Source organism: Klebsiella sp. RC2 (genome assembly GCF_014192815.1).
GTDB lineage: Bacteria > Pseudomonadota > Gammaproteobacteria > Enterobacterales > Enterobacteriaceae > Klebsiella > Klebsiella variicola.
Genome location: NZ_JACHYL010000008.1, coordinates 1 through 222,749, shown reverse-complemented (window position 1 = coordinate 222,749; position 222,749 = coordinate 1). Strand labels below are relative to the sequence as shown.

Here is a 222,749-nt window from a genome sequence, read left to right as displayed (position 1 = left end):
AGCACCACCGGCAGCCAGCGGGCGATGGCCGGTAGCTTCGGCCACAGATCGAGAGTCAACGGGGTACCGTCGTGGAGGGTAATATGGGCCTGAATATGCTGCCGCGGGCCGGGGATCGTCACAATACTTACCGGATACTGCGCACTCAGCACCTCCTGCAGGGAGCGGGCTGCGTCCCGGGCGCGCCAGCTGTCCGGGTAGTCGCCGCGCTCGCCGGAGTCCAGCAGATAGCGATAATTGCCGCGCGCCAGCTTCGGCAGCCATTGCGGGCGCTCAGCGGCCGGCAGGCGGTCAAGGATCGCCACGCTGGTGGCGACATCGGAAGCCAGATTGCCCAGCATCACGCTGCGAGCGCTGCTCATGCGCTCATAAAACAGCAGCGACAGGGTTAAAGTATTCGCCAGCAGCAGCGCCAGAAACAGCAGCGCTATCAGCCTCGACTGCAGCGAGGCGGGCCAGAACCTCATTCATGCCTCTCGCGGATGGAGACCGGCACCGACAGCACATAGCCTTCGCTGCGCACCGTTTTAATGTAGGCCGGCTCGCGGGCATCCTCCCGTAGCCGCTGGCGCAGTCGGCTCACCAGCAGGTCAATTGACCGCTCAAACAGTTCCGCGTCGCGTCCCTGGGTCAGATTCAGCAGCTGATCGCGGTTCAGCACCCGCTGGGGGTGGTCGAGAAACACCCGCAGCAGCCGATACTCCGCCCCGCTGAGGGCGACGATGGCGCCGCTGTCATCCAGCAGGTGGCGGGCGGCAGTGTCGAGCAGCCAGTCGCCAAAGGCGATCAGCCTGCCCGCCTCGGTGATCTGCAGATTGGGCGGCAGCGCCCGGGTGCGGCGTAAAATGGCTTTGATGCGCGCCAGCAGTTCGCGGGCCACAAAGGGTTTAATCAGATAATCGTCAGCCCCCATTTCCAGTCCGAGGATCCGGTCGCTGTCGTCGGTGCGGGCGGTGAGCATCAGCACCGGAATATCCTGCTGCGGGTTGGCGCGCAGCTGGCGGCAGAGCGTTAAGCCGTCCTCGCCCGGCATCATGATATCCAGCACAATCAGGTCAATTTGATGATTTTTGAGCACCGACCACATGGCTTTGCCGTTCGCCGCGCCGCTGGCGCGATATCCCGATTTTTCCAGATAGTCGACAATCAGTTCCCGAATATCGCGGTCGTCATCGACGACCAGGATGTGGTCAATACGCTCCAAAGGGTGCTCCTGCGGCAAAATAAACTCTTCACAAGCATAAGCCGTGTTGCCGGAAGCGCAACGTCGCGCCGCCGGCAAGGCGCGGATTACAAACGGTCGGCGTCCACCACCGCCTGGACAAAGTCTGCCGGGTCCTCCTGCGGCGGATTATGGCCCACCGCCCCCTGCAGATCCCGGTGTTCATATTTTCCGGTAAATTTAGCCCGGTAGCTGGCGGGAGCCGGATGCGGCGCGCCGTTATTCGCCCCTTCAAGGGTGATGGTGGGCACGGTTATCGGCGGTAGCGCCGCCAGCCGTTGTTCATAGCCGGCATACTTCGCTTCCCCCTTCTCCAGCCCCAGGCGCCAGCGGTAGTTGCTGATGGTGATCGCCACGTGGTCCGGGTTATCCAGCGCCCGGGCGGTTCTGGCAAAAGTCGCGTCGCTGAATTTCCACTGCGGCGACGCCTGATGCCAGATAAATTTCGCAAAGTCGTGGGTGTTCTGCCGGTAACCGGCTTCGCCGCGCGGGGTGGCAAAATAGAACTGATACCACCACGACAGCTCCGCCTGCGGCGGCAGCGGTTTTTCGCCAATCTGCTGACTGCTGATCAGATACCCGCTCACCGAGACCAGGGATTTCACCCGCTGCGGCCACAGCGCGGCGACGATATCCGCCGTGCGCGCGCCCCAGTCAAAGCCGGCCAGATCCGCCTGCCTGATGTTCAGGGCGTCCATCAGATGGACAATATCGGCCGCCATCGCCGACGGCTGACCGTTACGCGGCGTGCTGGCGGAGAGGAAACGGGTCGTGCCGTAGCCGCGCAGATACGGCACAATGACCCGGTAACCCTTCTGCGCTAAAGCCGGCGCCACCTGAGCATAGCTCTGAATATCGTAGGGCCAGCCGTGCAGCAGGATCACCGGCTGGCCGTCGCGCGGGCCGATATCCACGTAGCCTATATTCAGGTCGCCGGCGCGGATCTGGTGGATCTTGTCGAACGCCCCCGCGTCTTCCGCGGCGCAAACGGCAGCGGACCACAGGGTGGATAACCCCAGCGCCGCGGCGCTGGTATAGCGGATCAGGGATAATCTGTTCATCACTTTCTCACCTTTTATCATCATCAAGAGAGTACGTGACCAGTAAAGCGGAAATTTGTATCCGCCATGTGCCCGACCGGGGCCATTTTTATCTCTTAATGTCAGCGCTGCGCCGCGAGATACAGTGTGATACAGAGTCGAGGTTGGCAATTGTTGCGGGCATGTGAATTTATGCTTGCCCCAGGAGATAAATCCGTTACCGTGGCAGGCATTTTTCACCACTTAAGAACGCAGGTACCCGCTATGGCGATTTTTGATGGTCACAATGACCTGCTGCTGAATCTCTGGCTTCACCATCGTGAGGATCCGGTAAGCGCCTTCTTTGCCGGGATAGAAAACGGCCATCTCGACTATCCGCGTATCCGCCAGGGCGGGCTGGCCGGCGGCCTGTTCGCCCTCTTTGTGCCGCCGCAGGAGTATATCGCCCGCGTGGCGCCGCAGTACGCCAGCGAGGCGTGGGATCCGCTGGCGATCCTCTGGCAGCAGTTGGCTATCCTCAAGGCGATTTGCGCCCATGACGCCAGTCGCGCGCGGCTGTGCCTGAGCGCGGCGGATATCGAACGCTGTCGCCAGGATAACACGCTGGCGATGGTGGCGCACATCGAAGGTGCTGGCGGGTTCGACGCGCAAGGCGAAGATCTGCAGGCCTTTTATCGCGCCGGGGTGCGCAGCATTGGTCCGTTCTGGAACATCGCCAATCGCTTCGGCTGCGGGGTCACCGGCGCCTTTCCCGGCAGCCCGGACAGCGGGCCGGGTCTCACTCGCGAGGGCATTGCGCTCATCGCTCAGGCCAACGCCCTGAAGATGCAGATCGATGTTTCGCACATGAATGAACAGGCCTTTTGGGATACCGCCCACCACTCCACCGCCCCACTGGTGGCCACCCACTCTAATGCCCACGCCCTGTGCCCACAGCCACGCAATCTGACCGACCGGCAACTGCGGGCGATCCGCGACAGCGGAGGCGTAGTGGGCGTCAATTTCGGCAATGCTTTCCTGCGCGCCGACGGACGGCGCGACAGCGACACGCCCATAACCACCATTGTCCGGCATATCGACTATCTTATTAACATAATGGGTGAGGATCATGTGGCTCTCGGCTCGGATTTTGACGGCATCACCCTGCCCGACGAGCTGGGCGATGTGGCCGGCTTACCGCGGCTTATCAATGCCTTGCGGGACAATGGCTATGATCAATTGGTGCTGGATAAGCTGCTGTGGAACAACTGGCTGCGGGTATTAAAAAAGGTTTGGCAACAATAGGTTATATTGTAAACATAAAGTTAATTCCTTACAGATTCCGGGTTGATCTCTCTCCCGGTGAAGCGCAATATGCGGCGGCCGTCACAGATCCAGCATTATCCGTGAGGCCTGTCGTCATTTTTAAGAGGAACAAAACATGTGGAAGAAACCTGCTTTTATCGATTTACGTCTCGGTCTGGAAGTGACGCTGTACATTTCTAACCGTTAATCGCCCCGCCCGCCGTTCGCGCGGGCACCTTCATTCATTACCCGGTCCGTCTTCATGTTCATTAAAGTCCTCGGCTCCGCCGCCGGCGGCGGTTTCCCGCAATGGAACTGCAACTGCGCCAACTGTCAGGGTCTGCGCAACGGCACCATTCAGGCCAGCGCCCGCACCCAGTCGTCGATCATCGTCAGCGATAACGGCAAAGAGTGGGTGCTGTGCAATGCCTCGCCGGATATCAGCCAGCAGATTGCCCATACCCCCGAGTTAAATAAACCCGGCGTACTGCGCGGGACGTCTATCGGCGGCATTATTCTCACCGACAGCCAGATCGACCACACCACCGGGTTGCTGAGCCTGCGCGAAGGCTGCCCGCACCAGGTGTGGTGCACGCCGGAGGTTCATGAGGATCTCTCTACCGGCTTCCCGGTGTTTACCATGCTGCGACACTGGAACGGCGGCCTGGTGCATCATCCCATCGCCCCGCAGCAGCCTTTTACCGTTGACGCCTGCCCTGATTTGCAGTTTACCGCCGTGCCTATCGCCAGCAACGCGCCGCCCTATTCGCCGTATCGCGACCGGCCGCTGCCGGGCCATAACGTGGCGCTGTTTATCGAAAACCGCCGCAACGGGCAGACGCTGTTCTATGCCCCGGGGCTGGGTGAGCCGGATGAAGCCCTTCTGCCGTGGCTGCAAAAAGCGGACTGTCTGCTGATCGATGGCACCGTCTGGCAGGATGACGAGCTGCAGGCCGCCGGCGTCGGGCGCAATACCGGCCGTGATATGGGACACCTGGCGCTCAGCGATGAGCACGGGATGATGGCCCTGCTGGCCTCCCTGCCGGCAAAACGCAAAATTCTCATTCATATTAATAACACCAACCCGATCCTTAACGAGCAGTCTCCCCAGCGCCAGGCGCTAACGCAACAGGGGATTGAAGTGAGCTGGGACGGGATGGCAATCACCCTTCAGGATACCGCATGCTGATCACCGACACGCTGTCGCCGCAGGCCTTTGAAGAGGCTCTGCGGGCTAAAGGCGCCTTCTACCATATTCACCACCCTTACCACATCGCCATGCATAACGGCGAAGCGACCCGCGAGCAAATTCAGGGTTGGGTGGCGAACCGGTTTTATTACCAGACCACCATTCCGCTGAAAGACGCGGCGATTATGGCCAACTGCCCGGATGCGCAGACCCGGCGCAAATGGGTGCAGCGGATCCTCGACCACGACGGTAGCCACGGCGAAGATGGCGGGATTGAAGCCTGGCTGCGGCTGGGGGAAGCGGTCGGTTTGAGCCGCGACGACCTGCTCAGCGAGCGTCACGTGCTGCCCGGCGTGCGCTTCGCGGTGGATGCCTATCTTAATTTCGCTCGTCGCGCCTGCTGGCAGGAGGCGGCCTGCAGCTCCCTGACCGAGCTGTTCGCCCCACAGATCCATCAGTCTCGCCTCGACAGCTGGCCGCAGCACTATCCGTGGATCAAAGAGGAAGGCTATTTTTACTTCCGCAGTCGTCTGAGCCAGGCTAACCGCGACGTTGAGCATGGTCTGGCGCTGGCGAAGACCTACTGTGACAGCGCTGAAAAACAGAACCGGATGCTGGAGATCCTACAGTTTAAGCTCGACATCCTGTGGTCGATGCTCGATGCCATGACCATGGCCTACGCTCTGCAGCGCCCGCCCTATCACACGGTCACCGACAAGGCGGCCTGGCACACGACCCGACTGGTGTAATCATGCAAAAAACGTCCATCGTTGCCTTTCGTCGCGGCTACCGACTGCAGTGGGAAGCCGCCCAGGAGAGCCATGTGATCCTCTATCCGGAGGGAATGGCTAAACTCAATGAGACCGCCGCGGCGATCCTCGAGCTGGTCGATGGCCGGCGCGACGTCGCGGCGATTATCGCCATGCTTAACGAACGTTTCCCGGAAGCCGGCGGCGTCGATGACGACGTCGTCGAGTTCCTGCAGATCGCCTGTCAACAGAAGTGGATCACCTGCCGTGAGCCAGAATAAACCCGCCGTCAATCCGCCGCTGTGGCTGCTGGCGGAGCTGACCTACCGCTGCCCGCTGCAGTGTCCCTACTGTTCCAATCCGCTGGACTTCGCCCGGCAGGAAAAGGAGCTGACCACCGAACAATGGATCGAGGTCTTTCGCCAGGCGCGAGCGATGGGCAGCGTACAGCTGGGCTTTTCCGGCGGCGAGCCGCTGACCCGTAAAGATCTGCCGGAGCTGATCCGCGCCGCGCGCGACCTCGGGTTCTATACCAACCTGATCACCTCGGGAATTGGGCTAACCGAGAGCAAACTCGACGCCTTCAGCGAGGCCGGACTGGACCATATCCAGATTAGCTTCCAGGCCAGCGATGAGGTGCTCAACGCCGCTCTTGCCGGCAATAAAAAAGCCTTCCAGCAGAAGCTGGCGATGGCCAGAGCGGTGAAAGCGCGCGACTACCCGATGGTGCTGAACTTCGTCCTCCACCGGCATAACATCGACCAGCTCGATAAAATTATCGAGCTGTGCATTGAGCTGGAAGCCGATGACGTCGAGCTCGCCACCTGCCAGTTTTACGGCTGGGCGTTTCTTAATCGCGAGGGGTTACTGCCGACCCGGAAACAGATCGCCCGCGCCGAGCAGGTGGTCGCCGATTACCGGCAGAAAATGGCCGCCAGCGGTAACCTCACCAACCTGCTATTCGTCACCCCGGACTATTACGAGGAACGCCCGAAAGGCTGTATGGGCGGCTGGGGATCGATTTTCCTCAGCGTCACTCCGGAAGGCACTGCGTTGCCGTGCCACAGCGCGCGCCAGCTGCCGGTGGCGTTCCCGTCGGTGCTGGAGCAGAGTCTGGAATCGATCTGGTATGACTCGTTCGGCTTCAACCGTTATCGCGGGTATGACTGGATGCCGGAGCCGTGCCGCTCCTGTGATGAAAAAGAGAAAGACTTCGGCGGCTGCCGCTGTCAGGCCTTTATGCTGACCGGCAGCGCCGATAACGCCGACCCGGTGTGCAGCAAATCCCCACATCATCACAAAATCCTTGAGGCCCGGCGCGAAGCGGCCTGCAGCGACATCAAAGTCAACCAGCTGCAGTTCCGCAACCGTACCCGCTCGCAGCTGATCTACAAAACCCGGGAACTGTAATGACGCTGGCGACCCGCACCGTCACCCTGCCGGGCGGCCTGCAGGCCACCCTGGTTCATCAGCCGCAGGCCGATCGCGCGGCGGCCCTGGTGCGGGTTGCCGCCGGCAGCCACCACGAACCGTCGCGCTTCCCCGGTCTGGCGCACCTGCTGGAACACCTGCTGTTTTACGGCGGTGAGCGCTACCGCAATGATGAACGGCTGATGAGCTGGGTGCAGCGCCAGGCAGGGAATGTGAATGCCACCACCCTGTCCCGCCACAGCGCTTTCTTTTTCGAGGTCGCCGCCGAGGATCTGGCTGACGGCGTCGCGCGCCTGCAGGAGATGCTGCAGGCGCCGCTGCTGCTCAGGGACGATATTCAACGCGAAGTCGCGGTTATCGACGCCGAAAACCGCCTGATCCAACAGCATGAGTTGTCGCGACGGGAAGCCGCCGTGCGTCACGCCGCCATCGCGCCCGCGGCGTTTCGCCGCTTTCAGGTCGGCGACGCCGGGTCGCTGGGGGAGGATTTCCTCGCGCTACAGGCGGCCTTACGTGACTTTCACCGCAGCCACTACGTCGCCCGCCTGATGCAACTCTGGCTGCAGGGGCCGCAGTCGCTGGAGGTGCTCGGCGAACTGGCGACCCGTTTCGCCACTGGGCTTGCCCCGGGCGAGGCACCGCCGCCAGCGCCGCCGCTCACTCTGGGCGAGCCCCCTGAACTGCAGCTGGCCGTCTCCAGCCAGCCCGCGCTGTGGCGCTGCCCGCTGATCGCCTTAAGTGACAATGTCACGTTACTGCGCGAGTTTTTGCTGGATGAAGCCCCCGGTAGCCTGATGGCCGGCCTGCGCCAGCGCGGGATGGCCGAGGACGTGGCGCTGAACTGGCTGTATCAGGATCAGCACTTCGGCTGGCTGGCGCTGATTTTCGCCAGCGACCGGCCGGAACAGGTCGACCGGCAGATAACCCACTGGTTGCAGACGCTACAGCAGACGACGCCTGAGCAGCAGCAACACTACTATCAGCTGTCCCGGCGCCGTTTTCAGGCGCTGTCGCCCCTCGATCAGCTGCGCCAGCGGGCATTCGGCTTTGCCCCCGGGGCGCCGCCCACCGGGTTCGCCGATTTTTGCGCCGCCCTGCTGGCCGCCCCCACGGTCAGCCTGGCCTGCCAGACGCAGCCCCCCGGAGCAACGGTAGCCACCCAGGGCTTTAGCCTGCCGCTCAGCCGCTGGTCGCCACGTCCGGTCTCTGACCCGGCGCTGGCATTCGCTTTTTATCCGCAGGCCGCTGGCGAGCTCGTGGCCGAAAGCCCGGCGGAAGCCGCGCCACTGCGTCACCTCCCGTCACCGGGAGAGCCGCCGACGCTCCTGCTGCGACCGCCCTTCTACTGCTCGCCCACGCCGGCCGGGGGGCTGGCGCGCGGGGAACAGCTGCGTCCATTACTTGCCGCCCTGCGCCATGCCGGGGGACACGGCGAGTGGCATCTGTTCGACGGCAGCTGGCAGCTGATCCTGCAGTTGCCTGCGTCCGGCCAACGGCCGGAGGCGATTCTGCAGGCCATCGTGCGGCAGCTCGCGCTCCCGGTCGCCCCGCTGCCCCCACCGCCGGAGAGTATTGCGATCCGTCATCTCATGGCCCAGCTCCCCGAACGGCTGGGTACGTCAGCGCACCAGGAAGGTTGGCTGGCGGCCCTGATTGGCGGCAGCGCGGAAGATGCGCAGTGGGTAGCGCGTCAGCTGAGCCGGCTTACCGTCCCGGTTAATCCGCCGATGCCCGCTCCGGCCCCCTGCCGCGGCGGCGTCGAGCGGCTGGCTTATCCCCGGGGCGACACGGCGCTACTGGTCTTTCTTCCGCTGCCGGAAGGCGCTTCGCTGGCGGCCCTGCGGGTGCTGGCGCAGTTCTGCGAGCCGCCGTTTTTCCAGCGCCTGCGGGTGGAGCAGCAGATAGGCTATGTGGTGAGCTGCCGCTATCAGCGCGTTGCCGATCGCGATGGGCTGCTGATGGCGCTCCAGTCCCCGGAACGCCGTCCCGGAGAACTCCTCCGCTGCTGTAAAACCTTTCTGCGCCAGCTGGACCCCATGGATGAGGTGACCTTCAGGTTGTTACAGCAGCGGCTGGCCGCTCAGGCCCGCTCCCGGGTACCGCCGAAGGTGCGCGCCCTGGACGCGCTGCGCCAGGAGTATAACTTGCCGGGGGTGACGCCGCAGGCGGCTGACGCGCTGCGCGTTGAAGATGTGGTCGCCCTGTGGCGTGAGATGACCCGCCGGCGTCGTCGCTGGCGAGTGCTGTTCACGACAGGGAGTTAATGGCCGGGGGCATCCGGGGTCAGAAAGTCGCTGACGAAGCGGGTGAGGATCGCCGCGGCCTGTGGGCTCTCCTGGACCTCGTCGTGTAACTGTTGTGGGTCGATGCCTTCCGCCTGCAGCACCGCCTCCCGGTAGCGGATCAGCGAGCGGGCAATCGGCGCGGTGAATTCCGGGTGAAACTGCGTGGAGACCGCCTGCGGCCCGTAGCGCACAATCTGGTGGGGATCGTGGGAGGATGCGGCCAGCACGGTAGCCCCCTCCGGCAAACGGGTCACGGTTTGCAAATGGCTCAAATGCGCGGGGAATGTCGCTGGCAGGCCGCTCAGCAGCGGGTCATCGACACCCCACGGCGAAAGCGCAATCGTTTTGCTGCCGCTTTCCCGCCCGGCAGGATGGTAAGCCACCTCACCGCCCAGCGCATGGGCCATCAGTTGATGACCATAGCAGACGCCGAACAGCGGCATGCCGATAGCCACCGCCTGACGGATCCAGTCGGCGGTCCGTTCGCTCCATGCCAGGCGATCGGACACCATTGCCCACGAACCGGTGAGAACCGCCACAGTCTGGCGATCCGGCGCCGGCAGCGGTTCATCTTCAAAGACCCGCACCGCGGTCAGCTGCGCCTGCCACGGCGCCAGCAGCGTACGGAACCAGTGCGGCAGATCGCCATGCTCCTCGCGGATGGCTGCCGGCGGCGTGCCGGTCTGAACCAGCAATAATCGGTTACGTGTCACCCTTCCTCCTCGCTCCGGGTCATGTTCCTGCCATCACTATGCCGCCCGGAAAGCCGCGGGACAAATAACCAATATCTATGAACGATGCGCGTCCGGAATAAGTCCAGCCGCTTACTGGGCATCGGCGCTGTCACGCTGCGGCACGTCAGCCGCCGCGGATGACGCCTGCTGCGGAACAAAGATGTGGTCCAGAATGGCGCGCGCCGTCGGTCCGGCCACCACCCCATCCCCGCCGCCGTTCTCCAGGATCAGCGCCATCGCCACCTTCGGATGCTGATAAGGGGCAAACAGGGTATAGAAGATATGGTCGCGCAGACGCACCGGGATCATTTTGGCGTTATAGGTCTGGTTTTGCTTCAGGCTGAACACCTGCGAGGTGCCGGACTTCGCCGCGATCTGGTACGGCGCGGTATGGAACAGCTTGTAGCCGGTGCCGTTGGGCAGATTCGCCATCCCATACATGCCGTTGCGCACAATGCCCCAGTACGGCGATTTCGGATCGCCCACCTGCGGCAGGTTCGCCGGCTGCTGATAACGTTCCACATGGTTGCCCTGCTTCATCGAATAGAGCAGATGCGGATCCTGCACCTTGCCATTGTTCAGCAGGGTGGTGAGCGCCTTCACCATCTGAATTGGCGTGGCGATCCAGTACCCCTGGCCGATGCCGACCGAGATGGTGTCCCCCTGATACCAGGGCTTTTTATGCACCCGCTGTTTCCACTCCCGGCTGGGCAGTACGCCGGCATACTCCTCATTAAGGTCGATGCCGGTGGACTGGCCGTAACCAAACTTGCTCAGCCACTCATGGATCCGGTCAATGCCCATCTCGAAAGCGACCTGATAGAAAAAGGTGTCAGCCGACTCTTCGATGGCTTTGGTCACGTTGAGCATCCCGTGGCCGGTCTTCAGCCAGTCGCGGTAGCGGCGTTGCGTGCCCGGCAGCGTCCACGTCGGCGCGCCGAAGAAGGTGGTGTTCGGGGTGATGACCCCTGCGGAGAGCGCCGACAGCGCCATATAGGGCTTCACCGTCGAGGCCGGGGGATACAGCCCCTGAGTAACACGGTTGATCAGCGGCCGGTCCGGATTATCGAGCAGCGATTTATAGGCCTGATAGCCGATGCCTTTGACGAACGGATTAGGATCGTAGCTGGGGCTGGAGACCATCGCCAGCACGCCGCCATCCCGGGGATCGACCACCACCACCGCCGCGCGCTGCCCCTTCAGCACCGACTCAATATACTGCTGCAGGTGCAGGTCGAGGGTCAGGTAGAGATTTTTCCCGGCCACCGGCGGTACCTCTTTCAGCAGACGCACCACCCGGCCGTGGTTATCGACCTCCACTTCCTGATAGCCAGTGGTGCCGTGGAGCGCTTTTTCGTAATAGCCCTCGATCCCCTGCTTGCCGATATTGTGGTCGGCAGCATAGTTCTCCTCTTCGCCGTCTTTCGCCAGCCGCTGCAGGTCGTTGTCGTTAATTTTCGACACATAGCCCACCACGTGCGCCAGCTCGGCGCCGTACGGGTATTCGCGCTGCTGATAGCTCTCCACCGTCACGCCGGGGAAACGGAATTCGTTAACCGCGAAGCGCGCCACCTCCACGTCGCTGAGGTCGGACTTCAGCGTCACCGCTTTATAGCGGCTGTTGTGGTGCATATCGTCGCGGAAGCTGGCGATGTCATCCGGCGTCAGGTCGACGATCGGCGTCAGGCTTTGCAGCAGCGCGGCCATATCGGGAATTTTGCTCGGGATCACCTGCAGGCGATACAGGGTAATGTTCTGCACCAGCGGAATACCATTGCGATCGAATATCAGCCCGCGGCTGGGGGCGATGGGCAGCATCTTAATGTCGTTCTGGTTCGATCGGGTCTGGTAGAAATCATGCTGCTCCACCTGCAGATGGTAGAGGTTGGCGATCAGCACGCCAAAGCAGACCACCACCAGCAGAAAAGCAATTGCGGCCCGGCGGATAAACAGCATCTCTTCCGCGGAGTGGTCGCGAATTTCATCTCTCAAAAGGGGCATTAGCGGTACATCACCTGAATCACAAGAAAAGCCAACAGCGTAACGGCCGGGAAGCATAGCCTTATCGCGGCGCCAGCCCTACTGAAAGGTTGCTAAAGATCTGGCAGAAATGTTTCAGCATGTTAGAGCGTGGGAAGCCTTTCTGTGCAGGAGAAAGGCATCAGAGTGCGAGGTTAGCCAGCAACGGGGACGGCTGGCATCTGTTTACACGATCAACCCGCTTATTTTCTGGCCTCAAAAGCGATCTTAACCGCCATTCCCGCCAGTACCGTCGCCATCAGCCAGCGTTGAAATTGTTGCCAGCCCGGCCGCCGACTAAGAAATAACGCCACCTGCCCGGCCAGCAAGATAATCATGCCGTTCACCGCCACGCTGATGATCACCTGGGTACAGCCTAATATTAACGACTGACTGAGCACGCTGCCGAGTCCGGGGGTGATAAACTGCGGCAGCAGGGACAGATACAGGATGGCAACTTTGGGGTTCGCCAGGCTGGTGAGGAATCCCATCAGAAACAGCTTACGCCCACTGTCCGCGGGTAAGTCGCGCACCGCAAATATCGGCCGCCCTCCCGGTTTGATCGCCTGCCACGCCAGATAGAGCAAATAAGCGACCCCGCATAAACGCAAGGCATCGTAGGCATATGGGACCGCGAAAACCAACGCGGTGATGCCGAAAGCGGCACACAACATATAGAAGAAAAATCCCACGGCCACGCCGGCAAGGGAGATAAAGCCAGCGCGTTTTCCCTGGCAAATCGAACGCGAAGTGAGATACATCATGTTGGGGCCTGGGGTTAACACCAACCCCAGCGCCACCGCGGCAAAGGCCATTAATGAAGCGAATTCAGGCATAACTTATCTCCAGATATCGGTAATGCCCAGGCGCGCGGCGACGTCGACCATGCTCCCCGACAGTATTCTGTCTTCAGCGCCAGTCACATGGTGCCTAAGTATTAGCTTATTCTGTGTCCGCCAACAACCCCCGTACCGAACATTCGTTACGCTCGCGCAACGGACAGCCCTCATCCTTTTCTCGCAGGAAAATTGTCATATCTCAAACAATTAGCAATCCGGCTCCCTGATTGACGCAGATCGTTTCCTTTGCCGTCTCGTTACGTCTATGGTTAATGGTGAGGTTTATACTAACCGCCAGGTCTACCTGGTCATATAAGGGGATGTTTACCCTTCGTTGAACGGAATTAGCTATTAAATCTGTAGACTCATTCAAATATCGCTTATTGGTAGCAGTGTATATCGTAATGGCATTCACAAAAGCAAACGGAGCCTGATATGAGCACGTCTAACGACCCATCCAACAACGCATCCGCCGGAAAGTGCCCTTTCCACGCCGAGACGCCAAAACAGAGCGCCGGCAGCGGCACCGGCAACCGCGACTGGTGGCCTAACCAGCTGCGTGTCGATCTGCTGAACCAGCACTCCAGTCGTTCCAACCCGTTGGGTGAGGATTTTAACTACAGGGAAGAGTTTAAAAAGCTCGACTACTCCGCGCTGAAAGCTGACCTCAGAGCGTTGCTGACCGACTCGCAAGAGTGGTGGCCGGCAGACTGGGGTAGCTATATTGGCTTGTTTATTCGCATGGCCTGGCACGGCGCCGGCACCTACCGCACCGTTGACGGTCGCGGCGGCGCAGGCCGTGGGCAGCAGCGCTTTGCGCCGCTGAACTCCTGGCCAGACAACGTCAGTCTCGATAAAGCCCGTCGCCTGCTGTGGCCGGTAAAACAGAAATATGGCCAGAAAATCTCCTGGGCCGACCTTTACATGCTGGCGGGTAACGTCGCTCTGGAAAACGCCGGCTTCCGCACCTTTGGCTTTGGCGCCGGTCGTGAAGATGTCTGGGAACCGGATCTGGACGTCGACTGGGGCGATGAGAAAGAGTGGCTGGCCCACCGTCACCCGGAAAGTCTGGCCAAACAGGCCATCGGCGCCACCGAAATGGGGCTGATCTACGTTAACCCGGAGGGACCGAACGCCAGCGGCGAGCCGTTGTCCGCCGCAGCGGCCATTCGCGCCACCTTCGGCAATATGGCGATGGACGATGAAGAGATTGTCGCCCTGATCGCCGGCGGCCATACGCTGGGCAAAACCCACGGCGCCGCCGAAACCAGCCACGTCGGCGCCGAGCCGGAAGCCGCCCCACTGGAAGCGCAAGGTCTGGGCTGGCACTCCAGCTACGGCAGCGGCGCAGGTGCGGATGCCATCACCTCCGGTCTGGAAGTGGTCTGGACGCAGACGCCCACCCAGTGGAGCAACTACTTCTTCGAGAACCTGTTTAAATATGAATGGGTGCAGACCCGCAGCCCGGCTGGCGCTATCCAGTTCGAAGCCAAAGATGCGCCGGAAATTATCCCGGATCCGTTTAATCCGGGGAAAAAGCGCAAACCGACCATGCTGGTCACCGACCTGACCCTGCGCTTCGACCCGGAGTTTGAAAAGATCTCCCGCCGCTTCCTCAACGATCCGCAGGCCTTTAACGAGGCGTTTGCCCGGGCGTGGTTCAAGCTGACCCACCGTGATATGGGGCCAAAATCCCGTTACCTCGGTCCGGAAGTGCCGAAAGAAGATCTGATTTGGCAGGATCCGCTGCCGGCAGCGACTCATCAGCCGAGCGCTGAGGATATCGCCAGTCTGAAAACCGCCATCGCCGGCGCCGGCCTGTCGGTGAGTGAGCTGGTTTCGGTCGCCTGGGCTTCCGCCTCCACCTTCCGCGGCGGCGATAAGCGCGGCGGCGCTAACGGCGCACGCCTGGCCCTCGCTCCGCAGAAAGACTGGCCGGTCAATGCTATCGCCAGCCGGGTGCTGCCGACTCTGCAGGCGATCCAGCGTGCCTCCGGCAAAGCGTCGTTAGCCGATATCATCGTGCTGGCTGGCGTGGTCGGCGTTGAGCAGGCGGCCGCTGCCGCCGGAGTCAGCGTTAACGTGCCGTTTACCCCAGGCCGCGTCGACGCCCTGCCTGAGCAGACCGACGTCGAGTCGTTTGACCTGCTGCAGCCGCTGGCGGATGGCTTCCGCAACTATCGCCGTATCGAAGGCGGTGTCTCGACGGAAACGCTGCTGATCGATAAAGCCCAGCAGCTGACGTTAACCGCCCCGGAAATGACAGTGCTGGTCGGTGGCTTGCGCGTACTGGGCGCGAACTACGACGGCAGCAAACACGGGGTGTTCACCGACCGCGTCGGCGTGCTCAGCAATGACTTCTTCGTCAACCTGCTGGATATGGCCACCGTCTGGAAAGCGGCCGATGACCACGCGGAGCTGTTTACCGGCAGCGACCGTAAAACCGGCGAGGCGAAGTACAGCGCCACCCGCGTGGATCTGGTGTTTGGCTCCAACTCTGTACTGCGCGCGCTGGCGGAAGTGTATGCCTGCGCCGACGGGCAGCAGAAGCTGGTGCATGACTTCGTCGCCGCCTGGACTAAGGTGATGAATCTCGACCGCTTCGACCTGTAATCCCCCCGCCCCGGCAGCCGCCGGGGCGTTTCTCTCACACCGCCCGCGGCAACTGTTGCAGGCGACTCCGCGTACGCTGAATATCCTCCAGTTCCACCCCAGCCACCAGTGTCTCCAGATCGCAGCAGGTTACCAGCAGCAGGCGGATCTGCTTTTCATACAGCACATCAATCACGTTGATAAAGCGCTGCTGGGCCGCCGGCCCCACCGTAGCCAGCGGCGGCACTTCATCCAGTAACCAAACCGTATAGCTTTCGCTGAGCGTCAGATAGTCCATCACCGCCGTGGCGGCCTGACAGAGCTGGGCAAAGGTGAAGTGGAGCAGAGTGGATGACGCCGTGGCAGCCAGCAGGGTGCGATAACCTACCGTCAGCGAAACCGGTTCGGCAGGTAACGACGGCAGGTCATACAGCTGACGCTGTTGTGTATTCGGATTAACCCACATCCGCCCGCTGCAGAAGGCATTATCGACGCTCAGATGACGCTGGCGATAATCCTCCTCACCGTTCAGCGCGACGACCGCCAGGTGGGCGCGGATCAGCGCGATCGACGGTAAAAAGCGATCGTGATACAGCGGATTGGGCAGCAGCATCTCCGGCGGATAGTTTGACGTCGCCAACAGCACAATACCGCGCTGAAAGAGATGCTCCAGTAAGACCTTGATCAGCATCGCGTCGCCAGGGTCGTGAAGATGAAATTCGTCGAAGCACAGCAGGCGACAGCCGGAAGTCATCTGCCTCATCACCGCCTGCAGGTCGGGCGCGCCGGGAGCATTCAGCCGCTGATGTAGCTCGCGGAAGAAGTGATGAAAATGGACCCGCCGCCGGGCGGCGAGCGGCAGGCTGGCAAAAAAGTGGTCGAGGATAAAACTTTTCCCCCGCCCGGTCCGCCCCCAGACGTACAGCCCCTGCGGCGTACCAGCCGCGGACAACAGCTGCTGGCCCAGAGCATCCAGGCGAGCGATCAGCGACAGCTGATCGTCATCGAGCGTCAGACGCGCCCGCGCCGCCTGCTCGGCCATCACACGGGTAAAGCGAAACTCAGTCGCCATCTCTGGCTGATCTGAATACGACGCCATACATCCCTCTTTTAACATTCTTATAACCTCCTGCGAGGAGGCCATTCTAGCCGCTTTCCTGCGGGCTGGCGAATCGCACAACGGGAAATACCGTCCGCGGTGATTTACTTCAATTCTTCGCCTGGCATGCGGCGAAAACTAGCATGAATCTCATTTTTCATGGTGTACCGCGATATCTTGCGCTAAAGATTGCAGCTAACGCGTAGGATTAAAAATTTAAAACTATTAACAATCAATTAACATTAGCAGGCAAACCATTCATCCTGAGGAATACAACACCATGTCTACCACCCAGGTTCTCGGCGGCGCGCCTTATGCCTCGCCAGGACAACCGCACGCCAGCTTAACCGGACGCATTGATGCGCTGCCCGCCTCCTTCGGTTTATGGTCGTTTATCACCCTGCTCTCCCTCGGTGGCTTCTTCGAGCTCTACGACCTGTTCCAGACCGGGTATATCAGCGCAGGGCTGCTGGCCGACGGGATTTTCCACACCGGGCAGGCGGGGATATTCGGGATTGCCGATCAGGCGGCTTTTGCCTCCGCCACCTTTATGGGGCTGTTTATTGGCGCCAGTCTGTTGGCGCCGCTGGCGGACAGGCTGGGGCGACGTCTGACGTTTATGGTGGCGCTCGCCTGGTACGGCCTCTTTTCGCTGCTGATGGCGACGCAGAGCAGCGCGGAAGGGGTGATCTTTTTCCGCTTTCTGGTGGGGATCGGCCTCGGTATTGAGCTGGTGACTATTGATACCTATCTCAGCGAATGGATGCCAACCCATCTGCGCAATAAAGCGTTTGCTTTCGCTTTCTTCATCCAGTTCCTGTCGGTTCCGGCGGTGGCGCTGATGTCCTGGATGCTGGTGCCAACCACCCTCTTCGGCCTCAGCGGCTGGCGCTGGGTGATCATCTTTGGTGCGCTGTTCTCGCTGGCGATCTGGTTTATCCGCAAAAAGCTGCCAGAGTCAGCGCGCTGGCTGGAAAGCAAAGGGCGGCATGATGACGCGCATGCGGTGATGAGTGAGATGGAAGCCCGCTGTGGCGTGACGCCGTCGCCGAAGCATGCGCATGCGCATGCGGCACAGAGCGTCGTCAAACGCGGCACCTTCCGCGAAATCTGGGCGCCGCAGTATCGGCAGCGCACCCTGATGCTAATGGTGATGAACTTCTTCCAGGCGATCGGCTTCTTCGGCTTTGGCAACTGGCTGCCGGCGCTGCTCTCCGGTCAGGGGGCCAGCATCACTCACAGTCTGCTGTACGCCTTCTTTATCACCCTCGCCTATCCGCTGGGCTGCCTGTTCTGCACCCGCTTCGTGCATCGCTTTGAGAACAAGTGGCAAATTGTCCTCTCCGCGCTGATGACTGTCATCTTCGGGACCCTGTTCGCCCTGCAAAACAGCCCGATTCTGCTGGTGATCTGCGGGTTTATGATCACCTGGTCCAACGCCTGGCTGACCATCAGCTACCACGCCTACCAGGCCGAGGTCTTCCCGACCCATATTCGCGCCCGCGCCGTCGGCTTCTGCTACTCGTTCAGCCGGCTCTCCACCGCGGTGACCAGCATCCTGATCGGCATTATTCTGCAATACGCCGGCACGCTGGGGGTGATTAGCTTTATCGTCGTCAGTATGCTGATGGTGATGCTGTCGGTAGGGATCTTCGGCCCCAGAACGCGGGGCATTCGACTGGAGAATATCTGAGGTTGTCGCAGGGACTGGCCTCAGCCAAAAATCCCCTGCGCCTCGGCGAAGCATTTTTCCGCCAGGGTTGATATCGGCTCCTGCTGGCGCATAATGAGCGCCAGCTGTGAATCGACCTGGGTTTCGGCGATCGGCAGAATTTCAAGATTATCGCTCAGCGCTTCGAGGCCGTTGTTGAGCGGCATAATCGCGCAGCAGATCCCCGCCTGCACCGCCTGGATAATCTGAAACGTCGAATCGCTTTCAAAAACATACTTCGGCGTTAGCCCTTTAGCCTTAAAGCTGATTTCAATGGATTCCCGGTAGTACATTCCCTTGGTCAGAAAACCGAGGGGCAACGTCGCCAGCGCCTCCCACCCCGGCGTCGCACCGCTGAAGTCGAAATGGCGTTTATCATGCAGGAGCCCCATCCGGGTTTGCGGCAACCGGGCAATCTTGAACTGACCTTCATCCAGATGCTGCAGATAACAGATCCCCAGATCCAACTGGTTACGGCTGACGCCATCGATAATCTGCTCCGAGGTCATCGACAGCAGGCTGAACTGCAGCGCCGGGTATTTCTCCGCCAGCGGTTTAATCAACTGCATCGGGTTGAGGCTCGCCAGCGGCACCATGCCGACCCGCAGCTGACCGACCATCTGCCCGCGACAGATCGCCGCCTCTGCCGCCAGACCGTCATGGGCGGCCAGCACCGCCCGCGCCCAGGCCAGGATCCGCTCACCTTCCGGGGTAAAACCCTCAAAGCGCTGGCCGCGCTGAATAAGCGTCAGGTTCAGCTCCTCTTCCAGGTTACGAATGCGCATGGAGAGGGTCGGCTGAGTAATATGGCAGGCCGCCGCCGCCTGGCCAAAATGGCGCGTCTGATCGAGCGCGATCAAATACTTGAGTTGCTTAATATCCATTCTCTTTCCCGTTTGAACCCCGCCGTTCACCCCCGGGGCCGCGCACAGGTTACCAGAATGTTAGTTTCACTAGCGATAAATTCAAGCGAGGACATCACGAGGGGCTGCGGGGCGCAGGACGGCGCGATGCCGCCCTGCGCCCTGCTTTTTTAGCGTACGCCGGCCAGCGGACGGATCTCTTTCGAGCGCAGCGTCAGACGAACGGGAACCGACTTATACGAAGGGGTGCCGCTCTCTTCATCCAGATAGTTCAGCGGCACCAGCACGTTGGCTTCCGGATAATAGGCCCCGACGGTACCGGGCGCGATGCCGTAGGCTACCACCGTGATATCTTCCAGCGTCAGCTCGCTGTCTGGCAGCGCGGTATGAATATCTACCCGATCGCCATGTTCCAGCCCCTGGGCAGCCATGTCCTGTTCATTCATAAACAGCACGTCGCGGCGGCCAAAAACACCGCGGTAGCGGTCATCCATCGCGTAGATGGTGGTGTTGTACTGATCATGACTGCGCAGCGTCACTAAGCGCATCACATCTTCACCCTCCACCACCACGTTCTCATGCACCCCTTTGAAGACCGAGAACATCGCTTTACCGGTGGCCGTTGGCCAGATGCGCTCGGTCGGCGGTAGCGGCATGCGGAAGCCCCCGGGATGACGAATACGCTGGTTATACTCCTCGAACCCCGGAATGGTCTGTTCGATCAGATCGCGAATGCGGTCGTAATCTTCCACCAGATACAGCCAGTCCACTTTGCTGGCCGGCAGAGTGGCCTTCGCCAGACCGGCGACAATCGCCGGCTCCGAGCGCAACGTCGGCGAGGCGGGCTTAAGCTTGCCTGAGGAAGCATGCACCATCGACATCGAATCCTCGACGGTGATCGACTGCCGGCCGCTGGCCTGCAGGTCAAGCTCGGTGCGGCCCAGACACGGCAGAATAAAGGTCTCTTTCGCCGTCAGCAGGTGCGAGCGGTTGAGCTTGGTGCCGACGTGAACGCTAAGCTCAAGGCCGCGCATCGCCGGGAAGGCGCGTTCGTGATCCGGCATCGCCACAGCGAAGTTGCCCCCGAGGCAAATCAGGGCTTTGGCGTCGCCGGCGATCATGGCCTCCAGGGCCTTCACCGCATCGTGACCATGATGCCGCGGCGGCGTAATCCCCATCACCCGCTGCAGGCTGTCGAGGAAGGCCGCGGAGGGTTTTTCACTGATCCCGACGGTGCGGTTTCCCTGCACGTTTGAGTGGCCGCGCAGCGGACAGATGCCAGCGCCCGGCTTGCCGATGTTGCCGCGCATCAGCAGCAGGTCGGCAATCAGACGGACGTTGGAAGTGCCTTTATTATGCTGGGTAATACCCATGCCGTAGGTGACGATGGTGGCCCTGGATTTGGCGTAAGCCACGGCGACCTGGGTCAGGGATTCGCGCGTCAGGCCGGACTCCTGTTCGATATCCTGCCAGCGGGTGGCATGCAGATCCTCGGCAAAGGCGGAGAATCCCTGGGTATGCTGGGCAATAAACGCGTGGTCGAGCACATTGCCCTGCTCCTCCTCCAGCTGCAGCAGCGCTTTGGCGATCCCTTTCAGCGCCGCCGCGTCGCCGCCGGCCCGTACCTGGTAGTAGGTCGAGGCGATCGGCGTCGAGCGCCGGGTCGCCATCTCCATCACGTTCTGCGGATCGGCAAAACGCTCCAGCGCCCGCTCACGCAGCGGGTTGAAAACGATAATCGGCACGCCGCGTCGGGAAAGCTCATGCAGGGTGCCCATCATCCGCGGGTGGTTGGTGCCCGGATTATGGCCGATGGAAATCACCAGCTCGGTCTGGTCAAAATCGTCGAGGGAGACGGTGCCTTTGCCAATCCCGATCGACTGCGGCAGGCCCACGCTGGTGGATTCGTGGCACATGTTGGAGCAGTCAGGGAAGTTGTTGGTGCCATACTCGCGGGCGTACAGCTGGAACAGCCACGCTGCCTCATTGGACGCCCGGCCAGAGGTATAGAACTCGACCTCATCAGGCTGCAGGCCGCGAAGGATCTCGCCGATGCGGGAGAAGGCCTGCTCCCACGCCACCGGACGCAGAGTATCGCTGGCGCGGTCGTAGACTAAAGGATGCGTTAAGCGGCCATAGCCCTCCAGTTCGAAATCGCTCTTCGCCAGCAGGGAGGTCACGGTGTTGGCCGCGAGGAACGCGGGCGTCACCCGTTTGGTGGTCGCTTCCCAGGTCACGGCTTTGGCGCCATTTTCGCAAAACTGAAAAGTGGATTTATGCTCTTTATCCGGCCAGGCGCAGCCCGGGCAGTCAAACCCATCCGGCTGGTTAGTGCGCAGCAGCGTGGCGGGCGCTTCGAAAGCATCCATCTGGGTACGCACAGCGATGGCCGTGGCCTTCAGGGCGCCCCACCCGCCTGCCGGGCCATCATAGGGGTGAACACCGGGCACCGCGCGTCTTTTATTGGTCATCTTTTAACTCCTGCTGCTCTGTTCTGGCCGCCGCAGCCTGAAAAAAGGCGTACGACGGCCCCGGGCGACGTGGCGTGGTTAGCACTGCGTCACCTGATTAGGATGCGGTTTCTCAAGGATAGTACGATGGGAAAGCGTAGGTACTGCGTTTGTTAACTGAATAATAACATACACCACAAATCTGTATAATTGATGTTATCTATCAGGTGTTAAATTTAACTTATTTGCAAATTTTCGCGGTTATCGTCGCTGTGCGCTGACGGATAAAAGACCCACGGGAAAGCGATGACCGGGCAGCGGAAACCGCCCGGTGGGTCTGATTCAGGTCAGATTGAAGTAACGGTCCGGACGCAGCGTCTCCGGCAGCGGATGCTGACCGGTCATGTCGAGCAGATTGCGCTCAATGGTATTGCACATGGCGTTCAGCGGCAGATCATTGGCGGCGGTACCGAAAGGATCTTCCAGCTCTTCCGCCAGCGAATCCCACGACAAAAAGGTGTAGGAGATAAACACCGAGACAAACGGCGTCATGTAGTGCAGATCGCCGACCAGCGCGAACGGCAGCAGCGTGCAGAACAGGTACACGGTGCGCTGCAGGATCAGGGTATAGGCGAATGGCACCGGGGTGGTCGCCAGCCTTTCACAACCGCCCAGCACGTGCGCCAGCTCATCGAGTTTGTTGTCCATCAGCCCGTAGGTGATGTCGCTGAGCTTGCCCGCCTCCCGCAGCTGGCCAATTTCGTTGCCGACCAGCAGCAGGATCCGGTTGGTGGGCATTGAGCTGGCGAGGATCTCCGCCACCTTGTCATCCGGCAGCAGCCGCCGCAGGTCAGCCGTCGGATCGGTTTTGCGCAGCTGGTGCTTCAGGCTCCAGCTAAAGGCCACCAGATAGCTGACGATGCGGCGATGGACATCGTGTTCGGCCGGCAGGATATTGCGCAACTGGCGTACCAGCGTACGTTCGGCGATAAGCACCGTCCCCCACAGATTGCGCGCTTCGACGAACCGGCTGTAGCTGGCGCTGTTGCGAAAGCCGAGAAAAATCGCAATCGCAATCCCCAGCAGGCTGAACGGCGCCACCGTTAAGTGGATCCCCAGCTGCTCGTACCATTGATAGCTGATAATGGCGATGATGGACATCAGCACATTAAGCAGCAGACGAAAGATGATTTTCGACAGCACGGAGCCGTGCCAGTCAAATAAGCGAAGAAACCAGTGTTGTTCTGGCCGAATGATCATTGTCTGACTTCCTGAATTACCGCTCTGGTCATTATCTCTGAATAAAGAATAGAGATTATCTATGAACCGATTGGTTTATTTTATCGTTAACTGCGATGGGCAGATCTTCGCCATTATTTAGCGATGGTAATGGCGTTTTTAGTATGTGCTTTTTTTATATTTCAGGCAATCGATGCGCCAGCAATTAAGGCTCAGGGAAAAAATAGCCGCTGAGCCAATAAAATTGCCGGTTCAGGACACCGGGTGCGCCAGGCCGCTTTTGTCAGCCCCGCCTAGCGCGCTGGCCGCGTCGCTGGGATCAAGATGCACCATTACGTTAAGCACCGGATGCTGCGCCAGGACCCGCTCCCGCGCCTGACGGGCAATCTGATGTCCCTCGGCTACAGACATCTCTCCCGCCACCTCGAGATGGACATCCACCAGCACCAGATCCCCCGCCTTACGGGTTTTCAAATCGTGCAGACCCGCCACGCCCGGCGTGGCCTGCAGCGTGCCGGCGATCGCCCGCTGCGTCTCTTCATCGACCGCGCGGTCCATTAAATCGTGCAGCGCCGTGGCGGCGAAACGATAGCCCATGCGGGTGATTAGCAGTCCCACCGCCAGCGCGGCAAGCGGATCAAACCAGGCGAACCCGGCCAGGTTACCGATAATCCCCAGCGCCACCACCAGAGATGACGCGGCATCGGAGCGGGCATGCCAGGCGTTGGCGATGAGCAGCGATGAATTCAGCCGCGTGGCGACCGCCAGCATATAGCGAAACAGCCCCTCCTTAACGGCCAGCGCCACCAGCGCCATCCACAGCGCCACGCTGTGCACCGCCGGAATCGTCTGCGGCTGCGCCAGGTGACCTGCCGCAGACCACAGCATGCCGACCCCGACCAGCACCAGGATCGCGCCGAGGATCAGCGAGGCGCCATTCTCGTAGCGCCAGTGTCCATAGTGGTGATCGTGGTCTGAGGGTCGACGGCTCTTTTTATTCGCCACCAGCACCACCCCATCGGCGACCAGATCGGAAAAAGAGTGCATCCCATCAGCAATCAACCCCTGGGAGCCAGAGAATATTCCCACCACAACCTGAAACACGGAAAGGAAAATATTGACCACCACACTAATAAGGGTACTCTTTCGCGCCTGCATCGAACGCTCATGATATTTATTATCATTTTCAAAATTATATTGTGTCATTATTTCTCTCCCTTTGTGAGCGGGAAGAATAAACTGACAAGCTGAGTTTATGCTTAACAATATAAAAGCCATTGCCTTTCCGTTTAACGATATCGGCGCTGTCGATTATTAATATATTCTGAAAGGGTGGCAGGACAGGTACAACCGCGCGCGGATGGGCTATCTTATGACTGGCCCGGCAGGTCGGGCCACTTTCTCTTCACCACCACAGGAGTCAGCGATGTCAGAGAACACCTCATCCCGGCTGCGTTTTGCCATTAACCTGGGCAACGCGGTCCTGGCCCATCTCGGGGAGACGGGGGAGCCCGCAGGTCTCACCGTCGAGCTTAGCCATCGGCTGGCGACGCGCTGGGGCGTCACCGCCGAGTTCGTCCCCTATCCTGCCGCCGGAAAAGTGGTGGCTGACGCCGGCGGTGATCACTGGGACATTGCGTTTCTGGCCATCGACCCGGCCCGGGAAGCGACCCTGCGTTTTACGCCTCCCTACATCACCATCCAGGGGACCGCGCTGGTGAGAGCCGGTTCGCCCTGCCAGAGCGTGGCCGACATGGATCGCCCGGCAACCACCATTAACGTCGGGCAAAACGCCGCTTACGATCTGTGGTTAACCCGTCATCTGCAGCACGCCAGCCTGAATCGCCTTCCCTCCTCGCAGGAGGCCATCGACGCCTTCCTCGCCGGTGAAGGAGATATGGTCGCCGGTATCCGACAGCCGCTGGAGGCGACAGCCCGTCAGCACGCTGGGGTGCGGGTACTGGCGGATAATTTTACTGAGATCCAGCAGGCCATCTGCGTCGCCCGGGCGGATGTCGCTGGCTTCAACGCGGTGAATGACGCGCTCAGCGAGTGGCGGGCGGATGGCAGCCTGGAGGCACTGATTGCCCGACAGCTGGGCAAGGCGGAGTGACCTTCACTCCACTTGCATCCGGCGCATGGCGCAATGCCAGGCGCCGTTGCGTACCGAGGCACGGAGCACGCGGGCCACGCCATGCACCAGCAGGCGCGTCGTATTCCGCTGCAGCGGCGTGAGCGACAGCCCCAGCATCTCCTGCGCCCATTCCGGCAGCAGATCGATCCCGGCGCGCATCATGACCTGACCCACCGGCTGGCTCAGCCTACCCGGCAGACGAGTAGAGAGCAGCACCTCGGCTACCTCCCGGGTACGTTCGTCACAGCGCAACTGCGGGCGCATCGCCTCGAGATAGTCCGCCACTTCCTGCGGCGTCTGAGGGATGTCCTGGGCCCCCAGCCGACGGGCGATTTCCGCCGACTCGCGGAAATAGTCCTCCTGGCGCTCGGCGCTGACCACTGTCCGCTTGTAGCGCAGGTGGGAGGCCATAAAGCGACTGCACTCGGCGACGTGCACCCAGGTCAACAGCGCCGGATCGCTGGCCTGATAAGGCGTTCCGTCCTTATCCACCCCGCCGATCCGCTGATGGATCCCCTGCACTTTGGCGATGAGCCGCTCGGCGTCGGGGGTAGTGGCAAAGGTGGTGGCGGAAATAAACTGGCTGGTGCGGCGCAGGCGGCCAAAGATGTCCTCACGGAAACGGGAGTGATCCCAGACGCCGGCCAGCGCCAGGGGATGCAGCATCTGCAGCAGCAGCGCGCTGATGCCGCCGCAGAGCATCGAGGTAAAATCGCCGTGTACCTGCCAGATGGCCGACTGCGGACCAAAAAGCCCCGGCTCCCCTTTAGGCTGTTCAAAATCGATCTCTTTTAGCGCCATGCCGGTCAGGCCGAGCACCTGCGCCTCGATCATCCCGCGAATGCCGATCATGATGATGTCCCTTACGTGCAATTAAAGGACAAAAGATACCACTATTGGGCAGCGCAGGGAGAGATATTGGGAAAGGGTGCCCGCTGCGCGCGGGCACGACAGCTTACGGATTAAGCTGGTAGTCGAGAGTGATATTGGCTTTCAGCACCTGCGATACCGGGCAACCGGCCTTCGCTTTCTGAATGATCTCATCGAACGCCGCCGGCGCAACGTCCGGCAGAACAATCTGACTTTGCAGCGCGATGTCGGTTATCGCAAAGCCGCCGTCGGTTTTATTGAGGGTGACCACCGCCGTCGTGTCGATAGACGTTGCGGTATAGCCCTCTTCGCTGAGCATCAGCGACAGGGCCATTGAGAAACAGGCGGCATGCGCGGCGCCAATCAGCTCCTCAGGGTTAGTGCCTTTCACCCCTTCAAAACGGGTGTTAAAGCCGTAGGGCTGCTGGCTCAGCGCCCCGCTCTCTGTCGACACGGTGCCTTTGCCATGTTTCAGATCGCCTTCCCAGTGCGCCAGCCCTTTCTTATGAATCGCCATGTGACTCCTCCTGTGATGATGTCGAACAAAAAGTATAGTGCGTGATGCCGAACCTGCGCCTTTTCTGCGGCCTGGGCATCACTGTGCCCTTAAGGATCTCGTGGTCAGCCTCGCTAACGACCATCGTGTGGCTGATAAGGATCGGTTTTGTCGTCCTTGCTGTCGTCCCGTTTACGCGGCACTTCGCCATGCTCGGCAGGCGCCTCGCGCGCAGGATGCTTTCCGCCCTGCTCACCTTGCGGCTGAGATGTGTTACTCATATCGGCGTTCTCCGCTTACTTAGGCGACTGCTTGAGCAGACGATCGACACGCACCACCGGCGGCGTCATTTTGCGATCGAGGCTACCGTTGATGCTGACCAGATCGTCAGGCTCTACGTGCTGTTCGTTAAACGCGGCGGCCGGAATGATGGCAGTGATGGTGCCGCTTTTATCGCGAAACTGATAACGGTCATTGTCCTGGCGGGTGAGCACATTACCGCGCAGTGAAATAGTCGCGCCATCGTGCATGGTTTTCGCCTGCTCAACGGTCATGATCCGGCCATCCTCGACGCCGCGATAGCCGTCATCGAGTTTGTGCGGCGGCGGCGGTGCGGCATCCTGACTAAAACCGCCCTTATCGTCCGCCTGTGCAATACCCACGGCGAGTACACAGGCCATAGCGAGCGCTAATTTTTTCATCATCCCTCCGTCATTTTACCGATGATTAGAATAAAGCCTGGCTGAGGCGATTCACTTTTACAAAGTCAATTGTTCTGATATCGACTAATATAAGAATGTCCTTATCGTTACGCTGTTGCCGAAACGAAACGCGGGGAAAATAATAATGATTAAGAATCAACAGGATTGTCCCATCGTTGACGAGAATGAACGAGCACTACGCTTCGAATATCGATTCCGGCGCTATGGGATAATTGTTCTGAGTCTCATCATTCTTACCGCGCTAAGCGGTCTGTGGTCCTCCGGTTATTTCAGTGAAGCGCACCGGGAAAGTGCCGCAGGTGAATTAAGCGTCGATTATCAGCGGTATGCCAGACTGATGAGTGAAACCGAAGTGAATATTCAGATTAAACCCGATGGAGGTAGTGAAAAAATTATCAGCTTCACCGCCCCGTTTTTATCGCGCTACCAGGTCGGTGATATCCGCCCGCAGCCGGATAAAATGTACAGTGCCGAGGGGAAATTATACCTCGTGTATCAGCAAGCGGCCAACCGCTCGCCGATGTCCGTGTGGTTATCCATTACCCCAAAAACAGCCGGCAATATTTCCCTGCAGGCGGCAGTGAACGATCGCGCGCCTGTCACCTGGAACCAGTTTGTCTATCCCTAGGAGTGGCTATGGAAATGGTCCTCAGAGCCGCAGCAATCTATTTTATCCTGTTGATTATTTTTAAGATTGCTGGCAGAAGAACGCTGATGCAGTTAACCAACTTTGATCTAATATTGCTGCTGATAATTAGCGAAGCCACGCAACAGGCGATGCTCAGCACAGACTATTCCGTCACCGGTTCGATGCTCACCATCGTCACTCTGGTGGGTGTTGATATTTTATTCGGCTATATTAAGAAACGCTTCTCGCAGGCGGAAAATTTCATTGATGGTAGCCCGGTTATTGTGGTGGAAAATGGTGCTGTCATCGACGAAAAGATAAAGCTCGTCAATATCTCTGTCGATGATATCCTGCTGGCAGCCAGGCAGCACCATGGGATCTATGAGCTCAAAGCGATCAAATTCGCTATCCTCGAGCGTAACGGCCAGATATCCATTATTCCTGAAAAGGAATAGTCTCAATTTTATTTATCGCGCTCCGGTTGTTTATCACCTGATTCGGGGGCGCGGGTGGCATCATCCTCTTCTTTTTCAACGCTAAGCATGTTTAATGTCACCATTTTTCCTCCTCGCGGGTTGACAGGGTTCTAACAGATTATAGAACGTCCTCGCCGATGCAGGCACGATCCAGCCAGCATCATCCGGATATGTCGTCTGATTCACACTGCGTATATTCCAGGATATTTCCCACCTCGTCATTGTCATTTGTGAGGAATAATTAACCGATCTGTGCAGTTAATATTGCGCTAGCCAAAAAAAATGAGGTCTCTATGTCTGTGATGGTAATTACCGGGGGAACCGCGGGGGCGGGCAAAGCCACCGCACTGCGTTTCGCTCGCGCAGGATACCACGTGGCGCTGATCGCCCGAGATGAGACGGGTCTGCAGGAAGCCCAGCAGGCCTGCGAACGATTTGGCATTAAAACGCTGGCCATTAGCGCCGACGTCGCCGATGCCGGGGCGCTGCAGCGCGCCGCCGCCGAGGTGGAAGCCACACTTGGCGCGATATACGTTTGGATCAACAACGCCATGACCACCGTGCTGGCCCCCTTTCGTCAGATGAGCGAGGAGGAATTTCGCCGGGTGACGGAGGTGACCTATCTCGGCTATGTCAACGGCACCCGTGCGGCGCTGGAGGTGATGGCGCCCCGGGATCGGGGAGTGATTATTCAGGCCGGCTCGGCGCTGGCCTGGCGGTCGATTCCCCTGCAATCGGCCTACTGTGGAGCCAAGGCGGCGATCCGCGGCTTTACCGATGCCGTGCGTACCGAACTGATGCACGAGAAAAGCCACATCCAGTTGACCATGGTCCAGCTGCCGGGGATGAACACCGCCCAGTTTGGCTGGGCGCGGAATAAAATGGATCAGGCCATGCAGCCGGTGCCGCCGGTCTATCAGCCAGAAGTCGCCGCCGAGGCTATCTATAGCGTCATCCAGCGTCCGGTCAACGAACTGTGGGTCGGGAAAAGCACCATCCAGTCGATCCTCGGCCAGGTCTTCTTTCCTCGCCTGCTCGATCGTCTGATGGTGAAAAAGGCGTGGGAGGGACAGTTTACCGGCCAGCCGAAGCCGGCAGAGCATCAGGACGACCTGTTCACGCCGGTACGCGGCAATCACCCCGGACACGGCCCCTTTAACGATGGCGCACGGCGTAAAGCGGTGACCATCAGCGCCGATCTCCCGGGAAAAGTGGCTGCCGGCGTCGGGGTAGCGGTGGCGACGATGGCCCTGCGGGCGTTGTTCCGTCGTTCCGGGAAACGTCGTTAATCCAGGCTCCGGCTGAACCAGCGGTACCCATACCCGGAAAGCGCCAGCCGCGCATCTTTCCCGCCGTGTAGCCCATCCTGATAGAGCTTATCTTCCAGAATTGGGCTCCAGTAGCCCTCGGCCAGCGGCGGGAGCAGGACCTCTACCGCCTGCTGGCTGCAGTTCGCCAGCATCAGCACTTCCCGCGATTCGCTGCGATAGCACAGGCCCAGCACCGCAGCAGGCTTCACCGCGAGGATGGCGAAAGCAATGGAGCCCGGCTCGGTATATTCCGCCCGCGCCAGCACCATATTGCGCACCCGGTTCAGCAGCGATCGGGGGTGGCGCAGCGCTGCTTCGACATTGATCCGCTGGTAACGCCACCGCCCGCTGGCTATCGGTTTTACCGGCAGATCGTCCCGCGCCGCCCGGGAAAAGCCGCCGTTGGGCGCCGCCGACCACTGCATCGGCGTTCTGACCGCGTAGCGCTCCGGTAAGCTCAGATCGTCTCCCATGCCAATCTCGTCGCCATAGCGCATCACCGGCACGCCGGGCAGCGCCAGCAGGATCGCATGGGCCAGCGCCATGCGCCGGGTATCGCCATCCAGCATCGGCGCCAGTCGCCGGCGTACGCCACGCTGGTAAACGGACATGGATTTATCAGGGGCAAAGGTGCGGATAACCTGGCGTTTATTGCGTTCGCCGATCCCCTCGAGATCCAGTTCATCATGGTTACGCAGCCAGTTGACGAAGCAGCACCCGTCCGGCGGGGTCACCATCGCCTGCAGGGCTTTTACCACCGGGGCGGCGCGCTGCTGCGCCAGACTGAGGTAGAGATATTTGTTAAGCCAGAAATTGAGCACCATCTGCAGCCGATCGCTGTGACCGAAGTAATGGCGGTAATCTTCTACCGCAACGTCCACTTCACCCAGCAGTATCGCCTCGGGATTGAGGCGCTGAACGACCTGCCGGAGATGGTTCAGCAGCGGGTAGCCGCGCGCCTCGTCGCCCTTCCCGGCCTGTTTCACCAGATGTGACGCGGCATCGAGGCGAAAACCTGACACGCCCGCCTGCAGCCAGAAGGTGATGATGTTTTCGATTTCAGCGATCACCGGCGGATGAGCAAGATTCAGATCCGGCTCATGACGATAAAACATGTGGCGATAGTATTGCCCGGCCTGTTCGTCCCAGCGCCAGACGCTCTCCTCGACGCCGGGAAACATGGGGGGATCGTCCTTCTCCGGCGGCCTGTCGGCCCAAAGATAGTATGGCCGCCACGGCGACCGGGGATCGCGTCGCGCCGCCTGAAACCACGGGTGCTGGGCGGAAGTGTGCTGGATAACCAGCTCAACAATCACCCGCAGCCCCAGCTCCCGGGCGCAGGCAATCAGCTCAATCACGTCGGCGATGGTGCCAAAGCGCGGATCGGGCTGCAGATGGTCGCTGATATCATAGCCATCATCCTGCAGAGGGGTGAGATAGAAAGGCGTCAGCCAGAGCACCGTCGCCCCGAGGCTGCGAATGTAATGTAGCTTTTGGCGAATACCGGCGAGATCGCCGTAGCCGTCACCGTTAGCGTCATAAAACAGTGAACTATCAACCTGATAAATGACCGCTCTGTGAAACCACTGTTCCCGTTGCATCACTATCACCTTGCTTATTCACCCTGACGGGTGGCCCGTCACTCGCCAGCAGATTCAGCGCGGTTTACGTCCGCCCCTCGCCGTCGGCCGGGGTTTGGCGACAGGCGATACGGTAGCGTGTTCCGCTGAAGGCGCCCGATTCGCCACCGCGTCCACCAGAGCCTGCTGTCTGGCGGTTAATTTCAGAGGAACCTGTTCCTCGACAGCATGGAGCGCGATCGTGTGGCGTTTAACCATAGTTTTTCTCCGGCGGCTTATTTTCCGGCCTCAACGCCAGGCAGATCGGCACGATGCAGAAATTGCCCGACGATCGTCGGCTGATGATGAAGCAGCCAGTCAGCCATGCCTCGCTCCTCCGCCAGCATCGCCTCCAGGGCGTGAATGGCATGGTGGTCGCCCACCCGTTTCGCCGCCGTCAATAAGGCGGTATAGCAGGCGACCTCGAATTGCGCAAAAACATAGGCCGTGATAATGACCTTAATGACCTCATCGCCGGGCAGCATCATCCCAATGGACTGGCCCAACGCGGCAACCCGGCTCATCGCATCCTGCAGCGCGGAGCGGGAAATATGATTACGGGCAATGATATCCTGCAGAGACGATAATTGCCGGCGGGTTTCATAGAGATGTTGTTCAAGACGCGTGCGCAGTGGCGGATAGTTTTCACTCCTTCTGGTTGCCGTGATTAATATCACTTCGGCCTGTTTTTCCATCGCATGTGCATCGCGCAGCCAGTTATGGTAATTTTCAATATCCGTCATAAATACCTCTGATAACCAATCCTTTATTTGGATGTGGGATCTTCATTCTCTTCCGCCGCCTGATCCGCTCGCGCTGCGCTATATCCGGATAAATGCCCAACGATATTCGCATAGATGCTAATGAGAATGACCCACAGGACGCTGTTTTTCCACCAGATTAACGAGGGTATTGCCAGAATGACCCACATCACGGCGGCCACAAGATGGCAACGTTTAATCAATGCCGGTGTCAGTTTCATTTTTATTACCTGCTATCTTATAAATACTTAACCGTTAACCAGCATGTTGCCGATTCATTTACTCTTCGCGTATTGCCGATAAATAAATACGAGTATTCGACCAGATTTATTATTACCAGCCCATATAAACAGAAACCTGCGGACCGGCAGGCCCACAGGTTTTTTTTCGGCGCCCTTTTTAAAGCGCCTCAGGCTTCAGTCATTAACTGTCACCGGCTTTACGACCACCGCCATGACTGTTCTTACCACCCTTTTTACCGGCTTCGGATGCACGTTCAGGATCATTTTTAAAGTTCCCGCCGCTGTGCTGTCCGCCTTTACGCCCGGCTTCGGATGCTTTTTCACGATCTTCTGCAAAGTTACCTGAACCGCCTCTATGCTCTGCCATAATTTCACCTTTTAGGTTTACTCGATCTCGGTTGGTAAATGGAAAATGACCCTGTTACAAATCATCGCCCTCGATATCTAACACTAGAGGAATGCTCGCAGGAGTCAAATTAAAGCCAGGTGTTTATCCATATCAAATAGAAAATAAAAAGAAAATAACGAAGCGGTAATAAAAATAAATACTGCGTAACTCACTTATTCGCCTTAGGTTATCACCATTTTCTATCGTGAAACTTTTCCCCTCGACGCTTTTGTAAAAAAATGAAAATGATAGATGTTATTTATTTTTTCTTCAGCCAGACACCACCGTCATAAAAATACTCACAATGAAGTAGTTCATCAACCATCCATAGGTATAAAAAACTATTTTTTTCACAATGCACACCCCTTCGCCTTTAAAAAAGCATACCGTCATTCAGCCCGCCCGGTAAAATAGCCCCGCACCGCAAATTAAGGATGGAATAATCCTAATTTAACACCACCAATAATAACGCAGCGACATACAACGAAATTCGCCAAGGATCAGCCGGTTAAAGTCAAATAAAGCCCCTATTTTGCCTGTTAAACAAGAGAGATGATCCTCTCGCGCTGCCTGGCCTGGGGTGAAGCTGACCTATCCTTAGGTCTGGCCCGTTCTGTCTGAAGGAGATGACTATGCAAGATGAAAAACCGCCAATGAAAAAATTACCCACCTCCATGTTGCCAGAAGAGACGGCTCCCCGTCCGGAGTTCCCGGAGCAAGAACAAACCCCGCCGGGTCTGGATGCGGAGATGGAGCCGTCACCGGACCACGGGGAAACCAGCTACACCGGCACCGGGCGGCTGGCGGGTAAGAAAGCGTTAATTACCGGCGGCGACTCCGGCATTGGCCGCGCGGTGGCGATCGCCTTTGCCCGCGAAGGGGCCGATGTCGCCATAAGCTATCTGCCGGAGGAGCAAGAGGATGCCGATGAAGTCATCGCGCTGATCAAAGCCGAAGGTCGCACCGCGGTGGCCCTGCCGGGGGATATTCGCTCCGAGTCCTTCTGTCAGTCGCTGGTGGCCGACGCGGTGGAACAATTGGGAGGCCTGAGCATCCTGGTCAATAACGCCGGACGTCAGCAATACTGCGAGACGCTCGAGGAGCTCACCACCGAAGACTTTGACGCCACCTTTAAAACCAATGTCTACGCGCCGTTCTGGATCACTCGCGCGGCGCTGCCCCATCTCCAGGCCGGGAGCGCAATCATCAATACCACCTCGGTGCAGGCCTATAAACCCAGCCCAATCCTGCTCGATTATGCCCAGACCAAAGCCTGCCTGGCGATCTTTACCAAATCGCTGGCCAAGCAGGTGGCGAAACGAGGCATTCGCGTCAACGCCGTGGCGCCAGGCCCTTACTGGACGGTGCTGCAATCCAGCGGCGGCCAGCCGGACGAGAAAGTGAAACAGTTCGGCAAAGACACACCGATGGGCCGCCCGGGGCAGCCGGTCGAGATCGCCCCGCTGTACGTCACCCTGGCATCAGACGCCTGCTCCTATACCTCCGGTCAGGTGTGGTGTTCTGACGGCGGGGACGGCGTGGTCTAAATCCGTCGCCTCCGGGCCGATAAGCGGGCCGGCGTTATGCCGGTCCCTCCCCAACACGATCGCCGCGCAGCCCTGCGTGGCGATTTTTCCTCTCCCGCAGCGTGTTTAGCCGGCTGCATGCTATGATATCCGCCCGCCGCTGTGCGCTGACCCTGAGGACAACTGATGAGTAATGAGATCCCCCTGAAATTTTATGACATCGTGGACGAGTACGAGACCGAAGCGGCCTCCCCGGTTAAAGAGACGGAACGCGATGCGCTGGCGCGCTATTTTCAACTGCTGATTGAGCGGCTGATGAATAACGAAGAGATCGATGAAGAGGCGCAGCAGGAGATGGCCCGCGAAGCGGCCATTGATGAACGCCGAATTGACGATATCGCCAACTTCCTTAATCAATGGGGCAACGAGTAAGTCTCATCGTCAACTCACCGGCAGGGCCACCGCCCGCCGGTGTTGCCGCTGAATGCAACGCCATGTTCATGCCCCGGCGGCAATCTCCCCCAGACGTCGCTGCAGCGCATCCAGAAACAGCGGTAGCCCATCGGGCTGATAGTCGCGGGAAAGATAGATGCCATAGACGCTCAGCGCCTTCGGCGTCCAGTCAGGGAGCACCACCTCCAGCGCCCCGCTGGCCAACGCGCTCCGCGCCTCCAGTTCGGGGAGCATCGCAATGCCGCACCCGGCGACCGCCGCCTCCAGCAGCAGAGAAGAGATCCCCGCGCTCAGATTGCCGCTCACCGCCACCGACGCCTCCTGCCCCTGCGCATCGCTGAACTGCCAACGCTGGCCGGCAAAGTGGCTGTATAACAGACAGTTATGCTGTTGCAGATCGTCAAGCGTCGCCAGCGGGCCATGCTGCTGGAGCCAGCGCGGTGCGGCACAGAGGAGCGAACGACACAGCCCGAGGCGGCGAGCGATCGCCCCGGGCTCGGGGTTGTCGGTAATGCGAATGGCCACGTCGATGCGCTCGCCGATCAGGCTGACCGGATGGTTATTGATATCCAGCTCCAGGCGCAACTGCGGATAGCGAGCGAGGAAGTCCGGCAGCAGCGGAGAGATCAGCTGCATTGCCGTGAAGTGCGCGCAGGCGACGCGCAGCGTGCCGCTGGGGTCGGCCCGCTGGCGCTCGCCGGCGATTTCATCGGCGATCCGCGTCAACCCGCGGGTCTTAAGCAACACTTTTTCCCCCGCCGGCGTCAGGGTCAGCCGGCGGGTGGAACGATGGATCAGCCGGGCGCCAGCCCAGTTCTCCATCTGCTCCAGATAGCGACTGACCATCGGACGCGACATCCCCAGCGCCCGCGCCGCGGCGCTGAGACTTCCCAGCTCGCAGATGCGCAGGTATACCTGAGCAGCAATCACCCTGTCCATCATGCCCCCTTCATCTGCACGATTTATGAAACTCAGCATCTCTTATTTCAGGAATTCTATCAAATAGCGAAATCCGTACAATGGAACGCATTCACCTGTTACTGAGAACACATCATGAAATTATCTGCTCTTGCTGTTGCCACCGCCCTGTTCAGCGGTTCGATCTTCGCGGCGCCTCTGACGCTGCAAACCTACAATCCGCAGGAAAAGGGCATCTTTGCCGTTAACTCCACTCTCGTTTCCGGCCCGCACGAAGCAGTGCTGTTTGACGCGCAGTTCAGCGTCAAAGACGGCGAAAAGCTGGTAGACATGATCAAGAAAAACGGCAAGCCGCTCACGCGGATTGTGATCACCTCTGGCGATCCGGATTTCTATTTTGGTCTTGAACCGCTGATGAAAGCCTTCCCGCAGGCGGAAGTGGTCGCCACGCCGGAGGTCGTCAAACATATTGAAGCCACCAAAGCGGCCAAACTGGCGTACTGGGGCCCGCAAATGAAAGATGGCGCGCCGACACAGGTGTACGTTCCGCAGGCGCTGAAGGCCAACAGCTTTACCATCGACGGTGAGAAAATAACGATCATGCAGCCGCATGACTACGCGGCGTTCGTCTGGATCCGGGCGAACAAAACGATCCTCGGCGGCACAGGCGTGGCGTGGGGCATGCATCTCTGGACCGCCGACACCCAGACATCGGCCAGTCGCCTGCAATGGCGCCACACGCTGGACCAGATGATCGCCCTGCACCCGCAGCGGGTGATCCCTGGTCATTACCTCGGCACCCCGCCGGAGGGAGACAGCGCGGTGCGCTTCACAAAAACGTATCTCCAGCAGTTTGAGCAGGCGCTGAAGACGCATCAGGATTCGGCCGGGGTGATCAAGGCCATGGAGACGCAGTGGCCGGGCCTGGCGGAGACCAGCTCGCTGGAGTTAAGCGCCAAAGTTAATACCGGCGAGATGAAGTGGTGATCCCGGCTGTGCGTGAGGGAGACTGTTCTTAATCTGGCGCGCGAAGGTTGCTATTGCCCTGAAAATGGACCACCCTAGCTGAGGTCGCACAAAAAACGTGCGGCCGACTTTGGGTTACATTTCATCCGGTCACCACCGGGTTTGCCCTTGAAACCAGAACAGGATAAAGGAGTCAGAATGAAATCGAACCATCAGGCACGTCATCTTCTCGGTCTGAACTATAAGCTTTCCCAGCAGAAAAAAGTGGTGCTGGAAGGCGATGAAGAAACCACCCTCAACCACATCCATGCTACCGGCCGCAAACGCCGCGGTGGTTAATTTTCAGTCTGAGTGATGATAAACAACACCGTCCTGTTGCCAGGATGGTGTTTTTTTATGGCAATTGATTGCTTGTTTACCCGCTTGACGACCATCTGCTCTATACTCTGCCCGCTGCTTTCCACCCGCCCTCGCTTATCGCCGCGCCGGGACTGTGGTCATGATCAAGGAGTTAGTGCGATGCAATTTACTCATAAGAAAAACCGTTCCCTGTACATCCCTTACGCGGGTCCCGTTCTGCTTGAATTCCCCCTCCTCAACAAGGGCAGCGCCTTCAGTCTGGAAGAGCGCAGCAATTTCAACCTTCTTGGCCTGCTGCCGGAAGTGGTTGAAACCATCGAAGAGCAAGCGGAACGCGCCTGGATCCAGTATCAGGGATTCAAAACTGAAATCGACAAACACATCTACCTGCGTAACATCCAGGACACCAACGAAACCCTGTTTTATCGCCTGATCGGCAACCATCTCGAAGAGATGATGCCGGTTATCTATACCCCGACGGTGGGCGCCGCCTGCGAACGTTTCTCCGAGATTTACCGTCGCGCCCGCGGCGTCTTCATCTCTTACCAGAATCGCCATAACCTTGACGACATCCTGCAGAACGTCCCGAACCATAACGTGAAAGTGATTGTGGTCACCGATGGCGAGCGTATTCTCGGCCTCGGCGACCAGGGGATCGGCGGGATGGGGATCCCGATCGGCAAGCTGTCGCTGTACACCACCTGCGGCGGCATCAGCCCGGCTTATACCCTGCCCATCGTGCTGGACGTTGGAACAAACAACCAGCAGCTGCTCGACGATCCGCTGTATATGGGCTGGCGCCATCCGCGCATTACCGACGACGAGTATTATCAGTTCGTTGACGACGTGATCCAGGCAATTAAGGCCCGCTGGCCGGACGTCCTGCTGCAGTTTGAAGACTTTGCGCAGAAGAACGCCATGCCGCTGCTCAACCGCTATCGCAATGAAATCTGCTCGTTTAATGACGATATTCAGGGCACCGCGGCGGTCACCGTCGGGACGCTGATCGCCGCCAGCCGCGGCGCCGGTAGCCAGCTCAGCGAGCAGAAAATCGTCTTCCTCGGTGCGGGTTCCGCCGGCTGCGGTATCGCCGAGCAGATTATCGCCCAGATCGTCCGCGAAGGCGTTAGCGAAGAAGAGGCCCGCCAGCGCGTGTTCATGGTTGACCGCTTCGGCTTGTTAACCGACGGCATGCCTAACCTGCTGCCGTTCCAGAACAAGCTGGTGCAGAAGCGTGAGCATCTGCAGGGCTGGGATACCACTAACGATGTGCTGTCCCTACTGGACGTGGTGCGTAACGTGAAGCCGAACATTCTGATCGGCGTCTCGGGTCAGCCGGGGCTGTTCACGGAAGAGATTATCCGCGAGATGCACAAGCACTGCCCGCGGCCAATCGTGATGCCGCTCTCAAACCCGACCTCACGGGTGGAAGCGACGCCGCAGAATATCCTGAACTGGACCGATGGCGAGGCGCTGGTCGCCACTGGCAGCCCGTTTGCCCCGGTCACCCTGAAAGGCAAGCAGTACGCTATCGCGCAATGCAATAACTCCTATATCTTCCCGGGGATTGGTCTGGGGGTGATTGCTTCCGGCGCGTCGCGGGTCACCGACGAGATGCTGATGGCCGCCAGTGAAACCCTGGCGAAACACTCGCCGCTGGTGAACAACGGCGAAGGTCCGGTGCTGCCGGAGCTGAAGGATATCCAGACCGTCTCACGGGCAATTGCCTTCGCGGTCGGCAAGGTGGCGCAGGAGCAAGGCGTGGCGGTGAAAACTTCCGCTGAAGCGCTGCTGCAGGCCATTAGCGATAATTTCTGGCTGCCGGAATATCGCAATTATCGCCGCACCTCGATTTAATCACGCTCACCGGGTCGACATATCGGCCCGGTTTTTAATAACGTCAGAATAATATCTCCCGCCACAGAAACATCTTTTTCGCCCATATTCATTCATCGTAAAAATATAAAACGGATAGCATTTGCCGCACGCCCTCCGCTGTGCAAAATAGTTGTTTCTCACCCCCTCACAACGGAATGTGAAATGCTAAAATTAACCCCTGGCGCGAATAAAGCGAATGCGATTCTGATCCGTATTGTCTTGTTTCTTATCGGCGGTATCGCCATCATCACCGGAATGTGCCTCTTCAGCGGTGATATGTGGATGCTCACCCCGCGGGCTGAACAGTATCAGCCCGCCACCGGCGATCTGGTGGATGTCGTCATCTATGAACCGAGTAAATTTTTCTTCGCCCTGCTCTACGTGTTTATTATTACCCTGGTCTGGCTGCTGGCGGTACGTAAAATCCCCTGGCGGCCGATACAGCATCCTATATTACCGCTGATGGTACTGATTGCCGCCGGGATAGTTATTTTCCTCCATCCGGAGGTTACCCCCGGACGAGATGCCAGTATTCAGTACGGTAAACACAACGTTTATTACACTGCCATTTTCTGGAGCAAAACGAATTCAGATCGACATGTCACTCAACCCTCTAAATATGAAATTTTTGTTGAAGCGAAAGATTCCCGCTGGCTTATCGACAGAAACAATCTTGGCCGCGCCTGGCGCTGTGAAGTCAAGCGGCATACCCAGTTTTACACCCTGTCATTCAATGAGGGCTGGTTTCCGGACGGCGATCCGCAGGTCATGGCCCGCCAGTGTACTCAGGTAAGTGATCTGAATGCGCTCAGTGAAACGGCAATCATGATTGCCCGCCCGATCGCCACCGTCCCTGTGGAGGCACCGTAAATGAGCCAGCAAAAAAATGGTTCTGCAACCATGTTCTGGCAAACACATAAGCCCTCTGCGCCAATCCGGCGTCGTAGACAAAGGCGGCGCAGGTGAAAGCTGGCGGGGGCCCCCTGCCAGTTTTGTCACTGGCGTCGCTAGCCTTTCCCCACTACACTGCCACCACCCATCCACTGACTGAATAAAAAAGGAGGCCCCCCATGCTGTATTGTGAAATGTTTATTGTTTCACATGCATTAGGCAATTGCGCCAGCTCAAGCGTTATCGGTATCGTGCTGCGATAACTATGGCTTGAGCGAAGACACTTCACGCAATCCCTTCTCTCCGGCTTACCGGGTTATCGTCAGCGAGTTTTGACGAGGCATTTGCATGCCTGTAACTCTTGAGTAAGTTGACTATGAGTACATTACTAACTGCCCATGCGCTCCACGTGGAGACTACCTTTGGGCCGCTGTTTAACACCCTCTCCTTCACCCTGAAGAAAGGCGACCGTATCGGTCTCATCGGCCATAACGGTTGCGGCAAAAGCACCCTGTTGCAGGTGCTGGACGGCACCCTCGCGCCCACCTCGGGCAGCGTCTCACTCGCCGGTCAGTGTCTGATGGCCCGCGTTGAACAGCATCTGCCGGAGGCGCTGCGTTCGCAGTCGCTGTTGCAGGCCGTGCTGGCCCCGTTACCCGCTGATGTACGGGAAGCGCAGCGCTGGCTGGCCGAACGCCTGCTGGCGCAGATGGGCTTTACCCCGGCGGTGATGGAGCAGCAAACCACTACCCTGAGCGGCGGCCAGCACACGCGCCTGCTGCTGGCCCGGGCGCTGATCCGCCAACCTGACCTGCTGCTGTTGGATGAGCCCGGCAACCACCTCGATCTGCCGACCCTGCTGTGGCTGGAAAGCTTCCTGCAAACCTGGCAGGGGAGCTTCGTGCTGGTGTCACACGACAACACCTTACTGGATGCTGTAACTAATGCCAGCTGGATCCTCCGCGACCAGACGCTGCACAGCTTCGCCTTACCCTGCAGCGCTGCCCGTCAGGCACTGCAGGAACAGGATGAAAGCGCCGCGCTGCGCCATAAGGCCGAGCAAAAGGAGATCGACCGGGTCAGCGCCAGCGCCCGGCGGTTGGCCACCTGGGGTCGCGTCTATGACAACGAAGACCTCGCCCGTAAAGCCAAACAGATGGAGAAGCAGGTCGCCCGCCTGAAAGACGAGCAAACCGAGCTCAGCGTCGGCCCACCGTGGCGTCTGTCATTGCAGGGGGACGCCCTGCCGGCTGACCGCCTGCTGGAGATGGACACCCTGCCCGTCGCGCCCGCGCCGAGCCTGCCATCCCTCTTCACCACCGGCGTGGCGCGCCTGCGCAGCGGCGATCGCGTGGCCATCATGGGGCGCAACGGCGGCGGTAAATCGTCCCTGCTGCGCCTGCTGTGGCAGCAGATGAACGACGCATCGCCACTCCCGGGGCTGCGCCTGCATCCCCGGCTGCACCCCGGCTACTATGACCAGACGCTGGAGCAGTTACCGGACGATGCCAGCCTGCTCGACGCGCTGACGCCGTTCGCCCCGTCGGCCGACACCCGTAAGCGGGCGCTGATCGCCGCCGGGTTTGGCTGGGCGAGACATAGCCAGAAGGTCAGCACCCTCAGCGGCGGCGAGCGGTCGCGGCTACTGTTTGTTGGCCTCTCGCTGGCGCGCTACAGTCTGCTGCTGCTGGATGAACCCACCAACCATCTTGATATGGAGGGTAAAGCGGCGCTGGCGCAGACGCTGCGCGATTACCCCGGCGGCGTGCTGCTGGTCAGTCATGACCGCCAGCTGATTAGCGAAAGCTGTAACCGCTTCTGGCTGATCGACAACGCCGGGTTAACGGAATGGCACAACCTGGAGGAGGTCTATGCCCGTCTGCAGGCCGTGGCGCCCGCCCCGGACAGTCGACTCGCTTTGCAGAGTACGCCCGCCGGGGCTGACGATGATGAGGAGGCGCTGCTGGCGCGGCTGATTGACCTGGAGCAATGGCTGGCTGACGATATGGCCCGCAAGCCAAAACATCAAAAGCCATCACTTCAGGCGCAGTGGCGTGAGGAGATTAACCGCCTGCTTAACCAGCTGGCGTAATCTTCATGTTCCCCCACCGGCTAAGGCGCAACGTGCTTAGCCGGTGTTTCCGGACCGGGTAAATTGCTGCTCGGTCATTACCTTTCCCCACTGCTCCCCCTGCCATTCGCGGGTTAACGTGAAGCCAAAGGATTCATACAGTTTGCGGGCCGCGTCCAGCCCTTTAAAGGTCCACAGCTGCACCGCGCTAAACTGGCGACTATCGCAGAAAGTCATCGCCTCGCTGAGCAGACGCCTGCCGATGCCGGTTCCCCGGCAGCTGTCGTCGAGAATAAACCAGCGCAGATGCGCCTGCTGCTGGCCGAGGTCCTCGCCATCGATAGCCAGCGAGCCGACGATTTTCCCTTCGCGGATCGCCAGCCAGATCTGGTTGGCCGGGGAGGAAAGCCGGGTGGCAAATTCCGCTACGCCGCTGGCGACCTTGCCTTCAAAAAAAGCGCCAAAATCATGATGACGGGTGTAATACTCCCCGTGCATCTGGGCTATCCGACCGATCATCCCCGGCTGATAGCCGGTCATCAGCGAAATTTGCGGAGCCGTATCCGCGAGCGCGCTATCCCGACACTGCGCCAGCGCCCGGGCATAGGCCGCCAGTCCAGTGGCAACAGTGTGCTGCTGCGTCTCATCCAGATGGTCTAACGCCTCCACCACCTGACGGGTACCCCAGGCGTTAATTTTCGCCACCGTATCGTGCCCCTTTGCCGTCAGGGCGAGTGATTTCGCGCGCGCATCCTCCGCGCAAGGACGCTCCTCCAGCTCACCGGCCGCCAGCAGACGAGAGACCATCCGGCTGACGCTTGATTTTTCCAGTCCCAGCAACGTGACCAGCTGCGCGGCCGTCATCTCCCCCCTCATCGATACCTCAAGCAGGGTGTGCACCGCCGAAGGTGAATAATGGGTGGCGGCCAGCGTGGTGCTCATAAAGCCCAGCTCGCGCACCATTAACCGCGAGGCGGTACGAATCTGTTGGATTAAGGGGGTGTCAGGCATGGCAGCGGGTCCAGAAAATGAAATGGTTGTACAATACAACCATCAACTTCATCCTGCGTCAAGATGCAATATGGTGAGATAAGCGTTGCCGTGTGACCTGTGATTTCGCCGCCACAGGGGTCATCGCGGGCGCCGGACAGCGCCCGCGATGAATATTATTGCGGGTTCTGCGCTTTCCAGGCCTCCCAGGCCGATTTAATCTCCTGCTTCGCAGCGGCGGCATCATTAAAACCGGCCAGCTCAACCTTTTTACGCCCCTCCGGCAGTTCTTTATAGACCCGGAAGAAGGCCTCCAGCCGCTGCTGCTCGATTTTCGGCAGATCGGTGATGGTCTTGATGTCGTCATAGGTTGGGTCAATTTTACTGGCCGGCACGGCGATGATTTTGTCGTCTTTCTCACCGCCGTCTATCATCTTTAGGACACCGATCGGCCGCAGCTTAATCAGTGTGCCGGGCGCCATCGGCGCGCGAGTGTAAAACACCACGTCCAGCGGGTCGCCATCTCCGGCCAGCGACTGGGTCAGCGAGCCGTAGTTCGCCGGGTAAGCCACCGGCATCGACTGAAAGCGGTCAGCGATGATAAACCCCGTTTTGGCGTCGGTTTCATACTTAATAATGCCCCCTGCCGGGATCTCGGTGACGGCGTAAAATTCTTCCGGGTTGTTTTCCGGCTGGGGGAATTCCAGTACGTTCTGCGCCTGTGCGGCGGCGGACAGAAACAGACCGGCAGTGAGGATGGTTTTTACCAGATGCATTGTTGTATCACTCTGTTGTTATAAGAAATTGATGCGCAAAACGATAGAGTTGGGTGATGAAGAAAACATGACCATTCAGTGACGCTATTATTACCTACCAAAATTAGAGGTATTGCCTGAATTTTGTGCTACCGCTGTAGCAAAAAACCACATCCTGTACTAAAGCGCCTTGTATTTTTCTCCATCGCGTCTAATCCTTATTGGGTACTATTGCATTAATAAAATTAAACAATCCCCTCACAAGGAGACAGGCATGAAGGCTGCTGTTGTTACCCACGACCATCAGGTTAACGTCACGGAAAAAACGCTGCGCCCGCTGGAATACGGTGAAGCGTTGTTGAAAATGGAATGCTGCGGCGTGTGTCATACGGACCTGCACGTGAAAAACGGCGATTTTGGCGATAAAACCGGCGTCATTCTCGGCCATGAAGGGATCGGGGTGGTGCAAAAAGTCGGACCGGGCGTCACCTCCCTGAAGCCAGGCGATCGCGCCAGCGTAGCGTGGTTCTTCGAAGGCTGCGGCCACTGCGATTACTGTAACAGCGGCAATGAGACGCTGTGCCGCTCGGTGAAAAACGCCGGCTATACCGTCGACGGCGGCATGGCGGAAGAGTGCATCGTCACCGCCAACTACGCGGTAAAAGTCCCGGACGGCCTCGACTCCGCCGCCGCCAGCAGTATCACCTGCGCGGGCGTCACTACCTACAAAGCGGTCAAGGTCTCTCACATCAAACCGGGTCAGTGGATCGCTATCTACGGTCTCGGCGGGCTGGGCAACCTGGCGCTGCAGTATGCGAAGAATGTCTTTAACGCCAAAGTGATCGCTATCGACGTCAACGACGGGCAGCTGGAGCTGGCGGCCTCGATGGGCGCCGATCTGACCATCAACTCCCGTAATGAAGATGCGGCGAAAGTGATTCAGGAAAAAACCGGCGGCGCGCATGCTGCCGTAGTGACCGCGGTGGCCAAAGCGGCCTTTAACTCGGCGGTAGATGCCGTTCGTGCCGGTGGCCGCGTGGTCGCGGTGGGCCTGCCGCCGGAGGCGATGAGCCTCGATATTCCACGTCTGGTGCTCGACGGCATCGAGGTGGTCGGTTCGCTGGTCGGTACTCGTCAGGACCTGGTGGAAGCCTTCCAGTTTGCCGCCGAAGGTAAAGTGGTGCCGAAAGTTACCCTGCGCCCGCTGGAAGATATCAACGCCATCTTTAAAGAGATGGAGCAGGGTCAGATCCGCGGCCGTATGGTTATCGATCTGCGCAGCTAATCACCAACGCCTCTCCCGCCCGGGAGAGGCGCTTGCCCCACGCTTCCCACTCGCGAAGTAAATCCAATTTCCGCAAATGCTTAGCGCAATTCCTTGGTTCCTTTGTTTTTAGCCGCGCCCGATGATGGCAACACAATAGATAACAAAGGAATTCACCATGCATCGTCATTTTCGCCTGCCCGCGCTGGCCGCCCTGTTTCTTTCCGGCGCCTTTTCCGTCTGGGCCGCCGACACGCCGGTTAAAGGCGGCACCTTAATTTATCTGGAGCAGCAACCGCACACCAATCTCTATCCGCCCGCCGGCGGCTTTTATCCGAATGGCGGTATTCTCAATCAGATAACCGACAAGCTCACCTGGCAGAACCCGAAAACGCTGGAGATTGAGCCGTGGATTGCCGAGAGCTGGACCAGCAATGCCGATAAAACCGAGTACACTTTCCACCTGCGCAAAGGGGTCACCTTCTCGGACGGCACGCCGCTTGACGCCGCCGCCGTGGCTAAAAACTTCGACACCTATGGTCTGGGAGATAAAGCCCATCGCCTGCCCGTCTCGGAGGTCATCAATAACTACCAGCGCAGCGAAGTGATCGACCCGCTGACGGTGAAATTTTACTTCAACAAACCGTCGCCGGGCTTCCTGCAGGGAACCGCCACCATCGGCTCCGGTCTGGTATCACTCAGCACCCTGCAGCGCAATTTTGAAGAGCTGGGCGATGCCCGGCATATTATCGGCTCCGGGCCCTTTGTGGTGCAGGATGAAAAGCCAGGCCGCGAGCTGACGCTGGTGGCGCGCAAGGACTATCAGTGGGGGCCGAAAAACAGTGCCCAGCAGGGGCCCGCTAACCTCGACGGCATCACCTATATTGTGACCCCGGAAGACAGCGTGCGCATCGGCGCGCTGCTGGCGGGTCAGGCGGGCTTTATTCGCCAGGTGCAGGCCTACGATGAAAAGCAGGCGACCGATCAGGGATTTAAGGTCTACGCCGCCCCTACCCGCGGGGTCAACGACAGCCTGAGCTTCCGCCCGGATAACCCACTGGTCGCCGACCTGCGGGTGCGCCAGGCCCTGCTCCATGCCACCAACGCCAAACAGGTGGTGGAGACGCTATTCTCCGCTAACTACCCGCAAGCGACCTCCGTACTGGCCAGCTCCGCCGCCGGCTATGTCAATCTGAGCGATAAACTGACCTTCGACCAGGCCAAAGCCCGACAGTTGCTGGACGACGCCGGCTGGAAGCCCGACGCCGACGGTATTCGCAGTAAAGACGGCCAGCGGCTGGCGCTGACGGTATATGAATCGCTGCCGCAGCCGCAGAATAAGGAAGTGCTGCAGCTGATCGCCCAGCAGTGGCGCCAGGTAGGTGTGGCGTTGACCGTCAAAGCCGGGGATGCCGGTAGCCGTACGCTGGACAATCTTGACCCGCAGAAAACCCCGCTCACCGTCTCAGAAGTGGGCCGCGCCGACCCGGATGTGGTGAAAAGTATGTTCTTCCCCAACAACCGCGATGCGCTGCTGCAGAAAGGCGGCTCCAGCGATAAAGTGCAGCACTTCCGCGATGATAAGCTGAATGACCTGCTGACCGGCATCTCCGCGGCGGTAGAGCCGCAGCAGCGCTTGCAGTTAACCGGTGACGCCCAGCGCTATCTGATCGATAACGCCTATGTGATCCCCATTTTCGAAGAGCCGCAGGTGTTCGCCGGCGCGCCGTGGGTCAAAGGCGTCAGCTTCGAGGCCGTCGGTCGTCCGTCGTTCTACGGCGCGTGGCTGGACAAGCACTAAGAGGCCGGGTATGAGCGCTTATCTTCTGCGACGGTTCGGCCAGGGGCTGCTGGTCCTGTGGGCGGCATTTACCCTCACTTTTTTCCTGCTGCAGGTGCTGCCGGGAGATGCAGTGCTGATCAAGTTTCAGAATCCGGATCTTGGCCTGAGCCCGGCGCAAATCGCCGACATGCGGCTGGCCTACGGCGCTGACAGCCCGCTGTGGCGCCAGTACCTGCACACGCTGCTGGCGATGCTGCACGGCGACTTCGGCTATTCCCTGCAGGCGGGGCTGGCGGTCAGTAGTCTGATTGCCAGCAACCTGCCGGATACCTTAAGCCTCGCGCTGCCGGCCTTTCTGCTGGCCGTGGCGCTGGCGTTCGCCCTCGCCTTCGCCTCGCGTCTGCCGGGGCTGCGCTGGCTGAGTAACCTTCTGCAGTCGCTGCCGGTGCTGTTTATCTCTCTGCCGACTTTTTGGCTGGGTATCGCCCTGATCCAGCTCTTCTCGTTTCAGCTGCGCTGGATCCCGGTGATCAACCCTGGGCCACTGGAAGGGCTGATTTTACCGGTTATCGCCGTCGCGCTGCCCATTTCGGCCCCGCTGGCGCAGATCCTGATGCGCAGCATGGATCAGGTGGCGGTTCAGCCCTTCGTCGCGGTCGCCCGCGCCAAGGGAATGAGCGAGACCGGCGTCCTCTGGCACCATGTGATGGGTAATGCCCTGCTGCCGGCGCTGAATATTGCCGGGCTGCTGCTGGGCGAGCTGATTGCCGGGGCGCTGATCACTGAGACCGTCTTCGGCCGCAGCGGCCTCGGCCAGCTGACCCAGCAGGCGGTCAATAACCAGGATATCGCCGTGCTGCAGGCAGTGGTGATGATCTCCGCCCTCGGTTTCGTCCTGATAAACCTGCTGGTCGACCTGGTCATGCCGCGACTGGATCCCCGACTCCATTTACAGACCGGAGGTGCGAAATGAGCCTGGTCGATTATGCCATCGCGGTTCGCCGCCGCCCGGAATGGCGCAGGGTGCGTCTGCAGCCTGGCCTGTGGCTGGCATGGGCGGTGATGATCACTGCGCTGTTAATGGCCCTCGCCCCGCAGTGGTTTACCGCCGCTAACCCGCTGGAAGGGATCCCCGGCGCTCAGCGCCTGGCGCCGCAAGCGCACTACTGGCTGGGTACCGACCAGCTGGGGCGCGACCTGTGGACGCGGGTGGTTTACGGCGCGGTACATTCCCTGTCGGCGGCGCTGATCGCCGTCGCCATCGGCCTGGTGGTGGGCACCGCCCTTGGTACGCTCGCCGGGGCGCTGACCGGACGCGTTGAATCCACGATCATGCGCCTGGTCGATGTCCTGCTGGCCATCCCCTCCCTGCTGCTGCAGCTCACGGTAATTATTCTGCTCGGTTTCGGCACGGTGAATGCGGCGGTGGCGGTTGGTGTGGCGGCTATCGCCAGCTTCGCGCGCCTGGCGCGGGCGGAGGTCGTGCGCGTGCGCCACAGCGATTACGTCGAGGCGGCCCGGGGCAGCGGCGGCACCTTTTTCGCCGTCTTCTGGCGCCATATTCTGCCCAACTCGCTCACTGCGGTGCTTGCTTTCGCGACGCTGCAGTTCGGACAGGCGATGTTGGCCCTGGCCACCCTCAGCTTCCTCGGCTACGGCACCCCGCCGCCGGTCCCGGAGTGGGGATTATTGATCGCCGAAGGTCGCAACTACCTGTCGACCGCCTGGTGGCTGACCACCTTCCCCGGCCTCGCCGTGGTCGCCGTGGTCCTTGCCGCCAATCGTCTTAGCCGCCAGTGGAGTGGAGTACGCCCATGAACGTTCTGTCCGTTGAAGATCTGCGCATCAGCTACCGCTCGCGGGGCGAATGGCGCGAGGTGGTGCACAACGTGAGTTTTTCCATCCAGCGTGGCGAAATGCTGGCCTTCGTCGGAGAATCCGGCTCGGGGAAAACCACCACCGCGCAGGCCATTATCGGCCTGCTGGCGGATAATGCCCGCCGGGATGCCGGGCGGATTGTCCTCAATGGCGAAGTGATTAGCGACTGGTCGGCAAAACGCCTTAACCGCCTGCGCGGAGTGAGCATCAGCCTGGTCCCGCAGGATCCCGGTAATTCGCTCAATCCGGTAAAAACCATTGGCCAGCAGGTGGAAGAGATCCTGCGCCTGCATCAGTCCCTCTCCGCCGCTGACCGCCGACAGCAGGTCCTTAACCTGCTCACTAAAGTCGGTCTCAGCCACCCGGAACAGCGTTTTGACCAGTATCCGCATCAGCTGTCTGGCGGGATGAAACAGCGGGTGCTGATCGCCATCGCCATTGCCCTGCAGCCGGATCTGATTATTGCCGACGAGCCCACCAGCGCTCTCGACGTCACGGTGCAGAAGCGCATTCTCGACCTGCTCGATATCCTGCGTCGCGAGTCGGGTACCGCCGTGCTGTTTGTCACCCACGATCTGGCGCTGGCCGCAGAACGCGCCGACCGGATCATGGTGTTTCGTCAGGGAGAGATTCAGGAACAGGGCGCCACCGAGACGATTGTCCAGCGTCCGCAACACCCTTACACCCGCCAGCTGCTCCACGACCTGCAGGATGCGCCGTTGGGGCTGACGGCGGCTCGTCACCGACTGCTGGCCACGCCGGCCATTCGCGTGGAGGGGATCAGCAAACGTTTCTCGCTGGGCAAACAGGCGCTGCAGGCGCTCGACAGCGTCAGTTTTGAGGTCAGACGCGGCACCACCCATGCGCTGGTGGGCGAATCCGGCTCCGGGAAAACTACCCTGGCGCGGATCCTGCTGGGCTTTGAGCGCGCCGATGCCGGACAGGTGACCATCGACGGTATCGACGCCGGGCATCTCAGCCGCGAGGCGCAGCGTCAGCTGCGGCGGAAAATCCAGTTTGTCTACCAGAACCCCTTCGCCTCGCTCGACCCGCGCCAGACGCTGTTTGCGATTATCGAAGAGCCGTTAAAGAACTTTGAGCGCCTCAGCGCGTCGGCGCGTCGCCTGCGCGTGGAGACCGTCGCCGCGCGGGTGGCGCTGGCCCCGGAGCTGCTGTCGCGTACGCCGCGGGAGCTCTCCGGCGGCCAGCGGCAGCGGGTGGCGATTGCCCGGGCGCTGATCCTCGAGCCGGCGATACTGGTCCTTGACGAAGCGACCTCGGCGCTCGACGTCACCGTTCAGGCGCAGATCCTCGCCCTGCTGCAGCAGTTACAGCAGCAGTTGGGTCTGAGCTACCTGTTCATTACCCACGATCTGGCGACGGTCAGGCGGATTGCCGATAGCGTCACGGTACTGCGCGCCGGCCAGGTGGTGGAGCATGGCGACGTTGACCGCCTGTTCGCCACTCCGCAGCAGGCCTACACTCGCGAACTGATCGCCGCCATTCCCCAGGTTTCACCCCGCTTAGCACAGGCCCACACGGAGAACGCATAATGCCTAAACGCCTCGGCTTTTTTACCCGTCTGCTCGATCAGGGCTCCGCGCAAACGCGCTACCGGCTGGCGGCCGAACAGATCCGCCACGCGGAGCGTTTGGGCTTCGACAGCGCATGGATTGCCCAGCACCATTTTCATGAACAGGAAGGCGGCCTGCCATCGCCGCTGGTGTTTCTCGCCCACGTGGCGGCACAGACCGACCGGATCCGTCTCGGCACGGCGATTATCACTCTGCCGATGGAAAATCCGCTGCGCGTCGCCGAAGACGCGGCGGTACTGGATTTACTCACCGACGGACGTCTGGAGGTGGGGTTTGGCTCCGGCGGCACGCCAACGTCATTTCTGCCCTTCGGCCTGACCAGCGAGCAGCGCGGGTCGGTGTTTGCCGACCATCTGCACCTGATCCATAGCGCCTGGCGGGGCGATACCCTGAGCCACCCGGACAACCGTCTCTATCCACCCGCACCGCAGTTGGCGGAGCGTATCTGGATCGCCACCTTCTCGGCGGAGGGCGCCATCCGCGCCGGTCAGGCGGGACACGGGCTGATGCTGTCGCGCACCCAGCCAAGGCCCCCCGGTGAGCCACGTCTGCCGCTGGACGCCATTCAGAACCCGATCATCGACGCCTACCTGGAGGCGCTGCCGGACGGCGTTGCACCGCGGATCCTCGCCTCGCGCACCGCCTTCGTCGCCGACAGTCACGCCCACGCCCTGCAGGTCGCCGAGCCCGGTCTGCGCAAGCAGGCGACACAGCACCGGGCGGCGGGTCATACGATAGAAGGTGACAGTGTCACCGACTATCTGCAACAACTGGATGCCCACGTTGGCGATCCTGAGCATGTTATTGCCTCCCTGGCGCAGGACAGCGTGCTGGCCCGCGCCACCGATATTTCGTTTCAGGTGCACTCGGTGGAGCCTTCGCACCGGGATACGCTGCGTTCCATTGAGCTGATCGCTCAGCATATTGCCCCCCACATCAGATAAGGAGTCACCATGACGCTGAGTCAGGATATTCTGGCCGAACTGGCGGAGATTGCCCCCGGTTCCCCGCTCGACCAAGCGCGCGCCGTACGCGACGCCAGCACCCGTCACGCCCAGGGAAGTTATGAAGTGCTGTTCAGCCAGCAGGACGCTGACTTTCCTCTTGATGAACGCTTCGCGGTGGCCGCGAAGGTGGCGAAACTGCACCAGGCGGACGCGCTGGCGGCGCACTATGCCGGTTTCGGGCTCGCCGATCCAACCACCGATCGTCTGGTCCCGGCGCTGGCCTTTGCCCGCCTGCTCACCTTCACCCCCGTCGAAGCCACCCCCGGCGCGCTGCACACCTTAACCGGCGCGGGCTGGAGCCTGCGGGGCATCGTCACTCTGGCGCAACTGGTGGCCTTTGTCAGCTTCCAGAGCCGACTGCTGCTGGGCCTGCGGGCGCTCAACCATAAACCGATCGTCAGCGCCGATACGCCGCAGGTTGCCGGATACTGGCATACCACACCGCATACCCAGAGCGGCAAAGCGGCCCCGGTTCGCTTCACCCGCGATGAGCTGCACTGGGAACCCTGGCTGGCCGATAAACCGCTGGCGGAATTCAACGCTGAAGAACAGGCGATTCTGGCCAAATATGGCCATAGCGACTCCCCCTACTTTCGCCTGCTGGCGCGCAATCAGCCGGTGCTGGAGCAGCGGACCCTGACCGATAAAGGCATTTTCTATACCCCCGGGGGATTGCCGCGCGCCGAACGCGAGCTGGCCGCCACGGTGACCAGCAAAATCAACGGCTGTATCTACTGCGCCTCGGTGCATGCCCGTAAAGCGGCGCAACTGGCGAAGGACGAGACCGCTGTCGACACGCTGCTGGCGGTGACGCCGGGGGAGAATTTGAGTGACGGCCAGTCGCCGCGCTGGCAGGCGGAAATCGACGCCGCCGCTGCGCTGTCGGTGACGCCGCCGGGGCTGAATGCCCGCCATCTGGCGGCGCTTGATGAGCAGGGTTTAGATACCCTGGCCCAGCTGGATCTGCTGCAGTCGGCGGCCTTTTTCGCCTGGGCCAACCGGCTGATGCTGACCCTTGGCGAACCCTGGCGTGAGTAAGCGTCGTTAGCAAGCTTGTCGGCGCTGATGGCAGCCATAGACGAGCAAGGCGCTCATCGCCAGAAACGACAGCGTGGCGGCAGGAAGCGCCACGCTGTTCCAGCCAAAGCCCTGGGCAATCATCATCCCGCCGCAGAAGGCGCCGATGGCGCTGCCGAGGTTGAAGGCAATCTGCCCTCCTGCCGCCCCCAGCATCTCGCCGCCTTTGGCGTTCTGCAGCAGCAGGATCTGCAGCGGCGCCGACAGGGCGAATAGTCCCGCGCAGCAGATAAACGCCAGAGTCAGCGAAGCGACTTTATGCTCACCGAAGGCAAAGATCAGCAGCAGCGTCACGGCAATGACCCCGTCGGTTATGGCCGCAATACGCAGCGGGCTGAAGCGTCCGGAAATTTTGCCGCTGAACAGATTACCGACCACCATTCCCAGCCCCGCCAGCATCATAATCAGCATCATCCTGCTTTCGGCAAAGCCGGAGACATTGAGCATAAAGGGCTTAATATAGCTGAACCAGGCAAACACACCGGCGTTGCCAAACATGGTGGCGGCAAAAATCAGCCACGGCGCCGGGGAGGCCAGAAAACGGAACTGCTCGCGCAGCCGGGTGCTGGTGCGATCATAGAGGGTGGGTACCCAGCAGAAAATAGTCATCAATACGGCGACGTTAAACACCGCGATTAGGGCAAAGGTATAGCGCCAGCTGAAGTGATGCCCAAGCCAGGTGCCGCCGGGGACGCCCACCAGATTAGCCACCGTCATCCCGCCAATCATCCCCGCCACCGCGGCGGTCACCTTCCCCGGCGGCGCGATTTTCGACAGGATAATCGCGCCGACGCCAAAGAACGCCCCGTGAGGAAAACCGGAAACCAGGCGGCCAAGCGCCAGCATGGCGTAGCTACTGGAGAGAGTAAACAGGGTATTGCCGAGAATACACAGGGCAGCGAGAAACAGCATCACCGATTTCAACGAAAACCGGCTGGAGAGCAGCGCCATGATCGGCGCGCCGATCACCACACCGAAGGCATACCAGGCAATCATATTGCCGGCGGCGGGGATCGAAATCCCGACATCGTGCGCCATATCCGGCAGCACGCCCATAATGCCAAATTCCGCCATGCCGAGTCCGAAGGTGCCCAGCGCCAGTGAAAAAATCGTTTTTTTCATACATCTTATAGGGGTATTGAGAGACGGCCGGCATTATTGACCATCCCGCCCCGACACACCAGCTAAAAACGCCCGACGGCAGTTTCCTCCATACAACGGCCTGATTCGTTCATGCTCGCCGCCCGCACGGCCGGCCATCATCGAGCCAGCGACGGCGTGACGTAGCAAGACCCTCCCCTATTAAAATCAGTGGGCTCAAAGCGATAAACGCCCAATTGATCTCAACTTAACTTGAGGTTGTAAAGTCTCCCCATCATTCACCTCTGGAGAATCATCGATGCAAACTGTTGATGTCGGTTTTACCCATGTCGCCTTTACCGTCCGCTGTCTGGCCAGCAGTATTGATTTTTACACCCGCTATACCGCGATGACCGTCATTCACCAGCGCGAGCCCGGCTTGCCCTCAGCGCGTAAGGTGGCGTGGCTCAGCGATCGCACCCGGCCCTTCGCTCTGGTGCTGGTGCAGAGTGACGATCCGGCCGACACACCGCTGGGCCCGTTCGGCCATCTCGGCGTCGCCTGCGCCACCCAGGCGGAGATCGATGAGAAGGTTGCTCAGGCGCGGCGGGAAGGCGTTTTGCGGCGGGAACCGGAACAGCTGGGCGATCCGGTGGGATACTTCGCCTTCTTTGCCGACCCGGACGGTAACACCCTGGAGCTGTCATGGGGGCAGCGGGTAGGGCTGGAAGTCATTGCGGCGGGGAACGCCAGCTAGCCCGTCCCCTGCACGAATATTTTCCACCGCCTCGCCGGCGAAGGATTACACTTCAAAGGGATACCTCGGCAACACGGAGCATGGCGATGGGTAATAAGAAAAACGGTAATCCGGTCGACGCGGCGGTGAAGACCGCCCCGCTCGACAATAAAGCGTATGAGAAGGCGTTGCGCAAACTCCATGTTGAGCTGGTGAAACTGCAGCGCTGGGTGGTGCATAAAGGGCTGAAGGTGTGCATCGTCTTTGAAGGCCGGGACGGCGCCGGCAAAGGCGGCACCATTAAGGCGATCACCGAGCGCGTCAGCCCGCGTATCTTCCGGGTCGTCGCCTTGCCCTCACCCACCGAGCGTGAGAAAAGCCAGCTCTATTTTCAGCGCTATATCAAGCACCTTCCGGCGGCTGGCGAGATTGTGATTTTCGATCGCAGCTGGTACAACCGCGCCGGCGTCGAACGGGTGATGGGCTTTTGTACGCCGGAGGAGGTGCAGAAGTTTCTCGACGGCGCGCCGATGGTGGAGCGCGGCATGGTCGAATCGGGCATAATTCTGCTCAAGTACTGGCTGGAGGTCTCACCGCAGGAGCAGGAGCGCCGCCTGCGGGATCGCATCGACGATGGTCGTAAAATCTGGAAGCTCTCGCCGATGGACATTAAGTCTTTCAACCGCTGGGATGAATATACCGCCGCCCGCGACGCCATGTTCGCCGCCACCGATACCGCCTGGGCGCCGTGGTTCGTCGCCCGCTCGGAGGATAAAAAGCGCGTACGCCTGAATATCATCACCCATCTGCTGTCGCAGATCCCCTATGAAGCTTTACCGGTGGAGCATGTGACGCTGCCGAAGCGCAAAATTGGCAAAATGAAACAGACCAATTTCCCCTTCCGCTTTATTCCCGAGAAGTTCTGATTATTCTTCGCCGCGCTGGTTAATACCAGCGCCAGGTTTATTACCACAACCATGAATATTTCAGGCTATTACTTTCCTCTGGAAGCGGCCTCGCAAAATAAACATTAAAGTTGCTGCTGGGATTTATTTTTTAGTGAGTAAAGTGAATAATCACAGAACCAACCGCAAGGAGCCGATGATGAAAAGTAATACGCTACGTAAAAGACCCACTGACGTACCCGTCCAGAAGGCGTCAGCACAGCCAGGTAAGGATTTACGAGAAGCAGATAAACAGCGACAGCACAAGGAATTCATTGCCGCAATGAATGAATTTATTGCAAAAGGAGGCACTCTTACTGATGATGAATTTTTCAGGGTACTATGATGCTTGAACAATTCAATGTTTATCGAAATTGTTCTGCTCAGACAAATAAAACCCTGCCGTATTATATGATCGTGCAGAATGATTATTATGCAGACCTGGCCACGAGAGTCATTATTCCTTTAATGCGAACACAACAGTTACCACGCTGGCATCAGCATGTCGTACCAAGGATAAATATAGAATTTGACAGCTTTTTACTTTGTACGCCAATGATCAGTAACTTAAATAATAAACGGATCCAGCCACAGGATTTCGTCTGCAATCTGAGTCATGCGCGCCAGGGCGTTATCGATTCAATCGATACACTTATCACGAACTGCTGACTGTCGGGAACCCGCTCCGACATCTCCGGAGCGGGTTTTGCGCCGTGAAGGCTTACTTCATCCCTTCGCGACTCTCTTTGATCGCTTCCAGGCGTTCGACATCGCAATACCAGCGCGGGTGATGTTTCTTCGCCCAACGGCGGCTCACCTTGCCTTCGATCATGCCTTTAATCGACCCTTTCACCCAGAATGCCATATACATATGGATGAGGATCGCGTGGATCAGGATAATCGCCGACGTCGCATGAATCAGCAGGCTATAGCGAATCACCTGCATCGGGAAATATGCCGCGAAATAGGGCCGCCAGATAATCACCCCGGTCACCAGCAGCACGAAAATCATGCTCATAATGGTCCAGAACATCATCTTCTGCCCGGCGTTATATTTCCCGACGCGCGCGACCTTATGTTCGTTGCCTTTCAGCACCTCCACGATACCTTTCAGCCAGGGGATATCCTGTTTATCTGGAATATTGTGGTGGACAAAACGCACAAACATAAACATCAGCGCGACAAAAATCAGCACTCCAAAGAACGGGTGCAGGATACGCCCCATCTGCGGCGTGCCGAAGGTTTCCGTTAGCCACTGCAGCGTCGGGAAGAAAAACGATATTCCCGACAGTGCCACGAGGAAGAAACAGATAACCACCGTCCAGTGACAGGCACGATCGATAAACGTCGTGCGCATAATCATCTTCGATTTACTCATCATGCTCCTCCTCGTCGTCATCAACTTCCTTGTTCGGCCCGATACCGATGTAGTGGTAGATAAGCCCGGCGAAGGTGGCGATAAAGCCCGCCGCCGCCAGCGGTTTCAGCGCCCCCTTCCACAGACTGATACTGGTATCGATCTGCGGTTCCTTCGGCAGCTTGTGATACAGCTCCGGCTGGTCGGCATGATGCAGGACGTACATCACGTGGGTGCCGCCTACGCCCTGCGGGTTGTAGATCCCGGCGTTGGCATAACCGCGTTTTTTAAGCTTATCCACCCGCTCCTGCGCCACTTCCAGCATCTCTTTTTTCGTGCCGAAGTGGATCGCGCCGGTAGGACAGGTTTTCACGCAGGCCGGTTCCTGACCGACGCTGACCCTATCCACACACAGCGTGCATTTATAAACCCGGTTATCCTCTTTATTGAGGCGCGGAATATTAAACGGACACCCGGCAATGCAGTAGCCGCAACCAATGCAGTTTTCCTGCTGGAAATCGACGATGCCGTTGGCGTACTGAATAATCGCCCCGGCGGAGGGGCAGGCTTTCAGGCAACCCGGCTCCTCGCAGTGCATACAGCCATCCTTGCGGATAAGCCATTCCAGCTTGCCGTTCTGTTCGGTCTCGCTAAAGCGCATTACCGTCCAGGATTTAGCGCTAAGATCCGCCGGATTGTCGTACACGCCGACGCAGTGCCCCACTTCATCGCGAATGTCATTCCACTCGGAACAGGCCACCTGGCAGGCTTTACAGCCTACGCAGGAGGAGACATCGATAAGCTTGGCGACTTCGGCCTTATAGTCCCGCGCGCGTGGCGCGGGAGTTATCGGGTTGGTCGCGGAGCGTTTAATAATGTCTTGTGTTTCCATCGCCATTGAATCGCTCCTTACGCTTTCTCGATGTTGACCAGAAACGCCTTATACTCCGGCGTTTGCGAGTTGGAATCGCCGACGTTAGGCGTCAGGGTGTTGGCGATATAGCCTTTACGGGCCACGCCTTCAAAGCCCCAGTGCAGCGGGATCCCGACGGTTTCGACCTGCTGGCCGTTGACGTTCAACGTGCGCAGTCGGCGGGTCACCACGGCAACCGCGCGAATAAAGCCGCGTTTGCTGCTGACTTTCACCCAGTCGCCGTTGGCGATACCTTTGCTTTTCGCCAGCCCTTCGCTGATTTCGACAAACTGTTCCGGCTGCGCGATGGAATTGAGCAGCGCATGCTTGGTCCAGGTGTGGAAATGCTCGGTCAGACGATAGGTGGTGCCGACATACGGGAACTTATCCTTCTTACCCAGGCGGATGGCGTCCTCTTCATACAGACGCACCACCGGGCTGGAGACCACCTTCGGGTGCAGCGGGTTGGTGCCAAGCGGGGTTTCCATCGGCTCGTAGTGCTCCGGGAACGGCCCTTCCGCCAGTTTATCGAGCGCAAACAGGCGGCCAAGTCCCTCCTGCTGCATGATAAACGGCCCGGTGTTGCTCCCCGGCGGCGCAGTATTGAAGTCCGGAATATCATTTCCGACCCACTTGCTGCCGTTCCACTGGATCAGCATCCGCTTCGCATCCCACGGCTTGCCGTTAATATCAGCCGAAGCGCGGTTATACAGCACCCGACGATTGAGCGGCCACGCCCATGCCCATCCCAGCGTATTGCCCAGGCCCGAAGGATCGGCGTTATCACGATTCGCCATCTGGTTACCCTGCTCGGTCCAGCTGCCGGTATAGATCCAGCACGACGACGCGGTGCTGCCGTCATCGCGCAGCAGCGCGAAGCTATTGAGCAGTTGGCCTTTTTTCGCCAGCAGAGCGCCATTTTGATCGTAGAGATCCGCCAGCGCGTAGCCGTTGTTCTCTTTTGCCACTTCTGCCGATTCCGGGTGATCTGGCTGCTTATAGCGCCAGCTCATTTTCAGCAGCGGTTCCGCGCCCTTCCCGCCTTCGCGACGGTACAGCTCGCGCAGACGATGATAGATCCCAGCCAGGATTTCGCCATCGTTGCGCGCTTCCCCCGGTGCGTCCTGGCCTTTCCAGTGCCACTGCAGCCAGCGACCGGAGTTGGCGATCGAACCATCCTCTTCGGCAAAGCAGGTCGACGGCAGGCGGAAGACTTCGGTCTGAATCGCCGACGGGTCGACATCATTAGACTCGCCGTGGTTCTGCCAGAAGGTCGAGGTTTCGGTCACCAGCGGATCGATAACCACCAGATACCTCAGCTTGCTGAGGCTACGCACCACTTTGTTTTTGTCCGGGAAGGACGCTACCGGGTTGAAGCCCTGACAGATATAGCCAGTGACGTTGCCGTTATCCATCATATTGAAGTACTTGATAACGTCGTAAGCCTGATCCCATTTCGGCAACCAGTTGAAGCCCCAGTCATTCTCTTTCTGCGCCGCCTCGCCGTATAACGATTTCATCAGGCTGACGAAGAATTTCGGGTAGTTGCTCCAGTAGTTCACCTGCCCGGGCAGCGTCGCTTTCGGCGTGTTGGCGCTAAGATAACTTTGCAGATCGGTCTGTTTATCGGATGGCAGCGTCAAATAACCCGGCAGACTGGTCGACAACAGGCCCAAATCGGTCAGCCCCTGAATATTGGAGTGGCCGCGCAGCGCGTTGACGCCGCCGCCGGCCATGCCCATATTGCCGAGCAGCAACTGGATCATCGCCATGGTGCGGATGTTCTGCGCGCCGACGGTGTGCTGCGTCCAGCCCAGGGCATACAGGAAGGTGGTGGTGCGGTCCGCGGCGCTGGTTGACGCCAGCACGTCACACACTTTAAGGAAGTCCGCTTTCGGCGTACCGCAGATATTCTCCACCACTTCCGGCGTGTAGCGGGAAACGTGCTGCCTGAGCAGATTCCACACGCAGCGCGGATGGCTGAGCGTTTCATCGCGTTTGGCGTAGCCGTTTTCATCGAACTGGTAGTTCCAGGACGATTTATCGTACTGACGTTTTTCGGCATCGTAGCCGCTGAACAGGCCCTCTTCGAAGGCAAAATCATCCCGTACCAGCAGGCTGGCATTGGTGTAATGCTTCACGTACTCGGCATTGATCTTATTATTTTCGATCAGGTACAGCAGCACGCCCGACAGGAAGGTAATGTCGGTACCGGAACGAATCGGCGCATAGATATCGGCCACCGACGCGGTACGCGTAAAGCGCGGGTCGACGACGATAAGCGTGGCATCGTTATTGTTTTTCGCTTCCATCGCCCAGCGGAATCCCACCGGATGCGCTTCGGCGGCGTTGCCGCCCATCACCACCACGACGTTAGCGTTTTTGATATCAACCCAGTGGTTGGTCATCGCACCGCGACCAAATGTTGGAGCAAGACTTGCTACCGTTGGTCCGTGTCAGACGCGCGCCTGGTTGTCTACCGCCAGCATGCCGAGCGAACGCACAAATTTTTGCGTCAGCATGCCAGTCTCATTGCTTGCCGCCGAGGCGCACAGCATGCCGGTGGAAAGCCAGCGGTTAACCGTCACGCCCTGCTCGTTCTTTTCAATAAAGTTGGCGTCGCGGTCGGCTTTCATCAGTCTGGCGATGCGGTTAAAAGCGTCATCCCAGGAGATGCGCTGCCATTTATCCGAGCCCGGGGCGCGGTATTGCGGATAACGCAGGCGGTTTTCACTGTGGACATAGTCCAGCAGGCCTGCGCCTTTCGGGCACAGCGCGCCGCGGCTCACCGGATGGTCCGGGTCCCCTTCAATATGGTAAATCGCTTCTTTGGCGTTTTTCGCGCCGTCGCCGAGGCTATACATTAATAGCCCACAGCCCACGGAGCAGTAAGTGCAGGTGTTGCGGATCTCTTTCGCACGCAGCAATTTGAAATTGCGTGCCTGAGCCAGCGCCATTTTAGGGGCAAAGCCCAGGGCGGCGGCTGTGGTTCCGGCCATACCGCCTGCGCAGATCTTAAAGAACTTTCTGCGGCTGACGTCCATTGCATTCCTCCATGCAAGATGTTGATTCATCGCGCGGAGGAAACTAACAGCAATACCTTTGTTTTATTTGCGTCAAATCAAGGTCGAAAACGCTCGCCCCCTTAATAGTCAGCGGCGACGAGTTTGACTAATACCAAAGAGTTAACGCCGGCGGGAAATATCGACCATCGACCGGCAAAAGATGTTATAAATTCCGGCTGCGTTTGCGTCACTATCAGGTTAAATATGCAAAAAAAGAGAGCGACATCAATCGGCTTCGCCGCCATTATCTTATGGAGCACGATGGTCGGATTGATTCGCGGCGTCAGCGAAGGGTTAGGCCCGGTTGGCGGCGCGGCGATGATTTATAGCCTCAGCGGCCTGCTGCTCATTTTTACCGTTGGCTTTCCCAACCTGCACCAGATCCCGCGCCGCTATCTGCTGGCTGGCAGCGTGCTGTTTGTCAGCTATGAAATCTGCCTCGCCCTGTCGCTGGGGTTCGCCGCCACTCGCCAGCAGGCCATTGAAGTGGGGATGGTCAATTACCTGTGGCCCAGCCTGACGATTTTGTTCGCCATTCTCTTTAATGGCCAGAAAAGCAGCTGGCTGGTGATCCCCGGCTTATTGCTGGCGCTGTTCGGCGTGAGCTGGGTACTTGGCGGCGAGCACGGGCTCAACCCCGAGGAAATCATCAATAACGTGGTGTCCAGCCCGCTGAGCTACATTCTGGCATTTGTCGGGGCGTTTATCTGGGCGGCGTACTGCACGGTGACCGCGAAGTACGCCAAAGGTAAAAATGGCATTACCCTCTTTGTCCTGTTAACCGCCCTGACGCTATGGCTGAAATTTCTCGCCAGCGACCAGCCGCCGATGCTGTTTAGCTGGCCGGTAGTCATTAAGCTGATGACGGTCTCTGTGGCGCTGGGGCTGGCCTACGCGGCGTGGAACGTCGGGATCCTGCACGGCAACGTCAGCCTGCTGGCGGCGGCCTCGTACTTCACGCCGGTACTCTCTTCCGCGCTGGCGGCAGTCCTGCTCAGCGCCACGCTATCGTGGTCCTTCTGGCAGGGCGCCGGGATGGTGTGTCTCGGCTCCCTGCTCTGCTGGTACGCCACCCGCCGCTAACCGAGATCGCCCCCCGCCACCGGTAGCGTCACGCCGGTGATATAGCTGGCTTCATCGCTGGCGAGAAACAGGATCGCGTTCGCCTGTTCCGCCAGCGTGCCGTACCGGCGCATCAGACTGCTCGCCACCGTCTGATCGACCACCTGCTGATACCACGCCTTTTCCTGCTCGCTCGGCTGCTCATCGTTGCGCGGCGTCAGGCGCGGCGGCGCCTCCGTCCCGCCTGGCGCGACGGCGTTAATCCGAATGCCGCTGCCGCTGTACTCCATGGCAATCGACCGGGTCAGCGCATTCACGCCGCCTTTCGCCGCCGAGTAAGGCACCCGGTTCACTCCTGCCGTCGCCACCGACGAGATATTGACGATGCTGCCTTTCCCCTGCTTCAACATCCAGGGGAGCGCCGCACGGCAGCCCCACAGCGTGGGGAACAGCGAGCGGCGGATCTCTTTCTCAATTTGTTCTGGCTGATACTCGGCAAAGGGTCGCGCCCAGATAGTCCCCCCGACGTTATTGATTAACACATCGAGGCGGCCAAAATGCGCGATCCCAGCGGCAAACGCCTGCTCGGTACTCTGCCACTGCTCAAGGTCAGCCTCCAGCGCCAGTACCTGACTTCCGGCCAGGGCTAGTACGGCAGCCAGTTCGTGTACGTAAGGCGAGCGGTCAATCAGCAACAGAGCAGCGCCTTCGGCTGCCGCCTGCTCCGCGGTCTGGCGGCCAATCCCCTGCGCCGCGCCGGTGATAGCGACGACTTTATCGGTAAAACGCATACTGCCTCCTTATGCCGCCGCGCTCTGGCTGGCGATAAATTTCTCATACCAGAAGCCTGCCGGGGAAATTCCTCTGTCGCGCAGCGTCGTGGCGACCGCGTTGACCATCGGCGGCGGCCCGCAAAGATAGATGTCAACGTCGCCGTTATTCAGCATCGCGTCATCGAGATGGTCGGTGACAAAACCGCGCTGCGGGCAGGTACTGTTTTCATCCGCCACCACCGGCAGCCAGCGATATCCCGTCAGTTGTTGGTTAAACGCATCCAGCGCGTCGGTTTTCACCAGATCGCAATCGCGGGTCACGCCGTACAGTAGCGTTACCGGGCGCTGACTGCCCTGTGTCTGCAGGGTATGTAACATGGAGAGCAGCGGCGCCAGCCCGGTGCCGCCCGCCAGCATGAGCAGCGGGCGTTCGCCGCTGCGCAAATAGAAGCTGCCCATGGGGCCGCTGAGGGTCAGGCGATCGCCGGGCCGCGCCTGCTGGGTTAACCACTGGCTCATCATGCCGCCAGGCACGTTACGGATCAGAAAACGCCCTTCGAGAGAACCCGGCAGCGAGCTAAATGAGTAGGCGCGCACATGAGGCGTGCCCGGTACCTGAATGTTAATGTACTGTCCCGGCAGAAAAGCCAGCGGCTCATCCAGCGCGACCACCAGTTCGATGGCGGTATCGGACAGACAATTCACCTGTCGTACCTGCGCCCCGGTGTTGGTCAGCGCGGTTTTGCACTGGGCGGCGGCCACCGGCACGTCGATCACACAGTCGCTGGTCGGGACCATCTGGCAGGTCAGCACCTGGCGGGCCTGCGCTTCGTCGTCGCTTAACGCCTCGTCGAGATAATCCTCCCCCAGATCGTATTCACCGCTGGCGCAGTGGCATTTGCAGGTGCCGCAAACGCCGTCCGAGCAGTCCATCGGCAGATTCACCTTCTGGCGATAGGCGGCATCCAGCACCTTCTCCCCGGCATGGCATTGAATAAAGCGGGTAATGCCGTCCTCAAAATTAAGAGCAATATTGAAGGTCATAAGCGCCTCTTAAATGTGGTAAACGTCAATCACCTGACGGATATAATCGTTATTCAGGCGCACGGTTTTGCGCACGATCTGCGGTCTGCCGTCCTGCTCAATTAGCGTGCAACAGGTAGAGCCGAAATAGGCATCCGTGTGTTGATAGCGGTGGCTCCAGGTGACCCAGTTGTAGCGCACCTCCAGCCCCTCGTCGCTTTCGCCCATCAGTTCAACATTGCTGATGATGTGCGTGGTGCGCGGCTCCGGCGTACTGGCGCCGGAACGTTCGGTTTTAATGCGATAGACGCGATCTTCCAGGCCTTCACGGTTGGGATAATAGATAAGGGAAATCTCTTTTTGCGGGTCGCGCGTCAGCTGGTCATCGTCGCCCCACGCCGGCATCCAGTAGACCACCTGCGGGCTGTAACAACTCAGCCATTCGTCCCACTGACGATCATCCAACAGGCGGGCTTCGTAATAGAGAAACTGGCGAACGTGTTCGAGATTCAACATCAGGCCACCTCCACGCGCTGGGTAATCGACTGGTCGTAACGCTGCTGTTCCTGTTCCAGCGCCGCCAGCATGACCGTTTGCCAGTGATGGTGATGGGCGATGTACAGCGCTTCATCTTCTGATTTCACCCCGCTGAGTCGTGGCGTGAAACCGGCATGTTTGGCGTGCTCATCCGGGCCGTCGACCCAGCGCAGCGCACCGCGGCTCAGATCGCTCCATGGCAGATTTTCGCCGAGATAGCCGCGCTGACAGGCGCTGAACTCTTCCAGATCGTCCGGCGTCCCCATCCCGCTAACGTTAAAGAAATCTTCATACTGGCGGATGCGTAGCGCCCGCGCCTGGTCTGATTCACCTTTTGGCGCAAAACACCAAATGGTGACTTCGGTTTTATCGACCGCAATCGGGCGGATCACGCGGATCTGGGTAGAAAACTGATCCATCAGGTAGACGTTGGGGTACAGGCACAGGTTGCGGGTTTCATTGACCATCTGGTCGGCGCGTCGTTCGCCAAATTCCGCCTGTAGACGCTCGCGGTGGGCATACACCGGGCGCACTTCCGGGTTCAGCGCCCGGGTCCACAGCAGCATGTGGCCATTGTCAAAACCGTAGCCGCCGCCGACGCTCTTTGACCAGCCGTTGGCGTCAACCGCATGCGTCCCCTCCGCTTCATAGTTGCGGCGTGACATGGTTGAGGCATAGTTCCAGTGCACCACGCTGACGTGATAGCCATCGGCGCCGTTCTCCGCGCCCAGCTTCCAGTTGCCTTCGTATACATAGCTCGACGAGCCCTTCAGCACTTCCAGGCCGTCCGGCGCCTGATCGACGATCAGATCGATGATTTTGCGGGTTTCGCCGAGATAGGCCTCCAGCGACTGCACGTCGGCGTTGAGGCTACCGAATAAGAAACCGCGGTAAGACTGAAAACGCGGCAGTTTTTGCAGATCGTGAGACCCTTCCTGTTTGAAGGTGTCAGGATAGGCGCCGGTGCTCTCATCTTTGGCTTTTAATAATTTGCCGTTATTGCTGAAGGTCCAGCCATGGAACGGACAGGTAAATGAGTTTTTATTTCCGGTTTTGCGTCGGCATAACATGGCCCCGCGGTGGGCACAGCTATTAATTAATGCATGCAATTCATTCTTTTTATCACGAGTGATAATAACCGGCTGCCGTCCCAGCGTCAGAGTATAATAATCTCCCGGCTCGGCAATCTGGCTTTCATGGGCGAGAAAAACCCAATTACCTTCGAAGATATGTTTCATTTCAAAATCAAATAACTGCTGGTCGGTAAATATAGAGCGGTGGCAACGGTAAATATGATTTTCACGGTCGACAATTAACGCGTTGGTGATTTTGTCTTTAAGCGCTGATAGCGTTTTTTGCATGAGTCAGTCCCTCCTGCAGGATTCAGGATGAAAGAAACAGGGTGAATTTGTCGTTTTCGGGTGCAATGTCTGGCCCGGGCAGCTACGTGCCCGTGGCCAGTAAAACCGATTACTCTTTGGCGCGCAGGCGGGTGCCGCGGTGCTCTTCGTCGGCGTTCAGGGCTTTACACAGGGTGAAATCAAAACAGACCTCGGTGTGCTCTCCCTCAAGATCGCGCTGCGCGATGGTCTCGCGGTCGGTCACTTTTACCGGGTCGGCAATCAGACCGTCGCGGGTGGCAAAGGCAAAATCATCCCACAGATATTTATCGCCGCTGAGGTTAATCTGGCTGGTCAGATGCTTATGGCCCGGGGCGGAGACGAAGAAGTGAATATGCGCCGGACGGTTGCCGTGGCGGCCTAACTGATCCAGCAACTTCTGCGTCGGACCATCCGGCGGGCAGCCGTAGCCGGAAGGCATGATGCTGCGCACGCTGTAGCGGCCATCGGCGCCAGTGCGGATCCGGCGACGGAGGTTGTAGTCGCTCTGACTTTGATCGAAAAACGAGTAATTACCGAGGGTATTGGCGTGCCAGATATCAACGATGGCATTGGCTATCGGCTGGCCCTGATTATCTTTAACCTGACCATGCAGCCACATCACTTCCCCGGCATCGGCGCCATCATCCATCCGGGCGTGGCTGTCGGCCAGCGGCGCATTGGCCACATACAGCGGTCCTTCGATGGTGCGTGGGGTGCCGGTTTCCCGCCGCGCCGCCGCGTCAATGGCGTCCTGACGCAGGTCGAGGAAATGCTCCAGTCCCAGCCCCGCCGCCAGCAGCGCCGCTTCCTGACGGCCACCCAGTTCGTGCAAGTAGTTCACCGCATGCCAGAACTCTTCTTCTGTGACGTTATAGTCGTCGATCAGCGTGCAGATATTCTCCAGCAAACGGTGGACGATGGCTTTAAAACGTTCATTACCGCCAGGGACATTTAACCCCGCGCCTTCACGTAATAATTTCTGCACGGCTTCTTGTTGTACGAAAGCATTACTCATAATTATTCTCTCTTATCGTTGTAGGATATTTGCCGGGTATTCCCGGCATGAGGTCAGATGTTATTATTATTAGCTATCGTCTTCACGAACAGACGAGGGATGACGGCACAGCGCCTCGACGCGAATATCCATAAAGGGATACAGCGGCAATCCCATTAAAATTTGATGTAACTCTTCGGCATCTCGAACATCGAAAATGCTGACATTGGCGTAAAGACCGGCGACGCGCCAGATATGTCGCCATTTGCCTTCACGTTGTAATTGTTGCGAATAGGCTTTCTCGCGTTGTTTAATTTCATCCGCTTCGGCGGCAGGAAAACCGAGCGGGATATTAACGGTCATCTCCACTTTAAATAGCATTATTTTCTCCAGTTATGCCTTACGGGAATAGAAGCGTAGCTTGTCTTCATCCAGCTCCACGCCGAGCCCTGGCGTCTGCGGGAGCGCTACCTGACCATCGGCAAAGGTGAGTGGCACGCTGATAATATCGTCTTTGAGGAGCAGCGGGCCGAACATCTCGGTGCCCCACTGCAGCGGCAGCGTCGACCAGGTGTGCAGCGACGCGACGGTACCGACGGTCCCTTCCAGCATGGTGCCGCCATACAGGCCAACCCCCGCCGCCTGGGCGACGCGGGCCAGCGCCAGCACGCTGTTCGGTCCCCCGGCTTTGGCGATTTTCAGGGCATAAGCGCCGGTAAATCCCTGTTGCGCCAGTTGGTAACCATCGTAAGCGGTCGCGACCGCTTCATCCGCGAGGATCGCGGTTTCGATTTGCTGGCTCAGGCGCACCAGTGCGGCATTGTCCTGCGCGCTGACCGGCTGTTCGATGAGATCGACGCCCATCGCCGCCAGCTCGCGACAGCCCTTCGCGCCGGTCGCGGCGTCCCAGGCCTGATTAACGTCAACGCGAATGCTGGCGCGATCGCCTAAGGCTTCCACAATGGCCCGGGTATGACGCAGGTCGGTGGCTAATTCCCGTGCGCCAATTTTCAGCTTGAACGCCTGATGACGGCGCTCGGCTAACAGCTTTTCCCCTTCGGCGATATCTTTCGCGGTATCGCCGCTGGCTAACGTCCACAGCACCGGCAACGACGTTTGCAGCGCGCCGCCGAGCAGCGCCGATACCGGTAGCCCTAAAGCTTTGCCCTGGGCATCAAGGAGTGCGGTTTCAATGGCAGACTTTGCGAAAGTATTGCCTCTAATGGCGCTGTTCATACGCGCCGTCAGCGCATTCAGGTTATCGGCCGGCAGCCCTTTCAACAGCGGCGTCAGATAATGGGTTATCGCCGACGAGATAGCCTCCGGGCTCTCGACGCCATAGCTCAAACCACCAATGGTGGTGGCTTCGCCGATGCCGCAGATGCCGTCGGAGCGGGTAAGCCGCACGATCACCAGCGTCTGGCAGCCCATGGTGGTCATCGATAACTTGTGTGGCCGGATGGTCGGGACATCCACTATCCAGCTCTCAATACGTTCTACGGTGGCGGTCATTTTCGGTTCCTGATGAGATGTATAACTTTTTGTACCCACATCCATAACGGGGAGGTGTGTGCCATTGACAATAGGGTTCAGCCTGGCGGCTGGTCAACGGCGATAATCGAAATGTTGTGCGATTATCGGCACGTTTGTTAAAAGGCAGTTAATAATGTGATCGCGGTGGTAAAACCGGCACAATTCAGGACGGTGCAGTTTGCGCACGGTATAGTGATGCCCCGTGAGCTTTGCATTGCAACGGAGAGGGAATCAATGCGTGACCATACCCCCACCACCTTGAGCGCCAGGCAGGCCGAGCACGACCCCAATTTTATGCTGTCTCTGGCCCGCGGGCTGGAGGTGCTCAATGCTTTTACTCCCCAGCGCCAGCGGCTGACCATTTCTCAGTTGAGCCAGAAAACCCAAATCTCCCGCGCGGCGGTACGCCGTTGCCTGTATACCCTCGCCGCGCTGGGCATGGTGCACAGTCCGGATGGCCGCAGCTATGAACTGCTGCCCCGGGTGCTGGCCGTCGGCCACGCCTATCTGGCCGGCACGCCGCTGGCGAAAGTCGCGCAGACGGCGCTGGATAGCCTTGGCAAAGCGCTCGGCGAATCCTGCTCAGCGGCGACGCTGGACGGCGACAACGTGCTCTATATCGCCCGCGCGGCGGTCAATAATTTACTGAGCATCGACCTGGGGCGCGGCAGTCGCCTGCCGGCGTGGGCGACCTCTATGGGACGGGTGTTGTTGAGCGCGCTGCCGGAGGAACAGCTTGAGGTGACACTGTCACGAGCAGCGTTAATCCGCTACACCCCGCACACTCTGTGCGATATGGCCGGGCTACGCGCGGAGATTGCCCGGGTGCGCATGCAGGGCTATGCCCTCGCCGACCGGCAGATTGAGGTGGGGTTGTGTTCGCTGGCGGTGCCCGTGCTGTCACGCCATGGCCAGGTGGTGGCCGCCCTGAATGTCGGGGTCCCCGCCGCGACCATCAGCGCCGCGGCGTTAAAAGAGAAGGCCCTCGCCCCGCTTCGACGCGCGGCGATGGACCTGTCGCTACAGCTATAGCGTTGACTGCGGTTTCGCCACGCTCGCCAGGCTGCGCCAGATGCCGGCCGCCAGCAGCAGAAGCAGTACGCCCGCCGTCGCCAGCACCAGGCTGTGAGCCTGGGTAAAGGCCGCCTTCGCCGCCGCCATCAGCGCCTCAGCCATCCCGGCGGGCAGCGCCTCGGTCAGACTGACCGCCTCGCCGATTGACGACGACGCCTGCTGCGCCATGGACTCACTCAGCCCGGACGGTAGCACAATGGTGGCGCTGTAGCTGCGGGTCAGGATCAGGCCAAACAGCGCAATACCGAGACCGGCGCCCAGCTCATAGGCCATGGTTTCGATGGCCCCGGCCGCCGCCGCTTTCTCCTTCGGCGCCGCCGCCATAATCGCGGAGCTGGAGGCCAGCAGCGCGCTGGCGACGCTGAAGCCCAGCAGCGTCATCAGCCCCCATGCCTGCCACGGTTGTGTGCTGAAATCGGTCAGCGCGAGGCCCAGAAAACTGAAGGCGCTGAGCAACATTCCGCCCGTCGCCACCTGCCGCAGCCCCAGTTTCGACACCAGCATTCCGGCAATCGGGCCGCTGAAGCCGCTGGCAACCATCACTGGCAGCATAAACATCCCCGCCTCGAACGGCGTTTTCTGATGCACAAACTGCAGCTCCTGCGCCATCAGCAGTTCAAAACCGACCAGAGTAATCAGGGCCGTCATCGCCATCATCACCCCGCTTAAAATAATACGATGGGTGAACAGCCGCATATCCACCATCGGGCGGGTCGCCGACAGCTGCTTGCGGATAAACCAGGTGAGCATCGCCGCTCCGCCGATCGCCACCAGTGCGGTGAGCCACAGCGCCAGCTGGCCCTTCAGCGCCGATTTCGCGCTAAACACTAGCATCAGGATCGAGGCAATTAAAATGAGCGCCTGCAGCAGATTGAGCGGTTGTTCGCGGCGCGCGGGCTGACGCGGCACCACTTTCGCGTTAATGGCGATAACCACCAGCACGATCGGCACGTTGATCAGGAATACCGACCCCCAGTAGAAATGCTCCAGCAGCATGCCGCCCACCAGCGGGCCAAAGGCCGCGCCGCCGGAGCCCACCGCCGCCCACAGACCCAGCGCCATATTGCGCTGGCTGGCCTCGGCAAAGGTGCTGCGGATCCCGGCCAGCGTCGCCGGGACGATCATCGCCGCCCCCACCGCCAGCAAAGCGCGTGAGGCAATCAGCGTCAGGGCCGTCGGCGACAGCGCGGCGCACAGCGAGGCGACGCCAAAAATGGCGCTGCCGAGCAACAGCAGGCGCTTGAAGCCGATTTTATCGCCGAGGGCGCCCATCGGCAGTACCATCCCGGCCATCACTAATGAGTAGATATCAATGATCCACAGCAGCTCATTGCCGCTGCTACCCAGCGCGACGCTGAGCGTCGGCGCGGCCACATGCAATACCGTGGCGTCAATCGCCACCGGAATATAAACCAGCAAAATCGCCATCAGCGTCATCCATTGCCGTGACATAGCTTGTACCTCAATGTTGGAAATTGGACACACGTCCAGGATGGCGATCCTGCCGGATTGTTGAACGCATGTCCAACTTTTTGTTACACTCGGCCAAAGCCAGATGACAGCGGGGTTCTATGCACTATTTACAGCGGGATGCACGACGGGAAGGGATTATGCAGGCCGCCATGCGGCTGGCGCTGCGCGGCGGCTTTGCCGCCATGACCGTGCGGCAGATCGCCCGCGAAGCCGAGGTGGCCGCCGGGCAGTTGCACCACCACTTCTCCTCCATCGGCGAGCTGAAATCACAGGTTTTCATCCGTCTGATCCGCGAGATGCTCGATATGCCGCTGGTGGCCGAAGACGCCAGCTGGCGCGAGCGGTTATTCTCGATGATCGGCAGCGAAGATGGCCGGCTGGAGCCCTATATCCGCCTGTGGCGCGAAGGCCAGGTGCTGGCCGACAGCGACCCGGACATCAAAGCGGCCTACCTGCTGACCATGAACATGTGGCATGAAGAGACCGTCGCCATCATCGAGCAGGGCCTCGCCTGCGGCGAATTTCATTCGTCTGAACCACCGGCAGATATCGCCTGGCGTTTTATCGCCCTGGTGTGCGGCCTCGACGGGATTTACGCCCTTGGCACCCAGGCCCTGGACGATGCAGCGTTTAGCCGTTATTTGAATAAGATGATTACCATGGAATTGTTTTAGCGGACGCTGCCAGAGCGTGGCAGGGATCCATCGCGGGCACTGACTGCTGGCGGAGGCCATTGACCCCGTTGCGCCGTTAGTTTGCCGGATGGCGGCTACGCCTTATCCGGCCTGCAAAACGCTTCTATCTTCATTCGATAGCTTTCCCTCAGGCCCGGTCAGCGCAGCGCCACCGGGTATCAGGAAATTTACTTCCCGGCTTCCGGATGGGTATCGAACGCCGCCATTACCGCCGCCAGCGCCGCTTCACTAAAGCCATGTTTAGGATCGTCCACGCCCAGCCCGAAGCGGGTCTGCAGCGCTTCATACAGCGCGGAGACATCGGCAAAATCGATCTTCTCCACCACGTGGTTATTCTCCCAGTGGGTAAAGTGGAAATTGGTGAGGGTCATTTTGCCGCCGTCCGGCAGATGACGGCACATCAGCAGATGGTGACGGAAGTGAGACTGTGGCCAGTGCGCCGACCAGAAGTTGCCCATCACATAATCAGACGCATACTGGCGGCCTAAATCGAAATGGTACATCGACTGCCAGTGCTCGTGATGGTTGAACTGCAGCGTCCACTCATCCCCTTCATGCACCAGACGATAGCTGCCATGCGGCGTTTGCTGGGGGATATCGGCCAGCAGTTTGATCGGCGCGGTCAGCGTCTGGCCGCCGAAGCCGACGTCGGCGATCCAGCGCTCGCCCGCCACTTCCACCAGCAATAAACGGTGAGTACGCGGCGGCATCTGCGGCGGATTGGCCAGCACTACGCGGCCAAGCAGGCTGCGGACGTTAAAGCCTATCTCGCGCAGCACGCGCTCAAGGAGACCATTTTGCTCAAAACAATACCCCCCGCGGCGGGCGGCGATCAGCTTCTCTTCCAGCGCCCGATCGTCAAGGTGGATCTCACGCGGCAGCAGGACGTCGAGGTTTTCAAAGGGGATGGCGCTGTTATGCTGCAGATGCAGTTCGCGCAGGGTATCAATGGATACATCAGGCTCACCCGTCCAGCCCAGACGGGAAAAATAGGCGCGTAAAAAGGGACTCATCAAGGCCTCCAGCTGTAGGTGTCCGACATTTATAGCCTATTTTTCCGCGCCGACCGTCTTTTTTGTGCGCTTGTCGTTAACCGCGCGTGCTGCGCTGCATCAGCGCCAGCGCCGTCAGCATCAGGACCAGACCGGTCAACAGCGTCAGGCTGGCCATCGCCATGCCCTGACCGACGGAGCCCTGTTCGAACTGGCGCCAGATAAACACCGCCACGGTTTGCGTACCGGCCGGAGAGAGCAGCAGCGAGGTCACCAGCTCCCGGGAGGCCACCGCGAACACCATCAGCATCGCCGCCAGCAGCGCCGGAAAGACCAGCGGCAGAACAATCAACCGCAGCGCCTGGAGTGGCGACGCCCCGTGCACCCGGGCGGCGGGCTCAAGATTGTGGCCCAGCTGGCGCAGCGCGCTGCCGACATAGCGCACCGGCCAGGGCAACAGCAGGCAGCAATAGGAGAGCAGCAACATCCACAGCGTGTTATAGGGCGAGCGCGGCCAGAAGGGCTGATTCCACAGCAGGATCAAACCGACGCCTACCACCACGCCCGGCAGCGCCGCCGGCATCAGTGACAGCGCGTCCACCATCCCGCGCCCTTTAATCTTCTGCACCATCACCAGCCAGGCGGCCAGCAGGCCCAGCGCGCCGACAATCAGCGCCGAGCCCAGGGCCAGCGACAGGCTGGTGCCGAGGGCCGACAGGGCATCCCCCTGCTGGTCAAACAGCGCCGCGAAGTGACGTAGCGTGACATTCTCAACACTCACGCCCCCTGAGAGCGTGCCCATCACGCTGGTGAGTATCATCGAGGCGGCGGGGACGCCGACCGCCAGGCCGCCGACGGCCGCCATTATCAGCACGGCGGGCAGCGTCATCCAGCCCAGCGATGCCCCGCGGTTTTCTCCCGGCTTGCCGGTGACGCTGGTGACCTCTTTCTCCCCCACCAGCCGTATTTGCAGCCACCAGGCGAACAACGCCACCGCCATCAACAGCAGCGACAGCAGCGCGGCGCCGGTAAGGTCCACCGGCCAGTCGGCCAGCTTTTTCTCAATACCGACCGTCAGCATCACCACTCCCGCCCGGCTGCCCAGCGCCGCCGGTACACCAAACTCCTCGATAGCGAGGGTAAACGCCAACAGCGTGCCCGCCGCCAGCGCCGGGGAGAGCATCGGCAGTGTCACGTGCCAGAAGGCGTGCCAGGCGGTGGCGCCATGGACGCGGGCGACCACCGCCAGCCGGGTCCCGCTCGCCAGCAGGCTGCGGGAGACGGCAAAGTACACCACCGGGAAAATATTAAAGGTCATCACCAGCACGATACCGCTGCGGCTGAACAGCAGATCGTTCAATTGCCAGCCGGTCAGCTGCTGCAGATAGCCCTGGCTTTGCAGGGCCAGCATCCAGGAGAGCGCCGAGATATAGGGCGGCGTCAGAAAGGGGATCAAAAACAGGAGATCCCACAGTCGGGGCAGCGGCAGCGAAAACATACCGCGCAGGATGCCGAGCGGCAGGCCAATCATTACGCTGACCAGCGCCACGCCGGCGGCGATCCACAGCGTACCGCCGAGCATCGCCGGTAACTGGGGATCGGCCAGCAGCACTGAGACGCCGCCAAAGGCGTCCCCGAGCGAACCGGCGCTAAAATGGGGAAAAATCGCCTGCAGCAGAATAAATACTAACGGCAACGCGACCAGCATCACCAGGGCGGCGAGGGTCGCGCCGGAAAGGAATGTTTGTTTCACAACCGGTTCCTGAAGCTGAGGGGTCCCCCGGCGGCCAGCGCCGGAGGAACAGGAGCAATTACTGCGCGTACAGCTGACTGAAGCGGGCGAGCACGGCGCCCCGTTCGCTGCTGCCTTCGCTGGTGGTGGGCAGCACCTTCAGCGCGTCCAGTAGCGGACGTTTGGCCGCCACGTCGCGGCGGGCGGGCATCAGCCAGGCATCGGCAACCCTCGCCTGACCTTCCGGCGACAGAACATAATCGATAAAGGCTTTGGCATCGTCGGCATGCTGGCTGGTTTTGAGGATCATCATCGGGCGCGGGGCAATCACCGTTCCGCTGGCCGGGAAGATCACCTTCAGCGACTCGCCCTGCTGAATATTGCCGTAGGAGACATAATCCACCGCGCCAAACACCGCCGCTTTCGCCCCCTGCATCACCGGCGTCACCGCCTGGGCGTTGGGTCCGCTGACCACCATGCCGTTCTTTTTCAGATCGTCAAACAGTTGCCAGGCCTGGTCGCCCATGCTGTTTTGCAGCCCGATCAGCAAATCCAGCGACGCGCCGGAGAGCGCCGGGTCGGGGGTTGTCACCTTGTCTTTAAACGCCGGCTGGGTGAGATCCCGCCACTCTTTCGGTTCCGGGGTACCGCTTTTACTGTTCCAGACAATGCCCAGGGCGGAGACGCCCTGGGCGATATAGTCCGCCGATTTCAGGTTCGCCGGTACCTGGTCGGCATTGGCGCTCGCAAAAGGCAGCAACCAGCCCCGCTGGTGCAGATCTTCGGCGGTATCCCACGAGGCGGAGATCAGCACATCCGCCTGCGGGTTGGCCTGCTCGGCCTCCAGTCGGGCCATTACTTTGCCGGTGGTGGCCTGGAAAACCGTCACCTTCACCCCGGTCTGTTGTTCAAAACCGCTGGCCAGGCTTTTCGCCAGCGAGCCGGGTCCGGCGGTGTAAACGGTCAGCGCATGGGCGCTGGAGAGCATCATGGCGGAAAGAGCCATCGCGAGTACCACTCCTTTCTTAACGGTCATAACGGTGTTCATGCAACTTCCCCTGAGGTTGGCGTAACGGCGCGGACAGCGGCCACGCGGCCCGCGGATAAATAGACAATCTGGTCAGCTAACAGCTCGGCTTCACGTCGATCATGGGTGACATACACGGCGGTGATGCCGAGCTGTCGCAACAGGCGGCTCATTTCGCCGCACAGCGATTCGCGCAGTTCGCTATCCAGGTTGGAGAGCGGTTCATCAAACAGCAGCACCCGCGGCGCGGCGACGATCGCCCGCGCCAGCGCCACCCGCTGCTGCTGACCGCCAGAAAGACCAGAGGGTTTACGTTCGGCGAAACCGTTGAGGCCTACCCGCGCCAGCGCCTCGCTAACCCGGCGCTCGCGTTCGCTACGGGAGACGCCGCGCATGCGCAGCGGAAAGGCGACGTTCTGCGCCACGCTCATATGCGGCCAGAGGGCGTAATCCTGAAAAACCATGCCGATATCGCGCTGCTCCGGGGGCAATCCCCATCCTGCGCGGGCGACCAGCCTGTCGCCAAAGCGGATTTCGCCGCTGGCCGGCACGCTCAGCCCGGCCAGCAGACGCAGCAAAGTGCTTTTGCCGCAGCCGGACGGACCCAGTAGCGCCACGATGCGGCCAGGTTCGATATGCAACGAGAAACGGTCAAGAACGGGAGTCTCTGCGAAGGCAAAAGAGACCTCCTGCAGGGTGATAGGGGTCAGCGTGCGCATCATCGCCCTCCCTTTCGGGACAGCGAGACCTGCCCGGCGGCCGACATCCGACGGGGCACGCTCACCTGGGATAACATCAGGGGAGCCAACATATTGTGATCCTCTTTGGGACTTAGTGCTGGCGACTATAGTCAGACGAGATGACGTATTGATTACATTTTCATTGCGGCTTAACGTGTTACCTGCCAACCGACCCATTATTCAAGGAACGCCTATGAGCCGCTTTCGCCACGTTGAACTGCAGTACGCCAGCCGCCTGCTCAACCACGGCCCGACCATTTTGATCACCAGCTACGATGCCCCGTCTGACCGGCGCAACGTCATGGCCGCCGCCTGGTCAATGCCGGTGGAATTCGCCCCGCCGCGGGTGGCTATCGTGGTGGATAAAAGCACCTGGACGCGGGAGATCATCGAGCGCAACGGCACCTTCGGCATTGTGGTTCCCGGCGTCGCCGCCGCCAGCTGGACCTACGCCGTCGGCAGCGTCAGCGGCCGCGATGAGGACAAATTCAATGCCTGGGGGATCCCGGTAGTGACCGGTCCGGAGCTGGGGTTGCCGCTGATCGAGGAGAAGTGTCTGGCATGGATGGAGTGCCGACTGCTGCCGGCGACGGCGGCCCAGACCCAGTACGACACCCTGTTCGGGGAGGTGGTGTCTGCCGCCGCCGATGAACGCGCGTTCGTCACCGGACGCTGGCAGTTCGACGACGATAAGCTCAATACCCTGCATCATCTTGGCACCGGCAATTTTGTCGCCAGCGGTCGTCATGTGCGGGCAAACTCCCTCGACGAGTAAGCGTGACTTGCCGCAGGCGGCAGGTTTTTCCCCTGCCCGGCCTGCGGCCCCCCTTTTAACCCGGTGGGCGGCGGCGATCGGCGCTGGGGGTCAGGCCAAACACTTTTTTATACAGAGTGGTAAAGTGGTTGCTGTTGGCGAAGCCGCACAGATAAGCCACTTCGGTAATGGACATCTCCGTTTCGCGTAATTTGACCCGCGCGGAGACCAGTCGCAGACGTTTCAGATAATTATCCGGCGTTAAGCCCGTGGCCTCTTTAATATGGCGAAACGCCGTGCGGGTGGTGAGATGAAATTGCTCCGCCAGTTGCTGCCAGTTATGTTCTTCGAAACAGTGCTCCTGCAGCCAGGTGAGTAATTTATGCAGTTTATAGCGGGTGCTGCTATATTCGGCTTCCGACTCGGCTGTGAGAATGGTGGTCACCAGCTGGAAAAAGAGAGACTCCCGTTGCGGGGTATTATCCGCCGCCCTCAGCGCCGGGGAAAATATCTTTTCCACCAGTTCCCGACAATAGCTGCGGGTCTCCGGCGCCAGCCAGCCATAGCAGGCGGCACACTGCGCCGATAATTGCTGCAGCAATCCCTCCATCTGCTGTAAATAGCGAAAGGCCACCGCCGGATTAATTAAGACATTAATCAACTTCAGCGTCCCCAGCTCATCATAATAGTGGACATCGCCCGGCTGGACGTAAAATACATCGCCCTGCTGGATATACAGCGGGCGGCCATTAATAACGTGTAATCCATGCCCCTCCTCGACGATCACCAGCTCGGCAAACTCGTGGCCATGCTCCTGGCTATTATCTTCCGGGTCGCTGGCGTACATGCCGAGCTTATCCTGGGGATGGGTGAAATAATACTCAACGGTCAGTGTCATCATTACAGCAAATCCTGAACAGCCTGGTGCGCAGGGGCACGATAATCTATTCCGGCCTTCGCCACGCGCCCGATGTGCGGATTTGTGATCGCCAGCGCCCCCACCTCATTATTCCTGCCATTTTCACTGACGGTTTGGCATTGCCAGAGTGGTGGCGCCGCCAGACGACGGCCTATGCTGCGCCTAACCTAATGGAGAGGACGCAGTATGTCACAGGCAATTCAATACAATTCCAGTGTGGCGATGACCCGCCATCCGCATTTATTAGAGCGTGCGGCCGCCCTGACGCCCGCGCTACATCGTCAGCGCCAGGCGCCGCAGGCCATCGTCGAAGCCGTCGCCGATCCGGCGGCGCTGAACGGCTGGCGGGGACACACCGTCTGCACGCCTGAGCAGTTTTATCAGCAGCCGCTTCGCGTCGGCGACAGCATCATCATTGATTTTGGCAGCCATTTTGTTGGCTACCTGCAGTTCAGCTGCCGCAGCGTCGGCAGCCCGCCGGATGCCCCGGCCCATCTGCACTTCACCTTCGGCGAAACGCTGAGCGAAGTCTGCGAGCCGTTCAGCGAGTACCAGGGGTGGCTGAGCAGTAGCTGGTTGCAGCAACAAGATCTGTGGCTCGACGTCCTGCCCGCCCGGGTTGACCTGCCGCGTCGCTACTGCCTGCGCTACCTGAAGGTGGAGGTCAAAGCGCTGTCGCGCAAATTTCGTCTGCAGTTCGATGAGATAGCCCTGGAAACCGTTACCTCAGCCGGCAGCCCGCAGCCGGCGGTCATCGCCGATCCGCAGTTGAAAGCCATTGATAGCGTCGCGGTTCGCACCCTGCAAAACTGCATGCAGGAGGTATTTGAGGATGGGCCGAAACGTGACCGTCGGCTGTGGCTCGGCGACCTGCGCCTGCAGGCGTTGGTCAATGACGTGACCTTCGGCCACCACGATCTGGTCCGCCGCTGCCTGTACTTGTTTGCCGGCCATACCCGGGAAGACGGCATGGTCTCCGCCAATGTCTTTGTCCAGCCTGATGTGCGCGCCGATGACACCTTTCTCTTTGATTATTCATTATTTTTTATCGACGTACTTTATAACTACCTGCAAAGCACCGGCGACACGGAAACCGTCGGTGAGCTGTGGCCCACGGCGCGGCGGCAAATCGAGCTGGCGCTGACCCGCTGCGATCCCCACGGTCTGGTGCGCGACAGCGATGACTGGTGGGCATTTATCGACTGGCAGGCAGAGCTGAATAAACAGTCGTCGGCGCAGGGGGTGCTCATCCACTGCCTGCAGCGCGCCCTCTGGCTGGCGCAGCGTGTTGAACCGCAGCGGGTAGCCGACTACACCGCTACGCTCGCGCAGCTGAAAGAGGCCGCCCTCCGCCACCTGTGGGACAGCGAGCGGCAGGTGTTTATCAGCGGCGCCGCGCGCCAGGTCTCATGGGCGTCGCAGATCTGGCTGGTACTGGCGGAGGTTGGCACCGCCGGGCAGCGGCAAGCGCTGATGCGCCGCCTGCAGCAACAGCCGCCCACCATTGCCATGAATACCCCGTACTTGCGCCATCATCACATTGTCGCCCTGCTGCAGTGCGGCCTGCGCGAGGAGGCGGTGGCGGAGATCAAAGCCTACTGGGGGGCGATGGTTGACTACGGCGCCGACACCTTCTGGGAAATTTTCGACCCGCAGCATCCTGACTTTTCCCCGTATGGCAGTAAGCTCATTAACAGTTACTGCCATGCGTGGAGCTGTACCCCGGCCTGGTTTATTCGCCAGTACGGACTTTAACAACAACGATAAGCGAGTGATTTATGGCAGAAACAACGTTTACCCTGTGGCGGCAGCGCCTTGGCTATGGCATTGCCGATCTCTCCTGCAACCTTGTGTGGCAGATGATCTCTCTGTATCTGATGTTCTTTTACACCGACGTGATGGGTCTCCCGGCCTATTACGTCGGGCTGATGTTCCTGGTTACCCGGCTGGTGGACGGCGTGGCCGACGTGCTGATGGGGCTGGTAATCGACAATACTGCCACCCGCTGGGGGCGCTGCCGTCCCTGGCTGCTGATCGGCGCCCTGCCTTTTGGTCTGCTGTGTATTCTGGCCTTCTATGTGCCGGATTTCGGCACCACCGGCAAACTGCTGTACGCCTTTATCACCTATCTGTGTCTGTCGTTCCTCTACACCCTGGTGAACATTCCGTTCTGCGCCATGCTGCCGTTTTTAACCAGTGATTCCGCAGAGCGCACCACGCTGTCGGCGGTACGTATTCTGCTGGGATCCCTCGGGGCCACCATCGTCGCCGTGGCCACCCTGCCGCTGGTCGGCATGCTGGGCAAAGGCGACCAGCAGCAGGGGTTCCTCTATACCGCGGTGATTTTTGGCGTACTGGCGGCCTTTTTCCTGCTGGTGAGCTTTCGCAACGTCGAAGAAAAGATTACCCTCACCGGGGAGCGCATGACCCTGAAACGCGCCTGGATTAGCCTGCGCGCCAATCGTCCGTGGTGGATCTTCGCCAGCAATATCTTTCTGATGTGGGGGGCCTTTTTCTTTCAGACCGGAGCGCTGGTGTACTTCTTCCACTATTACGTCGGGAATACCGAGCTGACGGCGGTTATCGCCGGGGTCTCCACCTTCGTTCCCCTGCTCGGCACCCTCACCGTCCCGCTGCTGGCCCGACGCATGAAAAAACGTCATGTCTATCTGGTCGCCAGCGCGGTCAATCTGCTCGGGATGGGGATGATGATGCTGTCTGGCACCTACGCCCTGGGGCTGATCGTCGGGGCGGTGATCCTCTCCCTTGGCGCCGGTCAGCGCACGGCTATCTATTTCTCGATGCAGGCCGACCCGGTGGATTACGGCGTGTGGAAAACCGGCATTAATACCGCGGGTATCCTGACCTCGATAAACGGCTTTCTCGGCAAGGTGGCGATGGCCGGCGCCGGGGCGATCACCGGGGCACTGCTCTCCTCCGGCGGCTATATCGCCAACCAGGCGCAAAGCGACAGCGCCCTGTTGGCCATCAAGGCCTGCTATCTGTACATTCCGGCGCTGTTGATCCTCGCCTCGATGCTGTGGATGGGCCGCTTCTACCGCCTCGACGATCACTATGAGCAGATCCGTGCCGACCTCGATGCCGGACGCGGCGCCTCGCCAGCCCCGACCCCGACCACCGGAGAATCCCCCGCCATGTAAGGCGCCCCGCTGCTTTAACCTCTGGATAAATTAAGGACTTTTATGCGTATCTCTGTGATTAGCGCAGCGGTTTGCTGCGCCCTTTTTCCACTCACCAGCGCCGCCGGGTTGAGCGTCGAACAACGGCTGGCGCAACTTGAAGCGCGCCTCAGTCTCGCCGAACAGCAGGCCAGCGAAGCCAGCCGCCGCGCGCAGCGGGCAGAACAGCAAACCGCCGCCGCCGAACAGCGCGCGGCGGCAGCGGAGCAGCAGGTGCAGGCGCTCAGCCAACAGACCACGGCTCGCGAACAAAAACAGCAGGCTACCAATCAGCAACTGAGCGAACAGCTGGCGAAGCGCGCCCCGGACGATGGCTTTACCTTTAACGCCTACGCCCGTTCCGGAATGTTAGTCAACAGCCACGGCAAAGGCGCCCGCGGCGGGCCAGGCATCTCCCCGGCCAGTTCGCTCAACGGCGATGCCCACGTCGGTCGTCTCGGCAACGAAAAAGATAATTATGCTGAGCTGAGCTTTGGCAAAAAGCTCACCTTCAACGATGGCTCATGGGCGCGCTTTAAGACCATGCTCGCCGACGGGGCCACCAACCCGGATCCGTGGGTTCAGGACAACGACAGCCACCATCTGAACATTCGTCAGCTGTACGTCGAGATGGGCGACTTCGCCGAGTTCACCGGACCGTTAAAACGCGCCTCGATCTGGGCCGGCAAACGCTTTGATCGGGATAACTTCGATATCCACTTTACCGATAGCGACATCATGTTCCTCGGTGGCACCGGCGGCGGGATCAATGATGTCGACTGGGGAAGCGGCCTGCGCGGCGATTATTCGGTGTATGCGCGTAACTTCGGCGACCTTGGCAGCGATAATTACGCGGATAATGACATCCAGAATCTGCTGTTCACCGCCAACCATTTTTACGGCAACTGGCAGCTGATGACCACGGTGATGACCGCCCAGGGTAACGATGACCTGAAAGATAATACCTCGACCACCGGGAGCTATGCCCTGCGCAGCGATAACACCGCCAAAACGGCTACTACGCGATGCTGGCCCTGCACGACAAACAGCAGTTCTACGGCCTGGCGCCAGGGGTGTCGGAAAGCGCCCTGCAGTACGGCGTCGGGCTGGGTGCCGAAGCGCGTCAGCCGGGGAGCGATGGCGACTTGACCGAGAACGCGGCCTCCCTGCGCTTTGCGTCGTACGGGATCCTGCCGCTGGGGAAAAACTGGCAGCTGGCGCCGTCGGTGATAGCCCAGCACAGCGAAGACCGCTATCGCGACGGCGACCGCTACGACTGGGCGACATTTAACCTGCGGGTATCGCAAGGGATCTCCGCTCACTTCGCCCTGCTGTATGAGGCCTCGTGGCAGTATATGGATCTCAATCCTAACGGGCGCAGCTATCGCTATAATGACAACGTTTATCAGTATCAGGCGGTCCGCGGTGATTTCTACAAGCTGACCTTCGCCCCCACCTTTAAAGTGGGCGATGTGTTTGATATCAAAGCGCGGCCGGAGATACGTTTCTTTGTCACGTGGATGAACTGGGATAAAGACCTGGATCGTTATGCGATCAACGATGATTTCGGCAGCAAAGGCTTTACCGCTGGCGGGACATGGAACTTCGGCGTGCAGACGGAGATTTGGTTCTGACCGAGCGTCACTGGCGGGCATCATGCCCGCCAGTGGCAATTACATGCTATAACCCGGCTTCTTTATCAGCTGCGCCATCTGCGGGGCGATCTCACTGTCCCACACCGCCTGCCACGCGTCCGGCTCAACCTGAGTCAGCGCGACGCTGACGGCGCTCTCTTTGCTGTTCAGATGGCGGATCAGCACCTCTGTGATGTCAGCGGCCAGCGCGGTTTTTTGTTCGTCAGTCAGTTCACGGGGAAAACATTTAATATCTACATGCGGCATAGCAAAGACTCCTTGTGGTCAGAGCCATAACGCTACCACAGAATGGCCGTTCTGGTTGCCATCGCGTGCGTTAAATCAGCTTGTTACGGCGTAGCGCCACGGCCAGCTCCGGTCGCTGACAGACCGCCCGGGCGATGGCGGCGAATTTTGGCGCGTGGTCGTCAAACCACGCCTGTCGCGGCCCCCAGCTGTACATCGCCGCGATATAGCAATCCAGCAACGTTACCGACGCGCCCAGCGCCCACGGCCCGGCAGCCAGCTGCTGTTCGAACCAGAGATAGAGATTTTTCCGGTACTGGCGACAATTCTCCACCAGCTGCTCCGCGGCGGCGGGCGCCCAGCGTTCCGGATAATCGGCATAGGTAAAGGTAGGATAGACGTTGGCCACCAGCCAGACCAGCAAACGCTGGAACTGTTGACGCTGCGGCGTCCCCGGCGCGGGGGCCAAATCGGGACGCTGATCGAGGATCATCAGCGCGATGGCGGCGGTTTCGGTCATGATGCTCCCATCGGCCAGCCTCAGGGTGGGCACCTGGCACAGCGGATTAATCTGCCGCAGACGCTCGCGCGCCGGACCGGGCTGGTCAAAGCCCTCCACGTCAACCACCTCGTAGGGAATATCGGCCAGGGAGAGCATCAGCTCGCTAATCGTCGAGCCCCATCCCGGCACGCCATAAACGGTAATCATGGTCTGCCTCCAGGGTAAAGCCTAAGTGTAGGCAGAAATTCGCCGCTCACCCACCCGGCACACCATGCCCTGAAAAGGCAGGCCTACGCCGATTCTCGTGCCACCAGCTGAAAGCCGATATCTATAATCACCCCGCTGTCTTCTCCCCCTTCGATGCGGTCAGCCAGCAGCGTAGCGGCCCGTTCACCGATGGCATGACGGTCGACGCTGACGGTAGTGATAGCCGGACGATTGCTGGCGGCGAAATCCAGATCGCCAAAACCGATCACCGCCAGATCCTGCGGTACGCGTAGCCCCCGGCTTTCGGCTTCCATAATCGCCCCCTGGGCGAGGGTGTCTGAGCTGCAGATGATCACATCAAACTCGCTGGCGGCGAGCAGCTCCGCCAGACCGCGCCGCCCCAGCGCCAGCGACGCCGGGAGCGGCACTTCAACCTGAGGCGCATCGTCCAGCCCTTTTTTAGCCAGTCGGGCACAGAGCCCCTGCTTACGCAACATCGCGCGCGCATCGCCCGCCCACAGCAGGCCTGGTCGCTGGTAGCCTTTCTCCAGTACATACTCGCCAATGATTTCGCCCACTTTTTCATGGGAAAAACCGACCAGCATATCCAGCGGCGTCGGGGTGAGATCCCAGATTTCCACCACCGGCGTGGCGGCGTTAAGAATCGTTTTCTTTAACAGCGGCGCATGCTGGATGCCGGTTAACACCACGCCATCAGGGCGCCGCGAAAGCAAGGTAGAGACCAGCTCGGCCTCGGTCTGCCGGTCATAGCCCGCCACGCACAGCAGCATATGGTAGCCGCGCGCCGCCAGGGTATCGCTCAGCGCCTGGATGGTATCGACAAACATATTGTTATTGATTTGCGGTACCACGACCGCCACCAGCTTGCTGCGCCTGGAGGCGAGGCCGCCGGCCAGCGCATTGGGGATATAGCCCGTCGCCTGCACAGCCTGCATCACTTTCTCTACCGTTTTTGGCCTGACCAGCTGGGGCGTATTCAGCGCCCGACTGACCGTCATCGGCGACAACCCGGCGCTGCGAGCCACATCCTCCAGCGTCGGCGCCCGCGTCGGTTTTTTGCTTTTCACGGCTAAGCCCCTGTGTTAAGTCGTTTCCTGTGGGCATTATTGATGATGCCCCACGCAATTGCCAGCGCCCGCCGCGTCTCCCCTAACAGAATCAACGACCTGCAATATAAAATGTTATCGCTATCATTATGACTTGTCACTTTTCACAAACTGTTTTGGATTGTGACCTGCACAGCAAAGTTTTCGCCTTTATAACGGCCAATTGTGATCGTTTGTACAAATTAAAACCACTAGCGTAGCGTCAAAAGCATTTCACCATTACAAATGATAGCGCAATCATTTTATTATCAAAAAGGACACTACTATGACCTCAAGCGCCAATTCCGAGTCCGTAACCTACGCCAAAGCTTTCGGCGTCAAAACCGCCGCTGAAACCGGTGACCGCATTGACCACGTTAAACTGTCGCTGGCTTTTCTGCCGCTGGCCACCCCCGTCAGCGATGCCAAAGTGCTGACCGGTCGCCAAAAACCGCTGACCGAAGTGGCGATTATCATCGCGGAAATTCACTCCCGGGATGGATTCACCGGCGTCGGCTTTAGCTACTCGAAACGCGCGGGCGGCCAGGGTATTTACGCTCACGCCAAAGAGATAGCCGATAATCTGCTTGGCGAAGATCCGAACGACATCGACAAGATCTACACCAAACTGCTGTGGGCCGGGGCTTCCGTCGGCCGGAGCGGCATGGCGGTACAAGCTATCTCCCCTATCGATATTGCCCTGTGGGATATGAAAGCCAAACGCGCCGGTCTACCGCTGGCCAAACTGCTGGGTTCACATCGTGATTCCGTGCAGTGCTACAACACTTCCGGCGGCTTCCTGCATACCCCCCTGGATCAGGTGTTGAAAAACGTGGCTATCTCCCGTGAAAACGGCATCGGCGGGATTAAACTGAAAGTCGGTCAGCCTAATACTGCCGAGGATATCCGTCGTCTGACGGCGGTGCGCGAAGTGCTGGGTGATGACTTCCCGCTGATGGTCGATGCCAACCAGCAGTGGGATCGCGAAACCGCCATCCGCATGGGGCGCAAAATGGAGCCGTTCAATCTGATCTGGATTGAGGAGCCGCTGGATGCCTATGACGTCGAAGGCCACGCGCAGCTGGCTGCCGCGCTGGATACGCCGATTGCCACCGGCGAGATGCTGACCAGCTTCCGCGAACATGAGCAATTGATCCTCGGCAACGCCAGCGACTTCGTGCAACCGGACGCCCCGCGCGTCGGTGGGATCTCCCCGTTCCTGAAAATAATGGATCTGGCCGCGAAGCACGGTCGCAAACTGGCTCCGCACTTTGCCATGGAGGTGCACCTGCATCTCGCCGCCGCCTACCCGCTGGAGCCATGGCTGGAGCACTTCGAGTGGCTGAACCCGCTGTTTAACGAGCAGCTAGAACTGCGCGATGGCCGGATGTGGGTTTCCGAACGCCATGGTCTGGGCTTCACCCTCAGCGAGCAGGCTCGCCGCTGGACCCAGCAAAGCTGCGAGTTTGGAAAACGCCCGTAATGACTTCTCCCGGATGACGGCGTCCACGCCTTATCCGGGCTACCGGTCCGCAGACCACTGAGAACCCGTAGCCCCGGTAAGCGCAGCGTCACCGGGAATAAACCTCTGACCCGCTGTACTCGCAATACACGAAATCCGTCAGCAAGCATCAAAGCGGCCTGAAAGATGACGTGTCTTCACAACCCTGCAAAGGAGTTGAATAACATGCAACAGCAAATAAAACGCAGCAACGTGCGTTACGGTATATTGGTTTTTTTATTTCTCGCGACCGTATTTAATTATGCTGACCGGGCCACCCTGTCCGTTGTCGCGCCGATGATGAGTAAAGAGTTAGGTTTTGACCCTGAAGCAATGGGCCTGGCCTTTTCGGTGTTTGGTATTTCCTACGTCATTATGCAAATCCCCGGCGGCTGGCTGCTGGATAAATATGGTTCGCGGTTGGTCTACGGCTGCGCGCTGATTGGCTGGTCGGTCGTCACTATGTTTCAGGGCACTATTTATCTGTTTGCCAGTCCGCTGGTGGTGCTGGTGATCCTGCGTCTGATGATGGGGGCCATTGAAGCGCCCGCTTTTCCGGCCAACAGTCGCCTGAGCGTCCAGTGGTTCCCCAATAAAGAGCGTGGATTTGTCACCTCGGTCTATCAGGCCGCGCAGTATATTTCGCTGGGCATTATTACGCCGCTGATGACCATCATTCTGCATAATTTAAGCTGGCACTATGTCTTTTATTATATTGGCGCTATCGGGGTGGTGCTGGGAATATTCTGGCTGGTAAAAGTGAAGGATCCTTCACATCATCCTAAAATTAACCCGCAGGAGCTCGATTATATTCGTGAAGGCGGCGGCGTACCGGAATTAGGTAGCCAAAAAACGCCGCAAAAATTAACTCTCGCGCAGATTAAAAGCGTCTGCGTCAATCGCATGATGATCGGGGTTTATATCGGCCAGTTCTGCGTCACATCGATTACCTGGTTCTTCCTCACCTGGTTTCCGACTTACCTCTACCAGGCCAAAGGCATGTCAATCCTCAAGGTCGGGTTTGTCGCCAGTATCCCGGCCATAGCTGGATTTATCGGTGGCCTGCTGGGCGGCGTGTTTTCGGACTGGCTGCTGAAACGCGGTTACAGTCTGACCACCGCTCGTAAGCTCCCGGTGATCTGCGGCATGCTGCTCTCCTGCGTCATTGTCGTCGCCAACTACACCTCCTCGGAAGTGGTGGTGATCGCCGCCATGAGTCTGGCGTTCTTTGCCAAAGGTTTCGGGAACCTCGGCTGGTGCGTGCTGAGCGACACCTCGCCGAAAGAGATGCTCGGTATTGCCGGTGGCGTGTTCAATATGTGCGGCAACCTGGCGAGCATCATTACCCCGCTGGTCATCGGGGTGATCCTCGCCAACACCCACTCGTTTGATTACGCCATCCTCTACGTCGGTTCCATGGGCGTGCTGGGCCTGTTCTCCTATCTGTTTATCGTTGGGCCGCTGGATCGCTTGACGCTCACTCCGCGCACCGTTTGATTGAAGACCCTGGCGAGCATTCGCCTCCGCTGTTTCGCGTCGTACTCCGGCGAAACAGCGGTTTTTTAGTAGGTTATCCCCGGCGGGTTGACCACCGACTGCTCCACCGCCTCGCCCTGCTCTCCCCAGCGCGCCAGCACCTGCTGATATTCACCGCGGGCAATCGCCCCGTCGAGGGCTGCCTGCAGGGCAAAGACCAGGCCGTTGCCTTTTTTGGTGGTTGTCGCCACCCACGCTTTTTTCGGCCCCAGGCCCACCACCCGGGTCTGGCCGTTAAGGGCGGCCTTATAGGCTGCCACCGACTGCGGGCCGAAAAAGATATCCGCTCGCCCGGACTGGATATAGAGGTTGCCGGAGGCATCATCGGTCAGGTAGACCGGCTGGGCCTGCGGCCGTCCGGCGGCACGGTTGTCCTCATTCCAGCCCAGCAGGATCCGCTCCTGATTGGTGCCGGACCCGACGATCACTTTGCGCCCGGCGAGGTCGGCGGGTCCGTTTACCGCGGCGATGTCGCTGGTGGATTTCACCGAGAAGGCCAGGGAGTCCACCCGGTAAGTCGCAAAATCGAACTTCTCTTTGCGCTTCTCGGTTACCGCGATATTGATCAGCGCCACATCGTAGCGGCCGGAGGCGATGCCCAGCGGCCAGTCCTCCCACGCGGTGGGCACCAGCCTGAGTTTCAGGCCAAGGCTTCCGGCCAGCAGGCGGGCCATATCCGGGTCGCTGCCGATCCGCGTGCGGTTGTCGCTGGCCAGCAGCGCCAGCGGCGGCGAATTGAGCGCCGAGATCGCCACCGTCAGCGTCCCCGGCTCGACGAAGCGATAGCCCGGCGGAATTTTCGCTATCGCCTGCGGGTCGCGGGTGACCGGCAATGGCTGCTCATTGGCACGCAGATCCAGCGCCGCGTGAGCGCTCATGGCAAAAGCGCTGAGAACAAGGGTCATTAGCGCTCTGTTCATGACGGCAGTACCCTGGATAAAAACTGTCGGGTACGCGGATGCTGCGGATGGTTGAGCACCTCGTCGCTGCTGCCCTGCTCGACGATCCTGCCGTCGACCATAAACACCACCTGGTCGGCCACCTCGCGGGCAAAGCCTACCTCGTGGGTCACCACCACCAGGGTGGTACCGGAGCGCGCCAGCTTCTTGATGACATCCAGTACCTCGCCCACCAGCTCGGGATCGAGCGCCGAGGTGGGCTCATCAAACAGGATCACCCGCGGGTCCAGTGCCAGCGCCCGGGCAATCGCGATACGCTGCTGCTGGCCGCCTGAGAGATGCCGCGACCAGGCGTCGGCTTTATTGCGCAGTCCGACAACGTCCAGCAGTTCATAAGCGCGGGCAATGGCCTCTTTGCGCGTGACCTGCTTGTGGGCGATCGGCGCCTCAATCAGGTTCTCCAGCACCGTCAGGTGCGGAAACAGGTTAAAGTTCTGGAACACGTAGCCGACGTTGATCCGCTGGCGAAGAATTTCCTTTTCTTTCATCTCATACAGCTTGTCGCCTTTGCGGCGATAACCAATATAGTCGCCGTCAATCTGAATAAATCCCTCATCGACACGTTCGAGGTGATTGATGGTGCGCAGCAGCGTCGACTTGCCCGAGCCGGAAGGGCCGAGGATCACCGTTACCGTGCCCGGGGGGATCTCCAGCGACACATCGTCCAGCGCCTTGTGGCGGCCATAGTATTTGCTGACCCCGGTGATAGAGATATGGCCATTATGAGAGCTGGGCATGAACGGCCTCCTGCGGCTGTGGTTGACGTGCGGGTTGATTCAGACGGCTGCTGCGGGCGCTGTTTACCGCCGAGCGGCGCTCGCTGCGCGCCAGGGCGCGTTCCACCAGATACTGAATGGCGGAGAGGACGCTGGTGATTGCCAGATACCAGGCGGCGCCAACCATCAACAGCGGGATCACCTCCTGGGTACGGTTGTAGATCATCTGGATGGTGTAGAACAGTTCCGGCATCGCCAGGACGTACACCATCGCCGTTCCCTTGGCCAGACTGATGATCTCATTGAAGCCGGAGGGCAGGATGGTGCGCAGCGCCTGCGGCAGAATAATGCGCAGCGTACGTCGCCAGGCGGGAAGCCCCAGTGCAGCGGCGGCTTCATACTGCCCATGGTCGACCCCCAAAAAGCCACCGCGAATGATCTCCGCGGTATAGGCGCTCTGCACCAGCGTCAGGCCCACCACCGCCGTGGAGAATTGCCCCAGCACGTTAATGGTCTGATAGCTGGCCCAGGTGACGCCGGTAAACGGGATCCCCAGCGACAGGGTGTCGTAGAGATAGGAAAAGTTGTACAGAATAATCAGCACCACAATCAGCGGCAGCGAGCGAAACAACCAGATATAGCCCCAGGCGAGGCTGCTGAGCAGCCACGATGAGGACAAACGGGCCAGCGCCAGCAGGCCGCCGAAGATCACGCTCAGCACCGTTCCGAGCAGGGTCAGGAGCAGGGTTTGTCCCAGCCCCTCGAGGATCACCGGGTCGAAGAACCAGCGGGCGAAGACGCCCCACTCCCAGCGCGGGTTAAAGGCCACCGACTGGATCACCACCGCCAGCACCAGCAGGGCGACCAGGGCCCCGACCACCCGCAGCGGATAGCGCGCTGGCACCACTTTTATCGTTTCAGATGAATGCATCATGCCTCCTCAAGCGCTGTGACTGAAGGCGCTCACCGCCAGCGCTTTAGTGAACCGCAGCCGGCCATCGTACGGCGGCTGACTGTACTCTTCCGGGTCTCGCGTGAGGTCAAACTGCGCCTCATACCCTTGGCTGAGATAGAGCTTTACCGCCTCCGGCTGACGGAAGCCGGTGGTCAGGTAGATATGGCTGTACCCGGCCAGCACCGCCCGCCGTTCCAGCTCCTGGACCACCTTCGCCGCCAGCCCCTGCTGGCGCAGACGACGGTGCGTCCAGATACGTTTGATCTCCGCGGTGTGGCGATCTTTCGGTTTATAAGCGCCGGTGGCGATAATTTCGCCCTCACGCTCAAGGACGATAAACAGCCCCTGCGGCGGCAAATACCACTCAGTCAACTCCACTTCCGCATCGCGGGAAAAATAGTCGCCGTAGCGGGCGGCATATTCGGCAAACAGCCCGCTAATAATCGGCTGCAGCTCCGGTGCGTCCGGAGAAATATCGCGGAATGCTTCGCTCATCGCGCCTCCTGTCAGTCGCCCAGTCCGGGTGGGTTGATTTCTGATTGCGGAATACTCTCCACCCCTTCGCCCCAGCGGTTAAGCACTTTGGCGTAGTCCCCGCTGGCGATAGCGCCGTTCAGCGCCGCCTGGACGGCATTCACCAGCCCGCTGTCTTTTTTCAGCGTCACCGCGATATGCGCCGCTTTCGGCCAGCCGCCATCGACGCTGCCCACCAGTTTGGTTTTGCCGGTCAGCGCCGCCTTCCACGCGCCTATCACATTGGGGCCGAAGTAGGCATCGGCGCGCCCGGTCTGCAGGGCCAGCGTCTGGGCGGCGTCATCCTTGGTGTAGACCGGGGTAAACGGCTTCAGCCCCTTCTTGACGTTCTCCGCGTTCCACGCCAGCAGGATCGCCTCCTGGTTAGTACCGGAGCCGACGATAATCTTCAGCCCGGCGATGTCCTCCGCCTTGTCAATTTTGTTCAGCGGACTGGTGCTTTTGACGTAGAAGCCCAGCGAGTCTTTACGGTAGGTGGCGAAATCGAACTTCTCTTTGCGCTCTTTGGTGACGGTAATATTGCTGATCGCGGCATCATATTTGCCGGAGGTAACCCCCAGCGGCCAGTCTTCCCATGAAGTGGGAACCACGTTTACTTCCAGCCCGAGGCTCTCCGCCACCAGCCGGGCGATATCCGTCTCGCTACCGAGCAGGGTTTTATTGTCATCGGCGAAGACCGTCAGCGGCGGTGAGTTCAGGGCTGCCACCGCGACGGTGAATTTCCCCGGCACCGCCAGATGCAGATCTTTCGGCAACAGCGCAATGGCCTGTGGATTTTTCGCTGTGTGAATCGGCGTTTTGTTGGCCTCCAGGCTCACCCCGGTGCCATTGATCTTGACGTCCTGGGCCCACGACGAGGCGCTAAATGCCAACGCGACGGCCAGCAAGAGTGTTGTTTTCTGCATAGCGTGATTCTCTTTTATTATTTTTGGAATTGGTTAGCAGGTAGCGCCAGACCCAGACTTTCCCGCAGGGTGGTGCCCGGATAGTCGCGACGGAACAGGCCGCGCGCCTGTAACAGCGGAACCACCTCATCCACAAAGCGCGGGAAGGTTTCCGGCGTGCCGCCCTGAATAATGAAACCGTCCGCCGCGTGCTGTTCGAACCACAATTGCAGGCCATCGGCGACATCGCTGGCGGTGCCGGTAAAGCGCGGACGCGGACTCGCTGCCTCCAGGGCCACCTGGCGCAGGGTTAATCCCCGCTCGCGGGCGTGACGTTTAATCTCGTCGGTGGTGCTGCGGAAGCTGTTTTGTCCCAAATCGCCAATATCCGGGAACGGTTCATCAAGCGGATACTGCGAAAAATCATGATGTTCGAAATACCGCCCCAGATAATTCAGCGCATCCTCGATGGAAACCAGCGCCGCGGTAGTCTGGTACTGACGTTCCGCATCCTCGGCGTCATCCCCGACGATGACGCTGACGCCCTGGAAGATATGCAGTTGGTCCGGGGTGCGCTGATATGCGCTGAGTTGGCTTTTGACATCCTGATAAAATGCCTGCGCCTCGGCCAGCGATTCCTGATGGGTAAAAATGGCATCGGCGTGGCGTGCGGCTAATTTCTTGCCGTCGTCCGACGCGCCGGCCTGGAAAATAATCGGCCGTCCCTGTGGCGTGCGGGCAATATTTAGCGGCCCGGCCACTTTAAAGAAATCGCCATGGTGATCGAGCGTATGCAGTTTATTTTTATCAAAGAACTGGCCAGTCTCCTTATTGCGCACAAAGGCGTCTTCTTCCCATGAATCCCATAAGCCTTTCACCACCTGCAGATATTCATCGGCAATGCGATAGCGCAGCGCATGATCCGGATGCTGGGCCCGGGAGAAGTTTTTCGCCGACCCTTCCAGCGGCGAAGTGACGACATTCCACCCCGCCCGTCCCTGGCTTAAATGGTCGAGGCTGGCGAACTGGCGGGCGGTAGTAAACGGCTCACTGTACGAAGTGGATAAGGTCCCCACAAGTCCCAGACGCCGGGTGACCGCGGCCAGCGCGGAAAGTACCGTTAAAGGTTCGAAGCGATTTAAAAAATGGGGAATCGATTTTTCATTGATATATAACCCGTCGGCGACAAAAATAAAATCCAGCTTCCCCTCTTCCGCTTTTAACGCCGTCTGCGTGACAAAGTTAAAATTAATACTGGCGTCCGCCTGCGCCGCCGGATGACGCCAGGCGGACATATTTCCCGATGCGCCATGTAATATCGTTCCCAGACGCAATTGTCGATTTTCAGACATAGTTCCCCCTTCCCCTGTCATCCATTAAATATGTTGTAATGCCTGTTCCGCCAGCTGGGCGAAATAGTGCGCTGCGGGCGCAATAAGCCGTTCGTCCGGATTAAATGCCGGATGGTGCAGACCATATTCGCTGGCGCTGCCGATGCTGACGAACGCCCCGGGAATATGCTGAAGATAGACCGCAAAATCTTCGCCACCGAGATGCAGATCGGCGTGATGGGTGCGGTACCCGGCCTGGGCCGCCACGTCGCTGGCGAAGTCGGCCCAGCGGGCGTCATTGACCAGCGCCGTCGGGCCGGCATACCAGAAGACGTCAATCTGTGCGCCAAAGGCGCTGGCGAAACCGGCCGCGATCTCGCTGACCCGGGCCTTGACCCGCTGCTGCACTTCACTGCTGTGAGTGCGCAGCGTCCCTTCCAGCTCGACGCTCTCCGGCAGCACGTTCCAGGTATTGCCTCCCTGGATCCGCGTCACGCTGAGCACCACCGAGTCGAGGGTGTTCACTTCCCGACTGGCCACGCTCTGCAGCACCGTCACCAGCTGGCTGGCCAGCAGGATCGCATCCTTTCCTTCATGTGGACGGGCGGCATGCGCCCCCTTCCCGGTCACTTTGAAGACGAAGCGGTCGACGTTGGCGTAGAACGCGCCGCCGCGGGTGGCAAATTCGCCCACCGGCAGGCCGGGCTCATTGTGCATGCCAAAGATCGCCGACACGTCCTCCAGCGCCCCGGCGCGGATCAGGGTTTTCGCGCCGCCAAAATTTTCCTCTGCCGGCTGAAACAGGATCCGCACCCGCCCCGGGAGTTCCGCTTCCCGCTCCTTCAGCAGCAGCGCCGCCCCCAGCATTACGCTGGTGTGAATATCATGGCCGCAGGCATGCATCACCCCTTCATTTTGCGAGCGGTAAGGCAGACCGGTCGCCTCCTCGATGGGCAACGCGTCGATGTCCGCCCGCAGGGCAATCACCTTGTCGCCGCTGCCGACTTCGGCGACCAGCCCGGTTTTCAGATCGAAGGGCAGCAGAGTCAGCCCGCCGCTCTGCAGCCAGTCGCGGATCCGCGCGGTGGTGGCTACCTCCTGCAGGGAGAGCTCCGGGTTCTGGTGCAGCTCGCGCCGCCAGCTAATCAGTTGTTGTTCAAAGGACATTCAGCACCTCCTTGCCGTAGTGAGCCTGCGCCAGCAGGCGCAGGGAGTGCAGGCGCGCTGGCCCGTCGCTAATAGGGGTATCAATGATTAATTCATCCAGCTGATCTTCCGCCTGCAGCGCGTCAAGCCGGGCTTTAACCTGTTCGGGAGTACCGGAGATCAGTGAAGATTCGCGGCGGTGGATGCGTGTCGGCCGGCTGCCAGCCTGGCGGGCAAAGGCGACGGCCTGAGCCTCACTGCCGACGGTCACCCGCTGGCCGTTCTCCAGCTCCACGCCCCACACCTCGACCTGCTGCGCCAGCGCGGCGGCGGTGGCCGGATCGTCAGCCACCACCACCTGCACGGCGACGATCGCCTCACGCGGGCTGAGCTCGCGCCAGCGGTTGATCACCGTGCGGCGTAGCGCGCTGTCGCCATTGAGATGGGCCGCAAACACGAAGTTCCAGTCAAGACGGGCGGCCAGTTCCGCACTCTCCAGGCTGGCGCCGAGCAGAAATCCGTCGGCCCGTCGCGGCGGGATCGGCGTGGCGCGCAGGCTCTCCTCTCCCCCTGGCTCAGTCAGTGACAGCCAGTTATCCAGCTGCGCCAGCTGATCGGCAAAGGTCCCTTTCTCCTCCTGATGCAGGCCCTGCTGCAGGGCGCGGGTGGAGAGCGGCAGGCCGCCAGGCGCCTTGCCCACCCCGAGATCGATGCGACCCGGCGCGAGGGCAGCCAGCAGGTTAAAGTTTTCCGCGACTTTATAGGGGCTGTAGTGCTGGAGCATGACGCCGCCGGACCCAAGACGAATGCGCCGGGTGTGGCCCAGCAGCCAGGCGATAACCAGCTCCGGCGAGGGGCTCGCCAGCTGATCGGTATTGTGGTGTTCGGCGACCCAGAAGCGGTGATAGCCCCAGGCTTCGGCGTGTTGCGCCAGCGTTAATGTACGCGCCAGCGCCTGCGCGGCGGTTTCCCCGGCGGCAAGCGGACTTTTATCCAGGATACTGATTCGATAAGACATTTCGCAGGCTCATATGAAAGTACGTGCCTGCATTATTAAAATCTCAGCTAACTATTGAGAAACAATTAATTCACATGTGTACTGCTGAAAATTAGATATGCCCGCCTGGCCGCTGCGCTTCCAGCTCGCGGAGCAGCGCCTCAGCCTGCCGCGGACTGCGCACCCGGACGAAGCGAATATGACGATATTGCGGATCCTGCATATCGGCCAGATAGCGTCGGCGATTCTGCCGCCAGGTTTTCAGCGTCCAGAGGATAATGGATTCCCGGCTGCAGAACGAACGGCGAAAGCTCTCGCGGTTGCCCGTGCCCGGCCACAGCTCCTGATGCCGCCACGCCCGGCTCGTCGCCCGCCACACCGCCTGGCGCAGCGTGCGCCAGAGGCTATAGTCGACCCAGATCACCAGATCCACCTCGCGCCATTTGACGCTGCGGCTGCGATTGTAATTGCCATCCAGCACCCAGCCCGGCGAGGCCGTAGCGGCGGCAATAGCGGCGAAAAACGGCTCATCCGGCGTGCCCTGCCAGTTCGGCCGCCAGTACAGGCGATCGAGCTCGATCCAGGGTAGTCCCAGCCTGTGCGCCAGGCGCCGGGCCAGAGTGGATTTGCCTGAGCCGCTGGTGCCGACCACGTTGATGTTCATCTCTGTTTCTCCCTGGTAGCCAAACGAATACTTATTTCAATGTTAAATGGCGTATATAGTAGTGATGTTTATCAATGATAAAAGGTGTTTTCAGGATGAACCCCTATGAAGCCCGCTACAGACAACTGTTAGCCAACGGAGCCAGCGCCTGGGCGGGTGATGGTTTTGCCAGGGCAAAGATACAACAAGAAAAAACATTTCATTGGCTGGATGCCCATGGCTATTTACCCGCTCCCGGCGCGCCGGTACTTGAACTGGGATGTGGCAATGGTGCCATGGCAGCCCAGTATCTGGCGGAAAGAGGCTATGCCGTATCGGGTGTTGATGTGTCCGAAACGGCGATCCGCTGGGCAGAAGACCGTTTTCAGCAAGCGGGTCTGGACGCCACATTTTTCGTCGGCAACGTCTGTCATCTTTCTCAATGTGAGGATGCCCAGTTTGCCTTAATCATTGATGGCAGCTGTTTACATTGTCTGCTGGAAGATGAGCGTCGCCGTTTTTTCGCCGAGGCGAGAAGATTGCTGAAACCCGCAGGCCGGCTGGTGATCGGCTCGATGTGCGGGCTTCCTCGTTATGCTGAAGACCTCGCCACTTACGATCCTGTCAAGCATCATCTCCTGAAAGAGGGGCAGCCCTGGCGTACGCTTAAACCCCTCCCGGCTTTACTGAATGAGATACAGCAGGCGCAGTTTAGCGTCCTTGCCACCGATGTTAAGCACAATGCCTGGTGGGACCATGCCACCATCGTTTGTTCGGCAAACGGGCCGTCGGCTGATCCTCAGGAGAGTTAATTTCAGGCTGACCGCGCCATCTGTTATGCAGCGCCAGTGAAGATGGCGCTGCCGCCAACAAAGCAGTCTTTATCCAGCGTCAGGCTGGCGATTTTATGCACCGGGCCACGCATACGGACTTGAAAATCCGCGTCGAAGGTGATGTGCAGCTGACCACCAGGCATGTTGACATCCACCCGATCGTCCACCTTCCCTAACCGGCGCATCGCGCTGGCAGCCGCGCAACTGCTGCTCCCGGAGGCCATCGTGAACCCCGCGCCCCGCTCCCAGATACCAATCTTTAGCGTATGGCGATCGATAACTTCCACGAACTGGACATTGGTGCGTTTGGGGAACAAGGAATGGTTTTCGATTTGCGGCCCTAAACGATGAACCTGCGCCAGGTCGAGCTTATCGACGAGGACAACGCAGTGGGGATTGCCCATGGAGACCAGCACGACGGACAGGGTTTCATCCGCCAGCGGCAAAGGATAATTCACCGCCTCAGGCAAATTCACTAAGGCGGGCAGCGCCGCCGGATTGAAATTCGCCCGCCCCATGTCGACGCTAATCTGATGAACATCGCCATGCACAGTGCAATAAACGTCACCGCCCGCCGTGTGTACCAGAAAGGGCTCATGGCCAACACGACCGATATCAAAAAGATAACGCGCATAGATCCGTAGCCCGTTACCGCTTTTCTCCGCTTCGGAGCCGTCCGGATTGATAATACGCAGTGTGGGATTGATCTGATCGCCGCTGTCGATCAGCAGACCATCCGATCCCACGCCATAGTGGCGATGGCACAGCATTTGAATATGCTCGTTGCTCAACTGTTCGGCAACGTCGCGATGGCATACCAGGTAATCATTACCCAGCCCGTGATATTTATGAAAGTGTAAGGGTGTCATTGTGTGGGTTCGCCTGGCGCTGCAGTTTTTTGGACATCTTACATCACATTCACCGTCTTGATGAATTAAACCCTGCGTTGTTAACCGTGGTGGTCATTCTGCTCCACTGCGTCCGGCTATCAGACTGGCGCCTCCCCTCCGTCGGGCTTACACTCTGCGTACCTGTGAGCGGTATTCATCAATCCGGAAAGATTATGCTAAAAGAGAACGTAAACGATCTGCTCTCCTTTATGGTGGTGGCGCGTGAGCGCAGCTTTACCCGCGCAGCGGCCCAGCTCGGCGTGTCGCAGTCGGCGCTCAGCCATGCCATGCGCCATCTCGAAGCGCGTCTCGATGTGCGGCTGCTGACCCGCACCACCCGCAGCGTGGTAACGACCGAGGCGGGTGAGCGACTGATACAGCGCCTCGGTCCGCATCTGGAGGAGATGGAGCGGGCGCTGACCGCGCTGCGCGATACGCGCGAACGCCCGGCGGGCAACCTGCGCATCACCGCCGGGGAGCATGCCACCAGCACCGTACTCTGGCCGGCGCTAAAGCCATTTATGCTGCAATATCCGGATATTAACATCGAAATCACTGTTGATAATGGCCTCACGGATATCGTGGATGGCCGGTTTGACGCCGGGGTGCGACTCGGCGAACAGGTGGCGAAAGAGATGATTGCCGTGCGCATTGCCCCGGATATGCGGATGGTGGTAGTGGGTTCGCCAGCCTATCTGCAGCAGGCCGGTACGCCGCAGACGCCCTGGGATCTTGCGCAGCATCGCTGCATCAATCTGCGCCTGCCGACACGAGGTGGACTTTACGCCTGGGAGTTTGCCCGCGACGGCCGGGATATCCAGGTCCGGGTGGAGGGGCAAGTGATCCTCAACAGCCTGCCGCAGCGCATCGATGCGGCGGAGGCGGGCCTCGGTCTGGCCTACGTTCCGGATGACTGCGTGGCGGAGGCCTTAGCCAGTGGCCGGCTGGTGCAAGTGCTGGCGGACTGGACCCCCACCTTCCCCGGCTACCATCTCTACTACCCCAGTCGACGCCAGCATACCAGCGCTTTCACTCTGTTGCTGGAAACTCTGCGACGCTGATCTCATTGATAAATCTGTCAAATGCTATCGGTAAATGTTTTAGGTGCGTAACTATTACGTTACGTGTAGGATTCAGCGCCATGTCTGAGCTTATCTCCTACGTCAGAATGATGAGAAAGCCAGCATAATGTGCCAGCCGTCATCCACTCCGGCTGCAAACATGGGCATTGACAGGAAACTGATACATCAATGAATACGAAACACGACACTGCAGCGGAGCACCATGCTGCGAAACGCCACTGGCTCAACTCACATGAAGCGGGTTATCACAAAGCGATGGGCAACCGTCAGGTACAGATGATCGCCATCGGCGGCGCTATCGGTACCGGTTTGTTCCTCGGCGCCGGGGCACGTTTACAAATGGCAGGGCCAGCGCTCGCCCTGGTCTATCTGGTCTGCGGCATCTTCTCCTTCTTTATTCTTCGCGCCCTCGGCGAACTGGTTCTCCACCGCCCCTCGAGCGGCAGCTTCGTCTCCTATGCCAGGGAATTCCTCGGTGAAAAGGCCGCTTACGTGGCCGGCTGGATGTACTTCGTTAACTGGGCCATGACCGGGATCGTCGATATCACCGCCGTGGCGCTGTATATGCACTACTGGGGCGCGTTTGGCGATGTGCCACAGTGGGTCTTCGCCCTCGGCGCGCTGGCGATCGTCGGTACCATGAACATGATCGGCGTAAAATGGTTCGCCGAGATGGAGTTCTGGTTCGCGCTGGTCAAAGTGCTGGCGATCGTTGCGTTCCTCGTGGTCGGCACCATTTTCCTCGGCTCCGGTAAGCCGCTGGACGGCAATGCCACCGGCTTCCATCTGATCACCGATAACGGTGGCTTCTTCCCTCACGGCCTTCTGCCGGCGCTGGTGCTGGTGCAGGGCGTGGTCTTTGCCTTCGCCTCCATTGAACTGGTGGGCACCGCGGCCGGCGAGTGTAAAGATCCGGAGTCGATGGTACCGAAGGCCATCAACAGCGTGATCTGGCGTATCGGCCTGTTCTACGTCGGTTCGGTGGTGCTGCTGGTGCTGCTCCTGCCGTGGACCGCCTACCAGGCAGGACAGAGCCCGTTCGTCACCTTCTTCTCCAAACTGGGCGTACCGTATATCGGCAGCGTAATGAACATCGTGGTGTTAACCGCCGCCCTCTCCAGCCTCAACTCCGGCCTCTACAGCACCGGACGTATCCTGCGCTCCATGTCGATGGGGGGCTCCGCGCCGAAGTTTATGTCGAAGATGAGCCGTCACCACGTCCCTTACGCCGGGATCCTGGCGACGCTGGCGGTGTATGTGGTGGGGGTGTTCCTCAACTATCTGGTGCCGTCGCAGGTGTTTGAGATCGTGCTGAACGTCGCGTCGCTGGGGATCATTGCTTCCTGGGGCTTTATCGTGGTGTGTCAGATGCGTCTGCGCAAAGCGATCAAGGAAGGAAAAGCGGCGAAGGTGAGCTTCAGAATGCCGGGGGCGCCATTCACCTCCTGGCTGACGCTGCTGTTCCTGTTCAGTGTGCTGGTGCTGATGGCCTTCGATTATCCGAACGGCACTTACACCATTGGCTCAATTCCATTACTGGCGGTGCTGCTGGTAGCTGGCTGGTTTGGCGTGCGTAAACGCGTGCATGCTATCCACAGTACGGCGCCGACGCTCAGGAAGTAACTGGCAGGACTCCCGGTTTGCCCGCGACGGACAAACCGGGAGGTCAGGATTTAGTTATCCTCAACCAGCTGCGACACGTCGCTACTGTTAATTTCCCGCTTATTACCCGACTCATCGATATAGCTGGTCATCCCCGTTTCTTTATCCAGCTGCGGCTTGCCGTGGGTGACGATCGTCTGACCGCTTTTGGTGGTCATAACGTAGTTGGACGAACAGCCTGCCAGCAGCGCCAGCATCGCACCGGCGCAAATCACCATAAATGGCTTTTTCATTTTATCTCCACTGATTACCACTGCCCGCGCAAGGCGGGAAAGCGTTAAGTGTATAACCATCTGGTTTATCAGGCCAATACGCGTTTGTAACAGAGGGTGAGGTGCCGGGCGGCATGCGGGGCGCGACCTTGACCGATCGTCGTCGCCCCGGGCATCTTACAGCGCGATGCGGATCACGTCGTCCGGCGCGGTGGCCTCTTTCTCACGGCTGGAAGCCTGTTTCACGCTGACATACAGCGTTTTGCCGTCATCAGAAAGCGCCAGGCTGTTGGGGTGAGTCGGCGTTTTAAAGGTCTTCACGATCTTGTAGCGCTTGCCATCGATAACGCTGACTTCCCCGGCCTTACGGTGCGTCACATAGGCTTCATTACGCGTCGGGTTAAACAGCACCGCCAGCGATTCCGGCGCGGCGATTTTCTCCAGCACCTTACCATCGCGGGTATCGACCACCAGCACTTCCGGCTGCTTGCTGTCGGTAATAAAGGCGCGGTGACCGGCGGTATCAAGGCTCAGGTTTAAGTAGAAGTGCGCTTTGCCATCGTCCTGCAATTTCTTGCGCGACACAATGGTATTGCTCTCGCTGTCGATGGTCAGCAGTTCGCCGTCGGCATTGGTGGTATAGAGGCGTTTCGCCTGCGGATCGATCGCCAGACCCGTCGCCATTGCCCCGGTGCCGGTAATAGTGGTTTTCAGCTTCAGGGTCGCGCCATCTACCACCCAAATCACGCTCTCTTTGCCCAGACCGGTAATGTAGACCGTGTTGGTCTGCTCATTGACCGCCAGCTCGCGCGGTTGCAGTGGGCGTACGGTTTCACTGCGCTGACGCTCGTCCAGCACCAGACGCCCTTTCACGGCGCCGGTTTTGGCGTCAATGGCGGTGACGGTGCTGTCGACGGTATTGCCAAACCACAGCGTGCCGGTGGCATGGTTGATAGCAGCGCCGAACGGCTTCAGATCGTTGTGAATAATCTGCGTCACGTCCAGGGTGGTGGGGTCAAGACGATAAACAATACCGCCCTTGTCCAGTGAGCGACTCTGCGACGTGGCGACCCATAACGCGTTCTCCTGCTGGCTGTAGGCCATTTCGTAGGCCCCTTTTCCGACGGCCTTACGCAGCATCTCATCCGCAGCGTGGGCGCTAAAGCTACCTGCCAGCAGCAGAGAGGTGAATAACAGTGAATGGCGCAGACGCGGCGCGGCAAAATGACGTAGTGACATGACGACTCCCTTTGATAAACCAGTATGTGCTGACCCGACATCGCTTCCGGCGGTAAAGTCCTGGCTTTACCCTTATTTTTGAATGCGAATAGTAATCATTATTTATCTCAAAGTGGAGCGCTAATTGTTGTTGTTCGGTAAATTCATCAGCAAGAAGCACTATCCGTTAACCAACGGCGGTTAATAATTTTCAAATGTTTTACAAACGGGGTAACATATCTACATATGTTCCATTTGGTTCGTCTCCCGAGTACTATCGATGAAAATCCTGTCCGTGCGTCACGCCGCCCTGCCGGCGCTGCTGCTACCGCTGATTGCCGCGGCCCAGACCGCTGATGAACAAACCATGGTGGTGACCGCCGCGCCAACCACTGTTTCTGAACTGGATACCCCCGCCGCCGTCAGCGTGGTCAATGGGGATGAAATGCGCCAGGCCGCCCCGCGCGTCAATCTCTCTGAATCACTGGGCGCCGTACCGGGCCTGCAGGTGCAGAACCGGCAAAACTATGCCCAGGATCTGCAACTGTCGATTCGTGGTTTTGGCTCTCGCTCCACCTATGGCGTGCGCGGGCTACGCATCTATGTCGATGGTATTCCGGCGACCATGCCCGACGGCCAGGGGCAGACCTCGAATATCGATATTGGCAGCGTCGACACCATTGAGGTGCTGCGCGGCCCCTTCTCTGCCCTGTACGGTAACTCGTCCGGCGGGGTGATCAACGTCACCAGCCAGACCGGCACCCAGCCGCCCACCGTGGAAGCCAGCAGCTACTATGGCAGCTTCGGTACCTGGCACTACGGGATGAAGGCCACTGGCGCCGTTGGCGACGGCAGCCATGCAGGCGATGTGGATTACACGGTCTCGACCAACCGCTTCACCACTCATGGCTATCGCGATCACAGCGGCGCACGCAAGAATCTGGCGAACGCCCGACTGGGAGTGCGCATCAACGATGTCAGTAAGCTGACGCTGCTGCTGAACAGCGTGGATATCAAAGCCAATGACGCCGGCGGCTTAACCGCCGACGAATGGCGCGATAACCCGCGCCAGTCGCCGCGCGGCGACCAGTATAATACCCGCAAGAATACCCGGCAGACCCAGGCCGGCCTACGCTATGAGCGCCAGCTGAGCGCCCAGGACGATCTCAGCGTCATGATGTACGCCGGTGAACGTGAAACCACGCAGTTCCAGTCGATCCCGCGCGCGCCGCAGCTGAAACCGAGCCATGCCGGCGGGGTGATCGATCTCACCCGTCACTACCAGGGAATCGATACCCGCCTGACCCATCGCGGAGAGCTGCTGGTGCCCGTCACCCTGACCGCCGGTCTCGATTACGAGAACATGAGCGAGCGCCGTAAAGGGTATGAAAACTTTGTGATGGTCAACGGCGCGCCGCAGTATGGCGAACAGGGTGCGCTGCGCCGTAACGAACGCAACCTGATGTGGAACGTCGACCCCTACCTGCAGACCCAGTGGCAGTTAACGGACAAACTCTCGCTCGATGCCGGGGTTCGCTACAGCTCAGTATGGTTCGACTCGAATGACTACTACATCACCCCAGGCAATGGCGATGACAGCGGTGATGCCAGCTATCACAAGTGGCTGCCCGCAGGCTCGCTGAAGTATGCTCTGACCGACGCGTGGAACGTCTACCTCTCCGCTGGCCGCGGCTTCGAGACGCCGACCATTAACGAACTGTCATACCGCTCCGATAACCAGAGCGGCCTTAATTTCGGCCTGAAGCCCTCCACCAACGACACAGTGGAGATCGGCAGTAAGACGCGGCTCGGCAATGGGCTGCTCACCGCCGCCCTGTTCCAGACCAATACCGATAATGAGATCGTGGTCGACAGCAGCAGCGGCGGGCGCACCAGCTATAAAAACGCCGGCAAAACCCGTCGTCAGGGGATGGAGCTGGGACTGGATCAGCAGTTTGGCGAGAGCTGGCGTCTGAAGGCGGCATGGACCTGGCTGGACGCGACCTATCGCACCAACGTCTGCGACGACGCCAGCTGCAACGGCAACCGCATTCCGGGGATCGCACGCAATATGGGCTACGCCTCCTTTGGCTATCAGCCGGAGCAGGGCTGGTACGCCGGCAGCGATATTCGCTACATGAGCGACATCATGGCCAATGACGAAAACACGGCTAAAGCGCCTTCCTGGACGGTGGTTGGCCTGACGACCGGCTATAAATGGAGCTACGGCAGGATGGACATGGATCTGTTCGGCCGCGTCGACAACCTGTTCGACCGGGAGTACGTCGGGTCCGTTATCGTAAACGAGTCCAACGGGCGCTACTACGAGCCTGCTCCCGGACGCAACTACGGCATCGGCCTGAACCTCGCCTGGCGCTTCGAATAGCACGCCCCTTCCCCGCCGGCGGTGATTGGCGGGGAAGGCTTAACGATGTGGCGTTTTCCCCACGGACGCGGGTTAAAGCAGATTTCGCAGGGATAACTCGAAAATGATCTTTTCCGCCTGGCAGGAGAAAGCGATGGCGAGATCGAGTTTAACCTCGTCGCCAACGGCGGCGATGGTGTAATCGACCTGCGGCGGTTCACTGGCCGGCGCCGCGGCGGCAGCACGTTCGCGCACGGCGGCTACGGTGGATTCCGCTTCTTCGCGGCTCGGGAACATTTTCTCAGCCCGGTAGACGCAGTCCTCGTTATCAATGATGGTACCGACATCAATGGCGCAGCCTTTGGTGCTGCATTTATCTACTACATCTTTCATCGTAATAACCTCTCGAGTTTTCTTAAGGATAAGAATCCGCTCACCGAAAAGCAAACCATTAATATCCGTAAGGATTAGCAATTTTTCTATTATATCGCGCCGCGGCGGGCGCCAGCTTGCGCCATCGCAAGGTGAGGCAATATGACTGCCGACGATCGCCTGACGATACGCGATGCCATCGCAGCAATCGTGGCCTCCATCACACTATTCTGTACACCATCTCGTCTGCCTCGCCTCACAGCGTTAGTCTGGTCACAGAACAACGCCAATAAGGAGCTGCTATGGCACTGCCGATGATGATTGATTGCGATCCGGGACATGATGACGCGATCGCCCTGGTCCTCGCCCTCGCCTCGCCGGAGCTGGAGGTGAAAGCCGTCACCGCTTCCGCGGGCAACCAGACCCCGGAGAAGACCCTGCGCAACGTGCTGCGTATGCTGACGCTGCTGAACCGGCCGGATATCCCGGTGGCCGGCGGCGCGTGGAAGCCGTTGATGCGCGATCTGATCATCGCCGATAACGTGCACGGCGAGAGCGGACTGGATGGCCCGAGCCTGCCGGAACCAACCTTTGCCCCGCAGAACTGCACCGCCGTCGAGCTGATGGCCAGGGTGCTGCGGGAAAGCCAGGAGCCGGTGACTCTGGTGGCCACCGGGCCGCAGACTAACGTGGCGTTGCTGCTCGCCAGCCACCCGGAGCTGCACGCGAAAATCGCCCGCATCGTGATCATGGGGGGCGCAATGGGGCTGGGCAACTGGCAGCCGGCGGCGGAGTTTAATATTTTCGTCGATCCGCAGGCGGCGGAAATGGTCTTTCAGTCCGGGATCCCGGTGGTGATGGCGGGGCTGGATGTTACGCATCGGGCGCAAATCCTTCCCGCCGATATCGAGCGATTCCGCCAGATTGGCAATCCGGTGTCGACCATTGTCGCCGAGCTGCTCGACTTCTTTATGGCCTACCACAAGGATGAAAAGTGGGGCTTCGACGGCGCGCCGCTGCACGATCCCTGCACCATCGCCTGGCTCCTCAAGCCGGAGATCTTCACCACTATCGAACGCTGGGTCGGCGTGGAAACGGAAGGAAAATATACCCAGGGGATGACGGTGGTCGATTACTACCATCTGACCGGCAATCGGCCCAATACTACCCTGATGCTGGATGTCGACCGTGAAGCCTTTGTCGATCTGCTCGCCCAGCGGTTAACCTTTTACGCCTGACACGCCTCCCATGCCCCTTTTCCCTCACGGGAAAAGGGGCAGAGTAAGTTGGATCCGCCGGACTAGTCGTCGGCCGCGACGCGGATCACCACTTTACCGAAGTTCTCACCTTTCAACAGGCCGATCAGCGCCTGCGGCGCCTGATCCAGACCGTCGATCAGTTGTTCGCGATATTTAATTTTCCCCTCTTGCACCCAGCGCCCCATCTGCTGCTGGAATTCCGCGATCCGATGCCCGTAATCCTGGCCGATAATAAAGCCCTGCATCCGGATGCGCTTCTTGAGGATGGTCGCCATCAGCAGCGGCAGACGATCCGGTCCGTCTGGCAAACCGGTGGCGTTATAGCCGCTTACAAGCCCGCAGACCGGTACCCGCGCTGCGGTATTCAGCAGCGGCAGCACCGCGTCAAAAACCTTGCCGCCGACGTTTTCGTAGTAAACGTCAATGCCCTGCGGGCAGGCCTGGGCCAGCTGTTCGGCAAAATCATCCGCACGATGGTCAAGGCAGACATCAAAGCCTAACGTCTCAACCGCATACCGACACTTCTCCGCGCCTCCAGCGATGCCGACGGTGCGGCAGCCCTTAATTTTGCCGATCTGTCCGACCGTGGCGCCAACCGGCCCGGTCGCCGCAGCGACCACCAGCGTTTCGCCCGCCTTCGGCTGGCCGATGTCCAGCAATCCCATGTAGGCGGTGAAGCCCGGCATCCCCAGAACTCCCAGCGACCATGACGGGTGTTGCGGGTCGTCACCCAGCTTCACCAGTCCGTTGCCGTCGGAGAGTTCATAATCCTGCCAGCCGCTGTAGCCCAGCACCCAGTCGCCGGGTTGATAATCGGCATGATTTGAGCTGACCACGCGACTCACGGTCCCTCCCACCATCACCGCGCCAATGGCCACCGGTGGCGAATAAGAAGGCGCGTCGCTCATGCGCCCGCGCATATAGGGATCGAGCGATAAAAAAACGGTACGCAGCAGAACCTGCCCCTGCCCCGGCCCCGGCGTCGGCACCTCGCTCTCTTCCAGGCGGAAATTCTCTGCCGTCGGTTCACCATGGGGGCGGGAAGCCAGTACCCAGCGGCGATGGCGTTGCGGTTGATCTGTCATAGCAAACTCCTCTTGTTAGCAGACAGTACTGAGGCTAGCTGCTTTATGCGCAACGTGCTTTACCATTAAGAGCCGGATGGCGATTGATTAAGGCGAACCACCAGATAGACGCAGGTCTCCGCGGATTCATTGATAAAGCGACAATCGTTGGGCGGGCCAAGCTCCAGACAATCCCCCTTCTGCATCTCATGACGGGTAGTCCCTTCGACGAACACCAGCTCGCCCTGCTGCAGCCAGATCAGCTGGCGGGCGAGCGCATAGGAAGAGGCCGGCATGGGCACATCGCTGCCGGGCGGCAGCTCAATCTGCACCAGATCTATCGGCAGATCGCTGCGCGGCGAGACGTGGCGGCGGAGATAGTGGCTTTGCGGGTCGTGCCACACCGGCTGGCTGGCAAAGCGCAGCAGCTTACCCTCCTGCATTTCCGCCCGGGCGATCAGCGTCGACATACTGATGCCGAAGGCGCCGGAAAGACGGCCCAGCATCGAGGCCGTCGGGCTGCTTTCGCCGCGCTCGATTTTATGGATCATCGCCCGCGAGGCGCCGGCCCGTTCGGCGAGGTCGTTCAGCGACCAACCGCGGGACTCACGCTCGATGCGGATGCGCGCACTGATGCGCTGATTGAGGTTGTCTTCTATAGTATTCATAACGTAATACTATAGTGTGCACCCACCCATTACACAACTGCTCGTCGGGCCGCGTGCTTACCGGGTCATCCGTAAAAATTATGCGGAAAACGGATGACAGCGCGATGTTCATTATTGTAATAATATCGTACTACTATAGTGTACAAAAAACTGAGGTTTGCTATGTCCATCCGCCCTGCCATTAAAGACGACTGTGCAGCGATCGCCGAAATCTATAACCACGCCGTCGTGCATACCGCCGCCATCTGGAATGATAAAACCGTGGATACCGACAACCGTATCGCGTGGTTTGAAGCCCGCCAGCTGGCCGGCTTTCCGGTGCTGGTGAACGAGGAAAACGGCGTCATCACCGGCTATTCCTCGTTTGGCGACTGGCGCGCGTTTGACGGTTTCCGCCACACCGTGGAGCATTCGGTGTACGTTCACCCCGATCATCAGGGGAAAGGGCTGGGTCGCAAACTGCTGGTTGCGCTGATCGCCGAAGCGCGTCGGCTGAATAAACATGTGATGGTCGCCGGTATTGAATCGCAGAACCACGCTTCGCTGCATCTGCATGAAACGCTGGGCTTTATCACCACCGGGCAGATGCCGCAGGTAGGAACCAAATTTGGTCGCTGGCTGGATCTCACCTTTATGCAGCTGCAGCTGGATGAGCGTCAGGACCCGGACGGCAAGGCATGAATGCATCGCTCACCCTCGCCTGTCTGGTCGCCGCCGGCGTTGGTCTCGTGGTGCAGAATACCCTGATGGTGCGCATCACCCAGTCGGCGTCGACGATCCTTATCGCCATGCTGCTCAATTCGCTGGTGGGGATCGTTATTTTCGTGACGATGTTACTGCTGCGCCAGGGCGTCGCCGGCTTTCAGGAGCTGGCCCTGAGCGTGAAGTGGTGGACGCTGATCCCCGGCCTGCTGGGGTCCTTTTTCGTCTTCGCCAGCATCAGCGGCTATCAGACCGTGGGCGCGGCCACCACCATTGCGGTACTGGTCGCCAGCCAGCTGGTTGGCGGGTTGATCATGGATTTAGTTCGCGCCCACGGCGTGCCGGTGCGGGCGCTGATCGGGCCGGTATGCGGCGCGGTGATGCTGGTGGTGGGCGCCTGGCTGGTGGCCAGGCGCCAGTTCTGAGCGCATCTTCAGAGGATCGCGCCGCCTTTCGTCAGCTGCTCGCGGCGTGCGTCCTGCTCTTCCTGATGCTGTCGCCCATGGTGGGCGATGGCAGTGCGCAGGCGCTGCTGCTGGGTATAGCGTTCCTCACGACTGAGTTGTGGATCATCGCTCAGGGCGATCAGCAGCTCATTCATATGAGTGATAACGCCCTCGGCAAGGGTGTCATCGACTTTGACGATAACCTCATCCAGATGTGCCATCCGGTTCTCCTTTCGCTTAATTCAGCTTCGCTTTGGAAAAATCGCTCCCCATCATGCTCACGCGGTAGCCGCTGACGTTGCTACGGGTGGCATAGAAGGTCTTGCCGGTCGCCAGGGTGATCCACGGCGCCTGCTGGTAGAAGATCTCTTGCGCCTGTTCATAAAGTTTGGCACGCGCCTGCGGATCGCTCACCAGCAGCGCTTTCTTCACCAGCGCGTCATAGGACTTATCGCACCAGCGAGCGGCGTTGGGGCCGGTCTGGATATTATCACAGCTGAGCAGCGTGCCGGCAAAGTTGTCCGGGTCGCCGTTGTCCGACATCCAGCCATACAGGGCGCTGTCGTGCTCCCCTTTGCGCATACCGGCAAGGTATTCGCCCCATTCGTAGCTGACAATCTTCGCTTTGACGCCCACTTTAGCCCAGTCGTTTTGGATCATTTCGGCGATCCGCTTCGAGTTCGGGTTGTACGGACGCTGGACCGGCATCGACCACAGGGTTACTTCCGCTCCTTGCTCCAGACCCGCCTGCTTGAGCAGCGCTTTGGCTTTCTGCGGATCGTAATCATAGTCCGGGAGATCTTTCTTATACCCGAGCATCGTCGACGGGATCGGTGATTTCGCCACGCTGCCGGAATCGAGGAATACCGCCTTGACGATCGCCTGCTTGTCGGTGGCATAGTTTAATGCCTGGCGCACCAGCACATTATCAAACGGTTTTTTCTCCGTGTTGAACGCCAGATAGCCGACATTCAGCGCCTCAACCGCATGCAGCGCCAGATCTTTATTGCCCTTAATCACCGGGAACTGAACCGGCGAAGGCGCAGGAATAATCTGGCACTCGTTGGTCTGCAGTTTCGCCAGACGGGTCTCGACGTTCGGCGTAATGGAGAAGATCAGGTGCTTAGTCGGCACCTCGCCTTCCCAGTAGTGGGGGTTGGCGATATAGCGGATTTGGGAATCCACTTTATACTGCTGCAGGGCATACGGCCCGGTATCGACAGGCCAGTTATCAACATTCTCCGGCGTCCCTTTCTTCAGCATCGCCTCGCCATACTCCGCCGACAGAATAGAGGCGAAGTCCATGCCCCAGTCGGCAAGAAACGCCGCGTTCGGCTCGTTAAGCACGAACTGGACGTGATAGTCATCGACCTTTTTCACCGACTTAATCAACTTATCGAGGCCCACGTCGTGGAAGTACTCATAGTTCCCCTGCGACACTTTGTGATAGGGATGCTGAGGATCCATCTGGCGCAGCACGGAAAACAGGACGTCGTCGGCGTTAAAATCGCGGGTTGGTTTGAAGAATTTGTTGCTGTTGAACTTCACCCCCTGACGCAGAGTAAAGGTCCAGGTTTTGCCATCCTCAGAGACGTGCCACTCGGTGGCCAGCGACGGGATCGGCGTGTTCTTCACCGGGTCAAAGGTGACCAGGCGGTTATACAGCACCTGCGAGCTGGCGACGAACGACGGGCCGGAGCTGGCGATTTGCGGATTAAAGGACTCCGGAGAGGCTTCTGAGCAGTAGACCAGTGTGTCATTGCCTGCGGCCCAGGCGGCGCCGGCCGGCAGCAGTGCGCTCAGCAGCAGCGCCAGCGTGGTTTTCCCTGTAGACATGGTTATAAGTCCTGATTATTGATTATAAGAACCGTAATATCAGCACAGGCGCCCGCCCCCGGCAAATAATCAATGGCTATCACCTTATGCAAATCACGCTGAAATCGCTGGTTTAATCGGCGTAGCGCTGTTTTTTACGCCAGCAAGTGTCGGGATGTTGTGAGCCACACATAATTCCTGCAAAAAAATGTGCGATAACCGCCCTGCTCACGCTCACTGTCAGTAGTGCCCGGTACACTGGGGGAACCGCAGAACAAGAGGTTTCCACCATGACAATCACCTGCAATCTGTACATTGACGGCCAGTGGCACGATGCCGAAGGCCGCCGCACCTTTACCCGACGCCACCCGGCCCACGACGACGTCGCCTCGGTGGCCGCGGCCGCCAGTCTCGCCGACGGCAAACGCTGCGTCGAAGCCGCGGCCAAAGCCTTCCCGCTGTGGCGTGATACCTCTCCGGCGGAACGACGCCGTTTACTGCTCGACGCGGCGGAACATATGCTGTTGCGGGAGGCTAAATTTATCGCCGCCATGGCGGCGGAGACCGGCGCGACCGCGCACTGGGCCGGCTTTAACGTTCATCTGGCGGCCGATATCCTGCGCGAAGCGGCGGCGCTGACCACCCAAATTGAAGGGCAAATTATTCCCTCCAACGTGCCGGGCAACCTGGCGATGGGCGTCCGCCAGGGGGCGGGGGTGGTACTGGGCATGGCGCCGTGGAACGCACCGCTGATTCTGGCTACCCGGGCGCTGGCAACGCCGCTGGCCTGCGGCAACGCAGTGATCCTCAAGGGCGCGGAGCTGTCGCCGGCCACTCAGGGACTGATTATCGACGCCCTTGACGCGGCGGGCTTCCCACCGGGGGTGGTGAACTATCTTACCTGTGCGCCTGAAGATGCGCCGGCGCTGGTGGAATCGCTGATCGCCCACCCGGCGGTGCGGCGCGTTAACTTTACCGGATCCACGCCGGTGGGGCGGATTATCGCCCGCACCTGCGGGCAATATCTTAAACCAGCGGTGCTGGAGCTCGGCGGTAAAGCGCCGCTGCTGGTGCTGGACGATGCTGATATCGAGCAAGCGGCGGCGGGCGCGGTTTTTGGCGCCTTCGCCAACGCCGGCCAGATCTGCATGTCCACCGAGCGCATTATTGTCGACAACGCCGTAGCGGAGGTGTTTATCCCGCTGCTGGCCAGGCGCGCCGCCGCCCTGCCCGCCAGCCTGACGGGGCCGGTGGTTGATATGAACACCATCACCCGCTGCAACGCGTTAATCGACGATGCGTTAGCCAAAGGCGCTCGCCTGCTAACCGGTGGTAAAGCCAGCGATACCCACATGGCGCCGACCTTGCTGGACGGCGTGACCCGCGACATGCGGCTGTGGAACGAAGAGTCCTTCGGCCCTGTAAAAGCGATTATTCGGGTTAAGAATGAAGAAGAGGCGCTGACGGTAGCCAACGACAGTGAATACGGTCTTTCCGCTGCGGTCTACAGCCGCGACAGCGCCAGAGCGTGGAACGTGGCGCAACGTCTGCAAACGGGCATTTGCCATATCAATGGCCCAACGGTGCATGATGAAGCGCAAATGCCGTTTGGCGGCTGCAAAGCCTCGGGCTATGGCCGCTTTGGGGGTCGGGCCGGCATCGCGGAATTCACCGAGCTGCGCTGGATAACACTCCAGACCCAGCCCCGCGAACTCCCTTTCTGAGCCGGTATTCTTTTAACCCTGGCTGGCGATGATCTGCGCCAGCCCTTGCGGATTCTCCCACGCCATCGAGTGCCCCCCGCGGGGCACAATCCCGACCGGGATCCCTTGCGCCTCAGCCAGGTCAATATCGGCATAAGGCAGGGAGAGCTCGCCAACGATCAGCCTTTTTTGACAGTGCAGCTGGCAGAGCTGAGTAAACCAGGGGGTATCGCTGCCGCGCATCAGGCTGCTGGCGGCCCGCCAGACGGCCCAGGGCGCGCTGTTTTGCAAACAGCCAGCCCATGGCGAGCGCTCCTCAGCCAGCATTCTGGCATAGCCTTCGGCAATAAAGGCCGCCTCTGTCTGCGCCGCAATGCGCCTGCTGTACTCACCGCCGCCGGCAAACAGATTGGGTTCTGAGACCAGCAGCGTGGTCACGCGCTCGCCCAACAGCCCCGCCGCTTCGATGGCGATGCTTCCTCCCATGCTATGACCGAACAGCGCGAAGCGCTGCAGACGCAGGTGGTTAAGTAGCTGCTCCACGACCCGTGCCTGAATATGTATGTTGTAACTAAAGTCGTGCGGTTTATCGCTGTAGCCGAAGCCTGGCAGATCGATGAGTATTTTACGCCGTCCGTTCAGCGCAGGATCGCTGGCGACGCGGGGATAATCGTAGGATGACGCACAGCCGAGACCGTGGATAAACACCACCGGGAGGCCATCTCCCGGAAGATCGAGCCAACGCAGCGTGGCGCCTGCGACGGAAGAAAAGAAACCGTTCACCTGTATGCCTCCATGATAAAATTACTGGTTTTTTATACAGTAACCTTACCCTTTCCGCCACCCTTTTCTGCCGTCCGGTATCTGGGGTTAAAACAGCGAGACGAGCAGCGCCATCGGGAAGCTGAACGGCCAGGTGGCGCCGATCAACAGGGCCGCCAGCAGGCGGATCACCCGGCTCTCTTTGGTCAAAAACCAGCTAATCACGGCGCATATCACGCCCATAATGGCGTAAAACACCAGCATTTTTTGATATAACGTCATTCTTACTCTTCCTTCCCTGAGGGGCGTTCCATGGTGGGATGATTATCTGCCATGACGTCGTGATTCAGAGATACCTGTATAACAAATTCTGAAACGGGCTGAATATTGAGAATAAAGCCTGATTCGTCTTAATCCGATAGCGCAACCGCAGGCGCCGTACTATACCTTTAGGGACTTACTCATTAAGGTGGCGTTATGGATGTCTCCAGCAAAACCGTCATTCTGATTAATGTCTGCGCCGCGTGCGTACTTATCAGCCTGCTGTCCGTGAGATTTGGCTGGTTTTAATGATTTTACTCAGCAACGAAACCTAAAAAAGCAGCCCCCAGGGGCTGCTTTTTTACGCGCGAACACGGGCGATATTATAAAGGTTATAAGCGACAGGTGCTGCCTGGCCTGCCGCAATAACCTTATTAAGCTCCGGGTTATAGTGCGGCAGAAAATTCATCTGTTCGCTATCCCATTCGGCGGCAGCGCAGACGGCCTGCCCCACTCCCGCGTTCTCACAGCCCTGAATGCGTTTTGCCGGGGCGTTACCATAGCTCAGCGTCACAGCGCCGATAGCCAGCAGAATAAAAGCCAAAATTTTCACAACGACATCAACGTTAAAACCTAATATGCGCTAAATGATCGCATGAGCAGCGACGGAAAGTCAAACCCGGGAGCACCCGCAACCCGCCTGCAGCCCGCATTTTGGCCGGACTCACGGAATATTTAATATTCAGAACAAATATCATGCAATAACAGCAAATATTAAATCCTTATTTATAGTCGTGAAATAATTTCGGTTCAGGGCAATTCCATTGGTCTGATAAAGATAATATGTCCCCGTTCTCAGGGGGAAAAGATTGTCGCCGCATTCACCAAAAATGCGATATTCCGCGCAGGGCCTCCATCTTAATACGATAAAAGGCCGCTACAAGCCGTTGTTACATAACCCCTTCATTGTGGATCTCGCGGTTAATCGCCAAAAATAGCGCTAAATGACAACAAATATCATTTGCCTTCCATTCAGATAATACTTACATTCATAACTATTGGTAATGTTTTGGCGCCAGGGCGCTTTTTATATTTCGAGGTGGATATGTCCGGAATCATCACGCTGGTCATCGCGCTGATCCTGCTGGTCGCGGCGGTGTATAATCTTATTTCCTATATTCGTGACCGTCGTAGCGCCAGTTTACCGAGCAAAAAAACCAAGCGCTGAATGGCGGCCAGACGATGCGTTTCCTGATGGTCATTCGGTCTTCATCCCGCGATGCGGCGGGCATAAAAAAGCCCCTGCCAACAGGCAGAGGCCAGTATACGGTCGCGAACCGCGACGCTGTCGCCTCACCCGCCGGGCGCGACGCGCCCAGGGTGACTGGCGGACCCCATCCGGCGCTTATCTCCGGCACTCACATTGGCTTAGCTCTTGAAGGGGCATCAGAATAATCTCATATCCCCCTCGCAGAGTTTTGACAATTTTTGCCATTGTGACTATTAGCGAACTAACACAACCATCGCGCAATCATCGCCAGCCACTAAAGGGTCAATGCTTTAGCCATGCTTAACCATGACATGGCGGACCACCGTGTAATCCTCAAGGCCATACATCGACATGTCCTTTCCGTAGCCCGACAGTTTCTGGCCGCCGTGCGGCATTTCGCTCACCAGCATAAAGTGGGTGTTGACCCAGGTGCAGCCATACTGCAGCCTGGCACTAAGCCGGTGGGCACGGCCTACATCTTTCGTCCATACTGAGGACGCCAGACCATACTGGGAATCATTCGCCCAGCTCAGGGCCTGCGCTTCATCGCTGAAAGGCGTCACACTGACCACCGGGCCAAACACTTCGCGCTGCACAATGGCGTCTTCCTGCCGGGCGCCGGCAAGCAGCGTCGGCTGGAAGTAATAGCCCGCGCCGTCAGCCCGGCGACCGCCGGTGACCACCTTAATATGCGGTAGTGCCTTTGCGGCTTCCACTGCGGCACTAACCCTTTCAAGATGCGCCAGCGAGCTCAGCGGTCCCAGCTCGGTAGAGGCATCCTCTGGCGCACCCATTTTCAGGCTGGCCACCGCCGCCCCAAGTTTCTCCACCAGTTGGTCGTAAATACCCTGCTGAGCGTAGATCCGGCAGGCAGCCGTGCAGTCCTGGCCGGCGTTATAAAAGCCGAAGGTTCGTACCCCGTCGACTACCGCATCGATATCCGCGTCGTCAAAAACAATGACCGGCGCCTTGCCGCCCAGCTCCATGTGGGTGCGTTTGATCGACGAGGCGGTATGGCTGATGATATGGGCCCCGGTGGCAATCGACCCGGTCAGCGACACCATTCGCACTTTGGCATGCGAGGTCAGCGGGTCGCCTACCGTTTTGCCGCGGCCAAACAGCACGTTGATCACCCCTTCGGGGAAGATATCTTTTGCCAGCTCCGCCAGCTTCAGCGCCGTCAGGGGGGTGATCTCCGAGGGTTTTATCACCACGCAATTGCCTGCCGCCAGCGCCGGGGCCAGCTTCCAGGCCGCCATCATCAGGGGATAATTCCAGGGGGCGATAGAGGCCACCACGCCCACCGGGTCGCGGCGGATCATTGAGGTATGCCCTTCGAGATACTCTCCGGCGGCCATTCCCGGCAGGCAGCGGGCGGCGCCGGCGAAGAAGCGGAAGACGTCCGCAATGGCCGGCATCTCATCGTTAATCACGCAGTGCAGCGGCTTGCCACAGTTCAGCGACTCCAGCTGCGCCAGGGTCTCCGCCTGCGCCGCGATAGCGTCCGCCAGCTTCAGCAAGCATTCCGAGCGCGTTTTCGGCGTTGTCTGGCTCCAGGCATCGAACGCCCGATCCGCCGCCTCAACGGCGGCATCGACCTGGGCCGCTGTCGCTTCGGCAATCTCCAGGATCACATCGCCGGTCGCAGGGTTGTATACCGGCACCTTTTCGCCTTCACCTGCCACTAACTTACCGTTTATCAAAAGGTTGTGTTGCATAGCATTATCCTGTTTCATGGTTTTATTTCCCGTTTCCGGCGTCGTTATCGCCGTCGCGGGTGAGCCACCAGGCCCCTAAGATTGGTATCGTCGTTACCAGCATCACCAACAGCGCGACAACGTTGGTGACGGGCACATCGCGCGGCCGCCCCAGCTGATTCAGTAACCACAGCGGCAATGTTCGCTCATGCCCCGCGGTAAAAGTGGTGACGATAATTTCATCAAACGACAGGGCGAAGGCCAGCATTCCCCCCGCCAGCAGCGCCGATCCCAGATTGGGCAACACCACGTAGCGAAAGGTCTGCCAGCCGGTCGCGCCCAGGTCCATCGAGGCTTCCACCAGGCTCCACGAGGTCCGACGAAAGCGGGCAATGACGTTGTTAAAGACCACCACCACACAAAAGGTCGCGTGCCCCACCACAATGGTCAGTAGCCCCGGCTCGAGACCGACGGCTTTAAACGCCGTCAGCAGCGCCAGGCCGGTAATGATCCCCGGCAGGGCGATCGGTAACAGCAGCAGTAGCGATACCGCATTCTTACCAAAAAAAGTGCTGCGCCACAGGGCACCTGCAGCCAGCGTGCCAAGTACTAAGGCAATGGCCGTCGACAGGGCGGCAATTTTAAGTGACAACGTCACGGATTCGAGAATATCGCTACGCCCTGCTGCCTCGCTAAACCAGCGTAGCGTCAGCCCCTGCGGCGGAAAGCTGAAGGCCGCATCCTCCGTATTAAAAGCATAGATGGCAATGATCAGCAGCGGGAAGTGGAGGAACACCACGCCGCCCCAGGTCGCCAGTTGCAGATACCAGGGTGCGCGTTCAGAGTGCATCGAAGGCTCCCAGACGTTTCACGAACGCCAGATAAAGGGCAATCAGCACGATCGGCACGAGGGTGAACGCCGCCGCCATCGGCATATTGCCTATCGCCCCCTGCTGCGAGTAGACCATGTTGCCGATAAAGTACCCCGGCGGCCCGACCAGCTGCGGCACGATAAAGTCGCCCAGCGTCAGCGAGAAGGTGAAAATCGATCCGGCGGCAATACCAGGGATAGCCAGCGGCAGAACCACATAGCGGAAGGTCTGTCGTGGCCCGGCGCCAAGATCGGCCGACGCCTGCAGCAAGGAGCCCGGAATGCGCTCCAGCGCCGCCTGCACCGGCAGGATCATAAACGGCAGCCAGATGTAGACGAACACCAGAAAGCGTCCCAGCCCGGAGGTGGACAAGGTGTTGCCGCCGATCGCCGGGACGGTCAGAAGCGCATTCAGCGCCCCTTCCAGTCCAAGATGGCCCAGAAACCACTGCGCCACACCATCTTTGGCCAGCAGCAGTACCCACGCGTAGGCTTTGACGATATAGCTGGCCCACATCGGCAGCATCACCGCGATATAAAAGAAAGCCTTCATTTTGCCGCTGGTATAGCGAGCCATGTACCAGGCCATCGGCAGCGCCAGCATGGCGCTGGCGAGCGTCACACTCAGGGCCATTACCAGGGTACGGACAATAATGTCGTAATTGGCGGGATTGAACAGCGCCCGCAGGTTGGCCAGCGTAAAGTCGCTGGTCACCGACATGGTGAAGTCGTCAAAGGTATAAATACTCTGCCACAGCAGGGTCAGGAGCGATCCCAGATAGACGATACCAAACCACATCAGCGGCCCGAGCAGCAGTAAAAACAGGCCCAATGCTGGCCGACGCCAGAAGATCCCGGATACGCGCCCGGCCTGCGCAGGAATCATCGCCATGGTCATCTCAGCCTCCGCTTTCCAGCGGGGTCATCGCCGACCGCGACCATGACGCCAGCACCGTTTGCCCCATTCGCGGGGCGCTGGCTGCCGCCGCGCCATCGATATTCGCCTGGCTGACCAGCAGCTTGTCCCCCTCCGCCAGCCTGAGCTCAATCCGCGTCGCCGCCCCCTGATACTGTACCGCCTGCACTACGCCCTGAACCTGAACCTCGCCGCCGCCCTGCAGGCGAACATGCTCCGGACGCAGCGACCAGCTACCCGGCATGCCGCACAATCGCCGGGCCGCCTCGGCTTCAAAAACGTTGGCTGTGCCGACAAAGCCAGCGACAAACGCGGTCTTCGGATGCAGATAGAGATCCTGCGGCGCATCCACCTGTTCGATGCGCCCATTGTTAAACACCGCCACGCGGTCTGACATCGACAACGCTTCGCTCTGGTCGTGGGTCACGAAGATAAAAGTTATCCCCAGCGACTGCTGCAGCTTTTTCAGCTCCACCTGCATCTGCTCGCGCAGCTTCAAATCCAGCGCACCCAGCGGCTCATCGAGCAGCAGCACCCGCGGCTGGTTCACCAGCGCCCGGGCAATAGCGACCCGCTGCCGCTGGCCGCCGGAGAGCTGAGAAGGCTTACGATGATGAGCAAAGCCAAGGGCCACCTTTTCCAGCGCTTCCTGGGCGCGGGCATGGCGCGCTTTCTTCGCCATGCCTTTGACCATCAGGCCGTAGGCGACGTTGTCGAGGATCGACATATGGGGAAACAGCGCATAGTCCTGGAACACCGTATTCACATCCCGCTGCCAGGGCGGCAGTTCGCTGGCCGGCTGACCGAAAATACGGATGGTGCCGCCGGAGAGCTGCTCGAAACCGGCAATCAGCCGCAGGCAGGTGGTTTTACCCGAACCGGAGGGCCCCAGCATCGAGAAAAATTCCCCATCGCGAATGCCTATGCTAACCCCATCTACGGCCCGCACATCGCCGTACAGGCGCGATACATTCTGAAACTCGACCGCGTACGTCATTGTCTGCCTCCCGTCCTTAGCGGCCGCCCATTATCGCAATATAGTCCTGAGTCCATCTGCTGTAGGGCACGTATTTCCCGCCTTCGGCAACCGGCGTTTTCCAGAAATGGATCCGGGTAAACTGGTCATAGCCGTTGGTTTCACAGCCTTTATCACCGAGCAGCGCGCTGGCTTTACACCCCTCTGGCACCACCGGGAGCGAGCCGAACCACGCCGCCACATCGCCCTGCACCTTCGGCGTGAGCGACCAGTTCATCCATTTGTAGGCGCAGACCGGATGCTTCGCTTCGCTGTGCAACATGGTGGTATCCGCCCAGCCGGTCACCCCCTCCTTCGGAAACACGGTGGCGATGGGCTGGCCTTCAGCCTTCAGGCCGTTGGCCTGATAGGGCCACGAGCTGGAGGCGGCCACCCCTTCGTTTTTGAAGTCGTTCATCTGTACGGTGGCGTCATGCCAGTAGCGATGGATCAGCGGCTGCTGGTCGCGCAGTACTTTCAGCACCGCGTTATACTGAGTTTCGGTCAGTTGATAGGGATCTTCGATCCCCAGCTGCGGCTGGGTGGCTTTGACAAACAGCGCGGCGTCAGCGATATAGATCGGGCCATCATAGGCCTGCACGCGTCCCTGATTGGTTTTGCCGTCCGGCAGGTTCTGTTTAACGAAGACCACGCTCCAGCTGTCCGGCGGCGTCGGGAATACACGGGTGTTGTACATCAGCAGGTTCGGCCCCCACTGATACGGCGTGCCGTAGGCTTTACCGCCGACGTTAAACCATGCCCCTTGCGCAATGCGTGGGTCGAGGGTGCGCCAGCCGGCAATCAGCGCGGTATTAATCGGCTGAACGCGTTTGCCCATGATCAGACGCAGCGAGGCATCGCCCGACGCGGTCACCAGATCGTAGCCCCCCTTGGCCATCAGGCTGACCATCTCGTCAGAGGTAGCGGCGGTTTTGACATTAACCTGACACCCGGTCTCTTTTTCAAACTGGGTGACCCAGTCGTACTGCTTGTCTGTCTGGCCGCGTTCGATATACCCCGGCCAGGCAATAATATCGAGCCGCCCTTCCGGTTTATCCAGCGAGGTGAGTGGCTCTGCCGCCTGCACGGTCAAACAGGCCATGCTCAGCACATAAAGGCTGCAACGGGCAAATTTTTTGCTCATCAGGTGTTACTCCTGTCACAAGGTAATTAGCGGCAGCCGTGCCGTAAAAATATCTCCTGAAATAAGGGTAGTCAGCGGATTAACGCCCCCTGGGGAATTTATTCAGGTTGTGACCCGGGACGCATTACGCAAAAATCGCCAACACAAGCAGGACTTTATGGATTATAGACAACGAGTTAGAGAAAAAGGAGGGGTATGCGTATTTCCTATGATGAGCGCCGGTAAAATAATGACCGGCCTCAATAAAAACTCACCCGCGTTTATTTTTGTCGAGAGTTTATGGCGACGGAAAATAGCCTGAGTCGTCAGGTAAGCTGCTCACGAATAAGTTCACCCAACCGCCTCACCCCCTGCTCTTCGCGTTCCCCCCAGCCCCAGGCGGTATTAAAACGGAAAAACGAGGTCCAGCTGGCGGAGGTGGAGAACATTTTTCCTGGGGCAATGCTGATGTGCGAGGCCAGCGCCCGGGCGCTTAGCCCACTGGCGTCGGCCCCTTCCGGCAATTCAATCCACAGAAAGTAGCCGCTGTCGCTGTGGTGGACGATAACCTCCGGCGGCAGATGGCGCAGCAGCGCCTGCCAGGCCAGCTGTTTACGCTCCGCCAGCTGGCGGCGCAAACGGCGCAGGTGGGCGTCATAGCGCTTGGTGGACAGATAATCCACCAGGGCTAGCTGCATCGGCGAGCTGGTGGAGAGCGTACTCATCAGCTGCAGTTGCTGGATCCGCCGCGCCTGTTTGCCGGCCGCCACCCAGCCGATACGAAACCCGGGCACCAGACATTTTGAAAACGAGCTGCAGTGCAGCGTCATATCCTGATGGTCCCAGTATTTCGCTGGTAACGGTTTCTCGCGACCAAAGTAAAGCTCGCTGTAGACATCATCTTCTATCAGCATCACGTTATAGCGCGCCAGCAGCGCCACCAGCGCCGCTTTTTTTTCGGGGCTAAGGGTGAAGCCGAGCGGGTTTTGTCCGTTAGTCATTAGCCAGCAGGCCTTGACCGGGTAATTTTGCAGGGCCGCTTCCAGCGCCGTCAGGTCAATGCCCTCTTTGACGTCGGTCGCCACCGACAGCGCCTTCAGGCGCAGCCTCTCCAGCGCCTGCAGGGCGCCGTAGAAACAGGGGTTTTCCACCACCACCCAGTCGCCCGGCTCGGTCACTGCCTGCAGACTGAGGTTAAGCGCCTCCAGCGCCCCGGCGGTAATGACGATCTCATCCGGCGAGATGTTCATCCCCTGCAGGGCATAGCGTCGGGCAATGGCGTGCCGCAACTCCGCATTGCCCGGCGGCAGGTTCTCAATGACGCTCATGGCGGTGGCGGTTTTGCTCACCTGCGCCAGCGAGCGGTTAAGCTGCTGCAGCGGGAAGAGACGCGGGTCCGGAAAGGCCGAGGCAAAGGGCAGCATCGACGCCTGGCGGCTGGCCTGTAGCACCTCAAAGATATAGGTATTGATATCGACAGCTTCATCGCGGGTCACCTGGGCAGGCGGCGCCGGCTGTCTAAGCTTCACCGGCTGAGGGGCGACATAATAACCCGACTGCGGACGGGCGACGATGCGCCCCTGGCTTTCCAGCAGCTGATAGGCATGGCTGACGGTCATAAAGCTCATGCCGCTGCTGATCACCTGCTCGCGCAGCGACGGCAGCCGATCGCCAGGCAACCAGACGCCAAGCGCGATCTGTTCGGTCAGCTGTTGCGCCAGCTGTTGATACTTTTTCATTGCGGCCGTCCCCGTACGATAACCTCCCATTATCATATATCAGTTATAAAAAAATCATAGTTTGCTGTAACTGTTATATCTGCAGCGGCAGTCGCGTCCCGTCACAGCACGGGATAGGTTTAAAATATCACCACCCAGAATAGTAAGATTAACGCAAACCAGAAGATAATCATCACGCCGAGCGTAATGCACAAACTCTGTAATCCTTTTTCAGACATGGGCATTCCTTTTTATTTATTCCCGAGCGCATACAGTACAAATTACCCACGGAGTCGACAATTTATTATTATTTAATTTACGATTAACCCGCTCAGCGTTTTTACTTATTCTCATACTAATGCGTGAGAATAAATGACGCTAAAACTCGTTGTGCATTATCGCAAGAATTAATACAGCAACGCGTGATATTCGGGATATATTATTCCGGCCAGAAACAGTGCCGTGCCGGCGGCCGAGTCCGCCGATCAACCGCTCCCGGGATAACGGCCAAATCTCCGCTGGTCTGTTGGTTAAGCGACCCACCCCATCGGTATTTATTCGTACCGGCCGATGATTGGGACGCGAGGTGAAAAATCATAACAGAGGCCAACTGTTATGATAAAAAATGGCGCGACTGCCTCTGCCCCCCAGCCACCACCCTGCCTAAAATTGCGCTGAATCAATTTTGTAGTGGAGTCCTGCATGTTCGGTCTTGATGCATTCCATCTTGCGCGAATTCAATTCGCCTTTACGGTCTCATTTCATATTATCTTTCCCGCCATTACTATTGGGCTGGCCAGCTACCTGGCGGTACTCGAAGGTCTGTGGCTAAAAAGCAAAAATCCCACCTGGCGCTCGCTGTACCACTTCTGGTCGAAAATCTTCGCCGTCAACTTCGGCATGGGGGTGGTTTCCGGGCTGGTGATGGCCTATCAGTTCGGCACCAACTGGAGCGGTTTCTCTCAGTTCGCGGGGAGCATTACCGGCCCCCTGCTGACCTATGAAGTCCTGACAGCGTTCTTTCTGGAAGCGGGCTTTCTCGGGGTGATGCTCTTCGGCTGGAACCGCGTAGGGCCGGGGCTGCATTTTTTCGCCACCTGCATGGTGGCGCTGGGCACCATCATCTCGACCTTCTGGATCCTCGCCTCCAACAGCTGGATGCAGACCCCGCAGGGGTTTGAGATCGTTGACGGCCAGGTGGTGCCCGTCGACTGGCTGGCAGTGATCTTTAACCCGTCGTTCCCCTACCGCTTATTGCATATGACAGTGGCGGCGTTTCTCAGTAGCGCGCTGTTTGTCGGCGCCTCGGCGGCCTGGCATCTGCTGCGCGGCAATCAGTCGCCGGCGATCCGTAAGATGTTCTCGATGGCGCTGTGGATGACGCTGCTGGTCGCCCCCGTCCAGGCGCTGATCGGCGATATGCATGGTCTGAATACCCTGAAACACCAGCCGGCGAAAATAGCCGCCATTGAGGGCCACTGGGAAAACCCGCCGGGCGAGGCAACGCCGTTGCTGCTGTTTGGCTGGCCTGATATGGCGCAGGAGCGCACCCGCTACGGGCTTGAGATCCCGGCCCTGGGCAGCCTGATCCTCACCCACAGCCTTGATAAACAGGTGCCGGCCTTGAAGGAGTTCGCTCCTGAGGATCGCCCGAACGCAACCGTGGTGTTCTGGTCGTTTCGCCTGATGGCCGGTCTTGGCATGCTAATGCTCCTGCTCGGCGTACTGGCCCTGTGGCTGCGTCGCGGCGGCCGACTGTACCATTCCCGGCCATTTCTGCGCTTTGCGCTATGGATGGGCCCTTCAGGACTGATTGCTATTCTCGCTGGCTGGGTGACCACCGAAGTGGGCCGTCAGCCATGGGTGGTGTATGGCGTTCAGCGCACTGCTGACGCCGTTTCCGCCCACGGCGATCTGCATATGTCGGTCAGTTTATTGACCTTTATCGTGGTCTACAGCGCCGTCTTCGGCGTCGGCTACAGCTATATGCTGCGCCTGATCCGCAAGGGGCCGCAGGAGGTGCAGCCCGCGACAACCGGTACGCCAGCCCGCCCGCTGTCCGCCGCCACTGAAGGTTATCTGCAGAAGGAGTCCCGCTAATGGGTATCGAATTATCGGTGATCTGGTTCGTGATTATCGTCTTTGCCACGCTGATGTACATTGTCATGGATGGCTTTGATCTGGGCATCGGGATGTTGTTCGGCACAGTACGGGGCAGCACCGAGCGCGACGTAATGGTCAACAGCGTCGCCCCGGTGTGGGATGGCAATGAGACCTGGCTGGTACTGGGCGGCGCTGGTCTGTTTGGCGCTTTTCCCCTCGCCTACGCGGTGATAATCGACGCCCTGTCGATCCCCCTGACCCTGATGCTGATCGGCCTGATTTTTCGCGGCGTCGCCTTTGAGTTTCGCTTCCAGGCCACCCCGTCGCACCGGCCCTTCTGGGACCGTGCCTTTTTTGGCGGTTCCTTGCTGGCGACCTTCAGCCAGGGCGTGGTGGTCGGGGCGGTGATCAACGGTTTCACCGTCAGCGGTCGCGCCTTCAGCGGCGGCATGTTTGACTGGCTGACCCCGTTCAGCCTGTTTTGCGGACTCGGGCTGTGCGTGGCCTATGCGCTGCTCGGCGCCACCTGGCTGGTGATGAAAAGCGAAGGCGCGCTGCAGCAGCGGATGCGAAGCGCATCGCGGCAGCTGCTGGTTGCCCTGCTGGCGGTGTTTGCCGTCATCAGCCTGTGGACTCCGCTGGCGCACCCGGCAATTGCCGCCCGCTGGTTCAGCCTGCCGAATCTCTATTTCCTGCTGCCGGTGCCGCTGCTGGTGATCCTCATCAGCGGCTGGCTGTGGCGTACGCTGCATCAGCGCGACCGCCATGTTTCGCCCTTCACGCTGACGCTGGGCCTGGTCTTTCTCGGCTTTAGCGGACTGGGGATCAGCATCTGGCCGCATATTATCCCGCCGGCCATCACGCTGTGGCAGGCTGCCGCTCCCCCGCAAAGCCAGGGCTTTATGCTGGTGGGCGCACTGCTGATTATTCCGGTCATTCTTGGCTACACCTGCTGGAGCTATTACGTGTTCCGCGGCAAAGTTCAGCCCGGGGAGGGATATCACTGATGCATACTGCCTGGCCTAAACGTCTGCTGTGGCTGATCGCGCTCTGGGGAGGCAGCGTACTGACGCTGGCCGCCATCAGCCTGCTGTTTCGCCTGCTGATGACCGCCGCAGGGCTAAAAGTCTGAGTGGGATGCAGAGAAGTCCGAAAAGGGATTTCTCCATCTTATCTTCACTTTTGCCTGATGAAATACGGCGATACATCAGAAGAAAGGATATTGCTATGAAGAAGTTAGCTTTACTGTCCGCCGTGATGACGCTGGGAATATCGTCATGGGCGTTCGCTGCCGACAACCCGCCACCGCCGCCAGAAAAAGGCGCGCAGCATCAGGGTAAACCGCCGGCGAAAAACGGCCAACACGATGGTAAGCAAGCGCAACACAACGGCAAGCAGCCACAACGAGATGGCAAACAGCCGCAGCATGGTGGCAAGCAGCCGCAGCGTGACGGCAAGCAGCCGCCAAAAGGCGGCGAGCACAGCGGGAAACCGCTGCCGCCAAAAGCATAACCCCTCAGGCCTGGCCTTCTGCGCCAGGCTTTTTTTCACCTTCTTTCAGCTGACATTGACAAACTCTTGCCCTTCTTTGAGAAGCCGAGAAAAAAACCTGCACAACGCCTGGCATAGTAAGCCCACCCCATTGATTCGCAGAGTAAAGGTATGTTGAGGAGAAGCATGAGCGCGCTGCTGTTGCTGTGCGCGCTGTTTTCAGGACATCTGCTGGCCCACCGCCAGGGGCACGATTACTTTCCGGTGCAGAGCCTCGAACAGCAGCTGCTGCACGAGGCGGACAGCGACGAGCTTCGCAGCCAGTGCGAGGAGGCCGCCGCCGATCTGAACGAGCATCACCGCTGGCAGGATGCCCGCAAACCGCGGGCGCCGCATTGCCCGTAGCGTCGCGCTGGATCAGGCTCCTTTGCGCTTCGGCAGGGTCTTCATCAGCTCATCCGGGCTGACGGAGGCGACGATGCTCCCGGGAAGCGGCATTTTGAGGATGTGGTTTTTAATCTTCCCGACGACATGCATTTCGCACGGGCGACAGTCAAACTTCAGGGTCAGCACTTCATCGCCGTGGATCAGCTGCATCGGCGTGGCTTTCCAGCTCTTGATGGAGCCTTTCGCCTGTTTCGGACAAAGATTAAACGCAAACCGCAGGCAGTGTTTGGTGATCATCACCGGCACATCGCCCTTCTCTTCGTGCGCTTCATAGGCGGCGTCAATCAGCTGCACGCCATAGCGCTGGTAAAAGGCCCGCGCCTTATGGTTATAGACGTTGGCGAGGAAGGAGAGATGGGTCTCCGGATAGACCGGCGGCGGTACGGAGACCGGCTTGCGGGTGCCGCGTTGCCAGGCGTTGAGGCGCGCTTCATCCAGCATTTCAGCCGTTTCACGACGCAGCTGGTTGAGCAGGCTGTTGGGGACAAACAGTGGCGGCAGGTTGACCTGCACGTCGCGCGGGTAGTAAATGGTCTGCCCCAGTTTTGTGACACCGTCACGCAAATTGGCCAGCGCTTTTTCTGCCTGGTTGGCTTCGGCGAACGCTCCGTCGAGAGTATGGGTCACGCTGACGCCATCTTCACAGGTCATGGTCAGAACCAGCTGTTCCTGCCAGCCGCTCAGCGTAACGTCCACGGCGATGCGGCGTTCGCTGGAGGTCTTCAGCAGCGCCTGCTGCCAGTTGTGATCGAGGTTACGGTTGAGCGCCTGGTGCGGACGCGCTTTATGCAGATCCGCCGGCATCTCGTTCGGCCACACCCGATAGCGATTTTCGCCGGTTTTCTCCACCGTATTGGCACGGAAGCCCACCACTTCACGCTTGATCATCACGTTAAGGCCATCGCCGTTGGTTAACGGTTCGCTCACTTCGACATCAAGATGGTCTTTCCCCACCTTCAAGACTTCGCCCACCGGCAGCCCGATAAATTTCGGCGAATCAAACGCGCCGATATCGCCTTTGCGGGCATTGACGAAGTAGTCGGTACTGCCGCGATGGAAGGTTTTATCGGTAGAGGGAATGAAGAAGTGCTCGGTGCGCCCTGCCGAGGCGCGCGCCAGATCGCCGCGGTCTTCGATAATGGCATCCAGCATTTGACGGTAGTGCGCAGTGATGTTTTTCACATAACTCATGTCTTTGTAACGGCCTTCAATTTTGAAGGAACGTACCCCGGCGTCGATCAGCGCCGCCAGGTTGGCGGTCTGATCGTTGTCCTTCATCGACAGGAGATGTTTTTCATAGGCCACCACCCGTCCCTGATCGTCTTTCAGGGTATACGGCAGGCGGCAAGCCTGCGAGCAGTCGCCCCGGTTGGCGCTACGTCCGGTCTGGGCGTGCGAAATGTTGCACTGCCCGGAATAGGCCACGCACAGCGCGCCATGAATAAAGAATTCAATGGTGGCGTCGGTATGGTCATGAATAGCTTTGATCTGACTGAGATTCAGTTCACGCGCCAGCACGATCTGGCTGAAGCCGGCGTCGGAGAGAAATTTCGCTTTTTCCACGCTGCGGATATCACACTGGGTGCTGGCGTGCAGCTCAATCGGCGGCAGATCCAGCTCCATGATCCCCATATCCTGCACAATCAGCGCGTCAACGCCCGCCTCATAAAGATCGGTAATCAGCCGCTGCGCCGGCTCCAGCTCATCATCATGCAGAATGGTGTTCAGCGTGACAAAGATTTTGGCGCCATAGCGATGGGCAAAAGGCACCAGACCGGCGATGTCGCTCAGGCTGTTGCTGGCATTGTGACGAGCGCCAAAGTCAGGCCCACCGATATAAACGGCGTCGGCGCCGTGGAGGATCGCTTCGCGAGCGATACCGGCGTCGCGGGCAGGACTAAGAAGTTCAAGACGATGATTGTGCAGGCGCATACGCGTGTTGTTATCCAGTATAAGGGGGTCGAAATGGCGGCTATTGTAGTCAGAACCGGGCACAGACGAAAACCTTTTCCACCGTCGCGCGACGACGAATTTTCATTTTTCAGCAAAGTATTGACGGAAAAGATAGTTCCTTCACATCCTCGCGCAGCGTACTGTCATCTCGTATTCCGGATTTTCCTCGTCACGTTGTGAGTGGTTATCATCAGTCATCTTGTCTGGCCGCGGGTTCGCCCGCGGTTTTTTCTTTTGGATAATGGATAAGAGAATGGAAATGGGCCGCCTGAACGCCGCGGTTACGATACGCATGCGCCTCATCGCCGGCGAAGCGCCGTCCCTCCCCTGGCTGCAGTAAATGCCACTCCCCCTGTAAACAGAGATCCAGGGCGCCGCTAATCACCACCACATGTTCAATCACCCCTTTCTCATGCGGCGTCGATTCGCTCAACGCGCCGGGGGCAAGGGTTATCGAAAAATGGTCAAAGCGCAGCTCCGGGTCCCACGGGAAGACCGGGGTCACCACCATCGCCTGCTGCTGCGGATCAAAAGCGGAAGGCGCTGCGCTGGCGTCCGGAACGATAAACGCCGAAAACGGCACGTTCAGCCCGGTGGCAATCTTCCACAGCGTCGCCACCGTCGGGCTCGATTCATTACGCTCAATCTGCCCCAGCATGGCTTTCGACACCCCCGTCTCTTCTGCCAGACGAGAGAGACTCCAGCCACGCTGCTGGCGCAGGGTTTTGAGCGTTGCCGCCAGATGTTGCGCAATATTCATCCTACCTCCTGACTTGTACAGGCAAGAGTATATCCCCATTTGCCTGATTCTACAGGGCGTTTCTAGGCATATCACCGTGAGAACAGGTGTCTTACGCTCTCCACATCCGCACCTTGTGCGCTATAACGCACAGTGATAGAGTATTTGTATGTTATAACGCACAAGAGAATCCTATGCGCTCGTTTACCCTTCCTCTTCCCACTCTGTTGGCGGGTTTCGTCGCTGTACTGGTGGGCTACGCCAGTTCAGCCGCCATTATCTGGCAGGCTGCTGCGTCTGCTGGCGCTACCCCCGGGCAGATCGCCGGCTGGATGACGGCCCTTGGCCTCGCCATGGGTATCAGCACCCTTGCGCTGAGCGGCTGGCGTAAAGTTCCTGTGCTCACCGCCTGGTCAACGCCGGGCGCCGCGCTGCTGGTCAGCGGTCTACAGGGAGTCACCCTCGCCGAGGCCGTGGGGGTGTTTATCTTTGCCAACGCGCTGATCGTCCTTTGCGGCGTGACGGGCCTGTTTGCCCGGCTGATGAAGATCATTCCCCATTCACTGGCCGCCGCGATGCTGGCCGGGATCCTGCTGCGTTTCGGTTTGCAGGCCTTCGCCGGCTTACAGGACCATCTGCTGCTGTGCGGCGGCATGCTCGCCGCCTGGCTTCTCTGTAAAGCGCTGTGGCCCCGCTTCGCGGTAGTCGCCGCGCTGGTGGTGGGGGCGCTGATCGCGGCGGCCTCCGGGGACGTCGCCAGGACGGCCGTACCGCTGGCCTTCGCGGCACCAGAGTGGATCGCGCCGCAGTTTACCCCGGCGCTGCTGCTCAGTGTCGGCCTGCCGTTTTTCCTCGTCACCATGGCCTCGCAGAACGCCCCCGGGTTCGCCACGCTGCAGGCATCCGGCTACACCGTACCGGTATCGGCACTGCTCGTCGCCTGTGGAGGTCTGGCGTTGTTGCTGGCGCCGTTTGGGGTCTACTCCATCTGCATCGCGGCGATCACCGCTGCGATTTGCCAGAGTCCGGAGGCGCACCCGGATCCGCAACAGCGCTGGCTGGCGGCCATGGCCGCAGGCGGTTTTTATCTGCTGGCGGGTCTGTTCGGCGGGTCGATCACCGCCCTGATGTCGGCTTTACCCGCGGCGTGGATCCAGATGCTGGCCGGCCTGGCGCTGCTCGGCACCATCGGCGGCAGCCTGTTTCAGGCGGTACATCAGGCCAGTGAACGCGATGCGGCAGTACTGACCTTTCTGGTCACCGCCAGCGGCGTGACGCTGGCGGGAATTGGTTCGGCCTTCTGGGGCGTGGTGCTTGGTGGGGTAAGCTATGGCGTGTTATCCGCGCTGCGCCGCCCTTAGCTGGGACGGCGTCAGGCCGGTGGCCGCTTTCACCCGATGGCTGAAATGGCTGGCGGAGCTGAAGCCGCAGACCAGCGCAATCTCCGTTAACGGCAGCGCGCTGTGGCAGAGCAGATTTTGCGCCCTGGCCATTCGCTGCTGCATCACATATTGATGCGGGGCCATATTCAACGACTGGCGGAACATGCGGGCAAAATGGAACTCACTGAGTCCCGCCTGCTGCGCCAGGTCGGCCAGGGTCAGCGGCTGATCGAGGTGGGCATCGATCCAGGCCAGCACGTGACGCTTCACGCCCGGCGCCAGCCCTCCGGTGACCGTCGGCAAACGCCACTGCACGGTGGAGTAGTGCTGGATCAGATGGGTGAGCAGTAAGCTGCTGGCGGCGCTGAGGGTCAACTGGTTCGCCGGCTGTCGCCAGTCATTGGCCAGTAAAAACTGGCGGTACACCGCGGTGATTTTGTCATCGCTGGCGAAGGTTTTTTCCTGCAGGGTGAAGTTTGCCGGGCTACGATCCCACACCTCTTCGCCGACGCGGCGCAGGTGCTCATCGGTACAGTAGAGATGCACAAAAGACAGATCGCCGCGGATATCCCAGACGCTCTCATCGCCTTTCGGCATCAGACAAAAGCGATCCGGGCCGCCGCCATTTTTCCAGCCGTGCGGCGTCTTTTGATAGCTTTCATAGCCATCGGCGACGTACAGGCTCAACGTATGGTGATCGCTGCGCACCGTCACGGTATCGCAATTGTTGTACCAGGCGGCCAGTTGAATTCCGGAATTCAGCTCCACCGTGCCCCGCAGCACCGCGTTCTGTCGCCGTAATGTTTCAAACGTCCCGTAACCCATTGCCTTCACGCATCTGCCCGTAAAAGCTCTAGTCTAGGGAGACTCCGGCGCGGTTTCCAGTCCTCACCGCAGGCGAATGACAAATAAGCGCAAGAATTTGCAAGCCGACAACAAGCGGGTGAAAGCTGCCGGTTGCGACAGGCGGCATACTCCTCCCTTCAACAAGCAGAGGAGAGTCAGGGTGAACGCATTACTTTATGCACTCGTTGTCGTGATCTGGGGGACAACGTGGATTGCGATTTTTTTACAACAAGGGCCGGTGGCGGCGCCGGTATCCATTTTTTGGCGCTTTGCCGTGGCCAGCATCACGATGCTGACGATTCTGCTTGTCACGCGACGGCTACGGCCGCTGGGCGCGAAAGATCACTTTTGCTGCCTGCTGCAGGGCTGCTGCGTCTTCTGCTTTAATTTCTGGTGTTTTTATACCGCCGCGGCCTGGATCAACACCGGTCTGGAATCGGTGATCTTTTCCATGGCCGTACTGTTTAACGCCATTAACAGCTTTCTTTTTTTTCGCCAGCAGCCGCCGGGCCGCTTCTGGGCCGCCGCCGCGCTGGGCCTCGCCGGTATCGTCACCCTGTTCTGGGATGACCTGCTGGCCAATGGGCTAAACGCCTCGCTGCTGTGGGGGATCGGTCTGAGCGCCCTGGGCACCTACGGCTTTTCACTGGGCAATATGTTCAGCATTCGCCACCAGCGGCGAGGGCTGGAAACCCTCACCACCAACAGTTGGGCGATGCTCTACGGGACGCTGGTGATGGGCGCGATCGCCCTGCTACGTGGCGATAATTTTATGCCGGAGTGGACCGTCAGCTACCTCGGCGCCCTGCTTTACCTGGCGCTGTTCGGTTCGGTCATTGCCTTTGGGGCCTATTTCACTCTGGTGGGGCGCATTGGCGCCAGCAAAGCCGCCTACAGTACGCTGCTGTTTCCGCTGGTCGCATTATCCATTTCCACCGTCTATGAAGGGTATATCTGGCACAGCAACGCCGTGATCGGGCTGGCGCTGATCCTGTTGGGTAACCTGGTAATGTTTGCCAAACCGGAACAGCTGCTGCTGCGCCGAAGGCTGGCCTGAGGAGACAGAAGAGAAACAGCGCCGTCGTCAGACGGCGCTGGCACGATTAACGCTGAGAGGGATCGAATTTGACGGCGTCGACCGCCATATCATCGATCACCTGCTTCAGGGTATCGACGGTCAGTGGCGTATTCTCATTCGCCAGGGTTTTGCCTTCCCCTTTACGAACGACCTTGATGACCGGCTTATTGGTGCTGGCGTCAATGACCTCCGCCTCAAAGTACAGATCGGTGTCCATGGTACGATGGCCGGTGGCGGCCTGGGTGCCGGCGACAATCATAGCGACCGGGATCACTTCATAGAACTGCAGCCCCTCTTTGCTGGAATCCACCCCGGTGATCGCCCCGCGGAAGATGAGGCTGCGCTTGCCGGCGGTAGTGGCCAGCGGTTTACGCTCGGAAATAGCCTGTTTCAGCTCTTTGTTGGTGTAGTTAAGAATATCCTGCAGCGCCTTTTCCCCTACCTGGGTGGTCGGCTTCGGTACCGGATAGTAGGTCACCGGGTGATAAACGATATTGTCATAGTTGGCTGGATTGAAGTTCGGATCGATCCAGCGCAGCTCCGGCTTGCCGGAGGCAGAGGTCGTTTCTTTCAAACTGGAATAATCTTTTAAGAAGCCCGAATACTGATTCGGTTGCGCCACTTTCGCCGCACAGCCGGTCAACGCCAATATTCCCGCCAGAGCGGCGACTTTCAGTAAAACGCGAGTACGCATAGAGAGATCCCTGTAAATGCAGTTTTTTTTCGGCAGACGTTATAGCAAATAGGACCCACTAGTTTTGTGACAAAAAAAGGGCTTCGTCAAGGAAGATTTATAAATATTGATAGGATGAACATTACGTTATTAAATAATCACTTAAAACAGGCAGAAGGCTGCTTTTTATCCCTCTTTTATACGGTGACTTCCTCGCTTATTTTCCCTGCTCTTCACCTTACTACGCGGCGCGGGCAACGTCCTGATTCCCCACGCCGCCGCGTATCAGGCAGGCTTGCGCGCCAACAGGGTGGCGAAGCGCAGTTTGATGCGATTGCCGTTGGCGTCGGTGCGATGCAGCTCGCCGACGTCCTCATTGTATTTCAGCAGCTCCCAGCCCTGGTAATAATCACGAAGCTCATCGGGTTTAAAGGCAAACGGGAAGCCGACGGTGCAGGGATAATCTTCGGTATCCATTGCCGCCACAATCAGGTTATAGCCGCCGGCGGCGGTGCAGCGCTGCATATTGGCGATCAGGCCCGGGATGGTGTCAGGCTCCAGGAACATCATCACCACGGTGGAGAGGATCAGGTCATACTCCCCATCAAAGGTCAGGCTATTGAGGTTGGTTACCGCGGTGCGGAGATTTTCCAGCGCCTCGGCAGCGCGAATACTTTCCAGATTATTGATGCTCATCGGATTTTTATCCCACGCCGTCACCGTGAATCCGTTCGCCGCCAGATAAAGGCTGTTACGCCCGTTGCCACAGCCCAGATCCAGCGCCCGCCCCGGCGGCACCACTGTCGCAGCATGCAGCACCTCGGAATGGGTGCGTGTCAGGCCATATTTTTCACTAAAATAATCCGCGTCACGCGTTGTCATGATCCTTCCTTCTTATTCAGGAGTGTTTCCCGGTCGACCTGTACCAGCAGTTTCCCGCTCACCAACAGCAAAATTGTGCGCAGTAACAGCAGGCCGACAACCAGATTGCTAAAAATAAACAGCGGCATTGCCAGATGGTGAAAAAAGCCGTCCGCCCTGGCCTGGCCGAGATGCAGGCCGGTAGTGGCCAGCGCGGAAATACCGAACGAGAAGCTCCAGAAGGAAGCATTGAACGGCTGGCGAAGATACCAGGGCATCAGGCGCAGCATGAACAGTAGCTGCAGCAGGCCGTAACCAAACAGCAGCTTCGCGAAGGTATCCGCTTCCCCACCGTTGACGCTGAGCCAGGCGCTGCAGGCCACCAGCGCAGGCGCCAGCTGGATCCCCAGCGAGGTGCGCAGCGGCGTCGGCAGCTCGCCCGCGCTGCGCAGACGCTGGAGGATCGCCGGCTCGAGGCTCAACCAGGAGAAGACCCCGGCGCCGAGGAACACCAGCCCGGCGTCGGTAAATCCCAGCGCGCCGCAGGCCATCGCGCTAATGAAATTATTGGCCACCGTGGGCAGATAGAGCCCCGGCGTGGTGGCCTCGAGAGGATGCGTCCCCCGCCACAAGCCGCCACTTTGCCAGGCGGCATAGGCAAGCTGCAGCGCCACCCCCGGCACAAACAATCCCAGCGCCAGCGGTCGCCACCAGGGCACCAGCCCGATCGCCACCAGCAGCGTGGTGGCCGGAAACAGGCTGACAAAGCTGCTGCTGACCGGATGACGCATCTCCCGTAGCACGCTCGCCGGAAAGCGAATTGCCCGGCTGATAAACGCCATGCTGAGCAGAGCCCACATCGCGATCGCCAGCATCACCAGACCATCGCCGATGCTGCGGCTAACCGGCCAGAGCGTGCTGGCGTAGCGCCAGGCGAAGCCCATTCCGATGGTGCCGAGCACCATACCAAAATAGCCTGCCGGCAGGTTCAGCGCCTGCCGCGGCGTTTGCTTGCTCTTCATTTTGTTGATGATATCAATTTAATTTGAAGTTGCATTTTAAAGGAACCTTATCCCGCGCGCTACGGCGATCTTTGCTATGTTTATGTTAACCATAAGTAATGAGGATCGGGAATGCGTAAATACCGTCTCAGCGAACAGACCCGGCAGTATTGTTACCAGGAAGAGGCTGGCAAACAGAGCGTCACCCTGCGCCAGATAGTGGCGCTTATCGATTTCGCTGACGTCAAAGTAGGCAGCGAAGGCGGTTGGGTGGACGCGGAAAGCGCTCTCAGCCAACAGGGAGAGTGCTGGATCTACGATGCCAACAGCGTGGTTTTCGCCGGGGCAAGTATCCGCGACGACGCTCGCTTAACCGGGCCCTGCGTGGTCAGCCACGAGGCCGCCATCGGCGGACGGGCATGCATTCATGCCTCGCACATTAGCCATCACGCGCAGATAAGTGACAACGTCACGATTAATCATAGTCTGGTGCGCGGTTACTGTCGCCTCGCCGACGAGGCGCGTCTCCTGCCCCACTGCCAGGTGATTGCCGCCCGCGGGCTGACCGCCGATCGCGACAAAGTCCTGCAGATTTATCAGCGAGCCACCGTTAGCGCCTCGCGTATTCTTCATCAGGCGCAAATCTACGGCGATGCCTTTGTCGAGCACGCTTTTGTCGAACATCGGGCAGAAGTGTTCGACCAGGCAAGACTGGAGGGGAACGAAGAAAACGACGTCTGGGTGTGCGATAACGCCCGGGTTTATGGTCATGCGCGACTGATCGCCGGTCGCGGAGAGGATGCCATTCCCACCGTGCGCTACAGTTCGCAGGTGGCGGAGAATGCGGTGATTGAAGGCAACTGCCTGTTAAAGCACCGGGCGATGGTCGGGGGCGAGGCGCAGCTGCGCGGTGGTCCGATTCTGCTCGACGACGATGTGCTGATCCAGGGGCGGACAGTCATCATCGGCGATGTGATCGTTGAGCACCAGGTCTCCATCAATGACGAGGTGCAGATTGCCGCACAGGAGGGAGAGGCCATTCATCTGCGCGGCCCGAAAACGCTTGACGGCCAGCAGCACATCACCCGCACGCCGCTGTTAGGCGCCCTCTAGCGCCTCGTCGCGGTCAATAATGCGCGAATAGATATTCTGATCGTCATAGCTGCCGTTCAGATACTCGGCCTGCCTGAGGCAACCTTCAAGAACGAACCCATTGCGCAACGCCACCTGGTTACTGCGGGTATTGGCCACCCGGCATTTGATCACAAACCGGCGCACCAGCCCGCTGCGGGCATAATGGTGGATAAAGGCCTGCAGGGAGCGGGAAAGCAGCCCCTGCCCCTGGTGATCTTCATCGATCCAGTAGCCGATATAGGCCGTTTTGTTCTGCGGCTCGATCTGGTTGAACGACAGGACGCCCACGAGTCGATGGTCGAGAAACAGCAAAAACATTTTGGCGTAATCCCGCTGATGCAGAATCACGTTACCCTGCACATGGCGGCGGGTCTCCTCTTCGCTGTTCACTTCGGCGGGCCAGTTGAGCGATTGCTGCAGCCAGTGGCGGTTTTTCACCACCAGCTGGTGCAGATCGCTGACGTAGCGCTCATCAATCGCGATAAGCGTCAGTGCGTCGGTCACCGGGATCGTCTCAGGTACTGCGGGAATGTCTGTAGTCATGGGGCTCTCTACTGGCCCGCAGGCGTTGCCTGCGGGCCGCGGCTGTCACGGGATTATTTCATGATCCGGTCGTCAACGTAGTTACGTTTATCCGGCGCCGGCGGGAAGTACTGATAGAGCCAGGTTTCGCTGATGGCTTCGCCCTGACAGCGCAGGAACAGGCGCATCTCCACCGGGTCGGTCGAGTCGGAGGTCGGATACCAGTCGAAGAGGATCCGGTAGCCATCGAACGGCTCGACGTAGAGGATCTCAATCTGCTTCGCTTCCCCGCTGGAGAGGGTGATCACCGGTTCAATACCGCGCGGCGCGGCGGCCTTCAGATCGCCGCCGACAAAATCGATGGCAAAACGACGCGCCCACTTATCCGGATAGTGCTCGCCCGGCGCCCAGCCTTCCGGGAAGCCCCCCATCCCGGTGCGGGTGGCGAGCACACGCGCCAGCGGGGTGCTCACCGGCGGCTGCGCGCTCCAGTAGAGACGGTAGCGGAAGTCCAGTTCGTCGCCCGCCTTCACCGCTTTTTCCGGCTGCCAGAAGCAGACGATATTATCCAGCGTTTCGCCGGTAGTCGGGATCTCCATCAGGCTGACCGCCCCTTTCCCCCACTGGTTACGCGGCTCAACCCACAGGCTGGGGCGCTTGTTATACCAGCCCATCACGTCCTGGTAATGGGAGAAATCGCGGTCCAGCTGCAGCAGACCGAAGCCGCGCGGGTTCTTGTCCTGGAAGGCGTTGAACTGCAGCTTCTGCGGGTTATTCAGCGGCCGGCAGACCCATTCGCCGTTCCCCAGCCACATCGACAGCCGATCGGAGTCGTGGATCTGCGGGTGGATGGTATCGCACATCCGGCGCTCGTTGTTGCCGCAGCTGAACATACTGGTCATCGGCGCGATACCCAGCTGTTTGATGTCCTTGCGGGCATAAAGGTGATTTTCCACGTCCATGATGACCTGGGTATCCTGGCAATGGATGGTGAACTTGTAAGCCCCGGTGATGCTCGGGCTATCCAGCAGCGCATAAACGGTAAAGACCGTGGCGTCCCCTTTAACCGTTTCGAACCAGAAGGAGGTGAAATCAGGGAACTCTTCCGGGGTATCGGTAAAGGTGTCTACCGCCAGCCCACGAGCCGACAAGCCGTACTGGTAGGTGCTGTCTACCGCGCGGAAATAACTGGCGCCAAGGAACGCCACGATATCGCGGCGCGCCAGCTCCGGCGCTTTAAACACCCGGAATCCGGCGAAGCCGAGGTCGGACTGCCCTTCCAGCTGGCGGGTGTCGACCCCGGCGTCATTGTACTTAAACAGCTCAGGGCGGAAATGGATCTCGCGCGCCTGCTGAGTGGCGGCGTCAAGAGAGAACATCCGCACGCGGCGACGGAACCCCATCCCGACGTGGAAAAACTGGATGTCCAGTTTGCGTTCTTCGATGTTGTTCCACAGCGAGTGGTTGGCGTCATACTGGATGCTGTTATAAGCCTGCGGAGTCAGATTGGCCAGCGTCGGCGGCAGATCGCGCGGGGCGCCGCCCCATGGCTGGCGCGCCAGATCGTGGGCCATCGCCTGCAGCACGGTGTAATCGAAACGACGCGTTTGCCCGTCGGCAATACCCGCGTCTTCGGCAAAAGCGGCCTGACTGAATAAGGAAGCGACTCCTGACGTCCCGCATACGGCGGCAACAGCCATGGAAGATTTAAGAAAACGTCTGCGGTTCATGCCTGAGAAAGCGTCCTTCTGCACGGGTGAATTGATTCGCAACGCGTCATCACGCTGCGTGATAAATTCCGCCCACTCTAGACAAAAACGATTAATAATCCAATTGTTGCCCGCAGAAAAAAGGTAAAAAAGCCCTGTCTACCGGAACAACCCGTTTTTTTACTTTTCCTTCGACGTGCGGCCGGGGAAAGAACAGACTGCCGGCCGCTTTTTCGCCTGACCATTGAGCGGATAGCTCTTCCTCGCTGCGGTATATTCATCACACCTATGCCCCGCCGCCCTGCGTTTTTTTTAGGCACGAATGGCGCAAATTTCCGCCACATCCGGTGCTAACTTTTCACCGGTAACCGCTATATTTCTTCATGTTAGCGGCCAACACGGGAGAGCCGTTCGGGCTGTCCCGCCACGCTCTCCAGGGAATTCATTCAGGAGTCATGCCATGCAAGTGAAAGCAGCCGTCACGCTGGGCTACCAGCAACCTTTCGTCATCAAGGATGTCGACGTCTCCCTTCCGGGGAAGGATGAGATATTAGTGAAAATTGTCGCCACCGGGGTCTGTCATACCGACGCGGTGATGCGCGATAACCCGGGAGTGGTGCCTATGCCTGCCATCCTCGGCCATGAAGGCGCCGGGATCGTCGCCAGCGTCGGGGAGGCAGTCAGCGGTATCAGAGTCGGAGACCACGTGGTGCTCAGCTATGCCGCCTGCCACCATTGCGAAAATTGTTTAAGCAACCACCCTTCAGCTTGCGAAGATTTTAATACGCTTAATTTTGGCGGCCGACGCGAGGATGGCACCACCCCCTATCGGCTGGGCGATCAGGATCTGTCCCTGTTCTTTGGCCAGTCGTCCTTCAGCCAGTATGTGGTCACCCGCGCCAGCAACGCCGTGGTGGTCGACCCGGAGGTCGATCTCACCCTGCTCGGCCCGCTGGGCTGCGGCATCCAGACCGGCAGCGGGACGGTGCTCAACCGCCTGAAACCGGTGATTGGGGAATCCATTGTGGTGTTTGGCTGCGGCGCCGTGGGGCTCAGCGCCATCATGGCGGCGAAATTAACCGGCTGTTCGCAGATCATCGCTGTCGATATTCATGCCAGTCGCCTCGCCCTGGCGGGCGAACTGGGCGCCACCCATCAGATTAATGGCAAGGAACAGGATGCCGTCGCCCTGATCAAACAGCTCACCGGCAAAGGCGCTCACTACGCGGTGGAAACCACCGGCGTATCGGCCATCGTGCTGCAGGCCGTACACGCGGTGAAACCATTAGGTACGGTGGCCATCGTCGGCTTTACCGGGGATATCACCTTTAACGTGCAGAACGATCTGATGGCGGAGGGCAAGTCGCTGGTCGGGGTGATTGAAGGCGATGCCGTCCCGGCGCTGTTTATTCCGCTGCTGGTGCAGCAGTACAAGCAGGGGAAATTCCCCATCGATAAGCTTATCGTTCGCTATCCGCTGGCCGATATTAATCAGGCCTTCGCCGATTCGGCGTCTGGTAAGGTGATAAAGCCCGTGGTTGTGATGTGAGTGAATGCCGCCACCAACCGGTGGCGGCAGTTGCTCAGCCGCACCTCAGCGCATTTACTCCAGCGTCACGTGATGCTTCATCACCCGGCGAAACAGCGCCAGCCGGGCGCGCATAAAGCGATTTTCCACTTTAAAGCCGGCACGCTTATGCAGGCCAATGCGCAACAGACGATCCCGTCCGCGCAGGCACGCTGGCCAGCGCACCGCGCCGGCAAGCGCCTGGTCGCCGCTGGCGACGCGGGCAAACTGGGCCCAATAGTCAGCCACCTGAGCGGCGAAGGCCAGATCCGCTTCGCTGGCATACTGACACACCGGGTCGGTCAACCGCAGGTTATCAAACACGTAGGGCACCTCGTTGCCATGCCAGGCGCCGTGCGGATAGGTGTCATGCTCCGCCTCCGCAACATAATCAAACCAGTAGCGCCAGCACGGCTGCCCCACGCGCTGCTGCGCCTGCATCACCACATAACCGAGGGTGGTGAAGGCCATGTCGCGGCACACTTCCCGCCCCAGCGCCTCATCGCCCTTCACGCCGGGATAAAGGAGTTTGATCAGCCCCAGTCCCAGGCGGCGCTCACGGCGCAGCTTCTGGATCTGCCCGGCGATATCGACGCCAAACACGGCCATCACGCTGGCTTCATCGCTGTTGGAGCCGATCATCACCGGCATTGGATGCTGGCGCCCGGCAAAAAAGGTCTCCAGCATCGGCTGCGGCAGCACCGCGTCGCCGACGATGGGGGCCGGCCCTGTGTTCAGCGGCGCGGTGAGCGACCAGAAGGCCTCCGCCGGGATCGCCCGCAATTCCTCAGCGCTGGCTCGCGGTAAGGCAAAGTGTTCCGCCAGCAGGCGGCCTTTCTCCAGCGCCTTCTCTCGCGGCAGGTCGGGTAACGTATACCCGCTCTGAATAATCGCTTTATGGAACAACCCTTTCGCTTTCGGCGAGGCCATCAGCGACAGCACGCTGCGCGCCCCGGCGGATTCGCCAAACAGCGTGACGTTGGCGGCATCCCCGCCGAAGGCGTGGATATTCTCCTGAACCCACTGCAGGGCGGCAATCTGATCGAGCAGCGCGAAATTATAGAGACGTTCGCCCGCCTCTTCTTCCAGCGCCGGATGGGCGAAAAAGCCGAGATGGCCCAGCCGGTAGTTGACCGTCACCACCACCACATCGCGGCTGGCTAACGCTTTGCCATCGTAAGGCGGCAGGCTGCCGGCGCCGATGGTAAACCCGCCGCCGTGCAGCCAGACCATCACCGGCAGCGGCTGCGCAGCAGCAGCAGGTGCCCAGATATTGAGATATAAGCAGTCTTCGCTGAAAGCGCCGGGATCGCCGCCGCCGAGCTCACGGCAGTAGTCAATGTCCTGCCAGCTGGCGGCGGAAAAGGCGTCGGCCTGGCGGACGCCCTGCCAGCGGGCAGGAGGCTGCGGCGCGCGCCAGCGCAGCGGGCCCACAGGCGGCGCGGCATACGGAATGCCGCGCCAGATATGGATCCCCTGCTCTGTGCTCCCGGATACGGTTCCCTGGCGGGTTTTCGCCAACGGTTTCGACGGATGTTGCATAACCTGCTCCCTGTAAGGCTGATGCCAGCAGGGTACTGATTTTACAGCAGACCGCAACGTCGTTTGCTGCGCTCCTCCGCCTGTCGGTACAGGGCAAACTCATCCTCCACCGGGCAGCCCAGCGCCGTCTCAAAGGCTTCGCGGCTGGCATTTCCGTGGCTGCGCGCCTGCGTTTCGTTGCCCAGATTAGACTGAAAAATGCCCGCCGCGCTGACCGGTAAAAAATCTTCATAAATAATCGGCTGGGCGACCACCCACCCGCGCTCAATCAGCGGCTGCGGATCGTCCCCCGGGCGAAACGCCTGGCGATGCGCCTCGCCGGCGGGCGTCAGGCGGTAGCGAAACCAGGCCAACCCCTGCTGACGGAGCAGAAATTCGCTGTCGGGGAATTCGCGGAATACCTCCTGCAGATGCAGCTGATGGCTGAGATTGTCCTTTCCTGTCCCTGCCGCCTGCAGCAGTCGGTCGTACAGTGCGCGTCCTTTTGGCGTTAGCGCAATGCCGCGTTGCTCAATTTCGCCAAAGCGGGCGCTGTGGGTGCCTTTATGCTCACCGGCGAACATCACCGGCTCCTCAAGCGCCTTAAAGCTGGTCTGCCGCAGGAGGATCGGGACCTCCCGGCGCGGTGGCCCTTCAATCAGCGCTTTGGGTTCAATACCACACTCGGGCATCAGGGCCTGGGCGCGGTCAATATCCAGCGTCCGCGGCGTGAGGTGATTGATATGGCATCCCGGAAAGCAGACCACATCGGCAATCAGGCGGTGCTCGCGATGCAGAGCATGGTAGGTCTCCTCATCGACGGTGGCATGCCGGTGCCAGCGGAAGGTCTCCAGCGCCTCCTGCACAAACTCGCGCGCGTCGGCAGAGGTGAATTCGCCCTCAGCTTCATACTGCGCAATCAGCGCCAGACAGCGGGGGGTAAAGATTTTGCGCCGGGCAAGGATGGCCTCGGCCCGCTCGCGCAGGGCGCGATTTTCAATCAGCTCCAGGCGCAGCAGCGAGGTGAAAACCCGAAACGGATTGCGCGCCAGCGCGGCATCGTCGATGGGACGAAAGGCCGTGGAATGGACCGGCACGCCGGCCTGTGAGAGATCGTAATAGCTGACGGGATACATCCCCATGATGGCAAACATGCGACGCAGCGTCGCCAGTTCCTCCGCTGTGCCCACGCGGATTGCGCCGTGGCGCTCCACGTTTAAGCGCGCCAGCTCGTCGGCATTGGCCAGTTGTTCATGCAGCTGCGGATTATTTTCCAGTACCGCGAGATTGACGTCAGCCACCAGCTCCAGCAGCGTCCCGTATTGCGGAACTTCCTGCTGGTACATAGCCGACATGGCCTGCGAAAACTGCTCCCGAATCTCATCAGCCGTGATGGTGTTCGCCATGATGTGTTACCTCCAGTGAATACTTCCTGGAGTGTAGGAAAGCTGCCTCCTGGCGGGGGGAAGAATTTACAAACTGTGATGGCGATAACCTGCTTCCGCTAGCAGTCATTGCACAAAACATAACCCACGGTTATGAAAAACACCCGGTAATTTCACTTTAAATTAACAATACATTTACACACACTGTTTCTGGCGACATTACAACAACATGCCCCTCTACCGTCTACACGGAGTACCCGATGAACGACAAATGGTCCCCGCGCGAGGTTATCCATCGCGATTACAGTAGCCACCCGCCCGCTTACGCGCCGGGCTATAAAACCAGCGTCCTGCGCTCACCGAAGAATGCCCTGATCTCCCTGCAGAACTCATTGTCAGAGATCACCGGGCCGGTCTTTAGCCGTGACGATCTGGGCCCTCTGGATAACGATCTTATCCTTAATTACGCCAAAGAAGGCCTGCCGATTGGCGAGCGGATCATTGTGCACGGTTACGTGCGCGATGGTTTTGGCCGACCGATGAAAAACACCCTGGTGGAAGTCTGGCAGGCCAATGCCGGCGGCCGCTACCGACATAAAAAAGATCAGTATCTGGCCCCGATTGACCCGAACTTCGGCGGCTGCGGCCGGGTGCTGACCGATGAAAACGGCTATTACTGTTTTCGCACTATCAAGCCCGGCCCCTACCCGTGGCGTAACCAGGCCAGCGACTGGCGTCCGGCGCATATTCATTTCTCGCTCTCGGGTGAAGCCTGGGCGCAGCGCCTGATCACTCAGATGTATTTCGAAGGCGATCCGCTGATCAAACAGTGTCCGATCGTCCGAACCATTAATAATGACGACGCCGTGCGCACGCTGATCGCCGAGCTGGACATGCACGCCGCCGTACCGCTGGATTGTCTGGCCTACCGCTTTGACCTTGTTCTGCGCGGCCATCGCGCCACGCTGTTTGAAAATCGCACTCAGGGGGCCGCCCGATGAAAGAGTATCTGCCTGAAACCGCCTCGCAGACGGCGGGACCCTATGTTCATATCGGTCTGGCGCCTGACGCCGCGGGCTTTCATATTTTTGAGAAAAACTTTGGCCCGGTCCTCACCACCGCGGATACCACCGGGGAGCGGATCACCATTGAAGGCCGGGTTATCGACGGCTCCGGAACACCGGTCCGTGATGTGCTGCTGGAGATCTGGCAGGCCAACGCCGCAGGACGCTATAACCATCCTGACGACCGTCAGCAGCAGAAAGCCGTCGACCCGGGCTTCCGCGGCTGGGGGCGTACCTGCTCTGATTTCACCTCCGGCGTCTGGCGCTTTGACACCATTAAGCCGGGCCCGGTTGTCGGCCGCGATGGCCGCCTGATGGCGCCGCACGTCAACCTGTGGGTGGTCGCCCGGGGGATCAACATCGGCCTGAACACACGGATGTATTTCGCCGATGAACATGAGGCCAACGCCAGCGACCCGGTGCTGAATCTGATCGAGTGGGAAGTGAGACGCAAAACCTTAATCGCCGAACGCGAGGTTCGTGGTTCGGAAGTGGTCTATCGCTTCGATATTTATCTGCAGGGCGAAAACGAAACCGTCTTTTTCGATATCTAGCGGCCACGCCGATAAACGCCTTCCCCTCGTCCTGCGGGGGGAAGGCGTTTTAAACCGTGGGGAAAGATCTTGTAATGTAATCAGGTCAAATGTTAATAATATTTTGCTATCTGGTTATCAAATTTAAACAAGGCCGCTTGTCTCTTTCACCGCTGTGTTTTTAACATCATCTACTATGGAAAAAAATGGTCTCTTCAGTCAGCGCATTCGCTTGCGCCATCTACACACCTTCGTGGCCGTCGCTCAACAGGGAACGCTGGGGCGCGCGGCTGAAACTTTAAATCTGAGCCAGCCTGCACTCTCGAAAACGCTTAACGAGCTTGAACAGCTAACCGGTACCCGGCTGTTCGAGCGGGGCCGCCTGGGGGCGCAACTCACCCTGGTCGGCGAACAGTTTCTGACTCATGCCGTTAAGGTCCTTGATGCCCTTAACTCAGCGGGTCAGGCGCTGAACCGTAAAGAGGGGCTGAATAGCGACATTGTGCGTATCGGCGCGCTGCCTACCGCCGCGCTGGGGATCCTGCCAACGGTGATCGGCCAGTTCCATAAGCAGCAAAAAGACATCACGCTGCAGGTCGCCACCATGAACAACACCATGCTGCTGGCGGGGTTAAAATCCGGGGAGATCGATATCGGTATCGGACGCATGTCCGACCCGGATCTGATGAGTGGACTCAACTATGAACTGCTGTTCCTCGAATCCCTGAAACTGGTGGTTCGCCCGGGACACCCCCTGCTTCAGGAGACCGTGACCCTGAGCCGGGTAATGGAGTGGCCCGTCGTCGTTTCGCCGAAGGGCACCGTACCGCGGCAAAACGCCGAAACGCTGCTCCAGAGCCAGGGCTGTAAAATGCCCGCGGGCTGTATCGAGACCCTCTCGGCTTCGCTGTCACGCCAGCTGACGGTCGATTTTGACTATGTGTGGTTCGTACCTTCCGGGGCGGTGAAAGACGATCTTCGCCGGGGTGTGCTGAGCGCCCTGCCGATTGCCACCCAGGGCGCCGGAGAGCCCATCGGCATTCTAACCCGCGTCGATGCGACGCTCACGCCAGGTACGCAAACCTTGCTCAGCGCCATCCGCAAATCAATGCCTGCCTGACCCCGTTTTCTCCCCGGTAGCCCTGCCGGGGAGCCTACGTACGTCGATGTGGTGCGACGGACGGCGCAACACATTTAGCAAAATAATCATTTAGTGCGAAATCATTCATTAACAATTGCGTAAATTTCTTTAACAGATCTATCATATCGCGATTTCACCAAATGGTTCATTTGAAATCACATCAAGCAATAAACCTGCGTTTATGAAGGTACAAACCTCTTCATTCAAAAATAAAACAGAAAACACCTGTTTCATTTGGTTCATGATGAAGTGGCGGGAGTGGTTAAGGAGATTACATGGCAACTGGCAACGCGCCGCGCGGATTCCCCCGGATCCTGCAGTGGCTTCTCGCCGGACTGATGCTCATCATCGGTCTGGCTGTGGGTATTCTTGGGGCAAAACTGGCCCTCGTCGGCGGTACACTGTACTTCGCGCTGATGGGCGTGGTCATGGTCATCGCGGCGGTGTTGATTTTCCGCAACCGCCGCGGCGGTATTCTGTTATACGCCGTGGCGTTTATCGCCTCGGTGATCTGGGCGATTAGTGACGCTGGCTGGAGCTACTGGCCGCTCTTCTCGCGCCTGTTTGCGCTCGGCGTCCTGGCCTTCCTTGCCGCCCTGGTCTGGCCTTTCCTCGCCAGCCCACCGGCAAAAAAAGGCCCGGCATATGGCGTCGCCGCCGTTCTCGCCGTGGCGCTGGCGGTGAGCTTTGGCTGGATGTTCAAATCCGAACCACTGGTTAGCGCCACTGAAGCGGTGCCAGTGAAGCCCGTCGCGCCGGGCGAACAGCAGAAAAACTGGGCGCACTGGGGTAACACCACCCACGGCGACCGTTTCGCCGCGCTGGACCAAATCAACAAACAGAACGTCAACCAGTTGCAGGTGGCCTGGGTGGCGCATACTGGCGATATCCCGCAGAGCAATGGCTCCGGGGCGGAAGATCAAAACACCCCGCTGCAGATTGGCGATACTCTGTACGTCTGCACCCCTTACAGCAAAGTGCTGGCGCTGGATGTGGACAGCGGAAAAGAGAAATGGCGCTATGACTCCAAATCCTCTTCGCCCAACTGGCAGCGCTGCCGCGGCTTAGGCTATTACGAAGAGAGCCAGGTGCAAACCGCGCCAGCGTCAGGCACGCAGCCTGCCGCCTGTTCCCGTCGTCTGTTCCTGCCGACGATCGACGCCCGCCTGATCGCCATTGATGCCGATACCGGTAAACTGTGCGAAAGCTTCGGCGATGGCGGTATTGTCGACCTCAGCGTCGGCATGGGTGAAGTGAAAGCGGGCTACTATCAGCAGACCTCCACCCCGCTGGTAGCGGGCAATGTGGTAGTGGTGGGCGGCCGCGTCGCGGATAACTACTCCACCGGCGAACCGCCGGGCGTGGTCCGCGCGTTTGACGTCCACACCGGCAAACTGGCGTGGGCGTGGGATCCCGGCAATCCAGCGCTGACCGGTGTTCCGCCGGAAGGCCAGACCTATACGCGCGGTACGCCAAACGTCTGGTCGGCGATGTCCTACGACGCGAAGCTGAATCTGATCTATCTGCCAACCGGCAACGCCACGCCAGATTTCTTTGGCGGCGAGCGTACCGCGCTGGACGATAAATACAGCTCCTCTATCGTGGCTGTGGATGCCACCACCGGCCAGGTGCGCTGGCACTTCCAGACCACGCACCACGACCTGTGGGACTTTGACCTGCCGTCTCAGCCGCTGCTGTACGACCTGCCTGACGGCAAGGGCGGTACCACCCCGGTGCTGGTGCAGACCAGCAAGCAGGGCATGATCTTTATGCTCAACCGCGAGACCGGCGAGCCGGTGGCCAAAGTGGAAGAGCGTCCGGTACCGGCGGGCAACGTCAAAGGTGAACGCTACTCTCCGACGCAACCTTACTCGGTAGGGATGCCGATGATCGGCAACCAGACGTTGACCGAATCCGATATGTGGGGGGCGACACCGATCGACCTGCTGCTGTGCCGTATTCAGTTCAAAGAGATGCGCCATCAGGGCGTCTTTACCCCGCCAGGTGAAGACCGTTCCCTGCAGTTCCCGGGCTCGCTCGGCGGCATGAACTGGGGCAGCGTTTCGGTGGATCCGAACAACAGCCTGATGTTCGTCAACGATATGCGTCTGGGTCTCGCCAACTATATGGTGCCGCGCGCGAAGGTGGCGAAAGACGCCAGCGGGATCGAGATGGGCATCGTGCCGATGGAAGGTACGCCGTTTGGCGCCATGCGCGAACGTTTCCTGTCGCCGCTGGGCATTCCGTGCCAGAAACCGCCGTTCGGCACCATGTCCGCGGTGGATCTGAAAACCGGCAAACTGGTGTGGCAGGTACCGGTTGGCACCGTAGAAGATACCGGGCCGCTGGGGATCCGGATGCACATGCCCATTCCGATCGGCATGCCGACCCTTGGCGCGTCGCTGTCGACGCAGTCCGGACTGCTGTTCTTCGCCGGTACCCAGGATTTCTACCTGCGCGCCTTTGATACCGCGAACGGGAAAGAGATCTGGAAATCGCGTCTGCCGGTCGGTAGCCAGTCCGGCCCGATGACCTACGTCTCACCGAAAACCGGTAAGCAGTACATTATTATCAATGCTGGCGGCGCCCGTCAGTCACCGGATCGCGGCGATTACATCATCGCCTACGCGCTCCCGGATCATCACTGATCGACCTAAGCAAAAGGGCCCATCCGGGCCCTTTTTTTATCGGTGACGATACGCCATCAGCGTTAGCGATTACTGGTCGCCAAAGTGGATCACGGTGCGAATCGATTTGCCTTCATGCATCAGATCAAAGGCCTCGTTAATCTGCTCCAGCGGCAGGCGATGGGTAATAAACGGGTCGAGGCGAATTTTACCAGCCATGGCGTCCTCCACCATTCCCGGCAGCTGGCTGCGCCCTTTCACGCCGCCGAAGGCGGAACCGCGCCACACGCGGCCGGTCACCAGCTGGAACGGACGGGTCTTGATCTCCTGGCCCGCACCGGCTACGCCGATGATCACGCTCTCACCCCAGCCTTTATGGCAGCACTCCAGCGCGGCGCGCATCACGTTGACATTGCCGATGCACTCGAAGCTGAAATCCACCCCGCCGTCGGTCAGTTCGACAATCACATCCTGAATCGGCTTATCGTAGTCGTTCGGGTTGATAAAGTCGGTTGCGCCCATCTCTTTTGCCAGGGTGAACTTATCCGGGTTGGTATCGACCGCCAGAATGCGTCCGGCCTGCGCCTGCACCGCGCCCTGGATCACCGCCAGGCCAATGCCGCCCAGACCAAAGACCGCGACGCTATCCCCGGGCTTGACCTTCGCCGTGTTGTGCACCGCGCCGATACCGGTGGTGACACCGCAGCCCAGCAGGCACACTTTATCCAGCGGCGCCTGCGGATTGACTTTCGCCAGCGAGATCTCGGCGCAAACCGTATATTCGCTGAAGGTGCTGGTGCCCATATAGTGATAAATCGGTTCGCCGTTATAGGAGAAACGGGTGGTGCCGTCCGGCATCAACCCTTTGCCCTGGGTGGCGCGCACCGCCTGACAGAGATTGGTTTTACCCGACTTACAGAACTTGCACTCGCCGCATTCGGCGGTATACAGCGGGATCACGTGGTCGCCCGGCTTAAGGCTGGTGACGCCCTCGCCCACTTCCACGACAACCCCGCCACCTTCATGGCCCAGTACCGCCGGGAAAACACCTTCCGGATCGTCGCCGGAGAGGGTAAAGGCATCGGTGTGACACACGCCGGTGTGGGTGATTTTCACCAGAACTTCGCCTTTCTTCGGCGGCGCGACGTCAATCTCAACGATTTTTAACGGCTGGCCAGGACCAAAGGCAACTGCTGCGCGTGATTTCATAACTGTCTCTTCCTCGTCGTGATGTTATTTTAAATAGGATCGTAGCAGATGACCGACCTCTGCCATTCTCGCGGCCCGCTGGTCCGGGGTGGTCTCGCCGCTAACCAGCTCGTCCTGCAGGTGGATCTCCACCATTTCGCCCATCAGGCCATTTGCCGCACCGCGAATCGAGGCAATCTGCTGCAGGATTGTCATGCAGGGTTCGCCGGACTCCAGCGCGCGCTCGAGGGCCTCGACCTGGCCGCGGATGCGGCGTACGCGACTGAGCGCCCGTTTTTTATCTTCAGGTGTATGTGGCACGATTACGCCTCCGTATCATATAGGGGGGTATACTATATTTTATTACCCATAAAGGCAAAAAAAACCCCGTCGCGGGACGGGGTCAGGCAAAAAGGGTAACGATCATTTAGCGCTTACGAGGCATCATCCGCAGCAGGGTATTATCTTTCCACCAGTAATGATGGACCAGCGCGGCAAGGGCATGCAGGCCAATGACGAAGTACCCGGCGTTGGCTAACCATTCATGGATCGCCTTCAGGGTATCCACCCGCTCAAAATCGCTCTGTGGGGCATACGGCATGGTCAGGCCAAAGGCGTACCAGGGATTTCCGCGCCAGTACATCATCACCATCCCGATCAGCGGCAAGGCAATAAATAGCAGATAGATAACCAGATGGCCGAGATGAGCAAAACCGGTCATCATCGGCGACGGTTTCGGCACGATCGGCGGCGCTGGCGACTTCAGCCGCACCAGCAAACGCGCCACCATCAGCGCGCAGATGGTGATCCCGCAGGAGACATGAATCATATTAATCAGCGGCCGGTCACTACGGGGAAAAAATCCACGTAGCTCCATTGCCGCATAAGCCACCACCACCAGCAAAAAGACCAACCAGTGAATACCGATCTGCAGGCCCGAATATTTATCGCGCATGGAATTTCCTTAATGGAAAGAGTGATATCGCCAACATAGCGGCCTTCTCTTAAATTTTCATTAACCTTTACGTTGAATTAACAATTGATTACCGCATTGCGCCGATCCGCTCCCGACCCGGGAAGGCGCAGCATGCCTCGACGTGCTGAAGCGAAAAGGCAACCGGCAGTCGGTACGCTATTACAAAATTAAACAGTTTTGTCACCTTCCCCTGTCCTGTCCTTCTCTATAGTAGAGAGCATCTGTCGAGCCACGTTGCGCATGGAGATGAGAATGAAGAAAATCGGCTTACCGCTATTGTTGCTGGCGTCGCTGGCCGGCCCGGCTTTTGCCGCGGACTGCCAGCCTAACGGCATTGGCGGATCATTTTGCATAAACGATGATGGCACCACCACCGACACGGTACCGAATGAAGTGAATGGTATGGATACTTACTCAAACAATGGCGGGTATACCAGCTCCCTGCCCGATCAGTCGGGGGCCGATGAAGCGCTGGAAGGCTCGACGATGTCGACGCAACAGGATACGGTCGCCAGCAGCGGCCAGGGCGATAGCGCACTGGCTGGCCGCGACTGGCATGCACCGTCCAATCTCAATGATGGCGCCGCCACCTCCAGCATGAGTCTGCTGGATAAACCCTGAGATCGGATGCTAAGCGAGGCTCCAGCCTGCGGCGCCGATAGCGACGGCGAACAGCAGGCAGGCCAGCGCCGTTTTGCGTAACAGCATGGTATAGAATGAAATCGCAACGCCAATAAAGACCACAATCAGAATCGGCCACATGCTTAATAGCAGCAGCAGAAAACCCTCAATATTGTTATGGATTACGCTCTCCACATCCGCATCCTTGCCTCATCGTCGATAAAGTAAGCAGAATTTAATATGTAACATGAATACATTCAAATAAAATATAAATGCAAATTATTATGCACAGCATTCTGCGGCGGACGGAGGCTCGCCTGTCTCGGCGTCCTGGGGGTGCCATCAGGAGCCGCCACGAAAAGAGACGTCAGGATGGTTCCAGGACCACTTAGTGGTACGCTCGTACTCTTGCTGGGATCGCGCTCCCCTTCAGACCTTCATTCGCCGCTGATATCCGACACTACGCGCCGGCGATGGCAGTCGCCTGGTTGCAGTTTATCCCCCTGAGCGGAACGCACATCCAGATACTGAAGCGGCTGACCGTGTTCGTTATCCAGCAGGACAGAATAGGTTTCCCCCTGATCAAACATATAACGCTCTCCCCATTGCCGCATCGCCACAACAATGGGAAACACAGATCTCCCCTTTTCAGTCAGGACGTATTCCTTGTAGGCGCTGCCATCCGATGCCGGTAAAATCGCGAAAATACCGATATCGACCAGGTGCTTCAGCCGCGAGGCAAGGATATTTTTGGCCAGCCCTAGATTCTTTTGAAACTCGCTGAATCGCCGCACATCGTCAAATGCCTCGCGAATAATCATCAGGCACCAGCGCTCACCAATTGATTCCAGCGTCCTTGCCACCGGACATTCACTGGTTCTGAGTGATTCCTGTTTCGCCATCTGCGTGCTCTCCGTCTATCAGTCTGCTGTTGCCAGCTTAATCTCCCCTCGTAGCAGTTGCAAAAGAAAACCACTATGGCTAGTTTTATAAGCATACTAGTTTTAAAAAGCAACCAGAGTGCAGGCCTCTTATGAAATGCAAGGCAAGTTTGTGTACCGAGCACGAGATCCCGACAGCCTCCGCCCCTGTCACGATGCTGACCGCGGGGATAACGACGCTGTTTTCATTGACCTGCGCGCTGGCGGTAGCCAACGTTTATTCAGCTCAGCCTTTACTCGACTCGATGGCGGTCAGCCTGAAGGTGTCGCCCGGTATGATTGGCAGCGTCGTCACGGCAACGCAGGCGGGCTATGCCATTGGTTTGCTGTTCCTGGTTCCGCTCGGGGACGGGTTGAACCGTAAATACGTGTTGTTGACTCAGCTGTTGCTGTCAGTGGCGGCGTTAGTCGTGGCAGGGTTATCCCCTAATATCGCGATCCTGCTGGGGGCCATGCTGATCGTCGGGCTGATGGCCGTGGTGGTGCAGTTGATGGTGGCGTGGGTGGCGATACTGGCGACGCCGCAGAAACGAGGCCAGGCGGTAGGTACCCTGACCAGCGGCATTGTTTCAGGCATTCTTTTATCTCGTTTTATATCAGGGGCGATCGCTGATATCGCCGGCTGGCGAGCCGTTTATCTCACGGCTGCCTGTCTGATGTTGTTGATTGCCGGCGTCGTCTGGAAAGTCATGCCTTCGCCTTCGCCCCCGCCGCAGCCGCAGCCGCAAAAGCCCACTTATCTATCCTTACTGAAGTCAGTTTTTCAGCTGTATCTCACTGAACCGCAACTGAGAAAGCGCGGGATCCTGGCGCTGCTGATCTTCGCCGCTTTCAGCATGCTGTGGACGACCATGGTCATGCCGCTCACCGCTCTTTCCCTGTCGCACACCCAGACAGGGATGTTTGGCTTAGCCGGCATCGCTGGCGTGCTGGCCGCCTCAAGGGCGGGCAGATGGGCTGATCAGGGATGGGCGCAGCGCACGACCGGCCTGGCGCTGGCGCTGCTGGCGCTCTCCTGGCTGCCTATCGCCTGTGCCGAAACCTCTCTGCTCTGGCTGATAGCGGGCGTTATCGCACTGGACTTTGCGGTGCAGGCCGTTCATGTCACCAACCAGAGTCTGATTATTGCCGCCAGGCCTGCAGCGGCAAGCCGCCTGGTTGGGGCTTACATGTGTTTTTATTCGCTGGGCAGCGCGGCAGGCGCTATCGTCGCCACCCAGCTCTATTCTCACTGGGGATGGCAGGCGGTTTGCCTTGCCGGCGCCGCGGTCAGCGCCTGTGCTTTTCTGGTCTGGTCAGGATCGCGTCAATCATGAACGTCGTGCTCGCTGTAAAATGGCGCAGCGAAAAAGAGCGGAAAAGTGACCAGAGAAGCCCCAGCTGTTTGTATCGAATGGATTTTTTCAATGCTTTTAAACAGTTATGTACATGTTGTATAATGACGTGCACTTTAACTAAAAAAAGAGTGCGACCATGATTGATTCTTCATTGCCATTAACCGACATTCACCGCCACCTTGACGGTAACATCCGGGCCCAAACCATCCTCGATCTTGGCCGCGAGTTTAATATCGCCCTTCCCGCTTCCACCCTCGACACGCTGCGTCCCCACGTCCAGGTCACCAGCCTTGAGCCCGATCTGGTCAGTTTTCTCGCCAAGCTCGACTGGGGGGTAAAAGTCCTTGCCTCACTGGAAGCCTGCCGTCGCGTGGCATACGAGAACGTCGAAGACGCCGCGCGCAATGGCCTGCACTACGTTGAGCTGCGCTTCTCTCCCCGCTATATGGCGATGACCCACCAGCTTCCTGTCGACGGCGTAGTAGAGGCGGTGATCGCGGGCGTACGTGAAGGCAGCCGCGATTTTCAGGTCGACGCCCGCCTGATCGGCATTCTGAGCCGCACCTTCGGTGAAGCGGCCTGTCAGGAAGAGCTGGCGGCGCTGCTCGCCCACCGCGAGGGCATCACCGCGCTGGATCTGGCCGGTGATGAGCTGGGCTTCCCGGGCGCGCTGTTCCTCAACCATTTTAATCAGGCCCGCGACGCTGGCTGGCATATTACCGTCCACGCTGGCGAAGCGGCCGGACCGGAAAGTATCTGGCAGGCCATCCGCGAGCTGGGCGCGGAGCGCATCGGTCATGGGGTCAAAGCGGTAGAGGATCCGGCCCTGATGGACTACCTGGCCGAACATCAGATCGGCATTGAATCGTGCCTGACCTCGAATGTGCAAACCAGCACCGTGGCTTCGCTGGCCCAGCATCCGCTGAAGCAGTTCCTTGAGCACGGCGTGCTGGCGAGCCTCAACACTGACGATCCGGCGGTGCAGGGCGTCGATATCATTCACGAGTACACCGTGGCGGCGCCGGCGGCGGGCCTGAGCCGGGAGCAGATCCGTCAGGCACAGATCAACGGTCTGACCCAGGCGTTTCTGAGCGAACAGGAAAAAGCCGCTCTCATTCAGCGGGTGGCGAAAGGTTGATCACCGGCCCGGCGGCAGCGCTGCCGGGCTCCCCCTCACACCAGGCTGAGCGTGGCGCGATGTCTGGCCGACTCGATACCCAGCTCAATCAACGTCATGATCTGAATCGCCTCGCTGGCCGGGACCGGGTTTTCTCCCTCCCCGTTAAGCGCATCGCGAATGGCGGCATAGTAGGCGGGATAGTTGCCCGGCAGCGTCAGCCATGTCTCCTCGCTTCGTTCGTCGCCTTCGGCGCGGGTCAGAGTACCGTCGCGCATATCATACCCCCAGTCCTCCTGCGGCAGTCGTTCACCGTTTTTTAGCCGTTCCTCCTGAGGATCAAGGCCGAACTTAATATAGCTGGCCCGCGAGCCGTGGACGATAAAGCGCGCGCTCTCCGCCGCAGCGAGCAATGTGCCATGCAGCACCACCCGCCGCTGGGGATAGGCCAGCACGGCATGAAAATAGTCGGTGGATTGCGCGCCGGGGCGAAGTTGAGCGAGATCGACTGTGATACTCACCGGCAGGCCAAAGAGCACCACCGCTTGATCGAGCAGATGTGGCCCCAGATCGTACCAAATGCCACTTCCGGGACCACCCTGCTCACGCCAGCGCTGACGCACCTGGGGGCGGAAGCGATCGAAATGCGACTCAAAGTAACACACTTCCCCCAGCTGACCTTCGTTAATTAACGCCCTGACGGTTAAGAAGTCACTGTCCCAGCGGCGGTTATGAAACACCGACAGCACCCGGCCGCAATGCTTCGCCAGACTCTCCAGCTCGCGTGCTTGTGACAGTGTCACGGTAAAGGGTTTATCCACCACCACATGTTTGCCCGCTTCCAGCGCCGCTTTCGCCAGCGGAAAGTGGGTATCGTTCGGGGTGGCGATGACCACCAGATCAATATCAGGATCGTTGAGCAAGTCCTTTGCCGCACTCACCACCCTGACCCCCGGCCAGTCGGCATGGACTTTGCCGGCCTCGCTGCTGGAGACCCTCGTCAGCGCCATGCCCGGCGTGCCGCCGATCAGCGGCGCGTGAAACGTTTTGCTGGCGTAACCGTAGCCTATCAGCCCTACCCGGATCGCGTCACTCATGTTACCGCCTCACTTATTCAGCTAATGTCAATATCGCGTAGATGAGAATAATCTTACAAACAATGAGCAAAATTTATCATTTGATTCACAGCTGTTTTCCCGCATGCGTGCAAAATCAGACAGATACCCCTTGTGATCTGCTGACCTTGGAGTAACATTTCCCACTGTGTTCAAAGGATACTGAAGTGTTATGACGACTGTTTTTACCCGTATTGTAGAACTTATTGGCTGGATTGTTTTTGGGATTTCCGCACTGCTTTTGGTTATCGCCCACCATATTGATAACTACCAGTCGCCACCGCCAGCGGATGTGGTGCAGACAAAGTAGCGCCGCCGTGAAACAGTGACCCGCCTCGCAACTGTGCAACCGGTTTCAGAAACCGGTTGCACAGCTATCCTTGCTTTGATTACACTCCCTCTATCATCAGACTGGGAGCTTTTTCATGGCCGCTTTTCCGCACAATTTTTTATGGGGTGCCGCTACCGCAGCGTATCAGGTTGAAGGTGGGCACGACGCAGACGGTAAAGGACCGTCAATCTGGGACATCTACTCTCACCTGCCGGGTACCACCTTTGAAGGCACCACCGGCGATGTCGCAGTCGACCACTATCACCGTTTTCGCGAAGACGTTGCGTTAATGGCCGAAATGGGCCTGCAAAGTTATCGATTCTCCATCTCCTGGCCCCGGCTGCTGCCCGCCGGGCGCGGCGAAGTGAATGAAGCCGGCGTACAGTTTTACAGCGATCTGATCGACGAACTGCTGGCGCACAATATTGAGCCGATGATCACCCTCTATCACTGGGACCTGCCGCAGGCCCTGCAGGATGAGGGTGGCTGGGAAGCACGCACTACCGCCGAGGCCTTCGCCGAGTACGCCCGCCTGTGCTATGCGCGCTTTGGTTCACGGGTGAAGCTGTGGGCGACCTTTAACGAAACCATCGTGTTCATTGGCCACGGCTACATTAATGGTCTGCATCCCCCGGCGGTGCGCGATCCGGCGCGTGCCATTCAGGCGTGTCATCACGTGTTTATCGCCCATGCGCTGGCGGTCAAGGCATTCCGCGAGATGAACGTGGCGGGCGAGATTGGCTTCGTCAATGTGCTACAGCCGCATACGCCGCTCACCGACAGTGAGGCGGACAAAAAAGCCACCGAACTGGCTGACGCCATCCACACCCACTGGCTTTACGACCCGGTACTGAAAGGCACCTATCCTGCCGCCCTGCTGGCGCAGACCAAGGCGCTGTGGGGGGTACCGCGCTTTGCCCCGGACGATGACACACTACTGCGCGAGAATCGCTGTGACTTTATCGGGCTGAATTACTATCGCCGGGAAACGGTGTCCGCCCAGCCGCCCAACATCCCCACCGGTGGCGAACCTGGCGTGGAGGGGTTGTTCTATTTCGTGCGTAATCCGCAGAGCACCTATACCGAATGGGGATGGGAAATCTGGCCGCAGGGGCTGACGGACGGCATTATGATGATCAAGGAACGCTATGGCGATATCCCGATCTATATCACCGAAAATGGCCTGGGAGCGAAAGACCCGATAATTGCCGGAGAAGTGGTCGACGATCCGCGAATCGACTACCTGAGCAGCCATATTGGCGCCCTGGAAAAGGCACTGGCGCTGGGGGCGGATGTGCGCGGCTATTATCCCTGGTCGTTTATCGATCTGCTGAGCTGGCTCAACGGATATCAAAAGCAGTACGGCTTTGTCTATGTCGATCACCAGCAAAATCTGGCACGCAAACGAAAGAAGAGTTTTTATTGGTACAAATCTGTTATTGCCAGTCACGGCGAACAGCGTTAATCTTCTCTTGCGGGCGCCATTCGGCGCCCGGTCTGGTTTTAGAATATTCTTAAACTTCTCCCTGCTCTTCAAGGTCGGCTCTCGCCCCTTGTCATGGGTTTATATAACCTGAATCATTCCACCCGGCCCCATTCAGAAGGCGCCGTTGGTTGAGAGTAGGTTTAGTGAATGCTGATAATATTCAACATAATTATTCCGATTATAAAATGGATACGAAAATGACCGTTCTGGACTATTTATTAAAATTCCGCAAAATCAGTTCGCTCGAAAGTCTTGAAAAACTATTTGATCACCTTAACTACTCCCTGACCGACACCGAAGAGATCGTGAATATGTATCGTGCGGCCGACCACCGCCGGGCAGAGCTGGTCTCCGGTGGTAAATTGTTCGATGTGGGCCAGGTGCCTAAATCCGTTTGGCGATTCGTGCAGTAAGGCTGTCATCCTTCACGCCAGTTGCTTATACTTCCCGGCCTGATTTTCATTACTGGCGTTGAATAGGGGAGTAACATGACGTCTCAATCTGCAGAACGCATTGGCGGATGGCTGCTGGCACCGCTGGCCTGGTTGCTGGTGGCGCTGCTGAGCGCCTCCTTATCGCTGCTGTTTTTTGCTAATGCTCTCATGTCGACGCAGACGTATGCCCTGCTCCGCGCCATGAGCACCGGACATCTGGCGCTGTGGCTCGCTTCGCTGCTGTTTGCCGTCGCCATGTGGTATTACACGCTCTGGCTGACCATCGCGTTCTTTAAGCGGCGCTCGCTGGTCCCTAAGCACTACATTATCTGGCTGCTCATCACCCTGCTGCTGGCGATAAAGGCATTTGCCTTCTCTCCCGTCTCGGATGTCCTTGCTTTGCGCCAGCTGCTGTTTCCACTCTTGGCTGCCGCGCTCCTGGCGCCCTATTTTCGCCGTTCCCAGCGGGTAAAACGGACCTTTGTTCATCCGTAATAACCCCACACTTAACCTGTTGTCGCCGGTATCGTTTTATTCGATAATAAGCGGCTTTTTTTCGTTTCAGGTCGCATGATGGCTGATTATTTACTGCTCTTTATTGGTACAGTCCTGGTCAATAACTTCGTTCTGGTGAAGTTTCTTGGTCTGTGCCCGTTTATGGGGGTTTCCAAAAAGCTGGAAACCGCAATGGGGATGGGGCTTGCCACCACCTTCGTGATGACGCTGGCCTCTATTTGCGCCTGGCTGATTGATACCTGGATCCTTATCCCCTTAAATCTGGTCTATTTACGCACGCTGGCCTTTATTCTGGTCATCGCCGTAGTGGTTCAGTTCACTGAAATGGTCGTGCGTAAAACCAGCCCGGCGCTCTATCGCCTGCTGGGTATCTTTCTGCCGCTGATCACCACCAACTGTGCCGTACTCGGGGTGGCGCTGCTGAATATTAATCTGGGGCACAATTTCCTGCAGTCCGCGCTGTACGGCTTTGCCGCCGCCGTCGGTTTCTCGCTGGTGATGGTGCTGTTCGCGGCGATCCGCGAACGCCTGGTGGTGGCCGATGTGCCCGCGCCGTTTCGCGGTAATGCCATCGCATTGATTACCGCCGGTTTAATGTCTCTGGCCTTTATGGGCTTTAGTGGTTTGGTGAAGTTGTAATGAGCGCAGTCTGGATAGCCGTGATCGCCATCAGCCTGTTAGGGCTGATTTTCGGCTTAATACTGGGGTATGCCTCCCGCCGTTTCGCGGTGCAGGACGACCCGGTGGTGGAAAAAATTGATGAACTGTTGCCGCAGAGCCAGTGCGGGCAGTGCGGCTACCCCGGCTGTCGTCCCTATGCGGAAGCTGTTGGTGCCCAGGGTGAAAAAATTAACCGCTGTGCGCCGGGTGGCGAAGCCGTAATGTTAAAAATCGCCGCCTTACTGAACGTCGACCCGCAGCCGGTCGATGGCGATGAACAGGAGGCGGAGCCAGTTCGTATGCTCGCGGTAATCGACGAGCCGAACTGCATTGGCTGCACCAAATGCATCCAGGCGTGTCCGGTGGATGCGATTGTCGGGGCAACCCGCGCCATGCATACCGTGATGAACGACCTGTGCACCGGTTGTAATCTGTGCGTAGCCCCCTGCCCGACCCAGTGCATTTCGCTCGTTCCGGTGGCGACCACCCCGGAAACCTGGAAATGGGATCTCCATGCGATCCCGGTGCGCAATATTCCTGTGGAACAACATGTTTAAGTTATTTTCCGCTTTCCGAAAAGATAAAGTCTGGGATTTTAACGGCGGTATTCATCCGCCCGAAATGAAAACCCAGTCTAACGGTACCCCACTGCGCCAGGTGTCCCTGCCGCAGCGCCTTATCATTCCGCTCAAGCAGCATATTGGCGCCGAAGGCGAACTGTGCGTCAAGGTGGGCGATCGGGTGCTGCGCGGCCAGCCGTTGACCCGCGGATGGGGAAGAATGCTGCCCGTACACGCCCCGACCTCCGGTACCGTTACCGCCATCGCCCCGCACACCACCGCTCATCCTTCGGGGCTGGCGGAGATGAGCGTGATCATTGACGCCGACGGCGAAGACCGCTGGATTGAGCGCGATGGCTGGAGTGATTATCAGGTCCGCACGCGCGAAGCACTTATCGAACGCATTCATCAGTTTGGCGTCGCGGGCCTCGGCGGCGCCGGTTTCCCCACCGGCAGCAAACTGCGCGGCGGTAGCGATAAAATTAAGACGCTGATTATTAACGCCGCCGAATGCGAACCCTATATCACGGCGGACGACCGCCTGATGCAGGACTGCGCCGCGCAGATTGTCGACGGGATCCGCATCCTCGCGCATATTCTGCAGCCTGACGAAGTGCTGATCGGCATTGAAGACAATAAACCGCAGGCCATTTCGATGCTGCGGGCGGTGCTCTGCGACGCCCATGGCATCTCGCTGCGCGTGATCCCCACTAAATACCCCTCCGGTGGGGCCAAGCAGCTTACCCAAATTCTCACCGGCAAGCAGGTGCCTCATGGCGGTCGTTCGTCGGATATTGGCGTGCTGATGCAGAACGTGGGGACGGCCTATGCGATAAAACGCGCGGTGATTGACGGCGAGCCGTTAACGGAGCGCGTGGTCACCCTGACCGGCGAGGCGGTCTCGCGGCCGGGCAACGTCTGGGCGCGCCTTGGTACCCCGGTACGCCATCTGCTTAACGACGCCGGCTTCTGCGCCAGCGCCGAGCCAATGGTGATCATGGGCGGCCCGCTGATGGGCTTTACCCTGCCGGGGCTGGATGTCCCGGTGGTGAAGATCACCAACTGCCTGCTGGCGCCTTCCGCCAGCGAGATGGGCGAGCCGCAGGAAGAGAAAGGCTGCATTCGCTGCAGCGCCTGCGCCGACGCCTGTCCGGCCGATCTGCTGCCGCAGCAGCTGTACTGGTTCAGCAAAGGCCAGCAGCACGATAAAGCCACCGCGCACAATCTGGCGGACTGCATAGAATGCGGCGCCTGCGCGTGGGTTTGCCCAAGCAATATTCCGCTGGTGCAGTACTTCCGTCAGGAGAAAGCGGAGATCAGCGCGATTCGCCAGGAAGAGCAGCGCGCCGCAGAAGCTAAAGCGCGATTCGAAGCCCGACAGGCGCGCCTGGAGCGTGAAAAAGCCGCCCGCGCCGAACGGCATAAAAAAGCTGCCGTTCAGCCTGCCGCCAAAGATCAGGATGCGATTAACGCCGCCCTCGCCCGGGTACGCGACAAACAGCGTGATGCCGCGCAACCGATCGTGATTCAGTCTGGCGCCAAACCGGATAACAGCGAGGCGATCGCTGCACGCGAAGCGCGGAAGGCCGAAGCCCGGGCACGCAAGGCACAGCAGCAGGCCGCGTCGGTGGAAGCCCCGGTCGCCGAGCCGGTCGACCCGCGTAAAGCCGCGGTGGAAGCCGCTATCGCCCGCGCCAAAGCGCGTAAAGCCGAACAGCAGGTCGCGCCGGTGGAAGCCCCGGTAGCCGAGCCGGTCGACCCGCGTAAAGCCGCGGTGGAAGCCGCTATCGCCCGCGCCAAAGCGCGTAAAGCCGAACAGCAGGTCGCGCCGGTGGAAGCCCCGGTAGCCGAGCCGGTCGACCCGCGTAAAGCCGCGGTGGAAGCCGCCATCGCCCGTGCCAAAGCGCGTAAAGCCGAACAGCAGGCTGCGCCGGTGGAAGCCCCGGTAGCCGAGCCGGTCGACCCGCGTAAAGCCGCGGTGGAAGCCGCCATCGCCCGCGCCAAAGCGCGCAAAGCCGAACAACAGGCCGCACAACCGGATCTCGCGTCAGCCGCAGCCAATGACGACCCACGCAAAGCGGCCGTCGCCGCGGCTATCGCCCGCGTTCAGGCGCGTAAAGCAACACAGCAGGCAGTTAACGAGGAATAAATGGTTTTCAGAATCGCAAGCTCCCCCTATACCCATAACCAGCGGCAGACCTCGCGTATTATGCTGCTGGTGCTGCTCGCCGCCGTGCCTGGCATTGTGGTCCAGACCTGGTTTTTCGGCTGGGGTACCGTACTGCAGATTGTCCTCGCCGCATTGACGGCCTGGGCAACGGAAGCCGCTATTCTCAAACTGCGCAAACAGCATATTGTGGCGACCCTGAAGGACAACTCCGCCCTGCTCACTGGCCTGTTGCTGGCGGTGAGTATTCCACCGCTGGCCCCCTGGTGGATGGTGGTGCTCGGCACTGCCTTTGCCGTGGTGATCGCCAAGCAGCTGTACGGTGGATTAGGCCATAACCCCTTCAACCCGGCGATGATCGGCTACGTCGTGCTGTTGATTTCATTCCCGGTACAGATGACCTCCTGGCTGCCTTCATATGAAATTGCCGCCCAGGTTCCGGCGTTCAGCGATGTGCTGCAGATGATCTTCACCGGGCATACCGCCGCCGGGGGCGACATGGCCAGCCTGCGACTGGGTATCGACGGCATCAGCCAGGCCACCCCGCTGGATACCTTTAAAACCTCTCTGCATGCCGGGCATAGCGTCCAGCAGGTGCTGCAATTGCCGGTTTACGGTGGCGTACTGGCGGGCCTCGGCTGGCAGTGGGTGAATATCGCCTGGCTGGCGGGCGGTCTGTTCCTGCTGTGGCAGAAAGCGATCCGCTGGCATATTCCGGTCAGCTTTCTCGTTAGCCTTGGGCTGTGTGCCACCCTCGGCTGGTTATTCTCGCCGCAAAGCCTGGCGTCGCCGCAGATGCATTTGTTCTCTGGCGCCACCATGCTCGGTGCTTTCTTTATTCTGACCGACCCGGTGACGGCTTCAACAACCAACCGCGGCCGCCTGATCTTCGGCGCCCTCGCCGGCCTGCTGGTGTGGCTTATTCGCAGCTTCGGCGGTTACCCGGATGGCGTGGCATTTGCCGTTCTGCTGGCGAATATTACCGTGCCGCTGATCGATTATTACACGCGCCCGCGCGTGTACGGCCACCGTTGAGAGAGCGATGATGTTAAAAACGATGCGAAAACACGGCGTCACGCTGGCGCTGTTTGCCGCCGGATCCACCGGGCTGACGGCGGCGATCAATGAACTGACGAAAAGCACTATCGATCAGCAGGCGGCCCTGCAGCAGAAAGCGTTATTTGATCAGGTCTTACCCGCCGACCGCTATAATAACGATCTGCTCAAGAGCTGCTATCTGGTCAGCGCCCCGGCGCTGGGCAAAGGCCAGCATAAAGTGTGGATAGCCAAAAATAACGACCAGCCGATCGGCGCGGTGATGGAAGCCACCGCGCCGGATGGCTATTCCGGGGCAATACAGCTGTTGGTTGCTGCCGATTTTAGCGGCACGGTCCTCGGCACCCGCGTGACCGAGCATCATGAAACGCCGGGCCTGGGCGATAAAATCGAGCTTCGCCTGTCGGACTGGATCACCCATTTTGCCGGGAAAGTCATCCACGGTCAGGGCGACAGCCATTGGGCGGTCAAAAAAGATGGCGGCGATTTTGACCAGTTCACCGGCGCCACCATCACCCCCCGGGCGGTGGTCAATGCCGTTAAGCGCGCAGGCCTGTATGCACAAACGCTGCCTGCGCAACTTCCTGAATTCACCGCCTGTGGAGAATGACCATGAGCGAAGTTAAAGACGTCATCGTCCAGGGCCTGTGGAAAAATAACTCCGCCCTGGTTCAGCTGTTAGGGATGTGCCCTCTGCTGGCGGTCACCTCGACCGCCACCAACGCCCTCGGGCTGGGTCTGGCGACCACCCTGGTGCTAACCTTAACCAACCTGACCATCTCCAGCCTGCGCCGCTGGACGCCGGCGGAGATCCGGATCCCCATCTACGTGATGATCATCGCCTCGGTGGTGAGCGTCGTGCAGATGCTGATCAACGCCTATGCCTTCGGCCTCTATCAGTCGCTGGGGATTTTCATCCCGCTTATTGTGACCAACTGCATCGTGGTCGGCCGCGCCGAAGCCTTTGCCGCCAAAAAAGGGCCGGCGCTGTCGGCACTGGATGGCTTTTCTATCGGCATGGGCGCCACCTGCGCGATGTTTGTGTTGGGCTCCCTGCGCGAGATCCTTGGCAATGGCACCCTGTTTGACGGCGCCGACAGCCTGCTTGGTAGTTGGGCAAAGGTGCTGCGCATCGAGGTTTTCCATACGGATACCCCCTTCCTGCTGGCTATGCTGCCGCCAGGCGCCTTTATTGGCCTCGGCATGATGCTGGCGGTAAAATACCTCATCGATGAACGTAGCAAGCAGCGGAAGGCGCAAGCGGCCCGGGCCGTTTCTGTCGCCCCGGCTGACGTGACAGGGAAAGCGTAACATGAACAAAGCCAAACGCCTGGCGATCCTCACCAGGCTGCGGGAAAACGATCCCCACCCCACTACCGAACTGCATTTCAGTTCGCCGTTCGAGTTGCTGATTGCCGTTCTGCTTTCTGCGCAGGCCACCGATGTCAGCGTCAACAAAGCGACAGCCAAACTCTATCCGGTGGCCAATACGCCCGCAGCGATGCTGGCGCTGGGGGTGGATGGGGTGAAATCGTATATCAAGACTATCGGCCTGTTTAACAGCAAAGCGGAAAACGTCATCAAAACCTGCCGCATCCTGCTGGAGCAGCACAACGGCGAGGTGCCGGAAGACAGAGCGGCGCTGGAGGCGCTGCCCGGCGTGGGCCGTAAAACCGCCAACGTGGTACTAAACACCGCCTTTGGCTGGCCGACCATCGCCGTGGACACGCACATCTTCCGCGTCTGCAATCGGACGCAATTCGCCCCTGGCAAGAATGTTGAGCAGGTGGAAGAGAAGCTTCTGAAGGTGGTCCCCGCCGAGTTTAAGGTCGACTGTCATCACTGGTTGATCCTGCATGGACGTTATACCTGCATTGCCCGCAAGCCGCGCTGCGGCTCCTGCCTGATTGAAGACCTCTGCGAATTTAAAGAGAAAGTCTACGCCTGATCCCTTCTTCTGAGCCATAACTTAACCCTGAGTTATGGCTCGAATTTGTGTATTTAACCCGCCGTTACCACCAGAAAATGTCTCTTATGATGGGTAATAATCCGGCTATATAACGAACAATCAGTGCTTTCATTTTTTCTCGATGCAAAATTTCTATACATTTGTGATCGAGATCATGCTCGCAACTTTATGTTGATTACATGTTGTGAAAATGAAAACAAATGTCAGGCAATACAACGATTGAGCAAAGATTACCAGGATAATAGACCATTAATTTTTAGGATAATGGACCATATCACTACCCATGAGGTCAATCAGTAGAATATATCGCCTTTTTAACGAAATCAGACTGATGAAAAAGATAAAAATAGCAATCATAACGAAACGGTGAAATTTAACTCTGGATAACATTCAGATGTCCGGAGCATTATGCCACCCACATTATGTGTAACAGTTTATTACAAAGGCCTTGCCTGATGCGCCAGGATAGTGAACATTACCTGCCGTTTTCCCTCCCAAAATAACTATAAAGGCGGCGGTCCAACGAGATTGCGCCCCGAACACCCCCCAGTAAATATGGGATGTAAAAAAAGAGGTATATGTGTCTACTGCAAACAATAAACCAGCAGAAAGCGTGAGTCTGAACGCTTTCAAACAACCACGCGCGTTCTATCTCATTTTCTCGATCGAGTTATGGGAGCGTTTTGGTTATTACGGCCTGCAAGGGATCATGGCCGTTTACCTGGTAAAACAGCTGGGTATGTCGGAAGCGGATTCCATTACTCTGTTCTCCTCCTTTAGCGCGCTGGTCTATGGTCTGGTTGCTATTGGCGGCTGGCTGGGCGATAAAGTGCTGGGCACCAAACGTGTCATCATGCTGGGCGCTATCGTGCTGGCCATCGGCTATGCGCTGGTGGCCTGGTCCGGCCATGATGCTGCCATCGTCTATATGGGTATGGCGACCATCGCCGTCGGTAACGGCCTGTTCAAAGCCAACCCGTCCTCCCTGCTTTCTACCTGCTATGACAAAAACGATCCCCGTCTGGACGGTGCATTCACCATGTACTACATGTCCATCAACATCGGTTCGTTCTTCTCGATGCTGGCAACCCCATGGCTGGCCGCTCGCTTCGGCTGGAGCGTGGCGTTTGCCCTCAGCGTGGTGGGGATGGTGATCACGATTATTAACTTTGCCTTCTGCCAGAAATGGGTAAAACAGTACGGTTCGAAACCGGACTTTGCCCCGGTACACATGGGCAAACTGCTGGCGACCATCGCTGGCGTGGTGGTGCTGGTCGCCATTGCCACCTGGCTGCTGCACAATCAGGGCATCGCACGTATGGTGCTGGGCGTCGTCGCACTGGGTATCGTCGTGATTTTCGCCAAAGAAACCATCGGTCTGAAAGGTGCCGCGCGTCGTAAAATGATCGTCGCCTTCCTGCTGATGGTAGAAGCGATTGTCTTCTTCGTGCTGTACAGCCAGATGCCAACCTCTCTGAACTTCTTCGCGATTCGTAACGTTGAGCACTCGATCCTCGGTCTCGCCTTCGAGCCGGAACAGTATCAGGCGCTGAACCCGTTCTGGATCATGATTGGTAGCCCTATTCTGGCAGCCATTTATAACAAGATGGGCGACCGCCTGCCGATGCCGCACAAGTTCGCTATCGGCATGGTACTGTGCTCCGGCGCGTTCCTCGTCCTGCCTTTAGGGGCGAAGTTCGCCAGCGACGCCGGCATCGTCTCGGTTAACTGGCTCATTCTGAGCTACGCGCTGCAGTCTATTGGTGAGCTGATGATTTCCGGCCTCGGCCTGGCGATGGTCGCTCAGCTGGTTCCGCAGCGTCTGATGGGCTTCATTATGGGCAGCTGGTTCCTCACTACCGCCGGCGCGGCGATCATCGCCGGGAAAATCGCCAACCTGATGGCGGTGCCGGAAAACGTCACCGATCCGCTGGTGTCGCTGGAAGTGTACGGCCACGTGTTCCTGCAGATTGGTATCGTCACCGCGGTTATCGCCGCCCTGATGCTGCTCACGGCGCCGAAGCTGAACCGTATGACTCAGGACGACAGCGCGGACCTGAAAGCACGCGAAACCGCGGCAGCCTGACGCCGCAGGGAAAACCAATTATTTTTAAGCCGCTAACGTTAGGTTAGCGGCTTTTTTTTTACCCCTGGCGGGACTAACATACAGAAAACTGCAGCCACGAGGAGTTACGCATGAAACTGTTCTACAAACCCGGCGCCTGTTCCCTGGCCTCGCATATCGCCCTGCGCGAAAGCGGCCTGGATTTCACGTTGCAGAGCGTGGACCTGGCCAAAAAACGGCTGGAAAACGGGGATGATTATCTGCTGATCAACCCGAAAGGTCAGGTGCCGGCGTTGCTGCTGGATGATGACATCCTGCTCACTGAGGGCGTGGCTATTATGCAGTACATCGCCGATCAGGTGCCGGACCGCCATCTGCTGGCGCCAGTAGGCTCCATTGCCCGCTACCAGACCCTGGAGTGGCTGAATTACGTGGCCACCGAGCTGCATAAAGGCTTTACCCCGCTGTTCCGCCCGGATACCCCGGAAGACTATAAGCCTGTCGCGCGGGCGTTGCTCGAGAAGAAACTGCAGTATGTTGATGAGTCGCTGGAAGATAAACAGTGGCTGACCGGCCATCGCTTTACTATCGCCGATGGCTATCTGTTCACCGTGCTGCGCTGGGGCTATGGCATAAAACTGGATATGGCTGCCTATGGTCATATCGGCAGCTGGATGGCGCAGGTGGCAGCGCGTCCGGCGGTGGCGGCCGCACTGGCGGCTGAAGGCTTAAAATAAGGCCTGAACCTGCCCGGCGGACCGTCGGGCAGGCCCGGGGAGTTACAGCCGGGTGGCGCTGAAGCAGTGCTCCGGTACGGCAATGCGATCCTGCGCCGCCACCACCTGCAGTTCATACTCTTGCATGTTTTTGGTGGTGAGCATGATCTCGTACACCGCGGCGGTAACGTGCTCAAGCGCATCGCGCAGGCTGGCACCCTGCAGCAGTTTCACCAGCAGCAGTCCACTGGTCACATCGCCGACGCCAACCGGCTGACGCAGGCCAAAATCCACCAGCGGCCGACTGATATGCCAGGCTTCTTCGGCCGTCACCAGCAGCATCTCAAAACGATCCATGCTCAGACCGGCGCGGGAAAGATGTTTAACCAACACCACCTCCGGCCCCTGGGCAATCAGCTCCCGCGCAGCAGCTACCGCTTCGCTGACGCTGGCGACCGGATGACCGCACAGGATCTCCAGCTCAACCAGATTCGGCGCAATAATATCGCTGGCCGGCAGCGCATAGCGCACGTGGAATTCCGCCACGCCGGGCGCGACGATACACCCTTTCTCCGGATGGCCCATCACCGGGTCACAAAAGTACTTCGCCGCCGGATTGGCCGCTTTCACCTGACGCACGATACCGAGGATATGCTCGCCCTGTTCAGCGGAACCGAGGTAGCCGCTCAGAACCGCATCGCAGGTCTGCAGCTTGTCGATGTCGGCAATGCCCTGGACGATCTCCGTCAGGTGTGAAGGCGGCATCACGCAACCGGTCCATTTACCGTATTGCGTATGGTTGGAGAACTGAACGGTATTCAGGGGCCAGACATTGGCGCCCAGACGGCGCATCGGAAACTCGGCGGCACTGTTGCCGGCGTGGCCAAACACAACGTGAGACTGAATGGCGAGGATGTTCTTCATTTTCTTACCACAACCCTAAAAAGAAAAAGGGCGTGGTTTCCCACGCCCTGGTTTTATTTTTTATTTCCAGCAGACCAGGCAGTAATTCTTTTTACCGCGACGCAGTAAGGTGTAGCGGCCGAACAGACGGTCGCTGTCGCTGAATACATATTCCGGGTCGGCCTGTTTTTCACCGTTGATGGTCACCGCGTTCGAGGCAACGGTTTTACGCGCCTGACCGCGGGACGGCTGCAGCTCGGAATCCACCAGCGCCTGCAGGAGATCGGCGCCTTTTTCCATTTCGATCATCGGCACGCCATCCTGCGCCAGCTGTTCGAAATCTGCTTCGCTCAGGTCGCTCAGGTTACCGTTGAACAGGCTTTCGGTAATGCGCTTCGCCGCTTCCAGGCCTTCTTCGCCGTGGACCAGGCGCGTCACCTGCTCTGCCAGCACGTACTGGGCGCGCGGCGCTTTACCGCTGTTTTTGTCTTCTTCTTCCAGAGCATTGATCTCCGCCATGTCCATAAAGGTGAAGAACTTGAGGAAGCGATAGACATCAGCATCCGCGGTGTTGATCCAGAACTGGTAGAATTTGTACGGACTGGTTTTCTTCGGATCCAGCCACACGGCGCCGCCTTCGGTTTTACCGAATTTGGTGCCGTCTGCTTTGGTGATCAGCGGAACCGTCAGGCCAAACACCTGGTTCTGGTGCAGGCGACGGGTCAGATCGATACCGGAGGTGATGTTGCCCCACTGGTCGGAGCCGCCGATCTGCAGCGCTACGCCGTGCAGCTTGTTCAGGCAGGCAAAGTCGTACCCTTGCAGCAGGTTGTAGGAGAACTCGGTAAAGGAGATACCCTGATCGTCACGATTCAGACGCTGCTTCACCGCTTCTTTGTTGATCATCTGGTTAACAGAGAAGTGTTTGCCGATATCGCGCAGGAAGGTCAGCACGTTCATGCTGCCAAACCAGTCATAGTTGTTCGCCGCGATCGCCGAGTTGTCGCCACAGTCAAAATCAAGGAACGGGGCCACCTGTTTGCGGATTTTATCCACCCACTCCTGCACGGTATCCTCGGTATTTAGCTTACGCTCAGCGGCTTTAAAGCTTGGGTCGCCAATCAGACCGGTTGCGCCGCCCACCAGCGCTACAGGTTTATGACCTGCCTGCTGGAAGCGTTTCAGGCATAACAATGGAACAAGATGCCCCAAATGCAAGCTGTCAGCGGTAGGATCGAAGCCGCAATAGAGCGCGATCGGGCCTTGCGCCAGTCGCTCTGCTAACGCTTCCTCGTCCGTCACCTGGGCTACCAGCCCCCGCTCTTGCAATTGTTTAATCAAGTTACTGCTTGCCATCAAATTCTCCATGTATAAACGACTGCACCTCTGCCGGTACACGACTTTTCGCCAGATGCGAAAAGTACATAGAATAAAGCGCCGGCCCTTTCAGCGCCAGCGCTTCGATAACTAATTTCGGCGTTTACGGTGCCAGGCGGTCTATTTTCCAGGCGCCATTATCACGCTGGTATAAAAAGCGGTCATGCAGCCGATGTTCGCCCCCCTGCCAGAACTCCATCTGCTCGACGCTGATGCGGAATCCGCCCCAGAAACTCGGCAGCGGCACTTCCCCCTGCTGGAATTTCTGCTTCAGCTCGAGGAATTTGCTCTCCAGGATCCCGCGGGCGGAAATGCGACTGGACTGCTGGGAGACCCAGGCGCCGATTTGGCTATCGCGCGGACGGCTGTGGAAATATTTGACCACCTCCAGCGTCGACAAGCGCTCCGCTTTGCCGATCACCATCACCTGGCGCTCCAGCATATGCCACGGAAACAGCAGGCTCACCTGGGGATTTTTTTCAATCTGATGGGCTTTGCGGCTGCCAAGGTTGGTATAAAACACCAGCCCTTTTTCATCGTAATGCTTCAGCAGCACAATACGCTGGTAAGGTTGGCCGCGCTCATCAACGGTAGCAACCACCATCGCGGTCGGGTCTGCGAGTTTCGCGTCACAGGCCTGACGCAGCCAGCGTTCAAACAGCGGCAGGGGTTCAGCAGGAAGATCGTGGCGACGCAAACCGCCACGGGTATATTCACGGCGCAAGTGCGCGATTTGCTGGAGTTCGTCGTTATCAGACATGGCCATTGAGGATGTAGTCATAAGGTGGCGTTATTGTGCGCCCCCCCGACAGAAATCTCAACGTTTGGCCGTCTGCAGCTGACAGTTATCGAGGATGATGCGATCGCGTTTATAGACGGTAGCGGTATCGCCCTTCGACCAGAAGACGTAGACGCCGTCGGTGTAGCGCGCCCCCGAAGCCGACAGCCCCTCAGCCAGATTCAGTTGCTGATTATCATAGATAAAACTCACCTGTTGGCGGGTGTTATTGCGATGGACCGTTAACGGTTTCTGGTCGCATTGATACTCCAGCGTGTCCGTCTGCATCCGCTCGACAAACTGGTTGTAGTAGCTACAGCCCGCCAGCATAAAAGGTACAACTGCGATAAGAATTTTTTTCATTCGTTTGCCTTCGACTTTCCCGGTCACGGAGGGCACTCCGCCCTCCGCTTAACTTGTCCAGTTTACCGGTCGCGCCGTGTTTAAGATTTCAGTTAACTCCGATTCTGCGGCGGGTTAGCCGGGAAAATGGCGCCCAGCACCGTGGCTTCGCTGGCGCCGGTCACTGAGGGAAGATTACCCGGCAGCCCAGCCAGCGTGCGCCAGGCCAGCCAGGCAAAGGCCAGCGCCTCCATATCATCGCCGCTGATCCCCGCCTCATCGGTGGTGGAGACTTCGGTTCCCGGCAGCAGTGCCGCCAGGCGCGCCATTAACAAGGGGTTACGCGCGCCGCCGCCGCACACTAACAAACGCTCGCAGCCGCCGCTTAACAATACCTGCTCACTGATGGTCACAGCGGTTAATTCCGCCAGCGTGGCCTGCACATCCTGCCCACGCAGTCCCGAATAACGGGCCAGATGTTTTTCCAGCCAACCGTAATTGAAATATTCACGACCGGTACTTTTCGGCGCCGGTAAAGCAAACCACGGATCGCTCAGCATGTCCTGCAGCAGCGGCAGCAGCACTTTACCTTCGCTGGCCCACTGGGCATCCTTATCATACGGTTTACCCTGCTGACGCCAGATCCAGGCGTCCAGCAACATATTTCCCGGCCCGGTATCATAGCCGCGCACCGGCTGCCCCGGCACCAGCAGCGACACGTTGGCGATGCCACCGATATTCAGCACCATCCGCCGTTCAATGGGATGCGCCAGCAGCGCATGATGAAATGCCGGGACCAACGGCGCCCCCTGCCCGCCAAGCGCCATATCACGCCGGCGAAAATCCCCCACCACCGTGACTCCGGTATGCGCGGCGATCTGGTTGTTGTCGCCGATTTGCAGCGTGTGCGGCGCGTCGCCTTGCGGTTCATGCCATACGGTCTGTCCATGGCAGCCGATAGCGATAACGTCGGTGGGCTTGAGATTTTCCTGGCGCATCAGCGCCAGTACGGCATCGGCAAACAGCCGCCCCAGACGAGTGTCCAGACGCCCCAGTTGTGAGAGGGTCAACGACTGGCCCTGGCAAATCGCGAGGATCTCTTCTTTTATTGGGTGTGGTATGGGCCAGGTGAGACTGGCCTGCTGCGCCACGATGTTTTCGTTGATGGCGGCCAATACGACATCGATACCATCAAGGCTGGTACCGGACATAACGCCAATAAAGCGACCCGATCTCATACGTTTTTCCTTCATTCCATGACCCTCGTATACGCCTCACTCCACCATAAAGCGCCCGCTAATGCTATGTTGTTATAATACTTTTTAACAATAGAGCGACATTTCAGAGAACACCGTAAAGAACCGGCGTTTAGTCTAGGTTGAAGCATCATTAATTATTATTTTTTGTATAGTCAGGGCGGAAGCTATGCCCGCCGGCGACTAAATGCCATATAATTAACCGTATGGACGTTCAATTGAACACCTTCGGTGAACAGGAGATTCATAAATGATTTTACGTGTTTTGGCTGTATCGATGATTGGTTTTACGCTCGCAGGCTGCGTGAGCAGCAGCGGCCTGTCCGGCGACGTTTATTCCGCATCTGAAGCCAAACAGGTGCAGAGCGTAACTTACGGTACGATTGTGCATACGCGCGCCGTGCAGATCCAGAGCGGCGACGACAGCAATGCCATCGGCGCCATTGGCGGTGCAGTGCTCGGCGGGTTCCTCGGCAACACCATCGGCGGCGGTACCGGACGCTCTCTTGCCACCGCGGCTGGCGCGGTCGCGGGCGGCGTCGCAGGCCAGGGCGTTCAGGGTGCAATGAACAAAACCCAGGGCGTAGAACTGGAAATCCGTAAGGATGATGGCAACACCATTCTGGTGGTGCAGAAACAGGGCAGCACGCCGTTCTCTGTGGGTCAGCGCGTCGCCATTGCCGGCAGCGGCAGCCAGGTCACCGTTTCTCCTCGATAACACCCCTTGCGATGCGGCCCGTTGCGCCGCATCGTATTTTTCAGCCGCGGTTATTCCACCGTAATAGATTCGTATTAGCAATCAGATATATTATATTCAAGTAGTTCATCAATCATTGCGCCTGCGCAATATCTTATCTCACCGCCCCCACTACTCTCAGATTGTCATAATACTTTGTCGACTGAACGTCGCTGTTGCTTTTCTCTCTGGGATCTTGCCTATGCTCAAACATGTCAATCATGTTGCTAAACGTTTTATTATATATGTTTTTATTTGCTTACTGGCCGGGTTCGGCATTGCCGGAGTGACCGCTTTTTTTCATACCAGTTTCAGCACTACCTCATCAATATTATTTCCTCTACTGACCAGCTTTCTGATGGTCTTTCATATTACTATTGCCTGTTTTATGGGCATGAAATACTGGAGCAACAAGCGCCGCCTGTACCTTACACCTGTTGCTTTCGGCTTTGCCTGTTCAGCGCTGCTGATGCTGGGAACCCTCAGCAGCTATCCGGACTGGCTTACCTGCAGCACGACCCCGGTCATTAATCAAAATGACGCCGTTATCTATTATTTCTTCCGCAATATAATGATGGCTGTATTATTCATGTCATCTATTGTTTTGTATTACTTCCGCCAGCGCATCATGCACTCGCTGAAAGCACACATAATTACATTCGCGGCATGTATCGTTTTTACATTAACAATTATTTTTTTATCGTGGGTGTACTCCAGCCACTCGCCGTGGCTGAGCGTCAATTTTATCGACGATCTTAGCCATACCTTCACGCCACTGTGGCAAAGTATTATCGGCTGGCTGCTGATGGCTATCTGGTTTATCACGCTTATTTTATTAATTAGCCTGAGTAAATTACGCAATATTTTCTGGTTTAGCGGCGCTTTTTTTTGCAGCGCATATCTTTACACCCTCTTCCAGCTAGTCTCCACCGCCGGGGACCTCGATCAGACCTGGTACCAGGCGCGTTTTTTCGAAACGCTTTGTACCCTGTTCCTGATTCTGGTGCTGCTGGTCGACGTCTTTATGCTCTACCGTGAGTCTAACCATAAGTATGTCAACTCGTACCAGAACTCGATTCGCGACCCGTTGACCCGGCTTTATAACCGCAGCTTCTTCTACGACACCCTGAACCAGCAGCTGGCGAAGGTAAACCCCCAGCATCCGCTGTCAGTGATTATCAGTGACCTCGATCATTTCAAACGCATCAATGATAACTATGGCCACGTCGCCGGCGACAAGGTGATCCAGTTTGCCGCCTCGGTACTGGAGAACCATTCGCGCGCGGATGACGCTGCTGCCCGCATTGGCGGTGAGGAGTTTGCCCTGCTGCTGGTCAACACCGCCGAGAAAGACGCCCTGGCGATCGCCGAGCGTATCCGCCTGGCCGTCAACGCTGAGCAACACCCTCTGCCGGAGCGAATGACCATCAGTATGGGGTTGTATACGACGCGCGATAGAAGCGTGAGCGCAGAAACGTGCGTCGAGCGCGCAGATGCGGCCATGTATGAAGCGAAAAACAGCGGGCGTAATCGGGTGGTGGTCTGGCGTCACCCTGGCGACTAAAAAAAACGGCCCGGGGCAACCCGGGCCGCTAAAAAATTAATCTTTTGCCTGGAGATCGAGGATATTTTGTTCAAGTTTACGAATTAAGTGGAGCAACGTTTCCACTTCCTGCTTTGACACCCCCGACAGGATTTCATCGCGGGTCTTGCCTATCACCTCTTCCATCTCATTGATCAACGGTTCAGCTTTTTCAGTGAGCTTGATGCGTTTGGCCCGCCGGTCGCTTGAACAGGTCTGGCGAGAAATAAGCCCTTTCTCCTCCAGCTGATCGAGCGTGCGCACCAGCGACGGCTGTTCAATGCCGATGGCTTTCGCCAGCTGGATCTGCGACTGCTCAGGCGGCAGCTGGTGGATGTTATGCAGCGTGACCCAGTGAGTCTGCGTTAACTCCAGAGGTTTCAGGCGATGGTCGATTAGCGCGCGCCAAACGCGGACTAAACGTGCCAGATCAGAACCAAGTGGCGATTCCAATTTCATCTCCTTATAATTAGCTTGCTAAGTTATTATACTGATTTTAGAATAGTGTGCAGCATTTGAATTATCAAAACAAATGAATTACTTGATTCAACAAAAACCAAAACAATGATTTACACTGTTATAGCGTAGCACGCTCTGAGGTTACCCCTGTAATGGCAAAGGATTTTTGCTTGTGAAACTGAGTCTTAACACATCCGGATTGCCGCTGCAGGACCTGGTGTTCGGCGCGTCCGTCTATTTCCCTCCGCTGTTCAAAGCCGTCTTATTAGGTTTTTTTATCTGGTTGTTTTTACATCGTCAGCTGCGTGACTGGATGTATGCCGGCGACATCTGGCATCCCCTGCTGATGGATCTCTCGCTGTTCGCGCTCTCGGTCTGTCTGGCCCTGGTGTTACTGATTGCCTGGTGATCTCCTTGCTATGAAAAAACTAAAATATCTGTCAACGCTGTTGGTTGCGGCCATCGCCCTGATCGCCGCATGGCTGTTATGGAATTTCTACACCCAGTCCCCCTGGACCCGCGACGGCAAAGTGCGTGCAGAGCAGGTCGGGATCACCCCTCAGGTCTCCGGTAGCATTCTGCAGTTGAACGTGACGGACAACCAACGGGTCAACGCCGGGGATGTTCTGTTCACTATCGACGACACCCCCTACCGTATCGCCGTGCTGAACGCCCAGGCGCAGCAGGCGAAAGCGCAAGCCGAGGTGGCGAAAGCGCAGGCTGAGCAAACGAAGGCCGCCAGCGAGGCACGTCGTCGTCGCAACCTGTCGCAGAATGCGATCTCGGCTGAAGATCTTGAGAACGTCAACACCGCGCTGAATACGGCCACCACCAACCTGGCGGCCGCCAGAGCGGGACTGGGCGTCAGCGAAGCGATGCTGAAACATGCGCAATGGCAGCTAAGCCAAACAACGGTCAAAGCGCCAGTGGACGGCTGGGTGACCAACCTTTCCACCCGCGTCGGTGATTACGCTACCACCGGCCATCCGGTCTTTGCCCTGGTGGACAGCCATTCGTTTTACGTACTGGGCTACTTCGAAGAGACCAAACTGCGCCACATTCGCATCGGCGATCCGGCACAAATTATTCTCTATAGCAATCAGCAGACGCTAAAGGGCCATGTCGCGAGCATCGGCCGCGCGATTGTCGACCAGAGCGTGGAACAGGGAACCGGGCTGGTGGCCAACATCAAACCAAATATCCCCTGGGTTCGTCTCGCCCAACGCGTTCCGGTGCGAATTGCCTTTGATACGCTGCCGGCCGATGTCACCCTGGTCTCCGGCACCACCTGCACTGTCTCAATTGGCGGGCAGTAATGAACCTGCAGACCCTGTCGTGGCGCGCACTCCCCTGGGTTAAAGCCACCCGGCCGCAGTGGCGGTACGCATTGCGCAACGGCATCGCGATGTGTCTTGCGCTGAGTATCGCCTATGCGCTGGATCTTGATGAGCCCTACTGGGCGATGACGTCCGCGGCGGTGGTCAGCTTTCCCACCGTCGGCGGCGTGATCAGTAAAAGCTTTGGCCGCATCGCCGGCAGCCTGCTCGGCGCCTGCGCCGCCTTGCTGCTGGCGGGCCATACGCTGAACGATCCCTGGCTGTTTCTGTTCAGTATTTCCGGCTGGCTGGCGCTGTGCACCTGGGCCTGCGCGCTGTTCACCAACAACGTGGCCTACGCCTTTCAGCTTGCCGGCTATACCTGCGCCATCATCGCGTTTCCGGTGATTAACATCAGCGACAGCTACGAACTTTGGGTGATCGCCCAGTCGCGCGTCTGCGAAGTCATCGTTGGGATCCTCTGCGGCGGACTCATGATGATGATCCTGCCCAGCACCTCCGACGGCAGCAACCTGCTGACGGCCCTGAAAACCATGCACGCCCGGCTGCTGGAGCACGCCAGCCTGCTGTGGGTGCCGGAGACGACGGATGCCATCCGCACCGCTCACGAAAGCGTGATTGGTCAGATCCTCACCATGAACCTGCTGCGCATCCAGGCCTTCTGGAGTCACTACCGCTTCCGTCGGCAGAATCCCCTGCTGAACTACCTGCTGCATCAGCAGCTCCGAATGACCAGCGTCATTTCCAGTCTGCGACGTATGTTGCTGAACTGGCCGGACGCGCCGGCGAACACTCGTCAGGTGCTGGAGTCGCTGCTTGCTGAACTCGCTGCTCCCCATGCTGACAGCTATCATGTCGCCCGCATTCTGGCGCCTCTGGCGCCGCCGCCGGAGGCCGATTACCGTCATATCGCCTTTTGGGCGCGACTGCGCTATTTCTGTCGCATTTATCTGGAAAGCAGTCGCTGGATCCGCCGGGTAGAGAATGCGTCGGCGATCGCCGAGTTCAACGTACCTTCGGCGCCAGCCCTGGCCCGCCACACCGACCAGGCAGAGGCCTTGCTCAATGGCATCCGTACTTTTTGCGCGCTGGTGGCGATTGGCGCATGGGGGATCAGCACCCAGTGGACCAGCTGCGCGGCTGCCCTGACCCTGGCCTCCATCTGCTGCGTGCTCTATTCGGTCTCGGCTTCGCCGTTTCGATCGCTGACGCTGCTGATGCAGACCCTGGTGCTGCTGTCGCTGTTCAGTTTTGTGGTGAAGTTCGGCCTGATGGTGCAGATAACCGACCTGTGGCAGTTTCTGCTATTTCTGTTCCCGCTGCTGACCACCATGCAGTTGCTCAAGCTACAGTGGCCCAAATATGCCGGCCTGTGGGGACAGCTTATCGTGTTTATGGGCTCGTTTATCTCCGTCACCAATCCGCCGGTGTACGACTATGCGGCTTTTTTCAATGATAACTTAAGCAAGATTGTCGGCGTGGGCTTTGCCTGGCTGGCTTTTGCGGTGCTCAGCCCGGGCTCAGACGCCCGTAAAGGACGGCGCCATATCAGAGCGTTACGGCGTCACTTTGTCGATCAGCTCAGCCGCCATCCCCAGCACAGCGAACATGAATTTGAATCGCTGGTGTACCACCATGTCAGCCAGCTCAGTCAGAGTAAAGATGCCCTGGCACGGCGCTGGCTACTACGTTGGGGGGTGGTGTTGCTCAACTGCTCGCACGTCGTCTGGCAGCTTCGGGAATGGGAAACCCGCTCCGATCCCCTCGCCCAGGTGCGCGACCTGTGCATCAATTTGCTGCGCGATGTGATGAGCGAGCGCGGCGTGCAGCAGCGCCCGCTGGCCTCCACCCTGCAGGAGCTGCTGCGGATCTGCGACGTCCTGAACCACCATCATCAGCCAGCGGCCCGGGAGCTGGCCGCCGCAATCTGGCGACTGTATTGCGCCCTGTCACAGCTGGAACAGGCCCCGATCGCCGGCACGATTGGCGAAGGAACTACTTAATCACCCCGCAGGCAAACCGCTCGCCGCCGCCGCCCAGCGGCTGCGGGTTGTCGGCCATATTATCGCCGCCCACGTGGACCATCAGCGCTTTCCCCTTCACCTCATTCAGCGTTTTCAGACGTGGGGCAATAATTGGCTGGTCGGCCACGCCCGCGTCGTTGACCACCAGCAGAGGCAGATCGCCAAGATGCCCGGTGCCCAGCGGCCCTTCGTGTTTCCCGGTATGTTGCGGGTCATAATGTCCGCCCGCCGCCCCGGCGGCCACCGCTTTGCCCTCTTTCATCGCCGGCTGGCAGCTGCCTTCGGCATGAATATGAAAGCCGTGCTTGCCCGGCGGCAATGCCCGCAGTTCGGGGGCGAACTCGAGGCCGCGGTCGGTTTCGGTGATTTTTACACTGCCGATGGACTGCCCGACGCCCTGGGGGGTCACGAGATTAAGTTGAACATCTTCACTGACGGCCTGTGCGCCAGCGCAAAATGCGAGGGATAAGATCGCGAGAATACATCGTTGCATAACACCTCCGGATGGCTGTCTCCCTGTTAAGTGTAAACCAGGAACGCCTTTCCGGAGGCGAAATGCCCGTTACGGTACGTCGTAACCGAGCGCGGCTTTGCGGATACGGAACCACTGCTGACGGGTCATGCTAAGTTTTTCGGCCACGATCGCGGAACGCACGCGTTCGATTTTGCCCGAGCCGATAATCGGCAGCGGCTGCGAGGGCAGACGCAATATCCAGGCGTAGACCACCTGCTCGATGCTGTCGGCATTGAGCTCATGCGCTACCTGCGCCAGCTCATCGCGCAGCGGCTGGAAGCCCTCTTCATTGAACAGGCGTCCGCCGCCAAGGCAGGACCACGCCATCGGACGAATACGCAGCTGCTGCAGCTGATCGAGCGTGCCGTCGAGCAACAGCGGCTGATGCACCGGCGAGATTTCGACCTGATTGGTGGCCAGGGTAAACGGCAGGCGCGACTGCAGAAGAGTGAACTGGGCTGGGGTAAAGTTCGATACGCCAAAGTGGCGCACTTTTCCGCTGTGATGCAGCGCGAGGAACGCCTCAGCCACTTCATCGGCATTCATTAGCGGATCCGGCCGATGGATCAGCAGCAGATCGAGATGGTCCGTCGCCAGATTACGCAGCGATTGCTCAGCGCTCAGCACGATGTGGTCGCGGTCGGTGATATAGTGGCCGATGGTGTTTTCAGCCCGCGCCCGGGTGGCGATGCCGCATTTGCTGACAATTTCCATGCGATTACGCAGATGCGGCGCCAGCTTCAGCGCTTCGCCAAAGGCAGCCTCACACTGATAATCGCCATAGATATCGGCGTGATCGACAGTGGTTACGCCTAAATCGAGATGCTGTTCAATAAAGCTGACCAGCTCGCCTGGCGACATTTTCCAGTCCATCAGACGCCAGTAGCCCATCACAAAACGCGAAAATTCCGGCCCCTGGGGAGCCATAGCAATACGCTGAACCATAACCGCTTCCTCAATAAAAAAGTGTACTGAGTATACGTACTTTTTGGTTTAAAACAGTGAGGGTTGCTGCGGTTCTTCCGCCGGTTCCGGCTTGTTCGCGCGTATTTTGCGCAGCAGCCGTTGGCGGCAGAGACGCAACACCTCCTGTTTCTGCGCATCGCTCATCGTTTGCCAGTTAAAACGTTCCTCACGGCTGCGGAAACAGCCGCGACAGTAGCCGCGCTCGTCGGTCTGACATATTCCCCGGCACGGGCTCTGCACCGGGAAAAACTCTAACTGCTCTGCCACCACACGCCTCCTGTCCCCTCGTCTCCTTTCATTGAAGACGTTTCCCCGCGCCGACGCAAATTTTGTTCACTACGTGCTGCGCCAGCTAACATTTTTCCGCCGACGCTTGCATTAGACCAATCGGTCTACTACAGTGTGCTCCATGAACAGACACAGCGAATGCGATACCCGAGAACATATCCTGGTCACCGGCGAGCAGCTCTGCATGCATCGCGGTTTTACCGGAATGGGCTTGAGCGAACTTCTGAAGACGGCGGAAGTGCCTAAGGGCTCTTTCTACCATTACTTCCGCTCTAAAGAAGCCTTCGGCGTCGCGCTGCTCGAACATCACTACACCGGATATCTGCAGCGCCTGGTCGACCACTTCGATCATGGCGACGGCAACTATCGTGACCGCCTGCTGGCTTATTATCAGCACACGCTGAATCAGTTCTGCCAGCAGGGGATTATTAGCGGCTGTCTTACCGTCAAGTTGTCGGCAGAGGTTTGCGACCTGTCGGAAGATATGCGTACCGCCATGGACCATGGTGCCAGTCAGATTATCGCCCTGCTGGGCGACGCGCTGGAGAAAGGACGTCAGGAAGGCAGTCTGGCGTTTGACGGCGAGGCCATGACCCTGTCGCAGGTGCTGTATTCCCTGTGGCTCGGGGCCAACCTGCAGGCCAAAATTACGCGTAGCGCAAGGCCGCTGGAAAGCGCCCTTGCCCACGCCAAACAGATTATTGCGGCGCCTGCGGTATAACAGGCGTTTTTATTTCATCAGTTACTAGACGACCGGTCTACTCAGGAGTCACTATGTCGGAAGCAAAATTATTCAGCCCGTTGAAAGTCGGTGCGGTCACCGTCCCTAATCGCGTATTTATGGCGCCGTTGACGCGTCTGCGCAGCATCGAGCCGGGCGATATCCCTACCCCGCTGATGGGCGAATACTACCGCCAGCGCGCCAGCTCCGGCCTGATCATCACCGAAGCGACGCAGATTTCTGCCCAGGCCAAAGGCTATGCCGGCGCGCCAGGCCTGCACAGCCCGGAGCAGATTGCCGCCTGGCAGAAAATCACCGCCGGTGTTCATGCGGAAAATGGCCGTATCGCCGTCCAGCTGTGGCACACCGGGCGTATTTCCCATAGCAGCCTGCAACCTGGCGGCGCCGCGCCGGTAGCACCGTCTGCGCTGAGCGCCGGTACTCGCACCTCCCTGCGCGATGAAAACGGCCATGCTATTCGCGCCGACACCTCGATGCCGCGTGCCCTGGAAACCGAAGAGATCCCGGGGATCGTCGACGATTTCCGTCAGGCGGTCGGCAATGCCCGTGACGCTGGCTTCGATCTGGTCGAGCTGCACTCGGCCCACGGCTATCTGCTGCACCAGTTCCTCTCGCCGTCGGCGAACCAGCGTACCGATCAGTACGGCGGCAGCGTTGAGAACCGTGCCCGTCTGGTACTGGAAGTGGTCGACGCAGTGAGCAAAGAGTGGAGCGCTGACCGGATCGGCATCCGCGTGTCGCCGATTGGCAGCTTCCAGAATGTGGATAATGGCCCGAACGAAGAAGAAGACGCGCTGTATCTGATTAGCGAACTGGCGAAACGCGGTATCGCCTATCTGCACATGTCCGAGCCGGACTGGGCGGGCGGCAAGCCGTACAGCGAAGCCTTCCGTCAGAAAGTTCGCGACCGCTTCCCGGGCGTGATCATTGGCGCTGGCGCCTACACGGTAGAAAAAGCTAACGATCTTATCAATAAAGGGCTCATTGATGCTGTGGCCTTTGGCCGCGATTACATCGCCAACCCGGATCTGGTGGCCCGTCTGCAGAAAAAAGCGGCGCTCAACCCCCAGCGCCCGGAAACTTTCTATGGCGGCGGCGCGGAAGGCTACACCGACTACCCTACGCTGTAATCCCTCCATTGATAGCGGCGACGTATCGCCGCTATACTCAAGGTTCTGATCTATCAAATAAACTGCATAGGGGACATTATGCGCTTACTCCACACCATGCTGCGCGTTGGCGACCTGCAACGTTCTATCGACTTCTATACCAACGTGTTGGGCATGAAGCTGCTGCGCACCAGCGAAAACCCGGAGTACAAGTACTCCCTCGCCTTTGTCGGCTACGGCGAAGAGAGCGAAACCGCGGTGATCGAACTGACCTATAACTGGGGCGTGGACAGCTATGAGCTGGGCACCGCCTACGGCCATATCGCGCTGAGCGTCGACAACGCCGCCGAAGCCTGCGAACGGATCCGCCAGAACGGGGGCAACGTCACCCGTGAAGCCGGCCCGGTAAAAGGCGGCACCACCGTCATCGCCTTCGTGGAAGATCCGGACGGTTACAAAATCGAGCTCATTGAAGAGAAAGATGCCGGCAAAGGTCTGGGCAACTAACGCTTCCCGAGCCAGGCCTCTTTAATGCCATGGCTCGCCCGGGCGCTGCGGCGCCCGTTGTTTTCACCCCTGCCTGCTGCAAGCCGCGGCAAAATTTGCCATAATGCGCGCTACTTTTTTCCAGCTAAGAGAATCTGATGTCCGAGAATGCTCAACTGAATGGTCTGTGCGACCGTTTCCGCGGTTTTTATCCGGTGGTGATTGATGTTGAAACCGCAGGATTTAATGCCAAAACCGACGCCCTGCTGGAGATCGCCGCCATTACGTTGAAGATGGATGAGCAAGGCTGGCTGATGCCCGATGAAACGCTGCATTTTCATGTTGAACCTTTCGAGGGCGCCAATCTGCAGCCCGAAGCGCTGGCCTTTAACGGAATTAACCCGCACGACCCGGAGCGCGGCGCCGTCAGCGAATACGATGCCCTGCATGCCATCTTCAAAATGGTACGCAAAGGGATGAAAGAGAGCGACTGCAGCCGGGCGATCATGGTGGCGCACAATGCGACCTTTGACCACAGCTTCACCATGACCGCCGCCGAACGCGCGGGGCTTAAACGCAATCCGTTCCATCCGTTTGTTACCTTCGACACCGCCGCGCTGAGCGGGCTGGCGCTGGGCCAGACGGTGCTGTCGAAAGCCTGTATCGCCGCGGGTATGGCGTTCGATGGCGCGCAGGCCCACTCCGCCCTGTACGATACCGAGCAGACGGCGCAGCTGTTTTGTGAGATTGTGAACCGCTGGAAGCGTCTGGGTGGCTGGCCGCTGCCCGTGGCCACCCCGGAGTAATAAAAAAAGCGACTTCCAGGAAGTCGCTTTTTTACGGATGGCGGGAATTACTCCGCTTTCGGCTCGTCGGTGTGGTACTTCGCCGCCGTCTCTTTGATCAGCTGCTGCAGTTCACCGCGCTGGTACATTTCGATGACGATATCGCAGCCGCCCACCAGTTCACCGTCTACCCACAGCTGCGGGAAAGTCGGCCAGTTGGCGTATTTAGGCAGCTCGGCGCGGATATCCGGGTTCTGCAGGATATCAACGTAAGCAAAACGTTCGCCACAGGCGGACAGCGCCTGAACGGCCTGGGCAGAGAAACCGCAGCTTGGCAGCTTCGGCGACCCTTTCATGTACAACAGGATCGGGTTTTCAGCGATTTGGCGTTGGATCTTTTCTAAAGTCGAGCTCATTGTCGTGCTTCCTTAAACTTCTTTCTACGGCAGTAACTTGTCATTGTAGCGTCCTGTAGGTAGGACGGATAATAACATTTTTTTCACTATTCATATTTTATCTTCTGTTGCGCGAAGTTGCCTTAAAAATATCATTTTGCCGTCGCAGGCGGGCGCTCATTGCGCATTTTCTGTGCGAGACGATCAATGTCTGACGCGTTTTCTTGCAATCGTTAACCAATCGACATTTTTGATACAAAAGAATATTAACTTTCCGGGTTTTTATGCTTTAGAATCATTCCGGTTTGTCATTCATCGTCAGGCATTTGTACATGTCTGTAATTAATCAGGGGATTGCTCAGTGGCGCGGCTAAACAAAATCGCGATATCGCTCTGTGCATTACTGTTCACATCTATCTCATTCACGCCACTGGCTCAGGCGTCAGGGCATACGCACGCCTCCGCTTCGCCAAAGGCGTTGCCCGCGAAAAGTGGCTCAGAGCGCAAGAAAAAAGCTACCAGTCAAAAAAGTAAAACCACCGCTAAAACCACCAGTAAAAAGTCCTCGAGCACCCGGCTCCCTTCCCGCACTACCGCAGCAAGCCAAACCGCACTTCATCGTCAGGCCGCCGGCGCGACGAAAAAATGCGTGCTGCGTAAAGGTTATAAAAAGCAGTGCGCGAAAACAGTCGCCGCCAGCGCCGAGCCGACCCTGGCGCTGAACAGCGTCAAAAGCAAATGCGTGGTGCGTAAGGGCTATAAAAAACGCTGTAAACCTGAGGCCAGCGATGCGAATTTAACGATCGCCGACGCCCATAAAGTCCGGGTGCAGAAAGCGCAAAGTACCGCCATGAACAAATTGATGGGCCAGTTGGGTAAACCCTATCGCTGGGGCGGCACCTCGCCACGTACCGGTTTTGACTGCAGCGGACTGGTTTATTACGCCTATAAGGACCTGGTCAAAATTCACATCCCGCGTACGGCTAATGAAATGTACCACCTGCGCGATGCGCGTCCGGTGGATCGTGATGAACTGCAGAGCGGCGATTTGGTCTTCTTCCGCACCCGCGGACGCGGTACTGCCGACCACGTTGGCGTCTACGTCGGCAACGGGAAATTTATTCAGTCACCACGCACAGGTCGTGATATACAAATCACCTCCCTGAGCGAGGATTACTGGGTTCGCCATTATGTTGGCGCTCGTCGCGTCATGACTCCGAAAACCATTCGCTGATCCTGGTCTGCCGCTACGGCGGCAGACCGCCTCACCTGCGCGTCTTTCCCTTCTACCGTCAAAGGATACTGCATATTCATCTCCTTGCCCGGCGCTTCCCGACGATAGCGGGTGGGCGACATACCAAAGTGACGGTGAAAGGTCCGGCAGAAAGCGGCCTGTCCGTCGTATCCCAGGCACTGAGAAATACTCTGTATCGACGCTTGCGTCTGCGTTAAATAGATTGTCGCAATGGTCATTTTTCGCCGACTGACGTAGTTCGCCAGCGTGCAGCCGGTCACCATGGCGAACTGCCGCTGGAAATACCAGTGCGAATAACCGGACTTTTTCGCAATCGTGCTGACCGGCAGGGTGTCTAAAATATGGGCTTCGATCCAGTCAACGATCCCCTGCACAACCGGGATCATCTTCGGGCTCACCGCCTCACCTGTTTTTGCCATCGTAGCCATCCTGTGGGAAATTCATGTCGGCGGTCATATTTGTCATACAAATAGCAAAATAGACAATGAATTATTGGCATAGCGGCGATTGCCTGGGCGCATATTTTAATTAAGCCATTAATTTTAAAGACATATCACCCTCAACCATGATGCGCGGCTGCGATCGTCAGAGAAAAACAGAAGACGTTAAACCTTCCCTGCGAGAGTCGGAAAAGCGCAGACGGCGTCTCCTTATACATTTTTGCAACATCTGCGAGCGGTTTGACGCCTCGCCCCGTAGAAAACGGTTAAGCCTTCATCAGTTGCGCCTGCGGCAATAGCCTTTATCGTTGTAAGGCTTTTCACTGCTTGCGGCAAATGTTAACATTCTCAATACAATAACAGCCCGTGACGCGACAGCGTCGGGTGGCCAGAACACGATTCAGATGAAAACCTCATCTTGTCAATGTGAGATAAAACAAAAAGTTATAAGGAGAGTAGCAATGTCGTTTGAATTACCTGCATTACCATATGCAAAAGACGCCCTGGCGCCGCACATTTCCGCAGAAACCCTGGAATATCACTACGGTAAACACCACCAGGCGTATGTCACTAACCTCAACAACCTGACCAAAGGCACTGCGTTCGAAGGCAAATCTCTTGAAGAGATCGTCCGCACTTCTGAAGGCGGCGTATTCAACAACGCAGCCCAGGTCTGGAACCACACCTTCTACTGGAACTGCCTGGCGCCGAACGCCGGCGGCGAACCGGAAGGCGAGTTAGCGGCCGCGATTGCCAAATCCTTCGGCAGCTTTGCGGATTTTAAAGCCAAATTTACCGATGCCGCAGCGAAAAACTTCGGCGCGGGCTGGACCTGGCTGGTCAAAAATGCCGACGGCAGCCTGGCTATCGTCTCCACCAGCAACGCCGGTACCCCGCTGACCACCGACGCGAAGCCGCTGCTGACCGTTGACGTCTGGGAACACGCCTACTACATCGACTACCGCAATGCCCGTCCAAGCTACCTGGACCATTTCTGGGCGCTGGTTAACTGGAAGTTTGTTGCGGCCAACCTGGCGGCATAAACGACAAACCGCAGCAGGGTCTCCCCGGCTGCGGTTTTTTTAGCCCTTCCCTACACTCGCGTTACTGGCTGGCAAAGGCCTCTTCCGGCTGCGCTCGTCCGCTGAACCAGACCAGCAGCAGCGCCAGACCGGCGATAATCGCCCCCATCACCGGCACAAACGCATAGCCCAGTCCGCCAGAGATCACCGCCCCACCGGCGGCGGCGCCCAGCGCGTTGCCGAGGTTGAACGCGCCGATATTCACCGAAGAAGAGAGCCCCGGCGCTTCATGCGCCACGCGCATGACCCGCATCTGCAGCGGCGGAACCACCGCAAAGGTGGCTGCGCCCCAGACAATCATGCTGATGGCCGCTCCAGCCTGGGATTGCGCCAGCAGCGGGATCGCCAGCATGATCGCCATCAGCAGCAGCAGAAAGCCTTTCAGCGTGCCAGAGACCGACCGGTCGGCGAATTTGCCGCCCAGATAGTTGCCCAGCGAAAAACCAACGCCAATCAGCACCAGCATCGCGGTAATAAACAGCGATGAAGCGTGGGTCAGCGTATTGAGCACTGGCGAGATATAGGTATACAGCGTAAACATTGCCCCGGCACCGAGCACGGTAGTCAGCAAGGCGGAGAGTACCTGCGGGCGTAGCAGGACTGAAAGCTCTTTTTTGACATCCGGGCGCTCACCGGCGCTGCCCTTCGGCAGAGAGAACCACAGACTGACCATCGCCAGCAGGCCTAACCCCGCGGTGGCCAGGAAGGACATCCGCCAGCCGATGGTTTCGCCAAGCCAGGTCGCCGCCGGTACACCGCCGATGTTGGCGATGGTGAGCCCCATAAACATCGTGGCTACCGCGCTGGCCTGCTTATGCTTTGGCACGACGCTGGCTGCGACCACTGATCCCAGGCCAAAGAAAGCACCGTGGTTAAGGCTGGTAATAATGCGCGACAGCAGCAAGGTGGTGTAATCCGGCGCAATGGATGACAGCAGGTTGCCGACGGTGAAGATCCCCATCAGAAAAATCAGCGCATTGCGCCGTGCGCGATGCGACAACAGCAGGGTCATCAACGGCGCGCCGACCATTACGCCGATGGCATACGCACTGATCAGCATTCCCGCTACCGGTATCGAGACGTCCACACCTTTCGCAATCACCGGCAGCAATCCCATTGGGGAGAACTCGGTGGTACCGATGCCAAAGGCGCCGATCGCCAGCGCAAGTAAAGGAAAGTTGATTTTCATTCAATGACTCCATCAGACCGTCAGAGAGGACGGCGTAACATCAGAAGCCAAAAGCATGACATCAATCACAAAAAAACAAAAGTGAACGAAATGACAAAAGATTTTTGCAGAATTGATAATAATGGCGGGATACGGGGAGGAGGCCGCGCTCCTCCCTCACTGGAACATTAGTGCAGTATGGCGGTCAGGCTGAAAGCAACGATCACGCCGAGGGCAATAACCGTGGTGATCAGCGAAAACTTTAAATTGGTATCCATCATTTTTCCCTCTTGTTATCCCCACACCAAAAGTGAGCTTGCTCATTTTTGCACAAAAAATCGCAAAAATCTTCCGGGATTTAGGGCGATGCACATTTTTGCTCTTCCACTTTGCCCCAAGATCGGACAAAATCCCACGCTAATTTAAAAGCGTATCGGCCATTGACCCCTTCCTGTCGTTCTGTGTCGTTTTCCCGACGTGATGCAATGTTGAAAATTGTATTCAGGGTGTGTGTAGGCAAACGTTTACGTATCGATGATCAGGCGATCAGGTCAAGGCATGGAGTGAGATGTAATGGCAACTATTAAAGATGTAGCGAAGCGCGCAAACGTTTCCACTACAACTGTATCACATGTAATTAACAAAACCCGTTTCGTTGCCGAAGAGACGCGCAATGCGGTGTGGGCGGCGATCAAAGAGCTGCACTACTCGCCGAGCGCCGTGGCCCGCAGCCTGAAAGTCAATCATACAAAATCGATTGGTCTGCTGGCGACCAGTAGCGAAGCCGCCTATTTTGCTGAAATTATTGAGTCTGTTGAAAAGAGCTGCTTCCAGAAGGGCTACACCCTGATCCTCGGCAACGCATGGAACGATCCGGAAAAACAGCGCGCCTATTTGTCGATGATGGCACAGAAGCGTGTCGACGGCCTGCTGGTGATGTGTTCCGAATATCCGGATTCGGTATTGAGCATGCTGGAAGAGTATCGCCATATCCCGATGGTGGTGATGGACTGGGGCGAAGCAAAAGCCGACTTCACCGATGCGGTGATCGATAACGCCTTCCAGGGCGGCTATATCGCCGGACGCTACCTGATTGAACGTGGCCATCGTGAAATCGGCGTGATCCCGGGTCCGCTGGAGCGCAACACCGGCGCAGGCCGCCTGGCCGGCTTTATGCAGGCGATGAAAGAGGCGCATATCAGCGTGCCGGAAAACTGGATTGTGCAGGGCGACTTCGAGCCGGAGTCCGGCTACCGCGCTATGCAGCAGATCTTAAGCCAGCAGCACCGTCCGACGGCGGTGTTCTGCGGCGGCGATATCATGGCGATGGGCGCTATCTGCGCGGCGGATGAAATGGGGCTGCGGGTGCCGCAGGACATTTCGCTGATCGGTTATGATAATGTGCGTAACGCCCGCTATTTCAGCCCGGCGTTAACCACTATTCATCAGCCGAAAGATTCCCTGGGCGAAGCCGCATTTAACATGCTGTTGGATCGTATCGTTAATAAGCGTGAAGAGTCGCAGTCTATCGAAGTTCATCCTCGTCTGGTCGAACGCCGCTCCGTGGCGGATGGCCCGTTTGTCGATTATCGTCGGTAAGGCATCTGGCGGGCGCGGATCACTCCGGCGCCCGCAGCCATTCCCGATTCAGCGTGTCGCTGTCCCCCAGATAGTCGAGCATCCAGTTCAGCGCCGGTGAGGCATCACTCTGCTGCCAGGTCAGACAGCAGGCGGCATCCGGGAACGGATTCTCCAGCGCCAGCGCGGTCCACTCGCCGCGATCTACCCATGGTCGGGCGAAATGGCTCGGCACCATGCCGACGCAGAGGCCCGCCGACAGACAGGTGGCCGACGATTCCCAGTCGGGGACCACCACCCTCTTCTGGTTATCCAGCAGCCAGGTTGTTCGTTTGGGCAGTGAACGTGACGTATCCTCCCGCACCAGCGACGGCCAGTTACGCAGGACATCATCGCTCAGGGGTCCCTCCATCTTCGCCAGCGGGTGATCGCTCGCCACCACGCAGTCCCAGCTCAGCATCCCCATATCGCGAAACGCATAGCGGCCCCCGACCGGAATAGATCGCGTTGCGCCAATCGCCAGTTCTACACGGCCGTCGGCCAGCGCATCCCATACGCCGTTGAACACTTCCTGAAAGACGATCAGCTCGACGTCGGGAAAGTGGCGATAGAAATCGACGATCATCTGGCGCATCCGCGCCGGTTTCACAATATCATCCACCGCGATCGACAGCTGCCCGCGCCAGCCGTTGGCGATTTGCTGGCACTGCTGGCGGGTGATCTGCATTTTTTTGATAACAGAGCGCCCTTCCTGTAAGAACCAGACCCCTGCGGGCGTCAGCTCCACATCACGATGGCGGCGCTCAAACAAGGGAACGGCCAGCCACTCTTCAAGCTGACGCACGGTATAGCTGATGGCGGAGGGCACCCGGTGCAGCTCCTGCGCGGCCGCGCTGAAGCTGCCGTTGCGGGCCACGGCATCAACCACTTCCAGAGAGTATTCAGACCACATTTTCTGCCTGCAAAATTTTTGAATGCATGTGACAAATATTAGCGTTTCACAAGCCACAATGCACTCCCTACACTCTGCGGCATCGTACCTGTACTCCAAAAATGAGAACGTTATGTCACAACCTGGGAAAGGATTTTTAGTCTGGCTGGCCGGCCTGAGCGTGCTGGGCTTTCTGGCCACCGATATGTACCTGCCGGCGTTTGCCGCCATGCAGCAGGATCTCAATACCTCCGCTGCCTCCATCAGCGCCAGCCTGAGCCTGTTCCTCGCCGGCTTCGCGCTGGGGCAGCTGTTCTGGGGGCCGCTGTCGGACCGCTATGGGCGCAAACCGGTGCTGTTGAGCGGCCTGGCAATTTTCGCGGCCGGCTGTCTGGGGATGCTGTGGGTGCACAACGCTACCCTGATGCTGGCGCTGCGCTTTTTGCAGGCGATTGGCGTCTGTGCCGCGGCCGTTACCTGGCAGGCGATGGTCACCGATTACTATCCTGCCCAGCGCACGAACCGCATCTTCGCCACCATTATGCCGCTGGTAGGACTGTCGCCAGCGCTGGCCCCGCTGCTGGGTAGCTGGCTACTGGTGCACTTCGAGTGGCAAGCCATCTTCGCCACCCTGTTTGCCATCACTCTGCTGCTGATGCTGCCTGCCCTGCGCCTGAAGGCAGCCGCAAAGTCGGTAGCAGTGACGCAGCAGAAGATCACCTTTCTCGCGCTGCTGCGCTCCCGGGAATACAGCGGCAACGTCCTGATCTACGCCGCCTGCTCCGCCAGCTTCTTCGCCTGGCTTACCGGTTCACCTTTTATCCTGCACGAAATGGGCTATGGCCCAACCGCTATCGGCCTGAGCTATATCCCACAGACCATCGCCTTTCTGGTGGGCGGCTATGGTTGTCGCGCGCTGCTGCAAAAATGGTCAGGACAACAGATGCTGCCGTGGCTGCTGGTGGTCTTCGCCGTCAGCGTTGCCGCCACCTGGCTGGTCGGCCTGCAAACGCATGCCTCGCTGGTGGCGTTAATGATCCCGTTCTGCATGATGGCGGTGGTCAACGGCGGGATCTATCCCATTGTGGTCGCCCAGGCGCTGAAACCCTTCCCGCAGGCAACGGGCCGCGCGGCGGCGCTGCAGAATACGCTGCAGCTGGGATTGTGCTTCCTGACCAGTTTGCTGGTATCGGCGCTGATCGCCACGCCGCTGCTGACCACCACCAGCGTGATGCTGGTCTCGATTGGCTTAGCCGGAATCGGCTATCGCCTGCAGCAAACGCCGGAGCTGACCCCCCACTCTTCCCACGCGTAACGCCCATCGCCGTTGCCCGGACCAGTCGTTAGCATGCTAAGAAAATTTTATTGAAAGCCAGTACTTAGCGTCCTATACTGGATCCGGGTTCACATAAATAGAAAATAGTTAAATATTAACGGATGCAGGATGCCTCCGTTTCACCATGGAAGGCCTTTCGGCAAGGGTTATCTCCCTTCCTCTGTTCTACGTCGGATAGCGACTTCACGGATTATCCGTGAGATTTCTCACAAAGCCAAAAAAGCGTCTACGCTGTTTTAAGGTTCTGATCACTTGGGCGTGATGGAGAAGCTATGAGTTCATCGTGTATAGAAGAAGTAAGTGTACCAAATGATGACTGGTACCGGATTGCAGCTGAATTATTGGGCCGTGCGGGAATAGAAATCAATGGCTCCGCGCCGTCAGACCTGCGAATTAAAAACCCTCTTTTCTTTAAACGTGTCCTGCAGGAGGGGTCGCTGGGGTTAGGCGAAAGCTATATGGACGGCTGGTGGGACTGCGAGCGTCTGGATATATTCTTCCACAAAGTGCTTCGCGCCGGACTGGAAAAACAGCTCCCTCACCATTTCAAAGATACACTCCGCATCGCAGGCGCTCGCCTGTTCAATCTGCAAAGTAAAAAACGCGCCTGGATTGTTGGCAAAGAGCATTACGATCTCGGCAACGATCTCTTCAGCCGAATGCTTGACCCCTACATGCAGTATTCCTGCGGATACTGGAAAGAGGCGCAAACCCTCGAAGCGGCGCAGCAGGCTAAACTGGACCTCATCTGTCGTAAGCTGGAGCTTGAGCCGGGGATGCGGGTACTGGATATCGGCTGTGGATGGGGCGGGCTCGCCGAGTATATGGCGCGAAATTACCAGGTCAGCGTTGTCGGCGTGACCATCTCCGCCGAGCAGCAAAAGATGGCCCAGGCGCGCTGCGCTGATCTTGACGTGGAGATTCGGCTCCAGGACTATCGCGATCTGCACGACAGCTTTGACCGTATCGTCTCCGTCGGTATGTTCGAGCACGTGGGACCGAAAAATTACGCCACCTACTTTGAGGTCGCGGATCGTAATTTGAAACCCAACGGCCGTTTCTTACTGCACACCATCGGTTCCAAAGTCACCGACCATAACGTCGACCCGTGGATCGATAAATATATCTTCCCCAACGGCTGTCTGCCGTCGGTTCGGCAGATCGCCGATGCCAGCGAGAAGCACTTTGTGATGGAAGACTGGCATAACTTCGGCGCCGATTATGACACCACCCTGATGGCCTGGTATGAGCGTTTTCTCGCCAGCTGGCCGGAAATTGCCGATAACTATTCTGAACGTTTCAAACGGATGTTCAGCTATTATCTGAACGCCTGCGCCGGCGCCTTCCGCGCCCGTGACATTCAGCTCTGGCAGGTAGTGTTCTCGCGCGGCATTGAACATGGGCTACGCATCGCCCGCTAACAAAATCTCCCCCGCTCACCGGCGGGGGATTTTTTTCAGGCTTCATTCACCTTAGACGCAACGTCTTTCGCGGCCAGCACGCGTTCAACCGTATCGACAACCGCCTGAGTTTGCGGGTCAATCTCAATATTGACGCGGTCACCCAGCTTTTTCGCGCCCAGCGTGGTCCGCTGCAGCGTTTCCGGGATAAGATGCACGCAGAAGCGGGTTGCCGTCACCTCGCCCACCGTCAGGCTAATGCCATCAATACCGATGAAACCTTTATAAAGGATATATTTCATCAGCGTCGGATCCTGCACTTTAAACCAGATCTGACGGTTATTTTCGGAAGTGAGGATCTTCACGATTTCCGCGGTGGTCATAATATGGCCGGACATCAGATGCCCGCCGATTTCATCACTGAATTTCGCCGCCCGCTCGACGTTCACTTCATCCCCGATCTGAATATCGCCGAGGTTGGTAATCCGCAGCGTCTCTTTCATCAGATCGAAGCTGATGTGCGCGCCGTTTATTTCGGTCACCGTCAGGCAACAGCCGTTATTGGCTACCGAGGCGCCGGTTTCCAGCCCCTCCAGCATATGCGCCGGTAGCTCCACCACATGGGTGCGAAAATTAGGTTTATCATCAATGGAGACCACTTTCGCGGTTCCCTGAACAATACCAGTAAACATGTTAGGCTCCTGTTGAAAATCATGACGGTATCATTACCGTTTTCGCTATCGGGAACAATAACAGGAGGGCAAAGCGGTTGCCAGCGCGCTTCGTGCCTCGACTCTTTTTTCACTGGCTTAATGGCTAATCCTCGCTACAATAGACTGGAAATTCCTCATTTTTATCCCCTTGCTGCCAGTTACGGCGGCTTTTTTAGTCTCAAAATAACAACAAAATAAAGGTGTTCACGTGCAGAAGTATTTCGTTGAAGCGCGTCAGTTATTAGCTCTGGCTATACCCGTCATCCTTGCGCAGGTGGCGCAGACAGCGATGGGTTTTGTCGATACCGTGATGGCGGGTGGCTACAGCGCCACGGATATGGCCGCCGTGGCCATCGGGACCTCCATCTGGCTGCCGGCGATCCTCTTTGGACACGGGCTGCTGCTGGCGCTGACCCCGGTGGTGGCGCAGCTTAACGGCTCCGGACGGCGGGATCGCATCGCACAGCAGGTGCGTCAGGGCTTCTGGCTGGCCGGCTTTGTCTCGGTGCTGATTATGGTCGTGCTGTGGAACGCCGGCTATATCATCAGCTCCATGCATAATATCGACCCGCTGTTGGCTGAGAAGGCGGTTGGCTATCTGCGCGCGCTGCTGTGGGGCGCGCCGGGCTATCTGTTCTTCCAGGTTGCCCGTAATCAGTGTGAAGGGCTGGCGAAAACCAAACCCGGGATGGTCATGGGCTTTATCGGCTTACTGGTCAACATTCCGGTGAACTATATCTTTATCTATGGTCATTTCGGCATGCCCGAGCTGGGCGGTGTCGGCTGTGGCGTAGCGACTGCTTCGGTTTACTGGGTGATGTTCGCCAGCATGCTGTGGTGGGTGCGTCGGGCGCGTTCGATGCGAGATATCCGCTGCGCCGAGCGCTTCAGCCGCCCCGATGTCGCCGTCCTGTTACGGCTGGTGCAGCTGGGGCTGCCCATTGCTCTGGCGCTGTTCTTTGAAGTCACGCTGTTTGCCGTCGTCGCGCTGCTGGTCTCCCCGCTGGGGATCATTGACGTCGCCGGTCACCAGATCGCGCTTAACTTCAGCTCATTGATGTTCGTTCTGCCGCTATCGCTGGCGGCGGCGGTCACCATTCGCGTCGGCTTCCGTCTCGGACAAGGTTCAACGATCGATGCCCAGGTTTCGGCCCGCACCGGCGTGGGCGTGGGCGTCTGTCTGGCGGTATTTACCGCTATCTTTACCGTGCTGATGCGTGAACAGATTGCCCTGCTGTATAACGATAATCCCGAGGTGGTGCTGCTGGCCTCACACCTGATGCTGCTGGCGGCTATCTATCAGATCTCCGACTCCATCCAGGTGATCGGCAGCGGCATTCTGCGCGGCTATAAAGATACCCGGTCTATCTTTTTTATTACCTTTACCGCGTACTGGGTGCTGGGTTTGCCGAGCGGCTATCTGCTGGCGTTGACCGATATGGTTGTGCCACGCATGGGGCCCGCCGGTTTCTGGTGTGGATTTATCATCGGCCTGACCTCCGCCGCCATCATGATGATGCTGCGGATGCGTTTTCTACAGCGCCAGCCCTCCAGCATCATCTTACAGCGCGCCGCGCGCTAGTCCCTGCAAAGCCCGCCCCTCCGGCGGGCTTTTTCGTTCTCCGGCATTGCGACCACGTTGTACATTCCGTTACTCCCCGACACCAAAGACTCACTGATGGCACTCCCCGAGACGCATATAGTGTGGTCAACAGCCCCGCAGTGGGGTTACTCAAGAAACCAATTCGAGGATTTCAGAATGAAAAAAGTATTAGCTCTGGTTGTTGCCGCTGCTATGGGTCTGTCATCAGTTGCTTTCGCTGCCGATGCCGCAAGCGCCACCCCGGCCGCAGCTGCCAGCCATACCACCGTTCACCATAAGAAACATCACAAAGCGGCCGCGAAACCGGCAGCCGAGCAGAAAGCCCAGGCGGCGAAGAAACACCACAAAGCCGCTGCAAAACCGGCTGCTGAGCAAAAAGCCCAGGCGGCGAAGAAACACCATAAAGCCGCTGCGAAACCGGCAGTCGCGCAGAAAGCCCAGGCGGCGAAGAAACACCATAAAGCCGCTGCGAAACCGGCAGTCGCGCAGAAAGCGCAGGCTGCGAAGAAACACCACAAAGCTGCTGCGAAACCGGCAGTCGCGCAGAAAGCGCAGGCTGCAAAGAAACATCATAAAGCGGCACACCACGCAGCTAAACCGGCGGTTAAACCTGCGGCATAATGGTCAGGGCGTTAAGGTGATAAACCGGCGCAGAACAGCGCCGGTTTTTTTTCAGGAGGACATCATGCTGCAACGCTATCGCTTCGAATTGCTGCTGTTACTGCTCATCGTCTGCGCGCTGTTTACCCTGCGCTTGATGTTTAAATAGCGGGCTGCTGAACCCATTTACGGGCCGGCGGCGTATAGTCGCGAAAACCGGCGATAATCTCGTCTGCCGAGGTAGCAAACGGCAGCATCTCCGCGTAGCGCGGGTGCATAAATCCTTCCCGTACCATGTTGTCGACCATCGCCTGAAGCGGATCGTAATAACCCTTGATATTCAGGAACGCGCACGGTTTCTCATGGATCCCCAGTTGCGCCCAGGTCCATTGTTCGAAAATCTCTTCGAGCGTCCCCGCCCCGCCCGGCAGGGCAATAAAGCCATCCGCCAGCGCCGCCATTTTGGTTTTCCGCTCGTGCATATCCTCGACCACATGCAGCTCCGTCAAGCCGCGGTGGGCAATTTCCCGCTCCACCAGGCCGCGCGGCATCACGCCGATCACCACGCCACCGGCCTCCAGCGCCGCATCGGCGACCGCCCCCATCAGACCGACTTTGCCGCCGCCATAGACAAGCGCCAGCCCCTGCTGCGCCAGCGTACGTCCGACCAGACGGGCGGTGTCGAGATACAGCGGATGTTCGCCAGCTGAAGAACCGCAAAAAATACCAATCGATTTCATCTTCGTTATGACTCCTTCTCTTCTGGTGGCCGATAATTTAACACAACGGCAACCCTACCGCGCAGAGTTAGACGGGCAGAAAAAAGCGAGTCATGACGCTCGCTGGCGAAGAAATATCCTTGTGGTTCAGTAAAATATATCCGGAATGGGTAAAAGTTCCGCAATCGCATGCAATGTGCAAGAAAAGTGACGTTTACCTCTTGCCACATCCTCTCCCTGCCGCTAATATGCGTCCCCGTTGTCACCACAACATTGCGTTCGTAGCTCAGTTGGTTAGAGCACCACCTTGACATGGTGGGGGTCGTTGGTTCGAGTCCAATCGAACGCACCATAATGCGTTTATAGCTCAGTTGGTTAGAGCACCACCTTGACATGGTGGGGGTCGTTGGTTCGAGTCCAATTAAACGCACCATAATGCGTCTGTAGCTCAGTTGGTTAGAGCACCACCTTGACATGGTGGGGGTCGATGGTTCGAGTCCATTCAGACGCACCAATCAGTTATCCTTCTGTAATTTCTGTGTTTTATCACCTGCCCCCCGATGGTATTGCTGACTTAAAATGTTGTGTATTGGCAAAGATTTTTCCTTGCATATTCCACACTCGTGCAGGGGAAGCCAACCCTTTTAGGTACATTTTTGAGCACATCGAAATGGCGCTTTAGTCCACGAACGACGGGAAAAGTAACTTTGCAGCAAGGGATTTTTTATTCTTCCTGACAGGAAAACATTTCAGGCTTCAAAAATTCAGGCGTTGACGTTACAGAATACTGCAGACAAAACTAAGGTGACGTCTATGCCATTAACCGACACGGCCATTCGTAATGGCGGCTACTCCCCCCAATGACTCGCTGACCGTTATGGATGGCCACTCCCTGTCTGTCAGCAAATCAGGAAGCAAAAATGGCACTTTCACTACTATCATAACGGAGAACAATGCAGCATGAGTTTCGGCCTCTAACCTGAAATTTCACTCAGTGTGGCCCGAATTTTACGTCATGAAGCCCGTTCACAAATTGCACAGGGTTTCGTTCCTTAGATTCAGACAAAATTAACGCTGGCAAAACGACACTTCAAGTATTTGAAAGGGCACCCATCACACTCATATTTTTATTCCACAGTCATGAACATCAAAAATCGAACAACAGACCACGCCGTTTAATTTTTAATGATAATCATTCCATTCATCATAAATATATGCATATGAAAATCGATATATCAGATACCCCACCAGGAATTCCACAACTGAAAGTAAACCCCAGAGAAATTTATATTCATTTACTGAGAAAAAAAAGAACCAGCCAGCCAGCCAGCCAGCGCGATACCTGAAGTACCTAATCCCATACCTGCTCCCCTGATAACACGGGAAAGTATGATGAGTAATGTTCGTTTTATATTCATAATCCACCAAAGAAATATTCCATACTGAAAACTATTCCCTGGCGTAAAAAAGCGAGCGCGCGGTACAGCAGGGATGAAACCCTGCCACAGTAGAATAAAGAAAGTCCAGCCCCGACCGGGCCAGACTAACTTTTTAAGATTAACGCCCGAATTACATTGAGAAATTACATATAAAAGACCTGAGCCATTGATGATGTCATAATATGGCGGGCGGTTCGCACATATCCAGAATAAGCGGCGAAAACGCACCATGAAAGACATTGGTATCCTGATTTACATCAGTAAGCGCCGCCTGACCGTTATTTCGTATAACCCGCTAATATTATCCAGTCGATACTGACAGGGATAATATTCCCCTGGCCATAAAGCGCAGCGGCAGCTTGCGCACCTACCGTCTGACAGACAAAACCCGCATATTGTCTTCAGACACGGCGAAGACTGGCCTGTGCCATCGCCAGGGCATCTTCCCCTGCCGGCAGCCGCGAAGGGGCATCAGGATCGTTCACCATCCGCCAGACGGCCTGAGCCACATCGACAGCCTGCGTCACGCTGGCGTTATCCTGGATGCTGTCGAGGATCTGCTGCCCGAGCGCCGCATAGCTCTCCGGGAGCTGGCCCATCGTTCGACGAGCGTTTTCCCCGAAGCGGGTCTGCGGGGCGCGTCCCGGCAGGATTAGCCCGACGCGAATATTAAAAGCACGGAGCTCCAGCGCCAGCGACTCCGTGAAGGCATTCACCGCCGCCTTACTCGCGGTGTATACCGCCAGCAGGGGCATCGGTTGCAGGGTGACCGCCGAGGTAATGTTAACGATGGTCCCGCTTCGGCGCGCTCTGAACCGGGGGATCACCGCCTGGGTCATGGCAATCGTTCCCAGGGTATTGGTGGCAAACAGGTCTGCTATCGCCTCGCGCGACGCGCCCTCCAGGGCATTAAGCATCCCCACCCCGGCGTTGTTAACCAGCACATCAATCTCTCCGGCTTCGGCAATGGCCTCGGCGATACTCTGCGCCGAAGTGACGTCAAGACGCACCAGCCGCAGACGGTCGCTGGCGGGCAACACACCTTCCTGCGGAGCGCGCATCGTGGCAATAACCTTCCAGCCTTGCTCGAGAAAATAACGCGCCGTCTCCAGGCCAAAACCCGATGAACAGCCGGTGATCATTATCGTTTGCATATCTCTGTCTCCGAATGGCTTCTTCCTTTTGATCATAGACAGGCCGTGTCGGACGATATAGGGTCAATAATCCATCATTCTTTAGCAGGAGTCCGGAAATGAGCGATCCGTTGGCGGAGGTTATTGCCATGCTAAATCTCAGAGCGGTGCTGACCAAAACCGTTGAGGGGGCGGGAGACTGGCGAGTGATACGCTCGGACCAGGGGTTGTCATTTTATGGCGTCGTGCTGGAAGGCGGCTGTCGGCTGGAAATAGACCAGCATGAGCCGCAGATCCTGCGCGCCGGGGATTTTATTCTGATCCCGGCGGCGTACCGCTTCGCGCTAACCAGCCTGACCCCGCCCCCTTCACCGGCGCTGGAGACCATCCCGGTGCAACTGGCGGAGGGACACTTTCGGCTTGGAGCCCTCGACAAGCCTGCGCAGATGCAGGCGCTGATTGGCCACTGCGCTTCCGGTTCAACGAACGCCAGCCTGCTGGCCTCGCTGTTGCCAGCCTTTGTGGTGGTCCGCAATCAACCGCGGCTGGCCACCTTTGTCGGGCTGCTGAAAGAGGAAGCGCAGGCGGATCGCGCGGGCAAATCTTTCGTTCTGGCGCGGATGGTTGAGCTACTTTTTATCGAGGCCATCCGTTCCTCCGGCACGCTCGCCACCCCCGGTCTGATGCGCGGGCTGAGCGACCCGCGGGTCGCCCAGGCAATCCGCCTGCTGCATCAGGCCCCCGCCAGACGCTGGACGGTCAACGCCCTGGCCGCCGACTGCGCGCTGTCTCGCTCGACGTTATTTGAACGCTTTACCGACCTGACCGGGATGACCCCGATGGGCTATCTGTTAGGCTGGCGAATGACCCTGGCCATGCAGTGGCTGAGCGAGACGGGCATCAGCATTGCGGATATCGCCGAGCGCATCGGCTATGGCTCGGCCAGCGCGTTCAGCGTAGCCTTTACCCGCTATACCGGGATATCGCCGGGGAAATATGCCCGCCAGCGGGCGACGCAGCCTCCCCCCGGGCCAGCCCTGACTTAACCGGCTGCAATCTCCGTCTGCAGCCAGCGCTCAAACACCTGCAGCGCCAGCTCTCCCTCCCCGCCACCGGGTTTGATCAGACAAAAGCGCTTGGCCAGCGTCGGGGAGCCCGGCCACGGAGCGACCAGCGTCCCGGCGCGCAGCTCGCTTTCCACATACATCTTCGGCACCAGCGCCACCCCCTGCTGACTCAGTACCGCGGCGATGGCCATCTCATGCAGATCGTAGCGCGGCCCCTGCGCCGGATTATCCAGCGCCAGCCCGCATTCCCGGGCATAGAGCAGCCAGGCGTCAGGGTTCTGCCGCCGGTGAATGCGCGGCAATCGGTTCAGTTGCCCGGGGAGATCGTCATTCGTCAGCAGCGCCGCATGACAGACCGGCAGCAGATACTCCTCGAACAAAAAGGTCACATCCATGCCAGTCCACGCCGGGTGATCAAAATGGATGGCGGCATCAAAACCGCTGCCCGGGAGGATGAAGGGATCGCTGCGGGCGGCAATATTGACCACGATATGCGGATGCTGCGCTGCAAAGCGTCCAAGCCGGGGAATTAACCAGCGGCTGGCAAAGGTGGGGAGCACGGCGATCTCCAGACTATGTCCATCGGAGGGCATCCCGCTGACGTCGTGGGTATCCCGCTCCAGACGGGCGAGGATCTCGCGGACCTGGCGGGCATAGCGGGCGCCAGCCGGATTGAGCCGCACCCGGCTCCCCGTCCTGTCGAAGAGTTTACTGTCGAGGAGCGCTTCCAGACGGGCAATCTGCCGGCTGATGGCCCCTTCCGTTAACGCGAGTTCCGCCGCCGCGCGGGCAAAGTTGCCGTGACGGGCAGCGGCCTCAAAAGCCAGTAGCGCAGCGCTGCTGGGGATTTTACGACGCATAGCCAATGCTCCTTGTGCAGTCTCACCGAAAGTCAGTGACAGAATATCACTGACCATTGAATTAACATCGTTTTTCAGCGCCATTTTTAGCCGATAGGATGATGAAAAGTCACTAAAGCGCTTTGCGCGCTCAATCATCTGTCCATCGAGGTCACTATGCTCTATGTCGTCGAATGCGCCTACACCGATCCCCAAAGCGAAACAGCGTGGAATACCTTTTACAATCAGGAAAAACTGCCGGCGCTGGTCTCTGTGCCCGGTTTTTACGCCTCTCAGCGCTTCCGCGCCCTCAACGAGGAGTGCCCCCGCTACCTGGCGCTGCACGATATCCACGATGCTACCGTCATCGACAGCGACGCCTACCGCCGCAACGGTGGCGGCCATTTTGCCCGCTGGCAATCGGCGATCACCGACTGGCACCGCCACCTCTATGTTGCAGATAGCGGCGTGCGGGAGGTCCGGTCTGATGAGGTGCTCCTGCTGAGCGATACGCCTCAGACGCTACCCATCTCCCCGGCAATCGTCCTGCTGCCTGGCGGCCTGGCGACGCAACAAACCCGGTATGCCGCCATCGTCCCGCGTGACGACCTGCATCACCTGGCCACGGCTGCCGCCGTCTTTATCTATCAACCCATCACCGCCCGGTTACGTAACCCGGCGCAACGCGCGTGAGGTCGCCATGACACCAGCTCCCTTTTATACGTTGACCGCAGGCGATCTGACGGTGACCGCCGTCAGTGATGGTCAGATGTCGGCGCCACTGTCCTTACTCTCGGGTATCACGCCTGAGGAGGCGGAGCGCCTGCAGCGGAACGCCGGGTTAGCCTCACCGGAGGCCATTGCGATCGGCGCCTACCTTATCCGCGGACGCGGGCACACCGTACTGGTGGATACCGGCACCGGGGGAGTCAATGGCGTCGGCGGTGCGCTTATCGCCACTCTGGCGCTGCTCGGCGTACGCCCTGAGGAGATTGACACCATCCTCCTAACCCACGCGCACCCGGATCACATCGGCGGGTTGCTGACGGCAACCGGCGCCCCGGCGTATCCCAACGCCACGGTGTTCCTGCCTTCGCGGGAACGCGCTTACTGGCTGGCGGCATCCACACTGGACAACGCCAGCGATCGCGGCCGGCGCAACGTGCTGCTCGTCCACCGCGTACTGGCGATCTGCGCGGCGCAAATTCGCGAAGTTGATGGTGAGGAGACGGTCGCCGGGATCCACCCGTGCCCTCTGCCCGGCCATACGCCCGGCCATACCGGGTATCGTCTCGAGACGGGCGATACCTCGCTGCTCATCTGGGGGGATATTGTCCATTTCCCGACCATTCAGACCACCCGGACGTCGGTGTCGGTCGCCTTCGACGTCGATCCTGAACAGGCCCGACAAACCCGGGAATGTCTGCTGCGCCAGGCCGCCAGCGAACAATGGCTGATCGCCGGCATGCATCTTGGTCTGCCCGGCTTTGCCAGGGTGGTGGAGACGCCTTATGGTTATCTGTTGCAGTCGGTGTAAAGGTCGCAGAGGTAAGCCCTGCTTGTCCGCAGGGACAAGCAGGGCTTTATGTCAGGGGGTTGGGCAGGCCGCTAACTGCGGCTTTTCCAGGCTTTTTTGCTTTTGCAGCTGGCTTTGGTGGCGACCCACGGGTGGCGTAGCTGAGTCAACTGAAGATCCTGGGAGGCCGGGCTGGCCGACCAGCGTTTGTTACACAGAGGCTTACGAGTTGCAATGACCATAAAAACGCTCCTGAAAAGTAATGAACAATTCCCTGGGTAGTTCCATAAGTTCAGAATCAGCTTATCATCGCGTAACGGAAGTTATTTCAATCTTTGTTTTACTATGTAAATGGTGAAAGCCTCCTGAAATGAGCAAAATTGATCTAGATCAATATAAGTGCATTTAGTTTTTCCTGACACCTATATATTCAACCGCTTACCAGCGGCTGACGTTTGTTTAAGACTTTTCCTATACCATACAATCCTGCAGAGCAATAATCATTTATCAGATTTTTATTCTACTTATGTATACAAACATGGTTATTTGTTTTGATTATTCTAACAAATAAAATTCCCTTGGTCAGTCAGCAGCAGGCAGGTACTCTGCACCGGCAATAACTGGATTTGTCAGGGAGTGGTGGATGACTAAGGGCTATAAACTGCTTGGCTATAAGTTAGCAGATAATATTTTCTACTGCCTGCATCATCGGGAAATTATCGCGCTGCGAGGGACGCGAACGCAAGTTCAGCTACGCAGTACCATGGCCTGTTTACTGGAATATCTGTTGGCGCATGGCAGAGAACGGGTGGTCAGCGATGAAGAGTTGATGATTAACGTCTGGGAAAAAAATAACCTTCGCCCGTCTGCGCAGCGATTATGGCAGGTTATTCAGACGTTAAAATCCCGTCTTAGCCAGGCAGGCGTTGAAAGCGCATTAATTATTCGGGTCAAGTGCGCAGGGTATTATATTAACAATGCTGTCGTAGCCGAAATTTACTCATTCAAACCACCGGGCATGATGAATTATATTAATGCCTCGCCTGCTGATATGAATAAACTTCTGGTACGCAGCTAATCCCCTCTCCGCGCCGTTTACATCGCTTGTAACAGGGTTTATCCGTTGAATATTTTAATTCACAGCAATAATCTTTTTTTTAATATCGGCCTCGCCCAGTGTTTCAGAGATATTCAGGAGACCCTGCCCGGGCTGAACATTATTCATTCGCTGCCACTCAGCCATTTTCCCGATCCGGCTGGGCTGGATGTGATTATTTTATCGCTGGAAAACTTTCACGATTATCAGGCCGCCGCTGAATTAGCCCTGCGTTATCAGAGTCTGGTGGTCGGCTTTACCTCGGCCGGCAACGTGAGGCGCGGACGCGCCTTTTTCGCGGATACCCTCCTGTGGGTTAGCCAGCGGGAAAGCGTTCCGGAGGTTGGCCGCCTTTTGCGCAGGCTGGCCGATCGTCGCTGGCCTCTGGTGCCGCGTCATCAGCGTCAGAGTACCTCTTCCCGTCAGCGAGCGCCCCTCAACCTTCTGGAAAGGCGGATAATCGCCGCCACCATGAAGGGACAGTCGGTGAATCAACTGGCGGCCACGTTGGGGATCAATCGCAAGCGAGTCTATAACGGACTGGAACGGATTAAGGTTAATTTTCACCTGGTCAGCCATGCTCATTTTCATCATTTTATGATCTCCGGGCCAACGTTTAACCCGCTCTCACCCGACCTTGCCAGTTATACGCCATGGGCAAAGCCTGCCCGACAGCGGCAGGCCGCGTTGCACACGGCGGAAAAACATTCATATTATTTGAACAAGATTCGCAAATTGTTTTGATTTTAGCCTGCAACATTCAAGCGTATTCTTTACCACATCAGGGCGAAAAGCCCTTTATCAGACACCAGATTAAGGAATACGACCATGAAATCCATCAAAACTTTCGTTGCAGTTGCGGCACTGTCTCTGTTCTCTTCTGTCAGCTTCGCCCAGAGCGTCAGCGCTACCGCCTCGACCCTGGACCGGGCTGAAGCAAAAATCGCCGCCCAGGCCGCGGAACAGGGTGCATCCTATAAAATCACCAGCGCCCAGTTTAATAATCGCGTCCACATGACGGCTGAACTGAGCAAATAATCCCTTTAGCCGTTAGCAATAAAAAAGCGCCGTTAAAAACGGCGCTTTTTTTTACCCCTTCCCCTTTCTTTGTTTTGCCGACAGGCATGCTGTGGCGCTCGCTCCATTCCCGACCAATACTGACTGTATCCTCCAGAAAAGAGAGCCTGATGATGAAAGCCTGGACAGTCAAAAAACCCGGTTCGCTTGAGAACCTGCAGCTTGTCGATCTTGCTGACCCCGGGGCGCCCGCTGCAGGAGAGATCCGGGTGGCGCTGCACGCCACCTCGCTGAACTACCATGATTTGCTGGTCGCAACGGGGGTAATTCCCACCGCCGATCGGCGGATCCTGATGGCGGATGGCGCCGGCGTGGTGGAAGCGGTTGGCGCCGGAGTGAACGAATTTCAGCCGGGTGACCGGGTGGTCGCTGGCTTTTTCCCGCAGTGGCTGGATGGCCGCCCCGGTCCGCTGGTGAGCGACTTCAGTCAGACCCCGGGCGATGGCGCGGAGGGGTTCGCCTGCCAGTATGTCGTCAGGCCGGCCAGCCATTTTACCCATGCGCCTGAGGGGTGGAGTTTCAGGGAGGCGGCAACCATCACCACCTCCGGTCTTACCGCCTGGCGCGCGCTGGTCGTCGAAGGACGGTTAAAAGCAGGCGATACGGTGCTGACGCTTGGTACCGGCGGCGTGTCGATAACCGCCCTGCAGCTGGCGAAAAGTATGGGCGCACAGGTGATCGTCACCTCATCGTCAGATGAAAAACTCGCCCGCGCTCGCGCCCTGGGGGCCGATCATCTCATCAATTACCGCACCACCCCGGCATGGGGCGCCGCGGTGCAGGATATCACCGGCCATCGCGGGGCCGATCTCATTCTGGAGCTGGGCGGTCCGGGCACCCTGGGGCAGTCGTTCGAGGCGGTCAGTGTTGGCGGACACATCGCCCTGATCGGCGTCCTGACCGGCTTCGAGGGCCATGTCCCCACCCATCTGCTGATGAGTAAACAGGCCCGACTGCAGGGGCTGGTGGTGGGTAATAGACGGCAACAGCAGGACTACGTCAACGCCCTGAACCTGCAGGCGTCGCGGCCGGTTATCGATAAAGTGTTTGATTTTACAGCCTTACCGGATGCCTTTCGCTATCTGCAAAGCGGCGCCCATTTTGGCAAAATTTGCGTGGAGTGGTGAGGGGATGAACAGGGCCTCCGTGCCCTGAGAACGGCTTTATTCGAAGAAGACGTCCGGATTTTCCGACAGCGAAACAAAGGATTTCGTGTTTTTATCCAGCGCCTGAATGTCGCCGCTTTCAATGTCGTAGAACCAGCCGTGCAGGCGCAGGGTATGGTCGCGCAGACCGACCGCCACCGACGGATGGGTTTTGATGTTGTTCAACTGAGCGATGACGTTTTCCTGCACCATGCCGTTGACCTTATCGGTTTCGCTGGCCCAGGTTTTCTTTTCCACCACTGCTTTCGCGGCATCAGCATAGCGCAGCCAGTGGGACACCGCCGGCATCGGCTCAAGGCACTGGCAGGTGGCGATCGCTTTCATCGCGCCGCAGTTGGAGTGGCCGCAGATCACGATATCCGTCACGCCCAGCGCAACGACGGCATATTCGATGGTAGCAGAAACACCACCTGGCTCCGGCCCGAAAGACGGCACGATATTCCCGGCGTTACGAATGACAAAGAGCTGTCCCGGCTCCTGCTGGGTTACCAGTTCAGGCACCAGACGGCTGTCTGAACAGGAGATGAAAAGCGCTTTGGGATTCTGGCTGGAGGCCAGGCTACGGAAGAGCTCTTTACGCTGGGGGAAGATCTCTTTCTGGAAGTTGAGGAAGCCCTCAATGATATGTTGCATAGCAGTGTCTCTTCTCTGTAGTTATTACGGTATGACAAAGATCACAGTTATTCAGTTTACCATTGATGACAAGAATGGGAATCGTTATTCAAACAGTTGCGCAGAAAACGCGCGCCGCCACCGCCCGCGCCGCCCTGCCTTATCCACACCTTTTTGACGTGATTTCCTGAACCAGTTTGCTACTCTGTCTACCCCAACCGTTCACAGGTTACCGACCGCCTGCCGGCGGCGGACATCACAGGAGTCGCTATGTTCTTATCCAGCCTGATGGCCATTGCCGCGGTGCTGATCATGGGCGTGATCAGTCCCGGCCCAAGCTTTATCTTTGTCGCGCGCAATGCCGTCGCTCGCTCGCGCGTGCACGGTCTGGTGACCGCCCTCGGTACCGGCGCCGGCGCCGCCATTTTTTCCATTATGGCGATGCTGGGCCTGCAGAAGGTGCTCACCGCGGTGCCGGAGCTGTTTATTGGGCTGAAGGTGGCGGGCGGGATCTATCTGCTGTGGCTTGGTTATAAAATTTTCCGCGGGTCGGCGCAGCCGATGGACTTTTCCGCCAGCGGCATGGCTGGCAACCATTCACTGCTGAAGACCTTCCGCGATGGGTTGTATACCCAGCTGAGCAATCCCAAAACCGCGCTGGTGTTCGCCTCAATTTTTACCGCTCTGCTGCCAGCGCAGATCCCCATCGCGTTTTACTACATCGTGCCGCTGATGAGCTTTCTGATTGACGTCAGCTGGTATTCGCTGGTGGCGCTGGTGCTGTCTGCCGATCGACCGCGGCGCGTCTACCTGCGGCTGAAGCGGCGGATCGACATCGCCACCGCGACGGTGCTGGGGGCGCTGGGCCTGCGGCTTATCGCCACCTCCCTCAACCGCTAACGGGTTACACGGTATGGATGCGAATATCGTGCTGCTGAAAGGCAACGCGATATTCGCGACTGATGTTCTCTTCCACCACCAGCACATCGATATCGCTGCTCGCGGCCACCACAAACCGTGCCACTGCCGGAATTTTATCCGAGGTCAGGCCGACGATAATTTCGCTGCACTGCTTAATCACCGCTTTCTTGAACTCGCAGTCGGCGTAGTCAAAACCGGTCAGGCCCGACTCTGGCGCCATGGCGCAGCCGCCGATAAAACCCTGATCGAATAACATGCCCTGCACCTGAGCCACCGCCGCGGCGCCGACGCACCCGCCGCTCGCCCGCTGCACCTGGCCGCCGAGGATCACCACGTCATACAACGGTTTTTTCACCAGTACCGCGGCGATCTCCGGGGAGTTCGTTACCACCGTCAGCGCCAGCTCAGCGGGTAGCGCCTCGGCCATCGCCAGATTGGTGGTCCCGGTATCGACGAAAATCGTGCCGCCGGGCTTCACCAGCCTGGCACACTGTTGCGCGATCCTGAGTTTTGTTGCTCGATTTTTATCTTTCCGTTCACTGTAGTCCCCGGCTTCCGGCAGGCTCAGCACCGCCCCGCCATACACCTTTTTACAGAACCCTTCGCGACTGAGTTCATGCAGATCGCGGCGGATGGTGTGCTCCGACACCTGAAGCCGCGCCGCCAGCTCCGCGCACACCACTCTGCCATTTTCCTGCAGGATCTGGCAAATCAACGCTTGTCGCTGTTGGGGAAAAGCAGCATAATCGAGCACGATAACTCCTTAAATTATCAAAAACGAGCAACAGCAAGCATGATCGTCTGCGCTGCTTTGATTGTCAATGTTCCTGCCCGGAGGTTTACCATGAAAATTGCCCATTTCGCCCTGTGGACCCAACAGCTCGACGTCCAGGCCCGCTTCTGGGTGGAGTTCTTTGCCGCCAGCATCAATGAAAAATACCTCAGCCAGACCAACCCCGGCTTTGCCTCCTATTTTGTCACCATCGAGGACGAGGTGGTGATCGAGCTGATGACCAGGCCTGGCCTGCAGCCGGCCAGCGCGGATAATAACCATACCGGCTGGGCGCATCTGGCCCTCTCGGTAGGCGGGGCGGAACAGGTCGATGCCCTCGCCCAACGCGCCGAGGATGCGGGGATACTGGTTTCGCCGCCGCGTACCACCGGCGACGGCTATTATGAGGCGGTGATCGCCGATCCCGATGGCAACCTGATTGAAATCGTCGCATAGTCAGCAGACCGCCAGTATTCAGGAGGCATTCATGGCACGTTACCGAATTATCGACACCGCGACCTGGCCCCGCCGGGACCATTTCACCTTTTACCGACAATTTGCCAACCCCAGCTTTAACCTCTGTGTCCCGATAGCGGCGCAGCGCCTGTACGAATGTGCGAAGGACCGTCGGGTCTCGTTTTTTCAGCTCGCGCTCTATGCGCTGCTGCGCGCGGCAAACGGAGTACCGCAGCTACGGCAGCGCGTGCGCAATGATGAGGTGATTGAATATGACAGCCTGGCGGTAATGACGCCGGTGATGACCGTCGAGGAAGGATTCCGCCAGGTATGGTGCGACAACGCCCCCGAGTTCACCACCTTCAGCGATGCGGCAACGCCGAAGATCGTCGCGGCAAGAGAAACAACGCCGGCGCCGCTCATCGTCGATGGCGAGCATTTTATCTGCGCCAGTTGTCTGCCGTGGCTCCACTTCACCTCGATGACCCATGCGGAATATGCCGTAGGCGCGGCGGTGCCCGCGCTTACCTGGGGGAAACTACAGAACGGCGTGATCCCGGTGGCCGGGCGGTTTAACCATGCCTTCGTCGACGGTCTCCACGCCAGCCGCTTTTTTGCTCTCGTGGAAGAGGGATTTAGCGACCCCGAGCGGCTCTGGCAACCGTTAACCGAGACCGCCCCCTCACTGCTCGCCCCTGCGGCAAAGAAACGCTGAGGCCCTCGCCACGCTCACCGCCTGACTTCCTTCCTTCGGTCCGGCGGTCGCTTTCCTCTCCTGTTGCCTTTGCAACAGCCGGCGCAAAACGGCGCTGCATTTGCAGCAGTCCGCTCCATCAGCTGACATAGCCAACCCGCTTCCTGTCACGACTGCGCCTTCCTCTCTCACTGGCACGTGTTTTGCTTACCCACACATATAACCCACAGGCATTATGAATTATTTATTTATCTAATTTGTGCATAAGCTATTCACTGAATAAGAGAGAAGATGATGTCAGCCAGTTCACCCGCACAGCCTTACACCCAGTCCACGCCGCAGGCGCATATTATTGCCAGCGATGCGGAAGCCCTCGCCATCGCCCATGAGATCGCCGCCGTGCTCAAACCCGGCGCCGCCGAGCGCGACCGCACGGGCATTGTCCCGGCGGAGATCGTCAACACCTATTCCAACAGCGGACTGTGGGGCATCACGGTGCCGCGCCGCTTTGGCGGCGCCGAGGTCTCGGCCGCGACCCTCGCGCAGGTTATCGCCATTCTCTCTGCGGCGGATCCGTCGTTAGGCCAGATCCCCCAGAACCACTACTGCCTGCTGGAGGATATTCGTCTGCAGGGCAGCGACGACCAGCAGGCGTTCTTTTTCGCCCAGGTATTACAGGGCTATCGCTTCGCCAATGCCCTGTCGGAAACCGGGGGGAAAACGGTCCTTGACATTCGTACCCGTATCGAGGAAGGCGCAGACGGTCTGCGGATCAATGGTCGTAAAGGCTACTGCACCGGCTCGCTGTACGCCCACTGGATTGGCATTCTGGCGCTGGACGCCGACGATCGCGCCCAGCTCGCTTTCGTCCCCCAGAACAGCCCGGGGCTGACGGTGGTCAATGACTGGGCGTGCCTCGGTCAGCGCACCACCGCCAGCGGCACCGTGCTGGCCGATAATCTTCCGGTCAATCTTTTCCACCTTTTCCCAACCTGGAAGTCCTACGCCAGCCCGACTCTTGCCGGCCCCTTCGCCCAGTTGACCACCGCGGCAATAGATGCCGGGATCGCCCGCGCGGCGCTGGACGATACCGTGGCGTTTGTGCGCCACAGCGCCCGGCCGTGGATCGACGCCGGTGTGGCGCGGGCGAGCGACGATCCGCTGACTATCTACCATATCGGTCAACTGGACAGCCGCCTTGCGGCAGCCGACGCGCTGCTGGAGCGGGCGGGACGGGTGCTCGACCGCTATAAAAATGACCTCAGCGAGGAGCATGTCGCCGAGGCGTCGCTGGCCGTCGCCCGCGCCAAAATCTGGACCACCGAAGTGGCGCTGGAGGCCGCCAGCCGCCTGTTCGAGCTGGGGGGCACTCGCGCCACCGGTGAGTCGCTCAATCTAGACCGCCACTGGCGCAATGCCCGGGTGCACACCCTGCACGACCCGGTTCGCTGGAAGTATCAGTTGCTTGGCAACTGGGTGCTGAACGGCATTCGCCCGCAACGACATGACTGGAACTGATATGACGAGTCTGCTGGCGTTTTTCGCGGAAATCGACTGGAACGATGTGGCCCAGGCCGCCCTCGATACCCTTACCATGCTGGCCTGGTCGCTGGGATGGACCGTACTGCTGGGGCTTCCGCTGGGGATTGTGCTCTATCTCACCGGTGAGCCGCGTTTGCTGTACGCCCCGCGCCTTTACCGCCTGCTGTCATTGTGCGTCAACGTACTGCGATCCCTGCCGTTCATCATTTTGCTCATCGTGATGATCCCGGTGACCACGTTGCTGACCGGCACCTCGCTGGGGGTGGAAGGAACCATTCCGCCGCTGGTCGCCGGCTGCGCCCCGTTCTTCGCCCGGCTGGTGGAAACCGCCCTGCGCGAAGTGGAGCACGGCCTGGTGGAGGCCAGCTGGTCGATGGGCGGCAGCACCTGGCAGCTTATCTGGCACACGCTGCTGCCGGAGTCGCGGGCCGGGCTGATCGCCGCCGTGACCGTGACGGCCATTTTGCTGGTCGACTACACCTCGATGGCGGGGGTGATCGGCGGCGGCGGGCTGGGCGATCTGGCCATTCGTTTTGGTTATCAGCGCTTTCAGACTGACGTGATGGTGGTCACCGTCCTGATGCTGATTGCGCTGGTACAGCTTCTGCAAATGAGCGGCGACCGCCTGGTGCGCTACGTCAGCCGCAAATAACTTACCCTTCTCTGCTCAGGAAACCCTTATCATGAAAAAATCCATTATTGCCGCCGGACTGCTGGCCCTCTTCTCCACCGCAGCGCTGGCTAACGAGACGCTGATCGTCGGCGCCACGCCGGTGCCGCATGCGGAAATCCTTGAATTTGTGAAGCCGGTGCTGGCAAAGGAAGGCGTCGATTTACAGGTCAAGGTGTTTAACGATTTTATTCAGCCTAACCAGCAGCTGGCGGAGAAACACCTCGACGCCAACTACTACCAGTACCGGCCATTCCTCGATAACTACAACCAGACCCGCCACACCAACCTTGTACCGGTGGTGGGAGTGCATATCGAGCCCTTCGGCGCCTACTCCAGCAAATACACGACCCTCGCCGCGGTGCCTGACGGCGCCACGATCGCCATCCCTAACGATCCGGTGAACACCGGCCGCGCGCTGGTGATGTTAAGCAACGCCGGGCTGATTACCCTCAAGGATCCGCACAACCCGCAATCGGCAACCAAGGACATTACCAGCAACCCGCATCACTTTAAGATCCGCGAACTGGAGGGCGCCATGCTGGCGCGCGCGGTGAAGCAGGTCGACCTGGCCTTTATCTTTGCCAACTATGCGCTGGAGGCCGGTATCGACACCGATAAAGCGTTGCTGGTGGAAAAAGGCAGCGATCTGTACGTCGAATATCTGGTGGCGCGCCCGGACAATATTCAGGACCCGGGCATTCAGAAGCTGGCGCAAGCGCTGCATTCGGACGCAGTTCGTCAGTTCATTCTGACGCGTTATCAGGGCAAAATTTTACCTGGATTCTAATCACCGCGGGCAGCGGCGTCAGCCGCTGCCCGGGCTAACGGAGCGCATCATCGTGACGCATATCCCCGCCCCACCGACCCACATTGAGTTTGCTGGTATCAGCAAAGCCTATCCTAACGGCGTGCAGGCGCTACATGACATTGACCTGACCATCCGTCAGGGCGAAATTTTCGGCATCATCGGCCGCAGCGGCGCCGGAAAATCCACCCTGCTGCGCCTGTTTAATCGTCTGGAAAATGCCGACAGCGGCGAGATGTTCATCCACGGCGAGTCAACCGTGCGCTACTCCACGCGCCAGCTGCGCGATCTGCGTCGGCGGGTGGCGATGATTTTTCAGCACTTTAACCTGATGGCCACCAAAACCGTGGCGCAGAACATCGCCTTGCCGCTGAAGATGGCTGGCGTCCCGGCCGGCGAACGCCAGCGTCGGGTCAGCGAGATGCTTGAGCTGGTGGGCCTCAGCGCGCTGCGCGACAGCTACCCGGCCCGCCTCTCCGGTGGCCAGAAACAGCGGACCGGCATCGCCCGGGCGCTGGTCACTCAGCCGGAAATTCTGCTGTGCGATGAGGCAACCTCGGCGCTGGATCCGGAAAACACCCTGTCGGTGCTAACCCTGCTCAAGGAGATTAACCAGCGCCTGGGCCTGACAATCGTGCTGATCACCCACGAAATGGAGGTCATTCGCACCCTCTGCGATCGGGTCAGCGTGCTTGAGGGCGGGCGCATTGTCGAACAGGGCGATGTCTGGCGCGTGTTTGGCAACCCGCAGCACCCGGTGACGCGCGCCATGCTCGGCCTGCAGCACCCCGATCGCCCGGAGGCCGGGCCACCGCTGCGCGACGGCGAGCAGATCGTGACCTTACGTTTTGACGGCAGCAGCGGTCGCGAACCCAATCTGCAGCATATCGCCAGCCTGCTGGGAGGCGACGCCCGACTGCTGTACAGCAACTGCGAGCGCATTCAGGGCCGGGTGATCGGCCAGCTGCAGGTCCGGCTGAGCGGGCCGCTGGCCGCCAGCGCGCTGGCGCAGGATGGCTGGGTCGCAGACAGCATTCTGACTCACCATCATCAGACAGCGGAAACCACTGCTTCTTAGCCATCGAATGGGATTATATTCCCGATCCTTTGCTAAGGATAATTAGTTATAAATCATAGCGTTTCAGTGTTAGACAGGGCGAAGTGCGCCTCTTATCTTTCGTCATGAATTGTAAATAACCACGCAATTATTTGATGAGGTAGCACTTTTGTCCAGATTACAACAAGGATTAAAAACCCGAAAAACCCGCTTCGCCCTGGCGCTAAAAGTGGCCCTGCTCGGCGGCGTGGTAGCATTTTCTTCTGTTGCCCATGCTGAAGGGATCCTGAAAGAAGGCATCACCCCGGCCACCGACGCCAGCCAGATCCCGGCCAGCGCCAAACTGCGGAAAGACACGGTGGTGGCCGGGATCTCCGAGCCGCAGGGGATCTTTAACCCCTACTTTTTCGTCAACGGCTGGGATGAGAACGTGACTAACGTCATTTTTTCACGCCTGATCGACTGGGACAGTCAGGGTAAACTGGTCCCGGGACTGGCGGAGAGCTGGACGGTCAGCCCGGACAGTAAAGTCTATACCATCAAATTGCGCCCTGGCCTGACCTTCAGCGATGGTTCACCGCTGACGGCGGAAGATGTCGCCTTTACCCTGACGGTCCTGCTCGACCCCAAATATGATGGCGATACCGACATCACCCTGGCCAATATCGCCGGCGGCGCGGACTACAAAGCCGGCAAGGCTGACAGCGTCAGCGGCCTGAAGGTCATCGACCCGCTCACCCTGCAGGTGACTACCACGCAGCCAGGCGCCACCACGCTGGCCAAAATTGGCGGGCCGGTGCTGTCGAAAGCCTGGTACGGCAAAGGATATCAGCGGGGAAATCTCGACTATCTGCGTTCACTGCACGGCAAGCCGCTGGGCAACGGTCCTTACGTGTACGACAAATACATTCCCGGTCAGGAAATACGCTTCCATGCCAATAGCCATTTTTACCGTGGAACGCCGCCAACACCGCGCTTTATCTACCGCGTGACCAATCCGTCGACCAACTTCCAGCTGTTCCAGACCGGGGAGACCGACTATGACGCCTTTACCTCACGCCCCGACGATATTGAGCAGCTGAAAATGCTCGGCTTCGCCAACATTAATCTTTACGGCTCCAGCGACTACAGCCAGGTGGAGTTCAACGTGCATCGCCCGGCGCTGCAGGATAAGCGCGTGCGCCAGGCGCTGATTTACGGCCTGGATCGGCAGAAGCTGATCGACGTGGTCTATCAGGGGTACGGCAAAGTCGCCATCGAGCCGATCGCCCCGATCTCCTGGGCCTTTAACGCTGAAGGCGTCAACCCTTACCCTTACGATCCGGCACAGGCCAAAAAGCTGCTGGATGAGGCCGGCTGGAAACCTGGCGCCGACGGTATCCGCGCCAAAGACGGCCAGCGCCTGGAGCTGACCCTGCTGGTGAGCAAGAAGGTGCTCAACGATGCACTGATCCCCATCGCCAAGGAGAACTGGCGGCAGATTGGCGTGCTGCTGAAGCCGCAGGTGGTGGATTTCAATGCCCTGATGGCGCAGCGTAAAGCCGGAAATTACGATCTGGCCTCCTTTAGCACCAGCACCCTCAACGACCCGCACGACGGGGTATGGGATTTCTACAGCAGCGAAGCTAAAGAGTCCGGCTACCATAACTCGGAAGTCGATAAGCTGATTAACGCCGGCAACGCGGTGCTCGACATTGAACAGCGCAAGCCGATCTACCACCAGCTGTATAAAGTGCTGGCCGACGATCCGCCGGTGATCCTGCTTGGCTATCGCAACATTCTTTCCGCCAGCAGCGCCCGCGTCAGCGGCTTTAAGCCGGATATCTACAACGGCCTGACCGGCAGCCTGCCGGATGTAAAAATCGTCAAGTAAATCCCCCTGGCCGCCGGGTTAACCGGCGGCTGATGTGAGACCATCATGAAAAATTTCATCCTGAGGCGCTTGCTGCAAACGCTGCCGATGCTGCTGCTGGCCTCCTTCATTATTTTTATGCTGTTTGCCAAAACCCCCGGCGACTTTATCGATGGCAATGTCACCCTGACCGCCGCCCGCGCCGCAGAGCTGAAGGCGATTTACGGCCTCGACCAGCCGCTGTTCACCCGCTACCTCCACTGGCTGGGACAGCTGCTGCGCGGTGATTTAGGCTTTTCACTGCAGTATCAGATCCCGGTCAGCCAGTTGCTCAACCAGTACATCTGGAACTCTTTTCTGCTGGCCAGCGTCGCGCTGGTCTTTTACTGGGGCATTGGCCTGGCGGTCGGCGTGGTTTCTGCCCTGCGACCCGGCTCCTGGTTTGATCATCTGGTGAGCGTCGCGGTGTTTGCCGCCATGTCGTTCCCCACCTTTTTCCTCTGCCTGCTGCTGATTAAATGGTTCGCCGTCGATCTCCACTGGCTACCGGTAGGCGGGATGACCAATACCGGCAGCGACGAGAGCGGCTGGCAGTATGTGCTGCAAGTGGCCGCCCACCTGGCGCTGCCGGTGCTGGCGCTGGTGATGCTGCAGGCGGGCAGCCTGACGCGCTATGTGCGCGCCAGTATGCTCGACGTGGTGAAAATGGATTTTATCCGTACCGCCCGCGCCAAGGGATTGCAGGAGCGCACGGTGATCCTCAAGCATGCCCTGCGCAACGCCCTGCTGCCGATTATCACCCTGCTGGGCTTCGAGCTGCCGGGGCTGTTCTCCGGGGCGATCATTACCGAAAAGGTGTTCAACTGGCCGGGGGCAGGCCACATCCATATCGACTCGCTGGCCGCCCGCGACTATCCGGTGCTGATGGGGTTTACCCTGTTTCTGGCGGTGCTGACGATCGTCGGGAATTTGCTCGCCGACGTGCTGTACGCCTGGGCCGATCCGCGTATTCGGGTGAGGTCATGATGATCCTGTCTTACTTTGCTTCCCGTCGCCGCCAGCGGCAGGCGGCGATCCCGGCGCTGGCGCATATTCCCCCCTCTCCCTGGCGCCAGGGGTGGCGACAGCTGCGCCGTAACCGGCTGGCCATGTTCTGCCTGATCCTGCTGGCGGTGATGGCGGTATGGTGCGTGCTGGGGCCCGTCTGGTCGCCATGGAGAGATGATGTCACCGATGCCCTGAGCATCAACCAGCCGCCCGGGGCGGAACACTGGCTCGGGACCGATTTTCTTGGTCGCGATGTCTACACCCGCCTGCTGCTGGCCGGGCGCATCTCGCTGATTATCGGCCTGCTGACCATGGTGATGTCGGTGTGCCTCGGCTACCTGCTCGGCGCCCTCTCGGGTTATGTCGGCGGGTTAACCGACAAACTGATCATGCGGGTGGCCGACCTGGTGATGACTATCCCCGGGTTACCGCTGTTGATCGTCGCCGGGGCGATGCTTTCTGAGCTCGATTTTTCCCCGGACTCGCGCATTTATATGGTGGTGGTGATGCTCAGCCTGCTGGAGTGGCCCCGACTGGCGCGGCTGGTGCGCGGACAATGTCTCTCCCTGCGCGAACGCGATTTTATGCTGGCCACCCAGGTGCTGGGCCTGTCGGCGCGTCGCCGGCTGTTTGGCCACCTGCTGCCGAATACCATTCCGATTCTGGTGGTGATGGCGACCATGGCCGTCGCCAACGCCATTCTCAGTGAATCCGCGCTGAGCTATCTCGGCCTCGGCGTGGTACCGCCGACGCCGTCATGGGGCAATATGATGGATGCTGCCAATAGCCTGATCGATTTCCAGCGCCGCCCCTGGCTGTGGATGCCGCCGGGCATCGCCATCTTTATCACCGTGATCGCCATCAACGTGCTGGGCGACGGCCTGCGCGACGCCATGGATCCCAATATGAAACCGAGGCTGAAATGACCACGCCGTTAGTCTCCTTTAATCATCTCTCCGTCTCTTTCGCCGGCGAACGCACCCGCGTGCGCGCGGTGCAGGAGGTCTCTTTCACCATTCAGGCCGGACAAACCGTTGGCGTGGTGGGCGAATCCGGCTGCGGCAAAAGCGTCACCGCCATGGCGCTGATGGGTCTCCTGCCACCGCAGGCGGCGCGCATCGACGGCGGCGAGATCCGCTTCGCGGACCGCGATCTGCTGCGGCTGAAAGCCAGACAGATGGCCGACCTGCGCGGCCACCAACTGGCCATGATCTTTCAGGAACCGATGTCGGCCCTGAACCCGGTGTTGACCATCGGGGAGCAGCTGTGCGAACCGCTGATCCGCCACCTCGGCGCCACGCCGAAAGCCGCCTGGCAGCAGGCCATCCAGCTGTTAAGCGAGGTCGGCCTGGCGCGCGGCGACAGCCTGATGACCCGCTATCCTCACCAGCTTTCCGGCGGCATGCTGCAGCGGGTAATGATCGCCATGGCGCTAAGCTGTCAGCCCAAACTGCTGATTGCCGACGAACCGACCACCGCGCTGGACGTCACCGTGCAGGCGCAAATCCTGCGCCTGCTGCGCGACCGGGCGCGGGCCAGCCAGATGGCGATGATGCTGATTACCCACGATCTTGGAGTGATCGCGCAGATGGCCGAGCAGGTAGTGGTGATGTATGCCGGACGGATCGTGGAACAGGGCGCCACCGCAGAGGTGCTACGGCATCCGCAACATCCTTACACGCGTGGGCTGATCGCCTCCCGCCCGGTGCCGGGTGAGCGGCGTCGGCGGCTGTACTCTATTCCCGGCCAGGTGCCGGATCTGGCCGCTCTGCCGGCGGGCTGCGCCTTTGCCGGGCGCTGCGAGCGGGCGACGGCGCGCTGTCGGGAGGCGATTCCGCCGCTGCTCGGTGAGCGCCAGCGGGCCGCCTGCTTTTACAGCGAATTTGCGGAGGCGACAGCATGAGCGAACGCTATGTTATTGAAGTGGATGGATTGAAAAAATATTTTCCGCTGCGCGACGGCCTGTTTGGCCAGCAGACTGGCGAGCTTCGCGCGGTGGACGGCGTCAGCTTTAACATCCGTCCGGGCACCATTTTTGGCCTGGTGGGCGAGTCCGGCAGTGGTAAAACCACCGTCGGCCGGACTCTGCTTGGCCTGTATGAGAAGAGTGCTGGCAGCGTGAAATTTCACGGTCAGGAGCTGGCCGACCTGACCGCGCCTGCCCTGCGCGCCATCCGGCCCAGAATGCAGCTGGTGTTTCAGGACCCCTATAGCTCGCTGAACCCGCGGCTGCGTATTGGCGACGCGATTGGCGAAGCCATGCTGCAGCACAAGCTGTGCACCCGCGATGAGCTGTATGACCGGGTGATCGCCGTGATGAAGATCTGTGGCCTGGCGCCGGAGCACTATGCCCGCTTCCCGCATCAGTTCTCCGGCGGCCAGCGCCAGCGGATCGGTATTGCCCGGGCGCTGATCCTCAATCCGGATTTTATCGTCGCCGATGAGCCCATCTCGGCCCTTGATGTGTCGATTCAGGCGCAGATCATCAATTTGTTTTCCGACCTGCGCGACGAGCGCGGCGTCACGTTCCTGTTTATCTCCCACGACCTCGGGGTGGTGGAACATTTATGTGATGATGTGGCGGTGATGTATCTGGGACAGCTGGTGGAAAGCGCCAGCCGCGATGCGCTGTTCAGCCGCCCCCTCCATCCCTATACCCGCGCCCTGCTGGCCGCGGTGCCCACCCTCGATCCGCACAGTGAACCGCAGGCGCTGGTGCAAGGTGAGATCCCGGATCCGGCCAATCCGCCCCCCGGCTGCCGCTTTTCATCCCGCTGCCCGCAGGTCAGCGAGCGGTGCAGGAGAGAAGCTCCGGCGCTGCGCGAGGTGGCCCCGGGCCATCGGGTCGCCTGCCATGGGGTCGCGTCCTGAGCACAGTCGATGGGGTTATTTATTTCTAAACAACCGTCCGATTGTGCACGGCAGCGCCAGGATTTACTATCCGCCCCGTCTTGTGAGACGCGTTATGAATGAAGCGTAATATTTTTGTTCATTTTTGCCCGATGGCTTCGGGCATTTTTTTCTCTACGCCCGGGAGCGATCCTGTCGGCAACACATTTAGCGGGGCGCGGTCGCCCGTCTGTCAAAACGCAGCAATGGAATTGCCTGTCCGCGCCCCGCTATCGCTTTCCCTTTATCTTTCCCGCCGGTGATTAAAAACCGGCAAAAAATAAGAAATGATGAGATTGCCAGGGGTATAGCTTTCTCTTATGTTTTAAGCGTGTACTCCCCATTAAGGAAACAACATCATGCTTAAGCGTCGCACTCTCAAAACAGCACTGGCGGCGGTTATTTCTCTTGCCGTCATGGCCGCGCCGGCGTATGCCAACCCGGGTAATGGCAACGGTAATGGCGGTGGTAATCACGGGAACAGTGGTAACCATGGCAATAGCGGCAATCATGGCAATAATGGCGACCATGGTAATAAAGGCCAGAATAAAGGTCAGTCTGCTGACGAGCATGGCAACCGCAAAAACTACGGTAAACCCGACCACGTCGACAGCGATATTAGCTTCTCACGGGCGCGCTCCCTTGCCGTGAACTACGGTCTGGTCGGCTATCAGGCGCTGCCTCCGGGTATCGCCAAAAATGTTGCCCGCGGCAAACCGCTCCCTCCGGGTATCGCGAAAAAGACCCTGCCGGCTTCCATGATTAACGACCTGCCCTATTATCCAGGCTATGAATGGCGCGCGGTCGGCGATGACCTGGTGCTGGTCGCCCTGAGCACTGCCATCGTGACCGCCGTGATTAACGGTGTGTTTGACTAAATCACCAGCTTATTGAAAAGCCTCGCCCCGGCGAGGCTTTTTTGTGCCTGGCGCTGGAGAATGACAACTCACTGGCATAATCGCTAAGATAATGGCTCAACCAACCCGGGACAGACTATGGACAAAGACACAGTAGTGACGCTGTTGAAATACAAGCGCTGGATTGACCTTGCCACCTTACAGGCGATCCGCGCAATTGACGGTACGGTATATGGCGAAAAACGTCACCTGACCATCAGGCTGATGAACCATATCCATGTCGTTGACATGATTTTCCGGGCGAACCTGCGCGGCAGGCCGCACGGTTACACCGCGCTGAATACCCCCGAGACGCCAACCGTTGATGAGCTGGAAAAGGCCATGACCGCCTGTACGGACGAATACATTCAGTACGTCAGCGCCATGACCCCCGCCGATTTTCACGAACGTATCGCCTTCAAATTTGTTGACGGCGGTGACGGCAATATGACCGCGATGGAGATGCTGAACCACATGCTCTTTCACGGCGCCTATCACCGCGGGGCGGTGGGCTGGATGATTGGCGAATGCGGCGGCGTGCCGCCAAAAGAGGTGCTGACGGTTTTCCTGCGCGACCATCATTCCTGAGGATGCGAAACCATCAGCCGTGAATCGCGCGGAGGATCAGCAGAAGTTCAGCCTGATGACGAGTATGGGTTTTCCGGTACAGGGCGCTGAGGTGGGTTCTGATGGTGGCGATGGACACGCCCAGATGTAAGGCGCATTCACCCGGTGTCATGCCCCGCACCAGCAGCTCCGCCACCGCATTCTCGGCGGGTTTGACGTTAAACAGCTCCATCAAGGCGCTGCCGGTGAGAAACGGCTCGGGAATAATCACGCAGGCGACCCCGGCAAGACGGGCTGCCGGGATCACGAGGATCGGTTTCGGCTGACGCCCGGCGGTATAGCACAGCCCTGCCTTCGGCGGCTCTGCCGTCCGGGTGGCCTGCTCGATGGCGCGTTTCAGCTTTTTACTGTCGGTATCGAGGCACAGCGTATCGCCCCCGCTATACCAGGAGAGGCGGGCGTTGGCGCGCAGGTAGCGTTCGGCATGCGCGCTGGCGTAGAGAATTTTACCGCCATGATCCACCAGCCATACCGGGTAGATCCCGTTGTCCATCACCGCGCTCTGGTATTTTATAGTGTCCCGCAGCTGTTCAAAGCGGGCGTGAAGCTGGCAGGCGGTTTTTAACGCCGGGATCAGGCGCCTGAACAGTTCAAACTGCACCGGCTGCGGATAAGCCGCCGTATTGGCCGTCATCAGTGACAGATAGGTGGCATAGCCATTGATGGTGCACAGCTTGACGCTGGTGAGATGATTCAGGTCGTTGGGGTGATGAAATTCATTGTAATAGACGCTGCCGGCAATAAACTTATCGCCTAAATATTCCCGGTCCCGATATATTTGCCCGACCGGTAACGCGGTCAATATTTTTTCGGCGGGATCGATAGCCAGAAATACATCGCGATAGGCGGTAAAGACCTTCTCCTCGAGCAGGAGTGAATCAGTCAACAGATGGGCATTGCCTTTGTCGTAAAACAGAAATGCCGCGTACTGATGGCCGGTCAGTAACGCCAGTTTCTGCAATGCCGATTTCCACAAATCGGGATCCAGGGTGGCCATCAGCACCGTTTCCAGGATCTCGATGTAAATCAGTTCCGGATCAATCGCCATACCGCCACCTGTGAGTCACTGTTTCCGCGGCCGGGGCGGCGCATGTGGCCGCTCTAATCAGCATAGTTCCGCCAGTGAAACAATGACAGTTCAGGTTCGCTGAGCAGCCCGGGAAGCGTGACGCCACCGCGCTATCAAGGGGTTCAGGATCCACTGTCGCGGGTTTGGATAGCGCCCGCCTTCCGGCATAGCGTCCGCCAGACCATCAGGGCGCACACCAGGGTGACGACCGCCAGCCCGCTAAACAGTAGCGTATAAGCAGAGTCATAGCTCTCGCGCAGCGCCCGGAGGGAAAAGTCAGGCAAAAGCGCAGCCGCCTGCGGCATATTGCCGGCCCCCAGCCAGCCTGCGGCGCGCTCAATCACCTCAGGCGCATACCCGTGAACGCGACTCTGCAGGGTCAGGGTATTGCTTGCCGTTAATACCGCGGAGACTATCGCCAGGGCGATCCCCTCGCCGGCAACGCGAACGGTGTTGAACAGGCCTGCCGCCATACCGGCTTTCGCCACCGGCACAGCGGAAATCGCCAGGCCGTCCATCAGCCCCCAGGGAAACGCCGCCCCTGCTCCACAGAGGATCAGCGCCAGCACCAGCTGCGGGAGATGGTGGCTGTGAAAAGCGTTCCCCAGCAACAGCAACCCGATGGAGGCCATCATCAGTCCCGCCGTGGACACGTGCCCCGGTGAAAACCAGCGGGTGAGCAGGGCCGCAACGGATGGGAAAACCAGCATCGGCGTGGTCAGCGCCATCAGATACAGTGCGCTCTGCGACTCACTCATCCCCTCTCCGCCCATAAAATGCAGTGGAACAATAATCAGCAGGACAACGTAGCAACAGCAGGTGGCGACAGGCAGCAACAGTACGCCGACAAAACGCGGATGGCGCAGCAGGGAGATGTCCAGCACCGGGTTGTTCACCCTCCGGCAGCGTACGACAAACGCCACGAACAGCCCCCCCGACGCGATGAGCAAGGCCAGCGTGGTCAGGGATAAAAAACCGCGGGCCGGAATGACCATAAGCGATGCAGTAAACAGCATCAGGGCCAGCGTAAACAGGAGTAAGCCGAGGTTGTCGGGTGTCCGCGGCTCGCTTTTTTCTGCCGCAGGCAGATACGCCAGACCGATAAGCAGAACTATCGCCGAGAGCAGCGCAAACAGGGCGTATACGCCGCGCCAACCCACCGCGTCGGTCATGAAGCCGATCAGCAGCGGGCCAAACGCCAGGCCGGCGCCGAACACCGTGCCCAGGATGCTGAATGCCCGGGTCCGCTGAGCGCCATCATACAGCTGGGCCAGCGCCGCACTGCCGCTGGCTAAAATCATCGCCGCGGCCAGGCCCTGCAGAGCCCTCAACACGCCTGACAGGAAGAGATTGTGCGTCAGGCAAAACAGCAGGCTGCTCAGGCAAAACAGCGCGGCGCCGGCGATAAAAATACGTTTTCTGTCGATGGCATCCGCCGTCACCCCTGCGGCCAGCAAAAAGCTGCCGAAAGTCAGCATAAAGCCATTGGTCAGCCACGACAGCGCAGCGGGAGAGCCGCCCAGCGACTGCTGTATCGCGGGGGTGGTCATGACGCCCCCGGTAAAACTTAACGGCAGCAGCAAGGCCGCCATAAAGACAGAAAGCGCGGCCAGGGCGCTGGCGTATCGGGAAGGTGTTCTGGCGGTGAGTAACATCGGGCGGCCCTCATCAGTCGGCAAGGAATGAATAAACTGTCGCCATCCTATTGCGGATGTTAATGCCGATAAATAGACTGAAAATATCTTCTTAAGAGACATAAGGTTTATAATCGATGGACAGCCTCACCTCGCTGACGTCCTTTGTCCGCACCGCCGAAACGCTAAGCTTTGTTCAGGCCGCCAGGCTGCTGGGCATATCTGCCTCGGCGGTGGGTAAGAATGTCGCCCGGCTTGAGCATAAACTGGGGGTCCGGCTGTTCAACCGCAGCACCAGAAACGTCAGCCTGACGGCGGAGGGGGCCGCATTTCTGACGCGCTGCCAGAGTATCCTGGAGCAGATCCAGGAGGCCGAGTCAGAGCTGACCAGCAGTCTCTCACAGCCCACCGGCAAACTGAGGATTTCACTGCCCGTCATTGGCTACCGCCTGTTGCTCCCCGCCCTCACCGCCTTTACCCGTCTTTATCCGCAGGTTGAACTGGATCTCGACTTTAGTGACCGGCTGGTCAATCTGATCGATGAAGGATTTGATGTTGCTATCCGTAGCGGTGAATTAGCTGACTCCCGCTTGATCGCCAGAAAGCTGGGGGGCTTTCGTTTTGTGCTCTGCGCCAGCCCGGCCTATCTGGCGGAATACGGGCCCCCCGACTCGCCAAAGGAATTGGCGGCGCACAAGTGCATTTTTTTCCGCTTCCCCGCGACGGGGCTGATCCAGCCCTGGGAACTGCGCAATATGCGGCTGACGGGAGATTTCAGGGCCGCTGCCGTTGTAACGGTCAATAACATTGAGGCCGCCATTCGCTTAAGCGCGGCGGGGATGGGCATCGCTTGTGTGCCTGATTTTGTCGTGCGCGAGGCCATGGATGAGGGACAACTGCAGGAGGTGTTGCCCGGCTGTTGCGTCAAGGATGGGCATTTCTCGGTCCTGTGGCCCGCCAGCCGCTACCTGTCACCGAGAATACGCTGTTTTATCGATTTTATGGCTGCGGCAGAGATACCTTTGTCACCCGCATCGGCGCCCCCTATCCCTTGTGTCTAACAATTTGTGGTGATTAGCTACCCCCACTGAAGCAGAGTGTGCCGCCCCCTTCCCTTAAGGTCAGAAAAGTCTGCACCGCTGAATCTTGATTTGCAGCACATGGCCCCCCGCTTCACCTTTCACACCAGCACATCAGGTTGAACGGTTACCTGAGTTGAAGGTCCGCTGCGAGTGAAAAACGGAAGTTCGTAAAACGCAGACAATATCGAGGTGAGGCGTTTAACTGCAGGAAATCATCATCGACGAACAAACCTGTCTGCTCTT

Annotated in this window: 224 protein-coding genes, 3 tRNA genes, 5 pseudogenes and 1 riboswitch (1 of these 233 running past the window's edge); of the genes and pseudogenes, 121 read left to right on the top strand and 111 right to left on the bottom strand. The window is 58.7% G+C overall.

The window, feature by feature from the left end; all coding sequences use genetic code 11:
* The 3 genes from FHW76_RS22990 to FHW76_RS22980 all read right to left on the bottom strand — a co-directional run.
* Window positions 1–467 carry the beginning of a HAMP domain-containing sensor histidine kinase gene (locus FHW76_RS22990; protein ID WP_072124753.1) on the bottom strand. Its footprint begins 877 nt before the window's first position, so 467 of the gene's 1,344 nt are visible here — the first part of the coding sequence; the start codon lies at window positions 465–467; the stop codon falls past the left edge of the window.
* Window positions 464–1,204 carry a response regulator gene (locus FHW76_RS22985; RefSeq protein WP_004180014.1) on the bottom strand — a complete coding sequence of 247 codons (741 nt, stop codon included), beginning with the start codon at window positions 1,202–1,204 and terminating at the stop codon, window positions 464–466. Before FHW76_RS22985 ends, FHW76_RS22990 begins: the two co-directional genes overlap by 4 nt.
* Window positions 1,205–1,290: 86 nt before the next feature.
* Window positions 1,291–2,283 carry an alpha/beta fold hydrolase gene (locus FHW76_RS22980; protein ID WP_023322671.1) on the bottom strand — a complete coding sequence of 331 codons (993 nt, stop codon included), beginning with the start codon at window positions 2,281–2,283 and terminating at the stop codon, window positions 1,291–1,293.
* A gap of 243 nt (window positions 2,284–2,526) precedes the next feature.
* On the opposite strand from FHW76_RS22980, the gene FHW76_RS22975 reads away from it, so the two are divergent.
* The 7 genes from FHW76_RS22975 (at window position 2,527) to pqqF (ending at window position 9,179) form a co-directional block, all read left to right on the top strand.
* Window positions 2,527–3,546, top strand: a complete 1,020-nt coding sequence (locus FHW76_RS22975) for a dipeptidase (RefSeq protein ID WP_183477030.1) — start codon at window positions 2,527–2,529, stop codon at window positions 3,544–3,546.
* Window positions 3,547–3,682: 136 nt separating this feature from the next.
* On the top strand, window positions 3,683–3,754 hold the full coding sequence (pqqA, locus tag FHW76_RS22970; RefSeq protein ID WP_002905689.1) for a pyrroloquinoline quinone precursor peptide PqqA: 72 nt from the start codon (window positions 3,683–3,685) through the stop codon (window positions 3,752–3,754).
* Window positions 3,755–3,808: 54 nt separating this feature from the next.
* Complete coding sequence (gene pqqB, locus FHW76_RS22965; RefSeq protein ID WP_008804781.1) at window positions 3,809–4,735, top strand: pyrroloquinoline quinone biosynthesis protein PqqB; 927 nt, start codon at window positions 3,809–3,811, stop codon at window positions 4,733–4,735.
* On the top strand, window positions 4,729–5,484 hold the full coding sequence (gene pqqC / locus FHW76_RS22960; RefSeq protein ID WP_008804780.1) for a pyrroloquinoline-quinone synthase PqqC: 756 nt from the start codon (window positions 4,729–4,731) through the stop codon (window positions 5,482–5,484). The genes pqqB and pqqC overlap by 7 nt, the downstream gene beginning before the upstream one ends.
* 2 nt (window positions 5,485–5,486) lie before the next feature.
* Window positions 5,487–5,765 carry a pyrroloquinoline quinone biosynthesis peptide chaperone PqqD gene (pqqD, locus tag FHW76_RS22955; protein WP_008804779.1) on the top strand — a complete coding sequence of 93 codons (279 nt, stop codon included), beginning with the start codon at window positions 5,487–5,489 and terminating at the stop codon, window positions 5,763–5,765.
* On the top strand, window positions 5,752–6,894 hold the full coding sequence (pqqE, locus tag FHW76_RS22950) for a pyrroloquinoline quinone biosynthesis protein PqqE (protein ID WP_032754466.1): 1,143 nt from the start codon (window positions 5,752–5,754) through the stop codon (window positions 6,892–6,894). Before pqqD ends, pqqE begins: the two co-directional genes overlap by 14 nt.
* Window positions 6,894–9,179, top strand: coding sequence for a pyrroloquinoline quinone biosynthesis protein PqqF (gene pqqF / locus FHW76_RS22945; protein ID WP_183477028.1), 2,286 nt, complete (start codon window positions 6,894–6,896; stop codon window positions 9,177–9,179). Before pqqE ends, pqqF begins: the two co-directional genes overlap by 1 nt.
* On the opposite strand, the gene FHW76_RS22940 is transcribed toward pqqF, so the two are convergent.
* The 3 genes from FHW76_RS22940 to FHW76_RS22930 all read right to left on the bottom strand — a co-directional run bounded on the left by FHW76_RS22940 (window position 9,176) and on the right by FHW76_RS22930 (window position 12,789).
* The gene (locus FHW76_RS22940) at window positions 9,176–9,913 is read right to left on the bottom strand and encodes a glutamine amidotransferase (protein WP_008804776.1); all 738 of its coding nucleotides are present in this window, start codon (window positions 9,911–9,913) and stop codon (window positions 9,176–9,178) included. The genes pqqF and FHW76_RS22940 overlap by 4 nt on opposite strands.
* Before the next feature lie 111 nt (window positions 9,914–10,024).
* Window positions 10,025–11,935: a penicillin-binding protein 2 gene (mrdA, locus tag FHW76_RS22935; RefSeq protein ID WP_016161111.1), complete on the bottom strand. Its 1,911-nt coding sequence runs from the start codon at window positions 11,933–11,935 to the stop codon at window positions 10,025–10,027.
* 221 nt (window positions 11,936–12,156) lie between these two features.
* Window positions 12,157–12,789, bottom strand: a complete 633-nt coding sequence (locus FHW76_RS22930) for a LysE family translocator (RefSeq protein ID WP_023340204.1) — start codon at window positions 12,787–12,789, stop codon at window positions 12,157–12,159.
* 17 nt (window positions 12,790–12,806) lie between these two features.
* Window positions 12,807–12,886: riboswitch (ZMP/ZTP riboswitch) on the bottom strand.
* Window positions 12,887–13,227: 341 nt separating this feature from the next.
* Here FHW76_RS22930 and katG point away from each other — a divergent pair.
* Window positions 13,228–15,405 carry a catalase/peroxidase HPI gene (gene katG, locus FHW76_RS22925; protein WP_012541632.1) on the top strand — a complete coding sequence of 726 codons (2,178 nt, stop codon included), beginning with the start codon at window positions 13,228–13,230 and terminating at the stop codon, window positions 15,403–15,405.
* 34 nt (window positions 15,406–15,439) lie between these two features.
* Here the strand turns inward: katG and zapE are convergent, their stop codons facing one another.
* Window positions 15,440–16,501: a cell division protein ZapE gene (zapE, locus tag FHW76_RS22920; RefSeq protein ID WP_012968136.1), complete on the bottom strand. Its 1,062-nt coding sequence runs from the start codon at window positions 16,499–16,501 to the stop codon at window positions 15,440–15,442.
* Between the two features lie 262 nt (window positions 16,502–16,763).
* On the opposite strand from zapE, the gene FHW76_RS22915 reads away from it, so the two are divergent.
* The gene (locus tag FHW76_RS22915; protein WP_012968135.1) at window positions 16,764–18,176 is read left to right on the top strand and encodes an MFS transporter; all 1,413 of its coding nucleotides are present in this window, start codon (window positions 16,764–16,766) and stop codon (window positions 18,174–18,176) included.
* Between the two features lie 20 nt (window positions 18,177–18,196).
* Here FHW76_RS22915 and FHW76_RS22910 read toward each other — a convergent pair whose 3' ends face one another.
* The 4 genes from FHW76_RS22910 to FHW76_RS22895 all read right to left on the bottom strand — a co-directional run bounded on the left by FHW76_RS22910 (window position 18,197) and on the right by FHW76_RS22895 (window position 23,952).
* Window positions 18,197–19,078, bottom strand: coding sequence for a LysR family transcriptional regulator (locus FHW76_RS22910; protein WP_012968134.1), 882 nt, complete (start codon window positions 19,076–19,078; stop codon window positions 18,197–18,199).
* Window positions 19,079–19,227: 149 nt separating this feature from the next.
* Window positions 19,228–21,528, bottom strand: a complete 2,301-nt coding sequence (locus FHW76_RS22905; RefSeq protein ID WP_012968133.1) for an FdhF/YdeP family oxidoreductase — start codon at window positions 21,526–21,528, stop codon at window positions 19,228–19,230.
* 321 nt (window positions 21,529–21,849) lie between these two features.
* Window positions 21,850–22,767, bottom strand: a complete 918-nt coding sequence (locus FHW76_RS22900; RefSeq protein ID WP_012968132.1) for a bestrophin family protein — start codon at window positions 22,765–22,767, stop codon at window positions 21,850–21,852.
* A 231-nt stretch (window positions 22,768–22,998) separates the two neighbouring features.
* The gene (locus FHW76_RS22895) at window positions 22,999–23,952 is read right to left on the bottom strand and encodes a cation diffusion facilitator family transporter (RefSeq protein ID WP_012968131.1); all 954 of its coding nucleotides are present in this window, start codon (window positions 23,950–23,952) and stop codon (window positions 22,999–23,001) included.
* A gap of 220 nt (window positions 23,953–24,172) precedes the next feature.
* Here FHW76_RS22895 and FHW76_RS22890 point away from each other — a divergent pair, with 220 nt between their 5' ends.
* A complete protein-coding gene (locus tag FHW76_RS22890; RefSeq protein ID WP_008804767.1) occupies window positions 24,173–24,859 on the top strand; it encodes an ABC transporter substrate-binding protein in 687 nt (228 codons plus the stop codon).
* A gap of 3 nt (window positions 24,860–24,862) precedes the next feature.
* Here FHW76_RS22890 and FHW76_RS22885 read toward each other — a convergent pair whose 3' ends face one another.
* The 4 genes from FHW76_RS22885 to FHW76_RS22870 form a co-directional block, all read right to left on the bottom strand.
* The gene (locus FHW76_RS22885; RefSeq protein WP_012968130.1) at window positions 24,863–25,732 is read right to left on the bottom strand and encodes an oxygenase MpaB family protein; all 870 of its coding nucleotides are present in this window, start codon (window positions 25,730–25,732) and stop codon (window positions 24,863–24,865) included.
* 103 nt (window positions 25,733–25,835) lie between these two features.
* Window positions 25,836–26,267, bottom strand: a complete 432-nt coding sequence (locus tag FHW76_RS22880; RefSeq protein WP_008804765.1) for an OsmC family protein — start codon at window positions 26,265–26,267, stop codon at window positions 25,836–25,838.
* Window positions 26,268–26,380: 113 nt separating this feature from the next.
* Window positions 26,381–26,527 (bottom strand): hypothetical protein, encoded by a 147-nt coding sequence (locus FHW76_RS22875; protein ID WP_012541624.1) that lies wholly within the window; start codon window positions 26,525–26,527, stop codon window positions 26,381–26,383.
* Window positions 26,528–26,542: 15 nt separating this feature from the next.
* Window positions 26,543–26,947, bottom strand: coding sequence for a YdeI family stress tolerance OB fold protein (locus FHW76_RS22870; protein ID WP_008804764.1), 405 nt, complete (start codon window positions 26,945–26,947; stop codon window positions 26,543–26,545).
* Between the two features lie 145 nt (window positions 26,948–27,092).
* Between FHW76_RS22870 and FHW76_RS22865 the strand changes: the two genes are divergently transcribed.
* The 3 genes from FHW76_RS22865 (at window position 27,093) to FHW76_RS22855 (ending at window position 29,361) form a co-directional block, all read left to right on the top strand.
* Window positions 27,093–27,596, top strand: coding sequence for a hypothetical protein (locus FHW76_RS22865; RefSeq protein WP_008804763.1), 504 nt, complete (start codon window positions 27,093–27,095; stop codon window positions 27,594–27,596).
* Window positions 27,597–27,604: 8 nt separating this feature from the next.
* Window positions 27,605–28,051 (top strand): DUF421 domain-containing protein, encoded by a 447-nt coding sequence (locus FHW76_RS22860; protein ID WP_008804762.1) that lies wholly within the window; start codon window positions 27,605–27,607, stop codon window positions 28,049–28,051.
* 314 nt (window positions 28,052–28,365) lie between these two features.
* Window positions 28,366–29,361 (top strand): SDR family oxidoreductase, encoded by a 996-nt coding sequence (locus tag FHW76_RS22855; RefSeq protein WP_183477026.1) that lies wholly within the window; start codon window positions 28,366–28,368, stop codon window positions 29,359–29,361.
* On the opposite strand, the gene FHW76_RS22850 is transcribed toward FHW76_RS22855, so the two are convergent.
* From FHW76_RS22850 to FHW76_RS22830, 5 genes are all read right to left on the bottom strand, one after another.
* A complete protein-coding gene (locus tag FHW76_RS22850; protein ID WP_183477024.1) occupies window positions 29,358–30,983 on the bottom strand; it encodes an alpha-amylase family protein in 1,626 nt (541 codons plus the stop codon). The genes FHW76_RS22855 and FHW76_RS22850 overlap by 4 nt on opposite strands.
* Before the next feature lie 54 nt (window positions 30,984–31,037).
* Window positions 31,038–31,220 (bottom strand): hypothetical protein, encoded by a 183-nt coding sequence (locus FHW76_RS22845; RefSeq protein ID WP_012968126.1) that lies wholly within the window; start codon window positions 31,218–31,220, stop codon window positions 31,038–31,040.
* A 17-nt stretch (window positions 31,221–31,237) separates the two neighbouring features.
* A complete protein-coding gene (locus FHW76_RS22840; RefSeq protein ID WP_008804759.1) occupies window positions 31,238–31,744 on the bottom strand; it encodes a ferritin-like domain-containing protein in 507 nt (168 codons plus the stop codon).
* 23 nt (window positions 31,745–31,767) lie between these two features.
* On the bottom strand, window positions 31,768–31,983 hold the full coding sequence (locus FHW76_RS22835; RefSeq protein ID WP_008804758.1) for a hypothetical protein: 216 nt from the start codon (window positions 31,981–31,983) through the stop codon (window positions 31,768–31,770).
* Between the two features lie 202 nt (window positions 31,984–32,185).
* Entirely contained in the window at window positions 32,186–32,371 is a 186-nt protein-coding gene (locus FHW76_RS22830; protein WP_008804757.1) for a general stress protein, read from the bottom strand.
* 653 nt (window positions 32,372–33,024) lie between these two features.
* Between FHW76_RS22830 and FHW76_RS22825 the strand changes: the two genes are divergently transcribed.
* Window positions 33,025–33,939: an SDR family oxidoreductase gene (locus FHW76_RS22825; RefSeq protein WP_008804756.1), complete on the top strand. Its 915-nt coding sequence runs from the start codon at window positions 33,025–33,027 to the stop codon at window positions 33,937–33,939.
* A 165-nt stretch (window positions 33,940–34,104) separates the two neighbouring features.
* Complete coding sequence (locus FHW76_RS22820; protein WP_008804755.1) at window positions 34,105–34,350, top strand: DUF2543 family protein; 246 nt, start codon at window positions 34,105–34,107, stop codon at window positions 34,348–34,350.
* Window positions 34,351–34,416: 66 nt separating this feature from the next.
* Here the strand turns inward: FHW76_RS22820 and FHW76_RS22815 are convergent, their stop codons facing one another.
* The gene (locus tag FHW76_RS22815; protein ID WP_012968123.1) at window positions 34,417–35,310 is read right to left on the bottom strand and encodes a LysR family transcriptional regulator; all 894 of its coding nucleotides are present in this window, start codon (window positions 35,308–35,310) and stop codon (window positions 34,417–34,419) included.
* A gap of 114 nt (window positions 35,311–35,424) precedes the next feature.
* Between FHW76_RS22815 and FHW76_RS22810 the strand changes: the two genes are divergently transcribed.
* Entirely contained in the window at window positions 35,425–36,276 is an 852-nt protein-coding gene (locus tag FHW76_RS22810; RefSeq protein ID WP_117116992.1) for a Vmh family MBL fold metallo-hydrolase, read from the top strand.
* Window positions 36,277–36,453: 177 nt separating this feature from the next.
* Window positions 36,454–36,594, top strand: coding sequence for a stationary-phase-induced ribosome-associated protein (gene sra / locus FHW76_RS22805; RefSeq protein ID WP_012541615.1), 141 nt, complete (start codon window positions 36,454–36,456; stop codon window positions 36,592–36,594).
* Here the strand turns inward: sra and FHW76_RS22800 are convergent.
* Window positions 36,591–36,719 carry a hypothetical protein gene (locus FHW76_RS22800; RefSeq protein WP_046619973.1) on the bottom strand — a complete coding sequence of 43 codons (129 nt, stop codon included), beginning with the start codon at window positions 36,717–36,719 and terminating at the stop codon, window positions 36,591–36,593. The genes sra and FHW76_RS22800 overlap by 4 nt on opposite strands.
* 55 nt (window positions 36,720–36,774) lie before the next feature.
* On the opposite strand from FHW76_RS22800, the gene FHW76_RS22795 reads away from it, so the two are divergent.
* The 3 genes from FHW76_RS22795 to FHW76_RS22785 all read left to right on the top strand — a co-directional run bounded on the left by FHW76_RS22795 (window position 36,775) and on the right by FHW76_RS22785 (window position 41,476).
* On the top strand, window positions 36,775–38,472 hold the full coding sequence (locus tag FHW76_RS22795) for an NAD-dependent malic enzyme (RefSeq protein ID WP_064179742.1): 1,698 nt from the start codon (window positions 36,775–36,777) through the stop codon (window positions 38,470–38,472).
* Between the two features lie 183 nt (window positions 38,473–38,655).
* Complete coding sequence (locus tag FHW76_RS22790; protein WP_109910172.1) at window positions 38,656–39,363, top strand: glycosyl transferase; 708 nt, start codon at window positions 38,656–38,658, stop codon at window positions 39,361–39,363.
* 397 nt (window positions 39,364–39,760) lie between these two features.
* Window positions 39,761–41,476: an ABC-F family ATP-binding cassette domain-containing protein gene (locus FHW76_RS22785; RefSeq protein ID WP_183477022.1), complete on the top strand. Its 1,716-nt coding sequence runs from the start codon at window positions 39,761–39,763 to the stop codon at window positions 41,474–41,476.
* A gap of 36 nt (window positions 41,477–41,512) precedes the next feature.
* On the opposite strand, the gene FHW76_RS26720 is transcribed toward FHW76_RS22785, so the two are convergent.
* The gene (locus FHW76_RS26720; RefSeq protein ID WP_071582888.1) at window positions 41,513–42,466 is read right to left on the bottom strand and encodes a helix-turn-helix domain-containing GNAT family N-acetyltransferase; all 954 of its coding nucleotides are present in this window, start codon (window positions 42,464–42,466) and stop codon (window positions 41,513–41,515) included.
* A gap of 155 nt (window positions 42,467–42,621) precedes the next feature.
* Window positions 42,622–43,221, bottom strand: coding sequence for an inorganic diphosphatase (locus FHW76_RS22775; RefSeq protein WP_012541610.1), 600 nt, complete (start codon window positions 43,219–43,221; stop codon window positions 42,622–42,624).
* Between the two features lie 253 nt (window positions 43,222–43,474).
* Here FHW76_RS22775 and adhP point away from each other — a divergent pair, with 253 nt between their 5' ends.
* From adhP to FHW76_RS22740, 7 genes are all read left to right on the top strand, one after another.
* Complete coding sequence (gene adhP / locus FHW76_RS22770; protein ID WP_002906221.1) at window positions 43,475–44,485, top strand: alcohol dehydrogenase AdhP; 1,011 nt, start codon at window positions 43,475–43,477, stop codon at window positions 44,483–44,485.
* 157 nt (window positions 44,486–44,642) lie between these two features.
* The gene (locus FHW76_RS22765) at window positions 44,643–46,265 is read left to right on the top strand and encodes a TIGR04028 family ABC transporter substrate-binding protein (RefSeq protein ID WP_016161128.1); all 1,623 of its coding nucleotides are present in this window, start codon (window positions 44,643–44,645) and stop codon (window positions 46,263–46,265) included.
* Window positions 46,266–46,275: 10 nt separating this feature from the next.
* Window positions 46,276–47,220 carry an ABC transporter permease gene (locus FHW76_RS22760; RefSeq protein ID WP_008804745.1) on the top strand — a complete coding sequence of 315 codons (945 nt, stop codon included), beginning with the start codon at window positions 46,276–46,278 and terminating at the stop codon, window positions 47,218–47,220.
* Entirely contained in the window at window positions 47,217–48,065 is an 849-nt protein-coding gene (locus FHW76_RS22755; RefSeq protein ID WP_008804744.1) for an ABC transporter permease, read from the top strand. The genes FHW76_RS22760 and FHW76_RS22755 overlap by 4 nt, the downstream gene beginning before the upstream one ends.
* Window positions 48,062–49,678: an ABC transporter ATP-binding protein gene (locus FHW76_RS22750; protein WP_012968115.1), complete on the top strand. Its 1,617-nt coding sequence runs from the start codon at window positions 48,062–48,064 to the stop codon at window positions 49,676–49,678. The genes FHW76_RS22755 and FHW76_RS22750 overlap by 4 nt, the downstream gene beginning before the upstream one ends.
* Window positions 49,678–50,664 carry a putative FMN-dependent luciferase-like monooxygenase gene (locus FHW76_RS22745; RefSeq protein ID WP_044613735.1) on the top strand — a complete coding sequence of 329 codons (987 nt, stop codon included), beginning with the start codon at window positions 49,678–49,680 and terminating at the stop codon, window positions 50,662–50,664. The genes FHW76_RS22750 and FHW76_RS22745 overlap by 1 nt, the downstream gene beginning before the upstream one ends.
* A 9-nt stretch (window positions 50,665–50,673) precedes the next feature.
* On the top strand, window positions 50,674–51,765 hold the full coding sequence (locus FHW76_RS22740) for an alkylhydroperoxidase domain protein (RefSeq protein WP_008804742.1): 1,092 nt from the start codon (window positions 50,674–50,676) through the stop codon (window positions 51,763–51,765).
* 6 nt (window positions 51,766–51,771) lie between these two features.
* Here the strand turns inward: FHW76_RS22740 and araJ are convergent, their stop codons facing one another.
* Window positions 51,772–52,926: an MFS transporter AraJ gene (araJ, locus tag FHW76_RS22735; RefSeq protein ID WP_012968113.1), complete on the bottom strand. Its 1,155-nt coding sequence runs from the start codon at window positions 52,924–52,926 to the stop codon at window positions 51,772–51,774.
* A gap of 277 nt (window positions 52,927–53,203) precedes the next feature.
* Between araJ and FHW76_RS22730 the strand changes: the two genes are divergently transcribed.
* The 4 genes from FHW76_RS22730 to FHW76_RS22715 all read left to right on the top strand — a co-directional run bounded on the left by FHW76_RS22730 (window position 53,204) and on the right by FHW76_RS22715 (window position 55,233).
* The gene (locus FHW76_RS22730) at window positions 53,204–53,641 is read left to right on the top strand and encodes a VOC family protein (protein ID WP_012968112.1); all 438 of its coding nucleotides are present in this window, start codon (window positions 53,204–53,206) and stop codon (window positions 53,639–53,641) included.
* 86 nt (window positions 53,642–53,727) lie between these two features.
* Window positions 53,728–54,546, top strand: coding sequence for a polyphosphate kinase 2 (gene ppk2, locus FHW76_RS22725; protein WP_012541603.1), 819 nt, complete (start codon window positions 53,728–53,730; stop codon window positions 54,544–54,546).
* Between the two features lie 178 nt (window positions 54,547–54,724).
* On the top strand, window positions 54,725–54,910 hold the full coding sequence (locus tag FHW76_RS22720) for a hypothetical protein (protein ID WP_025711567.1): 186 nt from the start codon (window positions 54,725–54,727) through the stop codon (window positions 54,908–54,910).
* Window positions 54,907–55,233, top strand: coding sequence for a CcdB family protein (locus FHW76_RS22715; protein WP_023322693.1), 327 nt, complete (start codon window positions 54,907–54,909; stop codon window positions 55,231–55,233). The genes FHW76_RS22720 and FHW76_RS22715 overlap by 4 nt, the downstream gene beginning before the upstream one ends.
* Before the next feature lie 52 nt (window positions 55,234–55,285).
* Here FHW76_RS22715 and fdnI read toward each other — a convergent pair whose 3' ends face one another.
* The 3 genes from fdnI to fdnG are packed head-to-tail and all read right to left on the bottom strand — an operon-like array spanning window position 55,286 to window position 59,878.
* Window positions 55,286–55,942, bottom strand: a complete 657-nt coding sequence (fdnI, locus tag FHW76_RS22710; protein ID WP_183477035.1) for a formate dehydrogenase-N subunit gamma — start codon at window positions 55,940–55,942, stop codon at window positions 55,286–55,288.
* Window positions 55,935–56,819, bottom strand: coding sequence for a formate dehydrogenase subunit beta (gene fdxH / locus FHW76_RS22705; RefSeq protein WP_023297691.1), 885 nt, complete (start codon window positions 56,817–56,819; stop codon window positions 55,935–55,937). Before fdxH ends, fdnI begins: the two co-directional genes overlap by 8 nt.
* Window positions 56,820–56,830: 11 nt before the next feature.
* Window positions 56,831–59,878, bottom strand: a complete 3,048-nt coding sequence (gene fdnG / locus FHW76_RS22700; protein ID WP_089503792.1) for a formate dehydrogenase-N subunit alpha — start codon at window positions 59,876–59,878, stop codon at window positions 56,831–56,833.
* Between the two features lie 225 nt (window positions 59,879–60,103).
* On the opposite strand from fdnG, the gene yddG reads away from it, so the two are divergent.
* Window positions 60,104–60,982: an aromatic amino acid DMT transporter YddG gene (yddG, locus tag FHW76_RS22695; protein ID WP_023322697.1), complete on the top strand. Its 879-nt coding sequence runs from the start codon at window positions 60,104–60,106 to the stop codon at window positions 60,980–60,982.
* On the opposite strand, the gene FHW76_RS22690 is transcribed toward yddG, so the two are convergent.
* The 7 genes from FHW76_RS22690 to FHW76_RS22660 form a co-directional block, all read right to left on the bottom strand.
* Window positions 60,979–61,752: a 1,6-dihydroxycyclohexa-2,4-diene-1-carboxylate dehydrogenase gene (locus FHW76_RS22690; protein WP_183477020.1), complete on the bottom strand. Its 774-nt coding sequence runs from the start codon at window positions 61,750–61,752 to the stop codon at window positions 60,979–60,981. The genes yddG and FHW76_RS22690 overlap by 4 nt on opposite strands.
* A 9-nt stretch (window positions 61,753–61,761) precedes the next feature.
* Window positions 61,762–62,778 (bottom strand): benzoate 1,2-dioxygenase electron transfer component BenC, encoded by a 1,017-nt coding sequence (gene benC / locus FHW76_RS22685; protein WP_008804732.1) that lies wholly within the window; start codon window positions 62,776–62,778, stop codon window positions 61,762–61,764.
* A 9-nt stretch (window positions 62,779–62,787) separates the two neighbouring features.
* Window positions 62,788–63,273: a benzoate 1,2-dioxygenase small subunit gene (gene benB, locus FHW76_RS22680; protein ID WP_008804731.1), complete on the bottom strand. Its 486-nt coding sequence runs from the start codon at window positions 63,271–63,273 to the stop codon at window positions 62,788–62,790.
* On the bottom strand, window positions 63,273–64,655 hold the full coding sequence (locus FHW76_RS22675; protein WP_050887109.1) for a Rieske 2Fe-2S domain-containing protein: 1,383 nt from the start codon (window positions 64,653–64,655) through the stop codon (window positions 63,273–63,275). Before FHW76_RS22675 ends, benB begins: the two co-directional genes overlap by 1 nt.
* Before the next feature lie 109 nt (window positions 64,656–64,764).
* Complete coding sequence (catA, locus tag FHW76_RS22670) at window positions 64,765–65,691, bottom strand: catechol 1,2-dioxygenase (RefSeq protein WP_032730479.1); 927 nt, start codon at window positions 65,689–65,691, stop codon at window positions 64,765–64,767.
* A gap of 69 nt (window positions 65,692–65,760) precedes the next feature.
* The gene (gene catC / locus FHW76_RS22665) at window positions 65,761–66,051 is read right to left on the bottom strand and encodes a muconolactone Delta-isomerase (protein ID WP_012968100.1); all 291 of its coding nucleotides are present in this window, start codon (window positions 66,049–66,051) and stop codon (window positions 65,761–65,763) included.
* A 12-nt stretch (window positions 66,052–66,063) separates the two neighbouring features.
* Complete coding sequence (locus tag FHW76_RS22660; RefSeq protein WP_183477018.1) at window positions 66,064–67,227, bottom strand: muconate cycloisomerase family protein; 1,164 nt, start codon at window positions 67,225–67,227, stop codon at window positions 66,064–66,066.
* 171 nt (window positions 67,228–67,398) lie between these two features.
* On the opposite strand from FHW76_RS22660, the gene FHW76_RS22655 reads away from it, so the two are divergent.
* Window positions 67,399–68,235 carry an IclR family transcriptional regulator C-terminal domain-containing protein gene (locus tag FHW76_RS22655; protein ID WP_162494449.1) on the top strand — a complete coding sequence of 279 codons (837 nt, stop codon included), beginning with the start codon at window positions 67,399–67,401 and terminating at the stop codon, window positions 68,233–68,235.
* Here the strand turns inward: FHW76_RS22655 and kmrA are convergent.
* Window positions 68,230–69,729, bottom strand: a complete 1,500-nt coding sequence (gene kmrA / locus FHW76_RS22650; protein WP_060875749.1) for an efflux MFS transporter KmrA — start codon at window positions 69,727–69,729, stop codon at window positions 68,230–68,232. The two genes, FHW76_RS22655 and kmrA, sit on opposite strands and share 6 nt — an antisense overlap.
* A 119-nt stretch (window positions 69,730–69,848) precedes the next feature.
* Between kmrA and FHW76_RS22645 the strand changes: the two genes are divergently transcribed.
* Window positions 69,849–70,424 (top strand): TetR family transcriptional regulator, encoded by a 576-nt coding sequence (locus tag FHW76_RS22645; RefSeq protein ID WP_032738859.1) that lies wholly within the window; start codon window positions 69,849–69,851, stop codon window positions 70,422–70,424.
* 188 nt (window positions 70,425–70,612) lie between these two features.
* On the opposite strand, the gene nhoA is transcribed toward FHW76_RS22645, so the two are convergent.
* The 4 genes from nhoA to FHW76_RS22625 form a co-directional block, all read right to left on the bottom strand.
* Window positions 70,613–71,458 carry an N-hydroxyarylamine O-acetyltransferase gene (gene nhoA / locus FHW76_RS22640; RefSeq protein ID WP_016161153.1) on the bottom strand — a complete coding sequence of 282 codons (846 nt, stop codon included), beginning with the start codon at window positions 71,456–71,458 and terminating at the stop codon, window positions 70,613–70,615.
* Window positions 71,459–71,534: 76 nt separating this feature from the next.
* The gene (locus FHW76_RS22635; protein WP_183477016.1) at window positions 71,535–73,190 is read right to left on the bottom strand and encodes an iron ABC transporter permease; all 1,656 of its coding nucleotides are present in this window, start codon (window positions 73,188–73,190) and stop codon (window positions 71,535–71,537) included.
* A gap of 58 nt (window positions 73,191–73,248) precedes the next feature.
* Window positions 73,249–74,217 (bottom strand): ABC transporter substrate-binding protein, encoded by a 969-nt coding sequence (locus tag FHW76_RS22630; protein ID WP_008804721.1) that lies wholly within the window; start codon window positions 74,215–74,217, stop codon window positions 73,249–73,251.
* Window positions 74,214–74,918 carry an ABC transporter ATP-binding protein gene (locus FHW76_RS22625; protein WP_012541582.1) on the bottom strand — a complete coding sequence of 235 codons (705 nt, stop codon included), beginning with the start codon at window positions 74,916–74,918 and terminating at the stop codon, window positions 74,214–74,216. Before FHW76_RS22625 ends, FHW76_RS22630 begins: the two co-directional genes overlap by 4 nt.
* 211 nt (window positions 74,919–75,129) lie before the next feature.
* Here FHW76_RS22625 and FHW76_RS22620 point away from each other — a divergent pair, with 211 nt between their 5' ends.
* Window positions 75,130–75,711: a flavin reductase family protein gene (locus tag FHW76_RS22620; RefSeq protein ID WP_004151228.1), complete on the top strand. Its 582-nt coding sequence runs from the start codon at window positions 75,130–75,132 to the stop codon at window positions 75,709–75,711.
* Between the two features lie 55 nt (window positions 75,712–75,766).
* On the opposite strand, the gene FHW76_RS22615 is transcribed toward FHW76_RS22620, so the two are convergent.
* Window positions 75,767–76,591, bottom strand: a complete 825-nt coding sequence (locus FHW76_RS22615) for a helix-turn-helix domain-containing protein (RefSeq protein WP_110216952.1) — start codon at window positions 76,589–76,591, stop codon at window positions 75,767–75,769.
* Window positions 76,592–76,795: 204 nt separating this feature from the next.
* Between FHW76_RS22615 and FHW76_RS22610 the strand changes: the two genes are divergently transcribed.
* The 3 genes and pseudogenes from FHW76_RS22610 (at window position 76,796) to FHW76_RS22600 (ending at window position 81,422) form a co-directional block, all read left to right on the top strand.
* Entirely contained in the window at window positions 76,796–78,364 is a 1,569-nt protein-coding gene (locus FHW76_RS22610; protein ID WP_183477014.1) for a sugar hydrolase, read from the top strand.
* 23 nt (window positions 78,365–78,387) lie between these two features.
* Window positions 78,388–79,770 (top strand): MFS transporter, encoded by a 1,383-nt coding sequence (locus FHW76_RS22605; RefSeq protein WP_049164833.1) that lies wholly within the window; start codon window positions 78,388–78,390, stop codon window positions 79,768–79,770.
* A gap of 42 nt (window positions 79,771–79,812) precedes the next feature.
* Window positions 79,813–81,422, top strand: a pseudogene (locus tag FHW76_RS22600) (carbohydrate porin).
* Window positions 81,423–81,461: 39 nt separating this feature from the next.
* Here FHW76_RS22600 and pptA read toward each other — a convergent pair.
* From pptA to FHW76_RS22585, 3 genes are all read right to left on the bottom strand, one after another.
* Window positions 81,462–81,689, bottom strand: coding sequence for a tautomerase PptA (gene pptA / locus FHW76_RS22595; RefSeq protein ID WP_002906690.1), 228 nt, complete (start codon window positions 81,687–81,689; stop codon window positions 81,462–81,464).
* 70 nt (window positions 81,690–81,759) lie between these two features.
* Window positions 81,760–82,377 (bottom strand): glutathione S-transferase family protein, encoded by a 618-nt coding sequence (locus FHW76_RS22590; protein WP_002906692.1) that lies wholly within the window; start codon window positions 82,375–82,377, stop codon window positions 81,760–81,762.
* Window positions 82,378–82,460: 83 nt separating this feature from the next.
* On the bottom strand, window positions 82,461–83,465 hold the full coding sequence (locus FHW76_RS22585; RefSeq protein WP_183477012.1) for a LacI family DNA-binding transcriptional regulator: 1,005 nt from the start codon (window positions 83,463–83,465) through the stop codon (window positions 82,461–82,463).
* A gap of 304 nt (window positions 83,466–83,769) precedes the next feature.
* On the opposite strand from FHW76_RS22585, the gene FHW76_RS22580 reads away from it, so the two are divergent.
* Window positions 83,770–84,966 (top strand): L-talarate/galactarate dehydratase, encoded by a 1,197-nt coding sequence (locus FHW76_RS22580; protein ID WP_022066149.1) that lies wholly within the window; start codon window positions 83,770–83,772, stop codon window positions 84,964–84,966.
* Window positions 84,967–85,170: 204 nt separating this feature from the next.
* Window positions 85,171–86,481 (top strand): MFS transporter, encoded by a 1,311-nt coding sequence (locus FHW76_RS22575; RefSeq protein ID WP_032421387.1) that lies wholly within the window; start codon window positions 85,171–85,173, stop codon window positions 86,479–86,481.
* Window positions 86,482–86,546: 65 nt separating this feature from the next.
* Here FHW76_RS22575 and FHW76_RS22570 read toward each other — a convergent pair whose 3' ends face one another.
* The 8 genes and pseudogenes from FHW76_RS22570 to FHW76_RS22530 all read right to left on the bottom strand — a co-directional run bounded on the left by FHW76_RS22570 (window position 86,547) and on the right by FHW76_RS22530 (window position 94,706).
* On the bottom strand, window positions 86,547–87,398 hold the full coding sequence (locus FHW76_RS22570; protein WP_171004796.1) for a transporter substrate-binding domain-containing protein: 852 nt from the start codon (window positions 87,396–87,398) through the stop codon (window positions 86,547–86,549).
* Between the two features lie 38 nt (window positions 87,399–87,436).
* The gene (locus tag FHW76_RS22565) at window positions 87,437–88,216 is read right to left on the bottom strand and encodes an amino acid ABC transporter ATP-binding protein (RefSeq protein ID WP_008804710.1); all 780 of its coding nucleotides are present in this window, start codon (window positions 88,214–88,216) and stop codon (window positions 87,437–87,439) included.
* Window positions 88,200–89,126, bottom strand: a complete 927-nt coding sequence (locus tag FHW76_RS22560; RefSeq protein ID WP_008804709.1) for an amino acid ABC transporter permease — start codon at window positions 89,124–89,126, stop codon at window positions 88,200–88,202. Before FHW76_RS22560 ends, FHW76_RS22565 begins: the two co-directional genes overlap by 17 nt.
* A gap of 9 nt (window positions 89,127–89,135) precedes the next feature.
* The gene (locus tag FHW76_RS22555) at window positions 89,136–89,645 is read right to left on the bottom strand and encodes a GNAT family N-acetyltransferase (protein WP_008804708.1); all 510 of its coding nucleotides are present in this window, start codon (window positions 89,643–89,645) and stop codon (window positions 89,136–89,138) included.
* An 11-nt stretch (window positions 89,646–89,656) separates the two neighbouring features.
* Window positions 89,657–91,920 (bottom strand): annotated as a pseudogene (locus FHW76_RS26515) (NtaA/DmoA family FMN-dependent monooxygenase).
* Between the two features lie 24 nt (window positions 91,921–91,944).
* The gene (locus FHW76_RS22540) at window positions 91,945–93,066 is read right to left on the bottom strand and encodes a M20 peptidase aminoacylase family protein (protein WP_012968083.1); all 1,122 of its coding nucleotides are present in this window, start codon (window positions 93,064–93,066) and stop codon (window positions 91,945–91,947) included.
* Window positions 93,056–94,063, bottom strand: coding sequence for an MsnO8 family LLM class oxidoreductase (locus FHW76_RS22535; protein ID WP_012541571.1), 1,008 nt, complete (start codon window positions 94,061–94,063; stop codon window positions 93,056–93,058). The genes FHW76_RS22540 and FHW76_RS22535 overlap by 11 nt, the downstream gene beginning before the upstream one ends.
* A gap of 91 nt (window positions 94,064–94,154) precedes the next feature.
* On the bottom strand, window positions 94,155–94,706 hold the full coding sequence (locus FHW76_RS22530) for a shikimate kinase (RefSeq protein WP_080930304.1): 552 nt from the start codon (window positions 94,704–94,706) through the stop codon (window positions 94,155–94,157).
* Between the two features lie 95 nt (window positions 94,707–94,801).
* On the opposite strand from FHW76_RS22530, the gene FHW76_RS22525 reads away from it, so the two are divergent.
* Complete coding sequence (locus tag FHW76_RS22525; RefSeq protein WP_012541569.1) at window positions 94,802–95,497, top strand: class I SAM-dependent methyltransferase; 696 nt, start codon at window positions 94,802–94,804, stop codon at window positions 95,495–95,497.
* A 23-nt stretch (window positions 95,498–95,520) separates the two neighbouring features.
* Here the strand turns inward: FHW76_RS22525 and dapF are convergent, their stop codons facing one another.
* Window positions 95,521–96,387 carry a diaminopimelate epimerase gene (dapF, locus tag FHW76_RS22520; RefSeq protein WP_008804701.1) on the bottom strand — a complete coding sequence of 289 codons (867 nt, stop codon included), beginning with the start codon at window positions 96,385–96,387 and terminating at the stop codon, window positions 95,521–95,523.
* Between the two features lie 194 nt (window positions 96,388–96,581).
* On the opposite strand from dapF, the gene FHW76_RS22515 reads away from it, so the two are divergent.
* On the top strand, window positions 96,582–97,469 hold the full coding sequence (locus FHW76_RS22515; protein WP_155011810.1) for a LysR family transcriptional regulator: 888 nt from the start codon (window positions 96,582–96,584) through the stop codon (window positions 97,467–97,469).
* A gap of 189 nt (window positions 97,470–97,658) precedes the next feature.
* A complete protein-coding gene (ansP, locus tag FHW76_RS22510) occupies window positions 97,659–99,113 on the top strand; it encodes an L-asparagine permease (RefSeq protein ID WP_008804699.1) in 1,455 nt (484 codons plus the stop codon).
* 50 nt (window positions 99,114–99,163) lie between these two features.
* On the opposite strand, the gene FHW76_RS22505 is transcribed toward ansP, so the two are convergent.
* Window positions 99,164–99,385 (bottom strand): YgdI/YgdR family lipoprotein, encoded by a 222-nt coding sequence (locus FHW76_RS22505; RefSeq protein ID WP_002906779.1) that lies wholly within the window; start codon window positions 99,383–99,385, stop codon window positions 99,164–99,166.
* Between the two features lie 156 nt (window positions 99,386–99,541).
* The gene (locus tag FHW76_RS22500; RefSeq protein ID WP_008804698.1) at window positions 99,542–100,603 is read right to left on the bottom strand and encodes a YncE family protein; all 1,062 of its coding nucleotides are present in this window, start codon (window positions 100,601–100,603) and stop codon (window positions 99,542–99,544) included.
* 259 nt (window positions 100,604–100,862) lie between these two features.
* Here FHW76_RS22500 and pqqU point away from each other — a divergent pair, with 259 nt between their 5' ends.
* Window positions 100,863–102,968: a TonB-dependent receptor PqqU gene (gene pqqU, locus FHW76_RS22495; protein ID WP_008804697.1), complete on the top strand. Its 2,106-nt coding sequence runs from the start codon at window positions 100,863–100,865 to the stop codon at window positions 102,966–102,968.
* 72 nt (window positions 102,969–103,040) lie between these two features.
* Here pqqU and FHW76_RS22490 read toward each other — a convergent pair whose 3' ends face one another.
* Window positions 103,041–103,340, bottom strand: a complete 300-nt coding sequence (locus FHW76_RS22490; RefSeq protein ID WP_016161172.1) for a DUF406 domain-containing protein — start codon at window positions 103,338–103,340, stop codon at window positions 103,041–103,043.
* A gap of 89 nt (window positions 103,341–103,429) precedes the next feature.
* Window positions 103,430–103,660, bottom strand: coding sequence for a hypothetical protein (locus FHW76_RS22485; protein ID WP_046620343.1), 231 nt, complete (start codon window positions 103,658–103,660; stop codon window positions 103,430–103,432).
* Between FHW76_RS22485 and rihA the strand changes: the two genes are divergently transcribed.
* Entirely contained in the window at window positions 103,622–104,557 is a 936-nt protein-coding gene (gene rihA / locus FHW76_RS22480; RefSeq protein ID WP_016161173.1) for a pyrimidine-specific ribonucleoside hydrolase RihA, read from the top strand. The genes FHW76_RS22485 and rihA overlap by 39 nt on opposite strands.
* Before the next feature lie 62 nt (window positions 104,558–104,619).
* Here the strand turns inward: rihA and FHW76_RS22475 are convergent, their stop codons facing one another.
* Together FHW76_RS22475 and FHW76_RS22470 are read right to left on the bottom strand one after the other, a co-directional pair.
* Window positions 104,620–105,663 (bottom strand): NADP-dependent oxidoreductase, encoded by a 1,044-nt coding sequence (locus tag FHW76_RS22475; protein ID WP_183477010.1) that lies wholly within the window; start codon window positions 105,661–105,663, stop codon window positions 104,620–104,622.
* Window positions 105,664–105,728: 65 nt separating this feature from the next.
* Window positions 105,729–106,310 carry an XRE family transcriptional regulator gene (locus tag FHW76_RS22470; protein ID WP_008804693.1) on the bottom strand — a complete coding sequence of 194 codons (582 nt, stop codon included), beginning with the start codon at window positions 106,308–106,310 and terminating at the stop codon, window positions 105,729–105,731.
* A gap of 162 nt (window positions 106,311–106,472) precedes the next feature.
* On the opposite strand from FHW76_RS22470, the gene FHW76_RS22465 reads away from it, so the two are divergent.
* Together FHW76_RS22465 and FHW76_RS22460 are read left to right on the top strand one after the other, a co-directional pair.
* The gene (locus FHW76_RS22465; protein WP_012541564.1) at window positions 106,473–106,991 is read left to right on the top strand and encodes a GNAT family N-acetyltransferase; all 519 of its coding nucleotides are present in this window, start codon (window positions 106,473–106,475) and stop codon (window positions 106,989–106,991) included.
* Window positions 106,988–107,437: a DMT family transporter gene (locus tag FHW76_RS22460; protein WP_008804691.1), complete on the top strand. Its 450-nt coding sequence runs from the start codon at window positions 106,988–106,990 to the stop codon at window positions 107,435–107,437. Before FHW76_RS22465 ends, FHW76_RS22460 begins: the two co-directional genes overlap by 4 nt.
* Before the next feature lie 8 nt (window positions 107,438–107,445).
* Here the strand turns inward: FHW76_RS22460 and FHW76_RS22455 are convergent, their stop codons facing one another.
* Together FHW76_RS22455 and FHW76_RS22450 are read right to left on the bottom strand one after the other, a co-directional pair.
* Complete coding sequence (locus tag FHW76_RS22455; RefSeq protein ID WP_008804690.1) at window positions 107,446–107,679, bottom strand: YdcY family protein; 234 nt, start codon at window positions 107,677–107,679, stop codon at window positions 107,446–107,448.
* A 16-nt stretch (window positions 107,680–107,695) separates the two neighbouring features.
* Window positions 107,696–109,294, bottom strand: coding sequence for an ABC transporter substrate-binding protein (locus FHW76_RS22450; RefSeq protein ID WP_183477008.1), 1,599 nt, complete (start codon window positions 109,292–109,294; stop codon window positions 107,696–107,698).
* Between the two features lie 269 nt (window positions 109,295–109,563).
* Here FHW76_RS22450 and FHW76_RS22445 point away from each other — a divergent pair, with 269 nt between their 5' ends.
* Window positions 109,564–110,997 carry an aldehyde dehydrogenase gene (locus tag FHW76_RS22445; protein WP_131032857.1) on the top strand — a complete coding sequence of 478 codons (1,434 nt, stop codon included), beginning with the start codon at window positions 109,564–109,566 and terminating at the stop codon, window positions 110,995–110,997.
* Between the two features lie 12 nt (window positions 110,998–111,009).
* Here the strand turns inward: FHW76_RS22445 and FHW76_RS22440 are convergent, their stop codons facing one another.
* Window positions 111,010–111,759, bottom strand: a complete 750-nt coding sequence (locus FHW76_RS22440) for an alpha/beta fold hydrolase (RefSeq protein ID WP_008804687.1) — start codon at window positions 111,757–111,759, stop codon at window positions 111,010–111,012.
* Between the two features lie 87 nt (window positions 111,760–111,846).
* The gene (locus tag FHW76_RS22435; RefSeq protein ID WP_008804686.1) at window positions 111,847–112,020 is read right to left on the bottom strand and encodes a GhoT/OrtT family toxin; all 174 of its coding nucleotides are present in this window, start codon (window positions 112,018–112,020) and stop codon (window positions 111,847–111,849) included.
* A gap of 195 nt (window positions 112,021–112,215) precedes the next feature.
* On the opposite strand from FHW76_RS22435, the gene yncL reads away from it, so the two are divergent.
* On the top strand, window positions 112,216–112,308 hold the full coding sequence (gene yncL / locus FHW76_RS22430) for a stress response membrane protein YncL (protein ID WP_012968073.1): 93 nt from the start codon (window positions 112,216–112,218) through the stop codon (window positions 112,306–112,308).
* A gap of 52 nt (window positions 112,309–112,360) precedes the next feature.
* Here yncL and FHW76_RS22425 read toward each other — a convergent pair whose 3' ends face one another.
* Window positions 112,361–112,612 carry a hypothetical protein gene (locus FHW76_RS22425; RefSeq protein WP_008804685.1) on the bottom strand — a complete coding sequence of 84 codons (252 nt, stop codon included), beginning with the start codon at window positions 112,610–112,612 and terminating at the stop codon, window positions 112,361–112,363.
* A 492-nt stretch (window positions 112,613–113,104) separates the two neighbouring features.
* On the opposite strand from FHW76_RS22425, the gene FHW76_RS22420 reads away from it, so the two are divergent.
* The gene (locus FHW76_RS22420) at window positions 113,105–113,227 is read left to right on the top strand and encodes a small membrane protein (protein WP_004175940.1); all 123 of its coding nucleotides are present in this window, start codon (window positions 113,105–113,107) and stop codon (window positions 113,225–113,227) included.
* A 332-nt stretch (window positions 113,228–113,559) separates the two neighbouring features.
* On the opposite strand, the gene patD is transcribed toward FHW76_RS22420, so the two are convergent.
* From patD to FHW76_RS22390, 6 genes are all read right to left on the bottom strand, one after another.
* On the bottom strand, window positions 113,560–114,987 hold the full coding sequence (gene patD, locus FHW76_RS22415) for an aminobutyraldehyde dehydrogenase (RefSeq protein WP_012541560.1): 1,428 nt from the start codon (window positions 114,985–114,987) through the stop codon (window positions 113,560–113,562).
* Window positions 114,988–115,009: 22 nt separating this feature from the next.
* Window positions 115,010–115,816, bottom strand: coding sequence for an ABC transporter permease (locus FHW76_RS22410; RefSeq protein ID WP_008804683.1), 807 nt, complete (start codon window positions 115,814–115,816; stop codon window positions 115,010–115,012).
* Window positions 115,806–116,735: an ABC transporter permease gene (locus tag FHW76_RS22405; protein WP_012541559.1), complete on the bottom strand. Its 930-nt coding sequence runs from the start codon at window positions 116,733–116,735 to the stop codon at window positions 115,806–115,808. The genes FHW76_RS22410 and FHW76_RS22405 overlap by 11 nt, the downstream gene beginning before the upstream one ends.
* A gap of 1 nt (window position 116,736) precedes the next feature.
* A complete protein-coding gene (locus FHW76_RS22400; protein ID WP_008804681.1) occupies window positions 116,737–117,750 on the bottom strand; it encodes an ABC transporter ATP-binding protein in 1,014 nt (337 codons plus the stop codon).
* A gap of 16 nt (window positions 117,751–117,766) precedes the next feature.
* The gene (gene ydcS / locus FHW76_RS22395; protein ID WP_008804680.1) at window positions 117,767–118,912 is read right to left on the bottom strand and encodes a putative ABC transporter substrate-binding protein YdcS; all 1,146 of its coding nucleotides are present in this window, start codon (window positions 118,910–118,912) and stop codon (window positions 117,767–117,769) included.
* Between the two features lie 305 nt (window positions 118,913–119,217).
* On the bottom strand, window positions 119,218–120,630 hold the full coding sequence (locus tag FHW76_RS22390) for a PLP-dependent aminotransferase family protein (protein ID WP_064160435.1): 1,413 nt from the start codon (window positions 120,628–120,630) through the stop codon (window positions 119,218–119,220).
* Between the two features lie 681 nt (window positions 120,631–121,311).
* Between FHW76_RS22390 and FHW76_RS22385 the strand changes: the two genes are divergently transcribed.
* The 5 genes from FHW76_RS22385 to FHW76_RS22365 all read left to right on the top strand — a co-directional run bounded on the left by FHW76_RS22385 (window position 121,312) and on the right by FHW76_RS22365 (window position 124,608).
* Window positions 121,312–122,709 carry a cytochrome ubiquinol oxidase subunit I gene (locus tag FHW76_RS22385; RefSeq protein WP_008804678.1) on the top strand — a complete coding sequence of 466 codons (1,398 nt, stop codon included), beginning with the start codon at window positions 121,312–121,314 and terminating at the stop codon, window positions 122,707–122,709.
* Window positions 122,709–123,719 (top strand): cytochrome d ubiquinol oxidase subunit II, encoded by a 1,011-nt coding sequence (gene cydB / locus FHW76_RS22380; protein ID WP_008804677.1) that lies wholly within the window; start codon window positions 122,709–122,711, stop codon window positions 123,717–123,719. The genes FHW76_RS22385 and cydB overlap by 1 nt, the downstream gene beginning before the upstream one ends.
* A complete protein-coding gene (locus tag FHW76_RS22375; RefSeq protein ID WP_002907461.1) occupies window positions 123,719–123,844 on the top strand; it encodes a DUF2474 domain-containing protein in 126 nt (41 codons plus the stop codon). The genes cydB and FHW76_RS22375 overlap by 1 nt, the downstream gene beginning before the upstream one ends.
* 95 nt (window positions 123,845–123,939) lie before the next feature.
* Window positions 123,940–124,224 carry a hypothetical protein gene (locus tag FHW76_RS22370; protein WP_117105642.1) on the top strand — a complete coding sequence of 95 codons (285 nt, stop codon included), beginning with the start codon at window positions 123,940–123,942 and terminating at the stop codon, window positions 124,222–124,224.
* A 150-nt stretch (window positions 124,225–124,374) separates the two neighbouring features.
* Window positions 124,375–124,608: a DUF2554 family protein gene (locus FHW76_RS22365; RefSeq protein WP_012541554.1), complete on the top strand. Its 234-nt coding sequence runs from the start codon at window positions 124,375–124,377 to the stop codon at window positions 124,606–124,608.
* 12 nt (window positions 124,609–124,620) lie between these two features.
* On the opposite strand, the gene FHW76_RS22360 is transcribed toward FHW76_RS22365, so the two are convergent.
* A complete protein-coding gene (locus FHW76_RS22360; RefSeq protein WP_122533392.1) occupies window positions 124,621–126,582 on the bottom strand; it encodes a U32 family peptidase in 1,962 nt (653 codons plus the stop codon).
* A gap of 33 nt (window positions 126,583–126,615) precedes the next feature.
* Between FHW76_RS22360 and FHW76_RS22355 the strand changes: the two genes are divergently transcribed.
* Window positions 126,616–126,783 (top strand): hypothetical protein, encoded by a 168-nt coding sequence (locus tag FHW76_RS22355; RefSeq protein WP_012541552.1) that lies wholly within the window; start codon window positions 126,616–126,618, stop codon window positions 126,781–126,783.
* A gap of 10 nt (window positions 126,784–126,793) precedes the next feature.
* Here FHW76_RS22355 and FHW76_RS22350 read toward each other — a convergent pair whose 3' ends face one another.
* Window positions 126,794–127,363, bottom strand: coding sequence for a helix-turn-helix domain-containing protein (locus FHW76_RS22350; RefSeq protein ID WP_008804673.1), 570 nt, complete (start codon window positions 127,361–127,363; stop codon window positions 126,794–126,796).
* Between the two features lie 173 nt (window positions 127,364–127,536).
* On the opposite strand from FHW76_RS22350, the gene FHW76_RS22345 reads away from it, so the two are divergent.
* Window positions 127,537–128,703, top strand: coding sequence for a benzoate/H(+) symporter BenE family transporter (locus tag FHW76_RS22345; RefSeq protein WP_016161181.1), 1,167 nt, complete (start codon window positions 127,537–127,539; stop codon window positions 128,701–128,703).
* On the opposite strand, the gene FHW76_RS22340 is transcribed toward FHW76_RS22345, so the two are convergent.
* Window positions 128,680–129,549 carry a helix-turn-helix domain-containing protein gene (locus FHW76_RS22340; RefSeq protein WP_016161182.1) on the bottom strand — a complete coding sequence of 290 codons (870 nt, stop codon included), beginning with the start codon at window positions 129,547–129,549 and terminating at the stop codon, window positions 128,680–128,682. The two genes, FHW76_RS22345 and FHW76_RS22340, sit on opposite strands and share 24 nt — an antisense overlap.
* Before the next feature lie 181 nt (window positions 129,550–129,730).
* Between FHW76_RS22340 and FHW76_RS22335 the strand changes: the two genes are divergently transcribed.
* Entirely contained in the window at window positions 129,731–130,627 is an 897-nt protein-coding gene (locus FHW76_RS22335) for a DMT family transporter (RefSeq protein WP_012968061.1), read from the top strand.
* A 46-nt stretch (window positions 130,628–130,673) separates the two neighbouring features.
* Here FHW76_RS22335 and FHW76_RS22330 read toward each other — a convergent pair whose 3' ends face one another.
* From FHW76_RS22330 to tehA, 3 genes are all read right to left on the bottom strand, one after another.
* The gene (locus FHW76_RS22330; protein WP_004143788.1) at window positions 130,674–131,342 is read right to left on the bottom strand and encodes a DUF3313 domain-containing protein; all 669 of its coding nucleotides are present in this window, start codon (window positions 131,340–131,342) and stop codon (window positions 130,674–130,676) included.
* Between the two features lie 264 nt (window positions 131,343–131,606).
* Window positions 131,607–132,203 (bottom strand): tellurite resistance methyltransferase TehB, encoded by a 597-nt coding sequence (gene tehB, locus FHW76_RS22325; RefSeq protein ID WP_022065561.1) that lies wholly within the window; start codon window positions 132,201–132,203, stop codon window positions 131,607–131,609.
* A complete protein-coding gene (gene tehA, locus FHW76_RS22320) occupies window positions 132,200–133,204 on the bottom strand; it encodes a dicarboxylate transporter/tellurite-resistance protein TehA (protein WP_183477006.1) in 1,005 nt (334 codons plus the stop codon). The genes tehB and tehA overlap by 4 nt, the downstream gene beginning before the upstream one ends.
* 111 nt (window positions 133,205–133,315) lie before the next feature.
* Here tehA and ydcK point away from each other — a divergent pair, with 111 nt between their 5' ends.
* Window positions 133,316–134,296, top strand: coding sequence for a YdcK family protein (gene ydcK, locus FHW76_RS22315; protein ID WP_183477004.1), 981 nt, complete (start codon window positions 133,316–133,318; stop codon window positions 134,294–134,296).
* Here ydcK and rimL read toward each other — a convergent pair.
* Both rimL and FHW76_RS22305 read right to left on the bottom strand, forming a co-directional pair.
* On the bottom strand, window positions 134,282–134,860 hold the full coding sequence (gene rimL / locus FHW76_RS22310) for a 50S ribosomal protein L7/L12-serine acetyltransferase (protein WP_049138821.1): 579 nt from the start codon (window positions 134,858–134,860) through the stop codon (window positions 134,282–134,284). The two genes, ydcK and rimL, sit on opposite strands and share 15 nt — an antisense overlap.
* Before the next feature lie 53 nt (window positions 134,861–134,913).
* A complete protein-coding gene (locus FHW76_RS22305; protein WP_012541545.1) occupies window positions 134,914–136,569 on the bottom strand; it encodes a glucan biosynthesis protein D in 1,656 nt (551 codons plus the stop codon).
* Window positions 136,570–137,008: 439 nt separating this feature from the next.
* Here FHW76_RS22305 and FHW76_RS22300 point away from each other — a divergent pair, with 439 nt between their 5' ends.
* Entirely contained in the window at window positions 137,009–138,097 is a 1,089-nt protein-coding gene (locus tag FHW76_RS22300; RefSeq protein WP_122533393.1) for an NAD(P)-dependent alcohol dehydrogenase, read from the top strand.
* A gap of 54 nt (window positions 138,098–138,151) precedes the next feature.
* On the opposite strand, the gene FHW76_RS22295 is transcribed toward FHW76_RS22300, so the two are convergent.
* The gene (locus FHW76_RS22295) at window positions 138,152–139,657 is read right to left on the bottom strand and encodes a carboxylesterase/lipase family protein (protein ID WP_044649999.1); all 1,506 of its coding nucleotides are present in this window, start codon (window positions 139,655–139,657) and stop codon (window positions 138,152–138,154) included.
* A 41-nt stretch (window positions 139,658–139,698) separates the two neighbouring features.
* The gene (locus tag FHW76_RS22290) at window positions 139,699–141,042 is read right to left on the bottom strand and encodes a VOC family protein (RefSeq protein ID WP_008804661.1); all 1,344 of its coding nucleotides are present in this window, start codon (window positions 141,040–141,042) and stop codon (window positions 139,699–139,701) included.
* Window positions 141,043–141,281: 239 nt separating this feature from the next.
* On the opposite strand from FHW76_RS22290, the gene pcaH reads away from it, so the two are divergent.
* The 4 genes from pcaH to FHW76_RS22270 all read left to right on the top strand — a co-directional run bounded on the left by pcaH (window position 141,282) and on the right by FHW76_RS22270 (window position 146,407).
* Window positions 141,282–142,022, top strand: coding sequence for a protocatechuate 3,4-dioxygenase subunit beta (gene pcaH, locus FHW76_RS22285; RefSeq protein WP_008804660.1), 741 nt, complete (start codon window positions 141,282–141,284; stop codon window positions 142,020–142,022).
* Window positions 142,019–142,639, top strand: a complete 621-nt coding sequence (pcaG, locus tag FHW76_RS22280; RefSeq protein ID WP_008804659.1) for a protocatechuate 3,4-dioxygenase subunit alpha — start codon at window positions 142,019–142,021, stop codon at window positions 142,637–142,639. Before pcaH ends, pcaG begins: the two co-directional genes overlap by 4 nt.
* A 175-nt stretch (window positions 142,640–142,814) precedes the next feature.
* Complete coding sequence (locus FHW76_RS22275) at window positions 142,815–143,738, top strand: LysR substrate-binding domain-containing protein (RefSeq protein ID WP_131024093.1); 924 nt, start codon at window positions 142,815–142,817, stop codon at window positions 143,736–143,738.
* A 296-nt stretch (window positions 143,739–144,034) separates the two neighbouring features.
* Window positions 144,035–146,407 carry a membrane-bound PQQ-dependent dehydrogenase, glucose/quinate/shikimate family gene (locus tag FHW76_RS22270; protein ID WP_183477002.1) on the top strand — a complete coding sequence of 791 codons (2,373 nt, stop codon included), beginning with the start codon at window positions 144,035–144,037 and terminating at the stop codon, window positions 146,405–146,407.
* Window positions 146,408–146,476: 69 nt separating this feature from the next.
* Here the strand turns inward: FHW76_RS22270 and FHW76_RS22265 are convergent, their stop codons facing one another.
* From FHW76_RS22265 to cybB, 3 genes are all read right to left on the bottom strand, one after another.
* Window positions 146,477–147,595 carry an S-(hydroxymethyl)glutathione dehydrogenase/class III alcohol dehydrogenase gene (locus tag FHW76_RS22265; RefSeq protein ID WP_012968056.1) on the bottom strand — a complete coding sequence of 373 codons (1,119 nt, stop codon included), beginning with the start codon at window positions 147,593–147,595 and terminating at the stop codon, window positions 146,477–146,479.
* 24 nt (window positions 147,596–147,619) lie between these two features.
* Complete coding sequence (locus tag FHW76_RS22260; protein ID WP_064165811.1) at window positions 147,620–147,895, bottom strand: metal/formaldehyde-sensitive transcriptional repressor; 276 nt, start codon at window positions 147,893–147,895, stop codon at window positions 147,620–147,622.
* A gap of 106 nt (window positions 147,896–148,001) precedes the next feature.
* Window positions 148,002–148,529: a cytochrome b561 gene (cybB, locus tag FHW76_RS22255; protein ID WP_008804655.1), complete on the bottom strand. Its 528-nt coding sequence runs from the start codon at window positions 148,527–148,529 to the stop codon at window positions 148,002–148,004.
* A 273-nt stretch (window positions 148,530–148,802) separates the two neighbouring features.
* Here cybB and FHW76_RS22250 point away from each other — a divergent pair, with 273 nt between their 5' ends.
* Window positions 148,803–149,171 (top strand): hypothetical protein, encoded by a 369-nt coding sequence (locus tag FHW76_RS22250; RefSeq protein WP_032730521.1) that lies wholly within the window; start codon window positions 148,803–148,805, stop codon window positions 149,169–149,171.
* Window positions 149,172–149,180: 9 nt separating this feature from the next.
* Here FHW76_RS22250 and FHW76_RS22245 read toward each other — a convergent pair whose 3' ends face one another.
* Together FHW76_RS22245 and FHW76_RS22240 are read right to left on the bottom strand one after the other, a co-directional pair.
* On the bottom strand, window positions 149,181–149,366 hold the full coding sequence (locus FHW76_RS22245; protein ID WP_008804653.1) for a hypothetical protein: 186 nt from the start codon (window positions 149,364–149,366) through the stop codon (window positions 149,181–149,183).
* Between the two features lie 242 nt (window positions 149,367–149,608).
* On the bottom strand, window positions 149,609–150,073 hold the full coding sequence (locus FHW76_RS22240; RefSeq protein ID WP_012968054.1) for a helix-turn-helix domain-containing protein: 465 nt from the start codon (window positions 150,071–150,073) through the stop codon (window positions 149,609–149,611).
* Window positions 150,074–150,267: 194 nt separating this feature from the next.
* Here FHW76_RS22240 and FHW76_RS22235 point away from each other — a divergent pair, with 194 nt between their 5' ends.
* On the top strand, window positions 150,268–151,428 hold the full coding sequence (locus FHW76_RS22235; RefSeq protein ID WP_183477034.1) for an MFS transporter: 1,161 nt from the start codon (window positions 150,268–150,270) through the stop codon (window positions 151,426–151,428).
* Between the two features lie 157 nt (window positions 151,429–151,585).
* Complete coding sequence (gene add, locus FHW76_RS22230; protein ID WP_012541536.1) at window positions 151,586–152,587, top strand: adenosine deaminase; 1,002 nt, start codon at window positions 151,586–151,588, stop codon at window positions 152,585–152,587.
* A gap of 35 nt (window positions 152,588–152,622) precedes the next feature.
* Here the strand turns inward: add and FHW76_RS22225 are convergent, their stop codons facing one another.
* Window positions 152,623–153,663, bottom strand: a complete 1,041-nt coding sequence (locus FHW76_RS22225) for an oxidoreductase (RefSeq protein ID WP_008804649.1) — start codon at window positions 153,661–153,663, stop codon at window positions 152,623–152,625.
* A 190-nt stretch (window positions 153,664–153,853) separates the two neighbouring features.
* Here FHW76_RS22225 and blr point away from each other — a divergent pair, with 190 nt between their 5' ends.
* The 13 genes from blr to gstA all read left to right on the top strand — a co-directional run bounded on the left by blr (window position 153,854) and on the right by gstA (window position 165,662).
* On the top strand, window positions 153,854–153,991 hold the full coding sequence (gene blr, locus FHW76_RS22220) for a division septum protein Blr (protein WP_012541534.1): 138 nt from the start codon (window positions 153,854–153,856) through the stop codon (window positions 153,989–153,991).
* 115 nt (window positions 153,992–154,106) lie between these two features.
* Entirely contained in the window at window positions 154,107–155,477 is a 1,371-nt protein-coding gene (locus FHW76_RS22215; protein WP_183477000.1) for a GH1 family beta-glucosidase, read from the top strand.
* Between the two features lie 218 nt (window positions 155,478–155,695).
* Window positions 155,696–155,911 carry a transcription modulator YdgT gene (ydgT, locus tag FHW76_RS22210; protein ID WP_004202843.1) on the top strand — a complete coding sequence of 72 codons (216 nt, stop codon included), beginning with the start codon at window positions 155,696–155,698 and terminating at the stop codon, window positions 155,909–155,911.
* 75 nt (window positions 155,912–155,986) lie between these two features.
* Window positions 155,987–156,427, top strand: a complete 441-nt coding sequence (locus FHW76_RS22205) for a DUF2569 domain-containing protein (protein ID WP_008804647.1) — start codon at window positions 155,987–155,989, stop codon at window positions 156,425–156,427.
* 78 nt (window positions 156,428–156,505) lie between these two features.
* Window positions 156,506–157,087, top strand: a complete 582-nt coding sequence (gene rsxA, locus FHW76_RS22200) for an electron transport complex subunit RsxA (RefSeq protein ID WP_002907658.1) — start codon at window positions 156,506–156,508, stop codon at window positions 157,085–157,087.
* The gene (gene rsxB, locus FHW76_RS22195; RefSeq protein WP_008804646.1) at window positions 157,087–157,665 is read left to right on the top strand and encodes an electron transport complex subunit RsxB; all 579 of its coding nucleotides are present in this window, start codon (window positions 157,087–157,089) and stop codon (window positions 157,663–157,665) included. The genes rsxA and rsxB overlap by 1 nt, the downstream gene beginning before the upstream one ends.
* Window positions 157,658–159,817, top strand: a complete 2,160-nt coding sequence (gene rsxC / locus FHW76_RS22190; protein ID WP_183476998.1) for an electron transport complex subunit RsxC — start codon at window positions 157,658–157,660, stop codon at window positions 159,815–159,817. The genes rsxB and rsxC overlap by 8 nt, the downstream gene beginning before the upstream one ends.
* A complete protein-coding gene (gene rsxD, locus FHW76_RS22185) occupies window positions 159,818–160,870 on the top strand; it encodes an electron transport complex subunit RsxD (RefSeq protein ID WP_012968049.1) in 1,053 nt (350 codons plus the stop codon).
* Between the two features lie 10 nt (window positions 160,871–160,880).
* Window positions 160,881–161,501 carry an electron transport complex subunit RsxG gene (rsxG, locus tag FHW76_RS22180; RefSeq protein WP_032691405.1) on the top strand — a complete coding sequence of 207 codons (621 nt, stop codon included), beginning with the start codon at window positions 160,881–160,883 and terminating at the stop codon, window positions 161,499–161,501.
* Window positions 161,502–161,503: 2 nt separating this feature from the next.
* The gene (locus tag FHW76_RS22175) at window positions 161,504–162,202 is read left to right on the top strand and encodes an electron transport complex subunit E (protein WP_023340254.1); all 699 of its coding nucleotides are present in this window, start codon (window positions 161,504–161,506) and stop codon (window positions 162,200–162,202) included.
* A gap of 1 nt (window position 162,203) precedes the next feature.
* Entirely contained in the window at window positions 162,204–162,839 is a 636-nt protein-coding gene (nth, locus tag FHW76_RS22170) for an endonuclease III (RefSeq protein ID WP_008804641.1), read from the top strand.
* 601 nt (window positions 162,840–163,440) lie between these two features.
* The gene (gene dtpA / locus FHW76_RS22165; RefSeq protein ID WP_012968048.1) at window positions 163,441–164,946 is read left to right on the top strand and encodes a dipeptide/tripeptide permease DtpA; all 1,506 of its coding nucleotides are present in this window, start codon (window positions 163,441–163,443) and stop codon (window positions 164,944–164,946) included.
* A 110-nt stretch (window positions 164,947–165,056) separates the two neighbouring features.
* Window positions 165,057–165,662: a glutathione transferase GstA gene (gstA, locus tag FHW76_RS22160; RefSeq protein WP_050887092.1), complete on the top strand. Its 606-nt coding sequence runs from the start codon at window positions 165,057–165,059 to the stop codon at window positions 165,660–165,662.
* A gap of 42 nt (window positions 165,663–165,704) precedes the next feature.
* Here the strand turns inward: gstA and pdxY are convergent, their stop codons facing one another.
* From pdxY to anmK, 5 genes are all read right to left on the bottom strand, one after another.
* On the bottom strand, window positions 165,705–166,565 hold the full coding sequence (gene pdxY, locus FHW76_RS22155; RefSeq protein WP_008804638.1) for a pyridoxal kinase PdxY: 861 nt from the start codon (window positions 166,563–166,565) through the stop codon (window positions 165,705–165,707).
* Window positions 166,566–166,625: 60 nt separating this feature from the next.
* Window positions 166,626–167,900, bottom strand: a complete 1,275-nt coding sequence (tyrS, locus tag FHW76_RS22150; RefSeq protein WP_012968045.1) for a tyrosine--tRNA ligase — start codon at window positions 167,898–167,900, stop codon at window positions 166,626–166,628.
* 124 nt (window positions 167,901–168,024) lie between these two features.
* Window positions 168,025–168,681, bottom strand: coding sequence for a pyridoxamine 5'-phosphate oxidase (pdxH, locus tag FHW76_RS22145; protein WP_032700939.1), 657 nt, complete (start codon window positions 168,679–168,681; stop codon window positions 168,025–168,027).
* A 57-nt stretch (window positions 168,682–168,738) separates the two neighbouring features.
* Complete coding sequence (mliC, locus tag FHW76_RS22140) at window positions 168,739–169,062, bottom strand: C-type lysozyme inhibitor (RefSeq protein WP_032691200.1); 324 nt, start codon at window positions 169,060–169,062, stop codon at window positions 168,739–168,741.
* A 92-nt stretch (window positions 169,063–169,154) separates the two neighbouring features.
* Window positions 169,155–170,279 carry an anhydro-N-acetylmuramic acid kinase gene (anmK, locus tag FHW76_RS22135; protein ID WP_008804634.1) on the bottom strand — a complete coding sequence of 375 codons (1,125 nt, stop codon included), beginning with the start codon at window positions 170,277–170,279 and terminating at the stop codon, window positions 169,155–169,157.
* Window positions 170,280–170,547: 268 nt separating this feature from the next.
* Here anmK and slyB point away from each other — a divergent pair, with 268 nt between their 5' ends.
* The gene (slyB, locus tag FHW76_RS22130) at window positions 170,548–171,015 is read left to right on the top strand and encodes an outer membrane lipoprotein SlyB (protein WP_008804633.1); all 468 of its coding nucleotides are present in this window, start codon (window positions 170,548–170,550) and stop codon (window positions 171,013–171,015) included.
* A gap of 220 nt (window positions 171,016–171,235) precedes the next feature.
* On the top strand, window positions 171,236–172,597 hold the full coding sequence (locus FHW76_RS22125; protein ID WP_023297739.1) for a GGDEF domain-containing protein: 1,362 nt from the start codon (window positions 171,236–171,238) through the stop codon (window positions 172,595–172,597).
* Between the two features lie 36 nt (window positions 172,598–172,633).
* Here FHW76_RS22125 and slyA read toward each other — a convergent pair whose 3' ends face one another.
* A complete protein-coding gene (slyA, locus tag FHW76_RS22120; protein ID WP_008804631.1) occupies window positions 172,634–173,074 on the bottom strand; it encodes a transcriptional regulator SlyA in 441 nt (146 codons plus the stop codon).
* Between the two features lie 172 nt (window positions 173,075–173,246).
* On the opposite strand from slyA, the gene FHW76_RS22115 reads away from it, so the two are divergent.
* From FHW76_RS22115 to FHW76_RS22105, 3 genes are read left to right on the top strand one after another with little or no spacing between them, the layout of a single operon-like run.
* Window positions 173,247–173,483 (top strand): DUF1656 domain-containing protein, encoded by a 237-nt coding sequence (locus FHW76_RS22115; RefSeq protein WP_004143834.1) that lies wholly within the window; start codon window positions 173,247–173,249, stop codon window positions 173,481–173,483.
* A 10-nt stretch (window positions 173,484–173,493) separates the two neighbouring features.
* Window positions 173,494–174,390, top strand: a complete 897-nt coding sequence (locus FHW76_RS22110; protein ID WP_117107025.1) for an HlyD family secretion protein — start codon at window positions 173,494–173,496, stop codon at window positions 174,388–174,390.
* Complete coding sequence (locus FHW76_RS22105) at window positions 174,390–176,414, top strand: FUSC family protein (RefSeq protein WP_183476996.1); 2,025 nt, start codon at window positions 174,390–174,392, stop codon at window positions 176,412–176,414. Before FHW76_RS22110 ends, FHW76_RS22105 begins: the two co-directional genes overlap by 1 nt.
* Here the strand turns inward: FHW76_RS22105 and sodC are convergent.
* The 3 genes from sodC to FHW76_RS22090 all read right to left on the bottom strand — a co-directional run bounded on the left by sodC (window position 176,407) and on the right by FHW76_RS22090 (window position 178,185).
* Window positions 176,407–176,928, bottom strand: a complete 522-nt coding sequence (gene sodC, locus FHW76_RS22100) for a superoxide dismutase [Cu-Zn] SodC (protein WP_012541520.1) — start codon at window positions 176,926–176,928, stop codon at window positions 176,407–176,409. The genes FHW76_RS22105 and sodC overlap by 8 nt on opposite strands.
* 69 nt (window positions 176,929–176,997) lie before the next feature.
* A complete protein-coding gene (locus FHW76_RS22095) occupies window positions 176,998–177,894 on the bottom strand; it encodes an aldo/keto reductase family oxidoreductase (protein ID WP_008804627.1) in 897 nt (298 codons plus the stop codon).
* 48 nt (window positions 177,895–177,942) lie between these two features.
* A complete protein-coding gene (locus FHW76_RS22090; RefSeq protein ID WP_008804626.1) occupies window positions 177,943–178,185 on the bottom strand; it encodes a DUF1289 domain-containing protein in 243 nt (80 codons plus the stop codon).
* A gap of 139 nt (window positions 178,186–178,324) precedes the next feature.
* Here FHW76_RS22090 and FHW76_RS22085 point away from each other — a divergent pair, with 139 nt between their 5' ends.
* The 4 genes from FHW76_RS22085 to rnt all read left to right on the top strand — a co-directional run bounded on the left by FHW76_RS22085 (window position 178,325) and on the right by rnt (window position 181,346).
* Window positions 178,325–178,924 (top strand): TetR/AcrR family transcriptional regulator, encoded by a 600-nt coding sequence (locus FHW76_RS22085; RefSeq protein ID WP_008804625.1) that lies wholly within the window; start codon window positions 178,325–178,327, stop codon window positions 178,922–178,924.
* 53 nt (window positions 178,925–178,977) lie between these two features.
* A complete protein-coding gene (locus tag FHW76_RS22080; protein WP_008804624.1) occupies window positions 178,978–180,075 on the top strand; it encodes an alkene reductase in 1,098 nt (365 codons plus the stop codon).
* 78 nt (window positions 180,076–180,153) lie between these two features.
* Window positions 180,154–180,561: a lactoylglutathione lyase gene (gene gloA, locus FHW76_RS22075; RefSeq protein WP_002907764.1), complete on the top strand. Its 408-nt coding sequence runs from the start codon at window positions 180,154–180,156 to the stop codon at window positions 180,559–180,561.
* A 137-nt stretch (window positions 180,562–180,698) separates the two neighbouring features.
* Window positions 180,699–181,346, top strand: coding sequence for a ribonuclease T (gene rnt / locus FHW76_RS22070; protein ID WP_008804623.1), 648 nt, complete (start codon window positions 180,699–180,701; stop codon window positions 181,344–181,346).
* 47 nt (window positions 181,347–181,393) lie between these two features.
* Here the strand turns inward: rnt and FHW76_RS22065 are convergent, their stop codons facing one another.
* The gene (locus tag FHW76_RS22065; RefSeq protein WP_002907768.1) at window positions 181,394–181,741 is read right to left on the bottom strand and encodes a Grx4 family monothiol glutaredoxin; all 348 of its coding nucleotides are present in this window, start codon (window positions 181,739–181,741) and stop codon (window positions 181,394–181,396) included.
* A 340-nt stretch (window positions 181,742–182,081) separates the two neighbouring features.
* Between FHW76_RS22065 and FHW76_RS22060 the strand changes: the two genes are divergently transcribed.
* Complete coding sequence (locus FHW76_RS22060; protein ID WP_012968037.1) at window positions 182,082–182,954, top strand: C40 family peptidase; 873 nt, start codon at window positions 182,082–182,084, stop codon at window positions 182,952–182,954.
* Here the strand turns inward: FHW76_RS22060 and FHW76_RS22055 are convergent.
* The gene (locus FHW76_RS22055) at window positions 182,909–183,394 is read right to left on the bottom strand and encodes an AraC family transcriptional regulator (RefSeq protein ID WP_012541516.1); all 486 of its coding nucleotides are present in this window, start codon (window positions 183,392–183,394) and stop codon (window positions 182,909–182,911) included. The genes FHW76_RS22060 and FHW76_RS22055 overlap by 46 nt on opposite strands.
* Window positions 183,395–183,876: 482 nt before the next feature.
* Between FHW76_RS22055 and sodB the strand changes: the two genes are divergently transcribed.
* On the top strand, window positions 183,877–184,458 hold the full coding sequence (sodB, locus tag FHW76_RS22050; RefSeq protein WP_117126951.1) for a superoxide dismutase [Fe]: 582 nt from the start codon (window positions 183,877–183,879) through the stop codon (window positions 184,456–184,458).
* A gap of 61 nt (window positions 184,459–184,519) precedes the next feature.
* On the opposite strand, the gene FHW76_RS22045 is transcribed toward sodB, so the two are convergent.
* Together FHW76_RS22045 and FHW76_RS22040 are read right to left on the bottom strand one after the other, a co-directional pair.
* Entirely contained in the window at window positions 184,520–185,686 is a 1,167-nt protein-coding gene (locus tag FHW76_RS22045) for an MFS transporter (protein ID WP_002907773.1), read from the bottom strand.
* A gap of 167 nt (window positions 185,687–185,853) precedes the next feature.
* Window positions 185,854–185,946: a YnhF family membrane protein gene (locus tag FHW76_RS22040; RefSeq protein WP_012968036.1), complete on the bottom strand. Its 93-nt coding sequence runs from the start codon at window positions 185,944–185,946 to the stop codon at window positions 185,854–185,856.
* A gap of 292 nt (window positions 185,947–186,238) precedes the next feature.
* Between FHW76_RS22040 and purR the strand changes: the two genes are divergently transcribed.
* Entirely contained in the window at window positions 186,239–187,264 is a 1,026-nt protein-coding gene (gene purR / locus FHW76_RS22035; RefSeq protein ID WP_004202888.1) for an HTH-type transcriptional repressor PurR, read from the top strand.
* A gap of 19 nt (window positions 187,265–187,283) precedes the next feature.
* Here purR and punR read toward each other — a convergent pair whose 3' ends face one another.
* A complete protein-coding gene (punR, locus tag FHW76_RS22030) occupies window positions 187,284–188,195 on the bottom strand; it encodes a DNA-binding transcriptional activator PunR (RefSeq protein WP_008804618.1) in 912 nt (303 codons plus the stop codon).
* Window positions 188,196–188,307: 112 nt separating this feature from the next.
* On the opposite strand from punR, the gene punC reads away from it, so the two are divergent.
* Window positions 188,308–189,489: a purine nucleoside transporter PunC gene (gene punC / locus FHW76_RS22025; protein ID WP_012541514.1), complete on the top strand. Its 1,182-nt coding sequence runs from the start codon at window positions 188,308–188,310 to the stop codon at window positions 189,487–189,489.
* A gap of 293 nt (window positions 189,490–189,782) precedes the next feature.
* Window positions 189,783–190,931, top strand: a complete 1,149-nt coding sequence (gene cfa / locus FHW76_RS22020; RefSeq protein ID WP_008804616.1) for a cyclopropane fatty acyl phospholipid synthase — start codon at window positions 189,783–189,785, stop codon at window positions 190,929–190,931.
* A 35-nt stretch (window positions 190,932–190,966) separates the two neighbouring features.
* Here cfa and FHW76_RS22015 read toward each other — a convergent pair whose 3' ends face one another.
* Entirely contained in the window at window positions 190,967–191,602 is a 636-nt protein-coding gene (locus FHW76_RS22015) for a riboflavin synthase (RefSeq protein WP_012541513.1), read from the bottom strand.
* A 229-nt stretch (window positions 191,603–191,831) separates the two neighbouring features.
* Between FHW76_RS22015 and mdtK the strand changes: the two genes are divergently transcribed.
* Both mdtK and asr read left to right on the top strand, forming a co-directional pair.
* On the top strand, window positions 191,832–193,205 hold the full coding sequence (gene mdtK / locus FHW76_RS22010) for an MdtK family multidrug efflux MATE transporter (protein WP_012541512.1): 1,374 nt from the start codon (window positions 191,832–191,834) through the stop codon (window positions 193,203–193,205).
* A gap of 177 nt (window positions 193,206–193,382) precedes the next feature.
* Window positions 193,383–193,847, top strand: coding sequence for an acid resistance repetitive basic protein Asr (asr, locus tag FHW76_RS22005; RefSeq protein WP_046882409.1), 465 nt, complete (start codon window positions 193,383–193,385; stop codon window positions 193,845–193,847).
* Between the two features lie 140 nt (window positions 193,848–193,987).
* Here asr and FHW76_RS22000 read toward each other — a convergent pair whose 3' ends face one another.
* Window positions 193,988–194,566 carry a TIGR00730 family Rossman fold protein gene (locus tag FHW76_RS22000; RefSeq protein WP_008804612.1) on the bottom strand — a complete coding sequence of 193 codons (579 nt, stop codon included), beginning with the start codon at window positions 194,564–194,566 and terminating at the stop codon, window positions 193,988–193,990.
* Window positions 194,567–194,820: 254 nt separating this feature from the next.
* On the opposite strand from FHW76_RS22000, the gene FHW76_RS21995 reads away from it, so the two are divergent.
* The 3 genes from FHW76_RS21995 to FHW76_RS21985 all read left to right on the top strand — a co-directional run bounded on the left by FHW76_RS21995 (window position 194,821) and on the right by FHW76_RS21985 (window position 195,059).
* Window positions 194,821–194,897 (top strand) — tRNA-Val (locus tag FHW76_RS21995).
* Between the two features lie 4 nt (window positions 194,898–194,901).
* Window positions 194,902–194,978: transfer RNA gene (locus tag FHW76_RS21990), tRNA-Val, on the top strand.
* 4 nt (window positions 194,979–194,982) lie between these two features.
* A tRNA-Val gene (locus FHW76_RS21985) sits at window positions 194,983–195,059 on the top strand.
* Between the two features lie 781 nt (window positions 195,060–195,840).
* Here FHW76_RS21985 and FHW76_RS26505 read toward each other — a convergent pair.
* Both FHW76_RS26505 and FHW76_RS21975 read right to left on the bottom strand, forming a co-directional pair.
* The gene (locus FHW76_RS26505) at window positions 195,841–196,224 is read right to left on the bottom strand and encodes a hypothetical protein (RefSeq protein ID WP_260182326.1); all 384 of its coding nucleotides are present in this window, start codon (window positions 196,222–196,224) and stop codon (window positions 195,841–195,843) included.
* A 161-nt stretch (window positions 196,225–196,385) separates the two neighbouring features.
* Window positions 196,386–197,138, bottom strand: a complete 753-nt coding sequence (locus tag FHW76_RS21975) for an SDR family oxidoreductase (protein WP_039103684.1) — start codon at window positions 197,136–197,138, stop codon at window positions 196,386–196,388.
* Window positions 197,139–197,236: 98 nt separating this feature from the next.
* Between FHW76_RS21975 and FHW76_RS21970 the strand changes: the two genes are divergently transcribed.
* Entirely contained in the window at window positions 197,237–198,163 is a 927-nt protein-coding gene (locus tag FHW76_RS21970) for an AraC family transcriptional regulator (protein WP_032730545.1), read from the top strand.
* Here the strand turns inward: FHW76_RS21970 and FHW76_RS21965 are convergent.
* On the bottom strand, window positions 198,160–199,044 hold the full coding sequence (locus tag FHW76_RS21965; protein ID WP_032700936.1) for a LysR substrate-binding domain-containing protein: 885 nt from the start codon (window positions 199,042–199,044) through the stop codon (window positions 198,160–198,162). The genes FHW76_RS21970 and FHW76_RS21965 overlap by 4 nt on opposite strands.
* 156 nt (window positions 199,045–199,200) lie before the next feature.
* Between FHW76_RS21965 and FHW76_RS21960 the strand changes: the two genes are divergently transcribed.
* On the top strand, window positions 199,201–199,716 hold the full coding sequence (locus FHW76_RS21960; RefSeq protein WP_023340262.1) for a hypothetical protein: 516 nt from the start codon (window positions 199,201–199,203) through the stop codon (window positions 199,714–199,716).
* A gap of 7 nt (window positions 199,717–199,723) precedes the next feature.
* Entirely contained in the window at window positions 199,724–200,560 is an 837-nt protein-coding gene (locus FHW76_RS21955) for an MBL fold metallo-hydrolase (protein ID WP_032730549.1), read from the top strand.
* Window positions 200,561–200,631: 71 nt separating this feature from the next.
* Here FHW76_RS21955 and FHW76_RS21950 read toward each other — a convergent pair whose 3' ends face one another.
* Window positions 200,632–200,781 (bottom strand): hypothetical protein, encoded by a 150-nt coding sequence (locus FHW76_RS21950; RefSeq protein ID WP_012541503.1) that lies wholly within the window; start codon window positions 200,779–200,781, stop codon window positions 200,632–200,634.
* A gap of 401 nt (window positions 200,782–201,182) precedes the next feature.
* Here FHW76_RS21950 and FHW76_RS21945 point away from each other — a divergent pair, with 401 nt between their 5' ends.
* From FHW76_RS21945 to FHW76_RS21930, 4 genes are all read left to right on the top strand, one after another.
* Window positions 201,183–201,617: a winged helix-turn-helix domain-containing protein gene (locus tag FHW76_RS21945; protein ID WP_012968028.1), complete on the top strand. Its 435-nt coding sequence runs from the start codon at window positions 201,183–201,185 to the stop codon at window positions 201,615–201,617.
* A 45-nt stretch (window positions 201,618–201,662) separates the two neighbouring features.
* Window positions 201,663–202,379, top strand: coding sequence for a hypothetical protein (locus tag FHW76_RS21940; protein WP_022066444.1), 717 nt, complete (start codon window positions 201,663–201,665; stop codon window positions 202,377–202,379).
* An 84-nt stretch (window positions 202,380–202,463) separates the two neighbouring features.
* The gene (locus tag FHW76_RS21935; RefSeq protein ID WP_004202908.1) at window positions 202,464–202,673 is read left to right on the top strand and encodes a YdgH/BhsA/McbA-like domain containing protein; all 210 of its coding nucleotides are present in this window, start codon (window positions 202,464–202,466) and stop codon (window positions 202,671–202,673) included.
* Window positions 202,674–202,822: 149 nt separating this feature from the next.
* The gene (locus FHW76_RS21930; protein WP_196530643.1) at window positions 202,823–203,839 is read left to right on the top strand and encodes an NAD(P)-dependent alcohol dehydrogenase; all 1,017 of its coding nucleotides are present in this window, start codon (window positions 202,823–202,825) and stop codon (window positions 203,837–203,839) included.
* Between the two features lie 36 nt (window positions 203,840–203,875).
* On the opposite strand, the gene FHW76_RS21925 is transcribed toward FHW76_RS21930, so the two are convergent.
* Complete coding sequence (locus tag FHW76_RS21925) at window positions 203,876–204,511, bottom strand: carbonic anhydrase (RefSeq protein ID WP_008804599.1); 636 nt, start codon at window positions 204,509–204,511, stop codon at window positions 203,876–203,878.
* Between the two features lie 249 nt (window positions 204,512–204,760).
* On the opposite strand from FHW76_RS21925, the gene FHW76_RS21920 reads away from it, so the two are divergent.
* Window positions 204,761–205,390: a LysE family translocator gene (locus FHW76_RS21920; RefSeq protein ID WP_072125910.1), complete on the top strand. Its 630-nt coding sequence runs from the start codon at window positions 204,761–204,763 to the stop codon at window positions 205,388–205,390.
* Between the two features lie 4 nt (window positions 205,391–205,394).
* Here FHW76_RS21920 and FHW76_RS21915 read toward each other — a convergent pair whose 3' ends face one another.
* Entirely contained in the window at window positions 205,395–206,165 is a 771-nt protein-coding gene (locus FHW76_RS21915; protein ID WP_039103693.1) for a DeoR/GlpR family DNA-binding transcription regulator, read from the bottom strand.
* Between the two features lie 90 nt (window positions 206,166–206,255).
* Here FHW76_RS21915 and FHW76_RS21910 point away from each other — a divergent pair, with 90 nt between their 5' ends.
* The 13 genes from FHW76_RS21910 (at window position 206,256) to FHW76_RS21850 (ending at window position 218,682) form a co-directional block, all read left to right on the top strand.
* Window positions 206,256–206,639 (top strand): VOC family protein, encoded by a 384-nt coding sequence (locus FHW76_RS21910; protein ID WP_049010532.1) that lies wholly within the window; start codon window positions 206,256–206,258, stop codon window positions 206,637–206,639.
* Between the two features lie 31 nt (window positions 206,640–206,670).
* The gene (locus FHW76_RS21905) at window positions 206,671–207,354 is read left to right on the top strand and encodes a CatA-like O-acetyltransferase, family 1 (RefSeq protein ID WP_012541497.1); all 684 of its coding nucleotides are present in this window, start codon (window positions 206,671–206,673) and stop codon (window positions 207,352–207,354) included.
* Window positions 207,355–207,624: 270 nt separating this feature from the next.
* Window positions 207,625–208,851, top strand: coding sequence for an SfnB family sulfur acquisition oxidoreductase (locus FHW76_RS21900; protein ID WP_183476994.1), 1,227 nt, complete (start codon window positions 207,625–207,627; stop codon window positions 208,849–208,851).
* A 1-nt stretch (window position 208,852) separates the two neighbouring features.
* A complete protein-coding gene (locus tag FHW76_RS21895; protein WP_008804593.1) occupies window positions 208,853–209,527 on the top strand; it encodes a methionine ABC transporter permease in 675 nt (224 codons plus the stop codon).
* 31 nt (window positions 209,528–209,558) lie between these two features.
* Window positions 209,559–210,335: a MetQ/NlpA family ABC transporter substrate-binding protein gene (locus FHW76_RS21890; RefSeq protein WP_008804592.1), complete on the top strand. Its 777-nt coding sequence runs from the start codon at window positions 209,559–209,561 to the stop codon at window positions 210,333–210,335.
* Window positions 210,336–210,387: 52 nt separating this feature from the next.
* A complete protein-coding gene (locus FHW76_RS21885) occupies window positions 210,388–211,431 on the top strand; it encodes a methionine ABC transporter ATP-binding protein (RefSeq protein ID WP_183476992.1) in 1,044 nt (347 codons plus the stop codon).
* 148 nt (window positions 211,432–211,579) lie between these two features.
* A complete protein-coding gene (locus FHW76_RS21880) occupies window positions 211,580–213,283 on the top strand; it encodes an ABC transporter substrate-binding protein (protein ID WP_183476990.1) in 1,704 nt (567 codons plus the stop codon).
* A 45-nt stretch (window positions 213,284–213,328) separates the two neighbouring features.
* Window positions 213,329–214,288, top strand: a complete 960-nt coding sequence (locus FHW76_RS21875) for an ABC transporter permease (RefSeq protein WP_012968022.1) — start codon at window positions 213,329–213,331, stop codon at window positions 214,286–214,288.
* A complete protein-coding gene (gene opp4C / locus FHW76_RS21870) occupies window positions 214,285–215,235 on the top strand; it encodes an oligopeptide ABC transporter permease (protein WP_117105629.1) in 951 nt (316 codons plus the stop codon). The genes FHW76_RS21875 and opp4C overlap by 4 nt, the downstream gene beginning before the upstream one ends.
* The gene (locus FHW76_RS21865) at window positions 215,232–216,212 is read left to right on the top strand and encodes an ABC transporter ATP-binding protein (RefSeq protein ID WP_008804587.1); all 981 of its coding nucleotides are present in this window, start codon (window positions 215,232–215,234) and stop codon (window positions 216,210–216,212) included. The genes opp4C and FHW76_RS21865 overlap by 4 nt, the downstream gene beginning before the upstream one ends.
* Complete coding sequence (locus FHW76_RS21860; protein ID WP_012541493.1) at window positions 216,209–217,180, top strand: ABC transporter ATP-binding protein; 972 nt, start codon at window positions 216,209–216,211, stop codon at window positions 217,178–217,180. The genes FHW76_RS21865 and FHW76_RS21860 overlap by 4 nt, the downstream gene beginning before the upstream one ends.
* A gap of 377 nt (window positions 217,181–217,557) precedes the next feature.
* Window positions 217,558–218,076: an anti-virulence regulator CigR family protein gene (locus tag FHW76_RS21855; RefSeq protein ID WP_008804585.1), complete on the top strand. Its 519-nt coding sequence runs from the start codon at window positions 217,558–217,560 to the stop codon at window positions 218,074–218,076.
* 117 nt (window positions 218,077–218,193) lie between these two features.
* Window positions 218,194–218,682, top strand: coding sequence for a DinB family protein (locus tag FHW76_RS21850; protein WP_008804584.1), 489 nt, complete (start codon window positions 218,194–218,196; stop codon window positions 218,680–218,682).
* 36 nt (window positions 218,683–218,718) lie between these two features.
* Here the strand turns inward: FHW76_RS21850 and FHW76_RS26500 are convergent.
* The 3 genes and pseudogenes from FHW76_RS26500 to FHW76_RS21840 all read right to left on the bottom strand — a co-directional run bounded on the left by FHW76_RS26500 (window position 218,719) and on the right by FHW76_RS21840 (window position 221,445).
* Window positions 218,719–218,974: pseudogene (locus FHW76_RS26500) on the bottom strand (transcriptional regulator).
* Window positions 218,975–219,655: 681 nt separating this feature from the next.
* Window positions 219,656–219,769 (bottom strand): annotated as a pseudogene (locus FHW76_RS26495) (LuxR family transcriptional regulator); the annotation flags it as partial.
* A 143-nt stretch (window positions 219,770–219,912) separates the two neighbouring features.
* Window positions 219,913–221,445, bottom strand: a complete 1,533-nt coding sequence (locus FHW76_RS21840; protein WP_131023641.1) for an MFS transporter — start codon at window positions 221,443–221,445, stop codon at window positions 219,913–219,915.
* Window positions 221,446–221,561: 116 nt separating this feature from the next.
* Here FHW76_RS21840 and FHW76_RS21835 point away from each other — a divergent pair.
* A pseudogene (locus FHW76_RS21835) lies at window positions 221,562–222,498 on the top strand (LysR family transcriptional regulator).
* Window positions 222,499–222,749 lie beyond the last annotated feature (251 nt).

What these genes read in the sequence shown, in the direction of transcription:
- FHW76_RS22645 (WP_032738859.1), top strand. Translation starts at nt 69,849, where the DNA reads ATGCACTATTTACAGCGGGATGCACGACGGGAAGGGATTATGCAGGCC.
- FHW76_RS22875 (WP_012541624.1), bottom strand. Translation starts at nt 26,527, where the DNA reads ATGAGTAACACATCTCAGCCGCAAGGTGAGCAGGGCGGAAAGCATCCT.
- yncL (WP_012968073.1), top strand. Translation starts at nt 112,216, where the DNA reads ATGGATGTCTCCAGCAAAACCGTCATTCTGATTAATGTCTGCGCCGCG.
- FHW76_RS22085 (WP_008804625.1), top strand. Translation starts at nt 178,325, where the DNA reads ATGAACAGACACAGCGAATGCGATACCCGAGAACATATCCTGGTCACC.
- FHW76_RS22865 (WP_008804763.1), top strand. Translation starts at nt 27,093, where the DNA reads ATGATTAAGAATCAACAGGATTGTCCCATCGTTGACGAGAATGAACGA.
- FHW76_RS22470 (WP_008804693.1), bottom strand. Translation starts at nt 106,310, where the DNA reads ATGAATACTATAGAAGACAACCTCAATCAGCGCATCAGTGCGCGCATC.
- ppk2 (WP_012541603.1), top strand. Translation starts at nt 53,728, where the DNA reads ATGGGTAATAAGAAAAACGGTAATCCGGTCGACGCGGCGGTGAAGACC.
- FHW76_RS22535 (WP_012541571.1), bottom strand. Translation starts at nt 94,063, where the DNA reads ATGTCTTATCGAATCAGTATCCTGGATAAAAGTCCGCTTGCCGCCGGG.
- pqqU (WP_008804697.1), top strand. Translation starts at nt 100,863, where the DNA reads ATGAAAATCCTGTCCGTGCGTCACGCCGCCCTGCCGGCGCTGCTGCTA.
- pdxH (WP_032700939.1), bottom strand. Translation starts at nt 168,681, where the DNA reads ATGTCTGATAACGACGAACTCCAGCAAATCGCGCACTTGCGCCGTGAA.
- katG (WP_012541632.1), top strand. Translation starts at nt 13,228, where the DNA reads ATGAGCACGTCTAACGACCCATCCAACAACGCATCCGCCGGAAAGTGC.
- FHW76_RS26505 (WP_260182326.1), bottom strand. Translation starts at nt 196,224, where the DNA reads ATGTCTTTCATGGTGCGTTTTCGCCGCTTATTCTGGATATGTGCGAAC.
- FHW76_RS22975 (WP_183477030.1), top strand. Translation starts at nt 2,527, where the DNA reads ATGGCGATTTTTGATGGTCACAATGACCTGCTGCTGAATCTCTGGCTT.
- FHW76_RS22405 (WP_012541559.1), bottom strand. Translation starts at nt 116,735, where the DNA reads ATGACCATGGCGATGATTCCTGCGCAGGCCGGGCGCGTATCCGGGATC.
- FHW76_RS22410 (WP_008804683.1), bottom strand. Translation starts at nt 115,816, where the DNA reads ATGCACTCTGAACGCGCACCCTGGTATCTGCAACTGGCGACCTGGGGC.
- FHW76_RS21900 (WP_183476994.1), top strand. Translation starts at nt 207,625, where the DNA reads ATGATGTCAGCCAGTTCACCCGCACAGCCTTACACCCAGTCCACGCCG.
- FHW76_RS22900 (WP_012968132.1), bottom strand. Translation starts at nt 22,767, where the DNA reads ATGATCATTCGGCCAGAACAACACTGGTTTCTTCGCTTATTTGACTGG.
- FHW76_RS22000 (WP_008804612.1), bottom strand. Translation starts at nt 194,566, where the DNA reads ATGAAATCGATTGGTATTTTTTGCGGTTCTTCAGCTGGCGAACATCCG.
- FHW76_RS22750 (WP_012968115.1), top strand. Translation starts at nt 48,062, where the DNA reads ATGAACGTTCTGTCCGTTGAAGATCTGCGCATCAGCTACCGCTCGCGG.
- FHW76_RS21895 (WP_008804593.1), top strand. Translation starts at nt 208,853, where the DNA reads ATGACGAGTCTGCTGGCGTTTTTCGCGGAAATCGACTGGAACGATGTG.
- gloA (WP_002907764.1), top strand. Translation starts at nt 180,154, where the DNA reads ATGCGCTTACTCCACACCATGCTGCGCGTTGGCGACCTGCAACGTTCT.
- kmrA (WP_060875749.1), bottom strand. Translation starts at nt 69,729, where the DNA reads ATGTCACGGCAATGGATGACGCTGATGGCGATTTTGCTGGTTTATATT.
- FHW76_RS22350 (WP_008804673.1), bottom strand. Translation starts at nt 127,363, where the DNA reads ATGAATATTGCGCAACATCTGGCGGCAACGCTCAAAACCCTGCGCCAG.
- FHW76_RS22420 (WP_004175940.1), top strand. Translation starts at nt 113,105, where the DNA reads ATGTCCGGAATCATCACGCTGGTCATCGCGCTGATCCTGCTGGTCGCG.
- sodB (WP_117126951.1), top strand. Translation starts at nt 183,877, where the DNA reads ATGTCGTTTGAATTACCTGCATTACCATATGCAAAAGACGCCCTGGCG.
- FHW76_RS22580 (WP_022066149.1), top strand. Translation starts at nt 83,770, where the DNA reads ATGACCTCAAGCGCCAATTCCGAGTCCGTAACCTACGCCAAAGCTTTC.
- FHW76_RS22675 (WP_050887109.1), bottom strand. Translation starts at nt 64,655, where the DNA reads ATGCAAAAAACGCTATCAGCGCTTAAAGACAAAATCACCAACGCGTTA.
- FHW76_RS22235 (WP_183477034.1), top strand. Translation starts at nt 150,268, where the DNA reads ATGCTGACCGCGGGGATAACGACGCTGTTTTCATTGACCTGCGCGCTG.
- dapF (WP_008804701.1), bottom strand. Translation starts at nt 96,387, where the DNA reads ATGACACCCTTACACTTTCATAAATATCACGGGCTGGGTAATGATTAC.
- FHW76_RS22435 (WP_008804686.1), bottom strand. Translation starts at nt 112,020, where the DNA reads ATGACGTTATATCAAAAAATGCTGGTGTTTTACGCCATTATGGGCGTG.
- FHW76_RS22840 (WP_008804759.1), bottom strand. Translation starts at nt 31,744, where the DNA reads ATGACGGATATTGAAAATTACCATAACTGGCTGCGCGATGCACATGCG.
- tehA (WP_183477006.1), bottom strand. Translation starts at nt 133,204, where the DNA reads ATGAAGAGCAAGCAAACGCCGCGGCAGGCGCTGAACCTGCCGGCAGGC.
- FHW76_RS21865 (WP_008804587.1), top strand. Translation starts at nt 215,232, where the DNA reads ATGACCACGCCGTTAGTCTCCTTTAATCATCTCTCCGTCTCTTTCGCC.
- FHW76_RS22590 (WP_002906692.1), bottom strand. Translation starts at nt 82,377, where the DNA reads ATGATTACCGTTTATGGCGTGCCGGGATGGGGCTCGACGATTAGCGAG.
- FHW76_RS22830 (WP_008804757.1), bottom strand. Translation starts at nt 32,371, where the DNA reads ATGGCAGAGCATAGAGGCGGTTCAGGTAACTTTGCAGAAGATCGTGAA.
- FHW76_RS22290 (WP_008804661.1), bottom strand. Translation starts at nt 141,042, where the DNA reads ATGGCGAACACCATCACGGCTGATGAGATTCGGGAGCAGTTTTCGCAG.
- anmK (WP_008804634.1), bottom strand. Translation starts at nt 170,279, where the DNA reads ATGAGATCGGGTCGCTTTATTGGCGTTATGTCCGGTACCAGCCTTGAT.
- FHW76_RS22885 (WP_012968130.1), bottom strand. Translation starts at nt 25,732, where the DNA reads ATGATCGGCATTCGCGGGATGATCGAGGCGCAGGTGCTCGGCCTGACC.
- FHW76_RS22765 (WP_016161128.1), top strand. Translation starts at nt 44,643, where the DNA reads ATGCATCGTCATTTTCGCCTGCCCGCGCTGGCCGCCCTGTTTCTTTCC.
- FHW76_RS22855 (WP_183477026.1), top strand. Translation starts at nt 28,366, where the DNA reads ATGTCTGTGATGGTAATTACCGGGGGAACCGCGGGGGCGGGCAAAGCC.
- FHW76_RS22445 (WP_131032857.1), top strand. Translation starts at nt 109,564, where the DNA reads ATGACAATCACCTGCAATCTGTACATTGACGGCCAGTGGCACGATGCC.
- FHW76_RS21875 (WP_012968022.1), top strand. Translation starts at nt 213,329, where the DNA reads ATGAAAAATTTCATCCTGAGGCGCTTGCTGCAAACGCTGCCGATGCTG.
- FHW76_RS21920 (WP_072125910.1), top strand. Translation starts at nt 204,761, where the DNA reads ATGTTCTTATCCAGCCTGATGGCCATTGCCGCGGTGCTGATCATGGGC.
- FHW76_RS22225 (WP_008804649.1), bottom strand. Translation starts at nt 153,663, where the DNA reads ATGAGTGACGCGATCCGGGTAGGGCTGATAGGCTACGGTTACGCCAGC.
- FHW76_RS22775 (WP_012541610.1), bottom strand. Translation starts at nt 43,221, where the DNA reads ATGCATCTGGTAAAAACCATCCTCACTGCCGGTCTGTTTCTGTCCGCC.
- FHW76_RS22715 (WP_023322693.1), top strand. Translation starts at nt 54,907, where the DNA reads ATGATGCTTGAACAATTCAATGTTTATCGAAATTGTTCTGCTCAGACA.
- nth (WP_008804641.1), top strand. Translation starts at nt 162,204, where the DNA reads ATGAACAAAGCCAAACGCCTGGCGATCCTCACCAGGCTGCGGGAAAAC.
- tehB (WP_022065561.1), bottom strand. Translation starts at nt 132,203, where the DNA reads ATGACAACGCGTGACGCGGATTATTTTAGTGAAAAATATGGCCTGACA.
- FHW76_RS22505 (WP_002906779.1), bottom strand. Translation starts at nt 99,385, where the DNA reads ATGAAAAAGCCATTTATGGTGATTTGCGCCGGTGCGATGCTGGCGCTG.
- FHW76_RS22560 (WP_008804709.1), bottom strand. Translation starts at nt 89,126, where the DNA reads ATGCATTCATCTGAAACGATAAAAGTGGTGCCAGCGCGCTATCCGCTG.
- FHW76_RS22905 (WP_012968133.1), bottom strand. Translation starts at nt 21,528, where the DNA reads ATGACCAATAAAAGACGCGCGGTGCCCGGTGTTCACCCCTATGATGGC.
- ydgT (WP_004202843.1), top strand. Translation starts at nt 155,696, where the DNA reads ATGACCGTTCTGGACTATTTATTAAAATTCCGCAAAATCAGTTCGCTC.
- FHW76_RS22340 (WP_016161182.1), bottom strand. Translation starts at nt 129,549, where the DNA reads ATGGGTTACGGGACGTTTGAAACATTACGGCGACAGAACGCGGTGCTG.
- FHW76_RS22785 (WP_183477022.1), top strand. Translation starts at nt 39,761, where the DNA reads ATGAGTACATTACTAACTGCCCATGCGCTCCACGTGGAGACTACCTTT.
- FHW76_RS21860 (WP_012541493.1), top strand. Translation starts at nt 216,209, where the DNA reads ATGAGCGAACGCTATGTTATTGAAGTGGATGGATTGAAAAAATATTTT.
- gstA (WP_050887092.1), top strand. Translation starts at nt 165,057, where the DNA reads ATGAAACTGTTCTACAAACCCGGCGCCTGTTCCCTGGCCTCGCATATC.
- FHW76_RS22880 (WP_008804765.1), bottom strand. Translation starts at nt 26,267, where the DNA reads ATGGCGATTCATAAGAAAGGGCTGGCGCACTGGGAAGGCGATCTGAAA.
- adhP (WP_002906221.1), top strand. Translation starts at nt 43,475, where the DNA reads ATGAAGGCTGCTGTTGTTACCCACGACCATCAGGTTAACGTCACGGAA.
- FHW76_RS22895 (WP_012968131.1), bottom strand. Translation starts at nt 23,952, where the DNA reads ATGACACAATATAATTTTGAAAATGATAATAAATATCATGAGCGTTCG.
- slyB (WP_008804633.1), top strand. Translation starts at nt 170,548, where the DNA reads ATGATTTTACGTGTTTTGGCTGTATCGATGATTGGTTTTACGCTCGCA.
- FHW76_RS22390 (WP_064160435.1), bottom strand. Translation starts at nt 120,630, where the DNA reads ATGAAAAAGTATCAACAGCTGGCGCAACAGCTGACCGAACAGATCGCG.
- pptA (WP_002906690.1), bottom strand. Translation starts at nt 81,689, where the DNA reads ATGCCGCATGTAGATATTAAATGTTTTCCCCGTGAACTGACTGACGAA.
- FHW76_RS22095 (WP_008804627.1), bottom strand. Translation starts at nt 177,894, where the DNA reads ATGGTTCAGCGTATTGCTATGGCTCCCCAGGGGCCGGAATTTTCGCGT.
- FHW76_RS22015 (WP_012541513.1), bottom strand. Translation starts at nt 191,602, where the DNA reads ATGTTTACTGGTATTGTTCAGGGAACCGCGAAAGTGGTCTCCATTGAT.
- FHW76_RS21950 (WP_012541503.1), bottom strand. Translation starts at nt 200,781, where the DNA reads ATGGTCATTGCAACTCGTAAGCCTCTGTGTAACAAACGCTGGTCGGCC.
- FHW76_RS22930 (WP_023340204.1), bottom strand. Translation starts at nt 12,789, where the DNA reads ATGCCTGAATTCGCTTCATTAATGGCCTTTGCCGCGGTGGCGCTGGGG.
- FHW76_RS22500 (WP_008804698.1), bottom strand. Translation starts at nt 100,603, where the DNA reads ATGTCACTACGTCATTTTGCCGCGCCGCGTCTGCGCCATTCACTGTTA.
- FHW76_RS22065 (WP_002907768.1), bottom strand. Translation starts at nt 181,741, where the DNA reads ATGAGCTCGACTTTAGAAAAGATCCAACGCCAAATCGCTGAAAACCCG.
- FHW76_RS22660 (WP_183477018.1), bottom strand. Translation starts at nt 67,227, where the DNA reads ATGGATGTGGGTACAAAAAGTTATACATCTCATCAGGAACCGAAAATG.
- FHW76_RS22270 (WP_183477002.1), top strand. Translation starts at nt 144,035, where the DNA reads ATGGCAACTGGCAACGCGCCGCGCGGATTCCCCCGGATCCTGCAGTGG.
- tyrS (WP_012968045.1), bottom strand. Translation starts at nt 167,900, where the DNA reads ATGGCAAGCAGTAACTTGATTAAACAATTGCAAGAGCGGGGGCTGGTA.
- cybB (WP_008804655.1), bottom strand. Translation starts at nt 148,529, where the DNA reads ATGCGCGATAAATATTCGGGCCTGCAGATCGGTATTCACTGGTTGGTC.
- blr (WP_012541534.1), top strand. Translation starts at nt 153,854, where the DNA reads ATGACGACTGTTTTTACCCGTATTGTAGAACTTATTGGCTGGATTGTT.
- FHW76_RS22915 (WP_012968135.1), top strand. Translation starts at nt 16,764, where the DNA reads ATGTCTACCACCCAGGTTCTCGGCGGCGCGCCTTATGCCTCGCCAGGA.
- rsxD (WP_012968049.1), top strand. Translation starts at nt 159,818, where the DNA reads ATGGTTTTCAGAATCGCAAGCTCCCCCTATACCCATAACCAGCGGCAG.
- FHW76_RS22355 (WP_012541552.1), top strand. Translation starts at nt 126,616, where the DNA reads ATGGCGGCTATTGTAGTCAGAACCGGGCACAGACGAAAACCTTTTCCA.
- FHW76_RS22265 (WP_012968056.1), bottom strand. Translation starts at nt 147,595, where the DNA reads ATGAAATCACGCGCAGCAGTTGCCTTTGGTCCTGGCCAGCCGTTAAAA.
- FHW76_RS22565 (WP_008804710.1), bottom strand. Translation starts at nt 88,216, where the DNA reads ATGCCCAGCTCTCATAATGGCCATATCTCTATCACCGGGGTCAGCAAA.
- FHW76_RS22345 (WP_016161181.1), top strand. Translation starts at nt 127,537, where the DNA reads ATGCGCTCGTTTACCCTTCCTCTTCCCACTCTGTTGGCGGGTTTCGTC.
- FHW76_RS22125 (WP_023297739.1), top strand. Translation starts at nt 171,236, where the DNA reads ATGCTCAAACATGTCAATCATGTTGCTAAACGTTTTATTATATATGTT.
- pqqD (WP_008804779.1), top strand. Translation starts at nt 5,487, where the DNA reads ATGCAAAAAACGTCCATCGTTGCCTTTCGTCGCGGCTACCGACTGCAG.
- fdxH (WP_023297691.1), bottom strand. Translation starts at nt 56,819, where the DNA reads ATGGCGATGGAAACACAAGACATTATTAAACGCTCCGCGACCAACCCG.
- FHW76_RS22760 (WP_008804745.1), top strand. Translation starts at nt 46,276, where the DNA reads ATGAGCGCTTATCTTCTGCGACGGTTCGGCCAGGGGCTGCTGGTCCTG.
- FHW76_RS22980 (WP_023322671.1), bottom strand. Translation starts at nt 2,283, where the DNA reads ATGAACAGATTATCCCTGATCCGCTATACCAGCGCCGCGGCGCTGGGG.
- pqqC (WP_008804780.1), top strand. Translation starts at nt 4,729, where the DNA reads ATGCTGATCACCGACACGCTGTCGCCGCAGGCCTTTGAAGAGGCTCTG.
- asr (WP_046882409.1), top strand. Translation starts at nt 193,383, where the DNA reads ATGAAAAAAGTATTAGCTCTGGTTGTTGCCGCTGCTATGGGTCTGTCA.
- mrdA (WP_016161111.1), bottom strand. Translation starts at nt 11,935, where the DNA reads ATGCCCCTTTTGAGAGATGAAATTCGCGACCACTCCGCGGAAGAGATG.
- FHW76_RS26720 (WP_071582888.1), bottom strand. Translation starts at nt 42,466, where the DNA reads ATGCCTGACACCCCCTTAATCCAACAGATTCGTACCGCCTCGCGGTTA.
- FHW76_RS22215 (WP_183477000.1), top strand. Translation starts at nt 154,107, where the DNA reads ATGGCCGCTTTTCCGCACAATTTTTTATGGGGTGCCGCTACCGCAGCG.
- FHW76_RS22815 (WP_012968123.1), bottom strand. Translation starts at nt 35,310, where the DNA reads ATGGACAGGGTGATTGCTGCTCAGGTATACCTGCGCATCTGCGAGCTG.
- purR (WP_004202888.1), top strand. Translation starts at nt 186,239, where the DNA reads ATGGCAACTATTAAAGATGTAGCGAAGCGCGCAAACGTTTCCACTACA.
- FHW76_RS21925 (WP_008804599.1), bottom strand. Translation starts at nt 204,511, where the DNA reads ATGCAACATATCATTGAGGGCTTCCTCAACTTCCAGAAAGAGATCTTC.
- FHW76_RS22820 (WP_008804755.1), top strand. Translation starts at nt 34,105, where the DNA reads ATGAGTAATGAGATCCCCCTGAAATTTTATGACATCGTGGACGAGTAC.
- FHW76_RS22045 (WP_002907773.1), bottom strand. Translation starts at nt 185,686, where the DNA reads ATGAAAATCAACTTTCCTTTACTTGCGCTGGCGATCGGCGCCTTTGGC.
- nhoA (WP_016161153.1), bottom strand. Translation starts at nt 71,458, where the DNA reads ATGAGTCCCTTTTTACGCGCCTATTTTTCCCGTCTGGGCTGGACGGGT.
- rsxB (WP_008804646.1), top strand. Translation starts at nt 157,087, where the DNA reads ATGAGCGCAGTCTGGATAGCCGTGATCGCCATCAGCCTGTTAGGGCTG.
- FHW76_RS21960 (WP_023340262.1), top strand. Translation starts at nt 199,201, where the DNA reads ATGCTCTATGTCGTCGAATGCGCCTACACCGATCCCCAAAGCGAAACA.
- ansP (WP_008804699.1), top strand. Translation starts at nt 97,659, where the DNA reads ATGAATACGAAACACGACACTGCAGCGGAGCACCATGCTGCGAAACGC.
- punC (WP_012541514.1), top strand. Translation starts at nt 188,308, where the DNA reads ATGTCACAACCTGGGAAAGGATTTTTAGTCTGGCTGGCCGGCCTGAGC.
- FHW76_RS22460 (WP_008804691.1), top strand. Translation starts at nt 106,988, where the DNA reads ATGAATGCATCGCTCACCCTCGCCTGTCTGGTCGCCGCCGGCGTTGGT.
- FHW76_RS22375 (WP_002907461.1), top strand. Translation starts at nt 123,719, where the DNA reads ATGCATACTGCCTGGCCTAAACGTCTGCTGTGGCTGATCGCGCTCTGG.
- patD (WP_012541560.1), bottom strand. Translation starts at nt 114,987, where the DNA reads ATGCAACACAACCTTTTGATAAACGGTAAGTTAGTGGCAGGTGAAGGC.
- FHW76_RS22475 (WP_183477010.1), bottom strand. Translation starts at nt 105,663, where the DNA reads ATGACAGATCAACCGCAACGCCATCGCCGCTGGGTACTGGCTTCCCGC.
- rsxC (WP_183476998.1), top strand. Translation starts at nt 157,658, where the DNA reads ATGTTTAAGTTATTTTCCGCTTTCCGAAAAGATAAAGTCTGGGATTTT.
- cfa (WP_008804616.1), top strand. Translation starts at nt 189,783, where the DNA reads ATGAGTTCATCGTGTATAGAAGAAGTAAGTGTACCAAATGATGACTGG.
- FHW76_RS22835 (WP_008804758.1), bottom strand. Translation starts at nt 31,983, where the DNA reads ATGAAACTGACACCGGCATTGATTAAACGTTGCCATCTTGTGGCCGCC.
- FHW76_RS22515 (WP_155011810.1), top strand. Translation starts at nt 96,582, where the DNA reads ATGCTAAAAGAGAACGTAAACGATCTGCTCTCCTTTATGGTGGTGGCG.
- FHW76_RS22205 (WP_008804647.1), top strand. Translation starts at nt 155,987, where the DNA reads ATGACGTCTCAATCTGCAGAACGCATTGGCGGATGGCTGCTGGCACCG.
- FHW76_RS22450 (WP_183477008.1), bottom strand. Translation starts at nt 109,294, where the DNA reads ATGTCTACAGGGAAAACCACGCTGGCGCTGCTGCTGAGCGCACTGCTG.
- FHW76_RS22055 (WP_012541516.1), bottom strand. Translation starts at nt 183,394, where the DNA reads ATGGCAAAAACAGGTGAGGCGGTGAGCCCGAAGATGATCCCGGTTGTG.
- rihA (WP_016161173.1), top strand. Translation starts at nt 103,622, where the DNA reads ATGGCACTGCCGATGATGATTGATTGCGATCCGGGACATGATGACGCG.
- FHW76_RS22755 (WP_008804744.1), top strand. Translation starts at nt 47,217, where the DNA reads ATGAGCCTGGTCGATTATGCCATCGCGGTTCGCCGCCGCCCGGAATGG.
- pdxY (WP_008804638.1), bottom strand. Translation starts at nt 166,565, where the DNA reads ATGAAGAACATCCTCGCCATTCAGTCTCACGTTGTGTTTGGCCACGCC.
- FHW76_RS22720 (WP_025711567.1), top strand. Translation starts at nt 54,725, where the DNA reads ATGAAAAGTAATACGCTACGTAAAAGACCCACTGACGTACCCGTCCAG.
- rimL (WP_049138821.1), bottom strand. Translation starts at nt 134,860, where the DNA reads ATGACTACAGACATTCCCGCAGTACCTGAGACGATCCCGGTGACCGAC.
- FHW76_RS22890 (WP_008804767.1), top strand. Translation starts at nt 24,173, where the DNA reads ATGTCAGAGAACACCTCATCCCGGCTGCGTTTTGCCATTAACCTGGGC.
- punR (WP_008804618.1), bottom strand. Translation starts at nt 188,195, where the DNA reads ATGTGGTCTGAATACTCTCTGGAAGTGGTTGATGCCGTGGCCCGCAAC.
- FHW76_RS22240 (WP_012968054.1), bottom strand. Translation starts at nt 150,073, where the DNA reads ATGGCGAAACAGGAATCACTCAGAACCAGTGAATGTCCGGTGGCAAGG.
- FHW76_RS22610 (WP_183477014.1), top strand. Translation starts at nt 76,796, where the DNA reads ATGTCACAGGCAATTCAATACAATTCCAGTGTGGCGATGACCCGCCAT.
- pqqB (WP_008804781.1), top strand. Translation starts at nt 3,809, where the DNA reads ATGTTCATTAAAGTCCTCGGCTCCGCCGCCGGCGGCGGTTTCCCGCAA.
- araJ (WP_012968113.1), bottom strand. Translation starts at nt 52,926, where the DNA reads ATGAAAAAAACGATTTTTTCACTGGCGCTGGGCACCTTCGGACTCGGC.
- FHW76_RS22745 (WP_044613735.1), top strand. Translation starts at nt 49,678, where the DNA reads ATGCCTAAACGCCTCGGCTTTTTTACCCGTCTGCTCGATCAGGGCTCC.
- opp4C (WP_117105629.1), top strand. Translation starts at nt 214,285, where the DNA reads ATGATGATCCTGTCTTACTTTGCTTCCCGTCGCCGCCAGCGGCAGGCG.
- FHW76_RS22620 (WP_004151228.1), top strand. Translation starts at nt 75,130, where the DNA reads ATGAGCCGCTTTCGCCACGTTGAACTGCAGTACGCCAGCCGCCTGCTC.
- slyA (WP_008804631.1), bottom strand. Translation starts at nt 173,074, where the DNA reads ATGAAATTGGAATCGCCACTTGGTTCTGATCTGGCACGTTTAGTCCGC.
- FHW76_RS21930 (WP_196530643.1), top strand. Translation starts at nt 202,823, where the DNA reads ATGATGAAAGCCTGGACAGTCAAAAAACCCGGTTCGCTTGAGAACCTG.
- FHW76_RS22370 (WP_117105642.1), top strand. Translation starts at nt 123,940, where the DNA reads ATGAAGAAGTTAGCTTTACTGTCCGCCGTGATGACGCTGGGAATATCG.
- FHW76_RS22625 (WP_012541582.1), bottom strand. Translation starts at nt 74,918, where the DNA reads ATGATGCGCACGCTGACCCCTATCACCCTGCAGGAGGTCTCTTTTGCC.
- pcaG (WP_008804659.1), top strand. Translation starts at nt 142,019, where the DNA reads ATGAAAGAGTATCTGCCTGAAACCGCCTCGCAGACGGCGGGACCCTAT.
- fdnI (WP_183477035.1), bottom strand. Translation starts at nt 55,942, where the DNA reads ATGAGTAAATCGAAGATGATTATGCGCACGACGTTTATCGATCGTGCC.
- FHW76_RS21850 (WP_008804584.1), top strand. Translation starts at nt 218,194, where the DNA reads ATGGACAAAGACACAGTAGTGACGCTGTTGAAATACAAGCGCTGGATT.
- FHW76_RS22365 (WP_012541554.1), top strand. Translation starts at nt 124,375, where the DNA reads ATGTTGAGGAGAAGCATGAGCGCGCTGCTGTTGCTGTGCGCGCTGTTT.
- FHW76_RS22305 (WP_012541545.1), bottom strand. Translation starts at nt 136,569, where the DNA reads ATGAACCGCAGACGTTTTCTTAAATCTTCCATGGCTGTTGCCGCCGTA.
- FHW76_RS22795 (WP_064179742.1), top strand. Translation starts at nt 36,775, where the DNA reads ATGCAATTTACTCATAAGAAAAACCGTTCCCTGTACATCCCTTACGCG.
- FHW76_RS22850 (WP_183477024.1), bottom strand. Translation starts at nt 30,983, where the DNA reads ATGCAACGGGAACAGTGGTTTCACAGAGCGGTCATTTATCAGGTTGAT.
- FHW76_RS22295 (WP_044649999.1), bottom strand. Translation starts at nt 139,657, where the DNA reads ATGCAACATCCGTCGAAACCGTTGGCGAAAACCCGCCAGGGAACCGTA.
- FHW76_RS22740 (WP_008804742.1), top strand. Translation starts at nt 50,674, where the DNA reads ATGACGCTGAGTCAGGATATTCTGGCCGAACTGGCGGAGATTGCCCCC.
- FHW76_RS21965 (WP_032700936.1), bottom strand. Translation starts at nt 199,044, where the DNA reads ATGCGTCGTAAAATCCCCAGCAGCGCTGCGCTACTGGCTTTTGAGGCC.
- zapE (WP_012968136.1), bottom strand. Translation starts at nt 16,501, where the DNA reads ATGTTAAAAGAGGGATGTATGGCGTCGTATTCAGATCAGCCAGAGATG.
- ydcS (WP_008804680.1), bottom strand. Translation starts at nt 118,912, where the DNA reads ATGAGCAAAAAATTTGCCCGTTGCAGCCTTTATGTGCTGAGCATGGCC.
- FHW76_RS21955 (WP_032730549.1), top strand. Translation starts at nt 199,724, where the DNA reads ATGACACCAGCTCCCTTTTATACGTTGACCGCAGGCGATCTGACGGTG.
- FHW76_RS22490 (WP_016161172.1), bottom strand. Translation starts at nt 103,340, where the DNA reads ATGAAAGATGTAGTAGATAAATGCAGCACCAAAGGCTGCGCCATTGAT.
- FHW76_RS21840 (WP_131023641.1), bottom strand. Translation starts at nt 221,445, where the DNA reads ATGTTACTCACCGCCAGAACACCTTCCCGATACGCCAGCGCCCTGGCC.
- FHW76_RS22105 (WP_183476996.1), top strand. Translation starts at nt 174,390, where the DNA reads ATGAACCTGCAGACCCTGTCGTGGCGCGCACTCCCCTGGGTTAAAGCC.
- benC (WP_008804732.1), bottom strand. Translation starts at nt 62,778, where the DNA reads ATGACCTTCAATATTGCTCTTAATTTTGAGGACGGCATTACCCGCTTT.
- FHW76_RS22570 (WP_171004796.1), bottom strand. Translation starts at nt 87,398, where the DNA reads ATGAGCGCTCACGCGGCGCTGGATCTGCGTGCCAATGAGCAGCCATTG.
- FHW76_RS22575 (WP_032421387.1), top strand. Translation starts at nt 85,171, where the DNA reads ATGCAACAGCAAATAAAACGCAGCAACGTGCGTTACGGTATATTGGTT.
- FHW76_RS22485 (WP_046620343.1), bottom strand. Translation starts at nt 103,660, where the DNA reads ATGTCCCGGATCGCAATCAATCATCATCGGCAGTGCCATAGCAGCTCC.
- FHW76_RS21945 (WP_012968028.1), top strand. Translation starts at nt 201,183, where the DNA reads ATGACTAAGGGCTATAAACTGCTTGGCTATAAGTTAGCAGATAATATT.
- rsxA (WP_002907658.1), top strand. Translation starts at nt 156,506, where the DNA reads ATGGCTGATTATTTACTGCTCTTTATTGGTACAGTCCTGGTCAATAAC.
- FHW76_RS22250 (WP_032730521.1), top strand. Translation starts at nt 148,803, where the DNA reads ATGAAGAAAATCGGCTTACCGCTATTGTTGCTGGCGTCGCTGGCCGGC.
- FHW76_RS22910 (WP_012968134.1), bottom strand. Translation starts at nt 19,078, where the DNA reads ATGGATATTAAGCAACTCAAGTATTTGATCGCGCTCGATCAGACGCGC.
- rsxG (WP_032691405.1), top strand. Translation starts at nt 160,881, where the DNA reads ATGTTAAAAACGATGCGAAAACACGGCGTCACGCTGGCGCTGTTTGCC.
- FHW76_RS22275 (WP_131024093.1), top strand. Translation starts at nt 142,815, where the DNA reads ATGGAAAAAAATGGTCTCTTCAGTCAGCGCATTCGCTTGCGCCATCTA.
- ydcK (WP_183477004.1), top strand. Translation starts at nt 133,316, where the DNA reads ATGCGTAAATACCGTCTCAGCGAACAGACCCGGCAGTATTGTTACCAG.
- FHW76_RS22110 (WP_117107025.1), top strand. Translation starts at nt 173,494, where the DNA reads ATGAAAAAACTAAAATATCTGTCAACGCTGTTGGTTGCGGCCATCGCC.
- sra (WP_012541615.1), top strand. Translation starts at nt 36,454, where the DNA reads ATGAAATCGAACCATCAGGCACGTCATCTTCTCGGTCTGAACTATAAG.
- FHW76_RS21910 (WP_049010532.1), top strand. Translation starts at nt 206,256, where the DNA reads ATGAAAATTGCCCATTTCGCCCTGTGGACCCAACAGCTCGACGTCCAG.
- FHW76_RS22690 (WP_183477020.1), bottom strand. Translation starts at nt 61,752, where the DNA reads ATGCGTTTTACCGATAAAGTCGTCGCTATCACCGGCGCGGCGCAGGGG.
- FHW76_RS22400 (WP_008804681.1), bottom strand. Translation starts at nt 117,750, where the DNA reads ATGACGTACGCGGTCGAGTTTCAGAATGTATCGCGCCTGTACGGCGAT.
- FHW76_RS22540 (WP_012968083.1), bottom strand. Translation starts at nt 93,066, where the DNA reads ATGTCCTTTGAACAACAACTGATTAGCTGGCGGCGCGAGCTGCACCAG.
- rnt (WP_008804623.1), top strand. Translation starts at nt 180,699, where the DNA reads ATGTCCGAGAATGCTCAACTGAATGGTCTGTGCGACCGTTTCCGCGGT.
- FHW76_RS21890 (WP_008804592.1), top strand. Translation starts at nt 209,559, where the DNA reads ATGAAAAAATCCATTATTGCCGCCGGACTGCTGGCCCTCTTCTCCACC.
- FHW76_RS22385 (WP_008804678.1), top strand. Translation starts at nt 121,312, where the DNA reads ATGTTCGGTCTTGATGCATTCCATCTTGCGCGAATTCAATTCGCCTTT.
- FHW76_RS21975 (WP_039103684.1), bottom strand. Translation starts at nt 197,138, where the DNA reads ATGCAAACGATAATGATCACCGGCTGTTCATCGGGTTTTGGCCTGGAG.
- FHW76_RS22860 (WP_008804762.1), top strand. Translation starts at nt 27,605, where the DNA reads ATGGAAATGGTCCTCAGAGCCGCAGCAATCTATTTTATCCTGTTGATT.
- catA (WP_032730479.1), bottom strand. Translation starts at nt 65,691, where the DNA reads ATGAGTAATGCTTTCGTACAACAAGAAGCCGTGCAGAAATTATTACGT.
- FHW76_RS22870 (WP_008804764.1), bottom strand. Translation starts at nt 26,947, where the DNA reads ATGAAAAAATTAGCGCTCGCTATGGCCTGTGTACTCGCCGTGGGTATT.
- FHW76_RS21935 (WP_004202908.1), top strand. Translation starts at nt 202,464, where the DNA reads ATGAAATCCATCAAAACTTTCGTTGCAGTTGCGGCACTGTCTCTGTTC.
- FHW76_RS22465 (WP_012541564.1), top strand. Translation starts at nt 106,473, where the DNA reads ATGTCCATCCGCCCTGCCATTAAAGACGACTGTGCAGCGATCGCCGAA.
- FHW76_RS22810 (WP_117116992.1), top strand. Translation starts at nt 35,425, where the DNA reads ATGAAATTATCTGCTCTTGCTGTTGCCACCGCCCTGTTCAGCGGTTCG.
- FHW76_RS22790 (WP_109910172.1), top strand. Translation starts at nt 38,656, where the DNA reads ATGCTAAAATTAACCCCTGGCGCGAATAAAGCGAATGCGATTCTGATC.
- sodC (WP_012541520.1), bottom strand. Translation starts at nt 176,928, where the DNA reads ATGCAACGATGTATTCTCGCGATCTTATCCCTCGCATTTTGCGCTGGC.
- FHW76_RS22530 (WP_080930304.1), bottom strand. Translation starts at nt 94,706, where the DNA reads ATGAACATCAACGTGGTCGGCACCAGCGGCTCAGGCAAATCCACTCTG.
- add (WP_012541536.1), top strand. Translation starts at nt 151,586, where the DNA reads ATGATTGATTCTTCATTGCCATTAACCGACATTCACCGCCACCTTGAC.
- FHW76_RS22825 (WP_008804756.1), top strand. Translation starts at nt 33,025, where the DNA reads ATGCAAGATGAAAAACCGCCAATGAAAAAATTACCCACCTCCATGTTG.
- FHW76_RS22730 (WP_012968112.1), top strand. Translation starts at nt 53,204, where the DNA reads ATGCAAACTGTTGATGTCGGTTTTACCCATGTCGCCTTTACCGTCCGC.
- FHW76_RS22655 (WP_162494449.1), top strand. Translation starts at nt 67,399, where the DNA reads ATGCCCCGTGAGCTTTGCATTGCAACGGAGAGGGAATCAATGCGTGAC.
- FHW76_RS22455 (WP_008804690.1), bottom strand. Translation starts at nt 107,679, where the DNA reads ATGGCACATCTGGATGAGGTTATCGTCAAAGTCGATGACACCCTTGCC.
- mliC (WP_032691200.1), bottom strand. Translation starts at nt 169,062, where the DNA reads ATGAAAAAAATTCTTATCGCAGTTGTACCTTTTATGCTGGCGGGCTGT.
- catC (WP_012968100.1), bottom strand. Translation starts at nt 66,051, where the DNA reads ATGCTATTTAAAGTGGAGATGACCGTTAATATCCCGCTCGGTTTTCCT.
- FHW76_RS22525 (WP_012541569.1), top strand. Translation starts at nt 94,802, where the DNA reads ATGAACCCCTATGAAGCCCGCTACAGACAACTGTTAGCCAACGGAGCC.
- FHW76_RS22555 (WP_008804708.1), bottom strand. Translation starts at nt 89,645, where the DNA reads ATGAGCGAAGCATTCCGCGATATTTCTCCGGACGCACCGGAGCTGCAG.
- FHW76_RS22615 (WP_110216952.1), bottom strand. Translation starts at nt 76,591, where the DNA reads ATGATGACACTGACCGTTGAGTATTATTTCACCCATCCCCAGGATAAG.
- FHW76_RS21970 (WP_032730545.1), top strand. Translation starts at nt 197,237, where the DNA reads ATGAGCGATCCGTTGGCGGAGGTTATTGCCATGCTAAATCTCAGAGCG.
- FHW76_RS22845 (WP_012968126.1), bottom strand. Translation starts at nt 31,220, where the DNA reads ATGGTTAAACGCCACACGATCGCGCTCCATGCTGTCGAGGAACAGGTT.
- benB (WP_008804731.1), bottom strand. Translation starts at nt 63,273, where the DNA reads ATGTTGAATCTCGAACACGTTCGCCAGTTTCTCTATTACGAAGCCCGC.
- FHW76_RS22080 (WP_008804624.1), top strand. Translation starts at nt 178,978, where the DNA reads ATGTCGGAAGCAAAATTATTCAGCCCGTTGAAAGTCGGTGCGGTCACC.
- FHW76_RS21855 (WP_008804585.1), top strand. Translation starts at nt 217,558, where the DNA reads ATGCTTAAGCGTCGCACTCTCAAAACAGCACTGGCGGCGGTTATTTCT.
- FHW76_RS22630 (WP_008804721.1), bottom strand. Translation starts at nt 74,217, where the DNA reads ATGAACACCGTTATGACCGTTAAGAAAGGAGTGGTACTCGCGATGGCT.
- FHW76_RS22040 (WP_012968036.1), bottom strand. Translation starts at nt 185,946, where the DNA reads ATGATGGATACCAATTTAAAGTTTTCGCTGATCACCACGGTTATTGCC.
- FHW76_RS22330 (WP_004143788.1), bottom strand. Translation starts at nt 131,342, where the DNA reads ATGCGTACTCGCGTTTTACTGAAAGTCGCCGCTCTGGCGGGAATATTG.
- FHW76_RS22605 (WP_049164833.1), top strand. Translation starts at nt 78,388, where the DNA reads ATGGCAGAAACAACGTTTACCCTGTGGCGGCAGCGCCTTGGCTATGGC.
- pcaH (WP_008804660.1), top strand. Translation starts at nt 141,282, where the DNA reads ATGAACGACAAATGGTCCCCGCGCGAGGTTATCCATCGCGATTACAGT.
- cydB (WP_008804677.1), top strand. Translation starts at nt 122,709, where the DNA reads ATGGGTATCGAATTATCGGTGATCTGGTTCGTGATTATCGTCTTTGCC.
- yddG (WP_023322697.1), top strand. Translation starts at nt 60,104, where the DNA reads ATGCAAAAAAAGAGAGCGACATCAATCGGCTTCGCCGCCATTATCTTA.
- pqqF (WP_183477028.1), top strand. Translation starts at nt 6,894, where the DNA reads ATGACGCTGGCGACCCGCACCGTCACCCTGCCGGGCGGCCTGCAGGCC.
- FHW76_RS21905 (WP_012541497.1), top strand. Translation starts at nt 206,671, where the DNA reads ATGGCACGTTACCGAATTATCGACACCGCGACCTGGCCCCGCCGGGAC.
- FHW76_RS22360 (WP_122533392.1), bottom strand. Translation starts at nt 126,582, where the DNA reads ATGCGCCTGCACAATCATCGTCTTGAACTTCTTAGTCCTGCCCGCGAC.
- FHW76_RS22300 (WP_122533393.1), top strand. Translation starts at nt 137,009, where the DNA reads ATGCAAGTGAAAGCAGCCGTCACGCTGGGCTACCAGCAACCTTTCGTC.
- FHW76_RS22175 (WP_023340254.1), top strand. Translation starts at nt 161,504, where the DNA reads ATGAGCGAAGTTAAAGACGTCATCGTCCAGGGCCTGTGGAAAAATAAC.